This window comes from Methylobacterium sp. OAE515, assembly GCF_041806315.1.
Taxonomy (GTDB): domain Bacteria; phylum Pseudomonadota; class Alphaproteobacteria; order Rhizobiales; family Beijerinckiaceae; genus Methylobacterium; species Methylobacterium tardum.
The window spans coordinates 4,414,202-4,634,530 of record NZ_JBGMUV010000001.1 but is presented as its reverse complement, the minus strand read 5'-3'; the positions used below and the strand labels follow the sequence as shown (position 1 = coordinate 4,634,530).

Genomic DNA, 220,329 nt, shown 5'->3' with positions numbered 1-220,329 from the left:
GATCCGCGCCGTCGAGCAAGTCGTCACGCCGGACTACGCCATCTACCACGGCGACGCCTGCGAGATGATCCAGGCTCTGCCGCCGGGCATCATTCACTACGGCATCCACTCCCCGCCGTTCGAGGGCCTCTACAAGTTCTCGCGCGACGAGCGCGACCTGTCGAATTCTGAGGGCCCGCAGTTCTGGCAGCACTACGATTTCCTGATCGGCGAGCTGCTGCGCGTCACCGTGCCGGGCCGGCTGCACTCGGTCCACGTGATGCAGCTGCCGACCAGCAAGCGGCGCGATGGCTTCATCGGCATGCGCGACTTCCGCGGCGAGGTCGTCCGGGCCTACGAGGATGCCGGCTGGCACTTCCATTCGGAGGTCTGCATCTGGAAGGATCCTGTCGGCGCGATGACGCGCACGAAATCCATCCGGCTGCTGCACAAGCAGATCGTGAAGGATTCGAGCTTGAGCGGCCAGGCCGCGGCCGACTACGTCCTCACCTTCCGCAAGCCCGGCGAGAACCCTGAGCCGATCGCTGGCCAGTTCGATCAGTTCGTCGGGACGGACCTCGACATCTCTCGCGAGGCCTACCAGCACGAGATCGACCAGCGCCGCGCCGCCTGGAAGGGTCCGGGCCCGTACAAGCCCTGGCCCTACGACCAGTGGGCGTCGATCATGGTGTGGCAGCGCTACGCCTCGCCCGTCTGGGGCGACATCGACCAGCACCGCACGCTTCAGAATCGCCGCTGGAACCCGGCCGCGAAGGATGAGCGCGACGAGCAGGACGAGCAGCACATCTCGCCGCTGCAGCTCGACGTCATCGAGCGATGCATCGATCTGTGGTCGGCGCCCGGCGATACGGTTCTGACGCCGTTCCTCGGCATCGGCAGCGAGGTCTGGGCTGCTGTAAACATGGGCCGGCGCGGCGTCGGCTTCGAGCTCAAGGACACCTACTTCGCACAGGCCGTCCGCAACCTCGCAGCGCGCCCGAAGCCGGATCGCGACCCGTCGAAGGTCGCCGACCTGTTCCCGCTGCTCGACGCGGCGGAGTAGGCCCGGGTGAGCAACGACGTCCTCAACTGGGCCAAGAAGGTCACCGTCGGCGGCCAGACTCGCAAAGCGGTGTTCCTGATCCTCGCCGATCATGCCGACGACAAGGGCCGCGCCTGGCCGGCGCAGGAGACCATCGCCGACACGCTCGAGATGAGCGTTCGCACCGTCCGCTCGGCCATCGCTGAGTTGTGCGAGGCCGGCCTGCTGACCCGGAAGAAGCGGTGGCGGCCGGACGGCACGCGGGCGACCGACATCCTCAAGTTCGACATGGATTTGGTCAACCGGCAGGAGCTGCCGGTTAAGCCCGAACAACCGGCAAATGAGCGCCGGATAACCGGCAAATCGCGCCAAACCCACCGGCAAATGGCGCCAGAGCAACCGGCAGGAGCTGCCGGGAATCCATCACTAGAGGAACCATCAGAAGGGAACCATCACAAGCAGAACAGTTCCGAGGCTACCGCCTCGGGCCGGCCGGCTGGCGGCCGCCCTGCCTGCTGACGCTTCCTGGACCGATCGCCTCTGGCTCGACGGCAAGGTCTGGCTGATGGAGTGCGGCTGCACCCCGAAGCTGGCCGGCGACGTGATCGGCCAGTGGCTGCGCCGTTTCCACGATCCCGAGCGGATCCATGGCGCCATCGCGGCCGCCAAGTCCGCCCGAACACAGAACCCGATCCCCTACGTGCTCGCCGTGCTGGACGCCCCGCAGACGCGGCCTCGCGCCTCGCCCCGGCAGCGATCCTCGGCAACCACCCGTCTCATCGAACGCATGGAGGCCCGCCATGCCCGGCAGGCAAATCGAGATCAGGAAGACGCAGCCGGCTCCCGAGGTTCGGGCCCCCTCATTGAGCACGAGGGCGATGGGCGACCTGCTGGGGCGCTTCACTAACCGGGCGGACGATCACCCGTCGCAGTTCGGGCGCAAGATCATCTCGGCTTCGCAGGCCCCGCAGGGCGCAGAGCGAGACGCGCTGGAGAGCCGCCGCCGAGAGCTTCTGGCGTCCCTCCGCGCCACTCCGGGCGAGGACCTGGAGGACGTGCTGGCCGCGATCATGGCGACCGGCGAGACCTTCGGCGCCTCGGGCGAAGAGACCGACGTGAAGGTAAAGCTGTACGCCGAGGCGCTCCGCGACATGCCTACGTGGGCGGTGGAGCGCGCCCGGGTCGCGTTCAGCCGCCCGGGGTGGAAGGCCCCCTGGAACGGGCGGGGCATTCCATCCAGCGCGGACGTGGTCGCCGAGTGCCGGGCGATCGTCCAGCCGATCGAGGCCGAGCTCTACCGCATCGGGCAGATTCTCGACGCGGAGATCGTCGAGAACAACACGACGCCGGAACAGCGGGCCGACGCCCTGGCGCGCTGGGAGCGGCAGAAGGCTGCGCTCGGCCGCAGCGCCTCAATGCCCGGCCGCACCGAGGACGAGATCGCCCGAGAGCGCACGGAGCAGCAGCGCGCCAACGCTCTGGTCCGCGACCGAGAGCAGCGCGCCAAGCGTCGCCTCCAAGCCGAGATCGATGCCGCACTTCAGTCCGGCGGCGAGCCGTTCGAGGGCGCCGAGCGCACCGCCTGAATTCAGTCGCATAACCCCACAGAGGCCGCCAGCACATGCCCAGAGGACAGCACGGCAAGGGCTACAACACCGCCCAGGCGACGCCGCAGCACAACTCGACGATCGCGATGGATGTGCCGATCGAGGAAGGCCGTCGCAACGTGGTGCCGAATTTTGGCGGGCGCCGGTCACCTGTGCGCTGGTACATCGCGACCACAGCGCCGAGCCGCGAGCTGTCGGCCGCCGCCAGCATCCGCCAAGCGACGCTCACGGGCTGTCGCGCTGGGGAGACGCCATTCCTCGCCTACGTGCCGTGCGAGTTCTTCTGGCGCCGGTCGGTGCGCTCGAATCTCCGGGTGCCACGTCGCGAGCAGCAGTTCCCGATCCTGCGCCACTACCTGTTTCTGGGCGTCATCGGTGGCCTGTGCGACGAAACCCTGGCTGTGCTCCGCGAACGCGACATCGACGGTCGCAACGTGCATGGGCTCGTTGGCATCCTTGGGTCGCCCACGAAAGGCCCGCTTCAGATCGGCCCGGTAGGCATGCGCTGGCTTCGCGAGCGCGGCCAGGAGGAGGTCGACGGGCTGACCAACCGTACACCCATCGGCGCGATCTCGTCAGGCGAGCCAGTGCGGGCCACGTCCGGTCCGTTCGCCGGCTTCCTCGGAACGTTCGTGTCCGTGGCAGAGGGCGGAGCCGTCGGCGTGATCTCGCTGAGCATGATGGGCTCGGTCTGCGACATCCGGTTGCCGATCGAGGATGTGGAACGAGCGGCTTAATGGATATGGGCTGCTTGACTTGCCATAGGCGGTCCCTATCATTCGCCCTGCACTGGCCGACGAAGAATATGCACGGGCCACGTAGCGCGACCGGATGTGAGGCCGACACAGGCCCTGCCGGATCGCTGAAGGAAAGCTATTCCCTCGACGAAGTTTCCGCATCGCCTTTCACGCATAGCCCGCGATGCCCGATCCCCGCCTCATCGCCTACGCCAACCTCTGCCACGCCGTCATGACCGCAGGCTTCGTGCTGTGGCTCGATCTGGTGGGTGAGGCCGTGACGGGGCGGCGTTGATGCCGGTTCAGTTCGACATGCGCGGCTTCGAGCGGGCGGCGTCTGGTATCGGCGCCCTGCAGGATCAGATCCCGTTCGCGCTGAGCCAGTCGCTGAACGACGGGCTGTTCGCCTCGCGCGATCACCTCATCACCCACACGTGGCCGGCCCACGTCTCGGTCCGTGACCCGAACTTCCTGCGCAACGCTCTGAGGGTGGAGCGCGCCAGCAAGACCAAGCTCAGCGGCGCCGTCACGAACGAGGGCACGCGAGCCGGCAACCGGGGACACCTGAAGCTTCACGAGGACGGCGGCACCAAGCGGCCGACCAAGTCGAAGATCGCCATCCCGGATCGCAAGGTGTTGGCTCGTCGCTCAGGCCGCGGTGTACCGAAGAGCCTCCGACCCGGCACCGCGCCCAACACCTTCCGCAAGGGCGACGTGATCTACCAGGTCACGGGCGGCAAGAAGAACCGGAAGCTGAAGCTTCTCTACACGCTGAAGCCGAGCGCTCCGATCAAGGGCGTCGTGCCGTTCCGTCCGGACTTCGACATGGTCATGCGGCGTGAGGTGGCGCGAGCCTTTCCGGATCGGATCCGCGCGGCCATGGCGTCGAGGCGCAGATAAGCGCGTAGGACGGCTCAGGAGCGCCGCCGGCTGAAGCGGGAGGGTAGCGAGGCAGGGAGGACCCATGGCCCTCCAGCCTGCCCCGGGCCTCACGAGGAGGGTGCTCAGTTCCTCGGGTCCTTCCACGGGGGTACCACCCCGGAGGTAACGCGCGAGGCTCGGGCCTTTCCCAGCGATGAAACAGCGTAAGGGGGCGTCAGCAGCATGGCGACGGTAGGCCAAGCGGCAGCCCATGTGTTCCTCGCAGAGCGGAATTTCTACGAGCTGCTCGACCGCGGCGTCGTCGAGCGGCAACCCGCCGGTGAGTACGACCTCGACATCGTCCGCGAGGAGGTGATCCGGCAGCTACGTGCTGCGGCTTCCGGCCGAGAGAAGAAGCCGGGCGCGCTGGATGGCGAGTTCGAGAAGGCCCGCAAGGACAAGGAACTGGCGGATCGTACCGCGCTCCAGAATGCGGTGACGCGCGGCGAGCTCGTCGCGATCGAGGAAGTCGGAAAGCAGGTCGAGCGCGAGTACGCCGTTGTGCGCGAGCGCCTGTTGGGCATCGCCGGCAAGCTCGGCTCGGACCTGACGCCGAAGCAGGTCGCGCGCATCGAGGCCGAGATCCGCGACGCCCTGGAAGAGTTGCATGACCCAGGCGACATCGCACGACGGATCCCTCAGCCTGAGGACGAGGCTGGCGAGGGCGAGGACGAGTTTGAGGCCGCCGCCCCGGCTCGACCTGGTCGAGTGGGCTGACACCTACCGGCGCGTCTCGGCGAAGAACTCGGCCACGCCTGGCCGGTGGCGCACGGCGGTCCAGCCTGCGGCGCTCGGGCCGATGCGGGCAGTCACGGACCCGGAAACGCACATCGTCACGGTGGTGGCCGCGACCCAGGTGCTCAAGTCCGAGCTCCTGATGAACACGGCCTTCTACTTCATCCACCTCGACCCCTCGCCGATCCTGTTCGTGCAGCCGTCGCAGAAGGCGGCCGAGAGCTTCTCGAAGGAACGCTTCCAGCCGACGGTCGCCGAGACCCCGGTGCTGCGGGAGCTGATCAAGGCGCCGAAGGCCCGCGGCTCCGAGAACACGATTACGCACAAGGATTACCCGGGCGGCTCGCTCGACTTCGTCGGATCGGAATCGCCGACCGATCTCGCCTCTCGCCCGAAGCGGGTGATCCTCTGTGACGAGATCAACAAGTACCCGCCGAGCGCCGGCAAGGAGGGCGACCCCCTCCTGCTCGCTGAGGAACGAGCCTCGACCTACAAGGACGTGCGCCGGCACAAGTTCGTGCGGGTCTGCTCGCCCACCGTGAAGGACGCCTGCCGGATCACCGGCGAGTACGAGAAGAGCGACCGGCGCCAGTGCTTCGTCGCCTGCCCGCACTGCGAGCACGAGCAGACGCTGGCCTGGTCGCAGGTGCGCTGGCTGAAGGTGCTAGCGGACGGAACCGAGACCTTCGACCCGCCGCCCAACGCCGAGGTGGTCTACCACCGCGCGGAATCGGCGGTGATCACCTGCAAGGCCTGCGGCGAGCCGTGGACCGAGACCGAGCGGCGCGAGGCGCTGCGCGCGCTGGAGCATCGAACCGACGCGGGCTGGCGCCAGACGGCGCGGTTCACCTGCTGCGGCGAGGAGCAGACCCCGGAGATTTGGGACGACGAGGGCCGCTCGCTCTGCGCGCATTGCGAGCAGCGCTCACCCTTCGACGGCCACGCCGGCTTCCACGTCTCGAAGCTGCTCTCGGCCCGGCACCGCCTGGCCGACGTGGTGCGCGAGTTCAAGGACGCCGGACGCGATCCGGAGAAGCTGCGGAAGTGGACGAACACCGGCCTCGCCGAGACCTGGGAGCATCAGGCCGGCGAGGGCATGGACGGCTCGCACCTGATCAATCGGGCTGAGCCCTACGGACCGGACGATCTTCCCGACGCGGTGCGCGTCATCACCGGGTTCTGCGACGTGCAGGGCGACCGCCTCGAGGTACAGCTGGTCGGCTGGGGGCAGGACGAGGAGGCTTGGCCCTTCCTCTACGAGGTTATCAGCCTCGACCCGGCCGAGCCGCAGGCTTGGCGCGAACTCGATGCGCTCCGGGCGCGGGTGTTCACCACGACGGCAGGCCGGAAGCTGCGCATCGCGGCGTTCGGCGTCGACGTCGGCGGCCTCAACCACGCGGCTCAGGCGGTCGCCTACTGCCGGCGCCGGCGCGGGCAGCGGGTGTTCGCCACGATCGGCCGCGGCGGGAAGTATCCGATCTGGCCGATGCGCTCTTCGCGCTCGAAGGCCAACGACAAGATCTGGCTGATGGGCGTGGATGCGGCGAAGGACGCGATCTACGCCCGCCTGAAGATCGAGCCGCTCGCCCATCCCGAGGACGGCTCGGCGCCGAAGCCGCACCCGGGCCTGATCCATTTCCCGATGGCGGACGGATTCGGGCCCGACTACTTCGCCCAGCTGACCGCGGAGCGTCGCGAGGTCCGCCGCCGGCTCGGCCAGCAGGTCGTGGTCTGGATCACTCCCAAGGGCAAACGCAACGAGGCGCTCGACACCTTCGTCGGCTGCCTCGCGGTCCGGAAGGCGCTGCCGCAGCGGATCGAGCGCGGTCTTGAGTACGGGGTTGGTGGTCCGGTCGAACAGCCCGAGGCACCGCCGCCGACGAACGTCCCGCCGGCGCACGTGGTCGAGGCCACGCGAGCCGCACCCGAACAACGACGACCCGAGCAACCGCAGACCCGACGACCCGCGCAGATGCCGCGGCGGTCCGGCTGGCTGTCACCGAGGAGATGACCATGACCACGTCCAAGGCTGACTTCCAGGCGCTCGCCGACAAGGGCGCTGGCTCGCTCATCAAGGTGGGCAGCGTGTGGAGCTACCCCGGCGCGCCGGTGGACACCTCCGGCACCAACCTGCAGCTGCCCGTCGAGTTCGTCTCGGATGCCGACGTGCAGGAGGCGCTGCGCGACGGCACCCTCGTCGCCGCGGTGAATGATCCCTACGGCAATGTCAGCGCCGTTCGGATCGCCCAGGAAGGCGTGACCGTCGTCCCGGCCGGTCTCACCGGCACCGCCGAGATGGGCACCGAGCTGCCGCCGGGCTCGCGCCCCGAGCATGATGCCGGGCGCCGGGTCGTGACACAGGCCGAGGCCGAGCAGCAGACCATCGCCGGGCTGCCGGGCGAAGGCTCGGAGATCCAGGGCCGTCAGGCTGCCGAGGATCCGAACCGCACCGACGGCCTGACCGGCTCGTTCGGCAAGGAGAAGACCCAGGATTCCGGCGCGCGCCGGGGCCGCTGATCTCGGTCCCGAGAGCGGCCATGGCGCTCGACGCCGCCCAGACGCAGATCCTGACCGCGCGGCTCGCCTCGATCGAGACCGCGATCGCGTCGGGCGTCACGCGCGCCTCGTATGAGGGCAAGTCGACCGAGTTCCGGTCGCTGGCCGAGATGCGCTCGGTGCGGGACGAACTGCGTCGCCAGCTCGGGCTGGCCAGCCGCGGCCGCCGCACGGTCGCGGGTTTCCGGTCCGGATTCTGAGCCGTGCAGCAGACGAACCTGATCGACCGGGTCATCGGCTACGTGGCGCCGCAGCGCGCCGAGAAGCGGATCGCTGCCCGCCAGCGCATTCAGCGGATGGCGACGGCGCGTAACCTCTACGACGCCGCCACGCTCGGCCGCCGCGCCAATGGCTGGCGCCGGATCTCCACCGACGCCAATGCCGAGAACCGCTACGCCCTGCGCCTGCTGCGCGACGCGGCGCGGGACATGGTCCGGAACAACGCCTTCGCGTTCCGGGCGAAGTCGACGATCAAGCACAACGTCGTCGGCGCCGGCATCCTGCCGCAGGTCAAGGCGGCTCGGCCCGAGCGCAAGCAGCAGATCACCGATTTGCTGAAGCTGCACTTCGACACGACGGACATCGACGCAGACGGCCGGACCAACCTCTACGGGCTCCAGGCCATGGTGATGGCCACCGTCGTCGAGGCGGGCGAATGCCTGATCCGGAAGCGGGTGCGGCGGACGACCGACGGCTACGCGCTGCCGTTTCAGCTTCAGGTCCTCGAGCCCGACTTCCTCGACACCAACTTCGACGGGCCGCTCGCGAACGGCAACACCTGCATTCAGGGGATCGAGTTCGATCTCCGCGGCAAGCGCGTGGCCTACTACCTCTACGACCAGCACCCGGGCGCGGTGTTTGGCGGCGCGGTGAGCCTGCCCCGCGGTCGGCGCGTCTCGGCCGACTTTGTCGCGCATGTCTACCGCGTCGACCGGCCCGGCCAGGTCCGCGGCGTCTCGTGGTTCGCGCCCGTCATGGTGCGGATGCGCGACTTCGCCGACTACACCGACGCGCAGCTGATGCGCCAGAAAATCGCCGCCTGCTTCGCGGCTTTCATCACCACAGATCAAGACTTTGACGCGGCAGGCGAGATCGGTGGAGACGGCTCGATCACCGGGAACGACGGCGCAAGCCCATACCCGGTCGAGAGCTTCGAGCCGGGCATGATCGAGCGACTGGGGCCCGGCGAGGGAGTCGTTTCCCCGGCAGTCCCGACCACGCAGGATTTTGCGCCCTACTGCTCGACGACCCTGCACGAGATCGCGGCTGGCCTGAACATCCCTTACGAGTCGCTCACCGTCGACCTGAGCGAGGTCAGCTTCATCAGCGGCCGCCTCGGCCGGATCGAGTTCCACACGTCGGTCGACGATTGGCGCTGGAACATGCTGATCCCGCAGATGATGGGACCTCTCGCCGCCTGGACCCTTGAGGCGGCTGCGGTCGCCACAGGTTCGAGCGAGCCGTTCACCCTCGGCTGGACGCCGCCCCGGTGGGAGATGCTGGATCCGGCGGCCGAAGTCGCGGCCTCCAGCGCTGCCATCCGTAACGGTCTGACGTGGCGCAGCGAGGAGCTGCGCAAGAACGGCATCGATCCGGACGATTGGCTCGCCGGCATGATCGCCGACAACGCCCTGGTCGACGCCCACGGCATCGTCCTCGATTCGGATCCGCGGACCACGACCCTGCGCGGTGCCCAGCAGAAGTCCGACAACGCGAAGCTGCCGGACGCGCTCGCCCCCTGAACACGGATCATCGCATGACCAAGCCACGCAGGCCCGTGAAGGGCGCCGGCGCGCGCGCCGACATGCAGGGCACGCGCTCGCTCGTGATGAACGGCGAGATCATGCTCTACGGCGTCGTCGACAGCTACCTGGATCCCTACGATCCGGTTGGCGCCATCGTGCGCTCGCTCGACGTCATGGGCTCGATCATCGAGCTCGCCGACCAGCCTCGGCTCAGCGTGCGGATCAACTCCCCGGGCGGCAACGTCATGGAGGGCCTGTCGATCTTCAACGCCCTGCGCAACGCGGGCAAGCCGATCGACGTGCACATCGACGCCATGGCCGCCTCGATCGCCTCGGTGATCGCGATGGCCGGCGACACGATCACGATCGCCGACACCGGCACGATCATGATCCACAACCCCTGGGACGTGGCCATCGGCGACGCCGAGGACATGCGCCAGCGGGCCGACGAGATCGACCGGCTGAAGGCGATCGTCGTCGACATCTACGCCAAGCGCACCGGGCTCGACCCGGCCGAGATCGACGCGATGATGACCGCCGAGACCTTCATGTCGGCGGACGATGCGGTCGCGCGCGGATTCGCCGACGAGGTCGAGCAGGGCTTGGCCATCGCCGCCTGCGCGCGGCTCACCCGAGAGGATCTGGGGCGTCTCAACGCTCCGGTGTCGGCCCGCGCGGCGCGAGAATCGACGGTTGCTGCATCGGCTCCAACGATGAAGGCCGCGGCAACTCGTGTTGCTGATGAGCCCGCAGGGGACGCGCAGTCGCAAGGTGCGATCGCTCGCGTCGCGGATGCTGTGAGGGCGCGCATGCGTATGCGTGCCCGCGCCGCCGACATCTCGAACTGAGGCGCAAGCGCACCTCATCGGAATGCCTTCCTGTGCTCGTCCGGGGCCGCAGGAAAAAGGCTGTTCGCCCCGGGCCAACCCACGGAAGATCAACATGACCCGCTCGTCTCGCGCGGTCGCCCGCCTGTCGGTTGGCGCCGTGACCATTCTGTTGGCCGGCGCAATGCTTGCCACCTTCGTACCCGAAGCTTTCGCAGCCGCTCTGCCCGTAAAGGCGCATGTGGCTGCTCATGGCTACTCGCTCCACGACTTCTTCGTGCAGGCTTCGCCAGTCCTTGTCTCGCTGCGGGCGACGGCCACCGACCTGGGTCAGCGCGCAGCTGCGAAGTTGGCGGAGGTCAACGACAAGCTCGATGCTGACGCCCTGCGCCGCATCGACGAAGAGCACGCTGAGTTGGTCAGGCAGCTGACTTCGACCCGCGCGCAGATCGCGGCACTGGAGAAGCCGCCGGCGGCCTCGCTGCTGGATGAGAATGCCATCCGCGAGTCGGTCATGGCCGACGAGCGGGCTCGTACCTCCGGCATTCTTGCCCAAGCGCGCTCGGCCAGGATCCCTGCCGACGATGCCTTCGTGCAGAATCTTCTCGCCAACGGCCGGCCGCTGGCCGAGGCACGTAACGATTTGATGGACGAATGGTCACGTCGTCAGAGCTCTCGGCAGGATAATCCGGGGGGCGGCGAGATCCCCTCCGGCATCGAAGTGCAGCGTGACGCCGTTGATCGCTGGGCCGAGGGTGCCGAGCGCGGCCTGATGATCCGCACCGGCCTCGCCCGCGCCGAGGACAAGGATCGCGGCAACGAGTTCGTCGGCCTGACCCTGGCCGAGCTCGCCCGCTCCTCGCTGACGGTTCGCAACATGAAGTCCGGCGGCGAGAACCGCATGGCCATGGTCGGCCGTGCCTTCACCGTCCGCAACAGCGGGCCCGGCTTCAACTCGACCTCGGACTTCCCGAGCATCCTCCAGAACGTCGCCTACCGTGCCGTGCTGAAGGGCTACCAAGAAGTCGACGAGACCTTCCCGCTCTGGACCGGCAAGGGCACGGCCTCGGACTTCCGCCCGATCTCCCGCGTCGACATGGGCTTATTCCCGTCGCTTGGGAAGGTCGAGGAGGGCGCCGAGTACACCTACGCCACCATGGGCGACACCGGCACGGTGGTGCAGGTCGCGACCTACGGTAAGCTCTTCGCCATCACCCGGCAGGCGATCATCAACGACGACCTGCAGTTCTTCCAGCGGGTGCCGGAGCGGATGGGTCGCGCCGCCAAGCGCACGATCGGCAACCTCGTCTACGCGGTGCTGAACGGCAACCCGACCATGCAGGACGGCGTCGCGCTCTTCAACGCGGCGCATGGCAACCTCGCGACGGTGGCAGGCGCCCCGAACGTCGCCAATCTCGCGGCGGCCATGGCGGCCATGCAGGTCCAAACCGACACCAGCGGCATCGGCACCGGCGGCGGCGTCATGCCGAAATACGTGCTGACCCCGCCCGCCCTGTGGATGCCGACCAAGGTGGCGATCACCTCGGCGAACTACCCGGGCGATCCGGCCTCCGTGGCCAACCCGATACGGGACATGTTCACCCCGATCTCCGACAGCCGCCTGACCGGCACTGCCTGGTACATGGCCGCGGATCCGAACCAGCAGGACACGATCGAGGTCACCTACCTCGACGGCGTCGAGGAGCCCTTCCTCGACCAGAAGGACGGCTGGACCGTCGACGGCACCGAGATGAAGGTCCGGATCGACGCGGGCGTGAAGGCGCTCCACTGGCGCGGCCTCTACCGCAACGTCGGCGCCTGATCGCCGCGCGGCCGGCCACGATAGCCGGTCGCATCCTCACCCATCCCTGATCTCTCGGTCCGCGCGGGCGCGTCCCGCCGGCGCAGGAGCGCGCCATGAAGAACTTCATCCAGGAAGCCGGCACCCTCACCGTGCCGGCCCCGACCGGTGGCGCCGTGAGCGGCCTGCCGGTCATCATCGGCCTCATGGTCGGCATCGCCACCACGACCCAGCCGCAGGGCGCGCCCGTCGCCTGCAAGACGACCGGCGTGTTCGAGCTGCCGAAGGTCCCGGCCCAGGCCTGGACCGTCGGACAGGCGATCTACTGGGATCCGGCCGCCGGCAACGCCACCACGTCGAACACCAGCACCACGCTGATGGGCTACGCCTCCGAGCCGGCGGCCAACCCGTCCGCGGTCGGCCGCGTCCGCCTGATCCCGCGCGGCGCCTGACGCCGTGATCGACTTCGCCGCCCTCACACTCGCGCCGTGCATCGACATCTTCGCACGGCCGATCATCGTGACGCCGCAGGCCTCACAGCCTGAGCGCGCCGAGGGCGGTGTGACCATCCCGGCCGGCCAGCCCTACGCCTCGCGGGGCGTCTGGGCGAGCCGGCCGGTCGACGTGCCGACCGAGGACGGCATCATGTCCTCGCAGGTGCACAGCCTGGGCATCCAGGCGGCCGACTTCACGATCCCGCCTGCGCCGGGCGACCTGATCGAGATCCCGGCTCACATGTCGCTGCCGCGGATCGGCATGTGCGAGATCGAGGACGGAGACGACGATGGCCAGGGCGGCACCTCGCTCTCGCTCAAGGTCATCGGTCCGTGACGACCGACGCGACGAAGATCCGCGACGCAATCGTCGACCGGCTCGCTACCTTGCCGGGTTACAAGACGCCGCCGCGCAAGATCCCGCTGCCGCAGCAGCAGCCCGATAAGCTGCCGCAGATCTCCGTGTTCATCATGGGCGAGCGGCTGGCACCGGACGGCGATGCCGGCGCGGGCGAGCCGAGCTTCAACTCCGAGGTGACGATCGGCATCTCGGACATGCGCGGGTTCGCGACGACCGACGTGCTCGACGGGCAGAATGATGCCGCAGTCGATGCGATCGAGGCGCGCCTGCTGTCCGATCCGACCTTCGTGCGCGGCGTCGACTTGTCGAAGGACGAAGACGATCCCGCCCGCTATCCGCTGTTCGAGGCCGTGACCGGCATCACGCGGCGGCGGATCTACCCGCAGGACGGCGAGACCTACTTCGCCGAGCTCCGCCTGGAGATGACGTTCCGGGTTTGGGTCAACTTCTCGCCGAACGTCCCCGACGCCTTCCTCGACATGGCCGTGACCCTGAAGCGCGGCGACGACCCGGGCACCGAAGGCCCCACCATCATCATCCCCGTTTCCCAGGAGACGACGTCATGAAGTTCCATGTGGAGCCCGTCTCCAAGAAGACGGTGGTGCCCCCGCATCCGATTGAGGGGCCGATGCCCGCCGAGGGCGGCGCCGACTGGATCGCCGATCAGTACACGCTCCGCCTCATCCTCGACGGCGTGATCCGCCGCACGGACGAAGGCGTCGCAGAAGCTGCGGAGCAGGACGCCTCGTCGCGCCGCCGCGCCTCGCCCGTTCCCACCCCGCCCACGCCCGCCCCGGGCAAAGCCCAGGAGGCCTGATCCATGCCCGTCGCTGGCGCCCTCTCCGACATCCCGTCGAATCTCAAGCAGCCGCTGTTCTACCTCACGGTGGATGGCAGCCAGGCCGGCCTGTCGACGCAGCGCGAGCCCGCGCTGCTGACCGGGCAGATGCTGACCGGTGGTGTCGCGGCCAAGAACGTGCCGATCGCCGTCGGCTCGGCCAACAACGCTGCGGCGCTGTTCGGCTTCGGCTCGATGCTGCATCGCATGGCCATCGTGTTCTTCACGATCGCGCCGAACCATGAGCTCTGGATGATGGCGGTCGCCGATCCGGCGGCCGGCGTCGCGGCGGCCGGCGCGATCACCGTCACCACGGCGGCGACCCAGGCCGGCACAATTCCGCTCTATCTCGCCGGCCAGAACGTCAACGTGCTCGCCAACGGCTCGGACACGGCCGCGCAGATCGCGACGAAGATCGCCGCCGCGGTGAACGCCGCGCAGCTCCTGCCGATGTCGGCCGCGGTGGACGGCACCAACCCGGCGAAGGTCAATCTGACCTGCGACTGGCCGGGTCTGACCGGCAACGACATCGTCCTGACCGACTGCTTCTATGGCTCGCTGAACGGCGAGGTGCTGCCGGCCGGGCTCGCGCTGACCTACACGCAGTTCTCGGGCGGCTCTGGCGTGCCGGACTTCACCGCCGCGATCCCGGCGTTGGGCGACGACGAGTACGACTACGTCGGCCTGCCCTACACCGATGCCGCCTCGCTCGCGCTCTGGGAGATCGAGTACGGCTTCACGCAGTCGGGACGGTGGGGTTGGCAGCGCCAGCTGTACGGCGGGATTTTCTCGGCCCGCCGCGACACCTACGCCAACCTGCTCACCTACGGGGCGACCCGCAACGCGCCGCAGACCTCGATCATGTCGTTCGAGCCGCTGACGCTCGCCACGACCTGGGAGTTGTGCGCGGCCTACACGGCGCTGGCCGCCGACAGCCTGCTCGGCGACCCGGCGCTGCCGCTGCACACCCTGGAGTTCACCGGGCTGCTGCCGGCGAAGCGCCAGGACCGGTTCAACTTCAACCAGCGCGAGGCGCTCGCCAACGCCGGTCTCGCCATCCAGGCGGTCGGGCCGTCGGGCGCCATCCAGATCCTGCGCGAGCAGACCACCTACCAGCGCAATCAGTACGGCCAGGGGGACGACGCGTTCGAGCTGGTCACGACCCAGTTCACCAACGCGCGCCTATTCCGGCGGCTGCGCGCGGCGGCGGAGACCAAGTACGGGCGCTGCAAGCTGGCGAATGACGGTACGAAGTTCGGTGCCGGTCAGAAGATCGTCACGCCGTCGCTCATGAAGGCCGAGATCCTCTCGGAGTACAACGGCGCGATCACCGACGGTCTCGCCGAGGACTTCAACAGCTTCAGGGACAATCTGACCGTGGTGCGGGATTCCAACATCCCGACCCGCCTCAACGTCATCTACCCGCCGGATCTCATCAACGGCCTTCGCACCCTCGCGGTGCTGGGTCAGTTCCGCCTCCAGTACGGTCGCGGCGCCAGCTGACGCGCGGGCTCTCACCGGGCCCTCGCGGCCGTTCTCACCCTCAGGAGGCCTGACCCATGGCCAATAGGCGTTTCGCTGGCACCACCTCGATCGTGGCCGACGGCGTGCAACTCGACGTGCGATCGAATGTGACCGTCAGCCTGTCGAAGGTCGAGCGCACCGGCATCGCCGGTCTCGACGGCACACACGGCTACGAGGAGAAGCCGCGCGTCCAGTTCATCGAGTGCGACGTGTCGACCACTCAGGGCTTCTCCGCCGAGGCGCTTGAGGCGATCACGGACGCGACCGTGACCGCCACCACCGCAAGCGGAAAGACCTACTCGCTGTTCGAGGCGTGGACGAAGTCCGCGTTCGAGATCAACACCGAGCAGGGCATGGTCCGCGTCCGGTTCGAGGGCATGAGCGGGAGCGAGTTCTGATGGACGGCTTCACCGACCCGCCAGCGGCCGATCCCGCGCAGCAACCCGCCCCGCAGCGGCAGGGCAGCACCTCAGCCGGTGCGGGCACGCCCTGGGCCGTGAAGGTCACGCTCTCGGAGCCGATCGAGATCACGGCCCCGAACGGCGACGTCCTGAAGCGGATCGAGGAGCTGTTCTTCCGCAAGCCCACCGCGATGGACATCATCGAGGTCGGCGGCAACCCGGTGATCATGGACATGTTCGCCGATGATCCGATGGGCACGATGCGGTTCGACGGCAAGCAGATGACCGCCATGATGGCGCGCCTGTCGGCGACCAACCCGCCGTTCTTGACGAAGATGAGCGCCGCGGACTGGACCTTCTGCGCCTGGCAGCTGTCCGGTTTTTTTCTGCCGGCGCCGCCGAAGACCTCATCCGCGCCGGCCTCCGCCTAGCGATGATCTACCGGTGCGATCCGGCCGGCATGCTCAGCCGCTCGCCCGAGTACATCGCGACCCTCAACAAGCACACGCCCGACGTGCTCGAAGAGATGATCGAGGCCAAGCTCTATGGCGGATGAAGCCCTGCGAATGCAGGCGGAGGTCACGGATCGGTTCACCGGTCCGCTGAAAGCCCTCCGCGCGCAGCTCCTCGACGTCAGCCGGACCGGCGCGAACCACAGCGAGACGCTGACTAAGGGCTTCGGCGCTGTCGAGGGCGCGCTTCAGAAGACCGCCCGCACCGCATCCAGCGTCGTCAATCCGGCCTTCGCCGCGCTCGGCATCACCGGCCTCACGGCGGGCGCGGCCGTCGCCGGCATCTCGGCCGCACTGAACAAGCTCAACGGCAACCTGACCGGTCTCGGGCAGCTGCATCGCGAGACCGGGATCGCCGCCAAGACCCTGCAGGAGTTCGGCGCGGTCGCTGGCCGGTTCGGCATCGAGCAGGACGCCGTCGCTTCGGGCGCCAAGAACTTCGCCGCACAGATGCGGACGTTCTCCATCGGGACCGGTGAAGCCTTCAACTGGGTGATCCGGCAGGGCCGCGACGCCGCAGGCCGGAAGGCCTTCCAGGATTTCGCGACCGACCTGCAGCACACCTCGGACGAGGGCGAGAAGCTCAAGAAGGCGCTCGCCTTCATGGAGACGATCCGCAACCCGGTCGAGCGGGGTATCTTCGCCCAGCAGTTCTTCGGGAACAGCGATCTCGCGCGCCTGGCCGACGGCCACCTCGGCAAGGTCGTGGATCTGTTCAAGAAGGCCCGCGAGAAGATCGGGGTGTTCAACCCCGACGACATCATCAACGCGGAGAAGTTCGACCGGTCGATCTCGGACCTGCGTGGGTCGATGTCCCGGTTCGGCCTGCTGATCGCCCGCGAGCTGCTGGGGCCGGCCACCCAGTTTACGACCTGGATCAACGAACTCGTCTCGGATCAGCGCGGCGATCTGCTGAAGGGGCTGCGCGAAGGCCTTCAGGAGGTGAAGAAGGAGCTCGTCGGGATCGACTGGAAGCAGGCCGGCGATGACTCGGTTGCCTTCCTGAAGGAGAGCACCCGTCTCGCCGGCGCGCTGGCGACAGCCTTCCATGAGGTTGCCGAGGCCATCCATGCGATCCGCGAGGGCGAGTACATGCAGGCGCTGCGCGGCGCCGATGGGGCTTCTGGCCCGCTCGCCCGCAAGCTCGCCCCGCGCGCCGGTGATGATGAGATCGATGCTCAGGAGCGGGTTGATCGCCTCCGTAAGATGAAGGACGTCGCCGCGGAGGCGCAAGGCCACGCCATAGGCCGCCTTCAACAGCGGCTCGGCGTCCTCGACACCCCTGAGAAGGTCGGCAAGGACCTGGAGGAGGCCGAGGCGCGGCTGAAGGTTCTACGCGAGCGCAGCCCGGAACAGCGTCGCGCCGACTTCACGCGGCAGCAGAACGAGACCGTGGGCGCCCGGGCGACTGCACCGATTGAGAACCGCATCGCCGAGATCCAGGGCCGGCTCGGCAATTTCGAGAGCATGGAGCGGGCCGGCACCGTAACCGATGCCTCCCGCAAGCAGGCAGACGCCCTGCGCGAGGAGATGCAGAAGCTCACGATCGAGTTGAAGCGGCTGCGCGAGAAGCAGAGCGAGAAGAGCAGCGAGGCCACTGCGCAGAAATCGTCGGCCGAGAGCGAGGGCCCGTTCGCGGGCGCGCGCGTGCAGACTGCATCGTTCGGCGGTGGGGGCGGCTTCCGGCGGATCGGCGGCTTCGGCGGCGGTTATGGCGGCGGTGCGAACCTGCCGTCGGGCGTCGATGATCCTGTCATTCATGGCGGCCCGCAGGTTGAGCGGCGTGGCGGTTCCGGTCCGGGCTACTTGGGTGAGCGTGGGCCGTCTGGGCTGCCTGGGCGCGGCTTCGGTGGCGGGCGTTTTAATGGACTCGGGGGCTCGCGGTCGGGCCTGCCACCCATTGGGCCTCGGCCAGACGTGCCCAGCATTGCCCCAAGTGCCGGAAGGCGAGGCGCGCGAGCTGAGCGGGGCGGCGGCGCGGCCCGGACCGGTGAGATGATGGCCTACGCGATGGACCAGCTCCGTCGTGAAGGAGTTCCTGAGGAGCGCTTGCGCGAGGCTGCCGCACACTTGGTTGGCCAGGCGACGATGGAATCTGGGCTGGACCCCAACAAGGTCCACGATGGTGGCACTGGGTACGGGATTTACGGCGCACGCGATCCGAAGGGCTGGGGCACCTATCGTGGCGCGCGACGTAGCGACATGGTTCGGTGGCTTGAAGCGAATGGCTTCAGCCGCAATTCAGCCGAGGGGCAAATGCGCGAGATGGCGCACCGAGCCATGTCGGGGACTTACCCGCGAACACGGAGCATCCTGCTGGGCCGCGGCTCTGGCGATCTGGAGCGCGACACCAACACGATCACGGGCGAGTTCGAGAGTCCGGCTATCATCAACCGGCGATCAGGAGCTGTGCGTGAGGCCCTTCGCGTAGGGCCGAACATCCCTCAGGCCGAGCGCGCCGACAGCGGCGATTCCAGCCTGCTTCCAAACGGCACCCCACGCGTTCTCAAGCCGAATTCGATGCCTGACGCACCTGGCGTCACCATGGACGAGGCCAGCCGGCAGCGCGAGACCGTGAAGGGCGGTTTTGTCCGGCGCGCCGAAGTCCTAGCGGACCCGAGCGATGAGCGCCGGCGAGGCGAAAAGCCCTTCTACAGCGATGATGACGATCGGCGAGCGGCTCGCGATCTCGGGATCGCTCTGCGAGCTACCCGTGCCAAGCAGGATGCGCAGCGCGAGCAGATGCGGATGGATGGCGCCCGTGTTGGCGCCGCTGCCGCTCAAGCTGGTGTGGTTGGCTCACCGGTAAATGGCAGTGTGACGAACATAGTCGAGAAACCCGGGCCCGACACCAAGATCAAGACCAAGGTCGACGGCAATCTCTTCCAGGAAGTGCGCACGCAGAACGGTGCGCAGATGAGGAAGGCGGACTAGAACTCGATCTGTTCGGCGGCCTTTCTAAGCCCTGGCGAGGGACGGCCTATCCAGCTAATGTTGCCGTTCTCATACAGACGTCCCCACGCTTGCCGCCCATCGGGTGAGAATATCACCTGGAGCTTATGATCCATGCAATCGTGAACCTTGCACACATCGGCCAATAAATACGTTTCGCCATCCGCGCTGATATCCTTGGCGGCCTGAGATGGTCCATTTAGCGTGCGGCTGTAGGCAGCTACCCACTTTGGTAGAGCTGGATTACTCTTGAGCATAGCGCTGTATGCGCGTTTATAGTCCGGTCGATGCAGAAGATCGAATAGGTAAACATCAGCAGCGACGGCCTCACCGGCAGTTGCAGCAAGGAAGAGAGCGGCGAGGAGCGTGCGCATCATCAAAACCGGGGCTTAGGCTGCGGAGGCGTAGCGACTCGACAGCCGCTGTCAAATATGAACGAGACGCTAGCAACGAATTCCGAATTATTGATAGCCGGGCCTCTGTTGAATTTCGCACTGCTATAGCATGCATCTTGTTGGCCGTCGTTGATCAGGCAGAACGCCGGTCCATCGCCAGGAAAAACCATTCTCCACTGACCGCTCGATCGATCAAAATAATACGTTTGATATAATTTGCTGAAATCAATCTTAAAACCTGTCGTGCCTTTTGAGCGAATGGCAAAAACGCATTTATCAAGTTGAGCTACCAAGACCGGGCCATCGTTAAATCCGGTAAAGACCGCACGCTGTGGTGATAAGATCTCAAGGTTAGACGAAAAATAGAGACCTGCTGATCTCAGTACGTAAGCCGCATTAGCGATTAAGCGGTTTTCTGTTCGGATAGCTTCCTCCGCTTTCACTGTGCCTCCGGCAGCAACGGCAAATGCGAGAGCGGCGAGGATTATGCGCATGGCCGGCAAGGTAGCTGTCGCGCGTAGGTTGTCGAGAGGGTTGAATGGCTGACAGCCCCTGGCGCGATCGGTTGCGCCCAGCCTCTTTCCGCGGCGCGCCCTTCTACGTTGAGGTCGGCGCACGCTCCGGCGGCCGGCGGATCGCCCCGCACGAGTTCCCGAAGCGTGACACGCCGTACCCGGAGGACATGGGTCGGAAGGGTCGCTCGTTCGCGGTCACCGCCTACTGCGTCGGGCCCGACTACCAGGACATGCGGGACGACCTCGTCTTCGAACTGGAGAGCGAGGGCGTCGGCACCCTGGTGCACCCGACCTTCGGCGAGTTCGAGGTCAAGAACGGGGTCTACAACCTCGTCGAGCGCAAGGACCGCGGCGGCTACTGCGAGATCGAGATCCCGTTCTTCGAGGCGGGCGAAGATGCTGCGTTCACGGTCACGGACGCCACGCAGAATCAGGTGCAGACGAGCGCCGATAACGCCGAGGCGGCGGTGGCGAGTGGCGGCGACCAGGGGCTGTATGCGTTGCGTGATCCCAATCGACCGCTGACCGGAGGGGGCGCCTAGATGAGCTTGCGCCGCGATCAGCCCACGCTCGACCTGATCGGCGCTGTCCTCGACGCCATCCTGGCGTTCAGCGGGGCACAGGATCTCGCCGCAGCCGGCGCCGATCTCGACGCGGCCGTCGGAGACCTGCGGGCCGATGCGCCCCAGCTGCTCCGGCAGGCGGCGCTGTTTTGGCCGCTGGCGGCCTGCTTCAGCCTCGCGCGGCAGACCGGGATGACGGTCGATGCGACGGAACGGCTTCGGGCGACGATTGCCGGGCTACCGGCGCCGGACGCCCGGTCGCTTCTGGTCCAGGCGCGCAGCATGGCGTTCTGCTGCATCCAGGAAGCCCGGATCACCGCGGCGACCACCTACACCAGCCGGAACGAGGTCGATCGCGTCCTCGGGCTGGTAGCGGCAGCCTTCGACGTCTCGCAGAGCGCGGCGGCCGATGCCGGCGACGCGGTTGGGTATCGAGCGCTCGTCGGCCTGCGCGCCGCCATGGTGCGCGATCTGACCGACCGTTCCCGCCCGCTGCCGAAGCTCGTGACCTACACCTTCGGCCGGGGACGCTCGTCGCTCACCCTGGCGCAGCGCCTCTATGGCGATGCCGGCCGTGCCGACGAGCTCGTGGCCGAGAACGACGTCGTGCACCCGCTGTTCGCGCCGCGCGCCGGGCGCGCCCTGTCCGCCTGAGGCCCCGCGATGCCGAAGCCGACGGAAGTCGCCGAGATCGTGGTCAACGGTCAGCGGTTCTCGAACTTCGAGACCGTGAGCGTGTCCCGGTCCGGCGTCGATCCCTTCCCGAAGTTCTCTTTCACGGCCGCCTCACCGATCGAGAGCGCGCCGAACTGGGCGGGCATGAAGCTCGGCATAGGCGACGAGTGCGAGATCCTGCTCGGCGGCCGGCAGGTGATCTCGAAGGGGCGGATCACCGGGCGCCAGCCGGCGTTCGATCCCCAGCAGCACGGTCTGCAGATCCTGGGCACGACCAACTCGGCCGCTGTCGTGCGGGCCACGGTCGACCACAACAAGGGCGAGTACAAGGGCTACACGCTCTCGCAGATCGCGAACGCGGCGCTGAAGCCCCACGGAACGAAGTTCTCGGTCAAGGGCGACACGTCCGGCATGGACAAGCCCTTCGAGAAGGTCGCGGTCCAGTTCGGCGAGACGGTGTTCGCGTTCATTGAGCGCCTCTGCCGGATGCGGAACGCCTACATCCTCTGCGAGAAGAACGGCGACCTCATCGGCTATCGGCTCGACAGCGCCACGAAGACGATCGCTGACCTGCAAGAGGGCCGCAACATCCTCGCTGGGTCGGCCAGCTTCAACTACGAGGGCGCTCTCAGCGAGATCCAGGCGCAGGGCCAGCGGCCCGGGAAGGATGAGCGCTTCGGCGACGCAGCCCGCGACCAGTCCGCCACGGTGAAGAACTCCTCGGTCAAGGAACACGTCCCGCTGATCTTCGCGGCCGAGATGCCGGGCGATCAGGCCGAGATGCGCATGCGGGCGCAGCACGAGAACGGCTACAACCTCGCGGACCAGTTGACGGTGCAGATCACCGTGCAGGGCTGGTTCCGAGACGAGAGCAGCCTCTGGCTGGAGCACATCGGTGACCCGGTCTCGGTGTACTCGCCGCTGCTGTTCACCAACGACCGCATCAACCTCGCCATCCAAGCGGTGAGCGCGACGCAGGGGCCCGCCGGGACGCTATCGCAGCTCACCCTGGTGCTGCCCGGCGCCTACAACGGCGGTGACCAAGTGCAGGCCGGCGGCACGCCACCAGGGCTCTACGGCGCATGAACCGCACGACGACGCGCACCTCCGGTGATCGCGTGGTGGCGAGCCTCTCCCGGGGCATCATCACCACGATCAACGACTCGCCTTTCATGCAGGAGCTTGGTGTCCGGATCCGAGATCAGCAGAACCTCACCGAGGTCGAGCACTGGCACTCGGCCGGCGTCACCCACTACCCAATGCCGCCCGACGCCAAGGGCGCGGCCGAGATCGTCCTCGCCACCCTGACGGGCAACAACTCGCATCCGATCGCGCTGCCGGCGGCCGACCGCCGATTCCGTCCGAACGGCATGAAGCCCGGCGACACGGCGGTAGCCGACGCCAACAAGCAGACGATCCACCTCAACGAGGTCTCGGTCGTCCTTGACAGCCCGAAGCGCTTTGACCTGCGCGTGACGGCCGGTCAGGGAGCGGCCCAGGCCAAGAACCAGGGCGCGGACCTCAACGTCGAGAAGAAGCCGGCCACGACGATCACTGGCAAGGCAGCCGGCACGCTGGCCACCACGTCGACGGATGCCACCACGGTCACAGGCAAAACGGTCGGCGTGACCGCTGGGACGAAGCCCGACGCCTCCGGGAACTACGAGCTCAATCAGCAGCTCCAGGGCGTCGTCGCGCAGCTGACCCAGTTGAAGGACTCGCATCACGCCCTCTTCGACGTGGTGTCGAAGCTTCGGGTGAACGCGGAGGCTGTCGTCCAAGGGCTGTCGACGCTCAACGCCTCGACGCAGGTCACCGCCGCGCTCAGTGGCTCGCCGGCGGGCCTTGACGCCATGAAGGCGCTCGCCTCGGGCCAGCTGCAGGCCTACTTTCAGAACGCCATCAAAACGGCTCTTCAGGACTTCCTCAACCCGGCCCGCATGATGGGGGCAACCAGTGTGTTGTCCGACGGCGTCGAGGGGCTGATCGCGAATGCCCAGGCGCAGATCGCGAGCCTGATCGCGCAGAACCCGGTCGCGGCACAGGTCGACGGCCTGCTCTCCCGGATCGAGGCGCTCGGCGACGCGCCTATCCCGTCCGACATCGCGGGCGCGGCCACGGCGATGCTCCAGGCGCAGGTGGATTACCTCGCCGCGAACAACCCGGTCGTAGCGCAGGTCGCCCAGCTGCGGGCCACCCTTCAAAGCCTGATCAACGGGGCGGGCCCGGGGCTCGGCTTCCTCGCCCCACAGCAGCGCCTCGTGCAGGGCCTCACCCGGTCGATGCTGTTCAGACAGAGCTGAGGACGCGCTTGTCCGATACCATCGTCGTCCACTCTCGCCGCGCGGTGACGCGCGCGTGGCTCCTTACCCCCGTGGATCAGCGCGATCCCTCGCTCGACCTCGTCGACTGCGTGGTGGTGGCGCTGGGCACGGACCGGCTGGCCCGCGCCGACGACAAGCTACCGGTCCCGGGCGACACCGACCGCCGGGGCTGGTGGGGCGATCTCGATGCTGCGGGCATCCGCGACGGCTGGCCGATCGGCACGCGCCTGTGGCTGCTGCAGCGGGTGACAATCACGGGTCCCGAAGCGCGCCAGGGCAGCACGGTTGCCCGAGCGGAGGACTACACCCGGGAGGCGCTCCAGCCCTTCGTCCAGAAGGGCGTGGCGTCCCGGCTCAGCGTCGTGGGCGAGCGCATGAGCATCGAGGGTATCGACGTAAAGGCGGTGCTCTACCGCGGACCGCTGCCGTCGATCGAGCTGCGCTACGCCACGCTTTGGAACGGGGTGAGGGGCTGACCATGACAAAGGACTGGCGCACGCCAATCCAGCCGCCGCGCGATCAGGACTGCGGCACGGCCATCATTGATATCGCACCCGATGTGCTTGCGCTGGTGCTCTCGCATTTGCCACGGGCCTACACGGTCATCGGATCCGAGCAAGGGCCGCTTGGCTTCGTCCGCTTGGTGCTGCGATCCTCCGAGATCTCGCCCGGCGCCGATGTGCAGCTGGTCGGCGAGATCACCGACGTCGGATCGGTGCGCACGATGAGGCTTGTGCCGCGCGATCTGCCGCCAGCCGACATCGGCGGTGTCACCGTCCGCCCGAGCGCCTGACGCATGCCGCTCGCGATCCCTACGCTCGACGAGACCCGCGGGCTCAGCCGCGACGCCGTCATTGAGGCGCTGCGCGTCGGCGCGCTGCCCGGCAACTGCCCGGCTGGCATCCTCGCCGACGACAACGGCGCACTCGCCTTCCTGGTGCTCCAGTACATCGCCAGACAGGCGCAAGAGTATCTGCCGGACGAGGCCGGCGAGCAGATGCTCCAGCGCTGGGCCGACATCTACCTGCCCGGCGGCCGGAAGAGCGCGACCTACGCGGTTCTTGCGGCGACGTTGTCCGGGCCCGCCGGCACCGTCGTGTCGCAGGGCACGCAGTTCAGCCAGGCCGGCATCCTGTTCCAGTCGCTCGCGGACGTGACGCTCGGCGGATCCGACGTGGCCACGCCGATCAGCGTGCGGGCTCTGACCGCGGGTGTAGTCGGCAACCTCGACGCCGGCACAGCGCTCGGGCTCGTTGCCGCGATCTCGGGCGTCACGGCATCGGCTACGGTCACCGCGGTTACGACGCCCGGGGTAGACATCGAGAGCGTCGACGCGCTCCGCGACCGCGTGCTGTTCCGCATCCGCAAGCCGCCGATGGGCGGCGATGCCGACGACTACGTGGCCTGGGCCCTGGAGGTGCCGGGCGTCACGCGGGCGTGGTGTGCGCCCAACGAGATGGGCCCGGGCAGTGTCACCGTCCGGTTCATGATGGATGACCTGCGCGCGTCCTTGGGCGGCGTACCGACGGCGGCCGATGTGGCCCAGGTCCAGGCCCATCTCGACATGAAACGCCCGGTCACCGCCGACCTGTTCGTGGTCGCACCCATCCTGCAGCCGATCGCCGTCACCGTCGGCAGCTTGTCGGTCGACAATCTCTCGACCCGGGCGGCGATCATCGCCAGCCTGGGCGACATGCTGCAGGAGCGCGCCGCGCCGGCCCGCGCCGTGAACGGCAGCCTGGTGCCGGCCCAGACGATCTATGCGGCCTGGGTGTCCGAGGCGATCTCGGCCGCGCAGGGCGTGGACTATTTCGACCTCGCCTTCTTCGACGCCGTCATGCCGAACAACGGCAGCATGGCGACGCTCGGCAGCGTGACGTTCACCTGATGGCCGACCAGTTCATCCGGCGCTCGGCCGACGATTACGCCGTCGCCTTCGACGACCTGCACCCGGTCGGTCCGGCCTGGCCGCGCGCCGCGCCGCCGGCCCCCGACGATGACGCGCCGAGAGGCGACGACGAGGCGCTGTCCGACCTGACGCGCGGGCTCGCGAAAGTCTGGGGCGACAAGGTCGATGCGCGCGCGGCCGACCTGCTGTTCATCGAGACCGATCCCCGCTTCACCTACGAGATGCTGGCGGACTGGGAGCGCGCCCTCGGGTTGCCGGATCCGTGCGTCCCCGTGGTGCAGACCTTGGCCGAGCGCCGCAAGGCGCTGGTGAACAAGCTCACGACCGAGGGCGGCCAGAGCATCCCCTTCTTCATCGGGGTCGCCGCGTTCCTCGGGTACGCGATCATCATCACCGAGTTCCGGCCGTTCCAGTTCGGCCTGTCCTCGTTCGGCGGCCGGCGCGGCCAGATCGCTCCGCCATCGGTGCGCTTCTACTGGAAGGTCCGGGTGAACGGCGGTCGCACGACCCGCTTCCGGTTCGGCGCCTCGAGCTTCGGCCGCGACGCCATCCTCGAGATCCGCAAGGCCGAGGATCTGGAGTGCCTGTTCCGGCGCTGGAAGCCGGCGCACACCATCGTCCTGTTCGACTACCACGACACCGCTCCGACCGTGACGGTCGAGCGCTTCAACTCCGGCACTTCGCGCTTCGGCAACGATCCGATCCTGCGCGTCGTCGCGACGGCTTCCTGACCCCGGCTCACCCGGAGCACTCCCTTGAAGCAGCATTCCCCGCTCGACCCGGCAACCGGGATCGAGAACGCCGCGCTGCCGTGGACGAACGGCAATCCAGGAACCGGCACGGATGGCTCGTTCCCGCCATTCGGGCTGTTCGTGGACCCGCAGTCGGAGATCCTGAACGCTCAGAGGGCTGGCGGCTTGGCCGACAGCGCCGACGGCTCCGATACGACCCAGCTGGGGCAGTCGATCTCGCGCGGCACGTGGCTCGGCACGCTCGCACAACCTCTCACCGCGAACGATCTGACCGGCGCGCTTCCCGGCTCTATCATCTGGCCCGCCCTGCTCGCAGGCATGGAGTTCTCCGGCGTCATCAGCGCGCCGAACACCGGGCCGATGACCGTGACCCTGACCGGATTCGGCCTGCTGCCTGGGAAGCTCAACCTGACCAGCAGAGCCGCCGCGCCGCTCGTGGCCGGCGACGTGCCGGCCAACACGCCGTTCAAGTTCCGGTTCGATGGCACCCGGTTTCGCATCAGCGGATCGGTGGCCAGCGATACCGGCTCGACCGCTGCGACCTTCCTTGCCGCTAATAGCGGTGGCGTGGCGTATACGACGCCGGGCTCGTTCACCTTCATCGTTCCAGACAACATCTTCAAGATTTTCTGCCGAGTCTGGGGCGGCGGTGCGGGCGGAGGCGGATCGGGCGCCTCTGGTGCCGTGGCTGGCGGCGGTGGCGCAGGCGGCTATGCCGAAGGCTCTTACCAAGTATCGCCGCGTCAGCAGATCCCCGTCATCGTCGGCGCCCGTGGCACCGCGGGTCTCGGCTCTCCGAGCCCCTCTGGAGGTGGCAACGGCGGCACCTCCTCGGTCGGCTCCCTGCTGTCTGCCACCGGGGGCAGCGGCGGTGGCGGCCAAGCTGGTGCGGGTGTCTACCCCTCGTCCTCACCCGGCGGCATCGGGTCCGGCGGCCAGTTCAATGCCCAGTCCGGGGCGGGTGCTGTCGGGTTCAACCTGTCCGGCCCTGGGATCGCGGGCGGCGGCGTGGGCGGCGCCGCGCAGTTCGGCGGCCCACCGCCTACGCAGGCGCTCAACGCAGCGGGCCAGGGCGGCTACTCGCCCGGCGCCGGCGGCCAGGGTGGCGTCAACGGGTTTGCTGGCGGCCTCGGCGGCGCCGGCCAAGTGAACATCACCTACTGAGGACGCCTGCTCATGCGCTACGCTCGCATCCACGACGGCGCCGTCGCCGAGATCATCAGCCTTCCGGACGACGTGGAGGTGGCCGACGCCTTCCATGCCGATATCGCGGCAACGCTCGTCGCATGCCCCGACACCTCGGTCGGCGAGGGCTATGGCTACGCCGTCGACGCGAAGGGCAAGGTGACGTTCACGCCTCCGGCGCCTCTGGTCGATGCGCCGGTAGATCTCCCCGCCTTCAAGGCCGGCCTGAAGGCCCAGATCGACGCCGCGGCGGAGGCGCTGCGCCTGACGCTCATCACGCCCGGCTCCGGTCAGGCGATGGAGTACCAGGAGGCCTATGCGCAGGCGCGGGCTGCCCTGCAGGCCACCGGCGACGTGAACGCATCGGATTACCCGATGCTGGCGGTCACCATCGGCGTCGATATCGACCCGCAGACCAAGAAGCCTGCGACCGATGTGCTGGGCGTCGCGCGCTCGGTCAAGGCCGCCTACGAGGCCTACCTCCAGGCCGGGGCGGCGATCCGCGGTGCCCGGCTTCTGGCCAAGGCCGAGATCGAGGCCGCAGCCGACGCGGAGCTCGCGCAGGCGGTGTTCGCCGCGATCAAGTGGCCGACCTTCACCGCCTGACGATCTGAGGCTCGCGCATGTCGACGACGCCCGCTCCCGCGCCGATCGCGATCAGCCGCTACGTCGGCTACGCGTGGCGCATCCCGGCTCAGATGACCGATCTCGACGGCGCGCCGCTCGACATCTCCACGTGGACGATCGCGGGCGAACTCTACGTGCCCGATCAGCTCGCGCCGTCGCCGATCGCCGCCCGGAACATCGACGTCGCGACGGCCTCGTTCGAGTTCTATCTCGCGCCCGAGCAGACGAAGGACATCATCCCGCATCGGCTGGACAGCCGCGGCTATCCTTGCCGGATCATGGTGACCTACACGGATGCCGAGGGCGAGACGTACCCCTACGGGCTGATCTGCATCCTGCCGCTCGATCCGCGGACGTTCGTGCCATGAGCCGCGTGGTCGGTCTTCTGCGCACCGAGGATCCGGTCGTGCTGCGCTTGGCTGAGCAGCCGCCCGCAGCGCTTCGGGTCACGGATGCGCCGGTTCGGCTTGCGCTGACCCCGGTGCCCTCGACGCTTCTGGTGACGGATCAGCAGGGTCCGCCCGGGCCGGCTGGCCCGCAGGGCGGCCCCGGCGACTACGGCTACATCCGCTACGACGAGATCACGGCCACGCCGATCATGCTCGTGCCGGGTGAGCAGAAGCCGTTCACGCTGACCGCGCCGCTGATGATGGCGAACTCGCTGCGCGGGCCGTTCACAGACTTCTCCTTCCTTGACCCGGATGGCTGCACCGTCCGGGCGCGGGCCGATGGTGATAGCTACGACATCCGCGTGCGCTTCTCCGTCGTGGCGCAGATCGCGGAAGGCGCCTTCCAGACCAACTTCTTCGTAATCGGCAATACCAGCGGGATCCAAGGCGCTGCCGCCACGCGAGCCCGCACGCTAGTCGCCCCAGCCGGCACGTCGGAGCGGGTCGACGAGCTGTTCCAGGTCTTTCCTGGCTCAGGCTTCAAGAACAACGGCGCCCTCGTCATGGTGCAGTCGTCGGTGCCCTGCGTCGTGAGCCCCGAGAGCCTGTTCGTCCGGCCGACGGTAGCCGCAGCATGACAGCGGTCTTCTTTGATACGAACGCCCTCTACATTGAGGGGTATCGGGACAGCTTCACGGCAGGGTCCTTGACCGCCGATTTCACGGCGATCGGCGTCGGCATCCGCGTGCTTCACGGGGCGGACTACATCGTCAACGACGCGTGGGAGAACTACGCGCGGCTGGACGGCAGCGCCTTCGCATCGGCCGACGAGCTGATGGCCTACCTGCTGAGCGAGTTCCAGAAGCGTCGGCTGATCAACCTCCTCTCCGACCCCTACATCGCCGCAGCAGACCTCGGCGGCCACCGCGTGGTCTGCGCCGTCCCGGGCGGCGTCGACCTCGCCTCCAGCGACGATGCGGAACGGGCCGGCGCGGTGATCGGCCTGACGACTGCCGCTGCCGTGGCGGGCACCGCCATTCCGGTGGTGACCCACGGTCCCGTCGCCGAACCATCGTGGTCGTTCGCGCTCGGCCCAGTATTCCTCGGCCTCGACGGCCTTCTGACCCAGGATCCGCCCGCCACCGGCTGCGTCCTGCGGATCGGCCGGGCCACGGCGCCGACCGTCCTCCTCGTCGACCTCGACGAGCCGTACTTCCTCGCAGTGTAGGAGCCGCGCATGCCCGCAAAGACATTCGCCCGCCGTGTCGCCGGTGTCTGGCGCGAGATCCTGGGGACGGTCGTCTCGGCCGGCGCCGCCAATGCCGGCGACATTCCGGCCCTGGACGATACCGGCCACCTCGATGCGTCGGTGATGCCGGTCGCCTACGGTGCCGACGTGAAGGTGCTGCCGGCCACCGAAGCCCTGTCGGCCGGCAACCTCGTGTCCATCTGGAACAGCAGCAACACGGCGTCCGTGCGCAAGGCCGACGCGACCGCCGAGGGCAAGCCCTGCCACGGCTTCGTGCTCGATTCCGTCGCGTCCGGCGCGCAGGTCACCGTCTATTTCGGGCGCAAGATCACCGGGCTCACGGGCATCGTGCCCGGCCAGCGGTACTACCTCGACACCACGGCCGGCGGCTTCACCGCGACGCCGATCAGCGGCGCGGGCAAGATCGACCAGTTCATCGGCGAGGGGATCTCCACCACAGAGATCGGCTTCGAGCCCGACGACTACGTGGTGAAGGCGGCCTGAGGTGACCCAGCGCCGGCCCGTCTGCCGGATCGGCGGCGTCTTGAAGGAACTGCCGCTCGGCGACAAGCCGGCTGGCTCCTGGGCGAAGGCGATCAGCGTGCCGGCGGGCGGTACGGTGTCAGCCACGATCCCCGCGGGTTTCTTCGCCGCGCTGCCGGTCATTCGGCACACGATTCAGGCCACCGGCACACGCGACTACGTCTTCCGGCTCTCGGGCCTGACGCTGAACGCCGACAAGACGATCACCGTGACCGGCATCGTCCGCGAGTCCCGCACCATGCCGGCGGTCATCTCGCTGCTGAGCAGCCTCGCGAACTACGACCCGTTCCAGCCCGCCACGACGGCGCTGACGCTGCACCTGTCCGCCGAAGAGAGCGACTGACGCCCGCCGACTGGAGCCGTCCATGACCCGCTTCCTCGCGGCGCTGGCGCACGCCTGCGCCTGCTCTCCATTCACGCCTGGCGCGCCGCCCTGCACGTGGGTCGACTACGTGCTGGGACTGCTAATCGTGATCGCGGCTGGCGCCCTCATCGTCGGGTGCATCGCCGCCGTGATCTGGCTCCTCGGCTTCCCGATCGGGCCGCTCCTCCGGAAGTACGGGCAGACGTGGGCGGTGATCGGCGCCCTCGGGCTCGCCGGCACCGTGCTGTGACCCGCGCGGGCCGAGGCTCAGCCCAGGCGCCGCTCCTGCGTGCCGGTCTTCATTGAGCGCGGTGGCCCCGTCTGGATCTGCGCCCGGCCGCCGCGCGGGCGCTGACCCTTCCTCCACAACCCGAGAGGCGATCATGGCCGAGGTTTACGACAGCCGAGCGGAGACGCTCGCGCACATCCATCGCGTCCGGGACTTTCTCGGTGCCTTCGCTGCGGAGATGCTGGAGCGCGGACGGGTCCACGATCAATCGAAACTCGGTCCCGAGGAGAAGCCGTTCTTTGATCGTGAAACACCTAAGCTGAAGGAGCTGACGTTCGGCTCCGACGAGTACAAGGCCAGCCTCACTCGGCTCGGTGAGGGCCTCAAGCACCACTACGAGGCCAACACCCATCATCCCGAGCACTATGCCGATGGCGTGGCCGGCATGGACCTGTTCGACCTCGTGGAGATGTTCTGCGACTGGCGCGCCGCCGCCGAGCGGAACGCGAACAAGGCGGTCAATCTGCCGATGTGTGTCGACCGGTTCGGGATCGAGCCGCAACTCGCGGCCATCCTGAAAAACACCATTGACCGCCTGGGCTGAAGCTCGGGTCGCATTCCCTCCCTACAGCCTGAGAGACCACCATGGCCGCGAGCCTCGACCGCAGCGCGTTCTTCGCGGCTGCGCGCAAGAACCCGTTCCCGATGGCCCTGACGCAGGGGCAGGTCTCGGGAATGTCTGCGATCCTCGACGCCTGCCCGCCGGATCTCGGCAGCCAAGAACTGGCCTACTGCCTCGCGACCGCCTTCCACGAGACAGCCCGCACCATGCTCCCGATCAAGGAGATGGGCGGTGAGGCCTACTTCCGGCGGATGTACGATCCGCAGGGCGACCGGCCCGCGACGGCGAAGACGCTGGGCAACACGGTCCCGGGCGACGGCGCCAAGTTCTGTGGGCGCGGCTACGTCCAACTCACCGGCCGGGCGAACTACCGTCGGGCGACGGGCGAGCTGCAGAACCGGGGCTATCTGGACCACAGCCTGGACCTGACCGCCGCGCCCGACATGGCGATGACGCCGGACATCGCGGCGCCGGTCATGTTCCTCGGGATGGCCGAGGGCTGGTTCACCGGCAAGAAGCTCGCCGACTACTTTGGGCCCGGCAAGCTGCCCGACCCGGTCAACGCGCGCCGGATCATCAACGGGACCGACAAGGCGTCGACGATCGCCGCCTACTACGACGCGTTCGTGAAGGCGCTGAAGGCTGCCGGGCACGCCCCGGGCGGCGTGGTTGCGTCTGCGCCTGTCGTGCCGGTCACCGTCGCTCCGGTGCCGCCGCTCGTCACCCCTGCACCACGCCGTGCCGCCGATCCGCCGGTAGCTGCGCCCGCTCCCGCGCCGGCCCCGAAGAAGCCCGGCCTGTTCAGCCGACTCCTCGCCAATCTCCGCACCAACATGCCGCCCGCGAAGAAGGACTGACGCTATGGCCGCCGGAATCATCGGAGCTCTCACCGCTGCCCCCGCGGTAATCGAGGGCATCACCAACATCATCGGCCGCTTCATCCCGGATCCAGGGCAGCAGGCGCAGGCCGCGATCGAGATGCAGAAGCTCGTCGCTGATCGCGAGGCCGCGGTGGCGCAGTCCGCCGCCGAAATCGCCAAAGCCCAGGCCGAGACCAACACGGCCGAGGCGCAGAATCCGTCGCTGTTCGTGGGCGGCTGGCGCCCGTTCGTCGGCTGGGGCTGCGGCGTCGGCCTGCTTTACGTGGCCCTTGTGCAGCCGCTCCTCGCGTGGCTGACGGGCATCATGAACGCCGCGCTCTCCATCGGCATCCCCATGCCGCCGGTGCCGCCGTCGGAGGTACTTATGACCGTGCTCACCGGCATGCTCGGGATCGCGGGGCTGCGTTCCTACGACAAGGTAAAGGGTACCGCCGCGCCAGCGATCGCGCCGAAGCGCTGAGCCGTGGAGCACATCCTCCTCGCCGCGGCCGATGTCCCGACCGGGATCCCGACTGGCATCCCCCCCGCGGTCAACGACGCGGCTTCAAAAATCGTCGCCGAGGGCGGCGTTACCGGCGCCCTTCTGGTTCTTGCCCTTGCGGCGATCGCGATCCTCGCCTGGATCGTCGTCTGGTGGCAGCCGAAGCAGCACAAGGCCGCCCTCGAGAAGCAGCAGCAGGAACACGAAGAGGACCGCGACGCGTGGGACGAGCGGCATCGCGCCATCTCGGACCAGCGGATCGCCGAAATCCGCGAGGTGATGACGGCGCTCAACAACAACACGGGCGCGCTCAACGTCATCTCGCAAACGCAGGCTGACAGGACGGCCTCGATGGAGCGCTTGGCCGCAAAGCTCGGCGAGCTCGTCCAGCACGTAGCCAACCTGGAGCGGCTCAACGGCGAGCACGCGCGTGGCATCGACCGCAATCACGAGGTGCTCAGAGCCATCGCTTGGTCCCTCGGCGGCAAGGGGCAGAGTCTCCCGGGGCCGCCATGATGGGGGCGCTCAAGATGCTTCAGCAGTGGCTCACCACGCCGAAGTCGGCTCGCCCGACGCGCCGGGGCGGACCGCCGCCGGTTGTACCGATTGAGGCGGGCTCAGCCTCGGTTAGCAAGGCCCGCCAAGCCAACGACCGCGCCGCGTTGGGCCTCGTGTTGACCTCCGGGCAGGCGATGTCGGCCGAGACCCGGATCCAGGCGACGATGTCCGACATGCTCAGGAAGATGGACAGGGCGCACGATGCAGTGGATTAGGGACGTCCTGTTCAGCCGGTTCTTCTGGCTCTTCGTCCTGCTGACGATCGGATTCGGGCTCGTTGCCCACGCGACGCCACCGGACGATCTCGGCGAATGCGTTCGGGTCTTCATCCTCTCGGCCGCGGCCATCGCCTTGGTGACCTACTGGCCGAACGCCATGCGGGCGATCGCCGGCCGGCGGTGGCCGGACCCATCGAACCGTGGCGTGATGGGGGTCTTCCTGCTCGCAATCGGTTCGGTCGGGACGGGGATCTTCGGCGGTCTCTGGCGGTTCGGTGGCTTCCAGAACTTCGTCGTCAACAACGCGGTGAACTACTACTTCATCACGCTGGCCGGCGTTGGCTTCATGCTGATGGTGAGCGCGCCCAACCTGTTTGGCGAGGGCGTGCCGCCCAAGGAGCGCATCCTGCTCGGCAGCAAGTGGGTGATCGCGCTCAGCCTTGTGCTGGTGCTGGCCCTGACCCAGCCTGACCTGCGATGGCTGGTCGAGAAGCTCCGACCCTGGCTCGACCGGGAGCCACGGATCTGACCGGAACCGCGCAGCCTCCCGCGCGTAGACGGGCCATCAGTCCTCTCAACGAACCACCTCGAACCGCCCGGCTCCGGCCGAGGCGGTTTTTTCGTACCCGCATTCCGGTGGCCCGCCGCTTGCGAAGCCCGGGCTCCTCCCGACTTCAGCCCCACCGGCACCGCCGCGCGGGGCTTTTTCGTGAGCTGATCCGTCTAATGGCGCGCCGAGAACGGTTATGAGTACGGCGCTGCGGATATTACGCTCTCATCACGGGTTGTCTGGGTTCGAGTGAATTGGAGAACTCCCGTGAAGAAGCTCCTGCTTGGCGCATGCGCCTTAGCCCTATCATCCTTCGTGATGACACAGACGACCACGCCCGCTGACGCGCGTTCACGTCATATGAAGTCGGCCAAGCGTACCGGAGCACCTATCACGAACAACACTGGCGGGCGTGGTCCGGCAAGCTCTGCTGCCGGCGGCAATGCAGGTCAGCCGTCACGCGGTTCGCGGTCGACCGGCAGCGGCGGGGGCAGTAGCAGCGGTGGCGGCGGCTAACCTTCCCCAAACTCAGCCGCTGGCACGACAGGACACGGCGAGCATCGTCCCGACATTCTTTGCCCGCCCGGTTCGCCGGCGCGGGCTTTTTCCTGCGCGCTGTCGCGATCTATTAACCGCTTCGCGCGACGCTTCCTCTCGCGATCAGCTGAAGGGGCTGAGCGGCGGCAGAGCAGCATCGTGGCCGTTTTCGACGGTCGGTCTCGGTGCGGCCTCGCTGGCGCAGTCGCGTAAAGCCCGCCCGGGTCCCATCCGGGTGGGCTTTTTCGTGCGCGGAGATGGAGCGATATCTTCACCATCCGGGGCGGACGAATGGATCGACGCGGGATTACGCCCGTTCAAGGCACATGGGCCAGCGTGCGCAGACGCTACAGGACTTCCTGACGTCCAGCGCATCAGCGGTGGCCGAGCTGCCCGTGACAGACTTCGTTCGCCGCTGGCGTATGCTCACGGGCGAGCCGCCGGCCGTCCTGCTCGCCTCGCGCACCGAGATGCTGGCACTTCTCGTCGAGAGCACGCCCGCCGCGCCACTCGAGCCGCAGGTCCCCACCTGGGACGATCGCGAGCTGGATGCTGGCACCGCCCGGTAACCGCCGGCCGGCCATCCTTGTCTCGAGCCAAGTTGCGTATCGGCTCGGCTCACGCTGGTGAGATCAGACCTTACGCGCCGAGCTCGCAAGGAATCGGAAACCGTCGTTAGTTGACCTTCTCAGGAAAAGGCGGCCAACGGTGTGAAAGGTCGGTGCCGCGAGCAAACTCGAACGAAAATACGAACTCACGAAGGACGCCCGGTTCGTCGATTTCTTTCGTCAGTTTAATCTTGAGCGTTTTCATCACTGGTAGCAGCGTGTCCGGCGGATACACTTTGTAGGCCCCATCCTGACGCGCGAGCCGCTCCTCGCCCTTTGCGAAGTCCTGCACAAGGTAGAACTCCACCGCGATCAGCGGTGACCGGTCCTGAAGCTTATCCATTCGTTCTTCTCGCAGCCAACCGCTACGTCCGCAACCGGTCCCGAGCGGCTGGCAGCCATGGTGCTAATCGTCAACTCACACGCTGGTGAGATCGGACGCTCCCCCGCCTGGCTCATCGGCGCGGGCTGTACCGCGCACGTGCCGGTAGGACGATATTTACCCAGTAACGAGGCAGCGAGGATCCGCGTAGCGCGGCTGTAGTTACCTTTGCCATGGACACCTTCGCGCCGTCGTCGACCGATCGCGTTCTGCCTAAGGTGACGGCGCTTGCCCGCATGCCGCCCGCCGAGTTCGTCGCGCGCTGGCGAGCCCTCACGGGGGAGCCGCCAGCGGCTATGCTGGACGACCGGTTCCAGATGTTGGTGCTCTTAGTCAAAAGCGTTCCGGCGTCACCACCCAAGCTGGAGGCAGAGACCGAGCTTTACGATCCTGCCCGGTGCAATGCCCCGTCAGATCCGCTTTCGTCCGACGCGCTGCCATCCAACATTCTGCCGTTTCTTCCCCGAGCCGCCCGCTCCCCCGCCCCGTGAGCAGATCGGGGCGGGGCCGAGCGCATTACCTGCCGAGCGAAGGGCCAGTCCTCGCGGCACGGTTCGACTGGCAGCAGCGGGACGTGACCTACCTGCCGTTCGCTATTCCTAGCCCGCCGCGGCCACTGCTCGACCGAAGCCCGCTCTGAATTCGGCTAGCTGTTGCCTAGGCGGGCTCGCTTCAGAGAGCCTATTGGGTTAGGCGCTCCCCCCTCGCTTGGCCTACGGCTTGCGGAGTACGAATCAAGAACATAGAATCTTGTCGAGATGCCCAACGCCCGGACGATACAGTGAAGCTTCTGATTGGAATCGTTTCGTTCATCGCCGGCCTCGTTGCCTGCTACGCGCTGTTCGCGTTTGGCATTTTGCAGCGTGTCGGTGCGATGCAAACAATTTCAACTGATGCTTCGCAGAATATGTCAACGTATCTCAGCTTCGTCAGCGTAATGCTGACAGCAGTGACAGTTGTTCTCGCTGCCCTTGCCATCGGTATTGGCATCATCGGCGCCTACACGTTTTCAGGATTGAAAACGGAAGCTAGATCTACTGCACAGGCTACTGCGAGAGAGATCTCTGAGCTTACCGCTAGAGATATATCCGCTGATGCTCTTTCCGAGGTGAAAATCAAGCGGATTGTTGAGGCATATCTTGGCGTTTATGTTCGGGAGCGAGACCAAGCTGCCGAGTGGGGCACTGAAGTCGGCGGATCGGAAGAATAGGAGGGAAGGATGACCTCGAAAGAGATGCTGCGCGTTGACCCGGTCAAGCGCTCGATAATTGAACGGCACCTTGCGCGAATTCCTGTAAAGCTTGGCGACCTCGCTAAGGAGTTGGGCGTAAGTACCGTCAAGGTCTCCAGCATGCGCACCGGCGTCTCTGGGCAAGTTTCAAGAGAGGGCAGTGATTACGTAATTCGGGTCAACCGCAACGAGGCAAGGGAGCGTCAGAGATTTACGATTGCTCATGAGCTGGCACACTATCTGTTGCACCGCGATTTGATTGATACCTCTTCCGAGGGCATCACAGACACTGTGCTGTATCGGTCTGGTGCGTCCGAGCAGGTTGAGTTTGAAGCGAACAGGTTGGCCGCAGATATCGTGATGCCGCTCGCCGTTGTGGATGATATGCTCAAGGCTGATTATCAGGGGGTCGTAACCGAAGCGACTATCGAGGATCTTGCCGCCCGATTTGGCGTATCGAAATCGGCAATGGAGTTGCGCCTTGGTAGGGTCGCCGGAGCATAGGCAGTCAATGGCTTTAGAAAACAAGTCATATGTTCCAACTCTGGCCGTTCGTCCGAGCGAGATGAACGGCCTAGAATTTTTGCCGGGTATAGCTAAAGATCGAATGACGCCATGCTTTTTGCTGGCACCTTGGGCGAATTCTGCGACGCTCGAACGAACGCTCGTGCGTATCGACCGCGCCTACCCCAACAGATCATATTTTTTGGACATCGACCAGGCGTATCTTATCACGAATCAAGAAAATGAGCCGCAGCGTCAGCTTTCGCTATTGAAGGACGGTACGGGCGCATTCGCAAACTGGACAGAGTTTGTGCGCGAACACGATCATGTCCTGCCGTGCTTACAGACAAGGGGGCTAACAAAGTCGGAGATCCGCGCCCAAATCGAAGCGTTTCAGCATATGGGCAGATCGTACTGTGTGCGAATTTATCGTGAGCGATTTCCCGGGAATTTTACTGATATTATTGGTGCGTTAACTGACGTAGGCTCGGCAGATTTTACTGTAATTCTTGAAGGTGGCTGGGTTTCTGATCCACTTAGCTTGGCCGCATGGTTTTCTGGTATTCTCTCGGCTGGCCTATCTGAAATTGATGCATCTGTACCGATTGTAGTTTCGTGCACGTCAATCCCGAATATGTTCACCGAATTTGTGGGAAGAACTCCGACAACACTCCCGTTCAATAATCGGGTTCTCGTGGATCAAGTTGCAAGATCAAGTAACAGGCAGAGAATAATTTACGGTGATTGGGGTAGTACGCGGCCGCGGCAAGAATCCGGATTTGCTAGTAGACCGCTCGATCGAGTTGATTACCCTACAGACAATGCTTGGTTAATCGCTCGAAATAAAGATTTGAATTGGAATTTCCGCAATGCTGCCCTTGCGATAACTGCAAGCCCTCAATGGAATGGCTCGCTTGGCATTTGGGGCGAGGAGATGATTTCAAATACAACAATTAATCAGGCTCTTGGCATTGACACGCCGCAAAAAAACGTCGCATCTCGCGTAAATATTCATCTCTATCGGCAGTCGTTCTTTGGTCTGCCCCCGCTGCCGCCAGCGGCCCTGGACGAAGAATGGGAAGACTGATGTTTGCACGGGCCACGCGCTCAATCTTGTATGCGTGGCCCGTTGAGCTTGGAAGTGCTGACTGCCGTACCGTCCGTCTCCATCCGCAAGATCTTCATCCCTGACGCCGTCGAAGCTTCTCAGCGATACACCCGTCAAGTACACGTCGTACTCGCGGCCGAGCCTGTCGATCTGCGATGATGGAATTACGGCCGAGCTACGACCTCTGCCGCAATGGCTCGACCGGATCGTGTTCGACCGCATCTCCGGCTCCCGGACGAAGACCGGGCAGACCTGGGGGCCGCCGGTGTGGGAGTTCGCGGCGCGTGCTCGCTGAGGCGCCGGTGGCACGTGTCTCGCTCGGCAACGCATAAGTCTGTCCGAAACTGGACCGAACAACCGTCATGAGCATGGGTTTGCCCACTATGGAGCCAAGACGGAGGCGCGGGTGCCGCGATACTTCTTTAACGTCCACGATGGCCGGAGCGAGCTCGATACCGAAGGCACTGAGCTGACCAGCGATGACGCTGCGCAGTTCACGGCCACGCAGCTCGCCGGAGAACTCCTGAGGGACGAGGCGCATCGGCGAAAGCTGGGCGGCGCTTGGCACCTTGAGGTTCTGAACGAAGCTGGCGCGAACGTCTGCAGTGTCGATGTGCGCGTCAGCGTCCCCGTCGCGGGTGGTTGAGGGTAGAGTCCGCCATGCCGTTCAGCGGGGGCACGCCCTCGGCCTCGTTCCCGCGCTGGCAACCCGTGCATCTCCAGGTCCATGTGCCGTTCTGCGGGCCGCCGTCGATGCGCCGGATGCAACCGACGTGCTGGCCAGCGTCCTCGGCCACGAAGTCATGGTGCGTGTCCGGGAAGGTGCGACGCTACTCGAAGGTCATAGCCGCGTTCTACTGAATGCGCGCGGGGCTATTCGTCAGCCGAACGTACCTTGCGGGCTTCAACAGACGCGCGGCCGTCACCCAAACGCTATCGTTGATCAGCCAGTGCTCAGACGTACCGTCCGGCTCGACGCTGTGACCACGGGCTCGGAGCGCCTCGACGGCCTCAAGGATCGGATCGGCGTCGTCGGTCATGCGGACGCGATGATCATGCGCTGGCGGGCTACTTCGAGACGCTCCCCGTCCCTGTGCACCGGCATGTCGGCGTAGACCTGCTCGACGATCAGCCGCGTCGCCGCCTCGTCTAGGCCGAGCCCGCGCGCGAACCCGTCCAGGCGCCGCATCATGTGCTGGATCGCGGCGCGCTCGTGCGTGGGTTCGGGATCATCGCTCATGGCTTCGTCGTTCGGCGCCGAGGTCGTGGTGGGTGTCTGGGAACGTGCGGCGCCACGTGAAGGTCATGGCCGCGCCTTACTGAATGCGCGCCGGGCTATTCTTCAGGCGAACGTACTCTGCGAGCTTTAACAGACGCACGGCCGACACCCAAACGCTATCGTCGATCAGCCAGCGCTCAGACGTTTCGTCCGGCTCGACGCTGTGGCCGCGGGCTCGGAGCGCCTCAACGGCCTCGGGAATCGTGTCGTGGGGCTCGCTCATAAGGCGAGGCTACCGCGGGCAGGGGAGGGGCGTCTATGCGAGCGGAGCGCGAGTGCGGCGGCCCAGGAGTGAACCCGAAGACGGGTTCTCCGAAGCGCCCGAGGTTCTCGCGAACCTCTGAGCACTTCCTAAGTTGCTATCTAAGTTATTGAATTTGCTGGTGCTGCGAGAGAGGATTGAACTCTCGACCTCTTCATTACCAATGAAGTGCTCTACCACTGAGCTACCGCAGCAGGTGGCCGGGGCGCCCCCGCGGGGGGCGTGTCCGTCCGGCTGAGTGGGGCCATAACGGATCGCCGACGCGTTGGCAACGCCGCGTTGCGCATCCGCGTGCTTTACGTGCGGCACGCAGCGCGAATGATGGCGGCGAGCCCCGGCTCGGACACAGCCTCGGCCGCCTCCGCAGGCGTGAACCAGCGCAGCTCCCGCTGATGCTCCTCGGGAAAATGCTTGAGCTGCTTGCGCACCTTGAGCGGGAACACCTTCACCTGACACAGGACCGCGTCGAGGTTCTTCAGCCGCTTCTGATAGAGGTAGTGGCCAATCGGCCGCTTGCCGACCGCACCGCGCAGGCCCGCCTCCTCGTAGGCCTCCCGGGCGGCGGCCTGGAACGGCTTGCGGCCCTTCATGGGCCAGCCCTTCGGGATGACCCAGCGTCGGCTCTCCCGCGACGTCACGAGCAGGATCTTGGGCTTCCCGTCCCGCCCGAGCCGAAACGGCAGGGCGCCGACCTGCCGCCGCGGCTCGTTGTCGTCGTCGAGAAGCGTCACGGCCGCACCGCGCCGCGCGGCATCCGCGTGGAATCCGACCGGGGCGGGGACGTGTCCGGGGCGGGTACGGTGCGGCGGATGATCTAACCCTCGGTTGGTGACGCTACGCACAAGCTACACGGTACCGTGAGTCCGGCAACTCATAGTGGCTAAACCGAACACAACGAACCTCTGTTCGCGGCGTCGCAGCAGCACCCTGCGCGCCGGGCAGACCGGTCATCCGATCTTGCGCACGGCGCGCTCGGCCCCGGAGGCCGGCAGCGCGGCGGCCGCCATGCCGGCCGAAACGGGGTCCGACCCGGCAGCCTTGTCCCCGCTCATGGGGGCCGGCACGAGGGTCGGCAGCGGGGCCGCCTTCGATTCGCTCGCGTGTCGATCCGTTACGCTTGCGCGCGGCGGGTTCAGGCCGTCACTTGGACCGGCCGGCGCCAGGACGGGCGCGGCGGGCTTGGGCTCCGGCTCCGGATCCACGGCGGGCGCGGCCACCAAGGTGTTCGGCGGCTCGCGCCACGCGAACGCGTCGAGACGTCCGGTGACCGGCGAGACGGGGGCCCAGGTGTCGGAGGCGACGCCGTCGGCGATCCAGACGGGATCGCGCGGCGCCCGGGCGGCGCGGGCGAGCCACTCGCGGGCCTGCCCGGAAGCGGCGCCGTGCTCGGCCTCCTCGATCGCCGCCATCATCAGGCAGGCGCGCACGGTTGGGCGGTCGGCGAGAAGCGGCTTCGCGGCTTCGCGGGCGCGACCGTAATCCCGCGCGTCGAGGGCGGCCTGCGCCACGGCGAGTCGGGCCTCCGGATCCCAGGAGGACAGCTTGGCCAGGGTCTCGGCCCGGGCGAGGCGGTCGCGAACCGAATCGCCGGGCCGGAGGCCGAGATAGACCTTGGCGAGATCGGGATGCGGGTTGGCCTTCCAGGCCGCCTCGACGATGCGGGCGGCCTTCTTGAGGTCGCCGCGGCGGGCGAGGAGCCGGCCGGCGATGCAGGCGGCCGGAACGAGGTCGGGCGCGAGCTTGACCGCCTGCAGCACGCGCTCGGCGGCCAGTTCCGGTTCGCCGGCCTCGCGCTCGCCCGCGATGGCCGTGAGGAGGACGGCCCTCTGACGGCGGGCACTCGCCTTGTCGATCAGGCCCAGGGAGGAGCGCCGCTCGATGGTCTCCAGGGCCGCGGCCCAGTCGCCGTCGGCGCTCTGCGCCTCCAGCAGCGCCTCGTTGGCCCAGGTGACGCTCGGAGCGAGGCGCGCGGCCTCCGTGGCGTAGGCGCGGGCGGCGGTCTCGTCCTCCCGGCGCCGGGCCTCCACGAACAGCCCGCGCAGGCCCAGCACCCGCGTCTCCGGATCGTCGACCATGCGCTGGAAGGCGCTCTCGGCGGCGTCGCGGTCGCCGGAGATCTGCGCCGCCTGCGCCTTGAGCAGCAGGGTCAGCGGCTCGCTGCCGAGGAGGCGCTCGGCGTCGCCCGCGTAGCGGCGCGCCGCCAGCGGATCGCCCGAGCCGACCGCCACCATGCCGCGGGAGAGGGCCGAGAGCCCCTTGGCCCGGCGCCGCTCCGCGGAGCCCCGGACCAGGGCCTCGGGCAGGCTGATCACGCCGCGCACGATCGCCCAGAGCAGACCGAGAACGATCGCGGCCGCGATCACGCCGACGAGGGCGACGGCCAGGCTGGTGCCGATCTGGTAGCCGTTCCAGACGACGGTGACGGTGCCGGGCCTGTCGGCGATCCAGACCGCGCCGAAGGCGGCGAGTGCGAGCAGGGCCAGGAAGGCGAGGGCGCGCCACATGGGGTCAAAGTCTCCTGTCGACGGCCGCCTGGCGGCCGCCGCGGGGTGCGGGAGAGGCGGGGCGCCTGCGCGCCCGCCCGGAGAGGTTGCAGCCGCGCACGGCGCGGGTCGGGACCGTCACAATCCTATCGTCCCGGTGCCGCGGCGGGCGCGGCCGGCGCCGCCGCATTGCCGGCCGGCAGGGCCTTGAAGGCGGTATCCAGCAGCGTCCGCGCGGCCGTCTCGGCGGTGGCCCGCGCCTTCAGCTTGGCGCCGAAATCGCCCGCCTCGTCCTGCGCCGCGGCCGGCAGGGCCGCGAAGGCCGCATCGGCCGCCGGCAGATCGCCGCGGTCGAGGGCGGCCTGAACCTTGGCTTCCGGATCGTCGGGGGCCTCGGGGGCCGGCGCGTCGACCTTGCGCACCTGCACGATGCCGTCGGCCATGCTCAGGAGCTTGGAGCGGAAATCGCCGGTCTCGGCCGCGCTCCTGGCCCGCTGCGCCCGGCTCTTGGCGGCGATCCGCTCGCCGATCGGGCGGAAGCCGTCGGCGAGCTGGCCGGCCGTGGGGGCGCCCGATCCCGCGAAGGGCGCGAGCGCCTTGGTCTGCGCCTCGGTCGCCGGATCGAGCTTGCGCAGGGTGGCCAGCGGCTCGGCATAGGGCATCCCGGATTCCAGGGCGGACACCACGCGATCGGCCGCGACCACCCTCAGGGCGGCCTGGACGGTCCCGACCTCGGCGCGCTGGGCGACGCTCTTGTCGAGCGCGGCGATCTGATCGGCCTGCTCCTGCAGACGCCGGTCGACCGCCTTCGCGGCCTCGGCGGCCTGAGTCTGTCCGGCCTCGGCGGCCGTGCGGCTCGCCTGCGTGGCGGCCTGAACCGCCTCGGTGGCGGCCTTCACCCGCGCGTCGAGATTCTGCTGGAGCGCATCGAGCCGCTGACCGAGGGCGGCGTCGGCATCGGCATTCGCCTTCGTCTTCTGCTCCACCTCGCTCTGCAGCGCGGCGACCTTCTTGGACGCGTCTTCGGCCGCCGTCTTGTTCGCGCCGTTCTCTTCCAGGGCCTTCAGGCGCGCATCGAGGTCGGCGACCTGCTTGGTGGTGTCCTGGAGCGCGTTGAGCTTGGCCCCCGCCGGCTGGTCGCGGCCGGGCTCCTGGCCGGGCTCCTCCTGAAGGGCGGCCACGCGCTGGTCCAGGCTGTCGAGGCGCGCCACCAGGTCGGCCGGGATGGACTGCGCCTGCCCGGCCGCTTGCCCGTCCGTCGGAGCCGCGGCCGGCGTCGGTGCACCCGACGCCTTGTCGAGCGCCTGCTTGGCGGTTGATTCGGCGGAGGCGACCCGCTTGTGGAGAGCCGCGAGGGCGTCACGCGGGGCGAGCCCGTCGAGGCGCTTGTCGAGGGAGGCGAGCTGGCTGGACAGCCTCTGGTCGAGGGCGTTCAAGCGCGGATCCGGCCCGATACCGGCCTTCTCGGCCCCGAACAGCAGACCCGCCCCGATCACGCCGCCGAGCAGTCCGGCCGCCGCGATCGAGCCGAACCCGGCCCGGGCGCGGGCTGCGGGCGGGGTCACCGGCGGGGTCGTGGCCTTCGACGCATCAGCGGGAATCGGTCCCCTCGGCGGCTCCTTGGCCGCATCCTTGACGCCATCCTTCGACGGCTCCTTGGCGCCGGGCGTCGGGTCGGGGACGCGCTTGGCCTTCAGGTCGATGATGGGCCCGGCCGTCACGGCACTCGCGGCCGCCGCGCCGGCGGCCGCAGCCGCAGGTCCGCCCGGCCGGTTGCCGGGCTGCGGGCCGGAACCGGGCTGGCCCACCTTCGGCGGCTCGGCCTTGGTGGCGTCAGGCTTTGTCGGATCAGGCTTCGCGCCGGTCGCGGCCTTCGCGGCATCCGACGACGCGGAGGTCGGGCCGCCCGCCTTGGCAGGTTCGATCTTGCCCGGATCAGCCTTGCTCGGATCGACTTTGCCCGGTTCTGTCCTGACGGCGTCGGGTTTTGCGGCCGCCGGCTGGGCGCCGGTGCTCCCCGCCGGCTTCGGGGCGTCCGCGATGACGGTCCCGGAACCCGGCTTGGTGGTCTCTGGCTTGCCGGTCTCGGGCTTCACCTCGGTCGTGCCCGGCTTGGCGGCCACCACCGGCTCGGTTGCCGGCTTGGGCGGCGTGCCGGCACCTGGATTCGGCTTGGCGCCTTCCGAGGGCCCCGGTGCAACCGGCTTTACGCTGGCGGCCGGGGAGCCCGCGGAGCGGTTGTCCGTCGCGGACGGAGTGCCCTGACCGGGCTTCGCGGTCACGGGGTCCGGCTTCCGGCCGCCGGGGCCGGGCTTGTCGGCGTCGCTGGGCGGTGGCGTCACGGGCAAGTCCTCCAACTCTACGGCGTCGCCGCGCCCCCCTAGCACCGCGGCGGCCTCCGGCGCGAGGGCGAGATACGGCGGCCCGGTCTCCCTGTCACCGCACGGTCAGGTGCGGCTTGGCGTAAGGGCGTCGAGCAAGTCCGCTTCACGCGGGCGCGCCGCCACGAAATGGATCGGGACGCCAACCGCTTCCAGAGGGGCGGCGACGTCCACCGACAGGCAGTAATGCTTCAGGGCGCGGAAAGCTCCGCCGTGACCCGCAGCATCCGCCAAGGCGAGGGCGACGGCGGCGCTGCGCCGGGAATAGTGGAGGGCCGCGTCGAGCTGGCCGGACGCGAGCGCGCCGTCGGCCGCATCGGGCAGGGCGGGCAGGGCCTCCGCGGCGTAGGCCACGACGGTCGCGATCCGGAAGCCGGCCGCGACCAGCGTCGCCGCTGGCTCGGGCTTGCGCTCGGCGCCGGCCCTGTGGAGCAGGCGCGCGCCCAGCGGCAGCAGGCCGGCCGCGAGCGCGGCGAGCCCAGCCGCGTCGCCCGGCCCCTCGCGCACCGGCCCGAGCCCGGCCTCCGCGGCCAGCGCGGCCGTCCGCGCCCCGACCGCGAAGACCGGCAGGCCTCGCAGGGACGCGGCCTCCCGCGGCTCCGGCACCGCGTTGGCGCTGGTCAGGAGCAGGCCGTCGAACGGGCCGTCGGGCGGGACGGCGCCGGTCGGCCGCACCACGAGCACCGGGGCCACGAGCGGCGCGTGGCCGCGCGCCGCAAGAGCCGCGCCGGTGCGCATCGCACCGGGCTCGGGCCGCGCCACCCAGATGCGCAACGATCAGCCTTCCAGTGTCAGGCGGACACCGTGGCGCGCCTCGGCGCCCGGGGCGAGCAGGCGTTGCGCGTCACGCTCCGTGAGATCCCCGGAGAAGCCGGCCCAGTCGGCGTAGCCCGTCCAGCATTCCAGCGACAGGAACGGCGCCGTCGGCTTGGTCCAGACCGCGAGATGCGGGAAATCCACCATCTCCATGCGGATCGCCTTGCCGGGCCCGGTGAAGCGCATCCGGCGGCTGCGGGCGTTCCGGATCACGAAGGCCTCGGTGAAGATCGCCGGGTCGAGGGGCAAGGTATCGCCCGCGAGCGGGATCGGCTCCTCGTCGCGCAGCAGCAGGCCGCCGGGGCCGACCTGCGGGGCGAAGGGGCGCTCCGCCTGCTCGAATTCCACCGCGTAGCCGCCGTCCCGGGCGCGGATGCCTCCCGCGAAGGGCCACGGGAAGGCCGGATGGAAGCCGAGGGCGTAGGGCAGGGGCACGGAGCCGGGATTGCCGACGGTCACGTCGAGATCGAGTCCGCCCGGCCGCACCCGGGCGGCGACGTCGAGCCGGAAGGCGAACGGGTAATGCGCCCGGGTCTCAGGCCCGTCGGTCAGGCGCAGGGTCACGGCATCGGCACGCTGCTCGATGACTTGGAAAGGGAGGTCGCGGGCGAAGCCGTGCTGGCCCATCGGGTAGCGCGCGGCGCCGACCTTCACGTGGCCGCCGGCCGAGGCGCCGACCACCGGGAAAAGCCAGGGGGCGTGGCGGTTCCAGTGCTCCGGGTCGCCGCTCCAGAGATACTCGGTCCCGCCGATTCGCCAGGAGACCGGCTCGGCGCCGTGGGTCGAGAGCGCGGCGGTGGTACCGTCCGGGGCGGTCAGGTCGATGCGCGTGCTCACAGGGGTCTCCCGCTGATCCTCGGAGAGCCGAGGTAACGGATGCGGGGCAGGGGGCAAGGGCCGCCTCTCATCGGGCCGCGCCTCATGCGGCCGTGCCGAGTCCCGGCAGCACCGCCTCGGGCGGCCCGGAGGCGACGAGCCGTCCGGCCTCCAGCACGTGGACCGCGTCGGCGCCCTCCAGGGTCGAGAGGCGGTGGGCAATCAGGATCAAAGTCCGCCGGCCCGACAAGGCGCGCAGTGCCCGCATCACCGCCGCCTGCGTCTCGTCGTCGAGAGCCGAGGTCGCCTCGTCGAACACGATCATGTCCGGGTCGTGGTAGAGCGCCCGGGCGATGCCGATGCGCTGACGCTGGCCGCCGGACAGCCGCGCGCCCCGCTCCCCGACCCGCTCACCGTAGCCGTGCGGCAGGGCCGCGACGAAATCGTGGGCGCCGGCGAGCCGTGCCGCCCGCTCGACCGCCGCGAGGTCGGGCGCGTCGAGACCGAGGGCGATGTTCTCCGCCACCGTGCCGTCCACCAGGAACACCTCCTGCGGCACGTAGCCGATCCGGTTCTGCCAGGCCGGCAGGGTGGCGGGATCGAGGGCGACGCCGTCCACGGTGATCCGCCCCGCGCCGGGGCTCAGCACCCCGAGGAGCAGGCCGGCGAGCGTCGTCTTGCCCGAACCGGTGCGGCCCGCGAGCCCGACCGTGGTGTTGACCGGGATCGTCAGGTCGATGCCGGCGAGCGCCGGCCGGCCGGTGCCGTAATCGAAGCCGAGCCCCTCGATCCGGATCGCCGTCGTGAACGGCAGCCGCTCCGCGGTGCGGGGCTGGGGCGCCCGCTCGTCGGCGAGCTCGTCGACGATCGCCCGCACCGCCGGCAGGGTGAAGCGCATCAGCGCCACCGAGGTGAAGATGTTCTGGAAGGCCGGGAGCATCCGGTAGCCCGCGAAGGCGAACAGGCCGAGCAGCGGCAGGATCCCGGCCACGTCCAGGCCCTGCGCCAGCGCGAACAGCACCACCACGATCACCCCGCCGAAGGCCAGGGCCTCAATGACGAAGCGCGGCATCTGGCCGGTGAGCTGGCTTGCCGCTGTGGCGATCGCGTAGGCGCGCGCCGGGGCGTCGAACCGACCCGCGAAGGCCTCCGCGCGCCCGTAGAGCTTCAGCTCGGTGAGCGCCCCGAAGGTCTCCTGGACGATGCGGAAGCGCGCCTCGTTGTCGGCCACCGTCCGGGCGCCGAGCCGGGCGAGGCGGGCCCGCATCACCATGTAGATCCCGACATAGAGGCCGCCGAAACCGCCCCCGAGGATCAGCGCGAGCTGCGGCGCGTAGGCCAGCAGGAAGGCGATCACCGCGAGGGCCGAACTCGCCCGCGAGGCGAGCACGGTGGCGGGCGTCAGGGCGCCGATCACCAGCCGGTCGGTCTCGGACAGCACGTTCTTGGCGAGCTCGGCGCTGTTGGCCTGCGTGAAGAACAGCCGCTCCCGGTCGAGGTAGCGGAACAGCAACCGCCGGCTGAGGCTGTAGCCGGCCAGATGGGTGAAGCGGAGCTGCGCGTAGGTCAGCCCGGCATTGACCAGGGCCGTGACCAGGATCGCCGCCAGCGCCGCACCGCCGGTCACCAGCAGGAAGCTGCGCTCGTCGGCGAGCCCGAGGAACGCCCGGGTCTGCGCGAGGTAGGGGATGCGGGTCGCCGCCGACGGGTCGCCGACCAGCGTCAGGAACGGGATCACCGCGGCGACCCCCACCACCTCGAGAAGGGCCGCCACGGCGAGGCCGAGGGCGATCAGGGCGAGGCGCCGCCGGTCGGGGGCCCGCAGGGCGCGGACGAGGTCGATCAGCGCGCGCATGGCGTCGGACAGGTCGGCGGGGCGGCTCGCATGGCGGGCCCGGGCTTAAGGGTGCCGCCCCGGCCTGTCCACGCCGGGCTCAGCCGAGCTTCTTGAGCGAGCCGAGATCGACATCGCCGTCCTGGCTGGCGAAGGTCAGCGTCTTCGAGGACCCATCCGCCTGCGACACGCCGCCGATCCGGTGGTCGCCGCTGTCGTAGGTCGAGACCTTCCCGTCGCGCTCGATCAGCAGGCGCTTCTTGTCGGGGAAGACGGCATATTTCATCCCGTTCTGCGCGCCGCTGGTCGCGGGCTCGCCGAGATCCTTCGGCCACCAGGGCTCCATGCCCTTCATCGGCTCCATGGGCTTCATGGGTTCCATCGGTTTCATCGGCTCCACTGCGCCACCTCCTGCCGGCTGAGAGACAGGAGGACGCGGCAGGGCGGGAAGGGTTGCATGCCGCCCCGCCCCCGGCGGGGGATCACACCGGCGGCCGCGCGGGCGCGGGCTTCTCCCGGACCTGCCCGTCGAAGCCGACATGAAGCTGATGCTCGCGCCCATCGCGATCCTTGGCGGCGACCTCGAGATGGCGCGGGCCGCGGCCGGTGACGCGCACGTCGCTGTAGCCGGCCGCCTGCACGGAGGCCGTCAGGGCGGGCAGGTCGGGCTTCGGCCCGAGGCCGATCCGGTCCTTGGCCCAGTCCAGGCTGCCCATGGCCGGACCGCCGGCCGGGCCGAGCACGATCGTGCGCCCGTCGCCATGGGTCAGGACCCGGGCGTGCAGGAAGCCCGTCTCGAACCGGCCCTGCACCGTGACGGCCTCGCCCTTGGCGACGAGCTTGCCGTCCTCACCGTCGCGCCCGGTCTCGACCAGGGCGCGACCGGTCGGATCCTGGACCACGAACTTGTTGCCGAAGATCTCGGCCACCGTACCCTTGATGGCGGTCGCCCCGGAGGGCGCCAGCGCCTGGATCGCCACCGGCTCGACCGGCGTCGGCTGGAAGAACGTCCCCTGCGCCAGGGACAGGCCCACCGCGCCCATCGCGAGCGGGGCCGCCAATGCACCCACCACCCAGGTCCGCCGGGGGATCGCCCGGCGCGCCGAGCCAGCGGGCTCGGGATCGCGGATTTCCCGCGCAGTGCCGTCGATCGTCTTGTCGTCGCTCATGGTTCGGTCCTTCGAGAGGTCCGGATCCGTTCGATCCGATGCCCCTTCGTAAGGCGCCCCCGGCAATCCGGACTGAACCGCCCGGTTCAGCCCCGGTTAAACCCGGCCGCCTAGAGCGTGACGCACGGAACCCGTGCGAACGCAAAGACTTGGCAGCGCGGGCTGATGTTGGTCGGCTGGTTGGAGCCTGCACGCGTCCCCTAGGCCGGGCCGCATGAGAACACGACGCCAAGGCCCAATCCGGGTTGGATTTGCCGCCGCGACATGGTGGCAAGGCGAGAGGAACCAGATGGCTTTGCCACCGCCATCTTTGCGAGCGGAGCGCAGCAATCCAGCTGGCGCCACGTGTCCTGGTGTCGCTCTGCCCTGGGTCACTTCGCTCCGCTCGTGATGATGGGCGGATCAACCCCCTCTCGGAAGCGGAGCGCGACGGTCAACGGAAGGCGTGAGGGCCTGAGCGAGGAGGGGACAGGTGAAGATTCTGCTGGTGGAGGACGACGCGGCCCTCGCCGCCGAGGTGGCCAAGGTACTGCGCGCGGAGAACTTCGTCCTCGACCACGCCGCCACCGGCGAGGATGCCCAGCATCTCGGCGAGACCGAGGGCTACGACGCCGTCGTGCTCGATCTCGGCCTGCCGAAGGGCGACGGGGTGTCGGTGCTGCGGGCCTGGCGCGGGGCCGGCCGGATCCTGCCGGTGCTGGTGCTCACCGCCCGGGACGGCTGGAGCGACAAGGTCGCGGCCTTCAAGGCGGGGGCCGACGATTACCTCGTCAAGCCGGTCCGCGTGGAGGAGCTGGTGATCCGCCTGCGCGCGCTGGTGCGCCGGTCGCAGGGCGGCGGGGCGAGCCGCATCGTCTGCGGCCCCTTGAGCTTCGATCCGGGGCTCGGCGCCTTCGAGCATGAAGGCCTGCCGCTCAAGCTCACGGGCCTCGAATGGCGGGTGCTGTCCTGCCTGGCGCTGAACCGCGAGGCCGTAGTGCCGCGCCTGCACCTGATCGAGCGGGTCTACGAGGGCGATGCCGACGTCGATTCGAACTCCGTAGAGGTGATCATCACGCGGCTGCGCCGGAAGATCGCCCCAGCCCGGATCGAGAACGTGCGCGGCCATGGCTACCGCCTGCACGCGGAACCCGCCTGATGACGGACGCGACGCCGCGCCGGTCGCTCCGCGCCCGCCTGCTCGCCGCCGCCCTGGTGCTGGTGCTGGCGGCCCTGCTGGTGGCCGGCCTCGCCATCGGGGTGATCCTGCACCGGTTCGTGCGCGGGCAGCTCGACGGGCGGCTGGATGCGCAGATCACCGCCCTGCGGACCGGGCTCGAAGCCGGAATCCTGCCCGGGAGCCTCGACGCGCCGCCGTTCGACCGGCCCGGTCCCGGCTGGGCCTGGGAGGTGCGCCGCGGGCCCGAGACGATTCGCTCCGGATCCCTGCGGGGCGGTGACATCCGCCTGTCCGATCCGGGGCCGGAGGACGCGTCCGACCGCCCGCACCCGGCTTCCGCGACGGGGCCGCGGGGCGAGCCCCTCGTCGCCCGCGTGCTCACCCTGCCGGGGCCGCCGGCCGCGACCATCGTGGTGGCCGCGCCGGAGGGCGAATTGCGCGCTCCCCTGCGCGAGGCGCTGACGAGCCTCGCCCTGGCGCTCGGGATCCTCGGCCTGTGCCTGCTCGCCGGGCTGGCGTTCCAGGTGCGCCTCGGCCTCGCGCCGCTGACGCGCCTGCGGGTCGACCTCGCGGCCGTGCGGGCCGGGCGGCGCGAGCGCGTGCCGGACGACCAGCCCGCCGAGATCGCGCCCGTGGTGGCCGAACTCAACGCGCTCCTCGACCAGAACGCGCAGAATCTGGAGCGGGCTCGCGGCCACGTCGCCAACCTCGCCCATGCCCTCAAGACACCGCTCGCCACCCTGTCGATGGCGCTGGCCGACCCCGCACGCGACCCGGACGGGGCGCTGCGCCGGCAGGTGGACGACATGGACCGGCGGGTGCGCCATCATCTTCGCCGGGCCCGGGCCGCGGCGCTGGCGGGCTCGGCCCGGCGCCGGACGCCGCTGGCGCCGCGCCTCTCGGACCTGCGCGACGCGCTGGCGCAGCTCTACGCCGAGAAGGGCGCGGCGATCGATCTCGCCGTGCCGGAGGACCTTTCCGTACCCTGCGAGGGCCAGGATCTCGACGAGATGCTCGGCAACCTCGTGGACAATGCCTGCCGCTGGTGCCGCAGCCGCGTCCGGATCAGCGTGGCCGCCCGTGACGATGGCGTCCACGTGCAGGTGGAGGATGACGGGCCGGGCCTCGACGCCGAGGCCGCCGCCTCCGTCATGGCGCGCGGCCGGCGCCTCGATGAGGGCGTCCCGGGCCACGGCTTCGGGCTGCCGATCACCCTGGAACTCGCCGAACTCTACGGCGGCGGGCTGAGCCTCGGGCGGTCGGATCTCGGCGGATTGCGGGCGGAGCTGGTGCTGCCGGCGTGATCCGGAACAACCCGGATCCCCCGCGTATGCCGGACGCTCGAGCCTCCACCCCGTCGTCCCGGGGCGCCGAAGCGGCCCGGGAAAAGGCTTGGTCCGAGCTTCCGCTCAAGAAACCCCGGTTGTCAGACCAGCGCCTCCCGCAGGATCGGGCGGATGCGCGGGTCGATGCAGTGGGCGACGTTGAAGCGCATGTAACCGTTCCAGGCATCCGACAGGCTGAACGAGGTGCCCGGCGCCAGCACCATGCCGCGGGCGAGCGCCCGGCGGGCGACGTCGGCCCCGTCGCGCCCGTCCGGCAGGCGCATCCACAGGAAGAACCCGCCCCTGGGCTGCGACCAGGGTTCCAGGCCGCAGGCGCGCAATTCCGCGGAAGCCTGCACCATCGCCCCAGCGATGCGGCGGCGGGTCTCGGCGAGGTGGCGCCGATAGGCGCCCTCGCTGATCAGCGTGTGCACAAGCGCCGCCGTGACATGGCCGTTGCCGAGGCTCAGCGCCAGCTTGAGATCGACCAGCGGCTCGACCCAGTCGGCCCGGAGCGCGATCCAGCCGCAGCGGGCGGCAGCCGAGAGGGTCTTGGAGAAGCTGCCGATCTGGATCACCCGCTCCAGCCCGTCGAAGCCGGCGAGCCGCGGCGCCGCCTCGGGTTCGAGGTCGCCGAAGATCTCGTCCTCGACGATGAGCGTGTCGTGCGCCTCGCACAGCTTCAGGAGCCGGTGCGCCACATTCGGCGCGAGGCTCGCCCCGGTCGGGTTCTGCAGCGCCGCGTTGGTCAGGTAGAAGCGCGGCCGGTGCCGTTCCAGCAGGGTCGCGAGCGCCCGCAGGTCCGGGCCCTCCGGCGTCATCGGCACCCCGACCACCGCGACCCGCTGCGCGCGCAGCAGCGCCAGGAAGTTGAAGTAGCAGGGATCGTCCACCAGGACGGTGTCGCCCGGCTGGAGCAGGAAGCGGCAGACGAGATCGAGCGCCTGGGTGGCCGATTCGACCAGCACGATCTGGTCGGGCTCGGCGCCGACGCCCTTCTCGCCGACCTTGCGGGCGATCTGGTTGCGCAGGGGCTCATAGCCGAGCGGCCGGTCGTAATTGGTCATCTCGGCCAGATCGGCTCGGGCCACCCGGCGCAGGCCCCGCCGGATCGCCTCGTGGGGCATCCAGGAATCGGGCAGCCAGCCCGCGCCCGGCTTGAGCTGGTCGGACCCGGCCTGCTGCGCCTGCCGGGTGATCCAGAGCGGATCGACGATCCGGTCCAGCCGCGGCCCCATCGCCTGCAGCGAGAGCGGCCGCGTCTTGCCGGCGACGTAGAAGCCGGAGCCCGGCCGGGCCACCACGGCGCCCTCGGCGGCGAGCCGCTCATAGGCCTCTACAACGGTCGATTTCGACACCCCCATCGTGTCCGCGAAGGCGCGCACCGACGGGATGCGCACGCCCGGGACGAGCCGCCGCGCCGCGATCCGCTCGCGGATCTCGCCAATCACGGCCTCGACGCGGGTCCCGGGACTTCTGACTGCGATCGACATCCGTACTGCTCGTTCGTCCGGACAATTCTTCCAAACCGTACCGAAGTGTTCCTGTCGCCGCCAGCCCCGGACGGCCAGGATCGCCCGGCCCCAGAGAGATGGAGGAGGGGATCATGGACCGGTGCCTATCCGAGACTGCCAAGGCGCAGACCCCGTGGATCACCCGCGCGGCCACGCTGTTCGCCGCATGGGTGGCCAAATGGGCGGCCGAGGTGCGGGCCGGCCTGTCGCGCGCGGCCATGAACCGCCGCGTCCTGCAACGGCTCTCGACGCTGTCGGAGCGCGAACTGAAGGATATCGGGCTGACGCCGCAGGACGTGGCGGATGCCTGCGCGCCGGGCGCCAGCGATGCCATTCACCTGCTCGTCGGCCGTCGCGACGAGCGCCGGACGGCGCGGGCGGCGCGCCGGTGGTGACTGCGCGGGCGGGATCGTAAGATCCGCCCATGACGCTGCGCGACGTGCTGGCCGCCCTCTTGGTGGTTACGATCCTCGGGCTGGCCTTCGTGGCCATCAAGGCCGGCCTGGAAACAGTCCCGCCGCTGATGCTGTGCGCCCTGCGCTTCGCCTTCGCGGCGGTGCCGGCGGCCTTTGTGATCCGGCCGCCCCGCGCGCCCGGCGTGCTGGTGGCGGCGTTCGGGCTTGCCCTCGGCGTCGGCCAGTTCGGGCTGCTGCTGAGCGGGATCCGGCTCGGAATGCCGGCCGGCCTGTCGTCACTGCTGATCCAGATCCAGGCGCCGTTCACCGTGGCGCTCGCCTGGGCCGTGCTGGAGGAGCGCCCGCGGATCCTTCAGATGCTGGGCGGCGCGGTCGCGCTCCTCGGCGTCGTCGCGGTCGCGCTCGGGCGAGGCGGAGCCGCCCCGCTGGGGCCATTGCTGATGGTCGTCGGCGCGGCCCTGGGCTGGGCCAGCGCGAACATCATCGTGAAGCGGATCGGCCGGGTCGACATGCTGGCCCTGATGGTCTGGGGCAGCCTCGCCACCACGCCGCCGCTTCTTGCCCTGTCGCTTATCGTGGAAGGGCCTGCCGCCCTCACGGCGCTGACGCACCCCAGCTGGGCGGCGATCGGATCCATCGTCTTCCAGGCCTACCCGACGACACTCCTCGCCTTCGGTCTCTGGAACCGGCTCCTGACCCGCTACCCCGCGGCCACCGTCACGCCCTTCGCGCTGCTGGTGCCAGTGGCGGGAATCCTGAGCACGCATTTCGTGCTGGGCGAGCCGCTGAGCGCCGACATCCTGGCCGGGGGCGGGCTCATCCTGATGGGCATCGCGCTGAGCCTGCGCGGCGGGCGACGGTCCGGATCCGACAGGGTGTCGCGGCCGGCGCCGCCAGCGCAGGCGGCGTAGATCGGCCGATCCGCACGGCATTCCACGGCGCCTGGGAACCAGACGCAGAAATTCCCGCAACTCGGGAACCGAATCTGGCTTGATGGGAGAAAGGGACGTGGCGCGGGCGACGGGGCTCGAACCCGCGACCTCCGGCGTGACAGGCCGGCACTCTAACCAACTGAGCTACGCCCGCACGGCGTGGTCGCCTCGAAGGGGCGTTTCGCCCGGCGACGGGGCGGGGTTTATGGGGCGCTTCGGGACCTGTCAAGCGCATCCGCGTCGGATTCGGCTGACCCGCGACACGCGGCACCTGCGCGCTTCCGTCGTGTTGCAGGCATGCTGCCCAACCCCATTTCAGGGGAGCACTGACAGCGCGCTTTGTGCGACGCGACAAGCCATTGTCACGGGCCGGCGGCTCGACTAAGCCTCCGGCCGCGCGCATCCTGGCATAAGAACAATTCCACGGGCGAGTCCGGGTCGGCGTCGCACCGCGGTTTCCTACGTCTCGCGAGGCCCTGGCATGACCGGATTGTTGGCGGATTACCTGCCGCTCATCGTGTTCATCGGCGTGGCGCTGTTCATCGCCACAGCTCTGCTGGTCGTACCGTTCCTCGTGGCGTTCAAAAGCCCCGACCCGGAGAAGCTGTCGGCCTACGAGTGCGGCTTCAACGCGTTCGACGACGCCCGCATGAAGTTCGACGTGCGCTTCTACCTCGTCGCCATCCTGTTCATCATCTTCGACCTTGAGGTCGCGTTCCTGTTCCCCTGGGCGATCACCTTCGGGGATCTGGGCTGGTTCGGCTTCTGGTCGATGATCGTCTTCCTGGGCGTGCTGACCGTCGGCTTCGTCTACGAGTGGCGCAAGGGCGCCCTCGAATGGGACTGAGATCTCGCCGCTCGCTGCCCGCACAGAATTCTTGAGTCGCCGATGGCCCTGATCACCGATACCAACCGCGCTCCCGCGATCGCGCCCCAGCCGAAGGGGATCATCGATCCCAACACCGGCCGCCCGATCGGCGCGGACGACCCGACCTTCCTGTCGATCAGCGACGAGCTGGCCGACCGGGGCTTCCTGCTCACCACCACGGACGAGCTGATCAACTGGGCCCGCACGGGCTCGCTGATGTGGATGACCTTCGGTCTCGCCTGCTGCGCGGTCGAGATGATGCAGATGTCGATGCCGCGCTACGATTGCGAGCGATTCGGCTTCGCGCCCCGCGGCTCGCCGCGTCAGTCCGACGTGATGATCGTCGCCGGCACCCTGACCAACAAGATGGCACCGGCTTTGCGCAAGGTCTACGACCAGATGCCGGAGCCCCGCTACGTCATCTCGATGGGCTCCTGCGCCAACGGCGGCGGCTACTATCACTATTCCTACTCTGTCGTGCGCGGCTGCGACCGGGTGGTGCCGGTCGACATCTACGTGCCCGGCTGCCCGCCCACCGCCGAGGCGCTGCTCTACGGTGTGCTGCTGCTGCAGAAGAAGATCCGCCGGACCGGCACGATCGAGCGCTGAGGAGCGGTCATGACGAACGGCATCTCGATCCTCCCCCACACCCAGCCGGTCTACGGCGAGGACGCGGTCGCGGCCATGGCCGAGCGCGTCGTCGGCGCCCTGGGGCCGGCGGTGGTGTCGCACACCATCGCGTTCGGCGAGCTGACGCTGGTGATTCAGGCGTCCGACATCGTCTACGCGCTCACCTACCTGCGCGACGATCCCGCCTGCGCGTTCCGCAACTTCATCGACATTTGCGGCGTGGACTATCCGCAGCGCGAGAAGCGGTTCGACGTCGTCTACCATCTGCTGTCGCTGCGCCATAACCTGCGCATCCGCGTGAAGGTGCAGACCGACGAGGTGACGCCGGTCCCTTCGGTGATCGAGGTCTTCCCGGCGGCGAACTGGTACGAGCGCGAGACCTACGACCTCTATGGGATCCTGTTCTCGGGCCATCCCGACCTGCGCCGCCTGCTCACCGATTACGGGTTCGAGGGGCATCCCCTGCGCAAGGACTTCCCGCTCACCGGCTTCGTCGAGGTCCGCTACGACCAGGATCAGGCGCGGGTCGTCTACGAGCCGGTGAAGCTGACGCAGGAATTCCGGAACTTCGATTTCCTCTCGCCCTGGGAAGGCACGGATTACGTGCTGCCGGGCGACGAGAAGAAGTCGGCCTGAGAACGGGGCCGTCCGATGACCGAACACAACATCCGAAACTTCGCGATCAACTTCGGCCCGCAGCATCCGGCGGCGCACGGCGTGCTGCGCCTCGTGCTGGAGCTCGACGGCGAGGTGGTCGAGCGGGTCGATCCGCATATCGGACTGCTCCATCGCGGCACCGAGAAGCTGATCGAGTACAAGACCTACCTGCAGGCGACGCCCTATTTCGACCGGCTCGACTACGTGTCGCCGATGAACCAGGAGCACGCCTTCTGCCTGGCGATCGAGAAGCTCGCCGGGATCGAGGTGCCGCGCCGGGCCAAGCTGATCCGCACGCTCTACTGCGAGATCGGTCGGCTCCTGTCGCACCTGCTCAACGTCACCACGCAGGCGATGGATGTCGGCGCCCTCACGCCCCCGCTCTGGGGCTTCGAGGAGCGCGAGAAGCTGATGATCTTCTACGAGCGGGCCTCCGGCGCCCGGCTCCACGCCAACTACTTCCGGCCGGGCGGCGTCCACCAGGATCTGCCGCCGAAGCTCATCGACGACATCGACGCGTTCTGCGACCCGTTCCTGCAGGTCGTCCAGGATCTCGACGACCTCGTCATGGCCAACCGCATCTTCAAGCAGCGCAACGTTGATATCGGCATCGTGTCGGTGGACGAGGCGATGGAGTGGGGCTTCTCGGGCGTGATGGTCCGCGGCTCCGGCATCCCGTGGGACCTGCGCAAGGCGCAGCCCTACGAGTGCTACGAGGAGATGGAATTCGACATCCCCGTGGGGAAAAACGGCGACACCTACGATCGCCAGGTGATCCGCATGGAGGAGATGCGCCAATCGGTGCGCATCATGAAGCAGTGCATCGCCAAGCTGCGCGAGCCCGCCGGCCAGGGGCCGATCGCGGCGCTCGACGGCAAGTTCGCACCGCCGCCGCGCCGGGAGATGAAGCGCTCGATGGAGGCGCTCATCCACCACTTCAAGCTCTACACCGAGGGCTTCCACGTGCCCGAGGGTGAGGTCTACGCGGCGGTCGAGGCGCCCAAGGGCGAGTTCGGCGTCTATCTGGTGTCGGACGGGACCAACAAGCCGTATCGCTGCAAGATCCGCGCGCCGGGCTTCGCGCATCTTCAGGCGATGGACTGGATGTGCCGCGGGCACCTCTTAGCCGACGTGTCCTGCGTGCTCGGCACGCTCGACATCGTGTTCGGCGAAGTGGATCGGTAAGACAGAAGCGATGGCAAACCGCAGACTCGCCCCCGCCTCGGAGCAGCCCCAGAGCTTCGCGTTCTCGCCCGAGAATGCCGAGTGGGCGAAGACCCAGATCGCCAAGTACCCGGAAGGGCGGCAGGCCTCCGCGGTGATCCCGCTCCTCTGGAAGGCGCAGGAGCAGAACGGCGGCTGGCTGCCGCGCGCGGCCATCGAGGCGGTGGCCGCGGAACTCGGCATGCCGAACATCCGCGTGCTGGAGGTCGCGACCTTCTACACGATGTTCGCGCTCGAGCCGGTCGGGCGCTTCTGGATCCAGGTCTGCGGCACGGTGCCGTGCGATTCCTGCGGTGCGCGCGGGCTGAAGGAGATGCTCCAGGCGCGGCTCGGCGCGCCCGGCCACGTCTCGCCGGACGGCAACTTCTCCTGGCTCGAGGTCGAGTGCCTCGGCGCGTGCTGCAACGCCCCGATGGTGCAGATCAATCAGGATTACTACGAGGATCTGACGCCCGAGTCGCTCGGCCAGCTGATGGACGACCTCGCGGCCGGCCGGCCGGTGAAGATCGGCTCGCAGACCGGACGCGTCTCATCCGAGCCGCTTGGCGGCGCCGACACGCTGACCGACCCGACGCTCTACGACGGCTCCCGCGTGGGCGCCTGGCGGAAGCGTTTCGAGGAGGCCGGCAAGAGCGCAGAACCGGCCGCCAAGACCGGTGAAGCCGCGTCCAGCACACAGCAGGCCGCCGAGAACCCGAAGCCGGCGCGGCCCGATGCCGGTCGCCCGGTGGAGCGCACGGTCAGCGATGCGCCGGCGCAGCGCGCCGCCGACGGCGAGACGCCGGTCAAGCCCGAGGATCGGGCCGACGCGGCCGAGCGCGGCCGGTCCACCGCCAAGCACGGCGCCGCGCGCCAGGGCGACGCGGACGTGCTCGACTCGCCGGCCAAGCGCGTCACCGAGGGCGAGCCCGCCGCTGGCGAGCAGGGCCACCAGGAAGCGCCGGCCCGCGACGCGGTTCCGCAGCAGCCCGAGGCCTCCGGCGCCAGCGAGGGCGAGGTCGCCGCCGAGGCCGAGGAAGCGCGCGTCGCCGGTGCGCTCGCGGCCCTGCCGAAGGATGCAAGTCCCGAGCAGAAGGCCGACGCGGTCGGCAAGCGCCCCGCCGGACTGGACGCGGCGCGCGCCGGGCAGCCGGACGACCTGACGCGTATCAGGGGTATCGGCCCGGGCAACAGCCAGCGCCTGAACGGGCTCGGCATCTACCATTTCGACCAGATCGCCGCCTGGTCCCGCGACGAGATCACCTGGGTCGGCACCTACCTCGCGTTCCCAGGTCGCATCGACCGGGAGAACTGGGTGGGTCAGGCCAAGGCCCTGTCGGCGCCGGCTCAGTGAGGACCTGACATGCTGTCGGATCAGGATCGCATCTTCACCAACCTGTACGGGCTCCAGTCACCGGGCCTTGAGGCCGCCAAGAAGCGTGGCGCCTGGGACGGGACCAAGTTCCTGCTGGAGCAGGGCCGTGACTGGATCATCGAGGAGATGAAGGCCTCAGGGCTCCGCGGCCGCGGCGGCGCGGGCTTCCCGACCGGCCTCAAGTGGTCGTTCATGCCCAAGAAGTCGGACGGGCGCCCGCACTACCTCGTGGTCAACGCCGACGAGTCGGAGCCGGGCACCTGCAAGGACCGGGAGATCATGCGGCACGACCCGCATCTCCTGATCGAGGGCTGCATGCTGGCCTGCTTCGCGATGAACGCGCATGCCTGCTACGTCTACATCCGCGGCGAGTACGTCGCCGAGAAGCACGCGCTCCAGAAGGCCGTGGACGAGGCCTATGCGGCCCGCCTCGTCGGCCAATCGAACGTCCACGACTACCCGTTCGACATCTACGTCCACCACGGCGCCGGCGCCTATATCTGCGGCGAAGAGACGGCCCTCATCGAGAGCCTGGAGGGCAAGAAGGGGATGCCGCGGCTGAAGCCGCCGTTCCCGGCCAATATGGGCCTCTACGGCTGCCCCACGACGGTGAACAACGTCGAGTCGATCGCGGTCGCCGGCACGATCCTGCGCCGGGGCGGCGCGTGGTTCGCCGGGCTCGGCGGCAAGAACAACACCGGCACCAAACTCTTCTGCGTCTCCGGCCACGTCAACAAGCCGTGCAACGTCGAGGAGGAGATGGGCATCACCTTCCGCGAACTCATCGACCGCCATTGCGGCGGCATGCGCGGCGGCTGGGACAACCTCCTGTGCTCGATCCCGGGTGGCTCCTCGGTGCCGCTGGTGCCGGGCGAGCAGATCATCGACGCCAAGATGGACTTCGACACCCTGCGCAATCTCGGCTCCGGTCTGGGCACCGCGGCGGTGATCGTGCTCGACAAGTCGACCGACATTGTCGCGGCGATCACCCGCATCTCGTACTTCTACAAGCACGAGTCTTGCGGTCAGTGCACGCCCTGCCGCGAGGGCACCGGCTGGATGTGGCGCGTCATGCAGCGCATGACCGAGGGCCGCGCGCAGAAGCGCGAGATCGACATGCTGTTCGAGGTGACCAAGCAGATCGAGGGTCACACGATCTGCGCGCTCGGCGACGCGGCGGCTTGGCCGATCCAGGGCCTGATCCGGCACTTCCGCCCCGAGATCGAGAAGCGCATCGACCGCTACACCGCCAACCCGCACAGCGAGCCTGTGCCGATGGCCGCGGAGTAGCGGCGGAATGCCGGTGTCCAACCCACAGCCTCGTCCTGAGGTGCTCGCGTCAGCGGGCCTCGAAGGAGGCCTCCAGAGATCGCGAGGCGGGCTGGACATCTCCTTCGAGGCTCGGCTGCGCCTCGCACCTCAGGATGAGGGCGTGGGTGGGATCCGGCCTCGCGCGTTTGGGCCAGTTTACGAGACGATCCGATGACAAAAATCCTCGTCGACGGCACCGAGGTCGACGTCCCCGCCGATTACACGCTGCTCCAGGCCTGCGAGGCCGCGGGGGCCGAGATCCCGCGCTTCTGCTTCCACGAGCGCCTGTCGATCGCCGGCAATTGCCGCATGTGCCTCGTCGAGCTGAAGGGCGCGCCGAAGCCGGTGGCCTCCTGCGCCTATGCGGTGAAGGATTGCCGTCCCGGCCCGAACGGCGAGCCGCCGGAGGTGCTGACGCGCTCGCAGGGCACCAAGAAGGCGCGGGAAGGGGTGATGGAGTTCCTCCTCATCAACCACCCGCTCGACTGCCCGATCTGCGACCAGGGCGGCCACTGCGACCTGCAGGACCAGGCCATGGCCTACGGAGTCGATTCGACCCGCTACAAGGAGAACAAGCGCGCGGTCGAAGAGAAGCATATCGGCCCGCTGGTGCGGACCGCGATGAACCGCTGCATCCACTGCACCCGCTGCGTGCGCTTCCTCGCCGAGGTGGCGGGCGTGCCGGATCTTGGCGCCATCGGCCGCGGCGAGGACATGGAGATCACCAGCTACCTCGAGCAGTCGATGGCCTCGGAGCTCCAGGGCAACGTCGCCGACCTCTGCCCGGTGGGCGCCCTCGTTCACCGGCCGCAGAGCTACAACATCCGCCCCTGGGAGCTGAACAAGACCGAGTCGGTCGACGTGATGGACGCGGTCGGCTCCTCGATCCGCATCGACACCCGCGGCCGCGAGGTGATGCAGATCGAGCCGCGGATCAGCGAGGAGATCAACGAGGAGTGGATCTCCGACAAGACGCGCTACCACATCGACGGGCTGCGCATGCAGCGCCTCGACCGGCCGTACCTGCGCGAGAACGGTCGGCTGCGGCCCGCCTCCTGGGGCGAGGCGTTCCAGGCTATCGCCGCCCGGGTGAAGGCCGCGGATCCGAAGCGCGTCGGCGCGATCGTCGGCGACCTCGCGGGCGTCGAGGAGATGTTTGCGCTCCGTGAGCTGATCAAGAGCCTTGGCTCGCCGAACCTCGACTGCCGCCAGACCGATGCCGGCCTCGACCCGGCGCTCGGCCGCGCCTCTTACATCTTCAACCCGACCATCCCGGGGATCGAGGCCGCGGACGCGATCCTGATCGTCGGCGCCAACCCGCGCACCGAGGCCTCGCTGCTGAACGTGCGCATCCGCAAGCGCTGGCGCATGGCGCCGCTGGCGGTGGGCGTGATCGGCGAGCCGGTCGACCTGACCTATCCGAGCCACTACATCGGCGCCGGCCCCGACTCGCTCACTGCGCTCGCCCGCGGCGAGCACAGCTTCCTCGACGTGCTCAAGGAGGCGAAGGCGCCGCTCGTGATCGTCGGTGCCAATGCCGAGCCGGGCATCCTGGCCGCGGCGGCCACGCTCGCCAAGGAGATCGGCGCGGTCTCGGCCGAGTGGAACGGCTTCGGCGTGCTGCACACGGCCGCCGCCCGGGTCGGCGCCCTCGATCTCGGCTTCGTGCCGGGGGAGGGCGGCCTGACCTTTGCGCAGATGCTGGAGTCGGGCGCGCTGGACGTCCTGTTCAACCTCGGCGCCGACGAGCGCGACGTCGCCCCGGGCGCCTTCGTGATCTACCAGGGCAGCCACGGCGACCGCGGGGCCTCCCGCGCCGACGTGATCCTGCCGGGGGCCGCCTACAGCGAGAAGTCAGCGACCTGGGTTAACACGGAAGGCCGGGTCCAGATGAGCAACCGCGCCGCGTTCCCGCCGGGCGACGCCCGCGAGGATTGGGCGATCCTGCGCGCCCTGTCGGACATGCTGGGCAAGCGCCTGCCGTTCGACTCGCTGACCGCGCTCCGCCGGGCGCTCTACGCCGCTCACCCGCATTTTGCGGCGATCGGGGCCGTGGAGCCCGGTACCGTCGCGGAGGCGGTCGACCGGCTCGCCGGCTTCGGCGGCTCAGCGAGCGGACCAGCCTTCGCGTCGCCGGTGACCGACTTCTACCTCACCAACCCGATCGCCCGCGCCTCGCGGATCCTCGCGGAGTGCTCGCGCCTCGCCCGGGAGCGCGCCGCCGAGGCGCGGCCCCTCGCGGCGGCCGAGTAGGAGCTCAAGACCGATGACGTCGCTCGAAATCCTCGGGACCGTGCTCCTGATCGTGCTGAAGAGCTTCGTGCTCCTCTCGGCGCTCCTCGTGTTCATCGCCTACGCGTTGCTCGCCGACCGGAAGATCTGGGCGGCGGTGCAGCTCCGGCGCGGCCCGAACGTGGTCGGGCCGTTCGGCCTGTTCCAGTCCTTCGCCGACCTGATCAAGTTCGTGATCAAGGAGCCGGTGATCCCGGCGGGCGCCAACAAGGCGATCTACCTGCTGGCGCCGCTGGTCTTCGCGATGCTCGCCCTGTCGAGCTGGGCGGTGATCCCGCTCGCCGACGGCTGGGCGATCGCCGACATCAACGTCGGCATCACCTACATCTTCGCGATCTCGTCGCTCGGCGTGTACGGCGTCATCATGGGCGGCTGGGCGTCGAACTCGAAATACGCCTTCCTCGGCGCCCTGCGCTCGGCGGCCCAGATGATCTCCTACGAGGTCTCGCTCGGCTTCGTGATCATCTGCGTGCTGCTCTGCGCCGGCTCGCTCAACCTCTCGCGCATCGTGATGGCGCAGGACACCAGCCTCGGCATCTTCGGCTGGTACTGGCTGTGGCTGTTCCCGATGTTCGTGGTGTTCTTCGTCTCGGCGCTGGCCGAGACGAACCGCCCGCCCTTCGACCTGCCGGAGGCCGAGTCGGAGCTCGTGGCCGGCTATATGGTCGAGTATTCTTCGACCCCGTACCTGCTGTTCATGCTCGGCGAGTACGTCGCCATCATGAGCATGTGCGCCCTCGGGACCATCCTGTTCATGGGCGGCTGGCTATCCCCGATCCCGTTCGCGCCGTTCACCTGGGTGCCGGGCGTGATCTGGTTTACCCTGAAGGCCAGCTTCCTGTTCTTCCTGTTCGCCATGGTGAAGTCGATCGTGCCGCGCTACCGCTACGATCAGCTCATGCGCCTCGGCTGGAAGGTCTTTCTGCCCATTTCGCTCATCTCGGTGGTGGTCGTGGCCTTCGTCCTGAAGCTCACCGGCCTGGCCCCGGGCGCCTGACGCATGAAACCGGAGATCGCGGCATGAAGCTCGATCAGATTGCGAAAAGCCTTCTCCTGAAGGAGTTCGTGTCGGGGTTGATCCTCGGCATGCGCTACTTCTTCAAGCCGAAGGCCACGATCAACTACCCCTTCGAGATGGGCCATCGCGGGCCGCGCTTCCGCGGCGAGCATGCCCTACGCCGCTATCCCAACGGCGAGGAGCGCTGCATCGCCTGCAAGCTCTGCGAGGCGATCTGCCCGGCGCAGGCCATCACTATCGAGGCCGGTCCCCGGCGCAACGACGGCACCCGCCGCACGACGCGCTACGACATCGACATGGTGAAGTGCATCTACTGCGGCATGTGCCAGGAGGCCTGCCCGGTGGATGCCATCGTCGAGGGGCCGAACTTCGAATTCTCCGTGGAGACCCGGGAGGAGCTTCTCTACGACAAGCAGAAGCTCCTGCTGAACGGCGACCGCTGGGAGCGCGAGATCGCCCGCAACATCGCGATGGACGCGCCTTATCGCTGATGCATCATTCCGAAAGGTGGTCACCGGCTTTCGGAAGAAGATGATGCGAAAACAAGGCTCTAGAGCACGGCACCGGTTCCCGTTTCCGGTGCGATGATCTAGAGCCATACCGGGGGCGCGGTTGTGCCCTCGCCGACCGGGTTCTATAGACGGGCCGCCCGCTGCGGACCGTCTCCACGCACGGCAGAAGGGGCCGCTCCGGCGGCCGATCCCGACCAGCGCATGACCGCAGCAGCCGCCTTCTTCTATCTGTTCGCGAGCATCACGGTCGCGTCGGGCTTCATGGTGATCGCCGCGCGCAATCCCGTCGCCTCGGTGCTGTTCCTGATCCTCGCCTTCGTGAACGCCGCCGGCCTGTTCGTCCTGATGGGCGCCGAGTTCCTCGCGATGATCCTGGTGGTCGTCTACGTGGGCGCGGTGGCCGTCCTGTTCCTGTTCGTGGTGATGATGCTCGACGTTGACTTCGCCGAGCTGCGCCAGGGCTTCCAGCAATACCTGCCGGTCGGCGCCCTGATCGGCGCGATCTTCCTGGTCGAGCTGCTGCTGGTGGTGGGCTCCTGGAGCATTGATCCGGGCCTCGTGCAGGCACCGCTCGGCAACGTCGCGGCCGCCGAGAACCTCACCAACGCCCAGGCTCTGGGGCGGGTGATCTACACGGATTACGCCTACTTCTTCCAGCTCGCCGGCCTGATCCTGCTGGTGGCCATGATCGGCGCGATCGTGCTGACGCTGCGCGACCGGCCCGGCGTCAAGCGCCAGAACATCGCGGTCCAGAACGCCCGCACCCAAGCCATGGCGGTGGAGACCCGCAAGGTCCCGTCGCGCCAGGGTGTCGAGGTCTGATGATCGCCCGGAGATTCGAACGATGATCGGCCTGAGCCACTACCTCACCGTCGCGGCGATCCTGTTCACGCTCGGCGTGCTCGGCATCTTCATCAACCGCAAGAACATCATCGTCATCCTGATGTCGATCGAGCTGATCCTGCTCTCGGTCAACATCAACCTCGTCGCCTTCTCGACGCAGCTGAACGACATCACCGGACAGGTCTTCGCCCTGTTCGTGCTGACGGTCGCGGCCGCCGAATCGGCGATCGGCCTCGCCATCCTGGTGGTGTTCTTCCGCAACCGCGGCTCCATCGCGGTGGAAGACGTGAGCATGATGAAGGGCTAGGGCCTCCTCACCCCGCCGCCCCGATTCACATCCGGACGCCGCCGCATCGCGACCGGCCCGGAGGACGGACTGCAAGAGAGCGATGTATCACGCGATCGTCTTCTTCCCGCTCATCGGCTTCCTGATCGCCGGCCTGTTCGGCCGGTACATCGGGGCGCGGGCCTGCGAGTACATCACCACGGCGTTCCTCGCCTTCACGGCGCTGATCGCCTGGGGCGTGTTCCTCGACGGCGGCCACGCCGAGCGGGTGCAGGTCGCGTCGTGGTTCTCGGCCGGCGACCTGCAGGTCGACTGGGCCTTCAAGGTCGACACCCTGACCCGGGTGATGCTCGTGGTGGTCACCACGGTCTCGACCCTCGTGCACCTCTACTCCGTGGGCTACATGGAGGAGGATCCGCACCGGCCGCGCTTCTTCGCCTACCTGTCTCTGTTCACCTTCGCCATGCTGATGCTGGTGACGGCCGACAACCTCGTGCAGATGTTTTTCGGCTGGGAGGGCGTGGGCCTCGCCTCCTACCTGCTGATCGGCTTCTGGTACGAGAAGCCCTCGGCCAACGCCGCCGCCATGAAGGCGTTCATCGTCAACCGCGTCGGCGATTTCGGCTTCTCGCTCGGCATCTTCCTGACTTTCGTGCTCACCGGATCGGTGGCGTTCGACGCGATCTTCGACAAGGTCGACGCGATCAAGACGCTCTCGTTCCACTTCCTCGGCTACGACTGGAACGCCCTGACGCTCGCCTGCCTGCTGCTGTTCATGGGCGCCATGGGCAAGTCGGCGCAGTTCCTGCTGCACACCTGGCTCCCGGACGCCATGGAGGGCCCGACCCCGGTCTCGGCGCTGATCCACGCCGCCACCATGGTGACCGCCGGCGTGTTCATGGTCGCCCGCCTGTCGCCGCTGTTCGAGGAGGCGCCGAACGCGCTGATCGTCGTGACGGTGATCGGCGGCATCACGGCCTTCTTCGCCGCCACGATCGGCCTCGTGCAGAACGACATCAAGCGGGTCATCGCCTACTCGACCTGCTCGCAGCTCGGCTACATGTTCGTGGCGCTCGGCGTCGGCGCCTACTCGGCCGGCGTGTTCCACCTGTTCACCCACGCCTTCTTCAAGGCGCTGCTGTTCCTCGGCGCCGGCTCGGTCATCCACGCGATGCACCACGAGCAGGACATGCGGAACATGGGCGGCCTGCGCCGCTACATCCCCTACACCAGCGCCATGATGGCGATCGGCTCCCTCGCGCTGATCGGCTTCCCCTACACGGCCGGCTACTACTCGAAGGACGCGATCATCGAGGCGGCCTACGCGTCGACCCGGCCCGGGCACACCCTCGCCTTCCTGTGCGTGGTCGTGGCGGCGTTCTTCACCTCGTTCTACTCCTGGCGCCTGTTCTTCATGACCTTCGAGGGTCCGGCCCGTTGGGGCGCCCACGCGACCCATGACCACCACCATGACGCCCCCGCGGTGGCCCACTCGACCATGGCGCACGAGGCCGACGGCGCACCGGGCCACACCGAGGGCGTCGCCCACGACGACAAGGGCCACGACATCGAGCCGGCGCATAGGAGCGACCTCGTCGCCGACGATCATCACGGCCAAGGCCATCACGGCGACCACACGCCCCACGAGAGCCCGCTGGTGATGACGATCCCGCTGGCGATCCTCGCCTTCGGCGCGCTGTTCGCCGGGATCATCTTCCACGACCGCTTCATCGGCGAAGGCATGGACGCGTTCTGGGGCCACGCCCTGGCGCACGGGCCGAACAACCACATCATGCACGAGATCCACGAGGTCCCAGCGCTCGTCTCCTACTCGCCGCTGATCATGCTGATCCTCGGCTTCGTGCTGGCCTTCTGGATGTACATCCGCCGGCCGGAGCTGCCGGGCGCGCTCGCCGCCCAGCAGCCGTCACTGTATCGGTTCCTGCTGAACAAGTGGTACTTCGACGAGATCTACGACCGGATCTTCGTCCGCCCGGCCAAGGATTTCGGCCTGTTCCTCTGGAAGCAGGGCGACGGCCGGATCATCGACGGGCTCGGGCCGAACGGCATCGCGGCCCGCGTCGTCGACGTGACCCGCGGGGTGGTCCGCCTCCAGACCGGTTACCTCTACCACTACGCCTTCGTGATGCTCATCGGCGTCGCCGGCCTGATCAGCTGGTACCTGATGTCCGGCCTGCCCAAGGGGGCTCACTGACATGCTCGGCCTCGGCATCCTCTCCGGCCTGCTGATCGTGCCGCTCTGCGGCGCGGCCTTCATCCTGACGCTGAACGGCGATGAGGAATCGGTCGCGCGCAACAGCCGCTGGGCCGCGCTCGCCACCACGGTGGTCACCTTCCTGCTCTCCCTGGTGGCCTGGAACCGCTACGACGCCGCCTCGTCGAGCTTCCAGCTGGTCGAGAGCCACGCGTGGCTCACCGAGACGATCCGGTTCAAGCTCGGCGTCGACGGCTTCTCGATGCCGCTGATCCTGCTGACCACGTTCCTGATGCCGTTCTGCATCGGCGCATCGTGGCACTCGATTCACTTCCGGGTGAAGGAGTACTTCGTCGCCTTCCTCGTCCTCGAGACGACGATGATCGGCGTGTTCGCCTCCCTCGACCTGCTGCTGTTCTACCTGTTCTTCGAGGCCGGCCTGATCCCGATGTTCCTGATCATCGGCATCTGGGGCGGGCAGCGCCGGATCTACGCGAGCTTCAAGTTCTTCCTCTACACCCTGCTCGGCTCGGTGCTGATGCTGCTGGCCGTCATGGCGATGTACTGGCAGGCCGGCACCACCGACATCCCGACCCTGCTGCAGTACCGCTTCCCGGTGCAGATGCAGACCTGGCTGTGGCTCGCCTTCTTTGCCTCCTTCGCGGTGAAGATGCCGATGTGGCCGGTCCATACCTGGCTGCCCGACGCCCACGTGGAGGCGCCGACCGCGGGCTCGGTGATCCTGGCCGGCATCCTCCTGAAGATGGGCGGCTACGGCTTCATCCGGATCTCGCTGCCGATGCTGCCGGTGGCGAGCCAGGAATTCGCGCCGTTCGTCTTCGCCCTCTCGGTGATCGCCATCATCTTCACCTCGCTCACCGCGATGATGCAGACCGACATCAAGAAGCTGATCGCCTACTCGTCGGTGGCCCATATGGGCTTCGTGACGCTCGGCCTGTTCACGCTGAACGAACAGGGCATCCAGGGCGCGCTGTTCCTGATGATCTCCCACGGCATCGTGTCGGGCGCGCTCTTCCTCTGCGTCGGCGTCGTCTACGACCGGATGCACACCCGCGAGATCGCCGCCTATGGCGGCCTCGTGAAGCGGATGCCGCTCTACGCGGTGGCCATGCTGATCTTCACCATGGCCAATGTCGGCCTGCCGGGCACGTCCGGCTTCGTCGGCGAGTTCCTGGCGATGCTCGGCGCCTTCAAGGCGAACCCGAACGTGGCGTTCTTCTCGACCTTCGGCATCATCCTGTCGGCGGCCTATGCCCTGTGGCTCTACGCCCGGGTGATCTACGGCAAGCTGGAGAAGCCGAACCTCCAGGGCATCCTCGACCTGGATCTCCGGGAGAAGATCATCCTGGCGCCGCTGGTGGCCCTGACGATCTATTACGGCGTGCACCCGGCCCCCGTGCTCGACGTGTTCGCGCCTTCGACCGACGCGCTGATGACCAGCATGAAGGCCGCCCTGTCCAACACCCAGACCGCGGCCGCCGCGCTGCCGGTCGCGCGCTGAGACGGACACCATGCCCACCGTCCACTCCGTCCTGCCCTCGCTGGCGCCGCTCCTGCCCGAGCTGATCCTCGGGATCGGCGTCATGGTCCTGATCCTCTACGGCGCGTGGCGCGGCGACCGCTCCGCCGAGACCGTGAGCCTCGGCGCGCTGGTCCTGCTGCTCGTCGCCCTGTCGGTGGTGATCTCCCAGCCGGTCCACGGCCGGGTCACGACCCTGTCGGGCGCGTTCGTCTCGGATGCCTTCTCCAAGGTGATGAAGTCGCTGGTGCTGCTCGGCTCCTCGGCGACGATCCTGCTGGCGCACGACTTCTTTAAGCGCGAGCGTATCGACCGGTTCGAGTTCCCGGTACTGATCGTGCTCTGCACCATCGGCATGATGGTCATGGTCTCGGCCAACGACCTGATCGCGCTCTATCTCGGCCTCGAGCTGCAGTCGCTCGCCGCCTACGTGATCGCGGCGTTCCACCGCGACGACGTGAAGTCCACTGAGGCCGGCCTCAAGTACTTCGTGCTCGGCGCGCTCTCGTCCGGCATGCTGCTCTACGGCGCCTCGCTGGTCTACGGCTTCACCGGCACCGTCTCGTTCCCCGGCATCGTCTCGGCGCTGAACGAGAACGCGGGTCTCGGCATCGTGCTGGGCATCGTGTTCCTGGCGGCCGGCGTGTGCTTCAAGCTGGCGGCCGTGCCGTTCCACATGTGGACGCCCGACGTCTACGAGGGCTCGCCGACCCCGGTGACGGCCTTCTTCGCCTCGGCGCCCAAGATGGCCGCCGTGGCGATGACCGTGCGGGTGTTCATCGGCGCGATGCCGGACGTGACGGCGATCTGGCAGCAGATCTTCATCTTCGTCTCGGTGGTGTCGATGGCGCTGGGCTCCTTCGCGGCGATCGGCCAGACCTCGATCAAGCGCCTGATGGCGTACTCGTCGATCGCCAATATCGGCTACGCGCTGATCGGCCTGGCCTGCGGCTCGGAGGAGGGGATCAGCGGGCTCGTCACCTACATGATCATCTATCTCGCGATGACGCTCGGCACCTTCGCGATCATCCTGTCGCTCCGGCGCCGGGACGTGATGTTCGAGAAGATCGAGGACCTGTCGGGCCTGTCGCGCACGCATCCGTGGCTGGCCTTCTGCCTCGCCGCGATGATGTTCTCGCTGGCCGGCATTCCGCCGCTCGCCGGGTTCTTCGCGAAGTTCTACGTGTTCGCCGCCGCCATCAAGGCGGGCCTCGTGACGCTGGCGGTGATCGGTGTGGTGACCAGCGTGGTTGGCGCCTACTACTACCTGCGCGTCGTGCGGATCATGTATTTCGACGAGCCGCAGGAGCCCTACGAGGCGATGGCGCCGGGCCTGCGCGTGGTGCTCGCCCTGTCGAGCATCGTGGTGGTGCTCTTCTTCCTGCTGCCCGGCCCGCTGGTCGGCGTCGCCGGCCGGGCCGCCAAGTCGCTGTTCTAGGACGGCCTTGAGCTACCGACTCGGGCCCGCGGCGCGCGCCGCAGGCCACCGCCTGCACGTCCATGACAGCCTCGGCTCCACCAACACGGAGGCGATGGCTCAGGCGCGGGCAGGGGAGACCGGGCCGCTATGGGTCGCGACCTACCGTCAGGAGGCGGGTCGCGGCCGCCGAGGCAACAGCTGGGCCTCGCTGCCGGGCAACCTCGCGGCGAGCGTGCTCTGGCCGGTGACCGGCGTCGCGCCCGAGCATCTCGCCGAGCTCGGCTTCGTAGCGGGCCTCGCGCTGGTCGAGGCGCTGGAGGCGGCCTGCGGCACCCTGCCGGATACCGCTTCCGGCAGCGGCACCCGATCTGTGAAGCTGAAATGGCCGAACGACGTGCTGCTCGGCGGCGCGAAGCTGGCCGGCCTGCTCTTAGAGGCCGAGACGCTGCCGGGCGGCCGGCGGGCCGTGGTGGTCGGGTTCGGCGTCAACGTCGCGGCGGCCCCGGAAGGCTTACCCGCCACGAGCTTGGCCGTGACGGGTTACGCGGGCGGCGCCGAGGCGCTACTGGAACACCTCTCGGACCGGATGGTGGCGCGCGCGCGCCTCTGGGACCGGGGACAGAATTTCGCTGCCCTGCGCGCCGACTGGCTGGCGCGGGCCGCGGGTCTCGGATCGGAGATCGCGGTGCACAGCGGCGGACACATCCTGCGGGGCGTGTTCGAGACGATCGACGAGGGGGGGCGGCTCGTGATCCTCGCCCCCGATGGGAACCGGCATACCGTGACGGCGGGCGAGGTGCATTTCGGATCGGCCGCGACGGCGGCCTGAGTTTGGACGACGACAGATGGCAATGGGACAGGAGGAGCTGGTCTTCCTGCCGCTCGGCGGCGTGGGCGAGATCGGGATGAATGCGGCGCTCTACGGCTTCGGCCCGGAGAAGGGCCGGAAGTGGATCATGGTCGATTGCGGCATGGGCTTCGCCAGCGAAGAGAAGATGCCGGGCGTCGACCTGATGTATCCGGACCTCGCCTTCATCGAGGAGCGGCGCAAGGACCTGCTGGGGATCTTCATCACCCACGCGCACGAGGATCATATCGGGGCGATCTCGGAGCTGTGGCCCAAACTCAAGGTCCCGGTCTACGCGACCCGCTTCGCCAAGAACCTGCTGGAGACCCGACGTCTCTCCGAGCCCGGTGCCCCCAAGGTCGACCTGCGCGAGGTGAAGCCCGGCCGGCGCGTGACCGTCGGGCCGTTCGAGCTCGAATACGTGCCGGTCTCGCATTCCATCCCGGAATCCAACGCCATCGCGATCCGCACCGCGGCGGGCCTCGTGCTCCACACCGGCGACTGGAAGATCGATCCGACGCCGGTGGCCGGCTCGGTGACATCCCCGGAGGCGTTCACGGCGCTCGGTGACGAGGGCGTCCTCGCCATCGTCTGCGACTCGACCAACGTCGTGCGCGAGGGCTTCTCGCCGAGCGAGAAGACCGTCGCCGAGACCCTCAAGACGCTGATCGCCGACGCGCCCCACCGGGTGGCGGTGACCACCTTCGCGTCGAACGTCGCCCGTATCCGCGCGGTCGCCGAGGCGGCGGTCGCCTGCGGCCGTGAGGTCATCGCGGTCGGCCGGGCCATGGACCGCGTGATCGATGTCGCCCGCGAATGCGGCTACCTCGACGGGCTGCCCGAATTCCGGCGCTCGGATTCGTGGAAGAGCCTGCCGCGCGAGCGGGTCGTGGCCCTGCTCACTGGCTCGCAGGGTGAGCCGCGGGCGGCGCTGGCCCGGGTGTCCCGCCGGGACCACCCGGATATCAGCCTCGCCCCGGGCGATCAGGTGATCTTCTCCTCGCGCGCCATCCCCGGCAACGAGCGCGATGTCGGGTCGATCATCAACGACCTGATCGAGCAGGGCGTCGAGGTGATCACCGACCGCACCGAGCTGGTCCACGTCTCGGGCCACCCGCGCCGCGACGAGATGGTCGAGATGTACCGGTGGACCCGTCCCGGCACCGCGATCCCGGTCCACGGCGAGGCGCTTCACCTCGACGAGCATGCCCGCTTCGCCCGGGCGCAGGGCGTGCAGAACGTCGTCAAGGCCCGCAACGGCAGCCTCATCCGCCTGAGCCCCGGCACGCCGGCGGTGATCGACAACGTCAAGGCCGGCCGCCTGTTCAAGGACGGCGACGTCCTGATCGACGAGAAGGACCGGGCGATCCCGGAGCGGCGCAAGCTCATGCAGGCGGGCCTCGTCTCGGTGGCGATCGCCATCGACGAGGACGGCGTCGTGCTGGGCGAGCCGGCGGTGGACATCATCGGCCTGCCGAACCGTGGCCGGTCGGGCGAGCCGCTGATCGAGACGGTGGTCGATGCCGTGTCCCGGACCCTGTCGGGCATGTCGCGGGGCAAGCTCAAGGACTCGGAGAGCGTCGAGAAGACGGTCGACCGAGCGGTGCGCACCGCGGTCAACGAGGTCTGGGGCAAGAAGCCCGCCTGCCACGTGCAGGTCGTCGAGGTTTAGGGTACGAAACCGACACGACGCATCACGGCAGATCCGGCCCAAATCCCTCATCCTGAGGTGCCCGCGTCAGCAGGCCTCGAGGGAGCCCTCCTTCGAGGCCTCCGCTGCGCTCCGGCACCTCAGGATGAGGCCGATGGTTGGAGACGGCGGCAGCCTGCCGATCGGTGCGCGAATGGGGAGGAACAACCATGATCGGCCGTCTCAATCACGTGGCCATCGCCGTGCAGGATCTCGACGCCGCCTGCGCGGTCTATCGCGACACGCTGGGCGCCACGATCACGCCGCCGCTGCCGCAGCCCGAGCACGGCGTCACGGTCGTGTTCGTCGAACTGCCGAACAGCAAGATCGAGCTGATGGCGCCGCTCGGCGAGGGCTCGCCGATCGAGGCCTTCGTGGCCCGCAATCCCGGCGGCGGCATCCATCACGTCTGCTACGAGGTCGACGACATCCTGGCGGCGCGTGACAAGCTCAAGGCCCAGGGCGCCCGGGTGCTCGGCACCGGCGAGCCGCGGATCGGCGCCCACGGCAAGCCGGTCCTGTTCCTGCATCCGAAGGACTTCCTGGGCACGCTCGTCGAGCTGGAACAGGTCTGAGCCGGATGATGGCGACGCTCGCCCGCTCGACGCCGATCACGCTGGCCGTCATCACCGTGCTGGTCGCCGCCTTCGTGGCGGCGGGGGTGGGCCTGTTCAAGCTGACGGTGGGCGGCGCGATCGCCCTCTACTTCGTCGTCTGGTGGACTCTGCTCTTCGCGGTCCTGCCCCTGCGCAACCAGCCGGAGACGCGGCCGAGCCACGTGGTTCCGGGGCAGGACCCGGGTGCGCCGGCGGCGCCGCGTCTGCGCGAGAAGGCCATCTGGACGACGCTGGTGGCGGGCGCCGCCTTCCTGATCGCCCTGGCGGTGTTCCCGCTCACCGGGCTGTAGGACGGCTCGGAGCGGCGATCCTGCGCTGCCCGGACGCCGGCCGGCTCACAGCTTTGGCCCGCCCCGTCCGACACAGGGCCGAACGGGCGGGTGCTCCGCATCGGCCGCGCACGACGCGCTGCGCTGGCGAGCCAGGATGGATCCGGCGAAGGCGGTGAACCCAGCGACCGCCAAGAATAAAAAAAGCAAGGCCAAAGGCCTTGCTTTTCAAGCTTCAATGGCTCGACCTTTATAGATCCCACGCATTGGCTGCGGGGCGGTCGCTTTTCCTCCCGAGACTCGGACCTTGCGCCACCTCTTCCGGGCGTCGCAAACATCGCGGGATGCTTATAGGAACAACAATTCGTGTTGTCACCGGGTCTGCGAGAAAAATCTGCGCTTTCTTGCCGGCAAATAGGCAAAGCGCTTTTCGCGTGGGCAACCCATCGTCCGGTCAGGTCCATCGCCTCGGCTTCGCCGCGATTACGCCGCGCCGTGGTCGCGCAGTGCTTGTAATTTGCGGCTCCGGCGTGTTGTGTGCCGGCGTGCCGCGGCTCCCCCCGGCCGGCCCCACTTCCAAGATTTCGACGACATGCGTCTCTCCCGCTACTTCATGCCGACCTTGCGCGAGACGCCCAAGGAAGCCGAGATCGTCTCGCACCGGCTGATGCTGCGTGCCGGCTTGGTCCGTCAGGAATCGGCCGGCATTTACGCGTGGCTGCCGCTTGGCCTGCGGGTCCTGGAGCGCGTCTGCGCGGTGATCCGCCGGGAGCAGGACCGATCCGGCGCCATCGAGATCCTGATGCCAACGGTGCAATCCGCTGAGCTGTGGCGCGAATCCGGCCGCTACGATGCCTACGGCAAGGAGATGCTGCGCCTGAAGGATCGGCACGACCGCGAGATGCTCTACGGCCCCACCGCCGAGGAGATGGTCACCGAGATCTTTCGCGCGAGCGTCCGGTCGTACAAGGATCTCCCGAAGAACCTCTACCAGATCTCGTGGAAGTTCCGCGACGAGGTGCGGCCGCGCTTCGGCACGATGCGCTCGCGCGAGTTCCTGATGAAGGACGCGTACTCGTTCGATTTCGATCAGGCCGGCGCGCGCCACGCCTACAACCGGATGTTCGTGGCCTACCTGCGCACCTTCGCGGGCCTCGGCCTGAAGGCGATCCCGATGCGCGCCGATACCGGCCCGATCGGCGGCGACCTGTCCCACGAGTTCATCATCCTGGCCAAGACCGGCGAGAGCGAGGTCTTCTGCGACAAGGCCTATCTCGATTTCGACATCCCACCGGAGACCGTCGATTTCGACGACGTCGCCAGCCTCCAGGGCATCGTCGATGCCTGGACCTCGCACTACGCCGCCACCGAGGAGATGCACGAGCCGGAGGCCTTCGCCGAAGTGGCCGAGGACAGCCGCCTCGCGGCCCGCGGCATCGAGGTCGGGCACATCTTCTATTTCGGCACAAAGTATTCCGAGCCGATGGGCGCCAAGGTCGTCGGGCCGGACGGGATCGAGCGGCCGGTCCATATGGGCTCCTACGGCATCGGCCCGAGCCGGCTGGTGGCGGCGATCATCGAGGCGAGCCACGACGAGGCCGGCATCATCTGGCCGGATTCGGTCGCGCCCTTCGACGTCGCGCTGATCAACCTCAAGGTCGGCGATGCCGCCACCGACGCCGCCTGCGCGCAGATCCAGTCGGATCTTGAGACCGCCGGCCTGTCGGTGCTCTACGATGACCGGGACGAGCGTCCCGGCGCCAAGTTTGCGACCGCCGACCTGATCGGCCTGCCCTGGCAGGTGATCGTCGGGCCGAAGGGCCTGGCGGAGGGCAAGGTCGAGCTGAAGCGGCGCGCCGGGGGCGAGCGCGAGAGCCTCGCGACCGTCGACCTGCTGGCGCGCATCCGGCGCGTCTGAGCCGTGCCGATGGCGGCATCAGCGGCGCTGGACCGGGCCAGGATCTTCGCGGCCTCGTTCCGCCAGGGCACCGCACCCTTCGCACCGTTCGAGTGGATCCTCGCCGGCCGCTACCTGCGCGCGCGCCGCCGAGGCGGCGGCGTCTCGGTGGTGGCGTTCTTCTCGGTGCTCGGCATCGCGCTCGGCGTCGCCACGCTGATCATCGTGCTCTCGGTGATGAACGGATTCCGGGCGGAGCTGCTGTCGAAGATCGTCGGCATCAACGGCCACCTGTTCGCGACGCCGATCGACCGGCCGCTCAACGACTGGACCGATCTCTCGGAGCGTCTGTCGAAGGTGGCGGGGGTGCGCGCCGCGGTGCCGCTGGTGGAGGGGCAAGCCTTCGCCTCGTCGCAATACGGCGGCTCCGGCGTCATCATCCGCGGCGTGCGCGCCGCCGATCTCGATGCCCTGGCAGCCGTGTCGTCCTCGATCCGCGGCGGCACCCTGGAGGGCTTCGACGACGGCACCGGCGTGCTGATCGGCCGACGGCTCGCCGACACGCTGGGCCTCCAGGCCGGCGACACCATCACGCTGGTCACGCCCAAGGGCTCGTCGACGCCGTTCGGGACGGCGCCGCGCACCAAGAGCTACACGGTCAAGGCGGTCTTCGAAGTCGGGATGACCGAGTTCGACCAGACCTTCGTGTTCATGCCGCTCGCCGAGGCGCAGGCCTTCTTCAACAAAGACGGCGACGTCAGCATGATCGAGATCTACGTCGACGATCCCGACCATGTCGGCGACATGCGCGAGCCCCTGGAGATGGCGGCCGAGCGCCCGATCCTGCTGACCGACTGGCGCCAGCGCAACCGGACCTTCTTCGGGGCGCTGGAGGTCGAGCGGAACGTGATGTTCCTGATCCTCAGCCTGATCGTCGTGGTGGCGACGCTCAACATCGTCTCCGGCTTGATCCTGCTGGTGCGCGACAAGTCGAGCGACATCGCGATCCTGCGCACCATGGGGGCGACGCCCGGCACGATCATGCGGGTGTTCCTGATCAACGGCGCGCTGATCGGCGTCGTCGGGACCCTCAGCGGGCTCGGGCTCGGCATCCTGATCACCCTGAACATCAAGCCGATCCAGCACGTGCTGTTTCCGGGTGCCTGGGACCCCACCGTCCGGTTCCTCGCCGAGATCCCGGCCCAGATGAACCCGAAGGAGATCACCGCCGTGGTGGTCACCTCCCTGCTGCTGTCGCTCGCCGCGACGCTGTATCCCTCCTGGCGCGCCGCCCGGCTCGATCCGGTGCAGGCCCTCCGCTACGGCTGACGGGCCGCCCACCGATGAGCGATTCCAGCCAGACGGCCGGCGACCAGCCGGTCCCGGCCCTGTTCTTCTCCCGCGTCGAGCGGCGCTATCCTCAGGCCGAGGGCGCCCTGGAGATCCTGCGCGGGGCCGACCTCGCGATCTGGCCGGGGGAGCTGGTGGCGCTGGTGGCGCCGTCGGGCGCGGGCAAGTCGACCCTGCTGCACCTCGCCGGCCTCTTGGAGCGGCCGGACGGCGGCGAGGTCTATATCGGCGGCCAGCCGACCGCCGCGATGCCCGATGCCGAGCGCACCCGCCTCCGGCGCGAGGAGATGGGCTTCGTCTACCAATTCCACCATCTGCTGCCGGAATTCTCGGCGCTCGAGAATGTGGTGATGCCGCAGCTCATCCGCGGGCTGAAGAGCGCGGAAGCGAAGGCCCGCGCCACCGAGCTGCTCAGCTTCCTCGGCCTCAAGGAGCGCCTGCCGCACCGTCCGGCCGAGCTCTCGGGCGGCGAGCAGCAGCGCGTCGCCATCGCCCGGGCGGTCGCCAACGGCCCGCGGCTGCTCCTGGCCGACGAGCCCACCGGCAACCTCGACCCCGGCACGGCCGGCCATGTCTTCTCGGTGCTGCTCGCCCTGGTCCGCGCCTCGGGTCTCGCCGCGCTGGTGGCGACCCACAATCTGGACCTCGCCGCCCGCATGGACCGGCGGGTGACCATCCGCGACGGGCTGATCACGCAGCTCGATTGACGGCCGCCAAAGGCCCACGAGCCGGTCCGAGCCACCTGGCCTGGGTGTGGGTGCTGCCTGACGGGCCTGCGCGCGTCCGACCGCGCCGTATGACACCGTCACCGTCTCCGAAACACGTCGAAGACCACGCGCATTTTAATCCAGCCCGCCGCGTGCGGGGAGGCACGCCACAAAAGACGTCAGCTCCCTATATTGCAATCACGCAAGACAAAACAGAGCCGACCAACCGGCCTGTACTGCGTTATCTCTGGAGCGACGCCGTGAAGAACCGTATTGTTATTGCCGTGACTGCTCTGATGCTTGGCGCCGCCCCGCTCTCGTCCGCCCTGGCGGCCAACGAGGGCCGGTGGACCGGCTTCGCCCCGTATACGCCCGAGACCACCGGCGCGCTCGGCCTCGGGGTCCAGGACGCCCCCTTCTACGAGGGCTGCCCGATGAGCTCGGCGGCCGAGGGCAACGCCAATCAGCAGACCCGACCCATCAAGCAGTACGGCCAGACCGCCGGCGGGTACCGCTGCTGATCCGGCGGGGAGGCGGATGAAGCTCAAGGCCCTGTCCTACGCGATGATCGGCGCTTTCGTGAGCGGCCTTGTCGTGACGCTCGTCGGCTCGGCCAACGTCCTGCTGAGCCACTGACAGACCGGCGCCGCCCCGCGTGGGCGGCGCTTCGGCGTTCCGCCCCTCAGCGCGCCGTCGCGGATCCGGCCCGGGCATCCGGCGCAGCGAGGGCCTCCACGTAATCACAGGCCTGCGCGATCGCGTCGCGACTCTCCATCATGCGCGCCCGGGCCGTCGCGCAGGCCTGCGCCACCGCCGGATCTGCGAGCAGCCGCCCCAGGACACGGGCGGCGCGGGCGGGCCGGAAACCGCGGCGGCTCAGGGTGGTGCCGAGATTGCGATCCTTCAGGCGCCGCCCCTCGTCGAAATGGTCGAACGCCACCGGCACCACGAGCTGCGGGATGCCCGCGGCTAGCGCCTGCGCCACCGTCCCGACGCCGCCGTGATGGACCAGGGCGGCGCTGCGCGGCAGCAGCCGGCTCAGAGGCGCGTAGCGCAGATGGATGATCCCGGGCGGAAGCGGCCGGGGAATCTGCCCGTCCTGCGGGGCGAGCAGAACGCCGCGACGGCCCATCCGCCGGCACAATTCCACCGCGGTGTCGAAGAAGGCCGCGCCCTGGCGCATGGCCGAACCGTAGGTGAACACGAGCGGCGCGTCGCCCGTGTCCAGGAAGGCCTCCAGCTCCGGCGGCAGGGCGGCGACGTCGCCGAAGCGGTCGACCAGCGGGAAGCCGAGCTGGACCGCCTGCGCCGGCCAATCCACCTGCGGCGCCGCGTACCAATCCGGGAACATGAGCAGCATGCGCGTCGGGCTGTTCCACCAGTGCCGCAGCCGGTAGACCGGATCGAGGCCGAGGCGCGCGCGCAGGGCGTTGAGCGGCGGCAGCGTGAACGGGCCGACCGCGACCTTGTCGACGCCGAGATTCACGTAGGCGCGCAGCGTGGCCGGCAGGAAGCGCGGCATCTGCAGGCCCGGGAGCCGCGGCGGATCGAACCGGCTCTCGATCAGGAACGGCATCACGTGCAGCGTGGCGGTCGGGAGATCGTAGAGATCCTGGGCGAGCCGCGCACCCCAGGCCAGGGGCGAGGCGACCACCACGAGGTCGACGCCGCGGGCCCGGGTCGCCCCGAGCCACAGGCAGGCGGGCTCGGCCACCTGCAGGGCATAGTCGAACATCGGCCGGAAGCCCTGCTGCGGGTGCCACAGGTCCGGCTGGCGGATCACGGCCTCGTAATCGGCCACCGTCCCGAGAGGCTGAAAGGCGAGGCCGGCGCGGCGCGCCATGGCCTCGAACGGCGCCGGTGCAGCGAGCGACACCCCGTGGCCGCGCTTGAGGAGTTCGTGGCCGAGCGCGATGAACGGCAGCACGTCGCCGTGTGTGCCGACGGCCACAAGGGCGACGTCGACCTGTTCGACCGTCCGGTGCGCGGGAATGGCTTGCTCCTTCGAACCCCCCGGTCAGAAATCGAGTTCGTCTGGGCGCCGGCCATGCCAGCCTGCCCGCTCCGCATCAAGACACTTTTTACCATGACCGGACGTCACGGCCGTCCTGGGACAACAGACGCTTCCATTAGAACAAAACATGAACATACTGAGGGGCGAAACCAGGAGGCACGGCGATGCTGAAGCGATTGGTCCTGACCGGAATGGCCGAGTTCATGGCGTTCGGAATGCTGTTCGCGGCGGTGGGTGCGTGGGCCATAGCCTTGGCACCGGTTCGTTAGCCGGTTTTTGCCGCAGGCCGCTCGGTTCCCGCCTGGAACGGCTTATGCACAGGCGATCGGCCTCCGGACGCCGATTGTCCACAGGGGCGCCGCGGAGTGGTGCTCCTGGGGCACGACCGGTGGATATCGTCCCCGAAGGGCCCGGCGCACGTCGACTTGAAGCCGGCAAGCGGGGATGCTGGACGACCCCGGAACAAGGTCGGCCATGCCACGCCAGCTCAAGGAGGTCGGATTCGTCCACCTCCATGTCCACTCGTCCTATTCCCTCCTCGAAGGGGCGCTGAAGGTCGGCTCCCTGATCAAGGCCGCGGCCGCCGACCGGCAGCCGGCTTTGGCGCTCACCGACACCAACAACCTGTTCGGGGCGCTGGAATTTTCCGAGAAGGCGGCCGGGGAAGGCATCCAGCCGATCGCCGGCGTTCAGCTCTCGGTGGCGTTCGAGGCCGCGGATCCGCACCAGCGGCAGGCGCCGACAAGTCACGGAATCGTGCTCCTCGCCCAGGACGAGACCGGCTACGCCAACCTGCTGCGGCTGGCGAGCCGCGCCTATTTCGACACGGCGCTCGGCGAGGCCCCCCGCCTCGACGCGGCGGCCCTCGTCGGATCCTCCGATGGGCTGATCGCGCTCACCGGCGGGCTGTCGGGACCCCTCGACACGGCGTTCCGGGCCGGCCGTCCCGAGCTGGCGCTCGCCCGGCTGAAGCGGCTCAAGGAGGCCTTCGGTGAGGACCGGCTCTACGTCGAGCTGCAGCGCCACGGCCTGCCCGAGGAAGGGCGGATCGAGACCGCGCTCCTCGACCTCGCCGGCCGGCACGGTCTCGGGATCGCCGCGACCAACGAGCCCTACTTCGCCAAGCCCGACGATTACGACGCCCACGATGCCCTGCTCGCCATCGCGGAGGGCCGCGTCGTCTCGGACGAGCGCCGCCGCCGGCTGACGCCGACCCACGCCTTCAAGACCCGCGCCGAGATGGCCGAGCTGTTCCGCGACCTGCCGGACGCGCTCCAGGCCACCGTCGAGATTGCCATGCGCTGCGCCGTGCGGGCGCGGACCCGCAAGCCGATCCTGCCGAACTTTTCGCAGGTCGCGGCAGGCGAGACACCGCCCATGGCGGAGGCCCTGGCGGACGCCGCGGATACCGGCGTGCAGGCGGTCTCGGCCGACGAGCCGACCGAGCTGCGCCGGCAGGCCGAGGCCGGGCTGGAGCTGCGCCTGAAGCAGCACGGCACCGCGCCGGGCTTCTCCGAAGAGGATTACCGCAAGCGCCTCGCCTTCGAACTCGACGTCATCGTCAAGATGAAGTTCCCGGGCTACTTCCTGATCGTCTCGGACTTCATCAAGTGGGCCAAGGACCACGACATCCCCGTCGGCCCGGGCCGCGGCTCCGGCGCCGGCTCGCTGGTGGCGTGGTCGCTGCTGATCACCGACCTCGACCCGCTCCGGTTCGGCCTGCTGTTCGAGCGCTTCCTCAACCCCGAGCGCGTCTCGATGCCGGATTTCGACATCGACTTCTGCGTCGAGGGCCGCGAGCGGGTGATCAAGTACGTGCAGCAGCGCTACGGCGAGGGGCAGGTCGGGCAGATCATCACCTTCGGTACGCTGCTCGCCCGCGGCGTGCTGCGCGACGTCGGCCGCGTCCTCGAGATGCCCTACGGGCAGGTCGACAAGCTGACCAAGCTCGTGCCGCAGAACCCGGCCAACCCCGTGACCCTCGCCCAGGCGATCGAGGGCGAGCCCAAGCTCCAGCAGGCCATGGAGGAGGAGCCGATCGTCGGCCGGCTCATCGACATCTCCAAGAAGCTGGAGGGCCTGCACCGCCACGCCTCGACCCACGCCGCCGGTGTGGTGATCGGCGATCGGCCGCTCGAAGAGCTGGTCCCGCTCTACCGAGACCCGAAGACCGGCATGCGGGTCACCCAGTTCAACATGAAGTGGGTCGAGCAGGCGGGGCTGGTGAAGTTCGACTTCCTGGGCCTCAAGACCCTGACGATGCTGCGGTGCTGCACGGACCTCCTGAAGCAGCGCGACATCCACATCGACCTCGCCTCGCTGCCGCTCGACGACCCGAACACCTACGGGCCCATGGGCCGCGGCGAGACGGTCGGCGTGTTCCAGGTGGAATCGGCCGGCATGCGCAAAGCGCTCTGCGAGATGCAGGCCGACCGGCTGGAGGACATCATCGCCCTGGTGGCGCTCTACCGGCCGGGCCCGATGGCCAACATCCCGGTCTATTGTGAGCGCAAGCTCGGCCGCGACGCCGGCAACGAGGCGTCCTGGTACCCGGACCCGAAGCTGGAGCCGATGCTGAAGGAGACCTTCGGCATCATCGTCTACCAGGAACAGGTGATGGAGATCGCCAAGGTCCTCGCCGGCTACTCGCTCGGCGAGGCCGACATGCTCCGGCGCGCCATGGGCAAGAAGATCCGCGCCGAGATGGACGCGCAGCGCGACCGGTTCCTCAAAGGTTGCACCGAGCGCGGGCTGACCAAGGCCAAGGCCAACGAAATCTTCGACCTCCTCGCCAAGTTCGCCGATTACGGCTTCAACAAGAGCCACGCGGCGGCCTACGCGCTGCTCACCTACCAGACCGCCTACCTGAAGGCGAACTACCCGGTCGAGTTCCTGGCGGCCGCCATGACCCTCGACATCGACAACACCGACAAGCTCGCCGAATTCCGCCAGGACGCGCAGCGCCTGAAGATCGTGGTCGAGCCGCCGTCGATCAACACCTCCGGCGAAGTGTTCGAGGTGCGCGACGGCAAGATCTTCTACGCTCTGGCCGCTATCAAGGGCGTCGGCCGCGAGGCGGTGCGGGCGCTGGTGGAGGCCCGCGGCGACCGGCCGTTCAAGGACCTCGCCTGCCTCGCGCGCCGGCTGAACCCGCGGATGATCAACAAGCGCACCCTGGAGAGCCTCGTCCAAGCCGGGGCGCTGGACTGCATCGAGCCGGACCGGGCGCGCGCCTTCGCGGCGGTGGAGCCGATGATGAAGCTCGCCGCCAGCGCGGTGGAGGCCGAGACCGCCGGCGTCACCGACATGTTCGGCGGCGTGGTGGCGGACGACGTGTCCCTGCGGATCCCGCCGCACGAGATCTGGCCCATAGCCGACACGCTCAAGCGCGAATACGCGGCGATCGGGTTCTTCATTTCGGGCCACCCTCTCGACGAGTATGGCGACCTGCTCGACAAGCTGCGGGTCCAGAGCTGGGCCGATTTCTGCCGCGCGGTGCGGGCCGGGACCTCGAGCGTCGGCCGAGTCGCGGCCTCGGTGCTCGACCGGGCGGAGCGGCGGACCAAGACCGGCAACAAGATGGGCATCGTCACCCTCTCGGACCGGACGGCGCATTTCGAGGCGATCATCTTCTCCGAGGGGCTCGGCCAGTACCGCGACATCCTTGAGCCGGGCCGGCCGCTGGTGCTCCAGCTCCAGGCCAACCTGGAGGGCGAGGACGTGCGCGCCCGCATCCTCACCGCGGAACCCCTCGACCAAGCGGTGGCCCGCCACCAGAAGGGGATCCGAATTCATCTCAGCGACCCGCGCGGTGTCGCGCCCGTGCAGCAGCGGCTGTCGATGCGCGGCGAGAGCGAGGTCTCGCTGATCCTCAAGCTCGACGGCGGCGGGCGCGAGGTGGAAATCCGGCTGCCGGGCAAGTTCCAGGCGACGCCGACGCTCGCCGGCCAGCTCCGGACCGTGCCGGGGGTGGTGCAGGTCGAGGTGAGCTAGCCTCCCCCGGCGTGCGGGAAAACCGGCCCGTCATTCCGGGACTGCGGAGCAGGGCCCGGAATCCAGAACCGCCGGTGTTTGCCTGGTTTCGTCGGGAGGACTGCCCCCACCGATCAGCGCCGGAGGCTCTGGCTTCCAGGCTCTCGCCCGAGGCGAGCCCCGGAATGACGGTCGCGGGTGCCTGACTGAGAACACTCCCGAAACCCGGTCGGTTGGACCTCGGCGCACCCTGCGACGAGGATCCATGGACCAGCCCCGCCCGAAGCCCGACACCGACGATCCGACCAGGCCGCGCGAGAGCGGCAGCTTCCTCCACGCCCTCGGCACCGGCGTGATCACCGGCGCGGCCGACGACGATCCCTCCGCCATCGGCACCTACGCGAGCGCCGGCGCCCGATACGGCCTTGCGTTCCTCTGGATCGCGCCCGTCGTCCTGCCGATGATGGTCGTGGTCGTCTACGTCTCGGCCAAGCTCGGGCAGGTCTACGGCAAGGGCCTGTTCGCCATCGTGCGCGACCGGTACCCGCGCTGGATCCTCTATCCGCTCGTGCTCGGCGCCTTCACGGGCAACGTCATCGAGGCGGCGGCCAATCTCGGCGGGATCGGCGCGGCCCTCAACCTGCTGGTGGCGGTGCCGATCCCCGTCATCGTGGTTGCCGCCGCCGCGGCGATCCTCGGCCTCCAGATCTTCGGCTCCTACGCGCTCCTGCGCGACATCTTCCGCTGGCTGGCGCTTGCCCTTTTCGCCTACGTGGCGGCCGCGATCCTGGCCAAGCCCGATCCCGCCGAGATCCTGCGCGGCACCCTCGTGCCGCAGATCCGGTTCGATGCCGACTTCCTGTCGATGATCGTCGCCTGCATCGGCACCTCGCTCTCGGCCTACATCTACACGTGGCAGTCGAACCAGGAGGTCGAGGAGGAGATCGCCCTCGGGCGCCAAACGCTGCGGCAGCGCAAGGGGGCGACCGACGCCGAGCTGCGCAAGACCCGCCGGGACGTGGTGATCGGGATGCTGTTCTCGAACGTGATCCTCTACTTCATCATCCTGTCCACGGGCGCGACGCTGCATCAGGCCGGACAGACCGAGATCGAGAGCGCCGCCCAGGCGGCGGCCGCGCTGGAGCCGCTGGCGGGGGCAGGCGCCAAGTATCTCTTCGCGCTGGGCATCGTCGGGGTCGGCTTCCTGGCGGTGCCGGTGATGACCACCGGCGCGGCCTACGATCTCGTGCAGGGGATCGGCCGGGAGGGGAGCCTCCATGCCCGCCCGAGCGAGGCCAAGCTGTTCTACGGCACCATCGCGGCCGTGACCGTGGTGGCGGTCGGGCTGAACTTCCTCGGCTTAAACCCGATGCGGGCGCTGGTCTGGTCCGGCATCGTCCAGGGCTTCTCGGTGCCGCCGCTCCTGCTCCTGATGATGCTGATGACCAACGACCGGGCCGTGATGGGCGGTCGCGTCAACGGCCGCCTGACGAACGGGCTCGGCTGGATCACCACCGCGGCGACGTTCCTGGCCACGGCCTGCCTCGTCGTGACGTGGGTCCTGTGAGGCGCCTCAGAACGGCGCCGCGAGGCAGCCGGCCAGCGCGCCCTTCAGCGTCGCGGCATCGGCTTCCGCCACCGTGACCGTCGCCGTCAGGGCCGGATCATCGCTCCGCGGGCTCGCCTGCGTCCAGGTGAGCTTGGTCCCGGGCTGGGTGAGGGCCAGGGCGACGCCGCGCAGCGGATCCTCGCCGCGGTGGGCTCCCGCCACCGTCAGGGTGAAGCCTGCATCCGCCCCGGCCGCCGCGCCCTGAACCGGCATCCGCACCGAGCGGACGCTGCCGGCGCTGGAGACCAGGATCCCGGTGAGCGGCGCCGTGCTGCCGCCTTCGAGCCCCGCGAAGTCGAAGCGCGGCGCCAGCTCGGCGAAGCGGGGCACGATCAGCGCCGCCGACAGTCCGGCGCCGCCCGGATCGCAGGCGACGTGCAGGGTCACCGGACGCTGGTCCGTGCCGAGGGCTGCCGTGCCGGACAGGTCCGCACTGCCCCCGGACGCCCGGGTGGCGCCGGCCAGCAGCGGCGTCCGCCCGGTGACGATGTCCGACAGCCTGTCGCCGCGGCTCAGCGGTCCAGCCAGGAGGGCTGCGACGGCAATCACCACGACCGCCAGGGCCACGCCGATCCGGAGCCGCATCCCATCCTCCGCCTGTGGACATCCCGGGCCGGCGGCATAGACGATCGCGGCCCTGCCGCAACCCTCCGTTCACCACAAATGCGAGAACTGCATCGCGAGCGCACCCGCGTGCGTTGCAGCAACTCCGTAAAAATCGATCGATTCTATGCACCGTCGCTCAAGCTTGAGCGTCGCCATGCGCACGAAGATCCTGCTCGCCCTCACCCTTCTGGTCTACGTCACCACCGGCCGCGCCCCCGGCATCCGGGAGCCGCGCAATCCGGATGCCGAGCATGGCGGTAGCCGTGTCGTGATCGCGATGAAGCGGGCCTGGGCCTGAGCCGCTGCGCGCGCGATGACGGCTGCACCGACGCCACGGACGGGAGACGGGCTCACGCCGCCGGCGCGCAGGCCCTGAGCCGCGCGGCCACCAGGGCCTGAAGGCTCCAGAGATGCCGGTCGCGGATGCCGAGGCGCTCGCAGGCCTCGACGGTCCGGAACAGGTACTCGGCGCTCGGCCCCTTATGCCCGCAGGCGGCGGCGATCTTCTCGGCGATCTCGGCGTCCGACAGGCGGCCGGCGTAGCGGTCGCTGGTGCGGTTGGCCAGGAAGGTCAGGGCCGAGACGGTCCCGGCCTCGGTGGCGACCGGCAGCCAGCGGGCGACGTAGCCGCGGCCGCGCATCTCGCGGCGCCAGACCGGCATCAGGGCCTCGCGGATCTCCATGCCGGGCAGGCGGAAGGCCACGCCTCGGCACAGGCCGCCGCGGTCCAGGGCCAGGACGAAGCCCGGCCGCTCCGGCGTACCGCGGAACCGGCGCTGGAGCAGGCAGAACCGGCGGTGGAAGCCGCGCACCGTCCCGATCCGGCGCTCGGCCACCGGAAATTCCGGGTTCCACATCAGCGAGCCGTAGGCGAAGACCCACAGGTCGCTGCCCTCACGCCCGGCGACGATCGCATCGAGCCCCGGGCGCAGCTCCGCATCCGAGAGAACTTCGAGGGCGCTCGGGTCGTCGGGGATCGGGACGGAATGGGCGCGGGCGATCAGGTCCAGGCTGAGGTCGAGGGTGCGGGTGGGCGCGGAGGGCATGGCCCTCAACGCGGCGGCCTCAGGGCTTGTTGCCCAGCGCGTCGAGCTCCGGGAAGGGGCGGGTGCGGTGACCCGTGCAGACCTCGTCATCATCGAGCACCGTGAGCCGGTCGCTCGCGTAGCGCAACGCCACCTTCGGGCGCTCGGGCTTGCCGAAGGTCCGGCCGTACATCCGGCCCGACACGCAGTAGATCACGCGGCCGCCATCCTCGATCGGCCCGGCGATCCGGCTGCCCTCGAACCGCACCGGCAGCAGCGAGACCGAACCGAACGCGACCTGCTTCAGCGCCAGGGCGGCGATCCGCTGGAGGAGGGCCGGGGACGGCGCTGCCTTCGGCGCGGGCTTCGGTGCCCGCGGGGCGGCCTGCGCACCGAGGGCGACGAGGACAAGGACACTGGCGAGGGCGAGGCGGGGCATCGCTCATCGCTAGCGGGCGAAGGCTGCCCGAAGCTGGACGGCGGGCGGGCAGCGCCGGACGCCGCGGCTTCCTATATGGAAGAGACCAAGCGGTGCGCGTCCGGCGCGCCGCGCCCCTCTCACGCCGCGACGCGACGCTCGATGCAATGGACCGACGACGCCCTGGTGCTCGGCCTGCGCCGGCACGGGGAGACCGGCGTCATCCTGGAGGCGATGACCGAAGCCCATGGGCGCCATCTCGGCCTCGTGCATGGCGGGCGCTCGCGCCGGATGCAGCCGGTGCTGCAGCCCGGCAACCGGGTGCGGCTGACGTGGCGGGCACGCCTCGACGACGGCCTCGGCTCCTACGCGGTGGAACCCCTCGAGTCGCAGCTCTCCCGGCTGATCGGGTCGAGCCTCGCCCTCTACGGCATGAACCACATGGCGGCCCTGCTGCGGCTCCTCCCCGAGCGCGACCCGCATCCGGCGCTCTACGAGGCGGCCGGGATCCTCGTGGAGCATCTCGACGACCCGGCGATCGCCCCGCCCCTGATGGTGCGCTTCGAGCTGGCAATCCTGTCGGAACTCGGCTTCGGCCTCGACCTGACCGCCTGCGCGGCCACCGGCGGCAACGACGCCCTGGCCTATGTCTCGCCGAAGAGCGGCCGGGCGGTCAGCGCCTCGGCGGGCGAGCCCTACCGGGACCGCCTGCTGGCGCTCCCGACCTTCCTGCATGCGGGCGGGTCCCCGGGTCCGGACGGCATTGCACAAGGGTTTACCTTGACGGGGTACTTCCTCGACCGGCACGTCTGGGGGCCCCGCGGCCTCGGGCCGCCCGAGGAGCGGGAGCGATTCGTTGCGCTCGGCCGCGAGGCCGAGTAATGTTCGCGTTCTGTTCCAAACACGTCCGGGCTTGAGCGCCGCTCGACCCGAGACACACAAACCCGTCATTCCGGGGCCGCGAAGCGAAGCCCGGAATCCAGAAGCGCACGCGGCCCGGCAGGATCGTCCGTCTCCTCCCGCAGGGCAGGCGGGTCTGGATTCCGGACTCGCCTCCCGCGCCCCGGAATGACGGATTGCTGCATGAGGTGGCGCGGCCGTTCGGCGGCCCCGCCCTGAGACAGGAGCCGTCATGGGCCAGCCCTTCGAGCCGCCGTCCGGCGACGGAATCGAGAGCGTCGAGCTGAAATCCGCCCTGGAGGAGCGCTACCTCGCCTACGCGCTCTCCACGATCATGCACCGCGCCCTGCCGGATGCCCGCGACGGGCTGAAGCCCGTGCACCGGCGCATCCTGTACGGCATGCGGCTGCTCCGGCTCGACCCGAACACGGCGCACAAGAAATGCGCCAAGATCGTCGGCGACGTGATGGGCGACTTCCACCCCCACGGCGACCAGGCGATCTACGACGCGCTGGTGCGGCTCTCCCAGGATTTCGCCCAGCGCTACCCGCTGGTCGACGGCCAGGGCAATTTCGGCAACATCGACGGCGATGGGCCCGCCGCCTACCGCTACACCGAGGCGCGGCTCACCGAGGTCGCGCGCCTGCTCCTCGACGGGATCGACGAGGACACGGTCGATTTCCGCCCGTCGTACAACGGCGAGAAGGAGGAGCCGATCGTTCTGCCGGCGGCCTTCCCGAACCTCCTGGCCAATGGCAGCCAGGGCATCGCGGTCGGCATGGCGACCTCGATCCCGCCGCACAACGCCGCCGAGCTGTGCGACGCGGCGCTCTACCTGATCAACCACCCCGAGGCGACATCGGGTCAGCTCGCCAAGTTCGTACAGGGGCCCGACTTCCCCACCGGCGGCATCCTGGTCGATTCGGCCGAGTCGATCGCCGAGGCCTACCGGACCGGCCGCGGCGCCTTCCGGGTTCGCGCCCGCTGGGCCAAGGAAGATCTCGGCCGCGGCACGTGGAACATCGTCGTCACCGAGATTCCGTACGGCATCCCGAAGGGCCGGCTGATCGAGAAGATGGCCGAGCTCCTCCAGGAGAAGAAGCTGCCGCTCTTGGCCGACGTGCGAGACGAATCGGCCGAGGACGTGCGCGTGGTGCTCGAGCCGCGCTCGCGGACGGTCGACCCGGTCATCCTGATGGAATCGCTGTTCCGGCTCACCGAGCTGGAGGCGCGGATCCCCCTTAACCTCAACGTCCTGGTCGGCGGCCTCGTGCCGAAGGTGATCGGGCTCGCCGAGTGCCTGCGGGAATGGGTCGACCACCGCCGCGTGGTGCTGCAGCGCCGCTCGCGCTACCGCCTGGGCCAGATCGACCGGCGCCTGGAGATCCTCGGCGGCCTGCTCATCGTCTATCTCGACCTCGACGAGGTGATCCGCATCATCCGCGAGGAGGACGAGCCGAAGGCCGCCCTCATGGCCCGGTTCGAGCTGACCGAGCTTCAGGCCAACGCCATCCTCGACACCCGCCTGCGATCGTTGCGCAAGCTGGAGGAGATGGAGCTGAAGCGCGAGTTCGAGGCGCTCACCGCCGAGAAGGCCGAGATCGACGCGCTGCTCGCCTCCGAGCCGGCGCAGTGGAAAGCGATTCAGGCGCAGATCCGCGCCGTGAAGAAGACCTTCGGGCCCGAGACCAAGCTGGGTAAGCGCCGCACGACGCTGGCGAGCCCGCCGGATGTCGGCGGCATCGACTTCACGGCGGCACTGGTGGAGCGCGAGCCGATCACCGTGATCGTCTCCACCAAGGGCTGGATCCGGGCGCTCAAGGGCCACGTGGCAGACCTGTCCGGGGTGGCGTTCAAGGGCGACGACACCCTGAAGATCGCCTTCCCGACCGAGACAACGCAGAAGATCCTGCTGCTCGCCACCAACGGCAAGGTGTTCACGCTGGAGGCCTCGAAGCTGCCGGGCGGCCGCGGCTTCGGCGACCCGGTGCGGCTGATGGCCGACCTCGACGACGGCACCGAGATCGTGGCGGCGCTGCCCTACCGGCCGGAGACCAAGCTGCTGATCGCGGGCTCTGACGGACGCGGCTTCGTGGCGCCCGCCGACGCGCTCGTAGCCAACACCCGCAAGGGCAAGAGCGTGCTCGGCCTCGACGGCGACGCCAAAGCGGCCGTGCTGGTGCCGGCGGACGGCGACCACGTGGCGGTGGTCAACACCGAGAAGCTGCTCTTGATCTTCCCGATCTCCGAGGTGGCCGAACTCGCCCGCGGCAAGGGCGTCCGGCTCCAGCGCTGCCGCAGCGGCGGGCTCCTGGACGCGCACGTCTTCAAGCTGACGGACGGCTTGCCCTGGCAGGACGGCTCTCCGGAGGGCCGGCTCGCCAACGTGTCGGTGCTGGAGAAGTGGCTCGGCCACCGGGCCGAGGTCGGGCTGATGATGGCGCGCAGCTTCCCGAAGTTCGAGCGGTTCGGGCGGTGACGCGGGGTTAGGAAGTAACGGGCTTCCAACCCACCGCCTCATCCTGAGGTGCCCGCGTCAGCGGGCCTCGAAGGAGGACTCCAGGGATCGCGCGGCCGGCTGGAGGCCTCCTTCGCGGCCTCCGCTACTGCTCCGGCACCTCAGGATGAGGGCGCGGGTGAGACAAACCCTGTCTCAGTGCGAACGCTGATCGAGCCAGAGCGCACCAAAGGCCAACACACCGCCGCCAAACGGGACAGCGAGCAGGAGGAGGAACTGGGCTGTCGTCATGGGAGAAGATCCCGAAGCGCGTGCCTCACACCCCAATGTATGGCGCCACGCATAATCCAGCAAAGTACCATCGTAACGAGTACGGGCGCGAAGTGCGGACGGTCCGATCGGGCGGTCGATATGCACGGCGCGAAGCCGCCCAGGGCAAAGATCGCCACGGCAAGGCCGTTGGCATAAGTGGCGGAGAATTTGATGCGCTCATTCGCGACAAGCTTGTCGCGCGCGTCCTCGTCCACGTCCGACATCAACCAAGCCCCCCGGCTGGCCCTCAAATTAATCCGGCCTCGCCATGCGGGAAAGGAAGCCTACCGCCCGCCTCACCGCCCCTTCACGACCGCCTCATCCGCCGCCCAGAGGTGCTGTGCCGCGTAGGCCCGGAATGGCCGCCACGCCTGGGCCCGAGCCAGGAGCGCAGCCGCGGTCGGACGCCCGGTGCCGCTTTCCAGCGCCCGCGACAGCCCGACATCACCCACCGGCAGGGCATCGGGCAGCTTGAGCGCCCGCATGGCGATGTACTGCGCCGTCCAGGGACCGATCCCGCGGATCGCCGTGAAGCGGAGCACCGCGGCCTCCAGCGACTCGGCCGGGACGAACAGGTCCGGGTCGGCCAGCGCCGCCGCGGCCAGCGCCCGGATCGCCGCGCCACGGGCCCGCGGCATGTTGAGCGCCAGGGCGACATCCGCCTCGACCAGGTCCGCCGGCGCGGGAAAGACGTGGGTCAGGCCGCCCATCGGCTCCGCGAGGGGTGCGCCGAACGCCGCCACCAGCTTGCCGGCCAGCCCAATCGCGGCCGCCACCGACACCTGCTGGCCGAGGATCGCCCGACAGCCGGTCTCGAACGGGTCCCACGCCCCCGGCAGGCGCAATCCCGGCCGCGCGGCGACGAGCGGGGCCAGGACCGGATCCCCGGCGAGGCAGGTCGCGATGGCGCCGGGATCGGCGTCGCAGTCGAACAGGCGGCGCAGGCGCCCGCCGACAGCTTCGGCGTGCGCGGCCTCGACGCCGCGCAGCGCGACGTGCAGGCAATCCGCGCCGGGCGCCACCGTCAGGAGCCCGTGCCGCCCCGCGACGCTGATCGTGCGCGCGTAGGCCGCGGGATCCGTCGTCTCGACGCCCGGGATCGCCCGCTTGGCCAGGAATGCGCGGATCGCCGCCCAGTCGTAGGGCGGTCGATAGGACAGGCGGAGCGCGTTCGCCTCCGCAAATACGAAGGGCGGCCTCTCGGCCGCCCCGCTGGTCGCGTCCCGCGACAGGTCCCGCCTCAGCCGCGCTGGTCCACCGCCACGTAGTCGCGCTGCGCCGGCCCCACGTAGAGCTGGCGCGGGCGGCCGATCTTCTGTGACGGGTCCTCGATCATCTCGGCCCACTGGGCGATCCAGCCGACCGTGCGGGCCACCGCGAACAGCACGGTGAACATGTCGGTCGGGAAACCCATCGCCTTGAGGGTGATGCCCGAGTAGAAATCGATGTTCGGGTAGAGCTTCTTCTCGATGAAGTACTCGTCCTTGAGGGCGATCTGCTCCAGCTCCATGGCGACGTGGAGCAGCGGATCGTCGGTCTTGCCGAGCTCCTTCAGCACCTGGTGGGTGGTGCTCTGCATGATCCGGGCGCGCGGGTCGTAGTTCTTGTAGACCCGGTGGCCGAAGCCCATCAGGCGGAACGGGTCGTTCTTGTCCTTGGCCTTGGCGACGTACTTCCCGACGTTCTCCGGGGTGCCGATCTCCATCAGCATCTTGAGCGCCGCCTCGTTGGCGCCGCCATGGGCCGGGCCCCACAGGCAGGCGATGCCGGCCGCGATGCAGGCGAAGGGGTTGGCGCCGGATGAGCCTGCGAGCCGCACCGTCGAGGTCGACGCGTTCTGCTCGTGGTCGGCGTGCAGGATGAAGATCTTGTCGAGCGCCCGGGCGAAAACCGGGTTCACCTCGTACTCCTCGCACGGCACCGCGTAGCACATGCGCAGGAAGTTCGACGTGTAGTCGAGGTCGTTCTTCGGATACACGAACGGCTGGCCGATCGAGTACTTGTAGGCCATCGCGGCGAGCGTCGGCATCTTGGCGATCATGCGGATCGACGCGATCAGCCGCTGGCTCTCGTCCGTGATGTCGGTCGAGTCGTGGTAGAAGGCCGAGAGGGCGCCCACCGAGGCGACCATGACGGCCATCGGGTGCGCGTCGCGGCGGAAGCCGGTGAAGAACCGGTTCATCTGGTCGTGCACCATGGTGTGGCGCGTGACCCGGTACTCGAAGTCGGCCCGCTGGGCGGCGGTCGGCAGGGCGCCGAACAGCATCAGGTAGCAGGTCTCGAGGAAGTCGCCCTTCTCGGCGAGCTGCTCGATCGGGTAGCCGCGGTAGAGCAGCACGCCCTCGTCACCGTCGATGTAGGTGATCTTCGATTCGCACGAAGCGGTCGAGGTGAAGCCCGGGTCGAAGGTGAAGGCGCCGGTCTGGGCGTAGAGCTTGCCGATATCGATCACGTCCGGCCCGATCGTGCCGGTTTTCACCGGCAGTTCGATCGACTTGCCGTCCACGGTGATGGTGCTGGGTGCGCTCATGGATCGTGGACCCTTCTCTGGCGACGTGGCGGATGCCGGCCTCGGGCTCCCCTGAGTCGGTCCGGGGGGCCTGAGCACCACGCATTATGCTGCGGGTGCTCACAGGCATGGGTTACCCAAACGGCACTGCAGCAGCAACGGGGTCGGTGACAACCGGACCCCGACGCCAAGCAAATTCCACCAAGCGAAATCCGGGCCGGGGCGCAGGGTTCCCGGGCACGTATGGAGACCGGGCTGCAGGCTCGCGGCGGCGCGGCCGATTGCGGCACGCAACAACCGCGCCGTTCGTCCGGAGTGCCGTCTTTGAGCCCTGCTGGGCGCGGCTTGGTTCTCGTTTCGGGGGCATGCGGCGCAGGCGTCATCCCACCCGCCCGCTCACCTCAGCCCTGCGGCGCCTGATCGCCGAGGCGCGCGAGGGTCTCGTCCCGACCGAGCACCGCCATCACGTCGAACAGGGGCGGGGAGGTGGTGCGGCCGGTGAGCGCCGCGCGCAGGGGCTGGGCCACCTGCCCGAGCTTGCAGCCGGCCTTCTCGGCGTACTGACGCACCGCGTCCTCGGTCGACGCCGCGCTCCACGCAGGCAGGGCCTCGAGCGCCGGGCGCACGCCGGCGAGCCGCGCGCGGCCCTCGTCGGTGAGGAGGGCGCGGGCCTTGTCGTCCAGCGCCAGGGGGCGCTGCGCGTACAGGTAATAGGCGCTGTCGAGGAGCTCGATCAGCGTCTTCGCCCGCTCCTTCAGCCCCGGCATGGCCTGGATGAGCTTGTCCTTGAGATCGGGCTGCAGCGGCGCCGACAGGCCGCGCTCGGCGCCGACATTCGGCAGGATGGTCTCGATCGCCGCCACGAGGTCGGAATCGGCACTGGTGCGGATGTAGAGGCCGTTGAGGTTGGCGAGCTTGGCGAAATCGAACCGCGCCGCGGAGCGCCCGACCGATCCGAGGCCGAAGGCCGCGATCATCTCGTCCGTCGAGAAGACTTCCTGGTCGCCGTGGCTCCAGCCCAGCCGCACGAGGTAGTTGCGCAGGGCCGCCGGCAGGTAGCCGAGATCGCGGTAGGCCTCGACGCCCAGTGCACCGTGGCGCTTCGAGAGCTTGGCCCCATCGGCCCCGTGGATCAGCGGGATATGGGCCATCCGGGGAATGTCCCAGCCGAGCGCCGAGAAGATCTGGCTCTGGCGGGCCGCGTTGGTGAGGTGGTCGTCGCCGCGGATGATCTGCGTGACGCCCATGTCGTGGTCATCGACCACGACGGCGAGCATGTAGGTCGGTGTCCCGTCCGAGCGCAGGAGGACGAGATCGTCGAGGTCCTTGTTGGCCCAGGTCACCCGGCCCTGGACGGCGTCCTCGACCACGGTCTCGCCCTCGACCGGCGCGCGCAGGCGGATCACCGGCTTCACCCCGGCGGGCGCCTCGGACGGGTCGCGGTCGCGCCAGCGGCCGTCATAGCGGGGCGCGCGGCCCTCCGCGCGGGCGGTCTCGCGCATCTGCGTGAGTTCCTCGGCGGTGGCGTAGCAATGATAGGCGCGGCCGGCGGCCAGCAGTTCCTCGGCGACGGCACGATGGCGCTCGGCGCGGGCGAACTGGAAGACCACGTCGCCGTCCCAGTCGAGGCCGAGCCACGTGAGTCCGTCGAGGATCGCGTCGATCGCGCCCTTGGTGGAGCGCTCCCGGTCAGTGTCCTCGATGCGCAGCAGCATCGTGCCGCCGGTGTGGCGGGCGTAGAGCCAGTTGAACAACGCCGTGCGGGCCCCGCCGATATGGAGGTAGCCGGTGGGCGAGGGGGCGAAGCGCGTGACGACGGCTGAGGACATCGGTCCGGTGTGTTCGGGGGCGGGTCGCGGAGCGGAGGCGGAGAGCGGCGAGGGCTCGACACGGCGCCCGTAGCACGAAGCACCGGCTGTAGCACGAGGCCGGCAGTGCGTTAAGAATCGTCGGAGGAATCGCTCGACCGTCCGCACAGGTCGCGCGGATCGGGGCGGCGGCAATGCGGCGGATCGGCGCGAGGGCAGCGGGGAGCGCGGTGGCGCTGCCGGGCCCGCGCGCCCTGGCCCGGCCGGCGATCGGTGCCTGGATCGCCGGGGGCCTCCGCCGGGAAGCCGAGCAGCGCCGCCTGTTCCCCTGGCTGGCGGTGGCCTTCGGCACCGGGATCCTGGTCTATTTCGCGGCCGTCGACGGCACGCCGGTCCTGGCCGCACCGCTGGCCGGGGCGGCGCTCGCGGTGGCGCCGATCCCGTTTCTCGGCGCGCGACCGGCGGCGCTGGCGCTCGCCCTCGCGGTGGCGGCCGGCTTTCTCGGCTTCGCGGCGGCAACCTGGCGGGTCTCGCAGGTGGCCGCCCCGATCCTCGCCCGGACCACGATCGGGCCGCTCACCGGGATGATCGAGGCCCTGGACGAGCGCGAGGTCGGAGCCCGGCTGATCGTCCGGGTCGAGACCTTCGCGGGCCTCGCGCCGGATCGGCGGCCCGCCCGCGTGCGGGTCTCGTTCCGCAAGGCGCCGGCCCTGCGGCCTGGAGATGTCATCACCGCCACCGCGCGTCTGCTGCCGCCGCCCGAAGCGGCCCGCCCTGGCGGCTACGACTTCGCCCGGGACGCCTATTTCCAGGGGATCGGCGCGGTGGGTTCGCTGCTCGGCGCGATCCGGATCGAGACGCCGTCGGTCGCACCGCCCCTGCGCCTCAGGCTCGCCGCCATGCTGGACGAGGCCCGCAATGCGCTCACCCGGCGGATCGCCCAGGCCGAGGGCGGCCAGGCGGGCGCGGTGGCGGCGGCCCTGGTGACCGGCAAGCGCGGCCTGATCGGCCCGGCGACCAACGACGCACTGCGCGCCGCCGGCATCTACCACGTGGTCTCGATCTCGGGGCTGCACATGGTGCTGGCCGCGGGCGTGGTGTTCTGGCTGGTGCGCGCGGCCCTGGCGCTGATCCCCCATTGCGCGCTGGTCTGGCCGATCAAGAAGATCGCGGCCGGCCTCGCGATGATCGGGGTCACTGCCTACTGTGCCTTCTCGGGCTGGGACATCGCCGCCGAGCGCTCGCTGATCATGACCCTGATCATGCTGGGCGCGATCCTGGTGGACCGGCCGGCCCTGTCGATGCGCAATCTCGCGCTCGCCGCGCTGATCGCTCTGGCCCGCGAGCCCGAGGGTCTGCTCGGCCCGAGCTTCCAGATGTCATTCGGCGCGGTGGCGGGGCTGATCGCCTGCGCGCGGCTGATCGACGGACGGCTGTTCGTGCGCCCCGGGGCGGGACGGATCGGGCGGATCGTCGGCACCGGCCTGTCGGCGGTCACCGGCACGCTGGCGACGACCCTGGTGGCGCAGATCGCCACCGCCCCCTTCGCCACCTACCATTTCCAGACAATCCAGCCGTTCGGGCTGATCGGCAATGCGCTGACGCTGCCTCTGGTCTCCCTGGTGGTGATGCCCTCCGCGGTGATCGGGATCCTCGCCTATCCGTTGGCCCTCGACCGGCCGATCTGGTGGCTCATGGGCCAGGCAGTCGGCGAGATGCTGGCGATCTCCGAATGGATCGCCGGGTTCGAGCGGGCAACGCTGGTGCTGCCGGCGTTCGGAACCGGGGCGCTGGGATTGCTCACGGCCGGGCTGCTGCTGGCGACGCTCCCGGTCTCGCGGCTGCGCTGGCTCGCCCTACCGCCGCTCCTGCTCGGCCTCGGCCTCGCGGCCCTGCCGGAGCGCTACGATCTCTACATCGACCGGCAGGGCGGAGGCGCCGCGGTGCGGGGTCCCGACGGGCGCCTTTCGGCGCTCGGACATCCCTCCGGCTTCGTCCTGGAACAATGGCTGAGGGCGGACGGCGATAACCGCACACCCGAGCAGCGGAGCCGCCCGTCCGCGGGCGGGCGCTGCGACCGGCTCGGCTGCACCGCGATCCTGCCGGACGGCCGGGCGGTCGCCCTGGTTCGCGACCGGCGCGCCTTCCCGGAGGATTGCGCCCGGGCCACCGTGCTGATCACGGGCCTTGCGGCGCCCCCGACCTGCACGGGCCCGCTCATCATCGACCGCCGCTTCCTCGCCAGCCACGGGGCCGTGGCCCTGCGCGCCGGACCGGACGGCTTCGCGATACAGGGCGCCCGGACCGATCAGCGGACGGTCCCCTGGCGGGCCCGCGCGGTGCCCGGCCCAGCCGCCGCTGCGCGGACCGGGACGGATCCTCCTGCGGACGCCTCCGGAGGGATGGCCGCGTCGGAGAGCGATCCGACAGGCGCCAACCCGGCTCCGGACGACGCGCCGGCCGCCCCGCTTCAGTAGCGGCGGACGAGGCTGACGAGCCGACCCTGGATCTGGACCCTGTCGGGACCGAGGACGCGGGTCTCGTAGGCCGGGTTGGCGGCTTCCAGGGCGATCGAGGAGCCGCGGCGGCGCAGGCGCTTGAGCGTCGCCTCCTCGTCGTCGATCAGGGCCACGATGATGTCGCCGGTGTTGGCGGTGTCCTGCTTGCGGATCACCACGAGGTCGCCGTCGAGGATGCCGGCCTCCACCATCGAGTCGCCGCGCACCTCCAGGGCGTAGTGCTCGCCGCCGGCCAGGAAGTCGGGCGAGAGGGTGATGGCGTGGCTCTGGTTCTGGATCGCCGAGACCGGTGTACCGGCCGCGATCCGGCCCATGACGGGGATCGACACGGCGCGGCCGGCCTCGTCGATCATGCGGGCATTGGCGGGCAGCGGCGGCTGCTTGGACTTGCCGCCCTCGACCACGCTCGGCGTGAAGCGGCGCGGCTCCGCCGGCGCCGCGGCAGCCGGGGACGTCAGGCTCTCGGGAATGCGGATCACCTCGATGGCCCGCGCCCGGTTCGGAAGGCGCCGCAGGAAGCCGCGCTCCTCCAGAGCCGTGATCAGACGATGGATGCCCGATTTCGACTTGAGATCGAGCGCATCCTTCATCTCGTCGAAGGAGGGGGGAACGCCGCATTCCTGCATGCGACTCTGGATGAATCGCAGGAGGTCCAGCTGCTTGCGCGTGAGCATCGAAGGGGGCCTCGCGGCTTGGCGGACCGCCTCGGGACGGTCTCGGAAACAAATCACGAACAGGTTAAACGTTCCGCAAGTGTTCCGCAAGCGTTATACGGCCACGCTTCTGCTGGCGCCGCGCTCCGAGGCAGAAACGAATTGACGGCGCAAGCGGAGCCGTTTCAATGCACCCACACGCCGCCGGACAGGGCGGCGGAGCCGGGGCGGGCTGAGATCGGGCTGGGATGACGAGGATGCGACGACCCGCGGCTCTGCTGCCTCCCGCCTTGACGGCCGTGACTCTGGCCTCCCTCGGTCTGGCGCTCGCGGGCTGCACCACGGGGTTCTCATACATCTCACGCAACTACGTCGCGCTCACCCCGCAGGTGGTCACGATCGGCTGCAAGGAGCCCTATGAGGTCTACGACAACCGGCAGCTGCGCCGGATGCTCATCGTCTCCAATGCTCTGCGTGAATATGCCGGCTGCAACCTGAGCGAGGTCCGGATCGATCCCGAGCCGGCGGCGACCCGGGTGAAGCGCTTCCGCACCGCCGCCCGCACCTATCTCGACGAGACCGTGCGGGAAGATTGCCGGATTACCGGCGAGACCGTGTTCGATCCGCTGAAGACCGAGTTCGCCTACGCGTGCGACGCGCCGATCGAGAAGCGGGGCACGGTGGTGCCGCGCCTTCCGGGTCGCAACCCGGGCCTCGGCCCGCGCTGATCCGTCGGCGGCGGGCTCTCAAACGCCCGGCTTCGGAAAAGTCCGTTCCGCCGCATCTCCGGCGGCGGCCAGCAGCGCGCGGGCAAAGGCCCGAGCCTCCGCCCGGTCGAGCACGATCGCGGCGGTGACCGGACCTCCACCCAGGTCGGACAGGGCGAGTTCCAGACGCACCCCATCGGGCACGGCGCTCGCCTGAAGGCTCCAGCCGGAGCTTCGATCCGCGCTCTCCACCATCTCACGTTACTCCCGCCTGCCCGGGAAAACGCCGCAGGCGCCCGCCGGAACCGGCCGTGCCCGGGCCTGTTCCCGAGCCGTGCCAAGCGCTTCCCTGCCTCGCCTGAACGCGTTCCTCAAGACCGCGGGCCCCGGACTCGTCGTGATGCTCGCCGACACGGATGTCGGCAGCCTGATCACGGCGGCCCAGAGCGGCGCACGCTGGGGCTACTCGCTGCTGCTCCTGCAGATCCTGCTGGTGCCGATTCTCTACGTCGTTCAGGAGCTGACGGTGCGGCTCGGCACCGCCACCGGCCGCGGCCACGGCGAGCTGATCCGGGCGCATTACGGGCCGGTCTGGGCCTGGATCTCCTACGGCGGCCTCGTGGTGGCCGGGATCGGCGCCATCGTGACGGAATTCTCAGGCATTGCCGGCATCGGCGACCTGTTCGGGGTGCCCCGGCTGGTGAGCCTCGGACTGCCAGCGATCCTGCTGCTCGCGCTGGTCTTTACCGGGAGCTACCGGCGGGTCGAGGTGGTGGCGATCGTCGTCGGCCTGTTCGAGCTGGTCTTCATCGGCCTCGCCATCGCGGCGCGGCCGAACGTGGCCGAGATCGTCGCCTCCTTCGGGCACATGCCGCTCGGGGACGGCCAGTACCGGGTACTGATCGCCGCCAATATCGGCGCGGTGATCATGCCGTGGATGATCTTCTACCAGCAATCGGCAATCGTCGACAAAGGTCTCGGCTGGGACCACGCCCGGAGTTCGCGGCTCGACACGCTCGTGGGTGCCGTGATCTCGCAATGCGTGATGGGGGCGATTCTGATCGCGGCGGCCGCCACGATCGGCAAGGCCGGCCAGGGCACGAAGGACGGACTCCAGACCGTCGGTGACCTCGCGAGCGCCTTCACGCCGGCCTTGGGGCCCTGGCTCGGGCAGGTGGTGTTCGGGGTCGGCATCACCGCGGCGGCCTTCGTGGCGCTCAATGTCGTGGCGCTGGCGCTGGCCTGGGGCTTCGGCGACGTGACGGGCAAGCCGCATTCCCTTGCGCAGTCGCCCCGGGAGGCGCCGGCCTTCTACGGCGCCTTCGCTCTCGTGGTCGCCGCGGGCGCCTTCGCCGTGCAGCTCGTGCCGAACCTCGTGGCGCTCAACATCGCCGTGGAGGTGATGAACGCCCTGCTCCTGCCCCTGGCGCTCGGCCTGCTGATCCTGCTCGCCACCCGGGCCTTGCCCGACGGACAGCGCGTGGCAGGGGCTTACAAGTGGGTGGTCTACATCATCTCCGGCGTGACGATCGCCTTCGCGCTGGTCGGCGTGCTCGACGGGGTCGGTCTGCTCTGAGGCGATTGACGCAAGCCCTCCGATGATGTCTCCCGCGGGCTCCGATCAGGTGGAGTTCGAACATGCAAGAGATCTGGTTCCGCACGGGCGAGGCCACGGTGCTGGCGGCCGAGGGCCAGTACACCGACGCCATGCCGGAGGTGCTGATCGGCTCGGTGCGCGGTCCCGTCGGCCAGGCCTTCGCCTCGATGATGGGGCAGGTCCAGGGCCACACGCGGATGTTCGTGGTCCGCGACCTCAACCAGCTCGTGCGCCCCGCCACGATGATGACCACCAAGGTCACGATCCACACGGCCGAATATGCCGAGCTCCTCGGCGGCGTGGTCCAGGCCGCCACTGGCGACGCGATCGTGGACTGCATCATCGAGGGCATCCTGCCGAAGGACGGGCTCGACGAGCTGTGCATGATCATCATGATCTGGCTCGATCAGCGCTGCGCCGAGGACGACAACCTCGACCAGAAGGACCTCTACCGGACCAACTACGAGGCCACGAAGCTCGCCATCGCCCGCGCCCTCAAGGGCGAGCCGACGGTGGACGAGCTGATCGCCAACCGGAAGACGGTGAAGCACTACGCGCTCGACGGCGTGATCGAGTACTGATCAGGCCCGCGCCACGCATCCTGCCGGCTCAGGTCCGCCTCATCCCGGCGGGATGCGCCCCACCGAGCAGAGGGTCCGCATCGTGCTGCTGCCCGGGTCGGTGTAGCAGGAGGCCGACCAGCCGTTCTGCTGGATGAACGACTTGCGCCGCTCCGCCAGCGAGGTCCGGTAGGCGTTGGTGATGATCGGCTCGACGGTGGCGGCGGACTCGCCGATCAGGATCTCCGAGGCCACCGACAGATCGCGGAAGAAGGTCGCCGAGGGGGCGGGCTCGGCGGAGGTCGCCTGAACGATCGGCTCGGCCCGGCAGGTGACGTCGAACTTGATCGGGCCGGCCATGCGGATGTCGATGCTCGGGCCGGCGCGCTTGCCGACCTTGCCGCCGATCGCGCCGGCGATCTGGCGGGTGAGGTCGTCGCAGCTGTCGGCCCGGGCGGCCTCCGCCAGGAGGGGCAGGGCCGCGCAGGCGGCGAGGAGAAGGCGCGGAACGGCGAAGCTCGACATCCCCGCACTCTACGCGCGGCGCGGGGCCTGTCGAGGGGCGCCCCTCAGTGGAAATCCCGGCTTCGATACACGCGCCGGTCCGGGGGCACGCCGAAATCCGTGGTCTCGGGCGGCAGCTTCAGGCCGGCCTCGCGCAGGTCGCGGAGCGATGCGGTGAGGTCGCGAAACCCCTCTGCCACGAGGTGGACCACCCCGTCCGCCCGCTGGATCCGGCCGCGCACGGCGAGGAACCGGGCCTGCATGGCGGCCCGGCGGTTGGCTTCGAACACCGCCTTCCAGACGATCACGTTGGCGATACCGGTCTCGTCCTCCAGGGTCAGGAAGACCACGCCCTTGGCGGTGCCCGGCCGCTGGCGGATCAGCACGAGCCCCGCCACCGTGACCCGCGCTCCCTGGCGCAGGGCCGGGTCGAGATGGGCCCGGGCCGGGATCGCGCCGATCCGGGCGAGGCGCCCCCGGAAGAACGCGACCGGGTGCCCCTGCAGGGACAGGCCCGTGGCGGCGTAATCCTCGGCCACCGCCTCGGACGGGGCCAGGGACGGCAGCTCCACCGCCGGCTCGTGCCGGAACAGGCCGTCATCGGCGTGCCAGGCGAAGAGCGGCAGCGGCGCGTCCAGCAGATGGGCCCGGCGTGCGCTGCCATCGGCCTTCGCGGCCTTGCGGGCCGAGGTCCCTTCCAGGGTGCGAACCATCCACAGGGCGGCACGCCGGTCGAGGCCGAGCGAGCGGAACGCATCGGCCTCGGCCAGGCGCTCCAGGGTGTTGCGGGGCAGGGCGAGGGCGGCCTGAAGGCCTTCGATGCTGGCGTATCCGTTGGCCCGCAGCCGCACGAGCCGGCGCATCGCGGCCTCCGGCAGGCCGCGCACCACGCGCAGGCCGATCCGCACGGCGTGCAGCGCCGGATTCCCGGCCGGCTCCAGGGTGCAGTCCCAGTCGCTGGCGTTGACGCAGACGCCCCGCACCTCGACCCCGTGGGCCCGCGCGTCGCGCACCAGCTGGGCCGGCTGGTAGAAGCCCATCGGCTGGGCGTTGAGGATCGCGGCCAGGAAGACGTCGGGGTGCCGGCACTTCATCCAGGCCGAGGCGTAGACGAGCAGCGCGAAGCTCGCCGCGTGGCTCTCCGGGAAGCCGTAGGTCGAGAAGCCGCGGATCTGGGCGAAGCAGCGCTCGGCGAAGTCCGTCGGGTAGCCCCGGCGGGTCATCCCGCCGACGAACTTCTTCGCGAAGCCGCCGATCGAGCCGACATGGCGGAAGGTCGCCATCGCCCGGCGCAGGCCGTCGGCCTCGGCCGGGGTGAAGCCCGCCGCCGTGATGGCGATCTGCATGGCGTGCTCCTGGAACAGCGGCACCCCGTAGGTCTTCTGCAGGACCTCCTTCAGCTCGTCCGCCGGGCCGTGATCCGGATGCGGCGCGGGGTACTCCACCGGGTCGATCCCGGAGCGGCGGCGCAGGTAGGGATGGACCATGTCGCCCTGGATCGGGCCGGGGCGCACGATCGCGACCTGCACCACGAGGTCGTAGAACTCCTTGGGCTTCAGGCGCGGCAGCATCGACATCTGTGCCCGGCTCTCGACCTGGAACACGCCGACGGAATCGGCCTTCGCCAGCATCGCGTAGGTCTCGGGATCCTCCTGCGGCAGGTCGGCCAGGGTCGCGTAGAAGGTGCCGTGATCCTTCTCCAGAAAATCGAGGCCGCGCTTGAGGCAGGTCAGCATGCCGAGGGCCAGCACGTCGACCTTCATCAGGCCGATCGCGTCGATGTCGTCCTTGTCCCACTCGATGAAGGTGCGGTCCGCCATGGCGCCGTTGCCCACCGGCACGGTCTCGTCGAGGCGCCCGCGGGTCAGCACGAAGCCGCCGACATGCTGCGACAGGTGGCGGGGGAAGCCGATCAGTTGGTGGGCCAGATCGAGCGCCTGCCGGATCGCGGGGTTCTCCGGGTCGAGGCCGGCCTCGCGGACGTGCTGGTCCGGCATGCCGGTACCCCAGGAACCCCAGACCGTGTCGGCGATCGCCGCGGTCACGTCCTCGGTCAGGCCCAGGACCTTGCCGACCTCGCGGATCGCCATGCGCGGACGGTAGTGGATCACGGTGGCGCAGAGGGCGGCGCGCTCGCGGCCGTAGCGGGCGTAGAGGTGCTGGATCACCTCCTCGCGGCGCTCGTGCTCGAAATCGACATCGATGTCGGGGGGCTCGCCGCGATTCTCCGAGATGAAGCGGGCGAAGAGCAGTCGGTGCTTCGACGGGTCCACCGCGGTGATGCCGAGGCAGAAGCACACGGCGGAATTGGCCGCCGAGCCCCGGCCCTGGCAGAGGATGCCCTGTCCGCGGGCGAACTCGACCACGTCGAACAGGGTCAGGAAGTAGCGGGCGTAGTTCATCGTCGCGATGAGACGCAGCTCGTCACGCAGCGTCTTCGCGACCGAATCCGGGATGTCGCCGGCATAGCGCCAGCGCGCCCGCTCCCAGGTCTTCTCCTCCAGATATTCCTGCGGCGTGCGCCCGGGGGGCACAGGCTCTTCCGGATACTCGTAATGCAGCTGCGACAGGCTGAAGCCGCAAGCCTCGGCGATCTCGACGGTGCGGGCGAGCGCTTCAGGATAATCGGCGAACAGCCGCGCCATCTCGGCGCCGGGCTTGAGGTGGCGCTCGGCGTTGGCCTCCAGGCGGTAGCCGGCGTCCTCGATCCGGCAGCCTTCGCGGATGCAGGTGACCACGTCCTGCAACGGGCGCCTTTCGGGATGGTGGTAGAGCGCGTCCGAGACCGCGACCATCGGGGCGCCCGAGGCCGCGCCGAGCTCCGCGAACAGCCCCAGGCGCCGCCGCTCGTCGCCGCGCCGCGTGTGGCTCGCGCCGAGAAAGGTCCGGCCCGGCGCCGCGGCGGCGAGCGCCTCCAGCCGCGCCCGAAAACCCTCCGGCAGGCGCCGCGCCGGGGGCATGGCGATGAACATCTGCCCCTCGGCAGCCTCAAGCAACTCGGCGAAGGAGAAGCGGCAGTCGCCCTTGCGGACACGGCGGTTGCCGAGCGTGAGCAGCCGGCACAGGCGGCCCCAGGCCGCCCGGTCCATCGGGTAGGTGACGGCCTCGAACCCCTCCTCGGTGACGAGGCGCACCCCCGGCAGAACCCGGATCTTCGGGCCCTCCGCTTCGAGCGCCCGCGCTGCCGCGTGCGCCCGCACAACGCCGGCCACGGTGTTGCGATCGGCGATGCCGATGGCCCTGAGTCCGTAGGAAGCCGCCTGCACCACGAATTCCTGCGGGTGCGCGGCGCCGTGCAGGAAGGAGAAGTTCGTGGTGACGGCGAGTTCGGCGTAGGGGACGTTTTCCGGGCCGCTCACGCGAACAGCCCGTGGACGTACCACGCGGCCGGTCGGTCGGGCGCGTGCGGGCCGTCGCGGTAGAGCCAGAGCCGGTGCCCGGCCTCGCACTCGATGCGGTAGTAGTCGCGGTCTTTTCCGGGCTCGCGCCACCATTCGGCGGCGATCCGCTCCGGCCCCTCGGCATGGGTGACCTGGTGGATCTGCGCGCGCCAGCGGAAGCGCCGGGGCGGACCCTCCGGGATGGTCGAGAGCACGTCGCAGGCGGCCTCGCCCCGGGGGAACAGCACCAGGGGGCGGGGCGGGAGGTGGTCGGGCCAGGGGGAGGGGATAGCAGGCGCCTTCCCTGCCACCTCTGCGCAGCGATGTTCACCCATCTCGGTCGGGCGCCGACCTTGGTGAGGGAGCGCGACCGGCCCCCTCTCCCGTGCGGGAGAGGGTTGGGGTGAGGGCCGAGAAGGCACAGAACGGCGCACGCCATCAACGCACTGACTAGGCGCGCCTTTTCCGGACAATTCTCGACCCTCACCCTGTCCCTCTCCCGCACGGGAGAGGGGACCTGTGAGCGATCCTGACGCCGCCCTGCCGGCCCCGATGTTGGAATCCACCAGTCCCGCGGCGGCAGAGGGGGGAAGGAGACGCGCCCGCGGCCGGCCGACGCCTTGATCGGCCGACGAACCGTGCCCCTCTCCGGCAACCCAGACGCGGCCCCGGTCGGCCCGCTCCGGCAGATGGCTCGCCCGCGGCTCGAGCCGGAGCAGCGCCCGCCCGAGACGCTGTGCCAGGGAGTCGGCCAGGTAGCCGACCCCGTCGCCCGCGGCTTCCGCATCGAATTCCGTCTGACGGGCCGACATGACCCCCGTCACCGTCACGGCGAGCGCCACGGTCTCGAAGCCGAAGCCGGCATCGAGGGCGGAGCCCAGCCGGTCGAGGCGCAGGGAAACGAGGGCGGCGACCCGCTCAGGATCGCGCTCGGGTCGGGACAGGCCGAGATCGAGGGCGCGCACCGCGCCGTCGACCCGGTGCAGGGCGAGGCGCAGGGCGCAGGCGCCGAGGCCGTCCCGTTCCAGCCCGGGGGCGATCTCGGCCATCAGGTCCCGGGCGGTCCGGACGATGTCCGATTGACGGCCGATCGGGTCGAGGAAGCCGCGGGCGGCGGCGTGCGCGGCGGCATCCGACAGGGGCGCCAGCGGCTCGGGACGGCGCGCCAGGGCCTGGTCGAGGCGCAGCAGCAGGGTCTCGCCGAAGCGGCGGGCGAGGGGGCCGCGGGGCAGGGCGTCGAGCGCGCCGACCCGGCGCAGGCCGAGCCGCCGGAGACCCGCGGCCATGTCGGGATCGAGGCGCAGGGCCTCCACGGGCAGGTCTCGCAGGGCCTCGGCAGCGTCGCCCGGCGGAACGACGATCCGGTCGGCCACGCCATGGCGGGCCAGCGCGAAGGCGGCGCCGGGCGTGTCGGCGAGGGCGATCCGCGCCGGGATGTTCCCGCGCGCGAGCCGGGCGGCGAGATCCGCGACGAGGTTCGCCTCGCCGCCGCGCAGGTGGCTCGCCCCAGCGACGTCGATGTAAAGCCCGTCCGCCGCCTCGGCCGGCCCGAACGGCGCCACGAGGGGCGCGTAGGCCGAGGCCCAGCGGCAGAGCCGGAGCAGGGAGTCCCGGTCGGCGGCCGGGTCGGCAGGGTAAACCTGGAGCGGCACGCCGATCCGCGCCCGGACCCGGCCGAGGGGCTCGCCGGGGTTCAGGCCCAGGGCGCGGGCCTCCGGATCGAGGGCCACGAGCCGCAGGCCGCCAGGGCCGTCGGCCGCCACCGCCAGCGGGCCCCGCTCAGGCGCGAGACCGGCCCGTCGCAGCCGCGTCACCGGCCAGTGGCTCAGGCAGATGCAGACGATGCGCGGCATGGTCCCACTCCAGAAGCCAGTCGCCGCCGCGCCCGTTGCGGCAGCGTTCGAGCCGCGCCCGCCAGCGCGGCCGGTCGAGGGTGCCGAACCGGTCCCGCGCCGCGGGCGCCGCGGCGATACGCCAGCGGGTTGCGGCCCCGTTGGGCAGCCCGGCGGGTGCCGGCCGCAGGATCAGCAGGAGCGGCGGCGCGGATCCTTCCGCGGCGAGTTGCAGGCGCCGGCCCGGCTTCAGCGGCATCCCGTCCCGCAGGAGGCCGATCAGGGCCGTGAGCGCCCGCGCGTGCAGGGCCGCCTCCAGGGCGCGGAACACCTCGGCATCGCTGCCGGCCTCCAGAAGCAGCAGACGGCCAGGGTCGAGGCCGAGCCCGGCCAGGCCGTGCCCGTAGGGCAAGGGCTGGCCGGGCGCGGCGGCGATCAGCGCCTCGCCCGGCTCCAGGGCGAGATGGCGAGCGCAGAGCGCCAGGGCGAAGCCCAGGGCCGCGATCGCGTCCGCGGGCTCGGCCGGCGCGATCTCGTGGGGTGGCCCGAGGACGAGGCCGCCGCCGGGCAGGTGCGTATCGAGGGCGGGCAGGCCCAGAGGCAGGACCGGGCGTCGGTCCCGGCCGTCGACCGGCGGTGCGAGGCGCGCCCGCAGGGCCGCCAGCCGCTCTCGGGACTCGCTGCGCGCGGGCTGCCGCTCGGCTTCGTCCGCAGGGTCCAGCCCCATCTCCGTCGGCTCCGATCATGCTGGACGATAGGAACATAACAGGAACGCAAACAAACCGTTTCCGGGCGGTCGCGGAATCGCGCACCGCCGCAGGGGCTTGGCCTGTGGATGGCTGTGGACGCGTGTGGAATCACCGCGACGAGCGGTTTCGACGGCCACGGTTGACCCCAACCGTGGCGCGAGACCAATAGGCGGCCGCCGCGTGCGTGACGCGGTCGATATGGACCGCGCATGCGCCCAGCCCTCGCCCTGATGATCCTGCTCACCCTGTCGGGGGCAGCGCTCGGCCAGCAGCCGGATCCGCCGGGGGCCGCAGGCCTGGACCCGGCCGCCGCGCGGTCGCGCCCGGCCCGACCGAAGATGCGGCGCCCGCAGGTCCCCAGCCAGCCGATCATGGTCTACGACGCGCGGATCGAGGCCGGTGACCTGCGCATCTCCGGCTCGGTGCGCAAGCCGGGCGCGATCGTGGTGATGGACGACGACATCTCGATTCAGGCCGATCGGCGCGGACGCTTCACCTTCCGGCTGCCCTACCGGCCATCGACCTGCGTGGTGACGCTGAAATCCGATCCGGACGAGCGGGAGGCCGCCATCGCGAACTGCGCCCCCGAGGGTCCTCCGGGACCGCTCGGCCCTCAGGGGGCCGCGGGGCCGCCCGGCGAGACCGGCCCCAAAGGTGATCAGGGTCCGAAGGGCGATCAAGGACCCAAGGGTGAGACGGGGCCTCAGGGCGAGACCGGCGCGAAGGGAGATGCCGGTCCTCAGGGTCCGGCCGGTCCGCAGGGCGCACCGGGTCCGAAGGGTGAGCCGGGAACCCCGGGCCTCCAGGGGCCCCCGGGTTCCAGAGGCCAAGCCGGACCGCAGGGGGGGCCGGGCCCGAAGGGCGAAGCCGCGGCCTCCACGCTGCGGCCGGTGCGCAAGCCCGACTGCGCGGGCGGCTGCACGATCACCTGCGAGGCCGGCGAGACGCTCGTCACCGCCCATTGCCTCAAGGCCGGCACGCCGGTCTACGACGGGGAGGGCGCCAGTTGCCCGGCCGAGGCTTCGGGGATCGTCGGCTTCTGCACGCGGCCCTGAGACGAGGCCTCAGCCGCCGGTGTCGCGCAGCCAGTCGCACATCCCGGCGGCGGCCGCGCGGCCGCCCGCGAAGGCGCCCTGGAGCAGGTAGCCGCCAGTCGGGGCCTCCCAGTCGAGCATCTCGCCGGCCAGGAACAGGCCGGGATGGTCGCGCAGCATGGACCGCCCGTCGAGGGCCTCAAGCCGGACCCCGCCCGCCGTCGAGATCGCCCGCTCGATCGGCGCGGACGCGGTGAGGGTGAGCGGCGCGGCCTTGATCAGCCGGGCGAGCGCCCCGGGATCCGCCGGAAGGGCGGCGCCGGCCGCCTCGCGCAGCAGCCCCGCCGCCACGGGGGCGAGGCCCGCGGCCTTGCGCAGCCGGGTCGCGGCCGAGTCCCCCGGCCGAGCGCCGGACAAGCGGCGGGTGAGGGCCTCCCGGGTCAGGTCCGGGCGGAGATCCACGACGAGCCGCGCGCTGCCCCCGGCCGCGATCGCCTCGCGCAGGGGGCGCGAGAGCGCGTAGATGGCCCCGCCCTCGAGGCCGGCTTCCGTGACTACGGCCTCGCCCCGCACCGTGGCGCCGTCGCAGGCGAGCGCGACCCGCTTCAGCGGCGCGCCGGAAAAGCGCTCCCGGAACAGGTCGGACCACGCCACAGCGAACCCGGCATTCGCCGGGCGCAGGGGCGCCACGGCCACGCCAAGTCCTTCGAGGAGCGGCACCCAGCGTCCGTCGGAGCCGAGCCGCGGCCAGCTCGCCCCGCCGAGCGCCAGGAGAGTCGCCCGCGGCCGGATCGCGAGGGGACCATCCGGCGTCTCGAACTGCAGCGCCTCGGCGATCCCCGTGAGCCGGTGGCGGGTACGGATCCGGACGCCGAGGCGGTCGAGACGCGCCAGCCACGCCCGCAGCAGCGGCGAGGCCTTGAAGCTCTGCGGGAAGACGCGCCCGCTCGACCCGACGAAGGTCGGCTCGCCGAGTTCCGCGCACCAAGCCCGCAAGGCCTCGGGGGGAAAGGCCGCGACGGCGGCGTCCAGGGCGCCCGCCGGATGATAACGCGCGAGGAAATCGGTCCGCGGCTCGCTGTGGGTGAGGTTGAGCCCGCCCCGGCCGGCGATCAGCAGCTTGCGGGCCACGGAGGGCATGCGCTCGTAGACAGTGACCGCGCGGCCGGCCTGCGCCAGCAGCTCGGCCGCCGCCAGACCGGCGGGACCGCCGCCCACGATGGCGATGTCTGTCGTGCAATCCGGCATCCGACCGGAGAGCGGCAGGCCGTGGGTCCCTGTCAAGGCGGATGGTCCGAAACGGCAGGCCCGCGCGTCACGATGTCGGGCCGCGCGACCTGCCCCGGACGAACCGCCTCCTGTGTCCGGTCCGTCCCGGCCGGAAGGAGCCGTGCGCTGCGCGCTCGGCAGGTTCCTCAACGACGCGATGGGAACTCAGGCGACCTGCAGATACGTTCTTCTCCGCTCTCCAGCTTGCGTAGATCGGTTATTCCCTCGATCGAGGGCCATCGACGCATCCCTTCTCGCTTGCCGCCCAGCATCGCCCTCCGCCGCGGATGGCGGGCCGGGTCTGCGGCCCGGACTGAGGTAGACACACGTGGGCAGCCCCATCGCCGTCCCCGGGATCCCCGCGCAGCCGGCTGCCCCCGCCCCGCAGGACCGCCTCAGCCACAGCGAGATCCGCGCGATCGTCTTCGGGCTGATGACCGCGATGCTGCTGGCGGCCCTCGACCAGACGATCGTGGCGACCGCGATGCCGACCATCGGGCTCGATCTCGGCGATGCCGCGAACCTCCCCTGGATCGTCACCGCCTACCTGCTGGCCTCCACGGCGGTGACCCCGCTCTACGGCAAGCTCAGCGACATCCACGGCCGGCGGATCATGCTGCTGATCGCCATCACGACCTTCGTGCTCGGGTCCGTCGCCTGCGCGCTCGCCCCCACGATGGTGACGCTGGCGCTCGCCCGAGGCCTCCAGGGTGTCGGCGGCGGCGGGCTGATCGCGCTGTCGCAGACGATCCTCGCCGACATCATGTCGCCCAAGGAGCGGGCGCGCTACCAAGTGGTGATCGCGGGGGTGTTCGTGACGGCCTCGGTGGCGGGGCCGCTGCTCGGGGGCTTCTTCGCCCAGCACCTGCACTGGTCGCTGATCTTCTGGATCAATCTGCCGATCGGCGTCCTCGCCTTCGCGCTGACCAACGCCAACCTGAAGCGCCTGCCGCGTCACGACCGCCAGCACCGGCTCGACTGGCCCGGGGCCGCCCTGATGGTCGCGGGCTCGATCGCCCTGCTGCTGGCCCTGAGCTGGGGCGGCGTGCGCTATCCCTGGACCTCCGCGCCTGTCCTCGGTCTCCTCGTCCTGGCGGCATTTCTGGGCGCCGGCTTCGCGGCGCGGCTCGCCACGGCGGCCGAGCCGCTGATCCCCACGGAGGTGCTCAGGAATCAAGTGGTCTACAGCGCGACCCTCGCCGCCTGCTTCGCCATGGGCACGTTCATCGGGCTCACGATCTACGTGCCGATCTTCCTCGAAGGGGTGATCGGATTGTCGGCGAGCGAGTCCGGCGTGGCGCTCGTGCCGCTGATGGTCGGCACCGTCACGGGCGCCACCCTGTCGGGCCGGTCGATGATCTATTTCCGGCACTACAAGCGCGTGCCGCTGGCAATGATGAGCATCAGCCTCGCCTGCTGCACGGTCATCGCGTGGCAGGGAAGGGCGCTGCCCTTCTGGCTGATGGAGCTGCTGTTCGCGCTGCTCTCCATGGGGATCGGGACGATCCTGCCGCTCTCCACCATCGCGATCCAGAACGCGGTGGCGCGGCACCAGCTTGGGATCGCCACCGCCTCCATGAACTTCTTCCGGTCCCTCGGCGGGGCGCTGATCGTGGCGGCCTTCGGCACGATCGTGCTCGGCGGCGCCGCGGATGGCGCAGGCGGGCACGACGTGGAGAGCCTGATCCGCGGCGCCGACCCGGCGCAGCTCGCCCTGACCTTCCGGTTCGTGTTCCTGGCCGCCTGCCTGGGACTCCTGCTGGCCTTCACGTTCCTGGCGCTCATGGAAGAGCGCCCCCTCGGCGAGCACAGCTCGCCGAGGATGGACGGTAGGAGGCCGGACAAGCCGGCCTGAGGGGTCACACCGGGCCTGCTCCGTCGCCGTGCTGGCCGCAGCCGCAGCCCGCCGCATGCGCGCCGCCGGGCCAGCGGGAGGCGCGGATCACGCTGCAGAAATTCCCCTTGCGGAAGCCCGGCTCCTTGTCGGCGATGACATCGGCCTTCACGTTGCCGAAGGTGGTGTCCGGCTTGTGCCGGATGCCGTCGTAGAAGGCCTGGATGATGTCCTCCTTGAAATCCGTCGTGCGGGGAAAGGCGGAGACGACCGCCTCCCGCTCGGCATCGGAATATTGGCTGTAGGTCAGCCCCAGCACATCCATCTCGACGCCCGCCGTGACCAGGGCGACCACCGGATGCATGTGAACCGGAATGCCGGGCGTGGTGTGGAGCGCGATGGCCGTCCAGACGGTGTAGACCTCCGCCTCGGGCACGCCGTGCGCCTTCAGGAAGTCGCGCGCGGCGTTGGCCCCATCGACCTCGAAGCGTTCCTCGGCGCTGCTGTGCTCGGGCATCAGACCGAGATCGTGGAACATGGCGCCCGCGTAGAGCAGCTCGCGGTCGAAGGTCAGGCTGCGATGCGCGCCGGCGAGCGCGCCGAACTGATAGACGCGGCTCGAATGGTTGAAGAGCAGCTCGGTCTCGCTGTCGCGGACGAATTCGGTGATCGCCCGAGCGAGGGTGCTGTCGGGGATGGCGGCCTCGGAACGGATGCTCATGGAGGGATTCCTTTGCGCTGGCGGTCCCCATGAGCTACGTGGCCACCCTCGTGGCATCAATCGCCGTATCACGACGATTTCTGCCATCCTACCTGCATCCCCGGCCATGGAGTCCGCATGGCGCCCCGATCGATCGCCCTCCTCGCCCTGCCCGACGTCCAGCTCCTCGACGTGGCCGGTCCGCTCGACGTCTTCGCCGAGGCGAATGCGCAGAGCGGCCGCGACGCCTACGGCCTGTCGCTCATCGGGACGGAGCCGGGCCCGATCACGACCTCGTCGGGCCGGCGCCTGATCGCCGACCTCGTGGCCCCCGCCGAGGCCGGCGCAGCCTTCGACACGCTCCTCGTCGCCGGAGCGCCCCGGATCCACGAGGCCGCAATCGCGGCCGATCTCCTCGCCTGGCTCGCCGATGCGGCGGCACGGAGCCGGCGCTACGGCTCGGTCTGCAGCGGCGCCTTCCTGCTCGGGCAGGCCGGTCTCCTCGACGGCCGGCGGGTGACGACACACTGGGCCGTGGCGGAGATGCTGGCCGCGCGCTACCCCGGCGCGCGGATCGAGCCCGACGCGATCTGCCTGTTCGACGGGCCGCTCCGGACCGCGGCCGGCGTCACGGCGGGGCTCGACCTCGCCCTGGCGCTCGTGGAGGAGGATCTGGGTGTCGAGATCGCCCGCCGGGTGGCGGCTCAGCTCGTCATGTTCTTCAAGCGCGGCGGCGGCCAGATGCAGTTCAGCCGCCGCGGCGTCAGCGCGCCCAGCGGCCGCTCCGCCCTTCAGGAGGTACAGCGCTGGGTCGCCGCCCACCCGGCGGAGGACCACGGCGTCGAGCGGCTCGCCGCCAGGACCGGGATGAGCCCGCGCCATTTCGCGCGCGTGTTCCGCACCGAGACGGGCCTGACCCCGGCCGCCTATGTCGAGACCGTGCGGATCGAGGCGGTGCGCCGCCTCCTCGAGACCCGGGACATCGCCCTGAAGCAGGTCGCGGGCGCCTGCGGGTTCCGGGATGCCGACACGCTCCGGCGCGCCTTCACCCGACGGGTCGGCACGAGTCCGGCCGAGTACCGGCGGCGGCACGCACGCGGCTGACGCGCGCCGCGTTCCCGGCCCTCCGGACGCGATCGCCACCTGCGACCCGAAGGGCCGAGCTTCGGCCGTCCGGGGGTCTGCCCTTGATTCGCCCGGTTCGCCCGCTTAACTCGCCCTTATCGGCTGCGGGCCCCTCTGGCGGGCGCTGTTTCAGCGCCCGTGATGTCGGAGCCGATGCTTTCCGTCTGGAATCAGCATCAGGTCCCGCAAATGATGGATGTTCTCACCATCGAATGGCTCGGCAAGCCATTGTGGATGTGGCTCGGGTTCCACGTCCTGATCGCGTGCCTGCTCGCCTTCGACCTCGGGCTGCTGCATCGGGACAAGGAGCACGAGATCGGCGTCCGGGAGAGCCTGGCGCTCACCGGCTTCTATCTCACCCTCGGATTGGCCTTCGGCGGCTGGGTCTGGTGGTATCTCGGGTCCCAGGCCGGCGAGGAATACGTCACCGGCCTCGTGGTCGAGAAGTCGCTGTCGATGGACAACGTCTTCGTCATCGCCATGATCCTGACAGCCCTGGGCATCCCCCGGGCCGCCCAGCACCGGGTCCTGCTCTGGGGCATCCTGGCGGCGGTGGTGCTGCGCGGCCTGATGATTGGGCTCGGCGCCGCCCTGGTGCATCAGGTTCACTGGGTGCTGTCGCTGTTTGCCGCCTTCCTGATCTACGCGGGCCTGAAGATCCTGCTCTCCGGCGACGAGGAGGAGGGCGACTTCCAGAACAGCGCCGTCGTGCGCTGGTTCAAGACGACCTTTCGGGTCACGCCCGACCTGCACGGCCAGCGCTTCACCGTGCGCAAGACCGATTCGAAGACCGGCAAAGTCGCCCGATACTTCACCCCGCTGGCCCTGGCCCTGGTTCTGGTGAACGGCGCCGACGTGATCTTCGCGGTCGACAGCGTGCCGGCGATCTTCGCGATCACCACCGACACGTTCGTGGTCTACACCTCCAACATCTTCGCGATCCTAGGCCTGCGCGCCCTCTATTTCGCCCTCGCCGCGATGGTGGATCGGTTCGCCTATCTCAAGACCGCGCTCGCCTTCATCTTGATGTTCATCGGCGCCAAGATCGTGGTCGCCGACACGTTCGAGCTCGTGACCGTGCCGCCCTGGGTCTCGCTGGTCGTGACCCTGACGCTGCTGGCCGCGGGCGTCGCCTACAGCCTGTGGCGCACGCGGGCCGACGCGCCCGCCCAGGTCGCCCCGGAGCCCGGGCATCCGCACGAGGCCCGGGCCCACCGGGCCTGACGATCAGGCCGCCGGCAGGGCCGCGATCAGGTCGCGCAGGGTGGTGATGGTCGAGGCATCGGCCACGCCGTCCACCCGCGCCTGCCGGAAATGGCGCTGGAACGCGGTGACGACCGCGTGCGTGCGGGCGTCGAACAACCCGGTGACCGGCAGGTCGTACCCGTAGAGGGCGAACATCGCCTGCAGGGCCTCCACGGGCTGGCCGGCATCGCCCTGCGCGAAGAAGCGGCCGTCCCGGATGGCGGCGGGCGGCACGAGATGGCCGATCCCCGCCGCGGCGAGGCGGTCCCACGGAAAGGTCTCGCCCGGATCCTCCTTGCGCTCCGGAGCGATGTCGGAATGGGCGAGCACCCGCTCCGGCGGGATCGGCCAGCGGGACAGGACGTCCCGCGCCAGCGCGATCACCGCGGCGATCTGCGCGTCCGGGTAGGGCGGCAGCCCACCGGCATGGCCCGGATGGACGATCTCGATCCCGATCGCCCGAGAGTTGATGTCGGTCTCGCCTTTCCAAGATCCCGCGCCCGCATGCCAGGCCCGCCGGACCTCCGGCACCATCTGGACGATGCCGCCATCCTCGAACACGAGGTAGTGGGCCGAGACCTCGCTCAGCGGGTCGCGCAGGCGCGCCAGGGCGGCGGCCCCGCTCTCCATGCCCGTGTAGTGCAGGACCAGCATGTCGGGCCGGCCGGTCCGGCGCTCGCCGTGGTTCGGCGAGGGCGCGACGCGGCGGGCGAGGGGGCTGTCCGGGACGAGACTCACCGCAGCCCCCGCTCCTGCGCGATCCGGTCGTAGGCCGCGTTGATCGCGGCCAGACGCCGCGTGGCGATCGCCACCGCCTCGGCGGGCAGGCCACGGGCCAGCGCCCGGTCGGGGTGGTGCTCGGCGACGAGCGCCCGGTGGCGCGTCTTCAGGGTTGCGTCGTCGACCTCGCGGTCGAGTCCGAGCACGATGTAGGGATCGTCCGGCAGGCGCACATGCCGGGCGGCGATACGCTGGAACGCGGCCTCGTCGAAGCCGAAGATGCCGGAGACGGCGCGCAGGTAGCGCTCCTCCGCCTCGTGGAGCGCCCCGTCGGCACCCGCGATCTGAAACAGGCCGTCGAGCACGTCCTCGAGCAGGGCCGGCTCGTCGCCGAAGGTCGCGGCGAGCTGGCGGGCGTAGGCCTCGAAGCCGTTGGTGGTCTTCTTGGCGAGGTCGAACAGGCGCTCGACGCCGGCGCGCGCGGCCGGATCGACCTGCACGACGCGGCCGAACGCCTCGACCTCGGACGGGAGCACGACGCCGTCGGACTTGGCCATCTTAGCCGCCAGCGCCACGAGGCCCGTGGTGAACACCACGTCCCGGGGCGTCCGGCCGAAAGGCGCGCCGACGCGGTCGAGCAGGAAATGCCCGGCGACGCCGCCGACCAGCGCCCCGAGCGGACCGCCGATGGCCAGACCGAGACCGGCCCCGCCGATCTTGCCCCAGACGCCCTGAGCCCGATCGCCCTGGTTCATAGGCGGCGCGGCCCCGGTGCGACGGGTAGAAGTGGTGCAATCATTGGCGGCGGCATGCGTCCGTCACCGGGGACGCGCCCGGCCGAGCGCCGGGATAGCCGCTCCTCACGCGGCGCGGAAGGGCCGGGACGCGCCCGGCCCCCGACGCAGCCGGCTCAGCGGCAGTAGATGTTGCCGTAGGCGTCGCGGTAGGTGCCGTAGGGGCAGCGCGGCGCGGTCGAGGCGCCCACGATGGCGCCGCCGGCGCCGCCGATCGCCGCGCCCGCGAGGGCGCCGCCGGCCCGCCCCGTGGCGGCCGCGCCGATCGCCGCACCGGTGAGCGCGCCGAGGCCGGCGCCGCCGAGCGCCCGGTCCTCCGGCGTGTTGCAGGCGCCCAGCGAGAGGGCGGCGATGGTGGCGAGGGCCGCGGCAGTCAGCTTCTTCATGGTCCCCAGAACTCCCTTGTGCATCTGATCCGGCCGGTGGCCGTGACCGCGGCGGATCGCGCCGAGCTTAGCAGGAAGGGAATGTCGACTATATGGCTAAGGTTCCACCCGGGTCGTCCGGAGTTGCGCCTGGCTCGCGTCTCGCCCTATGCCTCAGGCCTGAGGCGGCGCCCGGACGGGGCCGCAGCGCCAGATCCGGCCTCCATCCGAGGGTCCCATGCCGACAGCCACCACGATCGTCCGCCGCGCCGCGGTGCGCGCCGACCGCATCGCCGACACGGTGAGCCTCGACCACGCCGCGCGGGAGGCCGTCGCGGGGTCGCTCGTCGCCGAGGGCGGCCTCGACTTCGCGGTGGCGCTCACCAAGGCCGCGCCCCTCGAGGATGGCGACGCCCTGCGCCTCGACGACGGGCGGCTGGTCGCGGTGCGCGCCGCCACGGAGGATCTCCTCGAGGTGCGCGCCGAAAACCCCGCCCGGCTGATGCGCCTGGCCTGGCAGCTCGGCGGCAGCCACGTGCCCGCCGAGATCGCCGCCGACGTGCTCTACGTCCCGGCAACGCCTGCGACGGCCGAGCTGGTGCGCGGCCAGGGCTGCCACGCGAGCCCAGTCTCCCGCGCCTTCCGTCCCGAACGCGCGGCCCACGATCACAGCACCTGCGGCCACGATCACAGTCATGACCATCACAGTCATGACCATCACGGGCATGACTGTGATGGTCATGACCATCACGGGCACGATCACCACCATGCGGGTGATCATGGACACGACCACGCCCACGATCATGGTCACCAACATAGCCACCACGACCACGCTCACGATCATGGTCATGCGCACGTGCACGGTCCCGGCTGCAGCCACGACCACTAGAGAACGCTTGACCGGAGCCTGGACGCTCCGGCTTGAGGCGGCATGAAGCAGGCTCCGGAGCGGCGCCCGATCGAAGTCCGATCGGGCGCCGTTCTTCTTTCCAGTCCGTGCCGAACAGCGCACGGCAGCTCCCCGCCGCATGCGACATTCAACACAAGATTACATGTCACTCAATCCGCTCTTTACAGTACATTTCCGCAGATAAATATCGTCCCGCGTGGTTTAAAAGTCCGACAAACGCAAATATTATCCAAATATTCCGTCAATATACTTGATTTTTTCTGTTGCAGCACGGACACAGACGGATCAATTGGATTGAGATACGTCGGCATCGGCATCGAATTCTCGGAACCGACCGACATGAAGAACATCCTCACATCCGCAGTTATCCTCGCCACCCTGACGGCGGCTGCCTCGGCGGCAGATCTGCCCCGCCGCGCGCTTCCGCCGGCCCCGGTCCCGCTGCCGGTCTTCACCTGGACCGGCGCTTACTTCGGCATCAACGCCGGTTACATCACGTCAACCAGGGATGTCGCCGATACCGCGGGCGTGATCCGGACGAGCACCGGTACCCCGCTTGGCACCTATTCAACCTCGGCGCCGTTGCAGCGGGACGGTTTCACGGGCGGCGGCCAGGTCGGCTACAATCACCAGTTCACGCCGGGATCCGGTTTCGTCGTCGGCGTCGAGGCCGATGCGGCCTATACCGATCTGCGCGGTCGTAACAGCTACAAGAGCAATCTCGCCGGAACCAACAGCTTCCGCCAGTCGGGCGACTACCTCGGGACCGTGCGCGGCCGCGTCGGCTATGCCTTCGACCGTACCCTGGTCTACGCGACGGGCGGTTTCGCCTATGCGGGCCAGACCTACCGCGCCAGCCTCTTCCAGACGGACATCCAGCCGAACTACTACGGGAGCCGCGCGCGTACCGAGACCGGCTACGCGGTCGGTGGCGGCGTCGAGTATGCCCTGCCGACCGATTCCTTCCTGAACTTCTTCCGCTCCAGCGCGGTGACGGTGAAGGGTGAGGCGCTCTACTACGACCTCGGCACCCGCACGATCCCGGTCCTCCCGACCTACCGGAACGTCAACGCCTTCGCGACGCGCTTCCAGAACGAAGGCGTGCTCGGCCGTGTGGGTGTGAATTACAAGTTCGGCAGCTACTGAGCGGCCCGGCCCTGGCCTTCGGCTGAGCCTCCCCAGCCCGATCAGACTGGTCGCCCCGTCGAAGGCCGCCCCAGGACTCAACTCCTGGGGCGCTTCGCGTTCATGGATCGGGCGTGTCGCGTCCGAGCGATCAGAGGCGCTTCGGCACGGGCCGCCGGCAATAGGCCCGGGCGTCCGCGGACGAGAGACCGTTCTGCGCGGCGGCGCATTGGTCGAGCGTCAGCCCGATGCTGGCTGCATAGGGCTCGTTGGGGGACAAGGCCTCGCGGGCGAGGTTTGCGAGGTAGAGCAGGAACGCCGCCGCTGCGAAGACCAGGGCGGCCACCACGGCACGGTTCAGCATCGCGTCCAGCCCCCGGTGGCACCGGCCGATCTGCTCCGACCGCTCACGGTATCCCCCCGAGCAGGAGCGCGAGTGCGAGCATCGCGAGACCGATCCCGATCAGCGCCGCAGCGGTTCGGTCGAACCCGGGCCGGCGCATCGCAGGGGCCCCGACCCGGATCAGGCATCGCGAACCGAAGCGGCATGTCGCGTCCGGCTCACTGCAGCAGCCCCCACAAACCCGTGGCCAGGCCGAAGGTGAGGGAGAGCATCGCCGCGCCGAGCAGCGCGCGATCGATGACGCGGGCGGTTCGGTCCTCAGGTCGAATGTCGATCATCCGGGCGCCTCCTCTCCGCCAAGATTGACGAACCCCTGTTGCTGACCTGTGTCGACGCAGCGCCCGCCGCTGTAGTCCCGCATTCCAAACCGGATGAGCGTCTCTGATCCCCGGGACTCGATCGAACCGAACGCGTGGACGCGGACCTGGAACACCCCGGACGCGGGGCGGTTGGACCGGCACCCCACCCGGAGACCACGCGTGACCACTGATCCGCTCAGCAAGTATCCCCGTCCGCCCTTCGAGGCGCAGCCCCAGAGCTTTCCGGGCAAGACCGGCCGCATGGCGCCCGAGCCCGACCACGGCGAGGCGAGCTACACGGGCTCGGGCAAGCTCACCGGCAAGGCCGCGCTGATAACCGGCGGCGACAGCGGCATCGGCCGCGCCGTCGCCATCGCGTTCGCCCGGGAAGGGGCCGATGTCGCCATCTCCTACCTGCCGGAGGAGCAGGCGGACGCCGAGGCGGTGGCCGGCTGGATCGAGAAGGCGGGCCGGCGTGCGCTGCTCCTGCCGGGCGACCTCAAGGACGCCGCCTACGGGCGCCAGATCGTCGCCCGCACGGTGGAGACGTTCGGGCGCCTCGACGTTCTGGTCAACAACGGCGCGTTCCAGCAGCCGAACGAGGACCTCGCCGCCATCGAGGATTCCATCTTCGAGGACCATTTCCGCACCAACGTGTTCGGGCCGTTCTACGTGACCAAGGCGGCGCTGGCGCATCTCAAGCCCGGCGCTTCGGTGATCTTCACCTCGTCGGTGAACTCCAAGCACCCGATGCCGTCGCTCATGGCCTACAGCGCCACCAAGGGTGCGCTGAGCAACATGGTGCTGAGCCTCGCCCAGCTCCTCGCCGAGAAGGGCGTGCGCGTGAACGGCGTGTTGCCGGGTCCGATCTGGACGCCGTTCATCCCGTCCGGGATGAGCCAGGATTCGGTGAAGACGTTCGGCAGCCAGGTTCCGTTCGGGCGCCCCGGCCAGCCGGCCGAGCTCGCCTCAGCCTACGTGATGCTGGCTTCCGAGGAGAGCAGCTACACGTCCGGCGCCCTCGTCACCGTCGCGGGTGCGATGCCGGTCTTCTGAGCGGCACCGGCCGCGCCCGGCCCAAGTCCGAGCCTTGAAACGGCGGGTTGCCCCCTCAAGCCGCGCGCATATCGGCGAGGAAGCGCACCACTTCGGCCCGCAGCGCCTCCGCGCTGCGGCTCACACCGCCGGCCGCCTCGCCCACGTCATGCGCCAGTCGGCGCGTCTCGTCGGCGGCGGCGGAGGCCGACACCACCGTGTTGCTCACCGCGTCCGTGCCCTGGGATGCCTCCTCGATGTTGCGCGAGATATCGCCCGTGGCGGCGCGCTGCTGGTCGACCGCCGCCGCGATCACGCTGGCGATCGCGTTCATCGACTCCACCGTCCGGCCGATCGACTGGACCGCGCCCACGGCCACGGAGGACTCGTGCTGGATGGCGCCGATCTGCGCGGTGATCTCCTCGGTCGCCTTCGCGGTCTGCCCGGCCAAGCCTTTCACCTCGGCCGCCACCACGGCGAAGCCGCGCCCGGCCTCGCCGGCCCGCGCCGCCTCGATCGTGGCGTTGAGGGCCAGCAGGTTCGTCTGCGCGGCAATCGCCGAGATGATCCGCACCACTTCGCCGATCCGCTCCGCAGCGCCCGCGAGCCCGCGGATCTGATGGTCGGTGAGCCCGGCCTCGCTCACCGCTTGGCCGGCGATCTCCGCCGATTTCAGGGCTTGGCCGCCGATCTCCGCGATCGAGGCGGTCAGCTCCTCGGTGGCCGCCGCCACGGTCTGCACGTTGGCCGAGGCCTGCCGGACCGCGAGCGCTGCCGAGCCGGCCTGCTTGGCGGTCTCGACGGCGGTCTCCGACATAGCGCGGCAGGCCTCCCGCATCCCGGACGCCGCGCTGTCGACCTGCTGCAGCAGCGCGCTCGCGCTCCGGTCGAAGCTGCGCGTGAGATCCTCCATCCAGCGGGCGCGCTTCTCCCGCTTGGCCTGCTCGGCCAGCCGTTCGGCTGTCAGCGCGCGCTCCTTCAGCATGCTGTCGCGGAACACCTCGGCCGCCTCGGCCATGCGGCCGATCTCGTCGTTCCGACCCGCTCCCGGGATCGCCAGGGTCAGTTCGCCGCCGGCCAGCCGGCGCAGGGCGCCCGTGAAGGCCGCCAGAGGCTTGGTGACGCTGCGGACCAGCAGGATGCTGCCCGCGACGATCGCCAGACAGAGCGGGCCCAGCCACAGCAAGGACCGCAGCATCCGCGCCCGGCCGGCCGCCTCGATGTCGTCCACATAGAGGGCCGAGGATAAGACCCACTGCCAGGGTTCATAGGCCAGCGAGTACGCGACTTTCGGTGCCGGCTCGGTCTCGCCGAGCCGCGGCCAGCGATACGCGGTGAAACCGCCGCCTGCCCGACCCTGCTCGATCATCCGTCCGACGAAGGTCTTCATCATGGCCGCGTCGTCGCGCCTCTTGGTGCCCTCGATCTTTGGATCCGGGTGGACGACATTACGGCCCAGATCGCCCGGCGTCGTGCCGTAGACGAAGACGTAATCGCCACCATTGTAGCGGATCGCGCGCAGGACCTCGGCGGCTTTCCGCTTCGCCGCATCCTGGGAGATCGTCCCGGCCTCCGCCTGCTTACCGAAAGCGAGGACGATGCTGTGCGCGGCCTCGACCTGATGGCGGATTGCAGCCTTGCGCCCGTCCATCATCAGATCAAGACTCGAAAATATTTCGAAGCCCAGGATGACCGCAGATGCCAGTACAATGCTCGCCGTGAGAACATAGATCTTTGCTCTGATGGTCGAGCTCGAACGCTTCGTCGCATCAATCGAGCGAATGAGACCGCGCCTGTTCTTTGAAAAAAAATTTGCTCATCACCCCTACCTCCCCAGAAATGGATGATGAACCTCCTTAATCCCTCAGGAACAATTTCACAATCGATGGCGTCAACAATAACTTCTAGTTTTTATCATTATTTACAGAGCAACACTCTGATTTATATACATGGTCATTGAAATCATATTGCAATTCCCCGAATAGAATTTGTCTTTCTGCAGGCCGACAACAACGGAGCAGCAATTCCCGAACGTCAAGATCAATGACACCGGGCGGCCCGGCAGGTCCGCACGCGCCGCTCAAGAGCGTGCCGCCAAGGTCTGACCAGGCTGGCCAGAGGCCGACCCGGGACCGGGATCAACGCTGCGCGAGGAAACCGATCGGCTGCCGCTGCGGTCCCTCCTGCTTCAGGGTGCGCAGCATCTCTTCGTATTCCCGCTCCATCTCGGGCGTCACCGAGGGCCGGGTCTCTCGCGCCGCCTGCTCGAAATGGGCGCGCCGCACCTGGGTCGCCTCGATGGATTCCCGCAATGCCAGCAGGCCGGCCCGGCGGGTGAGGTCCTCCAGATCGGCGCCGGTGAAGCGGGCCGTGCGCTCGGCCACGGCGTCGAGGTCGACATCCTCGGCGAGTGGCATGCCCTTGGTGTGGATCGCCAGGATCCGGCGGCGGCCGGCCGCGTCCGGCACCGGCACGTAGACCAGCTCGTCGAATCGCCCGGGGCGCAGCAGCGCCGGGTCGAGAAGATTCGGGCGATTGGTCGCCGCCATGACTACGACACCCTGCAATTCCTCCAGCCCGTCCATCTCGGCGAGGATCGTGTTGACCACCCGCTCGGTGACGGCCGGCTCGCCGAGGCCGCCGCCACGCGCCGGAGCGAGGCTGTCGATCTCGTCGATGAACACCACCGTCGGGGCAACCTGCCGGGCGCGCTGGAACAGTCGCGAGACCTGCTGCTCGGATTCGCCGTACCATTTCGACAGGAGGTCGGAGGATTTGGTGGCCACGAAATTCGCCTCCGCCTCCCGGGCGACCGCCTTGGCGAGCAGGGTCTTGCCGGTGCCGGGCGGTCCGAACAGCAGGAAGCCCTTGGCCGGGCGGATGCCCAGGCGCCGGAACGCCTGCGGCGAGCGCAAGGGCAGCTCGACACCTTCACGCAGGCGCATCTGCGCCTCGGCGAGACCGCCGACATCGTCCCAGGTGACATCGGGCACCTGGATCATGATCTCGCGCAGCGCAGAGGGCTGGATCCGCTTCATCGCCGAGAGGAAGTCGTCCCGCCCGACGCTGAGTCCCTCCAGCACCTCGGCCGGGATGCCTTCGCGCAGGTTCACCGCCGGCAGGATGCGGCGGACCGCATCCATCGCGGCCTCGCGGGCCAGAGCGCCGAGATCGGCCCCGACGAAGCCGTAGGTGGTGCGGGCGATGGCATCGAGGTCGACATCCGGGGCGAGCGGCATGCCGCGGGTATGGATGCCCAGGATCTCGCGCCGGCCCGGCTGGTCGGGCACGCCGATGATGATCTCGCGATCGAAGCGGCCGGGGCGGCGCAGGGCCTCGTCGATGGCGTCGCGCCGGTTGGTGGCGCCGATCACCACGACGTTCTGGCGCGGCTCCAACCCGTCCATCAGGGTCAGGAGTTGCGCCACGATCCGCCGCTCGACCTCGCCGGTGACCTGCTCGCGCTTCGGGGCGATCGAGTCGATCTCGTCGATGAAGATGATGGCGGGCGCGTTCTGGGCGGCCTCCTGGAAGACCTCGCGCAGGCGCTGCTCGGATTCGCCGTAGCGGCTGCCCATGATCTCGGGCCCGGCGATGTGGAAGAACCGGGCCTCGGTCTCGTTGGCCACCGCCCGCGCCAGCCGGGTCTTGCCTGCGGGCGCAGCTCCGGCGGATCGAGGCGGCGATCAATCTGCGCCTGATCGAGCCGGCCGAGCGGGCGACCCTCTACGCCGAATTCGCCGTCGAGGGCCTCTTGCGTGCCGACAGCGCGGCCCGGGCCAAGCTCTACGCGTCCTTCGCGCAGAACGGGATCATGGATCGCGACGAGATCCGCGAGAAGGAGAACCTCGACCGCCGCGGCGGCGGGGCGGCCAAGCTCACGGTCCAGGCGAACCTCCTGCCGATCGACGATCTCGGCCTTGTCGCGACGATGCCACGCGAGCGGCCGGTCGAGCCCGGATCGGTCATCGCACAACCGACCACTCCGTAGGCCGCCCATGCATCCGGACTTCATCGTCGCCCCCCTTGAGCTGAAATTCGCCGACGCCGCCGAGGCCGGCACCTTCGAGGGCTACGGCGCCGTCTTCGGCAACATCGACCAGCACGGCGACCGGATCCTGCCGGGCGCGTTCACCGCGACGCTGGCCGAGCGGAAAGCCGCCGGCGGCACGCTGCCGATGCACGTCAATCACGGCCTGCCGCAGCTCGGCGGCCAGCGCGCCGTCGGAATCTGGACCGACCTCGCCGAGGACGAACGCGACCTGCGCGCCAAGGGCCGGATCTCCGGCATGAACACCGATGCCGGCCGCAACCTGTTCGAGCGGGTGAAGGACGGCGCGTTCCCGGGCCTGTCGATCGGCTACCGGGTCGCCCCCGGCGGCGCCGTCTACGGCACCAAGGCCGGCGAGCCGCGCCGTAGCCTGAAGGCAATCCATCTCGGCGAGATCAGCCTCGTCGACACGCCCTCGAACGGCCTGGCGCTGATCGATGCGGTCAAGAGCGCCCGGGCCCAGCCCGATGCGGCAGCGGCCGCCGCCGCGATCGCCGCGGCGATGCGCCTGCACGACCGGCACCTGTCCGGCGACGGCTACGGCGGCGCTCCGCTGAAAGAGCGCGCCCAGGTGATGAACCACCTGCGCGATGGGTTCGAGGCCCTGACCGGACAGCGCGCGCCCGAGGATCTCGACGCCTGGAAGGTCACGCCGACCCTGCGCGACGTCGAGGCCATGCTTCGGGAGGAATTCGGCCTCTCGCACGCACAGGCCCGCGCCTGCGCCGAACGCCGGTTCAAGGCTGCCCCTCCGGACGAGGGTTCGGCAGAACCTGCGAACGCCGCGGCGCTCCGCGCGCTGCTCTCCGGTTTCCGGCTCCCGCAACTCTGAAGGACCCGCATCATGACCCGACTTCGCTCACAGGCCGGCGCCGTCCCGGCCGCGTTCCTGGCCGCCTGCGCCATTCCCGGGATGCCGCGCGTCGCCCTCGACAAGCCCAGCGAGGGCGGCGGCGCCGATTTCACCACGCTCACGGCCGACCTGAAGAAGGCCACCGACGAGGTGAAGACCTTCGCCGAGAAGGCCGAGGCGGAGATCAAGAACCTCGGCAAGGTCACCGACGAGACGAAGGCCAACGCCGACAAGGCGCTCGCCGAGATGGGCGGCCTCACCGCCCGCATCGGCGATCTGGAGCAGAAGCTCGCCCGCCGCGGCGCGCCCGCGGGCGGTGAGGAGCACAAATCCGTCGGCCGCATCGTCGCCGAGAGCGAAGCCGTGAAGGCGGCGGGCCAGCGCGGCGACGCCTGGAAGGGCTCGCTCGCCATCGAGGTCAAGGCGATCACCGCGGCCAGCGCCTCCGGCACCTCGGCCTCGACCGCCCTGGTCCCGGCCGACCGCGTCGCCGGCACCAGCCTGCCGCGGCGGCCGATGACGATCCGCGCCCTGCTGCAGCCCGGCCGGACCAATTCGAGCATCATCGAGTATGCCCGCCAGACGGTGCGCACACCGGCCGGCTGCTCAACGGCATCGGCTACCGCCGCGACGGCGACCTCTACGTCGTCGAGGCCTGGGCCGACCGGGACGGCACCGACTACGCCCTAGCGGTCGAGGCCGGCCACCACGCTGGCGGCCTGCACGCGGATGCGGATCTCTTCGCCGACACGACCGGGCAGGGCGGCCGGCGCGTGCGCCCGAGCCACGAAGCCGACGTGCCCGGCCATCCGTTCTTCTATGATTCGGCTCGTGAGGCCCTGGCCGACTGGCGCCGCGCCCTCGATGACGGCATCGGCGACGCGGCCCGGGAGGAGGGGCTGTGATCCGCCCGACCACGCCGGAGCTCGCCCTGCGCGACGCGCTCCGGTCCCGGCTGAAGGCCGATCCCGATTTCACGGCCCTCGTGGGCAAGCGCTTCTACGACGAGGTGCCGGCCGGAATCGGCCGGGCCGAGCCGAACGCGGCCGAGACCCGGCCGCCCTATGCCTATCTCGGCCCGATGCGCCGGGCCGGCTACGCGGAGAGCTGCGTCGCCACCTGGACGATCCAGGCCCGGCTCTACGCGGTCTCGACCGCCTACGACCGGGACCAGGGCTGGCTGCTCGCCGACGCCATGATCGCGGCGCTCAACGGCCTCGAGCAGGCGGACCTGCCGCTCGCCGAGCCCTACGGCCTGCGCACGCCGATCGAGGTGGTCCAGGCGGGCGACGTGATCGACCCGCTGCAGGCGAAGTCGGTGTTCCTGGACCTGCGCACCACCATCGCCCGGCCGCTGCCGGGCCAGGAGGACTAACGATGGCCGAGCCCGCGCTTCTGCCCGGCAACCGGTTCCGCGCCTATCGCGGCTCCGGCACGCCGCTGGCCTATCACTTCATCTGCCTCGCCACCTCGATCACCCTGACGCTGACCAACAGCTACGAGGATGCCACGGTGGCCGATTGCGACGACCCGACCGGCATCCCGGACCGCAAGAGCGTGCTGACCTCGCGGTCCTGGGGCGGGCGCATCGCCGGGCAGATCGCCGCCGATCACCTCGACGAGTTCCGCGCCGACGCCACCAGCGACGAGGCGGTGCCCTACCGGTTCCGGATCGACCCGAAGGACGGCGTCGGGGCCGGCACGTGGTCGGGGAAGGTGTTCGTGGAGAATTTCGAGATCACGAAGGCCAACAACGGCATCGTAAACTTCACCAGCCAGTTCCGGGGCGACGGCCCGCTCGCCTGGGGGCCCTGGACGTGAGCGGCGCGGAGACCGGCCGCACCCTGGTGACGGCCGACTTCGCTGGCCGGCCGTGCCGGTTCCAGCTGCGGCTCGGCGAGATGGCCGAGCTGGAGCGGCTGTGCGGGGCCGGGATCGGGGCGATCTTCATGCGGCTCGGCACGCACCAGTTCTCGCACCGGGACGTGTGGGACACGATCCGCCTCGGTCTGGAGGGCGGCGGCATGAGCGGGATCGCGGCCTCGGCGCTGGTGCTGCGCTACCAGGACGACCCGCTGATGGACCACCTGCCGCTCGCCGGCCGGATCGTGGCCGCGGCCGTCAACGGCGTGCCAAAGGCGGGCGACGCGGCGGGAAACGCCGCGGCCGAGGGGGAGGGGACAGCCGACCCGGCGACCTCTCGGTCTTCTACGGCGCCGGGGCGGTCGCAGGCTTCGCGCCGGAGGACATCCGCCGGATGACGCTGGCCGAGTGGCACGTCGTCATCGCGGCCTTCATCGCCGCGCACGGGCCGCCGGAGGCGGGGGGCAGCGAGGACGAGTTCCTGGCGGTGCTGGCGGAGGAGATGGCGGCTGGGCGGGCGTGACAGATCGCACCAACATCGAGAAGCGGGTTCCATTACTGTATTGACACGAATCAATGGATCATACTTACTGCATTCCTCCCCGAAGACCTAAGTTCATTGCTCTTCGGCCGCTGGGAGGGGTCCATGATTGATTTCCCTCAAATACTGTTCGGCGTTCCAGTGCCGTGGCTACAGACGGCAATCCTCAATTACTGGATCGTAGCAGTCGGTGTAATCGCCTTATTCTTCTTCGGTAGTTATCACTTCAACACTCCAAATTACGCTTTGAGCGGCGGTTCGGAACGAGCTGCGGGCCCATCTACTCTGGATCCCGCTATATCCCGTATCAATGGCTTGGCGCCACCGAAATACACGACAACGCGCTCTCAATATCAAAGGTTTATGCTCAAATATGTCATCATGCTCGAAACAGCTTTCGTCGTGATGACCTTTTCACCGGAAGTGATCAAATCAATTTACTATTTATCCGGCGCCAGCGTCCCAACAGGACAAATTCATTTTCCAGAAACTGTCACTGAGAGGGCAATTTGGTCGCTATTTATTTTGACCGGCCTTTTGACTTCTTTTCCGGTATTCAGGCAGGTCGACGGGTTCATCCTTCGCGCGCTCCACAAAGGCGCGAATGTGCCAACTGGCGTGGAGCAGACAGCTCAGTACTTATTGATCGTCAAATATGAGCCGAACCAGACGATTGGCAGCGATATTTTCACCGGCATTCGAACCCACCATTTTCGCGAAGTGATAGCCGAACGCGAAGCGGGCTCCCTGGAGCGGACATGGTTCGAACTGCGTTGCATTCGTGAGAGCGTCAAAAAGTACGTTTTGAACTGCCCGATACCCCTGCTTCAGAGCATCATCCAATCAGACATCGACGACGCCGGACAACGTGTCGACAATCTTCGAGATCAACTCTTTAAGTACTTTCAGCAGCAAGACAAAATTCTCCCAGACCATGTGGAGAATATCGACGATTATCTGATGAGTCAGATTGACAAGCCCGGGATCCAGGAATTTGCCGCTCAGAGGCGTGCATTCCTGGCGGAGGTTCAAGCCCTGAAGCTACGATTTTGCAGGCTGTGTACGCTGGCCGTATTCGCGGTCGAGCAACGTCCGGAGCGGATAGACATGAGGCTCAAAAACCTCGGTTTCGGTGTTGAAGTAACTTATCTCCCACGTTGGCATTGGGAGGCTATTTTCATCGTCGGTCTTTGCGTCATTCTATCGACCCTAATACCGAGTTTTATTTATGCCGTAACCATCGACAATTTCGGTTTTAATGTTCCGGCGCAGTACCGAACCTATGTGCCCGTCGATCCCAAGCAGGTCGTCATGTGGGCCCTCATGGCCGCGGCCCTCCATACTTTGGCCGTCGTCGTCGCCCTCGCTGTGAAGCGCTTCTATGCTCCGAAGCATGCGCGCGGGGGATCTTCGGAGGCCCCGGAAAATGAGATTTGCGCAGCTGTTTCCTATATGATCTGCCTGACGATTCAGGTTGCATTTGTCATGATGTCGGGCAATCCGGCTCGGATCGCGCTCGCCTGGGCCTTGCTTCCTGCAATCACGGGCTACTTCACCGGCAAATATATCGATAAATCCAGATTGAAACGTCCCCTGTCGCATCTCCGGTCCTGGAAGCAAGCGGGCGTCACCGGTGCAGCAAGCTTCCTTGCGAGCATCGTCACCCTGGTACACGGCTTCCAGATCGCGGCTATCCATCCGATCGTCTACATCTTCATCTTGTACGCAACGGTCGTCGCGGCCGCGATCGGCTTCGCCATCGGCGAGTCATTTCAGCGGACTTACAGCCACAGCAAATGGACCGAGGATCCCGCTGTCAATCCGGACATACTCGGAAGATCTGATAGGAAGGTGATCGGTGATCTGATCATCCAGAGATTGGCCGAGCCGGCGACGCAGAACGCACGGTTAAACTTGGCACAAGGAGCGGGAATTTAGGTCTGCCAAATTTTTCCGCACGGGAATCGCTGAAAGCTCGTGCGCACGGCAGAGTTCGTCTCTCCAGATTAGCTCAAGGTCATCGAGGACGCGCGCCCCTAGATCTGATGCATCGGCGCGCTGGCCGCAACGACACATCGCGGACCGCCGGCCCCGTCGGGTGCCAGCGGTTCGCGTCGAATCGCGCCAAGTCTTCCGTGCACAGCTACTCCTTCAACGGAGCAGAGAGGATGACCGATGGCCGAGCCGCTCGTCATCGCCTTCGCGACCGACACGACCCACGCTCAGGGTGCGATGGCGACCCTGGCGTCGCAGATCGGCGGCAACATGGCGACGATCTGCGACGCCATGGCGGGCGGCGCGGCCAAAAGCAACACGTTCGGCGCGTCCCTCCAGGGCCTCGCCACCAACGCCCAGCGGCAGCCGTCGGCCAGGACGTTCGCGCGGCGATCGACGCGCGCCTGACCCAGAACGTCCGACCCGGCGACCTCTCGGTCTTCTACGGCGCCGGGGCGGTCGCGGGCTTCGCGCCGGAGGACATCCGCCGGATGACGCTGGCCGAGTGGCATGTCGTCGTGGCGGCCTTCATCGCCGCCCACGGGCCGCCGGAAGCGAGCGGCAGCGAGGACGAGTTCCTGGCGGTGTTGGCGGAGGAGATGGCGGCGGGGCGGGCTTGACGACGTGGACCTGCTCGTTACCCAAAGAGGCTTTAGATGCAACGTGATCGGGCAAGGCGATGCACACAATCGGCGATGAAGCAGGCTTACATTCTGAGATATATAAGACAATACGTTGTAAAATCCGAGTGGTTATTGGCAATCGTGCTCTGTAAATCTACGATAGCACTGGCCGCCTGTGCAGTAATACCTGCGCATTTTTCCTTCGATACAAGGCGTCTCCGCGCATGCTTGGCCTTCTGTCGCGAGAGTACAATTTGGAATAAGTTTCGTGCGGACTCTAGCGTCAAATCTATGCAAGTCTCGAGTTCCGTCTTCTTCGTCAATTTTGATTTCAAACCCTTTCGCGATAGCTTCATCGACGGTCTTCGGCAACTCATCAGCCATGATGCGTCATCTCCTAGAACACAGGAAAGATTCGTGTTCGAACGGCTTGCCCGAATAGCAGGGCGCGTCGAACATCTTCAGCAGTCTCCGTCAGGCGATATCCACCAAATTCATCCTTCTCCGCAGGCCCCATAGTTATTGTAATATCGTCGGTTCTTGATCTCGAAATGCTGGCAAGCGTTGATGAATTATTGATCCCGACTTGAGTAAATTTCCACGCCGGGTTAATCGATCCATTATAACTGGAGATGAATGTCGACTGATAGCTAAAAACACTGTAGGGTGACTGTAGTTTGGTCTTGCTGATATTTCCAGGCACTCGGGCCAGAAATGCCTTACGCTGCAGGAAATCAGAAATCTTGAGATCAGACTCAATCTGATATCCGCCGATTTTCTTGCAAGGTATCGCGATATTTTCTCGAAGAAGCTCCTGTACGGACCAAGTGATACCAATACTTTCGGTCCTAGTCGCATCAGCGTTTCCGCCTAAGGCCGCGCCGAAGCTAAAAATTGGCGGAATATCATTGTACGAAAAAGTAGGATTTAGCCCACCAGTTTCTTGAGCACTTGTTTTGAGATCGATTTTTGCCGCCCAGCGAGTTAGCCACTCCGCGTCGTACCCTAATCCCGGACCAGATTTTGAATAAGCGTTGATCGTCCTCGTGACACCTTCCTTCAGCTCGCACTTGACCTGCGCTAAGATAGTGTTCTCTTTGTCATATTGATCGAGCGGCCTCTGAAACGGCTCATGCAAATCTGGGGTTACCACCCCAAAACATCCTCCCAACATCGTGGGCGCCGACAGCACAACGAGGATTTGTAGGCCGCATTTCCACATGTAGAAGGCGCTCCCCAACCGCGAATATAATCGATTAAGATCTTCTTTACGGTCAAGATACGCGGGTGGCCGTTCCTGAAAACATCGAAAACTGTGACATCAATGACACTACCGCTGTTGGTGGCAATCTGAGGATCTTCGATGCCCGTGATTACCGCTGTTATAGATAGTATCATAACAAATAGACCATGGGTATAAAGTAATATTGAAGATGGCGACACTGATGCACTCGTGATTTTTCGAGGCAAGTAACTTTCTAAAATACCACATAAATATTCAGCACGCTGACAGCCGCGATCTCCTTAGATCTTCCGTAACAACAGCCTCGAAGGCCGACTCATGGCCGAACCGCTCGTCATCGCCTTCGCGGCCGACACGTCCCGCGCCCAGGGCGCGATGGCGACGCTGGCGTCGCAGATCGTCGGCAACATGGCGACGATCGGCGTCGCCATGTCGGGCGGGGCCGCCAACAGCAACACCTTCGGCGCGTCCCTCCAGGGCCTCGCCACCAACGCCCAGCGCGCCGCCGCCGCCGTCGGCCAGGACGTGCGCGCGATCGCATCGGCCACCGCCAACGCCGCAACCGCCACAAGGCCACCCTGGAGGGCGTCGTCCGGGCGTTCACGGGCGCGGCCGCCGGCTCGAACACCGCCGGCGCCGCTGTCCGCACCGGCCTGTCGGCCACCACCGGCGCGGTCTCGGGCGTGGCCGCCCAGATCCCGTCGCTCAACACGCTGCTCGCCGCCTTCCTCGGCTTCGAGGCCGCCAAGCTGGTGTTCGACAGCGTCGCCGCCTCGATCGAGGCCGCGCGCGCGCACATCGCCGAGTTCGTCCGGATCGGCCGGGAAGCCGAGAAGGCGGGCGTGGGCACCGGCTTCTTCCAGCGCGCCACCCTGGACGCGGAGAAGTTCGGCCTCACCGTCGAGCAGGTGGTCGCCGCGCTCCAGCACGCCCGGGCCGCGAGCGAGCTCCGGATCGGCGAGGGCAAGGACGGCACGAACGCCGCGGCGATCGACGCGCGGCTCACCCAGAACGTCCGCGCCGGCAACCTCTCGGCCGCCGACAAGGCCGGCTTCGACGCCGCCGGCACCCAGGAGGAGAAGATCAAGGTCATGCTCGACCTGATCGACAAGCTCCGGGCCGACCAGCGCGACCTCGCGGCCTTCGATCTCGCCGGCCACTTCTTCGGACCGGATTTCGAGCGGCAGCTGCGCAGCGGCGTCGACCTGACCAACCAGCTGCGCGAGACCCTCGACAGCACCAGCACGACGGTCGCGGGCGTGCGCATCGTCGGCGAGGACGAGGTCGAGCGCGCCCGGCTGCTCGACGCCAAGGCGAAGGACATCGCCGACACCTTCGCCAGCGCGCTCGCGCCGATCCAGCGCGACATCTCGAACGCGGTGCTCGACACCTACCAGGCCTTCCTCGACGTCGAGCGGGTGATCGCCCGCGTCGTGCAGATCGCCGTGAACCTCTACGAGACCGTCGCCGGCATGGTCGGCAAGGTGTGCGAGCTGGTCGGGTCGATCCCGGGGATCGGCAAGATGCTCACGGCGGGCAACCCGCTCACTTTCCTCCAGGAGGCCGGCCGCGCCACCGGCCTGGTCGATCCGGAGACGCAGGGGCCGCCGGCGCCGCTGGCCGTCAAGGTCCGGCCGAAGGGGCCCGACCGCTCGGCGGTGCTGCCGGCGCTGCACGCGCACAAGGGGCGGGGCGGATCCGAGGCCGAGAGCCTCGACGCGGTCGAGACCCTGGTCAAGCAGCTGGAGAAGGCCCGCGACACCGCGAAGGCCGAGCTGGACACCGTCGGCAAGACGAATGTCGAGCGCGAGAAGGCGGTGGCTCTGGCCAAGGCCGAGGCCGCCGCCCGGGAGGATGCCAAGCGCGGCAAGCGCGCGAACCCGCTCCTCGACGAGGACGAGCGCAGCCGAGTCCTGTCGGCCGCCGAGGCCATGCAACACTACCGGGACGCCACCGAGAACGCCCAGCAGGCCCTGCGCCAGAGCGCCGAAGCGGCCCGGTTCTTCGCGCAGGCCGCCGCCGACGGTCTCACGGAGGCCATCGTGAACGGCAAGTCCTTCGCCTCGGTGCTGAGCGACATCGCCAAGCAGCTGGAGCGCTCGATGCTCTCAGGGCTCCTGACCGGCACCGGTCCGCTCGCCGGCCTGCTCGGCACCGCGCCGCTGGCGAGCGCCGGGCCGAACGCCACCGGAGGGCTCCTGGGCAACCTGTTCGGCGGCCTCGGCGGCGCAGGAAACGGTAGGGCGCTTCCGGAGCCGCCCGCGTCGGGCGCGACCCTCGGCCTGGCCGGCGGCTCGCCGCTAGGCCTGCTCGGCACGCTGTTCGGCGGCCTGTTCCGGGCCAATGGCGGCCCGGTCGCCGCCGGCCAGCCGGTCACGGTCGGCGAGATGGGCCGCGAGCTGTTCGTGCCGCAGACCAACGGCACGATCGTTCCGATCGCCCCCGGCACCGCGTCCGGCCCGCAGAGCGTCGACAACAGCCGGAGCTACACGATCGACGCGCGCGGGGCGCAGGCCGGCGTCGCCGAGCAGATCACCGCGGCGCTCGGCGCCTACGACCGCGGCCTGAGCCGCACCCTCGCGGCGCGCAGCGCCGTCGCCAGCCGGCGCTACGGCACGGGGCGCTGATCCGTGCCGATCTTCGACGCGGCCGGGGCGGCCGCGCTCGCCGGCGCGACCATCACGGCCGAGATCCTGGCGGTCTTCGACTTCCGCGACCGGCCGCAGCGCGTCCATGCCGGGTTCGGCACGCTCCGGGCCGGGGGCCAGACCTGGCAGGGCCTGGGGGGCCTCGGCGCCGTCTCCGACATCGAGAGCCCGGTCGGCGGCCTCGCCCCGCTCGTCACCTTCACCCTCTCGGGCGTCGGGCCCGCGATCGCCGCCGACGTCGTCGATGCCCGCGCGCAGGTGAAGGGCCGGGATTGCGCGGTCTATCTGCAGCTCTACGGCGCGGACCTCGCGCCGCTCGGCGGGCCCTACACCCTCTACCGCGGCGTCATGGACCGCCTGACCCACACGGCCGCCGGGCCCGACAGCTGGACCGCCCAGCTCACCGCCGAGACCCGGTTCTCCCGCCGGGGCCTGCCGCCCTTCGGCAACCTCACCCACGCCGACCAGCAGCGCCGCCATCCCGGCGACGACGGCCTGTTCGACATCGCCCAGATGGTCAACCGGAGGCGCCCGTGGAATCCCGAGATCCCCGAGAAGAGCTGAGCGTCTTCCTGCGCGCCATGGCCCGAGCCGACTTCGCCTGGGGCCTCTGCGACTGCGCCCTGACCATGGCCGACTGGTGCCGCCGCGCCCGCGGGATCGACCCGGCCGCGCCCCTGCGCGGACGCTACCGCACGGCGCGCGCCGCGGCGCGTCTAGTCCGCCGCCGCGGCGGGTTCGAGGCCGCGGTCTGCGCGCTGATGGACGCGGCCGGATTCGTCCGGACCGACGCGCCGCGCCCCGGCGATGTCGGAATCGTCGCGCACCCGGAGGTCGGTCCCGCCTGCGCGATCCGCTGCGCGCTGGGCTGGGCCGTGAAGGGGCAAGCCGGCGTGGCGCTCGGCGCCTTCCCGACCCGCGCGGCCTGGCGCCTCTGATGCCGGCCGCGATCGGCGTCGCGATCCTGGGCGAGGTCGGGCTCGATGCCATCATCGGCTCGACCATCGCGGGCGTCTCCGCCGAGACGCTCGTGGGCTACGCCGCCCTGACGGTGGGCACGATCGGCCTGCAATACGGCGCCCAGGCGCTGCTCGGCGGCGAGAAGCGCGCCGACCATCAGATCACCGTTCGCCAGGCGGTGGCGCCGCGCCGCCGCGTCCTCGGCCAGGCCAAGCTCGGCGGCGTGATCTTCGCCCTGGACACCCTGAAGTACAACGACACCAACAAGGTCCTGTACCGCGGCGCGGTCCATTGCGTCGGGCCGGTCGCGATCCTGCAATACTGGCTCGGCGACGTGAAGACCGGCCTCGCCTCAGGCCCCGGCGGCAGCGTCCCGGACAGCGTCTATCAGGGCAAGGTCGTGATCGAGGGCCATGCCGGCACCGACGACCAGCCGGCCTCGTCCGCCCTGCTGAAGCTGCCCTACTGGAGCGCGAGCAAGCGCTTGGCCGGCCTGTGCTACAGCGTCGTGGTCGCCACGCCGCTCAAGAAGGGCAGCCAGATCTTCCCCGAGGGCGCGCCGGACGTGCGCCTGCTGGTCGCCGGGGCGCCCTCCTACGATCCCCGCTCGGGCAACTATGCCTACACCGACAACGCCGCGATCGTCCTGCTCGACTACCTGACGCACGCGAGCGGCTACGGCCTGGCGTTGGCCGAGATCGACCTCGCCAGCTTCGCCGCCCTGGCCGATGTCTGCGACGAGCCGGTGGCGCTGGTCGTGCCGGACCCGAACGGCGCGACCGCCGAGATGCGCTACCGGTCCTGGGGCGCCTACGATTACACCGAGGCTCGCGCCGAGGTGCTGGCCCGGCTGCTGGCGGCCTGCGACGGCGAGCTGATCCAGGATGCCGATGGCCGGGTGGCGGTGCGCGGCGGGCGCTGGCAGGCGCCGGTCGTCACCATCACGGAGGCGATGATCCTAGGCTGGGACCAGCTCGAGGAGGGCGACGAGGCCTACAGCAGCTTCAACCGGATCAAGCACACCTACACCTCGCCCTGGCACGATTATCAGCCGACCGAGGGCGATCCGTGGGACGATCCGGCCGCGCAGGCGCTCCAGGGCGTGATCGAGACCGAGAAGAGCTTCGTGCGCGCGCCGTCGCACAGCCAGTCCCGGCGGCTCGCCCGGATCGCCATGGCCAAGGGCAACCCGCGTTTCCGGCTCAGCGGCCTGCGCCTGTCGCCGGCCGGGCTCCCGGCCTACGGCGAGCCGACCGTGTGGCTCGACCTGCCGTCCTTCGGGATCGCCGCGAGCTTCGCGGTGATGCGCGGCACGCTGGCGATGGCCGGCAAGGCGCTCACCGGCGTGACCCTGGACCTGATCAGCCTCGACGCCTCGGCCTATGCCTGGGATCCGGCCTGGGAAGGGCAGCGCCCGCCGATGCCCGACACGTGGAATTGAGGCGCGCGACGGCATGGCCGATCCGCTGCCCTGGCCGGGGCTGCTCGCGCCGTCCGCCGAGGAGTGGTCTCTGCGCGGCGGCACGCGCTCCGGCGGCCAGACCTTCCTGGGCCACGAGCAGGTCGTGGCCTCGCCCACCGCCCGGTGGAAGGCCGCGCTGACCGTTCCGTGCCTCACGCCGGCGCAGGTCCTGGCCCTGCGCCGGGTGATCGCGCTGGGGCGCACCACGACCTGGCTGATCGGCCCCTACGAGCACCCGCGCGCGCCCTGGAACCGCGACTTCGTCGGCAACGCGCTCACCTACCGGCAGCGGATCACGCATCCGGAGCTGGAGACGGGCGACACGGCGTCCGGGCTCGCCTTCCGGACCGCCGGCACCGCGTCGCTCGGATCGGCCGTCTTCGACGTGCAGCGGGTCCGGGGCGGCGTGCTGGAGCCCGGGATGATGCTCTCGCTCGGCGCCCGCCTGCACACGATCGTCGACCTGCCGGGCGGCGAGCTCGCCAACCCCGGCCGGCAGGGCCCGCCCGGAATCCTGGCGGTGGCCGTGCGCCCCTGGCTGCGCGACACCTATCCGGCCGGCACGGCGATCGAGTTCGGGGCGCCGGTGGGCACGATGCGCCTGGCCAGCGACGACACGGCTGCCATGAGCCTCCAGCTCGCGCGCACCGGCACCGTGCAGATCGAGTTCGTTGAGGCGTTCTAGGGGGTCAGGGTCCGATCCGCTGGACTATGGCAGCAGCTGCTCTCGACCCGACGCGGTCGCCCGGACCATCGCTGGCGCTCCTTCAAAGCGGCCGTTCGTCAGTCGACTGGCAACTTTGGTTGATAATCAGGATCGTTCGTACAGCACAGATTCCTCCTAGGTTTGACTTACGGTCGCTCAATCCACTCATTAACCAATCCGCTTAGCGGCTTAAAAATCGGACGTAGAGACGCCAGCCCCCGCTCTCACTGGCGCTGCAGCAGGCACGCCTTCCGCTGTTCCCTCGCCCTTCTTGAGCGCATTCGGAAGGGCGCCTTGGCGCATCATGCGTTGCTCGGCTGATCCCATCGCCCGCCCAACCGCGTCGGCGTCTGCCGCCCAGCGCTGGCTCCAGGCGACAGCCACGACCTGCATCTTCGCTTTGGACCAGGGATGCTCGCCGCGCCACGACAGGATCTCGGTGGCTCCCCTTAGCTGAAGATCGCCAGACTGAGCTCTGACCTCTTGGTCGAAGGCGTCAAGGTTGTAACTCTGGGACGAGCCGTCACTCTTTCCCCGCCTTTCGTAATCGTCACGGCGTTTTTCATTCGCCAGAACCCTCTCGCTGACAAACCGCTGGATGGCTGCTACGGCCGCCAAGTTCGCTCGGCTTTGATCGGCCGGCATCAGGCTGGACTGGGGCGCCACGCCGAAGCCGACGACGACCCGCTCCCCGTTCTCGTCCGTGAAGACCCGCGCCCCCATTGTGTAGGCCAACCAGTCCGGATTTTCGGCTTTGATCGCTTCGAATTGTTGCCGGATGGGCGCTTGGGGCGCCTCCCTCTGGATCGTCAGCGTGGGATTCCAGATGGTCTCCGCGACTCCTGCAAGCTTCGGTGTCCAAATCAGGCCGGTGAGGACATTGTACCTGCCCTCATCCTGTTGGCTTGGCCCCTCGCACTGGACGACGGTGAAGGCGCCGGATGCGAACATCTCCGCGCTGCGCTCGATGCTTTGATTGACCCGCAGTTGCTCGGTCGTGATCGCCTCGCGCTTCTGGGCCTCGGTCCCCCCTGACCATTTGGGATCGAACTTCTTGATCTCGGCATCGAGGGCCTTGTCCGTGAGGACTAGGGACTTGTCGACGATCGAGAGCTGATCGACGACCGGCCGCAGGGATGGCGGCGCGTCGTCTCCGCCCAACAGTTTGGCGGTCAACGACCGGTTCGACCGTATCGTCGTGCGCATCGCCTCAGCCAGCGACTTCCGGGCGCTGAGCTCGGCATAGGTGAAGGCCACGTCCCGGGCGGCGAGCCAATTGCGTGACCCCACCGTCTCTCGCAAAGAGGCTTGGCTGTGGGCGACGTAGACGAAGTACCCGTTCTTCTTCTCGTTCTTGCCGTCCTCGAGCTTCTCCTTCGCCTTCCAATCGGCCCAGCATTGTTCGACCGACGCGGGCTGCGCGCCGGCCGACGGGTGCGCTCCGCCGTTGAGCGCCGCCGCCGCTTCCGCATCGCCCTGGGGCGCGCTCGTTTGGGCCAGGGCCGCGGCGCTGACACCCAGGCAGAGGGCGGCGGTCGCGCCGAAGGAACCAAGACGCTTCGCGTTCATCACCATCTCCTTGCTCAGCGCCGACCGATACCCCCGAGGGCACCGCCTACGAGTCCCATGAAGGCACGGGCCGCCTGTTCATTCTGAAGTCGCTGCTGCTCGGCCTGCCGCTGGCCTTCCATCAGGCGGTCCACCGCCTCGGATGCCTCGCGATGGCCCAGGCCTGCGGCCCGTTTGAACAAACGGTAGGCTTCGTCTTGGCCCACCCCCTCGACGCGGCCCTTCGAGATCATTGTCGCCAAGCTGACCATGGCATCGGGATCCCCCAGGTTGGCCCCCTGCCGAAAGCTCGCGAGGGCGCCAGTTAGATCGTTGCGGCCGACTCGGGTATCGAGGAGCGCCCAACCGTAATTGTCGTAGGCAGCGCGGTAGTTCTGCCGCATCAGGACCTGCAGCAGCGGCAATGCCTTCCTCGGATCCGACGCTTGGTAGGCCCGGGCTAGCTGGTAGCGGTAACGGCGCTCTTCCGGGTACTGTCGGGCAGCGATCTCACAAGCCTCAACCGCTTGGCCACCCGCACCCCTCAGGACCTCCCAGGCCACTCCGGGCGTGGTCTTGGGCCGATCAGGATCATAAGGCCCCGCGGCGGCTTGGTCGCACAGCTCCCCAGCCCGGGCGATCTTGGCTTGCCGCTGCGCCTCGGCCTCCCGCTGGGCGGCCTCCCATTGTACCCGTTCGACAGCCTCGCGCTTCGCCCGCTCGACGCTCTGGCGCCACTCCGTCACTACCTTCCGGTCGACGATCAGAAGCTTGTCGCCGGTCCGCGGGTGGAAGCCGGAATTGTCGAAGAATTCGTAGTTCGATCCCTCGCGCCAGTACCAAACCCGCGGCTGGCCGGTGACGGGATCGAACCAAGCGACAGTCATCGGATCAACAGGCTTGGCGGGTCGCTGCTGCCGGGCGGCGCGCTCTTGCTCCTCCTTCCGGACCGTCTGCGACTTCGGTACGCAGACTGTCACCTCGGACTTGATCGAGAGAGAACCGCCCGCCTCCGTCGTCTTCCGATTTTCTTCGAGGATCTTCACACGCACGAAGCCGGCGAGATTCGTCTGCTCCAGTTGCTTGAAGCGTTGCTCGGCATCGCTATTTACAATCTCCGCGCGATTTTCGCGCGACGACTTCACCTCGACGCCCACAATTTGGCTGATGGCGAGCTGGTTCGTTCGGTCTAGTGCCCGCTTTCGCGCCGCATCCATCTCGGACCAATTTCCGAAGTCTTCGTCGACACTGACTGGAACAGTCTGTTGGCGGGCGCAGTCGCTGTCGTCGTAGGCTAGGGCCGGCGAAACGAGCAGGAGCGTCGCAGCGAAGCCCATCGGCACTAGAGCGCCATGAAGCTGCCTAACCGAAGTTTTGGAGATAGCGAATAGTACGGCCACTTGGCCAGCCCGATGCCTGCCTCGGGGGTGCAGTCGGCTGTCCAAAGCATCAAAGGACGTAGCCGACTCCGCCCGCGCTCCGACTCTCCCACGCCACATGCCGCGCTCGTTGCATTCAATTTCGCTCTCTCATCACTTCCAGATCGGCGTTGCGCCGTCCAGTGAATGACATGACGAAACCGGAAGTTTGCCCAAATCCAGTTTGGGTAACCTGAACGACGATTAGCGATTCTGTAGAGGGTGCCGTAAGTCCCGTACCTATGCGGTCCAGCTACGGCGTCGGGCCTTCGGCACGGGGCCGGGCACGCGCGGGGCATCCACGTCTGCTTCGATGCCTGTCCGCTCTGAAGCGGACCGACTGAAAGCCACCCTGAGCAGCCCTTCACACGTTCAAGCGGATTGCGTTTCGACACGAGAGCCATCCCCGGCCGTGTCGCGCGCAACTCCAAGCCTTCATCTCACTCTTCGTCTCAGTCTTCAGCACGCCGCACGCCCTAACGCCGAGGACGCCTCGGCTTCGGCGAATCGCGCGCGCGCGTCAGATCAAGAGGCCAGCATGGCACTTCCTCGACCGATCACGGGCAACACGGCCGCGACGCTTAGCAGCATTGTGGCGCTCTGCGACGCCGTCGATCCGCTCACGCAGGACGTCGCCGATCTGCAGGCACAGATCGCGGCGGAGATCGCCGCGCGCCAGGGCGCCGTCGCGGCCGCGTCGCGCGCGCTCGACGCGCAGATCCAGGCGGCCGCCATCACGGCGAATCAGACGGTCTACGCGGAAGCCGGCTACCGGGTCGCGCACATCAATCAGGCGGTCGCGTCCGTCACCGCGGCCTGCACCGCGCTGGTCCAGGCCGAAGCGGAGGCGCGGATCGCCGGCGACGCGGACGCGGTGGAGGCCGTCGCCGCCGTGCGCGCGCGGCTCGACGGGCTGTCGCGGCGGCTGGCCGCCGCCGAGGCCGACACGGTGGCGGCGCGGCGCGCGGCGGCGATCGGCACCGCCCGGCCGGGCGAGACCCTCGCCGCCTTCAACCGGGCCGCGGCGCCGGAGGCTCTGGCCGGGCCGCGCGCCGCCCTGGCACCGCTCGGGCCGGAGGATGTCACGCCCTCGGATGCGGGCCCGGTGGCCTGCCTCATTGGGGCCGGCGCGCTGGGCATGCGCCGCGCGGTCGCGATCGAGGAGGGGCGGCTCTACCGCCTGCGCGCCGTGATCCGCCGCGTGGTCGACACCCCCGATCCGTCGGGGGACGCGGTCCGCGCCGTGATCGTCGCCCTCGACCAGTCGCTGGCGCTCCTGCCCGGGGCCGACGGCATCGCGGTCGGCCGCGCGTTCCCGGCGCTGACAGTCGCGGACGGGCGGCAGGCCGTCGAGGTGCTGTTCGCGCGCACCCTCGGCCTCGGCGGCGCGCTGACCCTGTCGCCGCGGGCCCGCTTCGCGGTCGGCGCCGTCGTGACCTACGGCGACGCGGCGACCACGGCGGTCGAGGTGCTCGACGTCGCGGACGTGACCGGCCAGTTCCTGCAGGACGCCCCCACCGCGGCATTCGAGGGCCGGCTCGCCGCGCTCGAGCATGGCGACCTGCCCGCGCGCCTCGCCGTGGTCGAGCGCGCGGTCGGCACGCCGCTCACCGTCTCCTTCGGCTCGAAGGGCGACGCGCAGGCCGGCGCGATCCCGGAATCGGCGCAGCTCGTCGCGCTCCTGGGCCGCGCCCATGCGGGCGACGGCGGCGCCGGGCTGTACCTGCGGGCGGCGGGCCCCGTCGCCACCGGCGCCGACGCCTTCACGTCCCACGGGGCGAGTTTCGTGCGCGTGCCGATCCCGGCCGACCTCGCCGCGGCTGTCATCGACGCCGGGTGGCAGGCGTGGCTCTCCGGCCTGCCCAGGACGCGGCCGACCGAGCCCGGCGTGACCTGGTTCAACGGCGGCGTGCCGACCGTGACCGTCGCCCGCCCGGTGGTCCCATGAACCCGGCCCGGTACGATCTCCGCCTGCGCCGGGGCGACACGCCGCTGCTGATGCTGCGGCTGTGGGCGCTGGATCCGGTGACGCGGCAAGCCGTGCTGCTGCCGAGCGAGACCGTGAGCCTCGCCTGGCGCATCGACTGGCCGGGCGGCGCGCGCACCCTGCGGAGCCTGCCGGGCGGCGGCCTGAAGGTCGACGCGCGGACCGGCCTCGTCGCCTACCCGATCGCGAGCGCCGATCTCACCGATCTCGGCGACCGGATCGTGGCGTTCCGCGTCCAGACGGTAACGGAGGACGGCCGCGTGGAGACGTTCCTCGAAGGCACCCTGGCCCAGGAGGGCGAACCCTGATGGCCGACATCCTGCCCCTGGCGGCCCTGACCTCGGAATCCGCGCCGTCTGGCGGATCGCGCCCGGCCGGCCTGCGCCCGGGCCTCCAGCCCTGCATCGTCGAGGTGGTCGTCCTGCAGCCGCTCGGCTCGGCCGAGGCGGCGATCCAGGCCGCGCGGGCGGAGGTGGCGCGGCTGCTCGCCGACGTCGCCCTGACCGGCGTGCCGACCACGCCGACGCCGGCCACGGACGCCGAGTCCCGGCAGATCGCGAACGCCGCGATGGTGCAGGCGGTCGCGCGCGCCGTGCTGGAGCGCGCCCTCGAGGCGGTCCCCGCGATCGCCCGCGCGCAGGCCAAGGCCGCCATCGCCGAGCTGCTGACCACACCGCATGTCCTGACCGGCCTGATCGCGGCCGCCAAGCCCGACACGCCTGAGACGCCCTACCTGTCCGGCGGCCTCCTCGCCGTGACGCCCCCGGCGGCGACCGGCCCGTAGCCGTCCGCCCGAGCCTCCTTCACCAGCCCCCTGCACCCGCCCATCGCGACCGGCGCCCCCGTCTCGGGCCGCCGGCGCCCGGCCGCACGCCCGAACGAGGACCGTCCGCATGCCCGCCATCCTCGACCCCGCGCCACAGCTCGACCGCATCGCGCTGACCGGCGAGGACGCCTCGACCGGCCCGATCTCGAAGATGTCGGCCCGGGCGCTCGGCACGCCGGCCCTCCTCGTGCTGGAGGAGATCATCCGCCTGCACGGCTATCACGGGCGGATGTTCGGCGTGACCGGCAACGGCACGACCGACGACACCAGGGCGCTCCAGAATGCCTGCACGACCGTCAAGGCGCTGGGTGGCGTGGCCGACGGCACCGGCAAGTCGTGGTCGTTTCCGGCGCTGAAGCTGTCGGGCAACATCAAGGTCACGGCGCCGATCCTCCCGACCCACGCGATGGAGGGCGTCGGCCTCGCGCGGCTGTTCACCCCCGACCGGACGATCGCGATCCTCGACGGGCGCCCCGCCAGCGATCCGGGGAAGTTCGGCTTTACGCGGCTGCGGCTGCGCGACCTCAACTTCCAGGGCGGCCTGCACGGCGTCTGCGTCGGCAACCCGAACATCGACGAGGGCCTGTTCGACATCCTGGGCTGTTCCTTCGCCGACACCGCGGATTACGCGGTGGACGCCGTCCAGGCCTATTCCACGAGCCTGCACCTCGAGCGCCCGCGCTTCGTGCGCTGCAACGGCGACGTGCGGACCGAGACGGACATCACCACCATCATCGGCGGCTGGAGCCAGCCGCTCGCCGACAACTTTACGGCCGACCGCGCCGTCTACTGCATGAACCACACCGTCAACGGCCAGTCGCGCTACTTCCAGAGGCTCACCCTGATCGGATGGGCGGGCATTCCCGTCCTCGGCCAGAAGGCCGACGGATCGAGCGGCTGGATCGCCGACACGCGCTGGGTCGACGTGCGCGGCAGCTTCGCCGCGTTGGGTTGCCGGTTCGGCGGCGAGGAGGGCGGGCTGCCGATCTGCCACCACTTCACGGTGGCGAATTCCGACGCGAGCGGCAACGCGGATTTCGGCTATGCGCGCGGCGGCTCGATCGCGATCCGCGACTGCTGGACCTATGTCGGCCTCGCGGCGCGCCCGGACGCGGCGGCCATCGTCCTGCGCGGCGAGGCGCCGACCTCGATCGTGTGGGAGGGCAACACCGGGCCGCTCACCAGCCCGATCGTCCTCAACCCCGGCGGCGGGCGCGGCATCGCCGATCCGGCGGCCTACTTCGCCGCGTGGCGCGCAGCGACCGGCAAGCCCGACGAGAAGCCGTTCTTCGACTGGCGCATCAGCGACAGCAACGCCCGCGCCGTCGCGATGGTGCCGGACGCGTTCAAGCCGCTGGTGCGCGGCCCGGTCCGGCTGTTCCCGTAGGCCGATCCCGTTCCCCCGACACCTGAGGCCCGGCCATGGATCTCTCACCCCTCGGGCGGGCGGCGCTAGCCGCGCGCGAAGGCTGCCGGCTGCGCGCCTACCGCGACAGCGTCGGCGTTTGGACCATCGGCCGGGGCCACACGAGCGCAGCCGGGCCGCCCGCCGTCAGTGAGGGCCTGTGCCTGACGCAAGGCGAGGCCGATACGCTGTTCGCCGCCGATCTCGGGCCCTACGTCGCGGCCGTGCGCGCCGCGCTCGCCAAGCCGGTGCCGCAGCCGTTCTTCGACGCCTGCTGCTCGCTCTGCTTCAACATCGGCGAAGCGAACTTCGCGCATTCCAGCGTCGTGCGGCTCGCCAATGCCGGCGACCTGGCGCGGGCGGTCGAGGCGTTCCTGCTGTGGGACCGGCCGGCCGCGATCCTCGCGCGCCGGCAGGGCGAGCGCGACCAGGCGGCGCTGCCCGCCTACGGCGCGGTCTACGCCCGCCGGGGCGATCCCGCGCCGGTGCAAGCGGCGGCCGACCCGGCGCCGACCGCGCCGCCGCGGCCCGACCCACTCGCGCCGATGACGGGCGCGCCACCCGTCGAGCCGGAATCCTGGTGGCTGCGCCTGCGCGACGCGATCCGCTCCAACATGCAGGAGGGTCTCTAGCCATGGGGTTCCTCGCCATCCTCCCGGCCCTGCTCGGCGCCGTCGGTCCGATCCTGGCGAAGGTGCTGCCCGACGGAGGCCAGCGCCTGCAGGTGCAGCTGGAGCTCCAGAAGGCCCTGATCGAGCAGCAGGGCGACCTCGGCCGGGCCATGGCCGAGGTGATGAAGGCCGATGCCGGCTCGGAGAGCCCGCTCGCCCGCAACGCCCGGCCGATCACGGTGCTGTGGGCGCTGGCGATGATCACCTGGGTCGGCGTGATCTCACCGATGATCGGGCTTCACGTCGAGGTGGTGAGCGCGCTCAAGGGCGTGCCGGCGGAGCTGTGGTCGCTACTCACCGTCGGGATCGGCGCCTACATGCTGGCGCGCTCGGTCGACAAGATCGTGCCGCAGGTGGTTGGGCCGAAAGGGTGAGATCCCGGCGGCACCTGCGCCGTGACGGACGAGATCCCGGCCCGAGCCCGCGCGATGCGGGCCGCCGGCGGCGGGCGGAAGAGCGGATCCATGGCCGACCATCTGCCCGAATGGATCGGGCGCCTGATCGAGCGGGTCGAGGCCACGGGCCGGCAGATGGACGTGCTCGGCGGCAAGCTCGACCGGATGGACGAGAAGCTGGAGGGCGTGGCCTACCGGCGCGACATCGAGCTGTTCGTGGCGCGCGACGAGATCGAGCGGCGGATCGACAAGGCGGTGGACGGGGCGAAGGCGGAGGCCGCGAAGGGGCTGGCCGAGGTCAACGGGCAGGTCCGGACGCTGTACCGGATCGGCTGGGGACTGGCCTCGGCGGCGCTGCTGGCGTTCGGGGGGATCGTGCTGGCGAAGGTCGGGCTGGCGCCGCACTGAGCGGCGCCTATCAGGAGGCGCACCGGCGCTGCGGACGGACAGGTCCATCCCTGCAGGTCGGCGACCGATTCGTGCCCGGCCGTGCCGTGGTAGCGGTAAAGCTTGACGGGCCTTGGCCTTTTCCGAAACGCTCCACAGCGATCCACCGCGATCTCCGGACTCCTTAAACTGGCGGTTGAACCACCTTCCTCCCTGCGCTTTGTTCTGCATCTGTTCCGCAAGGGGTCCGAACCGTGATGCACACTCAGCCGCACGAGCCGCCTGTGGACATTCGCCTCACCGAGGCTGAGGCCATTGCGCTGCATTACTATCGAGCCGCGCACCGGGACGGCTGGTCCGCCCTGGTTCAGGCCATCGCCGACGCGCTCGCCGACCTTGATGCGGTCGAGCGGCACGCCGCCGAGCAGGGTCGGCTCGTCTCCCACGGCTACGCGCGCGGCCGTCTAAACGGGTGACGCGATGCAGACGCTCGGCGACATCGCCGGTGATCGGCTGGCCGTCGATTGCGCCACCTGCCGCCGCCACGGAAGCTACCGCCTGGACGGTCTGATGGCCCGGTTCGGGCCGGAGATCGCGACGCTCGACCTCCTGCGGGCGCTCACCGCCACCTGCCGCCACCAGCGCGGGCCTGGCGCCAAGGTCACACGCAAATACGAGAGCCACTGCCTCGCCGCGCTTCGGCTGCCGAAAGCCGTGAGCCTGGGGGCACCGGTCTCGCCCCGCACCCCGTCGCCATTGAGGTTTGGGACGAGGGCGGCCACGTCGAGCTGCGCCTCGGCGTCATCTACCCGCTTGACGGCGCGCTCGCGGCGTTCGAGGCTATTCAAGATGCTTACTCGCAAAACGAGATTAAGCTCTGACAGGCCTGCAGAGTGCTGCGCAAGCGTGAGCGGCCTGATGCGCCGGCTCGTGCAGACGCCGACACGAGATATGTTCAATACTTGAATGACAAAGAAGTGTCCGAAACGCACATGGCAGAAAAATTGTGCTGCAGCGAAATCCACTTTTTGGATTCAGTCTGCGATATTTCGGCGCGTTCGTATACGACCCAAGACGAACAATAAAATTTCACAATTGTCATCCTCCATTAATTCAAGTTAATATGGAAAATTTATCCGCCGGCTTCACCAGACACTGCAAATAAAATAACGCAAGGCAGAAATTAAGTATGCGCAATGAATTTTTGGAGCATTATGTTCCATCTGAAACCGAATTCGCCGAGATGTGGACAAATGGTCTGATAATATTTGATACGAATTCGCTCTTAAGGCTGTTTCGGTATCGCGAAACAACCGTACAGCAAATTTTCGAAATCTTAGAGGCAATTCCCAGTCGCATTTGGTGTCCATATCAGATCGCCTGGGAATACCAACGCAACCGCTTTACAAAAATTCAGGAAGCCGAAAGTTCGTTTCAAGCAGCAATGAAGGACTTTGAGACTGCTCATACCGCTTCGAGCAATCGTCTCCGAGGGTTACAAGATTTTGGCATACATCCGAAGCTACGGCTTGACGGAAAGGTTGCCGAATTATCAAAGTTCGTCGAAGACAGTATCACCGACATCCGCAAAGAATACAGCGAAAGTCCTTTAGCGGACTATTTCAATCAGATCCATGACAGACTTGGTCGATTTTATATTGGGAAGCTCGGCTCAGAACCTTCTCCTGAAGTTCTTGATAGAAGGATCGAGGAAGCTAGGCAGAGAACGGCAGCCGGAGCTCCGCCAGGCTTTATAGATGCAAAAGAAAAACAGAAAGACAAGAGCAATCCGGATCGCTCTGTGTTTGGTGATGTGCTGCTCTGGTTCGAGATCCTTGAGTATGCAACAACAAATAAAAAAGATGTCATTTTCGTCACCGAAGATAATAAAGAAGACTGGTGGAAGAAAGAGAACGGAAAAACAATAGGTGCACTGCCAGAACTCAGACGAGAATACCGAAAGAACACAGGACGGTCGATATATTTCTATAACGTATCTCGTTTTCTGGAAAACGCTAAAAAATACCTAAAAATTAACGTCTCAGAAGAAAGTGTAGCTGACGCAAAGAAAAACGCCGTGGAATTAATTCCTCTCAGCATGATAACGTCAGGGCCGGAGTTCTTAGTCGATATTGGAAATAAACAATTTCCGCGGAGGTATTACGAGGCACCCGAACATCAGTATGAATTGCGGCGCTTCCACGCTCTAGATGATCGCCGGAGATCTCTCCAAGGTGAAATTGAACGGCTGAGCATGGGCATTCCAGGCGCTCGGTCTAGATTAATGCAATTTCCGATCGAAGAAAGACGCGCGTCGCCGGCTGATATGAAACCAGACGTTCGACGAGCACATACAACTTATTTGGATATACGTGAGCGTATCAAGCACCTTGAGAACGAGTTGCAACGGGTTTACGCCGACATGGGCGTTGAGTCTTCTATTGCCGAGAAAATATCGAACACTCGCCTAAAATCATGAGACGGTGCTCTGCGCGCTCCGCATCGGTATGCTGCATCTTGAACACGCTCGGCTCAGCTGGACGGTCGGTCCCTACGTCGGCCGAAGCTGACATTGTAGGGCCGGCACAAGGTTAAACCCATCTGCTTTTCGCTGAGAAGCTCAATGTAGAGCTCGGCCAAGATCATCGCGTCTAGGGCCTGTCGTCGCCTGAACCATTTGGCAGAGCATGCGTTTTGTCCGTCCTATCCGAGGAGGGACGATGCTGAGCGATGCACAATAAGCCGTTTTGGAGCCGCGGCTTGAGGCTTGTCGACCGAAGGCGAAGACGCCACCCCAAGACCTGCGGCGCCCGCTCTCGGCCACCTTGTGGCGGCATTAGAACGGTGCCAAGTGGCGCGCCATCCCGCAAGACCTGGGGCCGTGGTGGCGGGCCGCGCAGATCGTCATCCGCTGGTCGCGTGGCGGTGTATGAGAGCGTCTACTTGCTCTCGTGCAGGAGCGCGGCGTTCAGCTGGGCAAGGTGTTCCTCGACGGCACCAACATGCGCGCACCAGAAGGCGGCAGGTGGCGCCAAAAGGGGGGATCTGCAGCCGATCGAGACGCTCGTGGAGCTGTTGGCCGATCACGTGGCGGCTATGGGACGAAAGCTTGCATGATCGCTGACGGCGCCGGCCACGCGATCGCGTTTCGGATTGCACCGGGACAGGCCCATGAACTGCCTCATGCGCTGCCCCTACTCGATCACCTACCGGGCGTTCCGGGATGGGTCGTGGCGGATCGGGGCTACTCCAGCCACCGCTTCCGGCAGCACGTCCGAAACGCCGGGGCAAAACCCGCCATCCCGTCCAAGTGCAACGAGGCTCCCGCGCGCTGTCCCGTCTGGATCTACACCAACCGCAACATCGTCGAGCGGCTCTGGGCACGGCTAAAGGAATGGCGAGCCGTTGCTACGCGCTACGAGAAGACCGCCGCCAGCTTCAGCGGCGTCCTCTGCCTCGCCGCTGCAATAGACCACCTCAGGTGACAGCAGACCCTAAAGGGCACGGCCGATCTGCTTTTCGACGCGATGGGCAAGCCCCGCGAGCCCAGTCTCAAGCTACGCGCCGAACGGCGGCCTGAACGGCCGAAATGGGCGCAGCACTGCCTTAGTAGCGGCGGGCATGCGTCCGCTTTCGGGATGCGCACGGCTGCGCCTGAATGACTGCGATAAGTCGAACCCGGTCGCCCTAGGACTTCGTCACCACCGCAAGCCACGGCCATTTCGCGAATCGGTCCCCGGTCTGGCGAATATGCGTGTAGCGCTGCAGGCTCTGCCAGGAGCGGTGCCCGCTCACCGAGGCGGCGAGCGGCACCGTTCGACCCATCTCGAACAGGCGGGTCACGCCGCAATGCCGGAGATCGTGGAAGTGGAGATCCACGATCCCCAGGAATGCGCAGGCCCGGGTAAAGGCCGCCGAGATCGCGTCGGTGGAGTAGGGGAAGATCCGCGCCGCGGCGCGCGGCATGGCCGCGATGATCGCCAGCGCCTCCGGCGGCAGCTCGCACCACACGTCGTTGCCGACCTTGTCGCCCGGGTTCTTCATGTCGCGCACCAGCACGCGGCTGTGGGGCGTATCGAGATCGGCCCAGGTGATGCGGACGATCTCCTCCTGGCGACGCGTCGAGTACAGCGCGAAGGCAATGATCTGCTGCATCGGCAGCGACGAGGGCCGGCGCGTCCGCACCGCGCCAAAATGCATCATCAGCCGGTCGAGCTCGTCGAGGGTTGGCAGCCGTTCGCGGCGCTTCGACTTGCCGACCAGGCCCATGCGCCGGGCGACGAACGCGGCATCCTTCAGCGCCTCCGGATCGAGCGACCAGCCCCAGCCACGCCGGGCGCTCGTCATAACGGCGGACAGATGGGACAGGTAATTGCCGACCGTCGACGGATCGCGCCCCTTGCCGAGCTCGGTGATGAAGGCGGTGATCTCGGCGCGCGTCACCGCCGAGCAGGGCAGGGCGGCCAGCGGGTAGCCCTTGATGGCCTGCAGCACCTGGGCCTTGGTCCGGCCGATGCTCTTGCGTGATTCGGCGATATAGCGGTCGATCGCCGCAGCGAGCGTCGGATCCTCGGTCTTCGCCTGTTCGAGGGCGCCAGGGGCGTCGAGTTCCGTCTCCCGCTTCTTGATCCAGGCAGCGGCCGCCGCGCGCCGGTCGAAGGTTCGGGTCTCGCGATGGACCCGGCCGTCCCTTTTGACGACGATCTGGGCGTGATACCCCGTCGTCCCGTTCTTCCGCGCGCGCTCGACGATGGTCCCCATCGCGCCCCCCGCGGTGGTACAGCACGGGGTCAAACGGGTACAGCAAAGCTGTACTTCGATCAATCCGAGGCCCGATGAGACACGTCGAGGCCCGACGAGGTACAGCACGGAAGCGACGGCAAGTGATTGGCGGATCGGAAGAACCCAGAAATCCCAATGGATGGCGCTTTTCCGTCGCGCCGATGATGGACTGGACGGACCGCCATTGCCGGGCGTTCCACCGGACCCTGTCGGCGCGGGCGCGGCTCTATACCGAGATGGTGACCACCGGCGCGGTGCTGCACGGCCCGCGCGAGCGCCTGCTCGGCTTCTCGGAGCTCGAACACCCGGTGGCGGTCCAGCTCGGCGGGTCGGACCCGGCGGAGCTGGCCCAGGCCGCGCGGATCGCCGCGGAGTTCGGCTACGACGAGGTCAACCTCAATGTCGGCTGCCCGTCGGATCGGGTGCAGGAGGGCCGCTTCGGCGCCTGCCTGATGCGCGAGCCGGCCCTGGTCGGCGACTGCGTGGCGGCCATGAAGGCGGCGGTCGCTGTGCCGGTGACGGTGAAGTGCCGGATCGGCGTCGACGATCAGGACCCCGAGGCGGCGCTCGACAGCCTGGCGGATGCTGTGGTGGCGGCCGGCGTCGACGGGCTGATCGTCCACGCCCGCAAGGCCTGGCTTCAGGGTCTCTCGCCCAAGGAGAACCGGGACGTGCCGCCCCTCGATTACGGCCGGGCGGCGCGGCTGAAGCGGCGGCTCGCCGGACTTCCGGTCTCGGTCAACGGCGGCCTGCGCGACCTCGCGGCGGTGCGATCGCAGCTCGACGCGGTCGATGGCGTCATGGTCGGCCGGGCCGCCTATACCGAGCCGGCGCTGCTGCTCGACGTCGATCCCGCGCTGTTCGGCGTCCCCGCGCCGGCCTCCGACGCCTTCGCGGCGGTGGCGGCGTTCGAGCCGTATGTCGCTTCGGTCCTGGCCCGGGGCGAGCGCCTGCACGCGGTCACCCGCCACATGCTCGGGCTGTTCAACGGCCGCCCCGGGGCCCGGGCGTACCGGCGCCACCTCTCGACCTGCGGGATGCGGCCGGAGGCCGACCTCGCGACCCTGCGCGACGCGGTGGCGCTGGTCGCCCGCGCGGCCCCGGAGGCGCGGGCCGCCTGAACGGGGCTCAGGGCCGCCGGAGGATCAGCCGGTCGCCCCGGACCTCGTAGCCCGAGAGCCGTGACAGGAAGCTCTGGCCCAGAAGGTTCGCCGAGAGTGCGCCGGGCTTGGCCACCATGGCGTTCACCCGCCGCTCGGTGATCGTGCCGACCGTGAGCGCATCGAGCTGGATCGGCGCCGCGTAGGTGATGCCGTTGGCGGTGGAGACGCGGGCGGTGAATTCGGACGGCGCCGGCGTCAGGCCGAGGACGGCGGCGTTCTCGGCGGTCAGCACCACGCTGCTCGCGCCCGTGTCGAACAGGAACGGCTGGACCCGGCCGTTGACCTCGGCCTCCACCCGGAAGTCGCCGTCCGCCCGCCGGGTGATGGTGACGGCGCCGTTCGCCCCGGAGGTCGCAGTCCCGGGCCGAAGCTCGCCGACCACCCGCGACGTGATCCCCTGGATCCGGTCGCGGTAGCTGTAGCCGATGACCAGGGCGAGGCCGATCAGCGCCCAGGCCAGGAGCGCCCGTAGGTTCGCGCCGAGCCGGGCGGTGAATTGCCGCCAGAACCCGGCCACCACGAGGATCAGGATCATGCCCGTCCAGGCGAAGCTGGCGAGCTGGTCGGGCTCGATCACGCCGCCGACGCTGTCGCTGCCGTCGCTGAGGACCAGGGCGACGAGGACGAGCGCGATCGCGGCCAGCCCGAGATAGATCATGACGGCAGCGGCTCCTCCAGGGGCATGAGGCCGGCAGCGCGCATCCGGGCGTCGAGCCCGGCCATGATGGTCCGGCGCTGCGCCTCCGACAGCGAGCCCCAGGCGCCGATCTCGTCGCGGGTCCGCCCGCAGCCGCAGCACAGCCCGGTCGCGGCGTCGAGCACGCAGACCTTGGTGCAGGGCGAGGAGGGCTTCTGGGCGGGCAACATCGGGAAACCTTGGCCGGGGGATCGTGGCCGGGTCATGACCGCGGGGGGACGGTCACGCCGCCACCGCCGCGACCAGGGCCACCAGGGCGGCGATCTCCGAGACCTGCTGGCAGGCGCCGATCACGTCTCCGGTCTGGCCGCCGATCCGCGCGCGCGCGAGCCTGACCAGGGCCAGCGCCGCGAGGCCCGCGCACAGGATCATCAGCGCCACGCCGCCGAACGGCAGGCCGAGCGGCACCGCGAGGATCGCCAGCACCGCGCCGAGGACGAGGGCGGTGGCCAGGCTCGTCCGGTCCGGACGCCCCACCGAGGCCGAGAGCCCGCCCGGGCGGGCCGGCGGCAGCAGCACCATCGGGGCGAGGGCGGCGACCCGCGACAGGGCCGCGGCCAGGATCAGGCCGGTGGCGGCGGCGTAGCCGGTCCGGTCGAGGAGCGTCGCCAAGGCGCCGATCCGCAGGGCCAGCGCCAGGACCAGGGCCGCGCCGCCGTAGGCGCCGATCCGGCTGTCGCGCATGATCTCCAGGCGGCGCTCCCGGGTCGTGCCGCCGCCGAAGCCGTCCGCGACGTCGGCGAGCCCGTCCTCGTGGAGCGCGCCGGTCGCCACCACCAGGACCGCGATGGCGAGCGTCGCGGCCAGGAACGGCCCGAGCCCGATCCGCCAGCCCGCCGCCATGACCAGGGCGGCCGGCAGCGCGAGGATCAGGCCGGCCAGCGGCAGCATCCGGGGCAGGGTGGTGAAATCGGGGTTCCGGTGCGGGTCCGGCTCGCCGGGCAGTTGCGGCACCGGCAGGCGGGAGTAGAAGCGCAGGCACCCGGCGAGGTCGTAGAGGGCGCCGCGCCCGGGCCAGTCGGCCTCCCCGCCGGTCTGCCTGTCCATCGCGGTCTCTCGCTTCCGCCCGCCATCGCGCCCCGGTGGAGCGAGCCGGTCCAGTATAGTCGCCCCGATCCGGCTTCGTCTCCCCGTCGAGGGGCGCCCACAGGAAATCATCGCCGCCATGTCCGACCCGGTGACCGACCCGATGACCGCTCCCGAACCCGGCCCGTTCGACGACATCCGCAACCTGCTGAAGGCCATGCCCGGCCCGGACCAGGACGCGCAGGCCGCCGTCGCGGCCCGGGACGCGACCTTGACCAAGCCCGCGGGCTCGCTCGGGCGCCTGGAGAGCCTCGTGTCCTGGCTGGCAGCCTGGCAGGGCAAGGCGCCGCCGAGCTTCGACCGGCCGCTGGTCTGCGTCTTCGCCGGCAGCCACGGGGTCACGCGCCGCGGGGTCTCGGCCTTCCCGGACGCGGTCAACCGGCAGATGCTCGACAATTTCGCGGCCGGGGGCGGGGCGATCAACCAGATCTGCGCGGCCTACGGGCTCGGCTTCAAGGTGTTCGACCTCGCCCTCGACATGCCCACCGGCGACATCACGGAAGCGCCCGCCCTCGACGAGCGCGCCACGGTCGCCACCATGGCATTCGGCATGGAGGCGGTGGCCGCCGGCACCGACTGCCTCGGCATCGGCGAGATGGGCATCGGCAACACCACCGTGGCGGCCGCCCTCTACGCCGCCCTGTTCGGCGGCGACCCCGCCCACTGGGTCGGGCGCGGCACCGGCGTGGACCGGGACGGGCTCGGCCGGAAGGTCGCCGCCGTGGAGGCGGCGCTCGCCCACCATGCCGGGCATCTCGACGACCCGCTCCAGGTGCTGGCGCGCCTCGGCGGCCGGGAGATCGCCGCGATGGCGGGGGCGATCCTGGCGGCCCGGCTGCAGCGCATCCCGGTGGTGATCGACGGCTACGTGGCGACCGCCGCGGCCGCCGTGCTGCACGCCGCCGACCCGAGCGCCCTCGACCATTGCCTGGCCGGCCACGTCTCGGCGGAGGGGGTCCACGCGGAGGTGCTGGAGCGGCTGGGCCTCGTGCCGCTGCTGGCGCTCGGCATGCGCCTCGGCGAGGCCTCGGGCGCCGGCATGGCGATGGGCCTGCTCAAGGGCGCGCTCGCCTGCCACACCGGCATGGCGACCTTCGCGCAGGCCGGGGTTTCCGAGAAGGCATCCGGGTCGGCGGGCACAGGGACCGATTTGGTGCTATGAGGGGCCCGACCCGATAACGGATCCGACGATCCCGCATCCTCCCACCAGATCACCTCATCCTGAGGTGGCGCGGCGCAGCGAAGCCCTCGATGGAGGGCTCCAGCAAGCGACGCGCGCCCTGGAGGGCTCCTTCGAGGCCCGCTCGCGCGGGCACATCAGGATGAGGGTGCGGGTGGGATCGCTGCGACGAAGCCGATGAGAATCACCCAAGCCTTCACCTTCGAGGCGGCCCACCGGCTGCCGAACGTGCCCGAGACCCACCGCTGCCATCGGATGCACGGGCATTCCTACCGGGTCGAGTTGACCGTCGCCGGGCCCGTCGATCCCCAGACCGGCTGGGTGATCGACTTCTACGACATCGAGTCGATCTTCGGCCCGCTGCTGGCGCGGCTCGACCACCATTGCCTCAACGAGATCGAGGGCCTGGAGAACCCGACCGCCGAGAACATCGCGGCCTGGATCTGGCATCGGTTGCGGCCGGACCTTCCGGGGCTGGCCCGCGTGCGGGTGGCCGAGACCCCGATGTCCTGGGCGGAGTACGATGGCGAATGACCCTGTCGGCCCCGGGGACCGCGCCGCGCTGGTGCTGTTCTCCGGCGGCCAGGATTCGGCCACCTGCCTGGCCTGGGCGCTCGACCGGTTCGACCGGGTCGAGACCCTGGGGTTCGATTACGGCCAGCGCCACCGGGTCGAGCTCGACCGGCGCGCCGCCCTGCGGGAGGGGCTGACCCGGATCGTCCCCGCCTGGGCAAGCCGGCTCGGCGAGGACCATACGCTCGCCCTCGACGCTCTCGGGCAGGTGTCCGAGACGGCACTGACCCGGGACGCTGCGATCGGCTACGAGGCGTCCGGCCTGCCCAACACCTTCGTGCCCGGCCGCAACATCGTGTTCCTGACCTTCGCGGCGGCGCTCGCCTACCGGCGGGGTCTCCGCCACGTGGTCGGCGGCATGTGCGAGACCGACTATTCCGGCTATCCCGATTGCCGCGATGACACGATCAAGGCGCTGCAGGTCGCGCTCAACCTCGGCATGGAGCGCCGCTTCGTGCTGCACACGCCGCTGATGTGGCTCGACAAGGCGCAGACCTGGGAGCTCGCCGAGTCCCTCGGCGGCCGGCCGCTGGTCGACCTGATCGTCGAGGAGAGCCACACCTGCTACCTCGGCGAGCGCGGGCAGCGCCATCCCTGGGGCTACGGCTGCGGCACCTGCCCGGCCTGCCGGCTGCGGGCGGACGGCTACGCGCGCTTCACCGCGGCCTGAGGCCCTCGACCAGCACGGCCAGCGTCCCCTCGAAGGAGGCGGGGCTCGCGAACAGGCGCTCCATCAGCAGCGCGCCCTCCAGGGTGGCGACGACGTAGCGGGCGAGCACCGCGGCCTCCGCGCCGTCGCGGACAGTCCCGTCGGCCTGGCCCTCGCGCAGGATCGCCTCCAGCCAGGCGAGATGTCCCTCGAAGAACGCCGCGATGTCCCGGCGCAGGCGCTCGGGCAGGGCCTCGCCCTCGATGGCCAGCGCCGCGCAGAGACAGCCGAGCCCCTGCTCGACGCCGCCGAGATACAGCTTCCCGTAGGCCGCGACCCGGCCCGGCCCGTCCGCCACCGTGGCACGGATCGTGTCGAGGGCGGCAGCGTAGCGGGCCGCGTAGGCCGCGACCAGGGCGGCCCCGAGATCGACCTTGGTGGGGAAATGATGGTGGATGCTGGCCTTGCGGATCCCCACCGCCTCGGAGAGGTCGGCGTAGCTGAAACCGGCAAAGCCGCGCCCCCGGACCAGGGTCTCGGCCTGAATCAGCAATTCGGCGCGGGTATCCCTCATCGCGGCCCTCGTCCCTCCGGCTCACACGAACGTGCGCCCCGCCGGCTCCTCACCGACTGTCTGACACTTGACGACGCAAAAATCTACCTACTTAATGGTAGACAACAAGAACAGGGAGGTTCCGGCATGACGGCGTCCGCCGTCCATCCAAGGGAGACGTCTGGCGCGGGGCGCACCCTGTCGCGGCGGCATGCCCTGTTCGCCGGCCTGTGCCTGTGCTGCTTTCCGGCCCTCGGCCGGGCCGCGGACGCGTTCACGATGGAGGAGGTCGGCCCCGGCCTGTTCGTGCGCAAGGGCCTGATCGCCGACGCCACGCCCGACAACGCCGATGCGATCGCCAATATCGGCTTCCTCATCGGCCGGGACGGCGTGCTGGTCACGGAATCGGGCGGCAGCCTCGCCGACGGCCAGTGGCTGCGCGCCGAGATCGTCAAGCGCACGCAGAAGCCGATCACCCACGTGGTCCTGACCCATGTCCACCCGGATCACGTCTTCGGGGCGGGGGCGTTCGCACAGGACAAGCCGGTCTTCATCGGTCACGCCAAGCTCGCCGAGGCGCTCTCCGCGCGGGGCGAGTTCTACCGCAAGCGCCTGATCGACCTCCTGGGCGAGGACCGGACCGGACCGGTTGTCTACCCGACGATGACGGTCGCCGACACGGCCGAGATCGACCTCGGCGACCGCCGGCTGACCTTCACGGCCCATGGGCCGGCACACACCACCTCGGACCTGTCGATGCTGGATTCCGGCAGCGGCCTGCTCTTCCCCGCCGACCTGCTGTTCGTGAATCGGATCCCGTCGCTCGACGGCAGCCTCAGGGGCTGGCTGAAGGAAGCCGAGCGGCTGAAGGGCCTGGGCGCCACCCGCGCCGTGCCGGGCCACGGTCCAGTGACGGTCGATCTCGGCCCGGCGCTCGCCGATCTCACCGGTTACCTGACCGACCTGCGCGACGGCACCCGCGCGGCGATCGCCAAGGACGTTCCGATCGAGAAGGCGGTCATGACCGTTTCGGCGGACCAGAAGGACAAGTGGGCCCTGTTCGACACCTATAATGGCCGCAACGTCACCGTGGCCTACCAGGAACTCGAGTGGGAATAGGCTTTTAAGATCCCCATATCCGACATCATCGGGAGGCATGCCATGACGCTCAGGACCGGAAAAACGCTCTCCAGCCTCGCCCTCGGTGTCGTCCTCGCGACGACCGCCCTGTCGGGACCGCTGGCCCTCTCGGCCCGGGCCGCCGGCGCCTCCGACACCGATCAGGAGCGGGCGGCCCGCTGGCAGGAGATCGCCAAGTCGATCTTCGGCGACCGCCAGATCGCCCCGACCGACAGCCTCGTGAAGATCGAGGCCCCCGCTCGCGCGCTCGACGCCGCCCTGGTGCCGATCACCCTGACCATGCCTCAGGCCGGGCAGATCAAGGCGGTCTCGCTGATCATCGACGACAACCCGGCGCCCTACGCCGCCAAGTTCGAGTTCGGCCCCGCCGCGGATCCGGCGGAGCTGAAGCTGCGCGTGCGGGTCAACAACTACACGGACATGCACGCGGTGGTGGAGACGCAGGATGGCAAGCTCTACGAGGCCAAGCAGTTCGTGAAGGCGTCCGGCGGCTGCTCGGCCCCGATGGGCATGAGCGACGAGGAGGCCATGAAGGGCATGGGCGACATGCGCATGAAGTTCGCCGACACCCAGCCCGGCAAGCCCGTCGAGGCGACGCTGATGGTCCGCCACCCGAATTTCTCTGGCATGCAGATGAACCAGGTCACCCGCGAGTACACGCCGGCGCGCTACATCGACAAGCTCACCGTCTCGGCCGGCGACCAGAAGGTGTTCACCATGACGGGCGACATCTCGATCGCCTCGAATCCGGTGATCAACTTCGCGTTCAAGCCGGACGGCAAGCCGATCCAGGTGGCGGCCTCCGACAACCAGGGCGGCCACTGGCAGCACAGCTTCAACCCGCCCGGCGCGACGAACTGAGCATGCGTCGCCTCGTCCTGACAGGCCGGATTGCGGCGGCCTGCACCGCGCTCCTCTGCCTCGCTGCCGCACCGGCCGATTCCCCGGTGAATGTGCCCGAGCCGGACGGGCTCTACGCGGGCCCGCCGAAGGGCTACACGCCGCCGACCCTCAAGGGCGCGCAGGTGGTCGACGCCGACGCGCTGGCCGCCCTGATGGCGGGGCCGGACAAGCCGGTGCTGATCGACGTCGCGGCGCCGGATCGCAAGCCGTCGAACTTCCCCGAAGGCCGCCTCTGGCTGCCGGTGCACCCCTCGATCCCCGGCGCCGTCTGGATGCCGGAGGCCGGGGCCGAGCCCCTGGCGCTGGCACGCGAGGCACAGTTCTACGCCCGGGTCGCGGAGCTGACCGGCGGCGACACGGCCAAGCCCGTGGTGGTGTTCTGCCACGTGGAGTGCTGGGGCAGCTGGAACGCCGCCAAGCGCCTCGTGCTGAAGGGCTATACCGGGGTGCGCTGGTTCCCCGAGGGCGTCGAGGGCTGGCAGGAGAAGCACGAGACCGCCAACCTGCGCGTCGATCCGGCCTGGAAGGCGGAAACCGAGCCGCAGGCGGGGCGCTGACCGGACGCCTCCGGCGTTGTAAGAGGGGGGCCGCGTGAGGCTCCCCGAGCGCGGCCCGTCCCTCCGCGATCAGGCAACGGCTCCGTGCCGATGCCAGAAGAGGTCTGAACCATGTCGCAGGTCGTGCAGTCCCGCCGGCTCCGGGCGATCGATATCGGCAAGCGCAAGGCCGAGGGGCGCAAGATCACCGCGCTCACCGCCTACCACGCGCACACGGCCGGCATCGTCGACGCCTATTGCGACTTCATCCTGGTAGGCGATTCCCTCGGCATGGTCATGCACGGGATGGAATCGACCATCCCCGTGACCCTGGAGATGATGATCCTCCAGGCCCAGGCGGTGATCCGCGGCACGTCGAAGGCGCTGGTCGTGGTCGACATGCCGTTCGGCTCCTACGAGGCGAGCCGCGAGCAGGCCTTCCTCAACGCCTCCCGGGTGCTGAAGGAGACCGGTGCCGGCGCGATCAAGATGGAGGGCGGCGCCCATTTCGCCGAGACCGTTGCGTTCCTGGTCCAGCGCGGCGTGCCGGTGATGGGCCATATCGGCCTCACCCCGCAGGCGGTGAACACGATGGGCGGCTTCAAGGTGCAGGGCCGGGCGCCCGACGACGAGCGCCGCCTCATGGAGGATGCCAGGGCGATCTCCGAGGCCGGCGCCTTCGCGATCGTGCTGGAGGGGATCGTCGAGCCGGTGGCGCGGGCGATCGCCACCTCGCCCCGGGTCACGGCCGCCACGATCGGCATCGGCGCCTCGGCGGTCTGCGACGGACAGATCCTCGTTCTGGAGGACATGCTCGGCCTGTCCGAGCGCACGCCGAAATTCGTCCGCCAGTTCGGGAGCCTGCGGAGCCACATTGAGGAGGCCGTGAAAGCCTACGCCGAGGAGGTCCGGGCCGGGCGGTTCCCGGCCGACGACCACACCTACGGATAGGGCAGGGGCCAGCAAGCCGACGCGGCCGAGCGGCCCTCGGCTCGGCCGCCAGGTGCCCGCGGATTCCTGAACGGGCCGCGCCGGCCCGGTTCAGCCAGAGCGGTGTATCCGTCTGCCGGTCGTGCCATCGGGAGTGTGCGCCGTGAGGCTTGTCATCGCGTTCGCGGTCTGCGCCGCCCTCGCCGGACCGGGACGGGCCTTCGCACTCGGGAACCCGGCCTCGGCCTTCTGCGCGACCATGGACGGTCAATCCATCCTCGCGAAGCTGCCCGACGGCAGCACGATTGGGCTGTGCTCCCTTCCGGGCCGGAAGATCGTCGAGGAATGGACGCTGTACCGGATGCTCCACGGCGTGAAGCCGACACCCGACGCCAATCCGTTCCGATAACCCGGCCGGTGCGGTTCTCGGACAGTCTTCGTCCGCCTCTCATCGGCCCGGCACCCAAATTCGAGGCGCGACCCATGCCGGCGTGATTGATTTCGCCGGCCAGACGATGCCACTCTCGTCATCCGAGCACTCTCAGGCGGGATCGACGACTCATGCAGCGGGCTCGATCGCGCCGACGCCTCGTCCGCGCGTGCCTCGCCCTCGGCCTGATCGCGACCGGGCCCGGAGCCGGATCCGCCGGGACGATCACGCGGGCGCAGGTCGAGGCGCAGCTGCCGGCGCTTGAGGCGATGGCGCAGCGGACCATTGACGCGGGCGCAGTGCCGGGCCTCGCGGTCGCGGTCGTCCTCGGCGACGAGACGCTCCTCCTGAAGGGGTTCGGCCTCAGGCAGGCCGGGAAGCGCGAGCCGGTCGACCCCGACACGGTCTTCCAGATCGCCTCCCTGTCCAAGCCCGTGACCGCGACGATCGTGGCGGCCCTGGTGGGCGACGAGGTGGTCGACTGGGATTCGCGCGTCGCGGATCTCGATCCCGCCTTCCAGCTGCACGAGCCCTATCCCACCGCGCAGGTCACGGTGCGCGACCTCCTCGCCCATCGCAGCGGGCTGCCGGGGACCGCCGGGGACGATCTGGAGGCGATCGGGTTCGGCCAAGACGCGATCCTGCACCGGCTCCGCCTCGTGCCGCCCGCCTCCAGCTTCCGCGCCGGCTACGCCTACAGCAATTTCGGCTTCACCGAGGGCGCGGTCGCCGCCGCGAGGCCGACCGGCCAGCTCTGGGAGGCCATCGCCCGGGACCGGCTGTTCCGGCCCCTCGGAATGGCCGCCACCGGCACGACCCACGCGGAGTTCCTGAGCCGGACCAACCGCGCGGCGCTCCATGTCCGGGCGGACGGTGTCTGGACCGCCAAGGTCGAACGGAACCCCGATGCCCAGGCCCCGGCCGGCGGCGTCAGCGGCCCTGTCCGCGACCTCGCGCGGTGGCTGCGGCTCGTAATCGGCAACGGCCGCTTCGAGGGCGCGCAACGCGTCGCGGTTTCTGCCCTGGCGCAGACGCACGTCCCGCTCATGGCCCGCGGCCGCAATCCCGTGACCGGCGCCGCGTCCTTCTACGGCCTCGGCTGGAACGTCGAGTATGGCCGCCACGGCCTTGTCTGGGGCCACGCGGGCGCCTTCAGCGTCGGGGCACAGACGCTTGTCTCGATCCATCCGGAGGCCGGGCTCGGGATCCTCGTCCTGACCAACGCCTTCCCGTCCGGCGTGCCGGAGGGGCTCGCCGACAGCTTCGCCGACCTCGTCTTCGACGGCCGCGTCGGTCAGGACTGGGTGAAGGCCTGGGGCGCAGCCTACGAGAACCTGTTCGCGCCGGGCATCGCCGCCGACAAGGCGGCCTACGGGACGCCGCCGGCGCCGCCCTCCGCGCCCCTGGCGCCGTCGGCCTACGCGGGGCGCTACGCCAACGCCTATGTCGGCGAGGCCGTGGTGGCGGAGACGGACGGCACCCTGACGTTGACGGTCGGCCCCGAGGGCACCCGCCGCTATCCTCTCCGGCACTTCGACCGCGATCTCTTCCTGAGCTTCCCGGACGCGGAGGCGTCCGACCGCCCGTCCGCCATCCGCTTCGCCATCGGAAGCGACGGCCGGGCCGGCGCCCTGACGGTGGACTCGCTCAACGCGAGCGGGCTCGGCACCCTCGCGCGACGGGACTGAGCCCGGCCGTCACCCGACCCGCCGCGACGGCAGCCGCAGGCCCGGCGCCGGGCGCTCCAGCAGCACCTCCCGGCGGAAGCGGACCAGCCGCGCCGGCCGGCCGGCGGCGCCGCTGGTGACGCTCTCGGTTTCCTCGACCAGCCCCTGCTGCGCCACGAGCCGGCGGAAATTCTGCTTGTGCAGCTGCGTCCCCGACAGGGCCTCCACGGTCTTCTGCAACTGCAGCAGGGTGAATTCCGGCGGCATCAGCTCGAACACCACCGGGCGGTACTTGATCTTGCCGCGCAGGCGCCCGATCGCGGTGGCCAGCACCCGGCGGTGGTCGAAGGCCATGGGCACGCCGGTCGGATCGTTCGGCAGGGCTGGGCCGGGATTGCCCCGCGCCTCCGGGATCAGCCCGGCCTCGAACAGCAGCTCGTAGCGCTCCAGCACCCGCTCCTCGTTCCAGGTGCCGCCATTCATGCCGAAGGTCAGGCCGAGCCGGTCGAGGCGGCGGGTCCGGGTGGCGCAATCCTCGGGCTCGGCCGCCCAGGCGGCGAGCCGCGCCTCGATAGCGTCGAGCTGGCGCGGACGGCCCTGCCGGAAATCCTCGTAGGGCAGGTACCGGTACCAGTTCTGCCACGCCGCCTCGGCGAGGCCGGCCGGCCGCTCCTCGCGGACGAGGGCCAGATAGGCCACCGACAGGGAGTGCACCTCCGACATGTCGGCGGTCCCGGAGCGGTCGCGGTCGCCGAAGGTGTAGAGCTGCTCGACGTAGCCGAGGCGCTGATGCGTCTGCCGCTCCACCCAGGCGCGCAGGCCGCGCTCCAGGGTGGCGTGCTCGGGAACGAGGGGGCCGGCCGGCAGGCCGTCGCCGCGACCCGACGCCTGATCGGGCACCCGGATCGTCAGGGCGCGCGGTTCCCCCTTGGTCGCGGCGACGATCACCGCGACGAGGCCTACGGAGGAGCGCTCCGGCGGGGCCTGCGCCCCGCGCGCACCCGTCTGCGCCGCGGCAACATCCATCGTCCCTCGACCGCCTCTCCCCCGGATGCGCCGCGCTCGGCGGCGGATCACACCTATAGGGGTACAGGATCGCGCCACGTCAACGCCACCGTATGACGGTGCCGCGCCGGGGCGCTGACCGAGTCCGCTTGCCAAGGCGACGGGGCCTGCCCAAACAGGGGCGCCCGAGAGGGCCGGCACGGGGCCGGCGCAGGGCGGGTCCGGTAAGGGCGAGCGACGACGATGCCAGCGAGCACGAATGCGCCAGCGGGCGGGAGCCGCCCGGTCGACCTGCGCCTGTACGGGCTGCTCGACGTCGGGGTGTGCGGCACGGACGGGGCGCGGCTGGCGCAGCTCGGCGCCGAAGCGGTGGCGGGGGGCTGCACCCTGCTGCAGTACCGCGAGAAGGACATCCCGGATGCCCGCGCCGCCCTGGCGCGGATCCGGGCGATCCAGGAAGCGGTGGGCGGCCGGGTGCCGGTGCTCGTCAACGACCGGATCGACCTCGCCCTGGCGGCCGGCGCGGATGGCGTGCACCTGGGCCAGAGCGATCTTCACCCGGCCGATGCGCGCCGCCTCCTCGGGGAGGGCGCGATCATCGGCCTCACCGTGAAGAAGGCGGCGCAAGCCGACGAGCTGTACCGGCTGCCCGTTGACTACGCCTGCATCGGCGGCGTGTTCGCCACCACCAGCAAGGACAATCCCGACCCGCCGGTCGGCCTGGAGGGCTTTTCCAGCATCGCCTTCCGGGCCCGGCTCGCCCGGGGCGCGGGCCTGCCGCTCGGTGCCATCGCGGGGATCGGCCTGGAGAACGCCGCCGACGTGATCGCCGCGGGCGCGGACGGTGTGGCGGTGATCACCGCGCTGTTCGGTGCGGAGCCGGTCCGGCAGCACGCCCGGGCGCTGCGCGCCCGGATCGACGCCGCCCTGTCCGACCGGGCCCAGGCACGATGAGCGGACCTGCCCCGATCGCCGTCACCGTCGCGGGCTCGGATTCCGGCGGCGGCGCCGGAATCCAGGCGGATCTCAAGACCTTCTCGGCGCTCGGGGTCTACGGCGCCAGCGTCGTCACGGCCCTGACCGCGCAGAACACCCTCGGCGTCCAGGGCATCCACAACGTGCCGGCGGAGTTCGTGACCCGGCAGATCGACAGCGTGTTCTCCGATCTCGCCGTGAAGGCCGTGAAGATCGGCATGCTGTCCAGGATTGCGGTGATCGCCGCGGTCGCCGACGGCCTCGCCCGTCACGCCGGGACGATCCCGGTGGTGCTCGACCCCGTGATGGTGGCCACCAGCGGCGACCGGCTGATCGCCGACGAGGCCGTGGCGGTGCTCCGCGACCGGCTGCTGACGCGGGCCGACCTGATCACCCCCAACCTGCCGGAGGCGGCGGTGCTGCTCGGCGAGTCGGTGGCCGAGGATGCGGCGACCGCGGTGGCCCAGGGCCGGCGCCTCGTGGCCCTCGGCGCCCGGGCGGTTCTGATCAAGGGCGGCCACGGGCACGGCCGCGAGAGCATCGACCACCTGGTCACGGCCGACGGGACCCTGCGCACCCTGGCGGCGCCGCGGATCGCGACAGCGAACACCCACGGCACCGGCTGCACCCTCTCGGCCGCAGTCGCGGCCGGGCTCGCCCAGGGCCTGACGCTGCCGGCGGCAGTGGCGGCGGCCAAGGACTACCTCACGGCCGCCCTCGCCGCGGCGGACCGGCTGGCGATCGGGGCGGGACACGGGCCGGTCCACCACTTCCACAATCTCTGGCCGTAGGTCGACCGAGACCAAGGCTTTCCGCCCGTCGCGGCCATATCCGCCTTGCAACCGCGCGATGATTGCGTTTGAAGAAGCGTACGATCGTTCGGATAACGGAACGGTGCAGACGGACCGGTGACGATGCAGGACCAAGCGGAACGGCCCGAACGGGGGCGCGGGCGCGACCTGCTGACCGGGGCGCAGGCGCTCTCAGGGCAGCTCGGCAAGACCATCCAGCGGCTGCGGAAGGCCTACAATCTCTCGCTCTCGGAACTCGCCGAGCAGTCGGGCGTGGCCAAGTCGATCATCAGCCAGATCGAGCGCAACGAGACCAACCCGACGCTGGCGACGATCTGGCGCCTGTCCCAGGCCCTCGACGTGTCCATCGAGCGGGTTCTGGCGGCCGGCGACGAGGAACCGTTCATCGAGAAGACCTCGCGGGCGGACACGCCGATCCTGGTCTCCGAGGACGGCAAAGTGCGGCTGGCGATCATCGGCTGGCTCAAGACGATCGAGTGGCTGCAATGGTACGAGGTCACGGCCGATCCCGGCGGCGTCCTCGACTCGGACCCGCACCAGCGCGGGTCGGTGGAGTCGCTGTCGGTCTCTGAGGGGGCGTTCGAGGTCGAGATCGGCGGCGTCGTGCAGCGCGCGCGGACCGGCGAGACCCTGCGCTACCGCTGCGACCGGCCCCACCTCGTGCGCTGCACCGAGGGGCCGGCCCGCGCCACCATGGTGGTGATCATGAAGGCCGCCGTGATGGAGTGAGGCGCCCTCAGCGCCCCGTATTCACCCAGCGCACCACGTCGGCCAGCACGGTCACCAGCGCCTGATCGAGGGCGCGGGCGCCGCTGCCGGCATCGATCTTGGCCACCGGCACCCGGGCCGTGAAGATCCGCGCAGCCGTCACCTTGCCGGTGCCGTCGGCCACGAGCTTGAACGACAGGTCGACCACCGCCTCGCCGGTCCCGGCCTGGACGTCGAAGGCGCGGATCTCGCTGATCAGCTGATAATCGGCCACGACCTTGTCGCCCGGCCGGCTCACCGAGCGCAGCCGCCCGGAATTCTCCAGGCTCTGGATGATCCGCGTCTGGATCAGGCGCGGCAGCCGGTCGGCCCACTGGCCGCCACCCAGGAAGGAGAGCGCGCCGCCGTTCTCGCGCACGATGATCCGGTCGGCCTCGAAAGGCTGGATCCCCACGGGTTCAGAGACCGCAATCGAGCGGCCCGCCATGACGGGCCGCCCCGTCGGCGGCAGCGCCTCGAGGTCGAAGGTGAGGGGCACCGCGCCGCCGCCGCAGCCGCCAAGAAGGGCGGCGAGCAGCGCAGCGGCGGCAATGTGGGACGAGCGGACCATACACATAACCTGAGAAGCCCCACCGGCGTGCGGCGGAGCTGTATAAGCTGTGCGGTTAAAACTAATCCGCTTTGGCATCTGTGCCGTGCGCCCGGACACATCCGTCCGGATCCGCACGTTTTCAGCGGCCGCCGTTGTATTCCGGCAACGATGGCTTGCCGCCGAAGATCACCTGGCTCGGGTCGCGCTCCAGGCTGCGCACCGTGCGGTTGAGGGTGCTCAGCGTCCGCTGGCCGTCGCCCGAGAGGGCCTCGACCTCCCGACGGCCGGTGCCGCTCAGGCGGCCGAAATTCGTCGAGATGCTGGCAGTGCGCTTGTCCAGGTTCTCCGACATGGTCCGGAACGCCTTGCCGGCGTCGCGCACCGAGATCGCGGCGGCGCGGATCTCCGAGAAGGTGCTGGAGCCCTCCTGACCGGAGGCGGAACCCAGGAAGCCCTGCGCGCCGTTGAGCACCGCGTCGATCTTATCGGCCGAGGCGTTGAGCTTGGCAGCGAGCGATCGGGCATCGTGCAGGCCCGCCTCGATATCGGGGCTCGCCTTGGACAGAGCCGCCGAGAAGCGGTCGGCGTTGTCGATCACATGGCCGAGCTTCACCCCGTCCACCGCCTTGACCAGCGCCGAGATGTTCGGGCCGGCATCGGCCAGAGTCTTCGAGAAGGTCTCGACGTTGGTGAGCGAGCGGTTGATCGCGCCCTCATTGGCGGAGACGAGCCGGTCGAGGCGGGCCAGCATGTCGTCGGCCCGCTGCGCGACCTGGCGAGCCAGCGCCATCATGTCCTGCATGTCGGAGGAATCGGCGAAGATCGTCGGCGGCTCGCCGTTGGCCATCGGCGTCAGCACCGGCGCGTCGGCGTTGCCGCCGGAGAGCGAGATGACCGAGACGCCGGTCAGCATCGCCGAGTCCAGGCGGGCGCGGGTGTCGGCCCGAAGCGGGGTCGCGGGCTCGACCTTGATCTGGGCGAGCACCCGGCGCGGGTCCTGCGGCGCGAGGCGGATGTCGGTGACCTCGCCGACCTTGATGCCATTGAAGTTCACGCTCGAGCCGCGGGACAGGCCGCCGACCGAGCCCGAGAAGACGATGCGGACGGTCTGGCTGACCTGCCGCGACGAGCCGCCGGAGAGCCACAGCACGGTGCCGAAGCCCGCCAGGATGACGGCGATCGTGAAGGCCCCGATCAGGGCGTAGTTCGCGCGGGTTTCCATGCGGTCAGCCTGCGGTTCTGCCCGGCGGACGGGGTCCGGCCGGGCCTCTGGCCCCGGCTCCCGGAAGGGAGCGGGGCGGGATTGGGGTGAGGCGGCGCTCAGGCATGCAGGGCCGTGCCGCCCGTGGCGATGGTCCGGGCGCGCTTGCCGTGGAAGTACGAGCGCAGCCAGGGATGGTCGCTCGCCAGCATCTCGTCGATCGTGCCGGCCGCGATGATCTGGCCGTCGCCGAGGGCGGCGATGCGGTCGCAGGCGGTGTAGAGGCTGTCGAGGTCGTGGGTGACCATGAAGACGGTCAGGCCCAGCGTCTCCTTGAGGGTCGAGACGAGGTCGTCGAACTCGCCGGCGCCGATCGGGTCGAGGCCCGAGGTCGGCTCGTCGAGGAACAGGATCTCGGGATCGAGGGCCAGGGAGCGGGCGAGCGCCGCGCGCTTGATCATGCCGCCGGAGAGTTCCGAGGGCAGCTTGTCGGCGGCGTCGGGCTTCAGGCCGACCATCTCGATCTTGAGCCGGGCGAACTCGTCGAGCAGGCGCTCGGACAGGTTCAGGTGCTCGCGCATCGGCACCTGGATGTTCTGCTTGACGGTGAGCGCCGAGAACAGGGCGCCCTGCTGGAACAGCACGCCCCAGCGCTGCTCCATCCGCCGCCGCTCCGCGTAGGTCAGCTCATCGACGTCGCGGCCGAACACCTCGATCGTGCCCGCCCGCTTCGGGTTGAGGCCCAGGATCGTCCGGGTGAGGACCGACTTGCCCTGCCCCGAAGGCCCGACGAAGCCCAGGATCTCGCCGGCGCGGATGTCGAGGCTCAGACCTTTCAGGATGTTGCGGTCGCGGAAGCCGACCACGAGGTCGCGCACGCGGATGATCGGGCGAAAGGCGTCCAGCGGGGCGGTCATCGCGGTGGTCTCAAAAATCGATCGCGGCGAAGAAGACCGCGAACAAGCCATCGAGGACGATGACCATGAAGATGGACTTCACGACCGAGGCGGTGACGTGGCGGCCGAGGGATTCCGCCGAGCCTTCCACGGCGAAGCCCTCGATCGTGGCGATCACCCCGATGGTCAGCGCCATGAACGGCGCCTTGATCAGGCCGACCATCACGTGGTGGACGCCGACCGCCGCCTGGAGGCGGGCGAGGAACTGGTCGAGCGTCAGCCCGCCGTAGAGCATCGCGGTGAGGCCGCCGCCCGCGAGAGCCGAAAGGTCGCCGATCAGCGTCAGCATCGGCAGGCCGATCATCAGGGCGAGGACCCGCGGCACGATCAGGATCTCGACCGGGTCGAGGCCCATGACCCGGAGCGCATCGACCTCCTCGCGCATGCGCATGGAGCCGATCTCGGCGGTGATCGCGGAGCCGGAGCGGCCTGCGACCATGATCGAGGTCAGGAGCACGCCCATCTCGCGCAGGATCAGCAGGCCGATCAGGTTGACCACGAAGGTCTGGGCGCCGAAGCGCTGGAGCTGGAAGATGCCCTGCTGGGCGACGATGCCGCCGACCAGGAACGAGATCAGCACGATGATCGGCGTCCCGTTGAGCGCCACCTGCTGGATCTGATTGATCAGGGCGTTGCCGCGGAACGTGCCGGGTCGCAGGGCGACGCGCCCGCACGCGGCGATCAGCTCGCCCAGGAAGGCGAGGGCGGTGACGAATTCCTGCCCGCCGCGCACGGTCTGCCGCCCGGTGGCGTCGAGCAGGCCGACGACCGGGCCATGCCGCCGCGTCGGCGCGGCGTCGGGCTCGCGAAGCCGGACCTCGCCGAGCAGGGTGCGGTGCTCCGGCCGGGCGCCGAGATAGGTCAGGGTGCTGCCCGCCTGCTCGATCTCGACGCGGGTCCGCTCCAGCACCCAGGCGCCGAGCGTGTCGAGCCGTTCGATCGCCGACAGGTCGACCGCCACCGGACCGGCGCGGCCGGCCGCGGCGATGCGCGCGGCCGTTGCCTCGACGGTCGGTGCCTGGTCGGCGGTCCAGCGGCCATCGAGCGCCAGCCGGCCATCGGCCGGCCGGTCCCGCAGCCCGGCGCCGGCAACAGTGCCCTCGCTCAGCAAGACCCTCACTCCTCGATCGAGGCACCACCCTGCCGTGTGGTTATGTCGACATTACGGTTGATGAAGCGTGTCCAACGTCACCCCGCGTGACGGGCCGCCCGTCCGGATGCGACGGCGAGCCCGAGGCCGGCTGCGGCCAGCGGCGCCATCAGCAGGAAGGCGAGGGGGCCGCCGGCCCGGTAGGCGAGGCCGCTGACCAGGGTCGCGCCCACGGAGATGCCGGCATTGACCGCGCTGAGCGTGCCCTGTGCCCGCCCGCGGGCGCCGTCCGGGGCGTAGGCCGAGACCGCCGCCATGGCCCCGAGCTGGGTCGCCCCGAAGGTCAGGCCGTGCAGGCATTGGAGCGGCACCAGGGCGGCAAGGTGGTCGCCGAGGAGGAACATGCCGACCGCCCGCAGGATCGCGGCGGTCCCGCCGAGGGCAAGGAGCCGCACCGGGCTGCGCCAGGGCGCCGGCAGGGTCGGCATGGCGGCGAACAGCACGATCTCGGCGAGCACGCCGGTCGCCCAGAGCGATCCGACCCAGGCCGCCGGGATGCCCTGGCTCGTCCAGTAGATGCTGCCGAACCCGTAGATCGCGCCGTGGCTCGCCTGGATGGCGGCGGCGGCGCCGATGCACAGCCACAGCGCGCGCGGCAGACGCGGCCGTCCGGCCCCCTCCGGCGCCTGCGGCAGGCCCGCCACCGAGCGGCTGCGCCAAGCCACCAGGGAGGCCGACAGGGCCAGGCCGGTCAGCAGCAGCGGCACCGCGAGCCGGCCGCCCAGCGCCGTCAGCAGCAGGCCGCCCGCGAGGTTCGCCAGCAGGAAGGCGACCGAGCCCGCCATCCGGATCCGCGAATAGGCGAGGCGGGCATCGCGGCGTACGGCCGCCAGCGTCAGGTAGTCGATGCAGGGCACGAGCGGCGCACCGGCCACGGCATTGAGCACCACCAGCCCGGCGAGGCAGGGCCAGCCGATGCCCGCGGCGGCGGGCATCAGCGCGTAGGTCAGGCCGACCGCGAGGCTGCCCAGCATGATCAGCCGGCGCGGCCCGAGGCCGCGGTCGAGCAGGCTCATGAGCGGAGCCGTGGCGACAATCCGCGTGCCGATCGGCAGGGCGAGCAGCACGCCGATCACCGCGGCGTCGAGGCCGAGCGCGTCGAGCCAGACCGGCATGAACGGCATCGCGATGCCGATCTCGGTGAAGACGACGGCGTAGAGCAGCGACAGGCGCGCCGGGCCGGACGGGCGGAGCAAGGCGGGTCTCGGGAGAGGGCTGGGATGGGCGGTGCATCGGGGCGCCCGCGGGCGGCCGACCGGTAAGCGCCCGTTATCGTGGAGCCCGTCAAGGGGCTGAACGCATCGGCGTCCGTTATCGCAGCCGCGGCACGGCGTATGCCGGCGAGCGCACAGCGCGAAAGCGGACATGCCCGTCGTCGGTACCGCGGCAGCGACGCGCCCCCGGACCAGCCTGTCAGCGGCTTCCGCGGGATCTCCGAAGCGATCGACGACCGTCAGCGGCCGACCCGGGCATCCCACCCCAACATCGTGAGCTGGGCGACGGCCTCAAGCTCCGCGCGGCTCGCACCATCGCGGGCCTGGAGCGACATGCCGTTCTGCACCGTGAGCACGTAGCGGGCGAGCGCGGGAACGTCGATTGCGGCACCGAACTCGTTCTCCGCGACCGCGCGATGAAGCCGCGCCTCGACCCTCTTGAGGCCTTCGGCACGGGCCGTCCGCACCAATTCGCCGAGTTCCGCGTGTCCTTCGCTGCCGGCCGCCGACAGCGTCACCATGCATCCGAGCGGCTCCTCGCGTCCGCAGAAACCTGTGAGCGCAGCGGCCGAATCCATCAGGAGCGCCTCGACGGCCGCGCGGGCGGTCGGTGCCGCGGCGAAGTTGGCCCAGGCCATCGCCTCGTATTGCTCACCGTAGTGGCGCAGCGCCTCGGCGTAGAGTGCCTCCTTCGACCCGAACGCCGCGTAGAGGCTTGGCGAGCCAATCCCCATTGCCGCCGTGAGATCCGAGATGGATGTCGCGGCAAAGCCCCGGCACCAGAACAACCGCATCGCCTGCCCCAGAGCAGCCTCACGGTCGAAAGCCCGGGGCCGGCCGCGCCCGCGGGCGGGCGCTGCCTCGGCTGACGGCGACGACGATTTCTGCATCGATCGCTATATAAAGCGCTTGACCCAGCTCCGCAACGCATCTAGCCGTTTATGTGTCGTTCACTACAGAAAGATTGAGACATGAGCGAACTGGCCGGCAAGCGTGCCCTGGTAACGGGCGCATCACGCGGCATCGGCGCCGCCATTGCTCTGGCGCTCGCCGACCGAGGCGCGGATGTCGCCATCACCTACGAGCGCTCCGCCGAACGGGCGGCCGACATCGTGCGCGCCATCGAGGCGAAGGGCCGCCGCGCCATCGCCATCCAGGCCGACAGCGCCGACGCATCGGCGGTGAAGCGCTCGGTCGATGACGCAGCCGAGCGCCTCGGGGGGCTCGATATCCTCGTCAACAACGCCGGCATCGCCCGTGGCGGACCGGTTGCGGAGATGAGCCTCGCCGACATCGACGCCATCCTCGACGTCAACGTCCGCTCCGTCGTACTGGCATCGCAGGCGGCCATCCCGCACCTCACGGAAGGCGGCCGGATCATCTCCATCGGCTCATGCCTCGGGGAGCGGGTCCCGTTCCCTGGCGTGACGGTCTACTCGATGTCGAAATCGGCCTTGCTCTCGTTCACGCGCGGGCTGGCGCGTGAACTCGGTCCGCGCGGCGTCACCGTGAACCTGGTGCAGCCGGGATCGACCGACACCGACATGAACCCGGCGGATGGCGCGCAATCGGACATGCAGCGGGCGATGACCGCGCTCGGCCATTACGGGAAGCCCGAAGATATCGCGGCCGCGGTGGCGTTCCTGGCGAGCCCGGCCGCGCGCCAGATCACCGGCACCACCATCACGGTCGATGGTGGGGCGAACGCGTGAGCCTCTTCAGCGGACGCGGCCCCCTCTCGGGCTCCCTCGGGTAGGATCGGACTCTGCCGCTCCGCGTCCCCACGGAGCGGCTCTCGTGCTCGGTTATGCAAGGCTGGAGCCCGCCATACCCTGACCGTGCGGGCCCGAGGCGAGGCGTGGCACGTCGGCGTCTGTGAGAACCTCGACGAAGCGCCTGGCGCGCGTGACCACCAGCAGCCCGCTCGGCCGCGCCGTAAGCCGGTGCGTTCAGACCACCGGGTCGAGAGCCGCCAGACCAAGAGCCGCCCCGTCGCGCGGCGGCGCCGGCCGCGCGTGGCTGCTCGGAAGGGGCCGATCGCGAAATCCGATTTCGGCAACGGGTCCCAGGGAATGACCTCGGATCAGCGTCGGGGCGGACGAAGGCCGCGCGTTGCGGGTAACCAGGAACGGTCCTCCCGGGACCGCGTGCGAAGGGCCGAACGGTAAACACATCAAGAATTTAGTGTTAGGCGCCCGTTAAAGGCGCCCTGGCAGAGTGCGGGCTTCCGGACCGTGCCCTGCGCGGGCCGTGCCTGCATTGCGCCTTCAGGGAAGCTCATGTCCGGTTCCACCAGCCTGAGCGCGAGCCCCTCGGCCGAGTACGAGACCATCGAGGCGGCGATCTCCGCCACCGAGCGCGGGCGGTGGTTCCTGGCCGAGCACGCCCGCCGCAACCGGGGCGCCGAGACCGAGGTGCTGCTCGGGGCGATCGCCCGCCTCGAGCGGACCGTCACCGAGGATCGCGGACACGAGGCCTTCGGGAACCTGCGCGGCAACCTCGTCGACATGGCCGACGCGATCAGCCGCACCAAGGCCGAGATCGCGGCGATCAGCGCCACAAACACCGAACAGACCCGCCTGACGCAGGCGTCCCTGGCCCTCGACGCGATCGTGCGCGAGACCGAGCAGGCGACCTCGGACATCCTCGGCTCGGCCGAGGCGATCCAGGAGGCGGCCTGGACCTTCCGCGAGCGCGGAGCCGACGCGTCGGCCTGCGATGCCCTCGACCGGCACGCCACCGCGATCTACACCGCCTGCTCGTTCCAGGACCTCACCGCGCAGCGGACCGCCCGCATCGTCTACACGTTGCGCTACCTCGAGGACCGGCTCTCGGCGATGATCGCCATCTGGGGCAACGACGCGGAGCGCATCCCGCCGCTGCCCGGCGTCAAGCCGACCGGCGCGGAGGCCGAGCCGTCCGATCTCAACCAGAGCGACATCGACCGCTACATCAGCATGGATGTCCCGGCCGTCACGGCCGCCGCCCTCGTGGCCCGGCCCGGGAGCCCGGCGCTCCACGAAGATCTGGTGTTCCTGCCGGTGGCCAGCGCGGCGGACGACGAGCCGGTCGACGGAGCCGAACCCGCGACTGAGGACGCGGTCGGCGTGCCCGGACCGACCCCGGTCACCGAGGCGGCTGCGCCGGCCGAGGACGACGCCGTCCTCGACTGGGCCGCCCTCGTCGCGGCGGCCCCGGAGCCGGGCCCGGCATCGGACGAGCCGGCGCTGAGCCTCGCCGAGATCGAGGCCCTGTCGCCGGAGCAGCGGCTCGCCCTGTTTGCCTGACAGGCGCGCCGGGGCGCGGACCCTGCTATCAGGGCCGCCCTGCCGAGAGACCTGAGAACGCGCGTCCGTGGCCCTGCACCTGATCAAGCTCTGCGTCGGACCTGCCTCCATCGCCGATCTCGAGGCGCGTCAGGCCCGGTTCCTGACGGAGGCCCTCCGGGACGGCCGGACGGCCGCGCCGTTCCACGTCACCCGGACCCTGCCCAAACGCCACCGCGAGATCACCGGACAGGGCTCGATCTACTGGGTGATCCGCGGGACCCTGTCGTGCCGGCAGGCGATCACCGCGATCGAGCCGCTGACCGGCGAGGATGGGATCCCGCGCTGCCGGCTGGTCTTCGATCCGCGCCTCGTCCCGGTGGCGCCCCGGCCCTACCGGCCGTTCCAGGGCTGGCGCTACCTGACGGCGGGCGACGCGCCGGCCGATCTCGGGGCGGAGGCGTCGGGCGATCTCGCCGAGATGCCGGAATCCCTCCGGCGCGAGCTGGTCGGCCTCGGCCTGCTGTGACCAGGATACGCCCGTCCGCCCCTCAGGATGGGGGGAGGTTGGGATGAGTCTCTCCCGTTGGCGTGCCTCCCGCCGGCGCCGCGAACGGCCCCGGCGGGATCGGTCCTACGCCCCGTCGAAGCGCCCGCTGGCATGGGCCAGCATGGTGTAGACCTTGCCGGTCTCCGAAGTGAGGTAGGCGTCGGTCCGCTTGGCGTCGCTGTCGTTCTTGAGCACGTCGCCGAGCAGGCGCTCGAACTCGCTGACGTAGCGGTCGACGCTGCGGCGGAACTCCGAATCCGACCGGTAGCGGCGCTGGATCTCCGCGAAGGTCGCCCGGCCCTGCGGCGTGTAGATCCGCGGGTCGAACAGGTTGGGCTCGCCGCGCCGGTAGCGTTCCCACAGATCGACCGCGGTCCGATGCTCGATCATCTTGGCGATGTCGGTGGAGATCGTGTCGAGGGCGATCCGTCCGGTCTCCGCCGCGGCCGGGGGCGAGGCCCGACGCCCCGCCTGCGCGGTGACCGGCGCCTCGGCCGCGGGGGCCGCCTCCTCGTCGTCGTCCAGCGAGGCGCGGGTCAGCAGGTCGGACAGCCAGCCGCGCTTGTCCCCGGCCTGGGCCGGGCCGGCGGTGCGGGCCGGGGCGGCCGGGCGCGCCGCCTCGATCCGGGCCGGGGCCGCCGCGGAAGCGCGCGGTGCGGCCGCGGGGGCCGGCAGAGCCGGCGCGGCGGAGGCCGTCGGCGCGAGAGGCGCCGCGGCGACCGGGCCGGCCGGCGCGGCCACCGCGGCGCGGCTGCCGCCCTCGGCGACCCGGCGCTGGGTCTGCGGCTGGGCGACGTCCACGCTGCGGCCGGAGCGGGAGACCAGGGACGAGAGCTCGTTGAGCGCCTTGATCTGGTCGGCCACGACCCGGCGCATCTCGCCGGTCGCGTCCTGCGTCTCGCGCGGCAGTTCGAGCACGCCCTTGGCCAGCTCGGCGCGGGTCGCGTCGAGCTCGCCGCGGATCGAGCCCGCCATCTCGCGCAGGGCCGAGAAGGAGTCGCCGAAGCTGGCCTGGGCCTCCTGGAAGCCGCTGCGCATCTCGCGGGACGCTTCCTCGATCGCCTGCCGGACGCCCTGGGCGGCCTTCTCGCCCTCGGCGCTGGCGCTGTCCTTGAGGTCGGCGAAGGCGCTCGTCACCGAGGCGCCGGCGCCCTGGGCCGACTGGGCCAGGGACTCGCCCACGCTGCGGGCGCGCTCCTCGGCCGCGCGCAGCGTCTGCTCGATCGTCTGCGCGAGGGCGCTGCCGTTCTGCTCCAGAGCGGCGGCACGCGCCTCGAAGGCGCTCATGGCCTGGGTCAGCGCGGATTCGCGGCTCGACAGGGCCGTTCCCAGACGCTCCTCGATCGCGGCCAGCGAGGCCGCGGCCCGGTCGAGCGCCGCCACATGGGCGGCGGTCTGCTCGCCGAGCGAGCGGCCGCGGCCGTCGAGAGTCTCGGCCAACCGGGCGGCCTCGCGCAGCGCGCCGTCGGCGGCACCTCGCAGGGATTCGACCTGAGACGAGACGCCCGCGCTGGCCCGGCCGGTCTCGGCGGCGATGCGCTCCAGAGCGCCCTGGACCTGCTCGATCCGGCCGGCAAGGCCCTGCTCGATCGCGCCGAGATTGGTGTCGGCGCCGGCCACGAGCTCGGTGAGGGCAGTGTTGGCGGCCTCGATCCGCTGGAGAAGGGCGCCCAGCTCCCGGCCCATCCGGTCGTTGGTCTCGAACAGCTCCGAGAGGGTGCGGCCCGCCCCGTCCTCGACGGCGGCGCGCAGCAGCTCGGCCGAGGCCCTGGACTGCACGGCCAGCTCCTCGGTCCGCTCCCGCAGGCTCTCGGCCAGGGGCACGCCGGTCTCGGCGAGCGTCCGCTCGATCGCCTCGGCCCGGTCCGCGAGGGCGCGGGACAGGTCCATCATCGGCCCGTCGATCGCGGTGCGCAGGCGCTCGACATGGCCGTCCAAGCTGTCGCCGACCGCACGGCCGCTACCCTCGACACTGGCGAGCAGCGCCCCGCCGCGCTCCTCGATGGCGCGGACCAGGGTCTCGGCACTCTCCGCGAGGCGGCGCGACAGGGCCTCGCCGCGGGAATCCACCAGGGCGCCCAGGGCCGTGGCCCGGCGCTCGAACCCGGCCCCGAGAGCCTCGGTGCGGGCATCGATCAGGCCCGCCAGGGCAGCCTCGCGGCGGCTGAGTGTCTCGGCCAGCGCCGCGTTGTGAGCGTCGACCTGCTCGGCATGGGCGCGCGCCCGCTCGTCGAGGGCGGCAACCAGGGCTGCCGTGCGCTCGTCCATGAGACCCGCGAAGGCGTCGTGGCGATCGTCGAAGGCGGTGGCCAGCGTATCGGCGCGCTGGGCCACCAGGGTCGCGAACAGCCGCATGCGGCTGTCGATGCGCTGGGTAAAGGCGTCGGCGCGGGCATCGACGCCGCGGGCCAGGGCCTCGCTCTGCGCCTCCACGGCCTGAGCCAGGGCCGCCGTGCGGCCCTCCACGACACCGTCGAGGTCGCGCAGTCGGGCGTCGAAGGCCTCGACCAGCGCGCCGGTCCGGCCCTCGACGGCACCGTCGAGAGCACGCAGGCGGGCGTCGAAGACCTCCACCAGGGCGCCCGTGCGGCCTTCGGCAGCCGCCACCAGGGCCTGGCTACGGTCCTCCAGGAGGCCCTCGATCGCCGCGCGCGCCTGCTCAAACGTCGACCGCAGGGCCTCGATGCGCGCGTCGACCCGCTCGGACACATCGCGGCCGGTGCCCTCGACGATCGTGCCGAGGCGGTTCTGCACCCGCTCGAACAGGGCCTGCAGCTCGCCCGAATGCTCCTTGAGCGTCTCGGCGAGGCGGGTCTCGCGCTCCTCGAGCAGGCCCGCAATCGCCGGGTTCACCTTCTCGATCGTCGCCTGGAGGGCCTGGGTCCGGTGCTCGATCGTCCCGGCGATCTGGCGGCCACGGCCGTCCACGAGCCGGTCGATCTCGCCCTGCGCCCGCTCGAACAGGCCCTGCAGGTCCGCCAGACGGGTGTCCAGCATGTCGGCCATCTGGGCAGGCGCAGCGTCGAGGGTTGTGCGCAGGCCCTCGGTCCGGACCGCGATGGCGTCGGCGACCTCCTGGCCGCGCCCGTCCACGAGTTCGCGCAGGCCGGTCTGGGCCTCCTCGAACAGGGTCTGGAGGCGCTGGGTCCGGGCGTCGAGGGTCGCGGCGAGCTGGCGCTCACGAGTCTCGACCAGTGCGGAGACGGCGGCAGGCGCCTCCTCCAGCACCGCGCGCAGGGACTGGATGCGGGCATCGACCGTGGCGGCGAAGCGGCCGCCGCCGCCCTCCACCACCGCGTCGAGGGCGGATTGCGCCTCCTCGAACAGGGTGCGCAGGGATTGGGCCCGGGCGCTGAGCGTCTCGGCGAGGCGGTTGCCACGCCCCTCCACCAGGCCTTCCAGGGTGCCCAGCCGCTCGTCGAACAGGCTACCGAGCTGCCGCGTCCGGTCCTCGAGGGCCCCGTTTGCGGTGCCGAACGCGCCCTCCAGGGCGGCGACCAGCGCCTGGCCGCGGCCGTCCAGCGCCTCGTTGATCGGGCCCATGCGGCCGTCGAGAGTCGCGGCCAGGGTGCCGGCGTGGTCGTCCAGCATCACGCGGATCTGGTTGGTGCGGTCGTCGAGCAGGGTGTGGACCGTGCGCACGCCGTCATCGAGCAGGCCGCTGATATCGGCGGTGCGGCTCGAGAGGGTGTGCCCCAGGCGGCCCTCGCCGGCATCGAGCATGCGCTCGGCATCCGCGATGGTCTGCTGGAGCTTGGACAGCACACTCTCACCGCGCTGATCGATCAGCTCGGCGAGCGACGTGCCGCCGCGGTCGAGCAGGCGGGCGAGTTCGGTGATCCGGCTGCCGATCGCCCCGAACACGGCCCGACCCTTCTCGTCGAGTTCGCCCGACATGGCGGCGATGCGCTCGTCGATGAGGCGACCGAGGAGTTCCGCGCGCTCCGAGAAGGCGGCGCGGACGGCGTCGGTGTGGGCCGTGAGGGCCGCGTTGGCGCTCTCCGTGCGCTCGTCGATCTCCCGGACGAGGGCCTCCGTGCGGGCCGCCAGCGACGCCTCCAGGTCGCGGGTGGAGTCCGCGATGGTCGTCGTGAGCGCGCGGACGCGCTCGGCCATGGCGCCGTCGAGGCCGCCGGTCCGGTCGGAGATCATCGCCACGAGATCGCGGGTCCGGCCGGCCAGCTCCTCGTCGACCGCACGGGTGCGGGCTTCGATGAGGCGGATCGCCTCGAAGGCCTGGACGCCGAAGCTCTCGTCGACGAGGCGCGCGCGCTCGTCCAGGGTCTCGGCGATCGCCTGGAGGCGGCCGATGACGCCGGCATCGAAATGGCCGGCGCTCTCCTCGATCCGGCGGGCAATCTCGCCGGTGTGCCGGGCGATGTCCTGGCCGAGGCCGCTGGTGCGGCCCTCCAGCATCTCGATCAGGCTGCGGTGACCCTCGGCCATGATCCGCGCCATCTCGTCGGTGCGGGCGCGCAGCGCCTCGTCGACGGCGCCGACGCGGCTGCCCAGATGCCCGTCGATGTGGCTGACGAGGTCGGCCACGGCCGCACCGATCTCGGCGGCCCGCTGGGCGGAACGCGCCTCGAGGCCGCCGAGCTGGGTTTCGATCAGGCTGCCGGCCTCGCGGGCCTGGGCCGAGATCGTCTCGGCGACGGCCTGGCCCTTGCCGGTAATCAGCCGGTCCATCTCTTCCAGACGGGCGCCGACGGTCTCGCCCAGGGCCGCCGTGTCGCGGCCGATCCGGTCGGCCAGGATGTCGCCGCGGGCGATGGTCTCCTGCAGGGCAGCGAGGCGATTGCCCAGCGTCTCGTCGATCGCGCGGACCCGGCCGTCGGCGGTCTCGGCGAAGCTCGCGCCGGTCTGGCTGAGCGTGTCGGCGATGCGGGCACCCTGGCTCGCCACCGCGAGCACGATATCGCGGCCGGTGCCGCTGATGCGGGCCTGGGTCTCGTCGGCGTGGCTGGCGAGCAACTCGGCGACGCCGCGGCCATGCGCGCCGAAGGCCGCCTCCATCTCGCCGATCCGGGCGGCGAGGTCAGCCGAGACCGCGCGGGCGGCCTCGGCGAGGCTGCCGGTGGCGTCGCCCGTGCGGGCGGCAAGCTCGCGGTTGAGATCGTCGAGGGCCGCACGCACGGCCGACACGGCGGCCATGCCGCGCTCGCCGAGTTCCGTGCCGGCGCGGTCGGCGGCGTCGCGGAAGCGGGCCGTCAGGATCGCGGTCTCGGCCTCGACGGCGCCGGTGACCTCGGCGGAGGCGTTCTGCAGGGTCTCCAGCGCACCGGCGAGCCGGGCAGCGGCGTCCCGGGTCTGCGTCTCGGCGGCATTGCCCGCCTGGTCGGCGGCGGCGCGCAGCGCCTCGGCGGCTTCGGCCGCGCGCGCCGCGAGCGCGGCGGCAGATTCCGCCACCCGGCGCTCGAAGATCTGCACGGCCTCGGCGGCGCGGCCGCCGAGCGCGCCGGACAGCCCTTCGACGGTGCCCTGCAGGGAGCCGACCGCGGCGGCGGCCCCGGCCTCGAAACCCTGCCCGAGAGCCGCGAAGGCGGCCTCCAGGCGCGCTGTGGCCTCCTGCGTCCGATGCGCGAGGCTGCCGCCCGCACGCTCGGCCGCGTCGGCGACACGGTTCTCCAGATCCGCAGCCCGCACCGTCACGGTCTCGTCCAGGCGCGAAGCGATGCCGTCCATGCGGTCGGTGAGGGCGCTACCACGGTCCGAGAGCGCCTCGGCAATCCGCTCGGCGGTGTCGATCAACGCGTCGCGCACCGTGCCGGCGCGCGCCGTCAGGGTCTCGCCGGCGCCGCTGGCAGCCAGCGCCAGGGCGGCCTGCGCGTCGCGCCCGCGGCCCTCGATCGTCTCGGCGACGGACAGGCCCGCGCTCTCGATCTCGGCGCGGAGCGCCAGGCCGCGGCCGGCGATGTCCTCTGTGAGGGCGGAGCCGGTCTCGGCGAAGCGCGCGGTGATCTCGGCACCCATCGTGCCGAAGCGCTCGGTCAGCTCCGAGCCGCGCGACAGGAACACGGTCTCAAGCCCGGTCACCGAGCGCTCGAAGCTCTCGCGCACCGTGCCGGCCTGACGCTCCAGCGCCTCACTCACGCGCGTGCCGGTCTCGGCGATGCTCTGGGCGAGGGTCCCGGCATTCTCGGACAGGCGGCCGGCCAGGGCGGTGCCGGCAGCCTCGAAGGCGCCGGTCGCGTCGCCGGCGCGGCTCTCGAAGGCGCGCGTCAGAGTCTCGCCGACCTCCTGCAGGGTGCCGCGCACGTCCTGGCTGGTGGCCGCGAGATTGTCGATCAGGTCGCTGCCGCGGGCCGTCATCAGGCTGACCACCCGGTCGCCCGCGTCGCCCAGGGAGGCGGTGATCTCGGCGCCGCGGGTTTCCAGCGCGCCGGTCACGCGCTCGCCCGCGCCGGTCACCGCGGAGACGATCCGGTCGGAGGCGCCCTCCAGGTCCTGGCTCAGGCTCTGGTGCGACCCGGTGATGGCGCTGCGCACCCGCTCGGCGTTCGTGACGATCGCCTCGCGCTGCGCCACCAGCTCGTCGACGAGGGAGCGGATCCGGATCTCGTTGTCGGAATAGGCCCGCTCCAGCGTGGCGATCTCGCCGCGAACCAAAGTCTCCAGCTCGCCGGCCCGGGCGAGCGCCCGCTCGACGCCGTCGCCGACCGCCGCCACCTCGCGGCGCACCGTCTGCGACATGGTCAGGACCGCGTCGGTGGAGAAGCTCTCGGGCTCGGCCAGACGCACCGCGACCTCGCCGACCGCGCGGGCGACGAGGCGCATCTCCTGGGCGCGCACCGCCAGCATGGCGGCGATCACGAACAGCACCACCGGGCCGAACAGGGCCGCGGCGCCGACGCTCGCCTGCAGGGCGGTCAGGCCCGAGACGACGGCGCGCAGGTCGCCCTCGGACTTCGACCACGCGATCAGCACGAGAGCGCCGATCCAGACGAGGCCGGCGGCGAGCGCGAACAGGTAGGGCTTGGGCGAGGAGCGCACCCGCAGGGTCTGCTGCAGGATGCCGATGTTGCGCCGGTCGTCGTTGGCCACCAGCGAGCGGTCAGGAGGCAGGAGCCCGCCCTCGCGCCGCGGGCGTTCCAGGCCGGGCGGAGGCAGGTCGGAGACGAGCGGCGCGTCGAGGTCGAGGCGCGGCGGCATGGTCCGGCCGGCCGGGTCGAGCGTCCCGTCGAGGAGCGGATCGGCGTCACCGACATCGGGCAGGCGCGGCTCGGCGCGGCCATCGGTGCCGTTCGGCGTCAGGGCGTCGAGGTTCAGCGCCTGCTCGATCGCAGAGAGCGCGGCCTCGGCCGGATCCTTCAGCTTCTTCTCGGTCGCCATTCAACGCCTCGTTACACGGGTTCACCGGCGCCTGGAGAGGCTTATGCCGGAGACGCAACGCCCCGTTTACCATTACAAGACTAAACTCGGGCATCGATTGCCGATACCCGAGCTACCGTGCGGCCCCAGAAAACGTTAACCGAATAGTTACCGGGCCCGCCGCCTTTCGGCCGCGCCATCTTGCAGCAGACGGGCCCGTCCGCGCGATCCCCCCGTGGCGAATCGGGGGGTGAATCATGGGGATCGGTCCGACAACCCCCAGAAGAATGCGGGGTCGGGAGCCGGATCATGCAGGCTATTGACCGCACGGAGCTCGATGCGCAGACCGGCGGCGACGCCGACCTCGCCCGCGAGGTCCTGGACCTGTTCGCCGGCCAATGCCGGTCGATCCTGGCGCGCCTGACCGATCCGGCCCTGCCGCGGGACCGGCGCGCCGACCTCGCCCACACGCTCAAGGGCTCGGCCGCCGGGGTCGGGGCCGCTCAGGTGTGCGCGCTGGCCGACGTCGCGGAGACGCACCTGCGGTCCGGCGCCGGACCAGTCGCCCTCGACGCCCTCGCGGACGCGGTCACGGCGGCGCTGTCCGAGATCGCGGCCGCGCGGACCTGAAAGCCGCCCTCCGGGCGCCTTCGACGCGCGCGTTCTTGCAATGCGGCGATCGATCCGGGACCGGCGTCAACCGCCGCGCTTGCATTCCGCGTTTCCAGCCGCCAAGCAGGCACGCCGCCCGTCGGACAGAGTGCGCTCGACGCGAGCCCGGAGCCCCCAGCATGCCCAAGATCACCTACGTCGACCACGCCGGGACGGAGCGGACCGTCGAAGGCAGCGTCGGCGCGACCGTGATGGAGACGGCGCTGCGCAATAACGTCCCGGGGATCGATGCGGAGTGCGGCGGCGCCTGCGCATGCGCCACCTGCCACGTCTACGTCGCCGACGCCTGGATCGAGACGGTCGGCAAGGCGCAGGACATGGAGCAGGACATGCTGGATTTCGCCAGCGACGTCCGTGAGAATTCCCGCCTATCCTGCCAGATCAAGATCACGCCGGCGCTGGACGGCCTCGTGGTGACGACGCCGTCCCAGCAGGGCTGACACGGCACCGTTCAGGGCGTTCGATCACATCCCGTCATCGCGCGCGCAGCGAAGCGACCCAGGGTAGCGCGATATCCGTGTATGTGGCGCCGCTGGATTGCTTCGCTGCGCTCGCAAGGACGGCATCGCCTCCGCCCGCATCGCGCGGTGAGACCCTAAACCCACCTGTTATCGCACAAGCGCCCGCGCCGCCGCGTCGAGTCCCTCCAGGGTCAGCGGGAACATCCGGCCCGAGACCAGCCGCTGCATCATGCCGATCGACTGGGTGTAGCCCCAGTGGGTCTCGGGGACGGGGTTGAGCCACGCCGCCTTCGGAAAGTGGTCGAGGAGCCGCTGCATCCAGACGGCGCCGGCCTCCGCGTTCCAGTGCTCCACCGAACCGCCGGCTGTGGCGATCTCGTAGGGGCTCATCGAGGCGTCGCCCACGAAGACGAGCCGGTAGTCGCTGCCGTAGGTGCGGATCACGTCGAGCAGCGGCGTCTTCGCCTCGTGCCGCCGCCGGTTCTCGGTCCAGACCGCCTCGTAGGGGCAGTTGTGGAAGTAGTAATGCGCGAGGTGCTTGAACTCCGAGCGCGCCGCCGAGAACAGCGCCTCGGCCTGCTCGATGTGCCAGTCCATCGAGCCGCCGACGTCCAGGAACAGCAGCACCTTCACGGCATTGCGCCGCTCCGGCCGCAGCTTCACATCGATGTAGCCCTGGCGGGCGCTTTCGCGGATCGTGCCGTCGAGGTCGAGTTCCTCGGCCGCGCCGGTCCGGGCGAAGCGGCGCAGGCGCCGCAGCGCAAGGCGCATGGTGCGCGCGCCGATCTCCCGGTCGTCGTCGAGATCCTTGAACTCGCGCTTGTCCCAGACCTTCACCGCCCGGAAGTTGCGGTTGCCGTCCTGGCCGATGCGGATCCCTTCCGGGTTGTAGCCGTAGGCGCCGAAGGGCGACGTCCCGCCGGTCCCGATCCATTTCGAGCCGCCCTGGTGGCGCCCCTTCTGCTCGGCGAGCCGCTGCCTCAGGGTCTCGAACAATTTATCCCAGCCGAGCGCCTTCAGCTCCGCCTTCTCGGCCTCGGTCAGGTATTTTTCCGCGAGCTTGCGCAGCCACTCCTCGGGAATGGGTGTGGGCTCCACCGCCTCCCCGAGGCTCTCGAGACCCTTGAACACCGTGCCGAACACCCGGTCGAACCGGTCGAGATGCGCCTCGTCCTTCACCAGCGCCGTGCGCGACAGGAAATAGAATGCCTCGACATCGTGCCCGGCAAGGCCCCGGTCGAGGGCGCCGAGAAGCGTCAGGTACTCCTTCAAGGAGACGGGCACCTTGGCGTCCCGGAGGGCCGTGAAGAACTGCAGCAGCATCCCGGGAGAACGCGCCACCCGGAGGCGCGGGTCAAGCCCGAGCGAATCGATGACGGCAGTGCCGCGCTCGGGAAGAGTTTTAGACCGCGGTTCTGAATCTTCGCGGATGGTCGACAAGATGCAGCGCTATGAACAGCGCTGATTCAGACGGCCACGCGAGTCTCTCCGCACAAATGGGACTCATAACCTGGGCATAACTCGCCGAATCTGTTGATATGTGCCCGGACAAGCCTGGCCCGGTCACTCATTCGGTCATGGGAATTGCTCAACTCGGTACATCGAGTGTGTGCGGACGCGGCAACGCGGCCCGCGCAGGGCAAGCGAGGAGACCCGCGATGGCGGTCATCCTGCGGAATCTGGCGGACTTCAAGCGGTTTCTCGCGAAGCCGGGGGCGACGATTCAGCTGGTGCGCAACACCTTCATGGACCGTCAGCCGGACGCGACCCGGGAGGCCTACCGGGACAAAGGCATGTACGCGCCGCGGGCCGTGCAGGCCCTGTCGCGCAAGGCCGCGGTGTTCACCCTGCGCGGCTATCCCGGCACGGTCTGGCTCTATTGGGACAAGGGCGCGCGCGGCTGGCGCTTCTCCGGAGATACCGTGACGGTGCCCCTGGTCACCGGCCTCGGGCCGCCGGACGAGCTGGTCTACCGCTGCAGCTTCGCCGACGGGTTCGAGCCGGCGCCGCGCAGCCGCGTGGCGCGGCGGGCCAAGCACGACGAGGCCCAGCGCGCCTCGGTCTAAGAGACCCGTCGCGCCTCACGCCTCCTGGCCGGCTGCCACCTCCTGACGCTCGGGCTCCCGCCTGGCCGACGGCTTGCCCAGAGTCTTGCCCACCGTGCGGCGGGCGCGGAAGATCGGCTTCGCCTCGTTCTCGCGCTTCTTCAGCAGGGTCCGGTACTCGTCCCGACGCTCATGGATCGACGCGATGACGAGTCCCATCGGCACGCCGACATCGACCAGCACGGCCTCGGAGAGCTGCAGAGAGGCCTCGATCGTCTCTGGCACCGCGTCGTCGACGCCGAGTTCGTAGAGGGACGACGCGTGACGGGCGTCGCGGGCACGGGCCACGATGGTCAGGTCCGGCCGCTCCGCGCGGGCCGCCGACACCGCCGCCTCGACGGCGCGCGGATTGTCGAGGGTCACCACCAGGGCCCGGGCCGTGGCGATGTCGCAGCGGCGCAGCATCTCGGTGTTACCGCTGTCGCCGAAATAGACCGGCGCGCCGGCGCGGCGCTGCTCGGCGACCCGGGCGGCGTCGGAATCGAGGGCGAGATACGGGATCTTGTGCCGCTCCAGCATCTCGCCGACCTGTCGGCCGACGCGGCCGAAGCCCGCCACGATCACCCGGTTCTCCACCCGCTCAGGCCACGGCTCCGCCTTGACGGCGGCCTGAGCGCTGGCCGTCGCCCGCATCTTGAGCCGCCGCCCGATCGCCGCCAGAGCCGGGATCATGATCATCGTGACGGTGGTGACCACCAGGGCGGCCGCCCCGACCTCTTCCGGCACCAGCCCGGTGGCCATGGCGCCGCCGATCAGCACGTAGGCGAACTCGCCGCCCGGCCCGAGCAGCAGCGCCGTCTCCAGGGCCACCGGCCGGGGGATCTTCAGGACGGGGGCCGCCATCATCACCACGGCGGCCTTGATCAGGACCAGCGCCAGGGACAGGCCGAGGATCGCCCCCGGCGATGCCATGAGCTGGGCCGGGTCCAGGTTCATGCCCACCGAGACGAAGAACACGCCCAGCAGCAGGCCCTTGAACGGGTCGATCGTCGCCTCGATCGCCCGGCGATACTCAGTCTCGGCGAGCAGCAGGCCGGCCACGAAGGCGCCCAGGGTCATCGACAGGCCGCTCGCCGCCGCGGTCAGCGCGGTGCCGACGATGACCAGCAGGCAGGCCGCCATGAACAGCTCCGTGGAGCGCGTGCGCGCCACCAGCTGGAACAGGGGGCGCAGCGCGAGGCGCCCCGCGACCACGATCAGCACCAGCGCGATCGCCGCCTGGCCGAGCGCCATGGCCAGCGCCCAGCCCTTGTCGCCGCCATCGTCGCGGCCGAGCACCGCGATGGCGAACAGGACCGGCGCCACCGCCAGATCCTGAAACAGCAGGACCGCGAAGCTGGTGCGGCCGGTGGGCGCATTGAGCCGTTTCTGCTCGGCCAGAACCGGCAGCACCACGGCGGTCGACGACAAGGCGAGGCCGATGCCGACGATCACCGCGCCGGTGGGCGGCACGTTGAGCCCGTAGAGGATCGCACCGAGGATCAGCGCGGAGCAGCCCACCTGCAGGGAGCCGAGGCCGAAGACCAGGCGACGCAGGATCCGCAGGCGCTCCCAGGACAGCTCGATCCCGATCATGAACATCAGGAAGATCACGCCGAACTCGGCGAGATGCGCGATCTCGGCGCGGTTGCCGATGGTGAAGAGGTGAACGGAGGGGTAGGTGTCGGCCAGCCGGCCGAGGCCGAAGGGTCCGAGCAGGGCGCCGGCACCGATGAAGCCGAGAACCGGCGAGATCCGCAGGCGGTGGAACAGCGGCACCACGATGCCCGCCGTGACGAGGAATAGGATCGCTTCCTTGTAGGAGCCCGAATGGACTCCCGAGATCTGGACCTCTGGCATCGGCGGCGGATCGAACCTCGTCTCTCGGGGCGGCGGGGATGCCGATCACGGCTTAGCGATCATGGGTCGGCGCTCCTGCGGGAGCAACCGGTTTCCGTCCCGGATCGGTCCCGCGCAGGTGCGTTCTGACACAAGCCGGATACACGGCCGGGGTGAGACATTTCGGTCACCGGCACGCGGGATGCAGACGGCCATCCAGAGGATGCGTGCAGTGAAGACGTGCAACGCGGCGCAAAATCGGCACAATGCGCGCATACACGCCTGAGTTAACCGGGGGTTAAGCTCGGCCGGGCCGTGCCCGAGACTGGACCCGATGGATGCGACGAGGCCGATGATCTCCATCAAATCGATATTTTCCGGTCCCGCTTCGCCACCCAACCGCGACCTGAAGCGCGAGCAGCGCGAGTGGAAGCTGGAATCGGATCGCTGGCGCCACCAGCGCCACGTCGACAAGGGCTACCGCATCAAGTGGGGCTACGTGGGTATCGCGTACCTCGTCGAGTTCATGGTGATCGGCGCCTCGCTGTGGGGCGCGTGGCTGTTCGCGGGCGTCTATAGCGACGGTGACTGGCACGCCTTCTACTTCATGCTGCTGGCGCCGATGGTCTACGCCGCGGTGGAGCTGTGCCGCGTGCCGCTCGGCATCCTCGCCCGGACCCAGCGCTCGTACTTCGTGCGCGCGCTCGCGGTGATCGGCATCATCTTCGCGGCGGGCGTGACCACCAAGTCGGTGTCGCAGCTCGGCGAGATGATGTTCCATCCCCGCCTGATGGAGGCGGCCCGAACGAAGACTGCCCTGAAGGACGCGCAGGCCGACCGCGCCACGATCGGCGACCGCATCAAGGCGGCCGACGAGCGCGTGGCCCAGTACACCGCCGAGCTCGACCAGATCGAGAAGCGCTCCGCCGACAACGCCCAGCAACTCGCCGGCCTCCCGGCCCAGCGCTGCGAGCGCGTGTTCGGCACCAACAGCAAGGGCCGCAAGTACCAGAACCTGAAATGCGTGGCCGATCCCCGGGTCGCCGCCCTGTCGCAGGGCGTCGCCAAGGCGTCCGCCGACCGCGCCGGCATGATCAAGGACCTGGAGGAGGCCCGCAAGGCGCGCGCCGCCCTCGATCCGGGGGCCGCCGACCGGCGCGTGGCCGATGCCGAGCAGGGCTACCGCAACGCGGTCAACCGCTCGCAGCTCCATTCCTTCACCGCCATGGTCTACGGCGTCGACCCGATCGACGTGACCGAGAGCCAGGTCCACGCCTTCCTGCGGATCTTCGTGTTCCTGCCGGCGATCTGCGCGGCCTTCGCGTCGACGATCCTGGCGCTCTGCGCGGTCTCGACCCGCCGGACCTTCATGGACGAGGACGACCTCGGCGCCGCCGTGAACCCGGAGGCCGCCCCCTACATGCTGGACGCGATCGCCGACGCCCTGCGCTCGCATCCTGAGCCGATCCTGCCGCGCGCCGCCAACGCCTCGGGCGCGGTGATCCCGATGAACCGACCGGCCCAGGGCCAGCAGGCTCTGCCCAACCAGACCCTGCCGGGCCAGACCCTACCTGCCGCGGGAGCGGGCGCATGAACTACGTCGCGGGCGGAACTCCTGAGAACATCGCCCTCGCCCAACAGGTGAATTCCCGCCTACGGGCGGATTCGAGCTACGTCGCCGCCCGGGCCTTCCTGTTCCGGGCGCTGGGCTTCGGCGCCTTCGCGTGCCTCGCAGGCATCGGCGTCGGGGCGGCGGCCTATGGCTGGGCGACGTTGAACCAGTTCGACACGGCAGCGGAGAAGATCGCCGCCGCCATGCAGGCCGCGCTCTCGGACGTGACCCTGAAGACCAAGGGCGAGGTCACGCTCACCGACAACACCCTCAAGCTCGAGGGCCTGCCTAAGGTCGCCGCCTCGCCGACCCCCACCCGGGCGCAGCTCGGCAGCGACGCGGCCCCGGCCTCGAAGGCGGCGGTGAACACCACCTTCACGGTGTTCAAGCAGGTGCCCTATCTCGACGGGCAGATCGTGACCGGCTGGAACTTCAAGGACAGCGCCGACCAGCCCTACCAGCAATACTGCTACTTCTCCCGCCGCTCGAACGAGGCGAAGGGTCAGGTCGAGATCAAGATCGACCTCGCCATGGACGGCAAGACCCTGCCGCAGCCGCAGAAGTCGGACGTCAACCTCGAGATCCTGGCCCGGAACTGCGTCTGGCACGAGAAGGGCTGATCAGGCTCAGGGCTTAGCCCGAGACTCAAACCCGCTCCCTCATCCTGAGGCGCCGGAGCGCAGCGGAGGCCGCGAAGGAGCTCTCCAGCCAGCTGCGCGATCCCTGGAGCCCTCCTTCGCGGCCCGCCGACGCGGGCACCTCAGGATGAGGGCTGGAGTGGGAGAGGCGCTGTCGGCAAAGCCGCGGCAGAGCGCTTGCGACCCTGCGGCGCCCCGCGTTACCCGTGACCCCAGGCCCACCTCATCGAGACCGCGATGCGCTTTTCCGGCACCGAGACCTACGTCGCGACCCCCGACCTCACCGCGGCGGTCAACGCCGCCGTCGTGCTCGAACGCCCCCTCCTCGTGAAGGGCGAGCCCGGCACCGGCAAGACCGTGCTGGCCGAGGAGATCGCCAAGGGGCTGAATGCGCCGCTGATCGTCTGGAACATCAAATCGACCACCAAGGCGCAGCAGGGCCTCTACGAGTACGACGCGGTCTCGCGCCTGCGGGATTCCCAGCTCGGCGACCCGCGGGTCTCGGAGATCGGCAACTACATCCGGCGCGGCAAGCTCTGGGAGGCGTTCACCGCGCCCGAGCGCCCGGTCCTGCTGATCGACGAGATCGACAAGGCCGATATCGAGTTCCCCAACGATCTGCTGACCGAACTCGACCGGATGGAGTTCCACGTCTACGAGACCGGCGAGACCGTCAAAGCCGTGCGCCGGCCGATCGTGATCATCACGTCGAACAACGAGAAGGAATTGCCGGACGCGTTCCTGCGCCGCTGCTTCTTCCACTACATCAAGTTTCCCGATTCCGAGACGCTGCAGCGCATCGTCGGCGTCCATTATCCGGGCATCAAGCACCGCCTTGTCGAGGAGGCTTTGCGCACCTTCCTGGCAATGCGCGAGGTCCCGGGCCTGAAGAAGAAGCCCTCGACCTCGGAACTGCTCGACTGGCTGAAGCTCCTCGTCTCCGAGGACATCGCCCCCGAGACCCTGCGCGAGCAGGACGGCCGCAAGCTGATCCCGCCCCTGCACGGGGCGCTCCTGAAGAACGAGCAGGATGTCAGCCTGTTCGAGAAGCTCGCCTTCATGATGCGCCGGGACCAGCGCGGCGGCTGAGCCGCCGGCGCCCTTCCCGAAGCCGCCTATCGACCCGCGTAGATGTCGGTGATCTGCCCGAGCAGCTTCAGCGCGTCATCGCGGGAGCGCTGGAAAGCGTTGCGCCCGACGATCGAGCCGAAACCGCCCCCGGCTTGGATCGCCCGGATCTCGTCGAGGAACTTGGCCTCCTCGGCGTGGGCGCCCCCGGAGAAGATCACGATCCGCCGGCCGTTGAAGGCGCATTGCACCACGTGGCGGACGCGCTCGGCCGCGGTGCCGATCGGAATCTTGGTCGACTCGTAGACCTTCCTGGCCGCCGGCTGCTCGATATGGGCGGTGGGCAGCTTGACCTTGATGATGTGTGCGCCGAGCTGCGCGGCGATCTGCGCCGCGTAGCCGATCACGTCGATGGCGGTCTCGCCCTCCTTCGACAGGGCCGAGCCCCGCGCGTAGGACCAGATCACCACCGCGAGCCCGACGCTCTTGGCCTCCTCGGCGATGGCGCGGATCTGGCCGTACATGGCGTTGCGGTGGGTCGAGCCCGGATAGATCGTGAAGCCGATGGCGCAGGCGCCGAGCCGCAGCGCGTCCGTCACCGAGCCGGTGATGGCCTGCTCGGGATCCTCCTCGTCGGCCAGCAGATCGTGGTCGTTGAGCTTGAGGATCAGCGGGATCCGCCCGGCATAGTCCCGCGCCCCCGCCTCCAGGAAGCCCAGCGGCGCCGCGTAGGCGTTGCAGCCCGCCGCCAGGGCGAGCTCGAAATGGTAGCGCGGATCGTAGGCCGGCGGGTTCGGGCCGAAGCTGCGAGCGGGACCGTGCTCGAAACCCTGGTCCACCGGCAGGATCAGCATCTTGCCGGTGCCGCCGAGCCTGCCGTGCTCCAGCATGCGGGCGAGGTTGGTCAGCGTCCCAGGGCTGTCGGCCCCGTACCAGGACAGGATCTCGGTGACGCGGGGCGATCGTTCCATCGGGCAGCCTCCTTCGCCAAAGGCCGACGCGCCGTCTACTGGGTCGCCGCGGCCCGCGTTCCGAACCGGACGAGGAAAGCCGAGGTTCCCGCGCGCCGCACTTTCGGCTAACCGGTCGGGGGACCTCCACGGGGTCGGTCCGGCGAAAGCCGCGCGCCCCGCCCCGAGACGACGCCACGAATGGCTCCTTCGAAGGCTCATGGGATGCGCAGGCTGATCCTGTTGCGGCACGCCAAGTCGGACCGCCCGGCGGGCGTCGCCGACCGCGAACGTCCGCTCAACGACCGCGGCCGCCGGACCGCGCCGGCCGTGGGCGCCCATCTGGCGAAGGAGGGGTTCCGCCCCGACCTCGCCCTGGTCTCGACGGCGCTGCGGACGCGGGAGACCTGGGATGCGATAGCTTCCGCGCTCGGCAATCCCGAGACGCGCCTGCAGCCGGAGATCTACGAGGCCCCGGCCCGCCGGATCCTCGACGTGATCAAGACCGCGCCCGATACGGCGGCCGCCGTGATCGTCGTCGGCCACAACCCGGGCCTCGGCGACCTTGCGGTCGATCTGGCGGGGGAGGGGCCGCGGGCCGCCCGCGACCGCCTCGCCCTGGAGTTCCCGACCGCCGCCTACGCGGTGATCGAGTTCGACGCCGCCCACTGGTCGGAGATAGCCTCGGACCGGGGCCGCCTGGAGCGGTTCGTGCGCCCGCGCGACATCGACCCGGACCTCGCCGGCTGAGATCTCACGCCACCGGCACCGCGGCGGCGTGCGCCTCGACCTCCGCGTGGGAGGGCAGGGGCGAGCCCGGCGCGAAGGCCTCGAAGGCCGCCCAGAAATCCTGCCGGATCGCGTCGCGCTCGGTCAGGATCTCGTGCCGGGAATCCGGCAGGACCAGGATATGGCCGGCCTTCAGCCGGGCCGCGAAACGCTCGGTGTCGGGGGTGCCGCAGACCGGGTCGGCGCCCGCCGCGAGGATCAGCGTCGGCAGCGCGATGCGCGGTGCCGCGCGCGGGTCACGCAGGCGCGCCATCGCCCGGAACGCCTCGGCCAGCCACGCGATCGTCGGATCGCCGACGGCGCCGGCGCCGACCTGCCGGGCCGCCGCGGCATTGCGGGCGTAGCGGACGGGGTCGCGTGAGAGGCGGTTCCCCGCGAAGGGTTTCGTCGCGATCGAGACCGGCTTGCCGAACGGGATGTAGCGGCTCCCCAGCCCGAGCCGATGCAAGCCCCGCGACAGCAGGGCGGCGCCCGCCGGCCAGCGGATCATCCGGATCGACAGCATCGGTGCCAGCGCCACCAGGCGCCGGAACGGCAACCAGCCGTCGAGAGCCCCGAGGAGGGCGACGCATCCGCCCATCGAGTGCGCGAGGCCGATATGCGGCTCCGGCATCAGCGGGACCAGCACCGTCTCGGTGACGGCCTTCAGGTCGAGGCGGTACTCGTCGAAATGGGCGACGTGGCCCTTGTGCGGGTCGTCCACCCGCCGGTCCGACTCGCCCTGGCCGCGCCAGTCGAAGGCGACGACCGCGAAGCCCCGGCTCCGCAGCTCCCGGATCGTCTCGTAGTACTTCTCGATGAACTCGGCCCGGCCCTGGAGCAGGCAGATCGTGCCGCGGCAGCTGCGCGCCGTGGTCTGCCAATACGCCGCCCGCAGGGTGCAATCGTCGCGCGTGCCGACCGCGATCAGGGTGCCGCCGGGCGGCACCGGGTTATCCGGCGTGCTGCGCAGGGTCAGGAGCGGCGGCTCTCGCCCGATCTCACCGTCGAACCGTCTCACAGGGCTCACCTCAAGCGTGTCCGTACGCGGTCCGACCGTAGCGAAAAAATCTCGATTCTTGCTATCGCCCGGGGTCTTGAACCCGGTTTTTCCGCCTCCGATATCTCTCGTGTGCCGGCCATCAGGCGGCACGAAAGACGGGTCCGGCCCTCTGGGCGGACCGGAATTGCATGTTGCTCACACGAGGATATGTCATGCGTCAGTTCGATCTCGCGCCCCTCTACCGTTCCACGGTCGGCTTCGACCGGCTGTTCTCCGCTCTCGACCAGTTCGCGAGCGCCGAGGCTGCGCCCACCTACCCGCCCTACAACATCGAGCGGACCGGCGAGAACGCCTACCGCATCACCGTCGCGGTCGCCGGCTTCACCGAGTCCGACCTGTCGATCGAGGTGCGGGAGAACGCGCTCACGCTGAAGGGCGAGCGCAAGCCCGAGGGCAAGGCGGAGTTCCTGCATCAGGGCATCGCGGCCCGCGCCTTCGAGCGCCGCTTCCAGCTCGCCGACCATGTTCAGGTGACCGGCGCCGCGCTTGAGAACGGCCTCCTCCACATCGACCTCGTCCGGGAGGTTCCGGAGGCGAAGAAGCCGCGCCGCATCCAGATCGCCACGGCGGGCCGCGCCAGCGCCCCGGTGATCGAGGGTGACGTCCGCACGGACGCCGTCCAGCAGGCCGCCTGATCCGGCCGGACTTCCAGTCCGACTGACCGGGACCTGAGAGTGACAGAGCGCCCCAGCCGAACGCTGGGGCGCTTTTCTTGTGGCGGCTGTCATAATGGCGTGTGCGTTCGTGCTCTTAAGTCCCCAGGACGGTGCAGGACGCGCACCCGGAGTGATCCCCGACCATGGTCGCCAATCTCGCCCGCGGAGCCTACAGCGCACTCGGAGCCGGCTGGCACAAGGGCGTGCAATGGGGCGTCGGCGCGCCGATCGCCAAGCTGCGCCGTCGGCAGATGCAACCGCGCCTGGACGATCTCGGTCCGGCCGGCATCGCCGATGTCCTCTCGGCCGATCGCGCCATCCGCCTGCCGGATCCGTTCGAGGGGCGTAGCCTCGGCCGCATCGGCAGCCTGGAGGTGCGGCTGGCGACGCGGAAATCCGAGATCCGCCGGGCGCAGCGCCTGCGCTTCAAGGTGTTCTACGAGGAGATGTCGGCGATCCCGACCGGGCTCGCCGCCCTGTCCCGGCGCGACGTCGACAGCTACGACGCGCTCTGCGACCACCTCCTCGTCCTCGATCATGCCGCTCCGAAGCGGACGAAGCCGTTCGTCGAGCCCCGGCCCAAGGTGGTCGGGACCTACCGGCTGCTGCGCAGCGAGGTGGCCGCGCGCCATGCGGGCTTCTATTCCGAGAGCGAGTACGACCTCGGGCCGCTGCTCGCCGCGCAGGGGCATCGGCGGCTGCTGGAACTCGGCCGGTCCTGCGTGCTGAAGCCCTACCGGAGCAAGCGCACCGTCGAGCTGCTGTGGCAGGGGATCTACGCCTACGTCCTGCACCACCGGATCGACGCGCTGATCGGCTGCGCCAGCCTGGAGGGCACCGATCCGGACCGGCTGGCGCTGCCGCTCGCCTTCCTGCACCACCATGCCCGTGCCCCTGAGGGCTGGCGCGCCTCGGCACTGCCTGAGCGCGCGGTGGCGATGGACCGGCTGCCGAGGGAGGCGGTCGATCCGAAGGCGGCCCTGCAGGCCCTGCCGCCGCTGATCAAGGGCTACCTGCGCCTCGGCGCCACCTTCGGAGACGGGGCGGTGATCGACCGCCAGTTCGGCACGACCGACGTGTTCGTGACGCTGCCGGTCGAGGCGATCGGCGCGCGCTACCGGGGTCACTTCGCGCCGGCGGGGTGAGGGGGGTTGGATCGGACAACCGGAAGTTAAGGCCCGCGCCGTCCTTGCGAGCGGAGCGAAGCAACCCAGGGCAGCGCGGCCTCGGTGAGCGTGGCGATGCTGGATTGCTTCGCTGCGCCCGCAAAGACGGGTTCCGCGAGAGGCCTTTAAAGATCCCCCAGGGCCAGTTGCCCCTGATTGCGCGCCTTCGGAGGCGGGGCCTTGCGCTCCTTGGTCCGGCCGGAGGCAGAGCGAGCGGCGGCCGACTTCTTGGGTTTGGGATCGCCGCGCATCCGGGCGACCGCCTTGTCGCGGGCCACGGCCTCGGGGGCGCTCGGATCGTCCGTGAGCCACTTGCCGCGCTTGATCACCTCGTTGACCCGGCCCTGGTTCACCCCGACCTTGAAGGCGATCTCCTGCTGGGTCATGCCGGTCGTGGCGTGCAGGTCCAGGATCGCCCGAGCAAGTTCCGGGGTCATCTTCTGCCCGGTCAGCCGCCGGGCCGGCTTGACCGTGCGGGTCGCGCGGTCGCGCTCGCGCAGGCGCTCCAGCAGCGCCAGCGCCATGTTCATGCCGTGCTCGCGCAAGGCTTCCTCGAATTCCTTCAGGGTCGCCATCGGCGCCATCCTCCGCCGCGCTCTTGAGCCGGTACTGGCCGGGGAACGTGCCGGGAACGAAGCGGTTGCGCAAGCGCTGCGGCCGGGTGCGCGACCCGGTGTCGGTGGACGCGCGATGTCATCCACCGGAAATGCCGCCCCTGGCCTGCCCGAGGCGCCTCGGCTACAGGGGCGCACCCGACATGGCAGGCCCAGCCCGCGCACGATGATCAGCCCGATCCGCAGAGTCGCTCCCGGCGAGACGCCCGGCTCCCTGGCCCGGGAGTTGGAGGCCGGGGCGGTCCTGCTGTTCCCCGATCTGCCCTTCCCGTTCAGCGAGTTCGAGCACCGGTTCACCGAGCGGCCCTTCGCGGACGGCAAGGCCAAGAACGTCAACATCCGGGGCGAGGCCGCCGAGCTGCGCGGCGCGGCCGGCACGCCGGAGGAGCAGGAGGCGCTGCGCCTGCTCCTGATCCGGTACCGCGCCTTCGCCCGCGACCTGATCGGCACCTACCTGCCCGAATACCTCGACCGAGTGAGCCTCGCCGGCACCTCCTACCGGCCCTTCGACGTCGACCGGCGCAAGCTGAGCTGGCGGCGCGACGACACGCGGCTGCACGTCGACGCCTTCCCGTCGAACCCGATCGGCGAGAAGCGGATCCTGCGGGTGTTCCGCAACGTCAACCCGGCGGGCGAGCCGCGGCGCTGGCGGGTCGGCGAGGATTTCGGATCGATGGCGGAGAAGTTCCTGCCGCGGCTGCCGGGCTACTCCCCGCTTTCGGCGCGCCTGCTCGCGGCTTTGCGCATCACCAAGGCGAAGCGCTCAGAATACGACCACCTGATGCTGCACCTGCATGACGCCCTCAAGCAGGACGAGACCTATCAGGCGTCGGCGCCACAGGCCGACGTGGAGTTCCGCCCCGGCGAGACCTGGGTGACCTTCTCCGACCTCGTGATGCACGGCGCCATGGGCGGCCGCTACATGCTGGAGCAGACCGCCTACCTCCCGGTCACCGCCCAGGCCGACCCGGCCCTGAGTCCGCAGCGCATCCTGGCGGCCAAGCTCGGCCGCGCCCTTCGCACCTGAGACAGGAACCGCACCGATGATCCTCGAAATCGCGCAGATCGAGATCAAGCCCGGCCTGGAGGCCGAGTTCGAGAAGGGCATCACCGAGGCCTCGGCGATCTTCAAGCAGGCCAAGGGTTGCCGGCACTTCGAGGTGCGGCGCTCCATCGAGCACCCGCAACGCTACCGGCTGCTGATCCATTGGGACACGCTGGAGGCCCACACCAAGGACTTCACCGGCTCGCAGCCCTGGCAGGATTACCGCGCCCTGGTCTCCCACTGCTTCGCCGGCCCGGTGGCCGTCGAGCACGCCGAGCAGGTGCTGAAGGCGTTCTGAGCCTCGGCGCGAGGCCGGGCAGGGCCTTGCGCGATCCGAAGCGTTGCGAGCCCGACCGCCGGTGCTAGGCTCCCGCGCGACGGGACCCGGGACGAATCATCGGGGTTGCGGCGGGTGGGGAACAGGCTGATGGCGCGGCTCGGACGGCTCGCGGGTGCCCTGGCGCTCCTCGGAGGAATCGCGGGCGTTCCGGCCCTCGCCCAGACTCCGCTCGCCCAGACCTCGCCGGCGGCCCGCACCGCGCCGCGGCCGGTCACGGCCGTCGCCGCGCCGTTCGCCAAGAGCTTCGTCCGGGCCGACCTCGCCAGCGCGGCGGTCCGCCTGGAGACCGCGCTGAAGGCGGAGGCCGGGGGCCCGCTCCGGCCCGCCGGCCAGTCCCGCGCCGCCGGGCTGGCCCTGCTCGCCGCCGACAAGCCGGACGAGGCGCTGGCGCCGCTCACCGCCGCGGTGGCGGCCGACCCGGCCGACGGCCGCAACTGGCAGGCCTATGCCCGCGGGGCCGCGGCGGCCCTGGGTGCGCTCGAGGACAACGACTACCAGGGCCGGTCGCGCCTGCGCGGGCGGGTGACGGCCGCCGCCTACCGCGCCTACGAGCGCGCCGGCACGGCCGCCGACGCGGCGGCGTCGCTGGCCGCGCTCGGCGCCGCGGAGGCCGAGCAGGAATCGTGGCGGCCTTCCCTCGACGCCTACGCGGCGAGCCTCGCTTTGGCCGAGACCGGTTCGGTCCGGGAGACCTACGAGACCCTGCGGGCGGAGCACGGCTTCCGCATCCTCGACTACAAGGTCGATTCCGACGCGGCCGCCCCGCGGGCCTGCTTCACCTTCTCGGAAGCGATCAGGCCCAAGACTGACTACGCGCCCTTCGTCGCCGTCTCGGGCAGCAGCGCGGCCGCCGTGACCGGGGAGGGCTCCCAGGTCTGCGTTGACGGGCTCAAGCACGGCGGCCGCTACGCCATCGTGGTCCGCCAGGGCCTGCCCTCAGCCGTCGGCGAGAGCCTGCTCAAGGCCGCCGATTACGAGATCTACGTCCGCGACCGCGCTCCGCAGGTGCGCTTCACCGGGCGCAACTACGTCCTGCCCCGGACCGGGCAGGCGGGCGTGCCCCTGGTCTCGGTGAACGCGCCGAAGCTCGACGTCGAGGTGCTGCGGATCGGCGACCGCGGCCTGCTGCCGACCCTGCGCTCCGAGGATTTCCTGGGCCAGCTCAGCGGATCCACCGCCCGGACAATCGCGTCCGAGAAGGGCCAGCGCGTCTGGAAGGGCACCCTCGACACCGCCAAGGCAGAGGTAAACCAAGAGGCGGTCACCGCCTTCCCGGTCCTTCAGGCTGTGGGCAAGCTGGAGCCCGGCCTGTACGTGATGCTGGCCCGTCCCTCGGGCACGGCCGCCTCCGACGAAGAGTACGACACCCAGGCGACCCAGTGGTTCGTGGTCTCCGACCTGGGGCTGACCGCCACCAAGGGCCGGGACGGAGTCACCGTGGTCCTGCGCTCGCTCGCCTCCGCGCAGGTGATGGCGGGCGCCGAGATTCGGTTGGTCGCCCGCAACAATGAGGTGCTGGGCACCCGGACCACGGATTCGCAGGGGCACGTCGCCTTCGATCCGGGGCTCGCCCGCGGGGAGGGCGGCCTGGCGCCGAGCCTCGTGGTCGCCCAGGCGGGCGGCGATTACGGCTTCCTCGACCTCAACCTCGGCGCCTTCGACCTCACCGACCGCGGCGTGAAGGGGCGGCCCGAGACCGGTGGCCTCGACGCCTACCTGTTCCCGGAGCGCGGGGTCTACCGCACGGGCGAGACCGTCCAGCTCACCGCCCTTCTGCGTGACCCCCGCGGCGCCGCCGTGCCGGACCTGCCGCTGACCCTGGTGGTCAAGCGGCCGGACGGCGTCGAGTACCGGCGCGTCTCGGTGCCCGACCAGGGGCTCGGCGGCCGGGCCCTGCCGCTGCCGCTCCTGTCGGGGGCGATGCACGGCACGTGGCGGGTCTCCGCCTACACGGACCCGAAGGCGCCCGCGATCGGCGAGACCAGCTTCCTCGTGGAGGATTACGTCCCCGAGCGCCTGGAGGTGACCCTCAAGGCCCGTCAGGCGGCCCTGAAACGGGGCGAGGCCGCGCAGGTCGACATCGCCGCCCGCTACCTCTACGGCGCCCCGGGCGCCGATCTCGACGTGTCGGGCAGCGTAACCGTGCAGGCGGCAGCCACCAGCGGCATCAAGGGGCTGGAGACTTACGCCATCGGTCTCGACGACGAGGCCGTGGAGCCGGCGACCCAGGAGCTGCAGGACCACGCCACCACGAACGCGCAGGGCGACGCCATCGTCACGGTGCCGGTGCCGCAGGTCGCGGCGCCGCGGGCGCTGGAGGCGAAGATCACGCTGGCGGTCGGCGAGCCCGGCGGCCGGGCGCTGTCGCGCAGCCTGACCCTGCCGATCCTCCCAGCCAACCCGGTTCTCGCCCTGCGCAAGGGCTTCACCGACCTGAAGGAGGGCGGGATCGCGGGCTTCGACGTGGTGTTCGCGAGCCCCGACGGGGCGCTCCTGGCCCGGCCGGGCGTGAGCTGGACCCTGTCGCGGATCGACTCCTCCTACCAGTGGTACCGGGCGGACGGGCGCTGGTCGTTCGAGGCGGTCAAGTCCGCGCGGCGCATCGCCAGCGGCACCGTTGATCTCAAGGCCGCCGGTCCGAGCCGGATCGAGGCGCCGGTCGGCCTCGGCCGCTACCGGCTGGAGGTCTCGACCGCCGGCGCCCCAGAGGCGAGTGCGAGCCTCGGCTTCGAGGTGGGCTGGGGCGGCTCCGAGACCGCGGAGGCGCCCGACCTCCTCGATCTGACCCTCGACAAGGCCGCCTACGCGACCGGCGACACGCTGCGGGCCAAGCTCAGCCCGAAGTTCAGGGGTCAGGCCAGCCTGATGGTCGTCAGCGACCGCGTGCACCAGACCCTGGAGGTCAGCGTGCCGGAGGGCGGCACCACGGTCAGCATCCCGGTGAAGGCCGAGTGGGGCGCCGGCGCCTACTTGGTGGCCACCGCCTACCAGCCCCTCGACCAAGCGGCCAAGCGCCTGCCGGGTCGGGCGCTGGGTCTGGCGTGGTTCTCGGTGGACCGCGAGCGGCGCAGCCTCGGGGTCGCCCTGAAGGCGCCGGAGCGGGCGCGCCCGCGCCAGAACCTGACCCTGCCGGTCCAGCTCACCGGGCTGAAGGCCGGCGAGCCGGCGCGGATCACCGTGGCGCTGGTCGATGTCGGCATCCTCAACCTGACCCGCTACGCGGCGCCGGACCCGACCCAGTACTTCCTCGGACAGCGGGCGCTCGGGCCGGAGGTCCGCGACCTCTACGGCTACCTGATCGACGGCATGCAGGGCTCGGCCGGGGCGATCCGCTCCGGCGGCGACGCGGGCGGCGGCGAACTCGCCGATTCCCCGCCTACCCAGGCGCCGCTGGCGCTCTATTCCGGAGTCGTCACCGTGGGGCCGGACGGCGCGGCCAGCGTGACCTTCCCGATCCCGGCCTTCAACGGCACCGGCCGCGTCATGGTCACTGCCTGGAGCGTCGACCGGGTCGGGCAGGCGCAGGCCGACGTGATCATCCGCGATCCGGTCGTGCTCAGCGCCACGCTGCCGCGCTTCCTCGACACCGGCGACCGCTCGCGCCTGTTCGTAGCCCTCGACAATGTCGAGGGGCCGGCGGGCGAGTACACGGTCGACCTGAGCCCGACCGGCCCGGTCGTGGTCGGCGCCAGCGCGCTGCGCCAGACGCTGCGGCTGGAAGCCGGCGCCAAGGGCCAGTTCGCGATCCCGCTCACCGCCGCCGGACCGGGCACGGCACGCCTCGACCTCGCTTTGTCGGGGCCCGGGCTCCCGGGCGCCCTGAACCAGAGCTTCGCCCTGGGGATCTCTCCGGGGACCAGCGCCCTGCTGCGCCGCTCGGTGCGCAGCCTCGCCCCGGGGGCCGGCCTGACGCTGACCTCGGACCTCCTCGCCGACCTGCAGCCGGGGACCGGCAGCGTCTCGCTCTCGGCCACGGCACTACCGGGAGTCGACGTGGCGGCGCTGCTCCGGGCCCTCGACCGCTACCCCTACGGCTGCTCCGAGCAGGTGGTGAGCCGGGCGATGCCGCTCCTCTACGTCAACAAGCTCGCGGCCCTGGAGAAGCTCGCCCTCGACAACGGCGCCGACGATCGGGTGCGCGAGTCGATCGAGCGCCTGCTCGCCCGCCAGGATTCGAGCGGCGATTTCGGCCTGTGGTCGGCGCAGGGCTCGAGCGACCTCTGGCTCGACGCCTACGTCACCGACTTCCTGACCCGCGCCCGCGAGCGCGGCTTCGCGGTGCCGCAGAAGGCCTTTGCCCAGGCGCTCGACTTCCTGCGCAACGCGGTGGCCAATGCCACCGAGGTGCGCAACGGCGGCGCCGACCTCGCCTACGCGGCCTACGTGCTCGCCCGGAACGGCCGGCCGGTGATGGGCGACCTGCGCTACCTCGCCGACACCAAGATCGGCGACTTCTCCTCGGCCCTCGGGCGCGCGCAGCTCGCCGCCGCCCTGGCGCTGCTGGGCGACCGCGGCCGGGCCGCGAAGGCGATGGACTCGGCGCTCACCGTGCTGCGCGCCGAGCGCGACAAGGGCCTGTACCGCGCCGATTACGGCTCCCGCCTGCGCGACGGCGCCGGGCTGATCACGCTCGCCGCCGAGAGCGGGCTGGCGCAGGGGGCCCTCGGCCCCGTCGCTTCCGTGCTCGGCGAGGAGCAGCAGGCCGAGCGGGCGACGAGCACGCAGGAAAATGCCTGGATGGTGCTCGCCGCCGAGAGCCTGTCGAACGAGGCGGGCGCCCTCTCGTTCACCGTGGACGGCGCCCCGCAGACCGGAATGCTGGCCCGGGTCTACCGGGAGACGGCCCTGGGCGACCGGGGCGTTCAGCTCACCAATACCGGGCGCAGCCCCGTGCAGGTGGCCGTGACCGTCAACGGCAGCCCTCTGGTGCCGGAGCCGGCAGCGCAGCAGGGCTACACGATCGAGCGCAGCTTCCGGCGGCTGGACGGCAGCGTCGTCGACCCGGCGAGCGGCCTGCGCCAGAACGACCGGCTCGTGGTCGTGCTCAAGGTCACCGAGGCCAAGGCGGAAGCGGCGCGGCTCCTGCTGGTCGATCCGCTGCCGGCGGGGCTGGAGATCGACAATCCGAAGCTCCTCGACGCCGACGCGCTCCAGGGGCTCGCCTTCGCCAAGTCCGACGTCCAGCCGGTCCACACCGAGTTCCGGGACGACCGGTTCGTGGCGGCCTACGACCGCGATCCGAGCCAGTCGGCCTTCTTCACGGTGGCCTACACGGTGCGGGCGGTCTCGCCCGGGACCTACGTCCACCCGGGCGCCACCGTGGAGGACATGTACCGGCCGGCGCGGTTCGGCCGGACCGCCTCGGGCAGCGTGACGGTCGGGGCGGCGAAGTAGGGCGGGCGGCGCTCGAGCGCCCCGCTCGACGTGGCTTTCCCGTCTTTGCGAGCGCAGCGAAGCGACCCAGGGCGGCGCGCCGTCGGTGAGCGTGGCGCTGCCCTGGATTGCTTCGCTACGCTCGCAGAGACGGGGTGCCGAGGCCATCGTCCGGGCCCGACAAGGACGCGACGGCGCAACCCGCCGGGCCGGGTCGCTGCGTTGCGGCGAGCACATGGTGCATTGCGGAACCCCCGCGATCGCCCACCCATTCCCATGGAGTCCCCTTCGGAACCCGTGGAGCGTTGCCCGATGCCGGACCTCGACGCGCTCGCCGGCTCCGCCGCCCGCGTGCTGGCCTACCTGCCGTGGTGGGCCGAGAGCCTGATCCTCATCGTCGCCTGCTGCGCCGTGGTGATGCCCCTGCACGGGGTCGTCTATCGGGCGATGAAGCGGGCGGTCGCCGGCAAGAGCCTGTTCTGGCGCTCGCTGGTGTCGCGGACCCACGGCCCGAGCCGTCTCGGCCTGATCGTGGTGGCGATCAGCCTCGCCTCGACCACTGTGCACCTGTCCTGGGAGGTGCGGATCGCCCTCAACCAGATCCTGCTGGTCGCCTTCGTGACGCTGACCGGTTGGTGCTGCGCCACCGCGCTCCACATCGCCAGGGTGATCTACCTGCGGCGGTTCAAGCTCGACGCCGAGGACAATCTCCTGGCGCGCAAGCACTTCACGCAAATGCGCATCCTGGAGCGGGCGGGCGTGACACTGGTGGCGCTCGTCACCCTGTCGGTGGCGCTGATGACCTTCGAGCCGGTGCGCCAGTACGGCGTCAGCCTGCTGGCCTCGGCGGGCGCGGCGGGCCTCGTCCTCGGCCTCGCGATGCAGCCGGTCCTGTCGAACCTCGTGGCCGGCATCCAGATCGCCATCACGCAGCCGATCCGGATCGAGGACGCGATCATCGTCGAGAACGAGTGGGGCTGGGTGGAGGAGATCACCGCCACCTACGTGGTGGTCCGCCTCTGGGACTGGCGCCGGCTCGTCCTGCCGCTGACCTACTTCATCCAGAAGCCGTTCCAGAACTGGACCCGCGACGGCGCCTCGCTGATCGGCAGCGTGTTCCTCTACGTCGATCACCGGGCGCCGGTGGCCCTGATGCGCGAGAAGCTCGCCGAGATCGCCAGGGCCACGCCCCTGTGGGACGGCAAGGTGGTCAACCTCCAGGTCTCGGACGCGAAGGAATCGACGATCGAGATCCGGATGCTGGTGAGCGCCCGCAACGCGCCCCAGGCCTGGGACCTGCGCTGCGTCGTGCGCGAGGCGATGATCACGTGGCTCCAGGCCGAGCACCCGGAGGCCCTGCCGCGGCACCGAACGGAATGGGTCGGAACCGAGGAGCCGGCCCTGCGCCGGGCGGAGGCACGGCGCTTCGCGGCGTGAGGCACAGCGTCATCACGCGCGCAGCGAAGACGATGGGGCACCTTTCACGCTCGTCGAACTCCCAGCCACGCCCTAATCCTGAGATGCCGAGGCGCAGCGGAGGCCTCGAAGGAGGGCTCAAGGGATCACAGCGCCTTCTGGAGGCCTCCTTCAAGGCGGCTTCGCCGCACCTCAGGATGAGGGCGCGGGTTGGACGTCGTCCATTGGACCGCCGCTCAGTCGTCGGCACCGGCGTAGAAGCTCTCCACGCCGATGCCCTCCTCCTGCATCAACCGGGCGCGGGCGCGCAGCTTCTCGGTCTCGCTCTTGAGCTGGCCGCAGGCCGCCAGGATGTCTCGGCCCCGGGGCGTGCGCACCGGCGAGGCGTAGCCGGCGTTGAACACGATCTCGGAGAAGCGCTCGATCCGGTCCCAATCGGAGCACTCGTAGCGGCTGCCCGGCCAGGGGTTGAACGGAATCAGGTTGATCTTGGCCGGGATGCCCTTGAGCAGGCGCACCAGCTCCCGCGCATCCGCGTCCGAGTCGTTGACGCCCTTCAGCATCACGTACTCGAAGGTGATCCGGCGGGCGTTGCTCAGGCCCGGATAGGCGCGGCAGGCCGCGAGCAGCTCGGCGATCGGGTATTTCCGATTGAGCGGCACCAGCTCATTGCGCAGGTCATCGCGCACGGCGTGGAGCGAGATCGCCAGCATAGCGTTGGCCTGCTCGCCGAGTCTCGGGATCTGCGGCACGACCCCCGAGGTCGAGACCGTGATCCGGCGGCGGGACAGGCCGAGGCCCTCCTGGTCCGACATGACTCCGACCGCATCGACCACGGCGTCGAGGTTGTAGAGGGGCTCGCCCATGCCCATGAACACGATGTTGGTCACGAGCCGGCCGACATCGCCGGAGCCGCCGGCGTCGCGGCTCGGCATCTGGCCGGGCCAGTCGCCGAGCTCGTCCCGGGCCGTGACGAGCTGCTGGACGATTTCGGCCGCCGACAGGTTGCGCACGAGGCGCTGCGTGCCGGTGTGGCAGAACGAGCAGGTCAGGGTGCAGCCGACCTGGGAGGACACGCAGAGCGTGCCCCGATCCGGGCCGGGAATGTAGACGCACTCGATCTCGGCGCCGCGATTGTGCTCCTGCCGGTTGGTCGGCGCCATGCGCAGCAGCCACTTGCGGGTACCGTCGCGGGAGACCTGCCGGCTCGCCACCTCGGGGCGCTCCAGGGTGAAGTGCTCGGCGAGCTGCGCCTTCAGCGCCTTGCCGACATTGGTCATCTCGGCGAAGTCGGACGCCCCGCGGAAATTGACCCAATGCCAGACCTGGCCGGCGCGCATCCGGCTCTCGCGCTCGGGCACGCCCATGCCGACGAGCTGCGCCTTGAGGGCGTCGCGGGTCAGGCCGACCAGCGACGGGCGGCGGCCCGGCAGCGCTTCGGGGAGGAAATCGGGCGCCTTCTCGATCGCGGCATCGGCCGCGCGGGCGCTGTCGAGCGACGGCGTCGCCATGGCGTTCAAACGATCCATACGTTGGAAAGGGTCTGATATAGGCGATCGCGGCGGCGAATGCGAATGCGCGCCGCCCACAGGGGTCCTGACGGAGAGCCATGGCGACCGACACCCGAGCCGGGCAGGCGATCTACAACCCGCGGACGCTGCAGATCTACGACCTCGTCGTGCTGCGCCTGTCGAACCCGCTGATCTGGCGCTGTCCCACGGCGCGGATCCTGGATCTCTACGACCGGCACGCCGGCCTCGCGCATCTTGATGTCGGAGTCGGAACCGGCTGGTATCTCGACCGGTGCCGCTTCCCCACGCCCGCACCCCGCGTCGGCCTGATGGACCTCAACGCCGACAGCCTCGCCTTCGCGGCCGACCGGATCGCGCGCTACCGGCCCGAGACCTACCGGGTCGACGTGCTCGGCGCCCCGGCCAGCGGCATCGCGCCGTTCGACTCGATCGGGATGACCTACCTGCTGCACTGCCTGCCGGGCGACATCGCCGCGAAGGCGAAGGCCTTCGACACGGTGCGTCCGTGCTTGGCCGACGACGGCGTGGTATTCGGCGCCACGATCCTGTCGGGCGGCGTCCCGACCACGGGTGCGGCGCGGGCACTGATGCGGGTCTACAACCGCAAGGGGGTGTTCTCGAACGCCGCCGACACCCTGCCGGACCTGCATGCGGCGCTGGACCGGCGCTTCCGGTCGGTGAAGATCACGGTCGTCGGCTGCGTCGCCCTGTTCGTGGCGCGGGAGCCGCGCTGATACGGCCACCATCTTCGCGGGCGGGGCGAAGCAACACAGCGGCGCCACGCCCGCCGAGCTCGCGCTGCCCTGGGTTGCTTCGCTGCGCTCGCAAAGCCAGGCATGAAAAAGGGCGCCCGCAGGCGCCCTCATCCATGGTGCCAAGTCCCAAAAGAATCAGGCGGCGGCGGTCTTCACCGGCACGCCCTTCTCGGACAGGAAGGTCTGCAGCTCGCCCGACTGGAACATCTCGCGGGTGATGTCGCAGCCGCCGACGAACTCGCCCTTCACGTAGATCTGCGGGATGGTCGGCCAGTTCGAGAAGGCCTTGATGCCCTCGCGGATCTCCTGGTCGGCCAGGACGTTCACGCCCTTGAACGGCACGCCGAGGTAATTGAGGATCTGCACCACCTGCCCCGAGAAGCCGCATTGCGGCATCTGCGGCGTGCCCTTCATGAACACCACCACGTCCTGGGAGGCGATCTCGTTCTGGATGGTCGTGTTTGCGTCGGTCATCGCTCTGTCCTTGTTCGTCGGTCGTATGTGAGGTCCGAATCAGCGGCGCGCAACCGATGTAGCGATCATACGAAGTGCGTGCTCTATGTCGAAAGTCTCGGTCAGCAGATCCTCAGGACGGATCGGGCAGGACTCCGGCAGCCCCGGAAGCAGCGCGTTCCCATAGGCGCCGAGACCAGCCTCCGCGGCCGTGACGGCGGATTTCCAGATCCTGTTCCAGTTCAGCCTTTGCCGCATCGACGCTTCGTAGGTGTTCCAGGCGGTGATCTGGAAGGTCGCGATCTCCTCCCGCCAGTGCAGGCTGGCCGGCGCGAGCGGGGCGGATGCGCGCTTGAGGAGGTGGGCGAGCGTCTGGATCAGCAGACCTTCGACTGCCCGCAGATGCGAACGCCCCACGCCCTCGATCTCCTCGGCAACGTTCTCCCAATCGACCGCGTTCGACAGCTCAGGCCGCTCGGCCAGCGCGCGCAGGGCCGCCGCCTGCTCCTCGGCCCAGGTCACGATGTCGTCGTCGTAGAGACTCGGTCGGTCCATCGGGAGCGCTCCCGCCAGAAGCCTCAATCCTGCGGGACGCCCGTGGTCAGCGCAAGGGCGTGCAGCACGCCGCCCATCCGGCCCTGGAGGGCGCCATAGACCATCTGGTGCTGCGCCACCCGGGTCTTGCCCTTGAAGGCCGCCGACAGGACGGTCGCGGCGTAGTGGTCGCCGTCGCCCGCGAGGTCGCGGATCTCCACCTGCGCGTCCGGCAGGGCCTCGCGGATCATGCGCTCGATCTCGCCCGCATCCATCGGCATCGGGAAACTCCTTACGGGGAACAGGGCTCAGGCGGCGGGCGCGGCCGGCTGGCTCGCCATGTAGTCGGGCAGCCAGCCCTCGTGCGCCGCTGTCAGGTCGGCGAGCGATATGGTCTCGCCGCCCGGCAGGGTCAAACGGTCTGAGCCGGTGACGCCGACCGAGGCTGCCGCCACGCCCTGGGCCGCGGCGGCCGAGAGGAGATCGGTGGCCGCCTCCGGCCGTACCGCCAGCAGGTAGCGGCCCTGGTCCTCGCCGAACAGATAGGCGTGGGGCGGCAGGTCCACCGGCACGTCGGAGAGCGCCGCCCCGAGCCCGCCCGCCATGGCCATCTCAGCGAGCGCGACGGCGAGGCCGCCATCCGCGAGGTCATGGACCGTGTCGACGGTGCCCGCCTGGATCAGGCCGCGGACGAAATCGCCGTTGCGGCGCTCCAGCGCGAGGTCGACGGGCGGCGGTGCGCCCTCCTCGCGGCCCTCGATCACCGACAGGTAGGACGACTGGCCGAGCCAGCCCTCGCTCACGCCGATCAGCACCAGCACGTCGCCCTCGCGCTTGAGGGCGATGGTCGCGTGGCGTGCCACGTCGTCGAGCACGCCGACGCCGCCGATGGTCGGGGTCGGCAGGATGCCGACGCCGTTGGTCTCGTTGTAGAGCGAGACGTTGCCCGACACGACCGGGAAGTCGAGGGCCCGGCAGGCCTCGCCGATGCCCTGGAGGCAGCCGACGAGCTGGCCCATCACCTCGGGCTTCTCGGGATTGCCGAAGTTCAGGTTGTCGGTGATGGCCAGCGGCTTGGCGCCGACCGCCGTGATGTTGCGCCACGCCTCGGCCACCGCCTGCCGGCCGCCCTCGACCGGGTCGGCCTCGCAGTAGCGCGGGGTGACGTCGCAGGTCAGCGCGAGGCCCTTCGGCCCGTCTTCGACCCGGACGATGGCGGCATCGCCCCCGGGCTTCTGGACGGTATTGCCCAGGATGAAGTGGTCGTACTGCTCGAACACCCAGCGCTTCGAGGCGAGGTCGGGGGAGCCGACGAGGCGCTTCAGCGCGTCGGTCAGCGAGGCCGGGGCCGGCACCGCGGCGGCCGCGATCACCGGCTGGTGGGTGTTGGCCAGATGCGGCCGGTCGTAGAGCGGCGCCTCGTCGCCCAGCTCCTTGATCGGCAGGTCGGCCACGGTCTCGCCGTACCACTTGATGACGAAGCGGAGCGTATCGGTGGTCCGGCCGATCACCGCGAAGTCGAGCCCCCACTTCACGAAGATCGCCTCCGCCTCGGCCTCCATGCCGGGCTTGAGCACCATGAGCATGCGCTCCTGGCTCTCGGAGAGCATCATCTCGTAGGGGGTCATGCCCGCCTCGCGGGCCGGCACCTTGTCGATGTCGAGCTCGACGCCGAGGTCGCCCTTGGCGCCCATCTCGACCGCCGAGCAGGTCAGGCCCGCCGCGCCCATGTCCTGGATGGCGATGACCGCGCCGGAGGCCATCAGCTCCAGGCAGGCCTCCAGCAGCAGCTTCTCGGCGAAGGGGTCGCCGACCTGCACGGTCGGGCGCTTCGACTCGGATTCCTCGTCGAACTCGGCCGACGCCATGGTGGCGCCGTGGATGCCGTCGCGGCCGGTCTTGGAGCCGAGATAGACGATCGGGTTCCCGATTCCGGCGGCGGCCGCGTAGAAGATGCCGTCGGTGCGGGCGAGCCCCACCGCCATGGCGTTGACCAAGATGTTGCCGTCGTAGCGCTTGTGGAAGCCGGTCAGGCCGCCGACGGTCGGCACGCCGAAGGAATTGCCGTAGCCGCCGACGCCCGCGACCACGCCGGAGACGAGGCTGCGGGTGCGCGGGTGGTCCGGAGAGCCGAAGCGCAGGGCGTTGAGCGCCGCGATCGGCCGCGCGCCCATCGTGAAGACGTCGCGCAGGATGCCGCCCACGCCGGTCGCCGCGCCCTGGTAGGGCTCGATGTAGCTCGGGTGATTGTGGCTCTCCATCTTGAAGACGCAGGCGTGGCCGTCGCCGATGTCGATGACGCCCGCGTTCTCTCCCGGCCCCTGGATCACCCACGGCGCCGAGGTCGGCAGCCCGCGCAGGTGCTTGCGGGAGGACTTGTAGGAACAATGCTCGTTCCACATGGCCGAGACGATGCCGAGCTCGGTCAGCGTCGGGTCGCGCCCGATCAGGCCGCGGAAACGCGCGTACTCGTCCGGCGTCAGGCCGTGCTGGGCCACGAGCTCGGGGGTGATCGGAACGTCGTTGCGGAACATGCGGCGGTCTCGGCAAAAAGCGGCCCGTCCCGGAAGACGCGTGCCGCGGCGAGCCCGGACCGGGCCGGGATCGAGGTTGCCCCGGCTCTAAAGCGGAAGCGCCCGCGCTGGCAACATCCCAGGTGGGGGCCCGGACTACGGGGCCGGACTTATGGGTTGCTCGGGATGCAAGCTTCCAGACCACACCGAGCGCCGACGGAGGGCCGTATGATCCGGGTGTCTGTCATCGTCAGAGGCGTCGCGCGCTCCTCCTCTGAGCAGCACGACCTTCGTCGCAGCGTCCGAACGCAAATCGGCCGCCTCGACGTCCAGGCCTCCGATATCCGCCTCGAGTCTGAGTTTCTGCGGTGGATTCCAGCCGCAGCGCAAACATCTTGACCAACCAGAACGGGGGCGCCCGACAGCAACCGAAGGTTTCGGCGCCCCCAGGCCCGGGGCGATCACGGCTTCAGCGGCGTTCCCTCCGTCGGGATCCGATCTGTTTCCGGTGCAGCGCGAATACAGCTGCGCTCCGGCGCGCTGGCGCGCGTTATCCAGCGCCAGCATCAAGACTATACAAATAGCACAATACAGAGATCCTCAGGCGCCCTCGACGTCACTTTATGATCGCGTTTCTCGCGAAAGCGATGTCGCATTCGAAGATCTGACCGGTCTGGGAATCTCCCCATCCCGGGCCGATCCAGACAGGATGCAACCCTTTGCTCCGCAGGTCCGAGACCACGACGTCGAACGATTTTGCACCCTCATACGATGGAATCAGCGACGCCTCGAGCAGAAGCAGATCGATTTCCTCGAGATGGCGTCCAAGACCGTCCAGCACTTGCGGTTCAAAACCCTGCACGTCGATCTTGAGCATGAGCGGTCTGGGAGGGGTCGGGGACCACATTTCCTGCCAGAGCGAATCAAGGCGCCGAACCTGCACTGTCTGTTGAGCGACGGGCGCGATGGGCGCATGCGCCTCTATGGACCAAGCCCTCGCCGGCAGAATCGAGCTGCTGAAGCGATTGGCGGAGACATTGATGACGGCCTCGCCCTCCTCAGAGCCGAGAGCCAAGTTGAAGCAATGCCAGTTGGGATACGCGCTCGCGTTTTTCGTTAAATCTTGATAGCAGTCATTCAGCGGCTCAAAAGAGACCACAATTCCCGGAAATCCCCGCTGAAACAGGGCCCCGCCGAACTGCCCGGAATTGGCCCCAACATCCAAGACGCAGTTAATTCCCATCGCCTTCATTAAAGTAGTTATATTATACTCACTGCCAAACATGCTGCTTTCCATCCTAAAAGAGGGAGCAATGCGATATAATAAACCGAATGCTTGTCTCTTTGATTGAGACAAACACGGTTCATAAGCTGCAGCATGGACACAGGCAACCGATTGCGGCGAACGCGTTTCTAAAAATCTAAACAAATCTACTACGATCCGCGATTTTTCTACCCTAAGAACAGATTGACTTAGAAGTTTACAACTTCGCTGGCACGCATCGCTTGGCCCTGCGGAAGAATGAGGTGGGGTTGATGCAGGCCACGCGCCGCATGCCCCAGACGCAGGCGAGACTGCCATCCGGCTGGCGGCGCAATCCTTTCCGGTGCCTGGCAACCGGCGCGCAGCGTGGCGCGGATTTTCAGCCTGCCCAACCAGCGCACTACACGCAGCGAACCGCCCGCATCGGCAACCCTGGTCGGGATCGCGATCTCCTGAAGCAGCCGGGGCTCAGCGGGATCGGGCCTGCAGCACGCGATTCTGCGAAGTCGCGGGTGAGGAGCCGAGCGATCCGCGCCTGGCACGAGCAGCTTCGCAACGGTTCCGGTCTCCTCACCACCGGTGCGTCGACGCGAACCGACCGGTGCGTTCAGAGGCATCCTGCTTCCTACCCAGCATCCTCACGCCGCCGGCGGATGGGCCAGAAAATCGGCGATCGCCGCCACGAACTTGTCGCCGTAGGCCTCGCGCTTGCGCTCGCCGACCCCATGCACGGTGCGCAAGGCCCAGAGATCGACAGGCTTCTGCCGGGCCATCTCGATCAGGGTTCGGTCGGGGAAGACCATGAAGGCCGCGATGCCTTCGGCCCGGGCGATGGTGGCGCGCAAGCCGCGCAGGTGCTGGAACAGCGCCTCGTCTGTCTCCGACAGCGCGATCTCGCCGTCCTCGCGGGGCGCGGCACGGCGGCGCTCGCGCGATTCGGCCTTCGGCTCAGGATCCGGGCGAAGCTGCACCGGCTCACGCCCGAACAGGATCGCCTCGCCCTTCTCGGTCATGGACAGGCCGCCGTAGCCGTCGGCATTCTCCGCGATCGCCCCGGCGGCGAAGAGCTGGCGCAGGATCGCCCGCCACGCCGCCACCGGCTTGTCGGCGCCGACCCCGAAAGTCTTCAGGCCGGCGTGGCCGTTTCGACGGATCTGCTCGCTCTCCTTCCCGTGGACCACGTCGCAGATATAGGCCGCGCCGAAGCGCTGGCCGGTGCGCACGATCGCCGAGAGGATCTTCTGGGCCGCGACCGTTCCATCCACCAGGGTGACGCCGCCGCGGCACAGGTCGCAGCGGCCGCAAGCGCCGCTCGCCTCGCCGAAATAGGCGAGCAGCGACTGGCGCCGGCAATTGGCCCCCTCGCACAGGGTGATCATCGCCTCGAGCTTGCGCCGCTCGACCCGGCGGCGCTCGTCGGAGATCTCCTTCTCGTCGATCTGCCGGCGGCGGAGCGCCATGTCGTCGAGGCCGTAGAGGGTCAGCGTGTCGGCCGGCAGCCCGTCGCGGCCGGCGCGGCCGATCTCCTGATAGTAGCCCTCGACGTTGTTGGGCATGTCGGCGTGGCAGACGAAGCGCACGTCGGGCTTGTTGATGCCCATGCCGAACGCGACGGTGGCGGTCATCACCACGCCGTCCTCCTGCAGGAACCGGTCCTGGTTCCGCATCCGCGTCGCCTGGTCGAGGCCGGCATGGTAGGGCAGGGCGTCGAAGCCGTCCTTCCGGAGGGTCTCGGCGAGCTGTTCGGTGCGCTTACGCGACGAGCAGTAGATGATCCCGCTCTCCGCCCTTCGGTGCTTCAGGAACCGCTCGATCTGCCGGGCCGGGTTGTCCTTGGGTTGGAAGGTCAGCCGGATGTTCGGCCGGTCGAAGGAATGGACGAAGATCTTCGGGGGCCGCCCCTGCGGGAACAGCCGCTCGGCGATCTCGGCGCGGGTCGCGGCGTCGGCGGTGGCGGTGAGCGCCAGGGTCTGGACGTTGCCGAGGGTGGTCCGGGCGCGCGCGATCTCCCGATACTCGGGCCGGAAATCGTGGCCCCATTGCGAGACGCAGTGCGCCTCGTCCACGGCGAGCCGCCGAACGCCGGCCCCGCGCAGGGCCTCGATGCAGCCGTCCATCAGCAGGCGCTCGGGGGAGACGAACAGCAGCCGCAGGTCGCCCGAGCGCAGGCTGCGCCAGGTCTCGCGGGATTCGGATTCCGCGACCGTCGAGTTGAGGGTCGCGGCCTGAATGCCGACGCTGCGCATCTGCTGCACCTGATCGTGCATCAGCGCGATCAGCGGCGAGACCACCACGGTCAGCCCCGGATCGACCAGAGCCGGAAGCTGGTAGGTCATCGACTTGCCCGAGCCCGTGGGCATCACGGCGAACACGTCGGCGCCGTCGAGCACCGCGCCGATCACCTCGTCCTGGCCGGGCCGGAAATCCTCGTAGCCGAACGTCTTTTTCAGCGCGGCGCGGGCCTCATCGAGGCGGGTCATCGGGATCCTTGGTCGGAGTTCTGGCCGCCCTTGCGGCAGGGGTGTGTAGACACTAGCCTCCCCGTGTCTACACGGGGGCCGCCATGCCGCTCAACATCCGCAGCGAAGAGGTGAATCAGCTGGCCGAGAAGCTGGCATCGCGGGCCGGTGTGAGCAAGACCGAGGCGGTGCGACTCGCGCTCACGAACGAGCTGGCGCGGCGGGACGAGTCACTGGCCGAGTTTCTGGAGAAGATCCGCCCGATCCAGGATGCTCTTGCCGCATACCCGAAGACCGGTCTCAAAGCCGACAAAGCCTTCTACGACAGCCTCTACGAGGACTGATGTTCGTCGATGCGTCAGCTCTCGTCGCGATCCTGTGCCGGGAGCAGGGCTTTGAACGGGTGGCCGATTGCCTCCGCCAAGCCCCACACCGTCTGACCAGCGCCCTCGCCCTGTTCGAGGGCATCCTGGCGGTGGCCCGCATTCAGTCAGTGCAGCCGGAAGCCGCCGAAGGCATTGTGAACGGCTTCCGTAAGACGATCGATATGACGGTGGTTTCTCTCGGCATCGCGGAAGTCCGCATCGCCCTCGCAGCCCACACCCGCTACGGCAAGGGCCGCCACCCGGCGCGCCTGAACCTCGGCGACTGCTTCGCCTATGCCTGTGCGCAGGTGCACGGCGTGCCGCTGCTCTACGTCGGCGACGATTTCCCGCAGACCGACATCCGCTCGGCCCTCGGCTGACTGCCCCGTCCGCATCTGATGTCGGCACCCTCGTCTCAGCGAGCGAAGCGAAGCAATGAAGGCAGCGCCGGCCGACAAGCCGCGCGCCGCCCGGGTCACGTCGCTGCGCTCGCGATGACGGCGAGCGGGGCCTCAGCCGCCGTGGAACTCGGCCACGTGCTGGGCCACGATCGCGTCGAAGGACGCGTCCGCCCGGAAGCCCAGGGCCAGGGCAGCCTCCGGCTCGAACGCCTCCGGCCAGGAGCCGACGATCCGCGCGATGGTGGCGTCCGGCGCGCGCCGGATCAGCGCCACGGCCTTGTCGCCCGCCGCACGCCGCAGGGCCTCGATCTCCTCCGCCACCGTCGCCGAGACGCCCGGCATGGTCAGGCTGATCCGGGGACCGATCGTCGCGAGGTCGAGCCCGGCGGCGTGGATGAGGAAACCCACCGCCGCCGCGGGGCTGGCGAACCAGTGCCGGACGGTGTCGGGCACCGGCAGGATCGCCTCCTGGCCGGCCAGCGGCTCGCGGATGATGCCTGAGAAGAAGCCCGAGGCCGCCTTGTTGGGCTTGCCCGGCCGCACGCAGATCGTCGGCAGCCGCAGGCCGATCCCGTCGAGGAAGCCGCGGCGCGCATAGTCGGCGAGCATCAGCTCGCCCATGGCCTTCTGGACCCCGTAGGAGGAGGCGGGGCGCAGAATGTGATCGTCGGGGATCACCTTGGGGAAGGGTGGCCCGAACACCGCGAGGGAGGAGGTGAAGACCAGCTTCGGCCGGTAGCCGTCCGCCGCGTTGGCCGCGCGGATCGCGTCGAGCAGTAGCCGGGTGCCGTCGAGATTGACCCGGTAGCCGAGTTCGAGGTTGGCCTCGGCCTCGCCGGAGACCACGGCGGCGAGGTGGAAGATCACCCCCGGCCGCTCGGCGATGGCGGCCTCGGCGGCGCCGGGCGCCGTGAGGTCGGCGGCCTCGGCCCGCACCGGGCCGGAGAAGCCCTCGGGCGCCGACGGCGGGACCACGTCGAGGAGGGTGAGGGCGGTAAGCGGCTCACCGCCGACCCGGCCGTCCTTCACCAAGGCGTCCACGAGGCGTCGGCCGATCATGCCGGCGGCGCCGAGAATCAGGGCGTGCATGGAAAACCTCCCGTCGGGTTGTGCGGTTTCAGCGCATCACCCCGGAACCGGAACCGGGGCGATGCGCTCATTCTCTGGTTCCGCATCATCTTCTTCCGAAAGCCGGAAGCCACCTTTCTGAATGATGCTTAGGCCATCATGTCGAGGGCGCGGCCGAAGAAGTCAGGGCCGCCGAAATTGCCGGATTTCAGGGCGAGCAGCATCGGCTCGGGCCGGCCGGCGGTGCGCAGCACGGGCACGCCCGCCGCGATCTCCGGCCCGAGCAGGAAGGCGGTGAGGCCGAGCCGGTCGACCACCGCGCCGGAGGTTTCGCCGCCCGCGACCACGAGCCGGCGTACGCCGTGGGCGACGAGGCCCTCTGCGATGGCGGCCAGGGCCGCCTCGATGGCGTGACCGGCGGCATCGACGCCGTGCGCGGCCTGGAGCGCGCGCACCGACTCGGGCGGGGCCGAGGTGGCGATCAGCACCGGGCCGGAGGCAAGGCGCTCCGCCGCGAAGGCCAGGGCCTCGGCGACCACGTCGTCGCCCGCGAGCAGCCGCGCCGGGTCGAGGCGCAGCACCGGCATGATCGCCTCGGCGGCGGCGACCTGCTGGAGCGTCGCCTGCGAGCAGCTCCCGGCGAGGCAGGCGGAGGTCCCACCCACGGGCTCGCCGACTGCCGCTCCGGCAGCGTCCGTCGTACCGCGCCCGTCGGCGACCAGGGCCCGTGCGAGGCCGAGGCCGAGGCCGGAGGCCCCGACCGAGAATTGTCGGTCGATGATCGCCCGACCGAGCACTTCGAGGTCGCTGTCGAAGATCGCGTCCGCGATGGCGGCGCCCTTGCCCTCGGCGGCCAATGCGTCGAGGCGGGCGGCCACGGCCTCCGCGCCCCGGGCGACCGTGGCGGTGTCGATCAGGCCGACCGGGCTGCCGCTCTGGCGCCCGAGCACGCGCACGAGGTTGGCGTCGCGCATCGGGTTGAGCGGGTGGTCCTTGAGCGGGCTCTCGTTCAGCGGCACCGCGCCCACGAACAGGTTGCCCTGGTAGACGCTCCGCCCCGTCTCGGGAAAGGCGGGGGTGACCAGCGCGATGGTCTCGCCGGCCTCCGCCCGCAGGGCGTCCATCACGGGTCCGATATTACCCGCATCGGTCGAGTCGAAGGTCGAGCAAACCTTGAACATCACGTGGGCGGCGCCCCGGGCCCGCAGCCACGCTTCCGCCTCGCGGGAGCGCGCCACCGCCTGGTCGGCCGGGATCGAGCGGCTTTTCAGCGCCACCACGACCGCGTCCGCCTCCGGCAGGGCGCGGCCCTCCTCAGGCACGCCGATGGTCTGGATCGTGCGCAGGCCCGCCTTGGTCAGGGTGTTGGCGAGGTCCGAGGCGCCCGTGTAATCGTCGGCGACGCAGCCCAGTGCGAGGCTCATCGTTGGCTCTCCTTGTAGGCGGCAAGCCAGCCGAGGCCCGCGACGGTCTCGGCGGCCGGAATGTACTCGCAGCCGACGAAGCCGGCGTAGCCGAGCCGGTCCAGCTCGTCGAACAGGAAGAAGTCGGCCATCTCGCCGGTGCCGGGCTCGTGCCGCTCGGGCACGCTCGCGGTCTGAACGTGGCCGATGATCGGCATCAGGGCGCGCAGCCGCATGGTCACGTCGCCGTGCAGGATCTGGCAGTGGTAGAGGTCGAACTGGAGCTTCAGGTTCGGCAGGGCGAGGTCGCGGATCAGGTCCGCCGCCCGGCCGAAATCGTTGAGGAAGTAGCCCGGCATGTTCCGGCCGTTGATCGGCTCCAGGACGAGGTCGAGACCGGCAGGCGCCAGCCGCTCCGCCGTCCAGGTCACGGCCCTGCGGTAAGCTTCGGCGGCGCGCGGGTCATCGTGGGGCGCGAGGCCTGCCATCAGGTGGAGCCGGCCGACGCCGGTCGCCTCGGCGTAGCGGAGTGCGGTGTCGACACCGGCCTTCAGCTCGTCGAAGCGTTCAGGAAACGCCGCCAGGCCACGCTCACCCTTGGTGAAATCGCCCGGTGGCAGGTTGAACAGCGCCTGGGTCAGGCCGTTCGCCCGGAGCCGCTCGCCGATGGCCTCCGGCGGATGCTCGTAGGGGAACAGGAACTCGACGGCGTCGAACCCGGCCCGGGAAGCGGCCTCGAACCGGTCGAGGAACGGCACCTCGTTGAACATCAGGCTCAGGTTGGCGGCAAAGCGCGGCATTCTTCTGGGACTCCCTGCGCAGTTCTTGATACCTGTCCGATCCGCTCAGCGGACCGTCATCCAACCCAATCCCCTCATCCCGAGGTGCCGGAGCGCAGCGGAGGCCTCGAAGGAGCCCTCCAGTCAGCACGGCGATCCCTGGAGCCCTCCTTCGGGGCCCGCTGACGCGGGCACCTCAGGATGAGGAAGGGGGTGGGATCAGGCTTCCTCAAGCCGTCACCGGCAGCTTCGCGCCCGAGACCTGCGCGTAGAGCCGCGCCACGGAGGCGTCGTCGTCCCGGCCCATGCCGGCGCCGGACGCCATCAGGAACATCTGCAGCGCCGCCGCCGCCACCGGGACCGGATACTTCTCCGCCCGGGCCATGTCCTGCACGATGCCGAGATCCTTGACGAAGATGTCGACCGCGCTCTTCGGGGCGTAATCCGCGTCGAGGATGTGGGGCACCCGGTTCTCGAACATCCAGGAATTGCCGGCCGACTTGGTGATCACTTCGTAGACGCGGGCCAGGTCGAGCCCCTGCTTGGCCGCGAAGGCCATCGCCTCGCAGGCGGCGGCGATGTGGACCCCGGCGAGTAGCTGGTTGATCATCTTGAAGGCCGCGCCTTGGCCGGCCGCGTCGCCGAGCTCGTAGAGCGTGCCCGCCATGGCATCGAGGGCCGGTCGCGCCTTGGCGAAGGCCGCCGCCGAGCCCGAGGCCAGGAACGTCAGGCCGCCGTCGGCCGCGCGAGCGGCACCGCCGCTCATCGGGGCATCGAGATAGTGGCGGCCGGTGGCCTCCAGCCGCGCCGCCAGGGTCCGGGCGATGGCCGGGTCCATGGTGGCGGAGGAGACGAACACCGCGCCCTCCGGCATCGCGGCGGCGGCGCCGTTCTCGCCGAACAGCACCGCCTCGGTCTGCGCGGCGTTGACCACCACGCTCACCACCACGTCGGCGCCCTGGGCGGCCTCAGCCGGGTTGACGGCGCCCCGGCCGCCGGCGGCCGCGAAGCGCGCCACGGCCTCCGGGTTCACGTCGCAGGCCGCGACGGAGAAGCCGGCGCGCAGCAGCGAGCCGGCCATGCCGGAGCCCATCGAGCCCAGGCCGATCACCGCGGCGCGGTGTGTTGCGTTGGTCATCGGGGGCGGCTCCTGCATGAAGGAATGAGCGCCTCTGCATCACCGTGTGAGGCGGGGGGCGTCTCTCCACCCAAGTCGGGCTTGCCCGACCTGGGCTTCGGGATGCGGATCTCGGACAAGCCCGAGATCCGTCGGGAGAGGGGGTAGGTCGCGGCCGGATCGAAGGTCAGCGGTTGACCATCCGCGCCGGCGTGACGAACACGCACACGGAGCCGACCACCAGCATGACGGCCAGTGCGTACATGCCGGCGGCGGTGCTGCCGGTGGCGTCGCGGAGTGCCCCGATGACGTAGGGGCTGACGAAGCCGGCGAGGTTCCCCACCGAGTTGATCAGTGCGATGCCAGCCGCCGCGCCGGCGCCGCTCAGGAAGGCGGTGGGCAGCGACCAGAACAGGGGCGAGCAGGTCAGCACGCCGGCCGCCGCCACCGAGAGCGCCGCCACCGCGATCGTGGTCGAGCCCGCACTGGCCGAGACCACGAAACCGACGGCGCCGAGCAGGGCGGGCACGATCAGGTGCCAGCGGCGCTCGCGCATCCGGTCGGCTGAGAGGCCCAGCAGGACCATCACGATCGCCGCGCACAGGAACGGGATCGCGCTGATCAGGCCGATGTTGAAATTGCCCTGCACGCCCGACGCCTTGACGATCGTCGGCATCCAGAAGGTCAGGCCGTACTGGCCGGTGACGAAGGCGAAGTAGATCAGGCTCATGAACCACACGCGGCCGTTCCGGAACACGGTGGCGATCGAGTGCGGGCTCGATTCCTTGCCCTGGTTGTCGGCGGCGATGTCGCGCTCGAGGAGCTGCTTCTCGGGTTCGCTCAGCCACTTGGCCTCGGACGGGCGATTGTCGAGGTAGAAGAACACCGCGAGGCCGATCAGCACCGCCGGCACCGCCTCGATCAGGAACATCCACTGCCAGCCGGACAGGCCGTGC

General features: G+C 69.6%; 218 protein-coding genes, 2 tRNA genes and 1 pseudogene (2 of these 221 only partly in view). 148 read left to right on the top strand and 73 right to left on the bottom strand.

Annotation, left to right across the window (positions count from 1 at the left end; translation table 11 throughout):
- From ABIE45_RS22565 to ABIE45_RS22470, 20 genes are all read left to right on the top strand, one after another.
- Window positions 1-1,042 carry the 3' portion of a DNA methyltransferase gene (locus ABIE45_RS22565; protein ID WP_192708230.1) on the top strand. Its footprint begins 17 nt before the window's first position, so the window shows 1,042 of its 1,059 coding nt (coding positions 18-1,059); its start codon lies off the left edge, out of view; it ends in the stop codon at window positions 1,040-1,042.
- Between the two features lie 6 nt (window positions 1,043-1,048).
- Window positions 1,049-1,540: a helix-turn-helix domain-containing protein gene (locus ABIE45_RS22560; protein ID WP_373622538.1), complete on the top strand. Its 492-nt coding sequence runs from the start codon at window positions 1,049-1,051 to the stop codon at window positions 1,538-1,540.
- A gap of 359 nt (window positions 1,541-1,899) precedes the next feature.
- On the top strand, window positions 1,900-2,607 hold the full coding sequence (locus ABIE45_RS22555) for a hypothetical protein (protein WP_192708232.1): 708 nt from the start codon (window positions 1,900-1,902) through the stop codon (window positions 2,605-2,607).
- Between the two features lie 35 nt (window positions 2,608-2,642).
- Window positions 2,643-3,365, top strand: coding sequence for a hypothetical protein (locus ABIE45_RS22550; protein ID WP_192708233.1), 723 nt, complete (start codon window positions 2,643-2,645; stop codon window positions 3,363-3,365).
- 294 nt (window positions 3,366-3,659) lie between these two features.
- Window positions 3,660-4,265: a hypothetical protein gene (locus tag ABIE45_RS22545; protein ID WP_192708234.1), complete on the top strand. Its 606-nt coding sequence runs from the start codon at window positions 3,660-3,662 to the stop codon at window positions 4,263-4,265.
- A gap of 204 nt (window positions 4,266-4,469) precedes the next feature.
- Entirely contained in the window at window positions 4,470-5,003 is a 534-nt protein-coding gene (locus ABIE45_RS22540; RefSeq protein ID WP_192708235.1) for a hypothetical protein, read from the top strand.
- Entirely contained in the window at window positions 4,963-7,032 is a 2,070-nt protein-coding gene (locus ABIE45_RS22535) for a terminase gpA endonuclease subunit (RefSeq protein ID WP_192708236.1), read from the top strand. Before ABIE45_RS22540 ends, ABIE45_RS22535 begins: the two co-directional genes overlap by 41 nt.
- A gap of 2 nt (window positions 7,033-7,034) precedes the next feature.
- Window positions 7,035-7,538 (top strand): hypothetical protein, encoded by a 504-nt coding sequence (locus ABIE45_RS22530; protein WP_192708237.1) that lies wholly within the window; start codon window positions 7,035-7,037, stop codon window positions 7,536-7,538.
- A gap of 20 nt (window positions 7,539-7,558) precedes the next feature.
- Complete coding sequence (locus tag ABIE45_RS22525) at window positions 7,559-7,777, top strand: phage head-tail joining protein (protein WP_192708238.1); 219 nt, start codon at window positions 7,559-7,561, stop codon at window positions 7,775-7,777.
- 3 nt (window positions 7,778-7,780) lie between these two features.
- Window positions 7,781-9,319, top strand: coding sequence for a phage portal protein (locus ABIE45_RS22520; RefSeq protein WP_192708239.1), 1,539 nt, complete (start codon window positions 7,781-7,783; stop codon window positions 9,317-9,319).
- 14 nt (window positions 9,320-9,333) lie between these two features.
- Window positions 9,334-10,170 carry a head maturation protease, ClpP-related gene (locus ABIE45_RS22515; protein ID WP_192708240.1) on the top strand — a complete coding sequence of 279 codons (837 nt, stop codon included), beginning with the start codon at window positions 9,334-9,336 and terminating at the stop codon, window positions 10,168-10,170.
- Between the two features lie 94 nt (window positions 10,171-10,264).
- On the top strand, window positions 10,265-11,971 hold the full coding sequence (locus tag ABIE45_RS22510; RefSeq protein ID WP_192708241.1) for a hypothetical protein: 1,707 nt from the start codon (window positions 10,265-10,267) through the stop codon (window positions 11,969-11,971).
- A gap of 95 nt (window positions 11,972-12,066) precedes the next feature.
- Window positions 12,067-12,402: a DUF2190 family protein gene (locus ABIE45_RS22505; RefSeq protein WP_192708242.1), complete on the top strand. Its 336-nt coding sequence runs from the start codon at window positions 12,067-12,069 to the stop codon at window positions 12,400-12,402.
- 4 nt (window positions 12,403-12,406) lie between these two features.
- Entirely contained in the window at window positions 12,407-12,781 is a 375-nt protein-coding gene (locus ABIE45_RS22500; RefSeq protein WP_192708243.1) for a hypothetical protein, read from the top strand.
- The gene (locus tag ABIE45_RS22495) at window positions 12,778-13,371 is read left to right on the top strand and encodes a hypothetical protein (protein ID WP_192708244.1); all 594 of its coding nucleotides are present in this window, start codon (window positions 12,778-12,780) and stop codon (window positions 13,369-13,371) included. The genes ABIE45_RS22500 and ABIE45_RS22495 overlap by 4 nt, the downstream gene beginning before the upstream one ends.
- On the top strand, window positions 13,368-13,622 hold the full coding sequence (locus tag ABIE45_RS22490) for a hypothetical protein (RefSeq protein WP_192708245.1): 255 nt from the start codon (window positions 13,368-13,370) through the stop codon (window positions 13,620-13,622). Before ABIE45_RS22495 ends, ABIE45_RS22490 begins: the two co-directional genes overlap by 4 nt.
- A 3-nt stretch (window positions 13,623-13,625) precedes the next feature.
- Window positions 13,626-15,146, top strand: a complete 1,521-nt coding sequence (locus ABIE45_RS22485) for a phage tail sheath subtilisin-like domain-containing protein (protein WP_192708246.1) — start codon at window positions 13,626-13,628, stop codon at window positions 15,144-15,146.
- A gap of 56 nt (window positions 15,147-15,202) precedes the next feature.
- On the top strand, window positions 15,203-15,565 hold the full coding sequence (locus ABIE45_RS22480; RefSeq protein ID WP_192708247.1) for a phage tail tube protein: 363 nt from the start codon (window positions 15,203-15,205) through the stop codon (window positions 15,563-15,565).
- A complete protein-coding gene (locus ABIE45_RS22475) occupies window positions 15,565-15,999 on the top strand; it encodes a phage tail assembly protein (RefSeq protein WP_192708248.1) in 435 nt (144 codons plus the stop codon). Before ABIE45_RS22480 ends, ABIE45_RS22475 begins: the two co-directional genes overlap by 1 nt.
- Before the next feature lie 114 nt (window positions 16,000-16,113).
- Window positions 16,114-19,014, top strand: coding sequence for a phage tail tip lysozyme (locus ABIE45_RS22470; RefSeq protein WP_192708249.1), 2,901 nt, complete (start codon window positions 16,114-16,116; stop codon window positions 19,012-19,014).
- Here ABIE45_RS22470 and ABIE45_RS22465 read toward each other — a convergent pair.
- Together ABIE45_RS22465 and ABIE45_RS22460 are read right to left on the bottom strand one after the other, a co-directional pair.
- Window positions 19,011-19,406, bottom strand: a complete 396-nt coding sequence (locus ABIE45_RS22465; RefSeq protein WP_192708250.1) for an Ivy family c-type lysozyme inhibitor — start codon at window positions 19,404-19,406, stop codon at window positions 19,011-19,013. The two genes, ABIE45_RS22470 and ABIE45_RS22465, sit on opposite strands and share 4 nt — an antisense overlap.
- 2 nt (window positions 19,407-19,408) lie before the next feature.
- Window positions 19,409-19,930 carry a hypothetical protein gene (locus ABIE45_RS22460; protein WP_192708251.1) on the bottom strand — a complete coding sequence of 174 codons (522 nt, stop codon included), beginning with the start codon at window positions 19,928-19,930 and terminating at the stop codon, window positions 19,409-19,411.
- Between the two features lie 35 nt (window positions 19,931-19,965).
- Between ABIE45_RS22460 and ABIE45_RS22455 the strand changes: the two genes are divergently transcribed.
- From ABIE45_RS22455 to ABIE45_RS22345, 23 genes are all read left to right on the top strand, one after another.
- Window positions 19,966-20,484 (top strand): DNA circularization N-terminal domain-containing protein, encoded by a 519-nt coding sequence (locus ABIE45_RS22455; protein ID WP_192708252.1) that lies wholly within the window; start codon window positions 19,966-19,968, stop codon window positions 20,482-20,484.
- Window positions 20,485-21,159 (top strand): hypothetical protein, encoded by a 675-nt coding sequence (locus ABIE45_RS22450; protein ID WP_192708253.1) that lies wholly within the window; start codon window positions 20,485-20,487, stop codon window positions 21,157-21,159.
- 9 nt (window positions 21,160-21,168) lie between these two features.
- A complete protein-coding gene (locus ABIE45_RS22445; RefSeq protein WP_192708254.1) occupies window positions 21,169-22,266 on the top strand; it encodes a hypothetical protein in 1,098 nt (365 codons plus the stop codon).
- Entirely contained in the window at window positions 22,263-23,483 is a 1,221-nt protein-coding gene (locus tag ABIE45_RS22440) for a phage baseplate assembly protein (RefSeq protein ID WP_192708255.1), read from the top strand. The genes ABIE45_RS22445 and ABIE45_RS22440 overlap by 4 nt, the downstream gene beginning before the upstream one ends.
- 8 nt (window positions 23,484-23,491) lie before the next feature.
- Window positions 23,492-23,980, top strand: a complete 489-nt coding sequence (locus ABIE45_RS22435) for a phage GP46 family protein (protein ID WP_192708256.1) — start codon at window positions 23,492-23,494, stop codon at window positions 23,978-23,980.
- 2 nt (window positions 23,981-23,982) lie between these two features.
- Window positions 23,983-24,297, top strand: a complete 315-nt coding sequence (locus ABIE45_RS22430) for a hypothetical protein (protein ID WP_192708257.1) — start codon at window positions 23,983-23,985, stop codon at window positions 24,295-24,297.
- A 3-nt stretch (window positions 24,298-24,300) separates the two neighbouring features.
- On the top strand, window positions 24,301-25,392 hold the full coding sequence (locus ABIE45_RS22425) for a baseplate J/gp47 family protein (RefSeq protein WP_192708258.1): 1,092 nt from the start codon (window positions 24,301-24,303) through the stop codon (window positions 25,390-25,392).
- Entirely contained in the window at window positions 25,392-26,144 is a 753-nt protein-coding gene (locus ABIE45_RS22420) for a putative phage tail protein (RefSeq protein WP_192708259.1), read from the top strand. The genes ABIE45_RS22425 and ABIE45_RS22420 overlap by 1 nt, the downstream gene beginning before the upstream one ends.
- Before the next feature lie 24 nt (window positions 26,145-26,168).
- The gene (locus tag ABIE45_RS22415; protein ID WP_192708260.1) at window positions 26,169-27,329 is read left to right on the top strand and encodes a hypothetical protein; all 1,161 of its coding nucleotides are present in this window, start codon (window positions 26,169-26,171) and stop codon (window positions 27,327-27,329) included.
- Between the two features lie 12 nt (window positions 27,330-27,341).
- Complete coding sequence (locus ABIE45_RS22410) at window positions 27,342-27,956, top strand: hypothetical protein (protein WP_192708261.1); 615 nt, start codon at window positions 27,342-27,344, stop codon at window positions 27,954-27,956.
- A 17-nt stretch (window positions 27,957-27,973) separates the two neighbouring features.
- Window positions 27,974-28,345 carry a hypothetical protein gene (locus tag ABIE45_RS22405; RefSeq protein ID WP_192708262.1) on the top strand — a complete coding sequence of 124 codons (372 nt, stop codon included), beginning with the start codon at window positions 27,974-27,976 and terminating at the stop codon, window positions 28,343-28,345.
- On the top strand, window positions 28,342-29,004 hold the full coding sequence (locus ABIE45_RS22400) for a hypothetical protein (RefSeq protein ID WP_192708263.1): 663 nt from the start codon (window positions 28,342-28,344) through the stop codon (window positions 29,002-29,004). Before ABIE45_RS22405 ends, ABIE45_RS22400 begins: the two co-directional genes overlap by 4 nt.
- Entirely contained in the window at window positions 29,001-29,594 is a 594-nt protein-coding gene (locus tag ABIE45_RS22395) for a hypothetical protein (RefSeq protein WP_192708264.1), read from the top strand. Before ABIE45_RS22400 ends, ABIE45_RS22395 begins: the two co-directional genes overlap by 4 nt.
- Before the next feature lie 9 nt (window positions 29,595-29,603).
- Window positions 29,604-30,119 (top strand): hypothetical protein, encoded by a 516-nt coding sequence (locus ABIE45_RS22390; RefSeq protein ID WP_192708265.1) that lies wholly within the window; start codon window positions 29,604-29,606, stop codon window positions 30,117-30,119.
- A 1-nt stretch (window position 30,120) separates the two neighbouring features.
- A complete protein-coding gene (locus tag ABIE45_RS22385) occupies window positions 30,121-30,501 on the top strand; it encodes a hypothetical protein (RefSeq protein WP_192708266.1) in 381 nt (126 codons plus the stop codon).
- Window positions 30,502-30,523: 22 nt separating this feature from the next.
- Window positions 30,524-30,772, top strand: a complete 249-nt coding sequence (locus ABIE45_RS22380; RefSeq protein ID WP_192708267.1) for a hypothetical protein — start codon at window positions 30,524-30,526, stop codon at window positions 30,770-30,772.
- Window positions 30,773-30,905: 133 nt separating this feature from the next.
- On the top strand, window positions 30,906-31,355 hold the full coding sequence (locus ABIE45_RS22375) for a DUF5662 family protein (protein WP_209578353.1): 450 nt from the start codon (window positions 30,906-30,908) through the stop codon (window positions 31,353-31,355).
- 41 nt (window positions 31,356-31,396) lie between these two features.
- Window positions 31,397-32,230, top strand: coding sequence for a hypothetical protein (locus ABIE45_RS22370; protein WP_192708268.1), 834 nt, complete (start codon window positions 31,397-31,399; stop codon window positions 32,228-32,230).
- Window positions 32,231-32,234: 4 nt separating this feature from the next.
- Entirely contained in the window at window positions 32,235-32,714 is a 480-nt protein-coding gene (locus ABIE45_RS22365) for a 3TM-type holin (protein WP_192707466.1), read from the top strand.
- Window positions 32,715-32,717: 3 nt separating this feature from the next.
- Window positions 32,718-33,251: a hypothetical protein gene (locus tag ABIE45_RS22360; RefSeq protein ID WP_192708269.1), complete on the top strand. Its 534-nt coding sequence runs from the start codon at window positions 32,718-32,720 to the stop codon at window positions 33,249-33,251.
- Window positions 33,248-33,508, top strand: coding sequence for a hypothetical protein (locus ABIE45_RS22355; protein WP_192708270.1), 261 nt, complete (start codon window positions 33,248-33,250; stop codon window positions 33,506-33,508). Before ABIE45_RS22360 ends, ABIE45_RS22355 begins: the two co-directional genes overlap by 4 nt.
- Window positions 33,495-34,040: a hypothetical protein gene (locus ABIE45_RS22350; RefSeq protein WP_192708271.1), complete on the top strand. Its 546-nt coding sequence runs from the start codon at window positions 33,495-33,497 to the stop codon at window positions 34,038-34,040. The genes ABIE45_RS22355 and ABIE45_RS22350 overlap by 14 nt, the downstream gene beginning before the upstream one ends.
- Before the next feature lie 953 nt (window positions 34,041-34,993).
- Window positions 34,994-35,167, top strand: coding sequence for a hypothetical protein (locus ABIE45_RS22345; RefSeq protein WP_373622537.1), 174 nt, complete (start codon window positions 34,994-34,996; stop codon window positions 35,165-35,167).
- 106 nt (window positions 35,168-35,273) lie between these two features.
- Here the strand turns inward: ABIE45_RS22345 and ABIE45_RS22340 are convergent, their stop codons facing one another.
- Window positions 35,274-35,549, bottom strand: coding sequence for a hypothetical protein (locus ABIE45_RS22340; RefSeq protein ID WP_192708273.1), 276 nt, complete (start codon window positions 35,547-35,549; stop codon window positions 35,274-35,276).
- A 212-nt stretch (window positions 35,550-35,761) separates the two neighbouring features.
- On the opposite strand from ABIE45_RS22340, the gene ABIE45_RS22335 reads away from it, so the two are divergent.
- The 5 genes from ABIE45_RS22335 to ABIE45_RS22315 all read left to right on the top strand — a co-directional run bounded on the left by ABIE45_RS22335 (window position 35,762) and on the right by ABIE45_RS22315 (window position 39,077).
- Window positions 35,762-36,079, top strand: a complete 318-nt coding sequence (locus tag ABIE45_RS22335; protein ID WP_192708274.1) for a hypothetical protein — start codon at window positions 35,762-35,764, stop codon at window positions 36,077-36,079.
- Between the two features lie 290 nt (window positions 36,080-36,369).
- Window positions 36,370-36,798, top strand: a complete 429-nt coding sequence (locus ABIE45_RS22330; RefSeq protein WP_192708275.1) for a hypothetical protein — start codon at window positions 36,370-36,372, stop codon at window positions 36,796-36,798.
- Between the two features lie 9 nt (window positions 36,799-36,807).
- Complete coding sequence (locus ABIE45_RS22325) at window positions 36,808-37,323, top strand: ImmA/IrrE family metallo-endopeptidase (RefSeq protein WP_192708276.1); 516 nt, start codon at window positions 36,808-36,810, stop codon at window positions 37,321-37,323.
- 7 nt (window positions 37,324-37,330) lie between these two features.
- The gene (locus ABIE45_RS22320) at window positions 37,331-38,410 is read left to right on the top strand and encodes a beta family protein (RefSeq protein WP_192708277.1); all 1,080 of its coding nucleotides are present in this window, start codon (window positions 37,331-37,333) and stop codon (window positions 38,408-38,410) included.
- A gap of 427 nt (window positions 38,411-38,837) precedes the next feature.
- Entirely contained in the window at window positions 38,838-39,077 is a 240-nt protein-coding gene (locus ABIE45_RS22315) for a hypothetical protein (protein WP_192708278.1), read from the top strand.
- Window positions 39,078-39,285: 208 nt separating this feature from the next.
- Here ABIE45_RS22315 and ABIE45_RS22310 read toward each other — a convergent pair whose 3' ends face one another.
- The 12 genes from ABIE45_RS22310 to ABIE45_RS22255 all read right to left on the bottom strand — a co-directional run bounded on the left by ABIE45_RS22310 (window position 39,286) and on the right by ABIE45_RS22255 (window position 49,471).
- Window positions 39,286-39,471 carry a hypothetical protein gene (locus ABIE45_RS22310; RefSeq protein WP_192708279.1) on the bottom strand — a complete coding sequence of 62 codons (186 nt, stop codon included), beginning with the start codon at window positions 39,469-39,471 and terminating at the stop codon, window positions 39,286-39,288.
- Entirely contained in the window at window positions 39,468-39,671 is a 204-nt protein-coding gene (locus ABIE45_RS22305) for a hypothetical protein (RefSeq protein ID WP_192708280.1), read from the bottom strand. The genes ABIE45_RS22310 and ABIE45_RS22305 overlap by 4 nt, the downstream gene beginning before the upstream one ends.
- Window positions 39,672-39,747: 76 nt before the next feature.
- Complete coding sequence (locus tag ABIE45_RS22300; protein WP_192708281.1) at window positions 39,748-39,933, bottom strand: hypothetical protein; 186 nt, start codon at window positions 39,931-39,933, stop codon at window positions 39,748-39,750.
- Between the two features lie 158 nt (window positions 39,934-40,091).
- Window positions 40,092-40,166: transfer RNA gene (locus tag ABIE45_RS22295), tRNA-Thr, on the bottom strand.
- A gap of 102 nt (window positions 40,167-40,268) precedes the next feature.
- Window positions 40,269-40,703, bottom strand: a complete 435-nt coding sequence (locus ABIE45_RS22290; RefSeq protein ID WP_192708282.1) for an NUDIX hydrolase — start codon at window positions 40,701-40,703, stop codon at window positions 40,269-40,271.
- 216 nt (window positions 40,704-40,919) lie between these two features.
- On the bottom strand, window positions 40,920-42,476 hold the full coding sequence (locus ABIE45_RS22285; protein ID WP_192708283.1) for a heme biosynthesis HemY N-terminal domain-containing protein: 1,557 nt from the start codon (window positions 42,474-42,476) through the stop codon (window positions 40,920-40,922).
- Between the two features lie 125 nt (window positions 42,477-42,601).
- Window positions 42,602-44,797 carry a translation initiation factor 2 gene (locus tag ABIE45_RS22280; RefSeq protein ID WP_192708284.1) on the bottom strand — a complete coding sequence of 732 codons (2,196 nt, stop codon included), beginning with the start codon at window positions 44,795-44,797 and terminating at the stop codon, window positions 42,602-42,604.
- A gap of 105 nt (window positions 44,798-44,902) precedes the next feature.
- On the bottom strand, window positions 44,903-45,610 hold the full coding sequence (locus ABIE45_RS22275; RefSeq protein WP_192708285.1) for a uroporphyrinogen-III synthase: 708 nt from the start codon (window positions 45,608-45,610) through the stop codon (window positions 44,903-44,905).
- A 3-nt stretch (window positions 45,611-45,613) separates the two neighbouring features.
- A complete protein-coding gene (locus tag ABIE45_RS22270) occupies window positions 45,614-46,489 on the bottom strand; it encodes an aldose 1-epimerase family protein (RefSeq protein ID WP_192708286.1) in 876 nt (291 codons plus the stop codon).
- Window positions 46,490-46,571: 82 nt separating this feature from the next.
- Window positions 46,572-48,323, bottom strand: coding sequence for an ABC transporter ATP-binding protein (locus ABIE45_RS22265; RefSeq protein ID WP_192708287.1), 1,752 nt, complete (start codon window positions 48,321-48,323; stop codon window positions 46,572-46,574).
- Window positions 48,324-48,402: 79 nt separating this feature from the next.
- Window positions 48,403-48,684, bottom strand: a complete 282-nt coding sequence (locus tag ABIE45_RS22260; protein ID WP_373622536.1) for a hypothetical protein — start codon at window positions 48,682-48,684, stop codon at window positions 48,403-48,405.
- Between the two features lie 100 nt (window positions 48,685-48,784).
- On the bottom strand, window positions 48,785-49,471 hold the full coding sequence (locus ABIE45_RS22255) for a DNA-binding protein (protein ID WP_192708289.1): 687 nt from the start codon (window positions 49,469-49,471) through the stop codon (window positions 48,785-48,787).
- 472 nt (window positions 49,472-49,943) lie between these two features.
- Here ABIE45_RS22255 and ABIE45_RS22250 point away from each other — a divergent pair, with 472 nt between their 5' ends.
- Window positions 49,944-50,609: a response regulator transcription factor gene (locus ABIE45_RS22250; protein WP_192708290.1), complete on the top strand. Its 666-nt coding sequence runs from the start codon at window positions 49,944-49,946 to the stop codon at window positions 50,607-50,609.
- Entirely contained in the window at window positions 50,609-51,934 is a 1,326-nt protein-coding gene (locus tag ABIE45_RS22245; RefSeq protein ID WP_192708291.1) for a sensor histidine kinase, read from the top strand. The genes ABIE45_RS22250 and ABIE45_RS22245 overlap by 1 nt, the downstream gene beginning before the upstream one ends.
- 122 nt (window positions 51,935-52,056) lie before the next feature.
- On the opposite strand, the gene ABIE45_RS22240 is transcribed toward ABIE45_RS22245, so the two are convergent.
- A complete protein-coding gene (locus ABIE45_RS22240; RefSeq protein ID WP_192708292.1) occupies window positions 52,057-53,448 on the bottom strand; it encodes a PLP-dependent aminotransferase family protein in 1,392 nt (463 codons plus the stop codon).
- A gap of 113 nt (window positions 53,449-53,561) precedes the next feature.
- Here ABIE45_RS22240 and ABIE45_RS22235 point away from each other — a divergent pair, with 113 nt between their 5' ends.
- Together ABIE45_RS22235 and ABIE45_RS22230 are read left to right on the top strand one after the other, a co-directional pair.
- Complete coding sequence (locus ABIE45_RS22235; protein WP_192708293.1) at window positions 53,562-53,864, top strand: DUF1127 domain-containing protein; 303 nt, start codon at window positions 53,562-53,564, stop codon at window positions 53,862-53,864.
- 29 nt (window positions 53,865-53,893) lie between these two features.
- Window positions 53,894-54,796 carry an EamA family transporter gene (locus ABIE45_RS22230; RefSeq protein ID WP_192708294.1) on the top strand — a complete coding sequence of 301 codons (903 nt, stop codon included), beginning with the start codon at window positions 53,894-53,896 and terminating at the stop codon, window positions 54,794-54,796.
- 98 nt (window positions 54,797-54,894) lie between these two features.
- Here ABIE45_RS22230 and ABIE45_RS22225 read toward each other — a convergent pair.
- Window positions 54,895-54,971 (bottom strand) — tRNA-Asp (locus ABIE45_RS22225).
- 327 nt (window positions 54,972-55,298) lie between these two features.
- Between ABIE45_RS22225 and ABIE45_RS22220 the strand changes: the two genes are divergently transcribed.
- The 22 genes from ABIE45_RS22220 to ABIE45_RS22115 all read left to right on the top strand — a co-directional run bounded on the left by ABIE45_RS22220 (window position 55,299) and on the right by ABIE45_RS22115 (window position 78,885).
- Window positions 55,299-55,664 (top strand): NADH-quinone oxidoreductase subunit A, encoded by a 366-nt coding sequence (locus tag ABIE45_RS22220; RefSeq protein ID WP_007560754.1) that lies wholly within the window; start codon window positions 55,299-55,301, stop codon window positions 55,662-55,664.
- Window positions 55,665-55,706: 42 nt separating this feature from the next.
- Entirely contained in the window at window positions 55,707-56,294 is a 588-nt protein-coding gene (locus ABIE45_RS22215) for an NADH-quinone oxidoreductase subunit B family protein (RefSeq protein ID WP_010686017.1), read from the top strand.
- A gap of 9 nt (window positions 56,295-56,303) precedes the next feature.
- Entirely contained in the window at window positions 56,304-56,951 is a 648-nt protein-coding gene (locus ABIE45_RS22210; RefSeq protein ID WP_192708295.1) for an NADH-quinone oxidoreductase subunit C, read from the top strand.
- Window positions 56,952-56,966: 15 nt separating this feature from the next.
- A complete protein-coding gene (locus ABIE45_RS22205; protein WP_192708296.1) occupies window positions 56,967-58,157 on the top strand; it encodes an NADH-quinone oxidoreductase subunit D in 1,191 nt (396 codons plus the stop codon).
- A 10-nt stretch (window positions 58,158-58,167) separates the two neighbouring features.
- Window positions 58,168-59,529, top strand: a complete 1,362-nt coding sequence (gene nuoE, locus ABIE45_RS22200; protein WP_192708297.1) for an NADH-quinone oxidoreductase subunit NuoE — start codon at window positions 58,168-58,170, stop codon at window positions 59,527-59,529.
- Window positions 59,530-59,538: 9 nt separating this feature from the next.
- Window positions 59,539-60,840, top strand: a complete 1,302-nt coding sequence (gene nuoF, locus ABIE45_RS22195) for an NADH-quinone oxidoreductase subunit NuoF (RefSeq protein WP_192708298.1) — start codon at window positions 59,539-59,541, stop codon at window positions 60,838-60,840.
- A 192-nt stretch (window positions 60,841-61,032) separates the two neighbouring features.
- Complete coding sequence (nuoG, locus tag ABIE45_RS22190) at window positions 61,033-63,114, top strand: NADH-quinone oxidoreductase subunit NuoG (RefSeq protein WP_192708299.1); 2,082 nt, start codon at window positions 61,033-61,035, stop codon at window positions 63,112-63,114.
- Window positions 63,115-63,127: 13 nt separating this feature from the next.
- On the top strand, window positions 63,128-64,150 hold the full coding sequence (gene nuoH / locus ABIE45_RS22185) for an NADH-quinone oxidoreductase subunit NuoH (RefSeq protein WP_192708300.1): 1,023 nt from the start codon (window positions 63,128-63,130) through the stop codon (window positions 64,148-64,150).
- A gap of 23 nt (window positions 64,151-64,173) precedes the next feature.
- Window positions 64,174-64,662: an NADH-quinone oxidoreductase subunit NuoI gene (nuoI, locus tag ABIE45_RS22180; RefSeq protein ID WP_192708301.1), complete on the top strand. Its 489-nt coding sequence runs from the start codon at window positions 64,174-64,176 to the stop codon at window positions 64,660-64,662.
- Window positions 64,663-64,884: 222 nt separating this feature from the next.
- Window positions 64,885-65,505 carry an NADH-quinone oxidoreductase subunit J gene (locus tag ABIE45_RS22175; RefSeq protein WP_192708302.1) on the top strand — a complete coding sequence of 207 codons (621 nt, stop codon included), beginning with the start codon at window positions 64,885-64,887 and terminating at the stop codon, window positions 65,503-65,505.
- A 22-nt stretch (window positions 65,506-65,527) separates the two neighbouring features.
- Window positions 65,528-65,833: an NADH-quinone oxidoreductase subunit NuoK gene (nuoK, locus tag ABIE45_RS22170; RefSeq protein WP_043351891.1), complete on the top strand. Its 306-nt coding sequence runs from the start codon at window positions 65,528-65,530 to the stop codon at window positions 65,831-65,833.
- Between the two features lie 82 nt (window positions 65,834-65,915).
- On the top strand, window positions 65,916-68,027 hold the full coding sequence (gene nuoL / locus ABIE45_RS22165) for an NADH-quinone oxidoreductase subunit L (RefSeq protein ID WP_192708303.1): 2,112 nt from the start codon (window positions 65,916-65,918) through the stop codon (window positions 68,025-68,027).
- Between the two features lies 1 nt (window position 68,028).
- Window positions 68,029-69,549 (top strand): NADH-quinone oxidoreductase subunit M, encoded by a 1,521-nt coding sequence (locus tag ABIE45_RS22160; protein WP_192708304.1) that lies wholly within the window; start codon window positions 68,029-68,031, stop codon window positions 69,547-69,549.
- A 10-nt stretch (window positions 69,550-69,559) separates the two neighbouring features.
- Complete coding sequence (gene nuoN / locus ABIE45_RS22155) at window positions 69,560-71,005, top strand: NADH-quinone oxidoreductase subunit NuoN (protein ID WP_192708305.1); 1,446 nt, start codon at window positions 69,560-69,562, stop codon at window positions 71,003-71,005.
- Window positions 71,006-71,012: 7 nt separating this feature from the next.
- Window positions 71,013-71,816, top strand: a complete 804-nt coding sequence (locus ABIE45_RS22150) for a biotin--[acetyl-CoA-carboxylase] ligase (protein WP_192708306.1) — start codon at window positions 71,013-71,015, stop codon at window positions 71,814-71,816.
- A gap of 16 nt (window positions 71,817-71,832) precedes the next feature.
- The gene (locus tag ABIE45_RS22145; RefSeq protein WP_192708307.1) at window positions 71,833-73,506 is read left to right on the top strand and encodes a ribonuclease J; all 1,674 of its coding nucleotides are present in this window, start codon (window positions 71,833-71,835) and stop codon (window positions 73,504-73,506) included.
- A 188-nt stretch (window positions 73,507-73,694) separates the two neighbouring features.
- Complete coding sequence (gene mce, locus ABIE45_RS22140) at window positions 73,695-74,099, top strand: methylmalonyl-CoA epimerase (protein ID WP_091777001.1); 405 nt, start codon at window positions 73,695-73,697, stop codon at window positions 74,097-74,099.
- Window positions 74,100-74,104: 5 nt separating this feature from the next.
- Window positions 74,105-74,431: a DUF1467 family protein gene (locus tag ABIE45_RS22135; RefSeq protein WP_192708308.1), complete on the top strand. Its 327-nt coding sequence runs from the start codon at window positions 74,105-74,107 to the stop codon at window positions 74,429-74,431.
- A gap of 571 nt (window positions 74,432-75,002) precedes the next feature.
- A complete protein-coding gene (gene proS, locus ABIE45_RS22130) occupies window positions 75,003-76,328 on the top strand; it encodes a proline--tRNA ligase (RefSeq protein WP_192708309.1) in 1,326 nt (441 codons plus the stop codon).
- A gap of 9 nt (window positions 76,329-76,337) precedes the next feature.
- Window positions 76,338-77,636, top strand: a complete 1,299-nt coding sequence (locus ABIE45_RS22125; RefSeq protein WP_192708310.1) for a lipoprotein-releasing ABC transporter permease subunit — start codon at window positions 76,338-76,340, stop codon at window positions 77,634-77,636.
- 14 nt (window positions 77,637-77,650) lie between these two features.
- Window positions 77,651-78,364, top strand: a complete 714-nt coding sequence (locus tag ABIE45_RS22120) for an ABC transporter ATP-binding protein (protein WP_192708311.1) — start codon at window positions 77,651-77,653, stop codon at window positions 78,362-78,364.
- A gap of 260 nt (window positions 78,365-78,624) precedes the next feature.
- Window positions 78,625-78,885, top strand: coding sequence for a hypothetical protein (locus tag ABIE45_RS22115; RefSeq protein WP_192708312.1), 261 nt, complete (start codon window positions 78,625-78,627; stop codon window positions 78,883-78,885).
- A gap of 161 nt (window positions 78,886-79,046) precedes the next feature.
- On the opposite strand, the gene ABIE45_RS22110 is transcribed toward ABIE45_RS22115, so the two are convergent.
- Window positions 79,047-80,315, bottom strand: a complete 1,269-nt coding sequence (locus ABIE45_RS22110) for a glycosyltransferase (RefSeq protein WP_192708313.1) — start codon at window positions 80,313-80,315, stop codon at window positions 79,047-79,049.
- Window positions 80,316-80,852: 537 nt separating this feature from the next.
- Between ABIE45_RS22110 and dnaE the strand changes: the two genes are divergently transcribed.
- Complete coding sequence (dnaE, locus tag ABIE45_RS22105; RefSeq protein WP_192708314.1) at window positions 80,853-84,371, top strand: DNA polymerase III subunit alpha; 3,519 nt, start codon at window positions 80,853-80,855, stop codon at window positions 84,369-84,371.
- 244 nt (window positions 84,372-84,615) lie between these two features.
- The gene (locus ABIE45_RS22100) at window positions 84,616-85,917 is read left to right on the top strand and encodes an Nramp family divalent metal transporter (RefSeq protein ID WP_192708315.1); all 1,302 of its coding nucleotides are present in this window, start codon (window positions 84,616-84,618) and stop codon (window positions 85,915-85,917) included.
- 6 nt (window positions 85,918-85,923) lie between these two features.
- Here ABIE45_RS22100 and ABIE45_RS22095 read toward each other — a convergent pair whose 3' ends face one another.
- A complete protein-coding gene (locus ABIE45_RS22095) occupies window positions 85,924-86,544 on the bottom strand; it encodes a hypothetical protein (protein WP_192708316.1) in 621 nt (206 codons plus the stop codon).
- Window positions 86,545-86,719: 175 nt separating this feature from the next.
- On the opposite strand from ABIE45_RS22095, the gene ABIE45_RS22090 reads away from it, so the two are divergent.
- Entirely contained in the window at window positions 86,720-86,863 is a 144-nt protein-coding gene (locus ABIE45_RS22090; RefSeq protein ID WP_192708317.1) for a hypothetical protein, read from the top strand.
- A 52-nt stretch (window positions 86,864-86,915) separates the two neighbouring features.
- Here ABIE45_RS22090 and ABIE45_RS22085 read toward each other — a convergent pair whose 3' ends face one another.
- Window positions 86,916-87,611, bottom strand: a complete 696-nt coding sequence (locus tag ABIE45_RS22085) for a gamma-glutamylcyclotransferase (protein ID WP_192708318.1) — start codon at window positions 87,609-87,611, stop codon at window positions 86,916-86,918.
- A 19-nt stretch (window positions 87,612-87,630) separates the two neighbouring features.
- Window positions 87,631-88,029: a hypothetical protein gene (locus ABIE45_RS22080; RefSeq protein WP_192708319.1), complete on the bottom strand. Its 399-nt coding sequence runs from the start codon at window positions 88,027-88,029 to the stop codon at window positions 87,631-87,633.
- Between the two features lie 141 nt (window positions 88,030-88,170).
- Here ABIE45_RS22080 and recO point away from each other — a divergent pair, with 141 nt between their 5' ends.
- Together recO and parC are read left to right on the top strand one after the other, a co-directional pair.
- The gene (gene recO / locus ABIE45_RS22075; RefSeq protein WP_192708320.1) at window positions 88,171-88,890 is read left to right on the top strand and encodes a DNA repair protein RecO; all 720 of its coding nucleotides are present in this window, start codon (window positions 88,171-88,173) and stop codon (window positions 88,888-88,890) included.
- Window positions 88,891-89,140: 250 nt separating this feature from the next.
- A complete protein-coding gene (parC, locus tag ABIE45_RS22070) occupies window positions 89,141-91,387 on the top strand; it encodes a DNA topoisomerase IV subunit A (RefSeq protein ID WP_192708321.1) in 2,247 nt (748 codons plus the stop codon).
- Window positions 91,388-91,974: 587 nt separating this feature from the next.
- On the opposite strand, the gene ABIE45_RS22065 is transcribed toward parC, so the two are convergent.
- The 3 genes from ABIE45_RS22065 to gltX all read right to left on the bottom strand — a co-directional run bounded on the left by ABIE45_RS22065 (window position 91,975) and on the right by gltX (window position 96,016).
- Complete coding sequence (locus tag ABIE45_RS22065; RefSeq protein WP_192708476.1) at window positions 91,975-92,838, bottom strand: DNA-3-methyladenine glycosylase 2 family protein; 864 nt, start codon at window positions 92,836-92,838, stop codon at window positions 91,975-91,977.
- 80 nt (window positions 92,839-92,918) lie between these two features.
- Entirely contained in the window at window positions 92,919-94,208 is a 1,290-nt protein-coding gene (gene gltA, locus ABIE45_RS22060; RefSeq protein WP_192708322.1) for a citrate synthase, read from the bottom strand.
- 380 nt (window positions 94,209-94,588) lie between these two features.
- Window positions 94,589-96,016, bottom strand: coding sequence for a glutamate--tRNA ligase (gene gltX / locus ABIE45_RS22055; protein ID WP_192708323.1), 1,428 nt, complete (start codon window positions 96,014-96,016; stop codon window positions 94,589-94,591).
- Between the two features lie 173 nt (window positions 96,017-96,189).
- Between gltX and ABIE45_RS22050 the strand changes: the two genes are divergently transcribed.
- Window positions 96,190-98,472, top strand: a complete 2,283-nt coding sequence (locus ABIE45_RS22050; RefSeq protein ID WP_192708324.1) for a ComEC/Rec2 family competence protein — start codon at window positions 96,190-96,192, stop codon at window positions 98,470-98,472.
- On the opposite strand, the gene lexA is transcribed toward ABIE45_RS22050, so the two are convergent.
- Window positions 98,466-99,188, bottom strand: a complete 723-nt coding sequence (gene lexA / locus ABIE45_RS22045) for a transcriptional repressor LexA (protein WP_192708325.1) — start codon at window positions 99,186-99,188, stop codon at window positions 98,466-98,468. The genes ABIE45_RS22050 and lexA overlap by 7 nt on opposite strands.
- Before the next feature lie 236 nt (window positions 99,189-99,424).
- Between lexA and ABIE45_RS22040 the strand changes: the two genes are divergently transcribed.
- Complete coding sequence (locus tag ABIE45_RS22040; protein WP_192708326.1) at window positions 99,425-99,895, top strand: hypothetical protein; 471 nt, start codon at window positions 99,425-99,427, stop codon at window positions 99,893-99,895.
- Window positions 99,896-99,913: 18 nt separating this feature from the next.
- Here ABIE45_RS22040 and ABIE45_RS22035 read toward each other — a convergent pair whose 3' ends face one another.
- Window positions 99,914-100,129 (bottom strand): hypothetical protein, encoded by a 216-nt coding sequence (locus ABIE45_RS22035; RefSeq protein WP_192708327.1) that lies wholly within the window; start codon window positions 100,127-100,129, stop codon window positions 99,914-99,916.
- A gap of 79 nt (window positions 100,130-100,208) precedes the next feature.
- On the opposite strand from ABIE45_RS22035, the gene ABIE45_RS22030 reads away from it, so the two are divergent.
- Together ABIE45_RS22030 and fae are read left to right on the top strand one after the other, a co-directional pair.
- Complete coding sequence (locus tag ABIE45_RS22030) at window positions 100,209-101,450, top strand: divalent metal cation transporter (protein WP_192708328.1); 1,242 nt, start codon at window positions 100,209-100,211, stop codon at window positions 101,448-101,450.
- A 62-nt stretch (window positions 101,451-101,512) separates the two neighbouring features.
- Window positions 101,513-102,052, top strand: a complete 540-nt coding sequence (fae, locus tag ABIE45_RS22025) for a formaldehyde-activating enzyme (protein ID WP_020092273.1) — start codon at window positions 101,513-101,515, stop codon at window positions 102,050-102,052.
- Between the two features lie 39 nt (window positions 102,053-102,091).
- Here fae and ABIE45_RS22020 read toward each other — a convergent pair whose 3' ends face one another.
- From ABIE45_RS22020 to ABIE45_RS22005, 4 genes are read right to left on the bottom strand one after another with little or no spacing between them, the layout of a single operon-like run.
- Complete coding sequence (locus tag ABIE45_RS22020; RefSeq protein WP_192708329.1) at window positions 102,092-102,556, bottom strand: hypothetical protein; 465 nt, start codon at window positions 102,554-102,556, stop codon at window positions 102,092-102,094.
- A 44-nt stretch (window positions 102,557-102,600) separates the two neighbouring features.
- A complete protein-coding gene (locus ABIE45_RS22015; protein WP_192708330.1) occupies window positions 102,601-105,894 on the bottom strand; it encodes an error-prone DNA polymerase in 3,294 nt (1,097 codons plus the stop codon).
- Window positions 105,891-107,768 (bottom strand): DNA polymerase Y family protein, encoded by a 1,878-nt coding sequence (locus ABIE45_RS22010; RefSeq protein WP_210331747.1) that lies wholly within the window; start codon window positions 107,766-107,768, stop codon window positions 105,891-105,893. The genes ABIE45_RS22015 and ABIE45_RS22010 overlap by 4 nt, the downstream gene beginning before the upstream one ends.
- Entirely contained in the window at window positions 107,695-108,474 is a 780-nt protein-coding gene (locus ABIE45_RS22005; protein ID WP_192708331.1) for an ImuA family protein, read from the bottom strand. The genes ABIE45_RS22010 and ABIE45_RS22005 overlap by 74 nt, the downstream gene beginning before the upstream one ends.
- Window positions 108,475-108,705: 231 nt before the next feature.
- On the opposite strand from ABIE45_RS22005, the gene ABIE45_RS22000 reads away from it, so the two are divergent.
- Window positions 108,706-109,551, top strand: a complete 846-nt coding sequence (locus ABIE45_RS22000; protein WP_192708332.1) for a collagen-like protein — start codon at window positions 108,706-108,708, stop codon at window positions 109,549-109,551.
- A gap of 9 nt (window positions 109,552-109,560) precedes the next feature.
- Here the strand turns inward: ABIE45_RS22000 and ABIE45_RS21995 are convergent, their stop codons facing one another.
- Window positions 109,561-110,778: a TIGR03862 family flavoprotein gene (locus tag ABIE45_RS21995; RefSeq protein ID WP_192708478.1), complete on the bottom strand. Its 1,218-nt coding sequence runs from the start codon at window positions 110,776-110,778 to the stop codon at window positions 109,561-109,563.
- A 349-nt stretch (window positions 110,779-111,127) separates the two neighbouring features.
- Between ABIE45_RS21995 and ABIE45_RS21990 the strand changes: the two genes are divergently transcribed.
- On the top strand, window positions 111,128-112,654 hold the full coding sequence (locus ABIE45_RS21990; protein WP_192708333.1) for an MDR family MFS transporter: 1,527 nt from the start codon (window positions 111,128-111,130) through the stop codon (window positions 112,652-112,654).
- 4 nt (window positions 112,655-112,658) lie between these two features.
- Here the strand turns inward: ABIE45_RS21990 and ABIE45_RS21985 are convergent, their stop codons facing one another.
- Complete coding sequence (locus tag ABIE45_RS21985; protein ID WP_192708334.1) at window positions 112,659-113,354, bottom strand: HD domain-containing protein; 696 nt, start codon at window positions 113,352-113,354, stop codon at window positions 112,659-112,661.
- 117 nt (window positions 113,355-113,471) lie between these two features.
- Between ABIE45_RS21985 and ABIE45_RS21980 the strand changes: the two genes are divergently transcribed.
- Window positions 113,472-114,437 carry a helix-turn-helix domain-containing protein gene (locus ABIE45_RS21980; protein WP_192708335.1) on the top strand — a complete coding sequence of 322 codons (966 nt, stop codon included), beginning with the start codon at window positions 113,472-113,474 and terminating at the stop codon, window positions 114,435-114,437.
- 210 nt (window positions 114,438-114,647) lie between these two features.
- Window positions 114,648-115,682, top strand: coding sequence for a TerC family protein (locus ABIE45_RS21975; RefSeq protein ID WP_192708336.1), 1,035 nt, complete (start codon window positions 114,648-114,650; stop codon window positions 115,680-115,682).
- A 3-nt stretch (window positions 115,683-115,685) separates the two neighbouring features.
- On the opposite strand, the gene ABIE45_RS21970 is transcribed toward ABIE45_RS21975, so the two are convergent.
- The 3 genes from ABIE45_RS21970 to ABIE45_RS21960 form a co-directional block, all read right to left on the bottom strand.
- Window positions 115,686-116,441 (bottom strand): N-acetylmuramoyl-L-alanine amidase, encoded by a 756-nt coding sequence (locus tag ABIE45_RS21970; RefSeq protein ID WP_192708337.1) that lies wholly within the window; start codon window positions 116,439-116,441, stop codon window positions 115,686-115,688.
- Entirely contained in the window at window positions 116,438-117,178 is a 741-nt protein-coding gene (locus tag ABIE45_RS21965) for a TerB family tellurite resistance protein (RefSeq protein WP_192708338.1), read from the bottom strand. The genes ABIE45_RS21970 and ABIE45_RS21965 overlap by 4 nt, the downstream gene beginning before the upstream one ends.
- A gap of 155 nt (window positions 117,179-117,333) precedes the next feature.
- Complete coding sequence (locus ABIE45_RS21960; RefSeq protein WP_007560631.1) at window positions 117,334-117,603, bottom strand: hypothetical protein; 270 nt, start codon at window positions 117,601-117,603, stop codon at window positions 117,334-117,336.
- A gap of 217 nt (window positions 117,604-117,820) precedes the next feature.
- On the opposite strand from ABIE45_RS21960, the gene ABIE45_RS21955 reads away from it, so the two are divergent.
- Together ABIE45_RS21955 and ABIE45_RS21950 are read left to right on the top strand one after the other, a co-directional pair.
- Complete coding sequence (locus ABIE45_RS21955) at window positions 117,821-118,471, top strand: urease accessory protein UreE (protein ID WP_192708339.1); 651 nt, start codon at window positions 117,821-117,823, stop codon at window positions 118,469-118,471.
- A 360-nt stretch (window positions 118,472-118,831) separates the two neighbouring features.
- Window positions 118,832-119,638: a porin family protein gene (locus ABIE45_RS21950; RefSeq protein ID WP_192708340.1), complete on the top strand. Its 807-nt coding sequence runs from the start codon at window positions 118,832-118,834 to the stop codon at window positions 119,636-119,638.
- 130 nt (window positions 119,639-119,768) lie between these two features.
- Here ABIE45_RS21950 and ABIE45_RS21945 read toward each other — a convergent pair whose 3' ends face one another.
- The gene (locus tag ABIE45_RS21945) at window positions 119,769-119,981 is read right to left on the bottom strand and encodes a hypothetical protein (protein WP_192708341.1); all 213 of its coding nucleotides are present in this window, start codon (window positions 119,979-119,981) and stop codon (window positions 119,769-119,771) included.
- 518 nt (window positions 119,982-120,499) lie between these two features.
- Here ABIE45_RS21945 and ABIE45_RS21940 point away from each other — a divergent pair.
- The gene (locus ABIE45_RS21940; protein WP_192708342.1) at window positions 120,500-121,375 is read left to right on the top strand and encodes an SDR family oxidoreductase; all 876 of its coding nucleotides are present in this window, start codon (window positions 120,500-120,502) and stop codon (window positions 121,373-121,375) included.
- Between the two features lie 55 nt (window positions 121,376-121,430).
- Here ABIE45_RS21940 and ABIE45_RS21935 read toward each other — a convergent pair whose 3' ends face one another.
- Window positions 121,431-123,008, bottom strand: a complete 1,578-nt coding sequence (locus ABIE45_RS21935; RefSeq protein ID WP_192708343.1) for a cache domain-containing protein — start codon at window positions 123,006-123,008, stop codon at window positions 121,431-121,433.
- A gap of 484 nt (window positions 123,009-123,492) precedes the next feature.
- A pseudogene (locus ABIE45_RS21930) lies at window positions 123,493-125,013 on the bottom strand (AAA family ATPase); the annotation flags it as partial.
- On the opposite strand from ABIE45_RS21930, the gene ABIE45_RS21925 reads away from it, so the two are divergent.
- Genes ABIE45_RS21925 through ABIE45_RS21915 form a run of 3 tightly spaced genes read left to right on the top strand, consistent with a single transcriptional unit; the run spans window position 125,007 to window position 126,948 of the window.
- Complete coding sequence (locus ABIE45_RS21925) at window positions 125,007-125,345, top strand: phage portal protein (protein ID WP_192708479.1); 339 nt, start codon at window positions 125,007-125,009, stop codon at window positions 125,343-125,345. The pseudogene ABIE45_RS21930 and the gene ABIE45_RS21925 sit on opposite strands and share 7 nt — an antisense overlap.
- Window positions 125,346-125,352: 7 nt before the next feature.
- Complete coding sequence (locus ABIE45_RS21920) at window positions 125,353-126,237, top strand: HK97 family phage prohead protease (protein ID WP_192708344.1); 885 nt, start codon at window positions 125,353-125,355, stop codon at window positions 126,235-126,237.
- Window positions 126,238-126,249: 12 nt separating this feature from the next.
- Complete coding sequence (locus ABIE45_RS21915; protein ID WP_192708345.1) at window positions 126,250-126,948, top strand: hypothetical protein; 699 nt, start codon at window positions 126,250-126,252, stop codon at window positions 126,946-126,948.
- On the opposite strand, the gene ABIE45_RS21910 is transcribed toward ABIE45_RS21915, so the two are convergent.
- On the bottom strand, window positions 126,945-127,067 hold the full coding sequence (locus ABIE45_RS21910) for a hypothetical protein (protein ID WP_373622535.1): 123 nt from the start codon (window positions 127,065-127,067) through the stop codon (window positions 126,945-126,947). The genes ABIE45_RS21915 and ABIE45_RS21910 overlap by 4 nt on opposite strands.
- A 92-nt stretch (window positions 127,068-127,159) precedes the next feature.
- Here ABIE45_RS21910 and ABIE45_RS21905 point away from each other — a divergent pair, with 92 nt between their 5' ends.
- From ABIE45_RS21905 to ABIE45_RS21875, 7 genes are all read left to right on the top strand, one after another.
- Window positions 127,160-127,633: a DUF3168 domain-containing protein gene (locus tag ABIE45_RS21905; protein WP_192708346.1), complete on the top strand. Its 474-nt coding sequence runs from the start codon at window positions 127,160-127,162 to the stop codon at window positions 127,631-127,633.
- Window positions 127,634-127,635: 2 nt separating this feature from the next.
- Window positions 127,636-128,079 (top strand): phage tail tube protein, encoded by a 444-nt coding sequence (locus tag ABIE45_RS21900; RefSeq protein WP_192708347.1) that lies wholly within the window; start codon window positions 127,636-127,638, stop codon window positions 128,077-128,079.
- Entirely contained in the window at window positions 128,076-128,519 is a 444-nt protein-coding gene (locus ABIE45_RS21895; RefSeq protein WP_192708348.1) for a gene transfer agent family protein, read from the top strand. Before ABIE45_RS21900 ends, ABIE45_RS21895 begins: the two co-directional genes overlap by 4 nt.
- Entirely contained in the window at window positions 128,516-128,644 is a 129-nt protein-coding gene (locus tag ABIE45_RS21890; RefSeq protein ID WP_373622534.1) for a hypothetical protein, read from the top strand. Before ABIE45_RS21895 ends, ABIE45_RS21890 begins: the two co-directional genes overlap by 4 nt.
- A 123-nt stretch (window positions 128,645-128,767) precedes the next feature.
- Window positions 128,768-130,600 (top strand): hypothetical protein, encoded by a 1,833-nt coding sequence (locus ABIE45_RS21885; RefSeq protein ID WP_192708349.1) that lies wholly within the window; start codon window positions 128,768-128,770, stop codon window positions 130,598-130,600.
- Window positions 130,601-130,837: 237 nt separating this feature from the next.
- Entirely contained in the window at window positions 130,838-131,065 is a 228-nt protein-coding gene (locus ABIE45_RS21880) for a hypothetical protein (RefSeq protein ID WP_192708350.1), read from the top strand.
- Between the two features lie 83 nt (window positions 131,066-131,148).
- Window positions 131,149-131,277, top strand: coding sequence for a hypothetical protein (locus tag ABIE45_RS21875; protein ID WP_373622533.1), 129 nt, complete (start codon window positions 131,149-131,151; stop codon window positions 131,275-131,277).
- 400 nt (window positions 131,278-131,677) lie between these two features.
- Here ABIE45_RS21875 and ABIE45_RS21870 read toward each other — a convergent pair whose 3' ends face one another.
- Entirely contained in the window at window positions 131,678-132,433 is a 756-nt protein-coding gene (locus ABIE45_RS21870; protein ID WP_192708351.1) for a hypothetical protein, read from the bottom strand.
- A 371-nt stretch (window positions 132,434-132,804) separates the two neighbouring features.
- The gene (locus tag ABIE45_RS21865; protein WP_373622532.1) at window positions 132,805-133,071 is read right to left on the bottom strand and encodes a hypothetical protein; all 267 of its coding nucleotides are present in this window, start codon (window positions 133,069-133,071) and stop codon (window positions 132,805-132,807) included.
- Between the two features lie 135 nt (window positions 133,072-133,206).
- On the opposite strand from ABIE45_RS21865, the gene ABIE45_RS21860 reads away from it, so the two are divergent.
- Genes ABIE45_RS21860 through ABIE45_RS21840 form a run of 5 tightly spaced genes read left to right on the top strand, consistent with a single transcriptional unit; the run spans window position 133,207 to window position 138,278 of the window.
- Window positions 133,207-135,150, top strand: coding sequence for a hypothetical protein (locus ABIE45_RS21860; protein WP_373622531.1), 1,944 nt, complete (start codon window positions 133,207-133,209; stop codon window positions 135,148-135,150).
- 3 nt (window positions 135,151-135,153) lie between these two features.
- Window positions 135,154-135,735, top strand: a complete 582-nt coding sequence (locus tag ABIE45_RS21855) for a hypothetical protein (RefSeq protein WP_192708352.1) — start codon at window positions 135,154-135,156, stop codon at window positions 135,733-135,735.
- Window positions 135,705-136,109, top strand: coding sequence for a hypothetical protein (locus ABIE45_RS21850; protein ID WP_373622530.1), 405 nt, complete (start codon window positions 135,705-135,707; stop codon window positions 136,107-136,109). Before ABIE45_RS21855 ends, ABIE45_RS21850 begins: the two co-directional genes overlap by 31 nt.
- Window positions 136,109-137,572 carry a hypothetical protein gene (locus ABIE45_RS21845; protein ID WP_192708353.1) on the top strand — a complete coding sequence of 488 codons (1,464 nt, stop codon included), beginning with the start codon at window positions 136,109-136,111 and terminating at the stop codon, window positions 137,570-137,572. Before ABIE45_RS21850 ends, ABIE45_RS21845 begins: the two co-directional genes overlap by 1 nt.
- A 13-nt stretch (window positions 137,573-137,585) precedes the next feature.
- Window positions 137,586-138,278, top strand: a complete 693-nt coding sequence (locus ABIE45_RS21840) for a hypothetical protein (RefSeq protein WP_192708354.1) — start codon at window positions 137,586-137,588, stop codon at window positions 138,276-138,278.
- A 210-nt stretch (window positions 138,279-138,488) separates the two neighbouring features.
- Here the strand turns inward: ABIE45_RS21840 and ABIE45_RS21835 are convergent, their stop codons facing one another.
- On the bottom strand, window positions 138,489-139,868 hold the full coding sequence (locus ABIE45_RS21835) for a hypothetical protein (protein ID WP_192708355.1): 1,380 nt from the start codon (window positions 139,866-139,868) through the stop codon (window positions 138,489-138,491).
- Between the two features lie 14 nt (window positions 139,869-139,882).
- Window positions 139,883-141,184, bottom strand: coding sequence for a tetratricopeptide repeat protein (locus ABIE45_RS21830; RefSeq protein ID WP_192708356.1), 1,302 nt, complete (start codon window positions 141,182-141,184; stop codon window positions 139,883-139,885).
- Between the two features lie 619 nt (window positions 141,185-141,803).
- On the opposite strand from ABIE45_RS21830, the gene ABIE45_RS21825 reads away from it, so the two are divergent.
- The 11 genes from ABIE45_RS21825 to ABIE45_RS21775 all read left to right on the top strand — a co-directional run bounded on the left by ABIE45_RS21825 (window position 141,804) and on the right by ABIE45_RS21775 (window position 150,421).
- Window positions 141,804-143,213 (top strand): hypothetical protein, encoded by a 1,410-nt coding sequence (locus tag ABIE45_RS21825; RefSeq protein WP_192708357.1) that lies wholly within the window; start codon window positions 141,804-141,806, stop codon window positions 143,211-143,213.
- Complete coding sequence (locus ABIE45_RS21820; protein WP_192708358.1) at window positions 143,210-143,560, top strand: hypothetical protein; 351 nt, start codon at window positions 143,210-143,212, stop codon at window positions 143,558-143,560. The genes ABIE45_RS21825 and ABIE45_RS21820 overlap by 4 nt, the downstream gene beginning before the upstream one ends.
- Window positions 143,560-144,036, top strand: a complete 477-nt coding sequence (locus tag ABIE45_RS21815) for a hypothetical protein (protein ID WP_192708359.1) — start codon at window positions 143,560-143,562, stop codon at window positions 144,034-144,036. The genes ABIE45_RS21820 and ABIE45_RS21815 overlap by 1 nt, the downstream gene beginning before the upstream one ends.
- A 109-nt stretch (window positions 144,037-144,145) precedes the next feature.
- Complete coding sequence (locus ABIE45_RS21810; RefSeq protein ID WP_192708360.1) at window positions 144,146-145,465, top strand: hypothetical protein; 1,320 nt, start codon at window positions 144,146-144,148, stop codon at window positions 145,463-145,465.
- A 35-nt stretch (window positions 145,466-145,500) separates the two neighbouring features.
- Entirely contained in the window at window positions 145,501-146,115 is a 615-nt protein-coding gene (locus tag ABIE45_RS21805; RefSeq protein WP_192708361.1) for a lysozyme, read from the top strand.
- A 2-nt stretch (window positions 146,116-146,117) separates the two neighbouring features.
- Window positions 146,118-146,528: a 3TM-type holin gene (locus ABIE45_RS21800; protein ID WP_192708362.1), complete on the top strand. Its 411-nt coding sequence runs from the start codon at window positions 146,118-146,120 to the stop codon at window positions 146,526-146,528.
- Between the two features lie 90 nt (window positions 146,529-146,618).
- A complete protein-coding gene (locus ABIE45_RS21795) occupies window positions 146,619-146,957 on the top strand; it encodes a hypothetical protein (RefSeq protein WP_192708363.1) in 339 nt (112 codons plus the stop codon).
- A gap of 263 nt (window positions 146,958-147,220) precedes the next feature.
- Window positions 147,221-147,412 carry a hypothetical protein gene (locus tag ABIE45_RS21790; RefSeq protein ID WP_373622529.1) on the top strand — a complete coding sequence of 64 codons (192 nt, stop codon included), beginning with the start codon at window positions 147,221-147,223 and terminating at the stop codon, window positions 147,410-147,412.
- A 4-nt stretch (window positions 147,413-147,416) separates the two neighbouring features.
- On the top strand, window positions 147,417-147,902 hold the full coding sequence (locus ABIE45_RS21785) for a hypothetical protein (RefSeq protein WP_373622528.1): 486 nt from the start codon (window positions 147,417-147,419) through the stop codon (window positions 147,900-147,902).
- A 223-nt stretch (window positions 147,903-148,125) separates the two neighbouring features.
- Complete coding sequence (locus ABIE45_RS21780) at window positions 148,126-149,415, top strand: PIN domain-containing protein (protein ID WP_192708365.1); 1,290 nt, start codon at window positions 148,126-148,128, stop codon at window positions 149,413-149,415.
- Window positions 149,416-149,887: 472 nt separating this feature from the next.
- A complete protein-coding gene (locus tag ABIE45_RS21775; RefSeq protein ID WP_373622527.1) occupies window positions 149,888-150,421 on the top strand; it encodes an IS5 family transposase in 534 nt (177 codons plus the stop codon).
- Window positions 150,422-150,623: 202 nt separating this feature from the next.
- On the opposite strand, the gene ABIE45_RS21770 is transcribed toward ABIE45_RS21775, so the two are convergent.
- Entirely contained in the window at window positions 150,624-151,697 is a 1,074-nt protein-coding gene (locus ABIE45_RS21770; RefSeq protein ID WP_192708366.1) for a site-specific integrase, read from the bottom strand.
- A 74-nt stretch (window positions 151,698-151,771) separates the two neighbouring features.
- On the opposite strand from ABIE45_RS21770, the gene dusA reads away from it, so the two are divergent.
- Window positions 151,772-152,839: a tRNA dihydrouridine(20/20a) synthase DusA gene (dusA, locus tag ABIE45_RS21765; protein WP_373622526.1), complete on the top strand. Its 1,068-nt coding sequence runs from the start codon at window positions 151,772-151,774 to the stop codon at window positions 152,837-152,839.
- Between the two features lie 7 nt (window positions 152,840-152,846).
- On the opposite strand, the gene ABIE45_RS21760 is transcribed toward dusA, so the two are convergent.
- Genes ABIE45_RS21760 through cobS form a run of 3 tightly spaced genes read right to left on the bottom strand, consistent with a single transcriptional unit; the run spans window position 152,847 to window position 154,625 of the window.
- Window positions 152,847-153,539 (bottom strand): TIGR02281 family clan AA aspartic protease, encoded by a 693-nt coding sequence (locus ABIE45_RS21760; RefSeq protein WP_192708368.1) that lies wholly within the window; start codon window positions 153,537-153,539, stop codon window positions 152,847-152,849.
- On the bottom strand, window positions 153,536-153,748 hold the full coding sequence (locus tag ABIE45_RS21755; RefSeq protein ID WP_192708369.1) for a DUF1289 domain-containing protein: 213 nt from the start codon (window positions 153,746-153,748) through the stop codon (window positions 153,536-153,538). Before ABIE45_RS21755 ends, ABIE45_RS21760 begins: the two co-directional genes overlap by 4 nt.
- 52 nt (window positions 153,749-153,800) lie before the next feature.
- Window positions 153,801-154,625, bottom strand: a complete 825-nt coding sequence (gene cobS, locus ABIE45_RS21750) for an adenosylcobinamide-GDP ribazoletransferase (protein ID WP_192708370.1) — start codon at window positions 154,623-154,625, stop codon at window positions 153,801-153,803.
- 118 nt (window positions 154,626-154,743) lie between these two features.
- Here cobS and cobT point away from each other — a divergent pair, with 118 nt between their 5' ends.
- From cobT to queC, 3 genes are all read left to right on the top strand, one after another.
- Entirely contained in the window at window positions 154,744-155,826 is a 1,083-nt protein-coding gene (cobT, locus tag ABIE45_RS21745; RefSeq protein ID WP_373622525.1) for a nicotinate-nucleotide--dimethylbenzimidazole phosphoribosyltransferase, read from the top strand.
- 195 nt (window positions 155,827-156,021) lie between these two features.
- A complete protein-coding gene (gene queD / locus ABIE45_RS21740) occupies window positions 156,022-156,378 on the top strand; it encodes a 6-carboxytetrahydropterin synthase QueD (RefSeq protein WP_192708371.1) in 357 nt (118 codons plus the stop codon).
- Window positions 156,368-157,087 (top strand): 7-cyano-7-deazaguanine synthase QueC, encoded by a 720-nt coding sequence (gene queC / locus ABIE45_RS21735; protein WP_192708372.1) that lies wholly within the window; start codon window positions 156,368-156,370, stop codon window positions 157,085-157,087. Before queD ends, queC begins: the two co-directional genes overlap by 11 nt.
- On the opposite strand, the gene ABIE45_RS21730 is transcribed toward queC, so the two are convergent.
- The gene (locus ABIE45_RS21730; RefSeq protein ID WP_192708373.1) at window positions 157,074-157,640 is read right to left on the bottom strand and encodes a TetR/AcrR family transcriptional regulator; all 567 of its coding nucleotides are present in this window, start codon (window positions 157,638-157,640) and stop codon (window positions 157,074-157,076) included. The two genes, queC and ABIE45_RS21730, sit on opposite strands and share 14 nt — an antisense overlap.
- Before the next feature lie 126 nt (window positions 157,641-157,766).
- Here ABIE45_RS21730 and ABIE45_RS21725 point away from each other — a divergent pair, with 126 nt between their 5' ends.
- The 6 genes from ABIE45_RS21725 to ABIE45_RS21700 all read left to right on the top strand — a co-directional run bounded on the left by ABIE45_RS21725 (window position 157,767) and on the right by ABIE45_RS21700 (window position 163,246).
- Window positions 157,767-158,738 (top strand): quinoprotein relay system zinc metallohydrolase 2, encoded by a 972-nt coding sequence (locus ABIE45_RS21725; RefSeq protein WP_192708374.1) that lies wholly within the window; start codon window positions 157,767-157,769, stop codon window positions 158,736-158,738.
- Window positions 158,739-158,780: 42 nt separating this feature from the next.
- A complete protein-coding gene (locus tag ABIE45_RS21720; RefSeq protein WP_192708375.1) occupies window positions 158,781-159,620 on the top strand; it encodes a quinoprotein dehydrogenase-associated SoxYZ-like carrier in 840 nt (279 codons plus the stop codon).
- A gap of 2 nt (window positions 159,621-159,622) precedes the next feature.
- Window positions 159,623-160,219: a rhodanese-like domain-containing protein gene (locus ABIE45_RS21715; RefSeq protein WP_192708376.1), complete on the top strand. Its 597-nt coding sequence runs from the start codon at window positions 159,623-159,625 to the stop codon at window positions 160,217-160,219.
- A 111-nt stretch (window positions 160,220-160,330) separates the two neighbouring features.
- Window positions 160,331-161,149 (top strand): 3-methyl-2-oxobutanoate hydroxymethyltransferase, encoded by an 819-nt coding sequence (panB, locus tag ABIE45_RS21710; RefSeq protein ID WP_192708377.1) that lies wholly within the window; start codon window positions 160,331-160,333, stop codon window positions 161,147-161,149.
- Between the two features lie 142 nt (window positions 161,150-161,291).
- Window positions 161,292-161,537, top strand: coding sequence for a DUF333 domain-containing protein (locus ABIE45_RS21705; protein ID WP_373622524.1), 246 nt, complete (start codon window positions 161,292-161,294; stop codon window positions 161,535-161,537).
- A 152-nt stretch (window positions 161,538-161,689) separates the two neighbouring features.
- The gene (locus tag ABIE45_RS21700) at window positions 161,690-163,246 is read left to right on the top strand and encodes a serine hydrolase (RefSeq protein WP_192708378.1); all 1,557 of its coding nucleotides are present in this window, start codon (window positions 161,690-161,692) and stop codon (window positions 163,244-163,246) included.
- Window positions 163,247-163,255: 9 nt separating this feature from the next.
- On the opposite strand, the gene ABIE45_RS21695 is transcribed toward ABIE45_RS21700, so the two are convergent.
- Window positions 163,256-164,251: a hypothetical protein gene (locus ABIE45_RS21695; protein WP_192708379.1), complete on the bottom strand. Its 996-nt coding sequence runs from the start codon at window positions 164,249-164,251 to the stop codon at window positions 163,256-163,258.
- Window positions 164,252-164,473: 222 nt separating this feature from the next.
- Between ABIE45_RS21695 and thiE the strand changes: the two genes are divergently transcribed.
- The 3 genes from thiE (at window position 164,474) to ABIE45_RS21680 (ending at window position 166,746) form a co-directional block, all read left to right on the top strand.
- Window positions 164,474-165,184 carry a thiamine phosphate synthase gene (gene thiE, locus ABIE45_RS21690; protein WP_192708380.1) on the top strand — a complete coding sequence of 237 codons (711 nt, stop codon included), beginning with the start codon at window positions 164,474-164,476 and terminating at the stop codon, window positions 165,182-165,184.
- The gene (gene thiD, locus ABIE45_RS21685; protein WP_192708381.1) at window positions 165,181-165,996 is read left to right on the top strand and encodes a bifunctional hydroxymethylpyrimidine kinase/phosphomethylpyrimidine kinase; all 816 of its coding nucleotides are present in this window, start codon (window positions 165,181-165,183) and stop codon (window positions 165,994-165,996) included. Before thiE ends, thiD begins: the two co-directional genes overlap by 4 nt.
- A gap of 123 nt (window positions 165,997-166,119) precedes the next feature.
- Window positions 166,120-166,746, top strand: coding sequence for a helix-turn-helix domain-containing protein (locus ABIE45_RS21680; RefSeq protein ID WP_192708382.1), 627 nt, complete (start codon window positions 166,120-166,122; stop codon window positions 166,744-166,746).
- Between the two features lie 7 nt (window positions 166,747-166,753).
- On the opposite strand, the gene ABIE45_RS21675 is transcribed toward ABIE45_RS21680, so the two are convergent.
- From ABIE45_RS21675 to ABIE45_RS21650, 6 genes are all read right to left on the bottom strand, one after another.
- Window positions 166,754-167,335 carry an ABC-type transport auxiliary lipoprotein family protein gene (locus ABIE45_RS21675; protein ID WP_192708383.1) on the bottom strand — a complete coding sequence of 194 codons (582 nt, stop codon included), beginning with the start codon at window positions 167,333-167,335 and terminating at the stop codon, window positions 166,754-166,756.
- A 121-nt stretch (window positions 167,336-167,456) separates the two neighbouring features.
- The gene (locus ABIE45_RS21670; protein WP_192708384.1) at window positions 167,457-168,539 is read right to left on the bottom strand and encodes an MlaD family protein; all 1,083 of its coding nucleotides are present in this window, start codon (window positions 168,537-168,539) and stop codon (window positions 167,457-167,459) included.
- A 98-nt stretch (window positions 168,540-168,637) separates the two neighbouring features.
- The gene (locus ABIE45_RS21665) at window positions 168,638-169,435 is read right to left on the bottom strand and encodes an ABC transporter ATP-binding protein (protein ID WP_192708385.1); all 798 of its coding nucleotides are present in this window, start codon (window positions 169,433-169,435) and stop codon (window positions 168,638-168,640) included.
- Window positions 169,436-169,445: 10 nt separating this feature from the next.
- On the bottom strand, window positions 169,446-170,594 hold the full coding sequence (locus ABIE45_RS21660) for an ABC transporter permease (RefSeq protein WP_373622523.1): 1,149 nt from the start codon (window positions 170,592-170,594) through the stop codon (window positions 169,446-169,448).
- A 68-nt stretch (window positions 170,595-170,662) separates the two neighbouring features.
- Window positions 170,663-171,820, bottom strand: coding sequence for an MFS transporter (locus ABIE45_RS21655; RefSeq protein ID WP_192708387.1), 1,158 nt, complete (start codon window positions 171,818-171,820; stop codon window positions 170,663-170,665).
- Between the two features lie 257 nt (window positions 171,821-172,077).
- Entirely contained in the window at window positions 172,078-172,728 is a 651-nt protein-coding gene (locus ABIE45_RS21650; RefSeq protein WP_192708388.1) for a TetR/AcrR family transcriptional regulator, read from the bottom strand.
- Window positions 172,729-172,809: 81 nt separating this feature from the next.
- Here ABIE45_RS21650 and ABIE45_RS21645 point away from each other — a divergent pair, with 81 nt between their 5' ends.
- The 3 genes from ABIE45_RS21645 (at window position 172,810) to ABIE45_RS21635 (ending at window position 175,633) form a co-directional block, all read left to right on the top strand.
- Window positions 172,810-173,550 (top strand): 3-oxoacyl-ACP reductase family protein, encoded by a 741-nt coding sequence (locus tag ABIE45_RS21645; protein ID WP_192708389.1) that lies wholly within the window; start codon window positions 172,810-172,812, stop codon window positions 173,548-173,550.
- A 567-nt stretch (window positions 173,551-174,117) separates the two neighbouring features.
- A complete protein-coding gene (locus ABIE45_RS21640) occupies window positions 174,118-175,125 on the top strand; it encodes a hypothetical protein (RefSeq protein ID WP_192708390.1) in 1,008 nt (335 codons plus the stop codon).
- A 67-nt stretch (window positions 175,126-175,192) separates the two neighbouring features.
- A complete protein-coding gene (locus ABIE45_RS21635) occupies window positions 175,193-175,633 on the top strand; it encodes a DUF1489 domain-containing protein (RefSeq protein WP_192708391.1) in 441 nt (146 codons plus the stop codon).
- Window positions 175,634-175,738: 105 nt separating this feature from the next.
- Here the strand turns inward: ABIE45_RS21635 and ABIE45_RS21630 are convergent, their stop codons facing one another.
- The gene (locus ABIE45_RS21630) at window positions 175,739-182,986 is read right to left on the bottom strand and encodes a hypothetical protein (protein ID WP_192708392.1); all 7,248 of its coding nucleotides are present in this window, start codon (window positions 182,984-182,986) and stop codon (window positions 175,739-175,741) included.
- Between the two features lie 288 nt (window positions 182,987-183,274).
- Between ABIE45_RS21630 and ABIE45_RS21625 the strand changes: the two genes are divergently transcribed.
- Both ABIE45_RS21625 and ABIE45_RS21620 read left to right on the top strand, forming a co-directional pair.
- Window positions 183,275-183,595: an Hpt domain-containing protein gene (locus tag ABIE45_RS21625; protein ID WP_192708393.1), complete on the top strand. Its 321-nt coding sequence runs from the start codon at window positions 183,275-183,277 to the stop codon at window positions 183,593-183,595.
- 161 nt (window positions 183,596-183,756) lie between these two features.
- The gene (locus tag ABIE45_RS21620; RefSeq protein WP_192708394.1) at window positions 183,757-184,077 is read left to right on the top strand and encodes a 2Fe-2S iron-sulfur cluster-binding protein; all 321 of its coding nucleotides are present in this window, start codon (window positions 183,757-183,759) and stop codon (window positions 184,075-184,077) included.
- 168 nt (window positions 184,078-184,245) lie between these two features.
- On the opposite strand, the gene ABIE45_RS21615 is transcribed toward ABIE45_RS21620, so the two are convergent.
- Entirely contained in the window at window positions 184,246-185,421 is a 1,176-nt protein-coding gene (locus ABIE45_RS21615; RefSeq protein WP_192708483.1) for a VWA domain-containing protein, read from the bottom strand.
- A gap of 335 nt (window positions 185,422-185,756) precedes the next feature.
- Between ABIE45_RS21615 and ABIE45_RS21610 the strand changes: the two genes are divergently transcribed.
- Complete coding sequence (locus ABIE45_RS21610) at window positions 185,757-186,164, top strand: hypothetical protein (protein WP_192708395.1); 408 nt, start codon at window positions 185,757-185,759, stop codon at window positions 186,162-186,164.
- Window positions 186,165-186,179: 15 nt separating this feature from the next.
- On the opposite strand, the gene ABIE45_RS21605 is transcribed toward ABIE45_RS21610, so the two are convergent.
- Entirely contained in the window at window positions 186,180-188,042 is a 1,863-nt protein-coding gene (locus tag ABIE45_RS21605) for a cation:proton antiporter (protein ID WP_192708396.1), read from the bottom strand.
- A gap of 313 nt (window positions 188,043-188,355) precedes the next feature.
- Here ABIE45_RS21605 and ABIE45_RS21600 point away from each other — a divergent pair, with 313 nt between their 5' ends.
- The 3 genes from ABIE45_RS21600 to ABIE45_RS21590 all read left to right on the top strand — a co-directional run bounded on the left by ABIE45_RS21600 (window position 188,356) and on the right by ABIE45_RS21590 (window position 191,360).
- On the top strand, window positions 188,356-189,615 hold the full coding sequence (locus tag ABIE45_RS21600) for an ATPase (RefSeq protein ID WP_192708397.1): 1,260 nt from the start codon (window positions 188,356-188,358) through the stop codon (window positions 189,613-189,615).
- Window positions 189,612-190,253 carry a hypothetical protein gene (locus tag ABIE45_RS21595; RefSeq protein ID WP_192708398.1) on the top strand — a complete coding sequence of 214 codons (642 nt, stop codon included), beginning with the start codon at window positions 189,612-189,614 and terminating at the stop codon, window positions 190,251-190,253. Before ABIE45_RS21600 ends, ABIE45_RS21595 begins: the two co-directional genes overlap by 4 nt.
- A gap of 255 nt (window positions 190,254-190,508) precedes the next feature.
- Window positions 190,509-191,360 carry a MoxR family ATPase gene (locus ABIE45_RS21590; RefSeq protein ID WP_192708399.1) on the top strand — a complete coding sequence of 284 codons (852 nt, stop codon included), beginning with the start codon at window positions 190,509-190,511 and terminating at the stop codon, window positions 191,358-191,360.
- Window positions 191,361-191,386: 26 nt separating this feature from the next.
- Here ABIE45_RS21590 and ABIE45_RS21585 read toward each other — a convergent pair whose 3' ends face one another.
- Entirely contained in the window at window positions 191,387-192,310 is a 924-nt protein-coding gene (locus ABIE45_RS21585; RefSeq protein ID WP_192708400.1) for a class I fructose-bisphosphate aldolase, read from the bottom strand.
- A gap of 204 nt (window positions 192,311-192,514) precedes the next feature.
- Between ABIE45_RS21585 and ABIE45_RS21580 the strand changes: the two genes are divergently transcribed.
- The gene (locus tag ABIE45_RS21580) at window positions 192,515-193,039 is read left to right on the top strand and encodes a histidine phosphatase family protein (RefSeq protein ID WP_192708401.1); all 525 of its coding nucleotides are present in this window, start codon (window positions 192,515-192,517) and stop codon (window positions 193,037-193,039) included.
- Window positions 193,040-193,043: 4 nt separating this feature from the next.
- Here ABIE45_RS21580 and ABIE45_RS21575 read toward each other — a convergent pair whose 3' ends face one another.
- Window positions 193,044-194,078 carry an alpha/beta hydrolase gene (locus ABIE45_RS21575; RefSeq protein ID WP_192708484.1) on the bottom strand — a complete coding sequence of 345 codons (1,035 nt, stop codon included), beginning with the start codon at window positions 194,076-194,078 and terminating at the stop codon, window positions 193,044-193,046.
- A gap of 194 nt (window positions 194,079-194,272) precedes the next feature.
- Here ABIE45_RS21575 and ABIE45_RS21570 point away from each other — a divergent pair, with 194 nt between their 5' ends.
- Both ABIE45_RS21570 and ABIE45_RS21565 read left to right on the top strand, forming a co-directional pair.
- Window positions 194,273-194,755: an Hsp20 family protein gene (locus ABIE45_RS21570; RefSeq protein ID WP_192708402.1), complete on the top strand. Its 483-nt coding sequence runs from the start codon at window positions 194,273-194,275 to the stop codon at window positions 194,753-194,755.
- A gap of 164 nt (window positions 194,756-194,919) precedes the next feature.
- A complete protein-coding gene (locus ABIE45_RS21565) occupies window positions 194,920-195,921 on the top strand; it encodes a GNAT family N-acyltransferase (RefSeq protein ID WP_192708403.1) in 1,002 nt (333 codons plus the stop codon).
- Between the two features lie 146 nt (window positions 195,922-196,067).
- Here the strand turns inward: ABIE45_RS21565 and ABIE45_RS21560 are convergent, their stop codons facing one another.
- A complete protein-coding gene (locus tag ABIE45_RS21560; protein WP_192708404.1) occupies window positions 196,068-196,517 on the bottom strand; it encodes an RNA polymerase subunit sigma-70 in 450 nt (149 codons plus the stop codon).
- Between the two features lie 205 nt (window positions 196,518-196,722).
- On the opposite strand from ABIE45_RS21560, the gene ABIE45_RS21555 reads away from it, so the two are divergent.
- The 4 genes from ABIE45_RS21555 to ABIE45_RS21540 all read left to right on the top strand — a co-directional run bounded on the left by ABIE45_RS21555 (window position 196,723) and on the right by ABIE45_RS21540 (window position 204,751).
- Window positions 196,723-197,583 carry a Kdo hydroxylase family protein gene (locus ABIE45_RS21555; protein WP_192708405.1) on the top strand — a complete coding sequence of 287 codons (861 nt, stop codon included), beginning with the start codon at window positions 196,723-196,725 and terminating at the stop codon, window positions 197,581-197,583.
- A 16-nt stretch (window positions 197,584-197,599) separates the two neighbouring features.
- Window positions 197,600-197,899 (top strand): antibiotic biosynthesis monooxygenase, encoded by a 300-nt coding sequence (locus ABIE45_RS21550; protein ID WP_010685588.1) that lies wholly within the window; start codon window positions 197,600-197,602, stop codon window positions 197,897-197,899.
- Window positions 197,900-198,028: 129 nt separating this feature from the next.
- Complete coding sequence (locus tag ABIE45_RS21545; protein ID WP_192708406.1) at window positions 198,029-203,335, top strand: alpha-2-macroglobulin; 5,307 nt, start codon at window positions 198,029-198,031, stop codon at window positions 203,333-203,335.
- Between the two features lie 291 nt (window positions 203,336-203,626).
- Window positions 203,627-204,751: a mechanosensitive ion channel domain-containing protein gene (locus ABIE45_RS21540; RefSeq protein ID WP_192708407.1), complete on the top strand. Its 1,125-nt coding sequence runs from the start codon at window positions 203,627-203,629 to the stop codon at window positions 204,749-204,751.
- A 215-nt stretch (window positions 204,752-204,966) separates the two neighbouring features.
- On the opposite strand, the gene rlmN is transcribed toward ABIE45_RS21540, so the two are convergent.
- The gene (rlmN, locus tag ABIE45_RS21535; RefSeq protein WP_192708408.1) at window positions 204,967-206,241 is read right to left on the bottom strand and encodes a 23S rRNA (adenine(2503)-C(2))-methyltransferase RlmN; all 1,275 of its coding nucleotides are present in this window, start codon (window positions 206,239-206,241) and stop codon (window positions 204,967-204,969) included.
- A 98-nt stretch (window positions 206,242-206,339) separates the two neighbouring features.
- Between rlmN and ABIE45_RS21530 the strand changes: the two genes are divergently transcribed.
- A complete protein-coding gene (locus ABIE45_RS21530) occupies window positions 206,340-206,996 on the top strand; it encodes a class I SAM-dependent methyltransferase (protein ID WP_192708409.1) in 657 nt (218 codons plus the stop codon).
- Between the two features lie 156 nt (window positions 206,997-207,152).
- Here ABIE45_RS21530 and grxD read toward each other — a convergent pair whose 3' ends face one another.
- The 6 genes from grxD to recQ form a co-directional block, all read right to left on the bottom strand.
- Window positions 207,153-207,491: a Grx4 family monothiol glutaredoxin gene (gene grxD, locus ABIE45_RS21525; RefSeq protein ID WP_010685583.1), complete on the bottom strand. Its 339-nt coding sequence runs from the start codon at window positions 207,489-207,491 to the stop codon at window positions 207,153-207,155.
- Between the two features lie 39 nt (window positions 207,492-207,530).
- The gene (locus ABIE45_RS21520; protein WP_192708410.1) at window positions 207,531-208,025 is read right to left on the bottom strand and encodes a DUF29 domain-containing protein; all 495 of its coding nucleotides are present in this window, start codon (window positions 208,023-208,025) and stop codon (window positions 207,531-207,533) included.
- A gap of 23 nt (window positions 208,026-208,048) precedes the next feature.
- Window positions 208,049-208,285 carry a BolA family protein gene (locus ABIE45_RS21515; RefSeq protein ID WP_007568343.1) on the bottom strand — a complete coding sequence of 79 codons (237 nt, stop codon included), beginning with the start codon at window positions 208,283-208,285 and terminating at the stop codon, window positions 208,049-208,051.
- A gap of 27 nt (window positions 208,286-208,312) precedes the next feature.
- Window positions 208,313-210,538, bottom strand: coding sequence for a phosphoribosylformylglycinamidine synthase subunit PurL (gene purL / locus ABIE45_RS21510; protein WP_192708411.1), 2,226 nt, complete (start codon window positions 210,536-210,538; stop codon window positions 208,313-208,315).
- Window positions 210,539-211,133: 595 nt separating this feature from the next.
- Window positions 211,134-211,802: an FkbM family methyltransferase gene (locus tag ABIE45_RS21505; RefSeq protein ID WP_192708412.1), complete on the bottom strand. Its 669-nt coding sequence runs from the start codon at window positions 211,800-211,802 to the stop codon at window positions 211,134-211,136.
- Window positions 211,803-212,419: 617 nt separating this feature from the next.
- Window positions 212,420-214,261, bottom strand: coding sequence for a DNA helicase RecQ (recQ, locus tag ABIE45_RS21500; RefSeq protein WP_192708413.1), 1,842 nt, complete (start codon window positions 214,259-214,261; stop codon window positions 212,420-212,422).
- A gap of 83 nt (window positions 214,262-214,344) precedes the next feature.
- On the opposite strand from recQ, the gene ABIE45_RS21495 reads away from it, so the two are divergent.
- The gene (locus ABIE45_RS21495) at window positions 214,345-214,584 is read left to right on the top strand and encodes a type II toxin-antitoxin system VapB family antitoxin (RefSeq protein WP_192708414.1); all 240 of its coding nucleotides are present in this window, start codon (window positions 214,345-214,347) and stop codon (window positions 214,582-214,584) included.
- On the top strand, window positions 214,584-214,985 hold the full coding sequence (locus tag ABIE45_RS21490) for a type II toxin-antitoxin system VapC family toxin (RefSeq protein ID WP_192708415.1): 402 nt from the start codon (window positions 214,584-214,586) through the stop codon (window positions 214,983-214,985). Before ABIE45_RS21495 ends, ABIE45_RS21490 begins: the two co-directional genes overlap by 1 nt.
- Before the next feature lie 132 nt (window positions 214,986-215,117).
- Here the strand turns inward: ABIE45_RS21490 and denD are convergent, their stop codons facing one another.
- From denD to ABIE45_RS21465, 5 genes are all read right to left on the bottom strand, one after another.
- Window positions 215,118-216,095 (bottom strand): D-erythronate dehydrogenase, encoded by a 978-nt coding sequence (denD, locus tag ABIE45_RS21485; RefSeq protein WP_192708416.1) that lies wholly within the window; start codon window positions 216,093-216,095, stop codon window positions 215,118-215,120.
- A gap of 128 nt (window positions 216,096-216,223) precedes the next feature.
- Window positions 216,224-217,498 carry a 3-oxo-tetronate kinase gene (otnK, locus tag ABIE45_RS21480; RefSeq protein WP_192708417.1) on the bottom strand — a complete coding sequence of 425 codons (1,275 nt, stop codon included), beginning with the start codon at window positions 217,496-217,498 and terminating at the stop codon, window positions 216,224-216,226.
- Complete coding sequence (gene otnI, locus ABIE45_RS21475; RefSeq protein WP_192708418.1) at window positions 217,495-218,277, bottom strand: 2-oxo-tetronate isomerase; 783 nt, start codon at window positions 218,275-218,277, stop codon at window positions 217,495-217,497. The genes otnK and otnI overlap by 4 nt, the downstream gene beginning before the upstream one ends.
- Window positions 218,278-218,485: 208 nt before the next feature.
- A complete protein-coding gene (gene ltnD / locus ABIE45_RS21470; RefSeq protein ID WP_192708419.1) occupies window positions 218,486-219,394 on the bottom strand; it encodes an L-threonate dehydrogenase in 909 nt (302 codons plus the stop codon).
- 166 nt (window positions 219,395-219,560) lie between these two features.
- Window positions 219,561-220,329, bottom strand: partial view of an MFS transporter gene (locus ABIE45_RS21465; protein WP_192708420.1) — the 3' portion only. The gene runs 554 nt beyond the window's last position; the window shows 769 of its 1,323 coding nt (coding positions 555-1,323); its start codon lies off the right edge, out of view — the gene reads right to left on this strand; it ends in the stop codon at window positions 219,561-219,563.

Excerpts from the sequence above, each read along its gene's own strand:
- ABIE45_RS22555 (WP_192708232.1), top strand. The coding sequence starts at position 1,900 with ATGGGCGACCTGCTGGGGCGCTTCACTAACCGGGCGGACGATCACCCG.
- ABIE45_RS22550 (WP_192708233.1), top strand. The coding sequence starts at position 2,643 with ATGCCCAGAGGACAGCACGGCAAGGGCTACAACACCGCCCAGGCGACG.
- ABIE45_RS22545 (WP_192708234.1), top strand. The coding sequence starts at position 3,660 with ATGCCGGTTCAGTTCGACATGCGCGGCTTCGAGCGGGCGGCGTCTGGT.
- ABIE45_RS22540 (WP_192708235.1), top strand. The coding sequence starts at position 4,470 with ATGGCGACGGTAGGCCAAGCGGCAGCCCATGTGTTCCTCGCAGAGCGG.
- ABIE45_RS22530 (WP_192708237.1), top strand. The coding sequence starts at position 7,035 with ATGACCACGTCCAAGGCTGACTTCCAGGCGCTCGCCGACAAGGGCGCT.
- ABIE45_RS22525 (WP_192708238.1), top strand. The coding sequence starts at position 7,559 with ATGGCGCTCGACGCCGCCCAGACGCAGATCCTGACCGCGCGGCTCGCC.
- ABIE45_RS22515 (WP_192708240.1), top strand. The coding sequence starts at position 9,334 with ATGACCAAGCCACGCAGGCCCGTGAAGGGCGCCGGCGCGCGCGCCGAC.
- ABIE45_RS22510 (WP_192708241.1), top strand. The coding sequence starts at position 10,265 with ATGACCCGCTCGTCTCGCGCGGTCGCCCGCCTGTCGGTTGGCGCCGTG.
- ABIE45_RS22505 (WP_192708242.1), top strand. The coding sequence starts at position 12,067 with ATGAAGAACTTCATCCAGGAAGCCGGCACCCTCACCGTGCCGGCCCCG.
- ABIE45_RS22490 (WP_192708245.1), top strand. The coding sequence starts at position 13,368 with ATGAAGTTCCATGTGGAGCCCGTCTCCAAGAAGACGGTGGTGCCCCCG.
- ABIE45_RS22485 (WP_192708246.1), top strand. The coding sequence starts at position 13,626 with ATGCCCGTCGCTGGCGCCCTCTCCGACATCCCGTCGAATCTCAAGCAG.
- ABIE45_RS22480 (WP_192708247.1), top strand. The coding sequence starts at position 15,203 with ATGGCCAATAGGCGTTTCGCTGGCACCACCTCGATCGTGGCCGACGGC.
- ABIE45_RS22475 (WP_192708248.1), top strand. The coding sequence starts at position 15,565 with ATGGACGGCTTCACCGACCCGCCAGCGGCCGATCCCGCGCAGCAACCC.
- ABIE45_RS22470 (WP_192708249.1), top strand. The coding sequence starts at position 16,114 with ATGGCGGATGAAGCCCTGCGAATGCAGGCGGAGGTCACGGATCGGTTC.
- ABIE45_RS22465 (WP_192708250.1), bottom strand. The coding sequence starts at position 19,406 with ATGCGCACGCTCCTCGCCGCTCTCTTCCTTGCTGCAACTGCCGGTGAG.
- ABIE45_RS22455 (WP_192708252.1), top strand. The coding sequence starts at position 19,966 with ATGGCTGACAGCCCCTGGCGCGATCGGTTGCGCCCAGCCTCTTTCCGC.
- ABIE45_RS22450 (WP_192708253.1), top strand. The coding sequence starts at position 20,485 with ATGAGCTTGCGCCGCGATCAGCCCACGCTCGACCTGATCGGCGCTGTC.
- ABIE45_RS22445 (WP_192708254.1), top strand. The coding sequence starts at position 21,169 with ATGCCGAAGCCGACGGAAGTCGCCGAGATCGTGGTCAACGGTCAGCGG.
- ABIE45_RS22440 (WP_192708255.1), top strand. The coding sequence starts at position 22,263 with ATGAACCGCACGACGACGCGCACCTCCGGTGATCGCGTGGTGGCGAGC.
- ABIE45_RS22430 (WP_192708257.1), top strand. The coding sequence starts at position 23,983 with ATGACAAAGGACTGGCGCACGCCAATCCAGCCGCCGCGCGATCAGGAC.
- ABIE45_RS22425 (WP_192708258.1), top strand. The coding sequence starts at position 24,301 with ATGCCGCTCGCGATCCCTACGCTCGACGAGACCCGCGGGCTCAGCCGC.
- ABIE45_RS22420 (WP_192708259.1), top strand. The coding sequence starts at position 25,392 with ATGGCCGACCAGTTCATCCGGCGCTCGGCCGACGATTACGCCGTCGCC.
- ABIE45_RS22410 (WP_192708261.1), top strand. The coding sequence starts at position 27,342 with ATGCGCTACGCTCGCATCCACGACGGCGCCGTCGCCGAGATCATCAGC.
- ABIE45_RS22405 (WP_192708262.1), top strand. The coding sequence starts at position 27,974 with ATGTCGACGACGCCCGCTCCCGCGCCGATCGCGATCAGCCGCTACGTC.
- ABIE45_RS22400 (WP_192708263.1), top strand. The coding sequence starts at position 28,342 with ATGAGCCGCGTGGTCGGTCTTCTGCGCACCGAGGATCCGGTCGTGCTG.
- ABIE45_RS22395 (WP_192708264.1), top strand. The coding sequence starts at position 29,001 with ATGACAGCGGTCTTCTTTGATACGAACGCCCTCTACATTGAGGGGTAT.
- ABIE45_RS22390 (WP_192708265.1), top strand. The coding sequence starts at position 29,604 with ATGCCCGCAAAGACATTCGCCCGCCGTGTCGCCGGTGTCTGGCGCGAG.
- ABIE45_RS22380 (WP_192708267.1), top strand. The coding sequence starts at position 30,524 with ATGACCCGCTTCCTCGCGGCGCTGGCGCACGCCTGCGCCTGCTCTCCA.
- ABIE45_RS22375 (WP_209578353.1), top strand. The coding sequence starts at position 30,906 with ATGGCCGAGGTTTACGACAGCCGAGCGGAGACGCTCGCGCACATCCAT.
- ABIE45_RS22370 (WP_192708268.1), top strand. The coding sequence starts at position 31,397 with ATGGCCGCGAGCCTCGACCGCAGCGCGTTCTTCGCGGCTGCGCGCAAG.
- ABIE45_RS22365 (WP_192707466.1), top strand. The coding sequence starts at position 32,235 with ATGGCCGCCGGAATCATCGGAGCTCTCACCGCTGCCCCCGCGGTAATC.
- ABIE45_RS22355 (WP_192708270.1), top strand. The coding sequence starts at position 33,248 with ATGATGGGGGCGCTCAAGATGCTTCAGCAGTGGCTCACCACGCCGAAG.
- ABIE45_RS22350 (WP_192708271.1), top strand. The coding sequence starts at position 33,495 with ATGCAGTGGATTAGGGACGTCCTGTTCAGCCGGTTCTTCTGGCTCTTC.
- ABIE45_RS22340 (WP_192708273.1), bottom strand. The coding sequence starts at position 35,549 with ATGGATAAGCTTCAGGACCGGTCACCGCTGATCGCGGTGGAGTTCTAC.
- ABIE45_RS22335 (WP_192708274.1), top strand. The coding sequence starts at position 35,762 with ATGGACACCTTCGCGCCGTCGTCGACCGATCGCGTTCTGCCTAAGGTG.
- ABIE45_RS22325 (WP_192708276.1), top strand. The coding sequence starts at position 36,808 with ATGACCTCGAAAGAGATGCTGCGCGTTGACCCGGTCAAGCGCTCGATA.
- ABIE45_RS22320 (WP_192708277.1), top strand. The coding sequence starts at position 37,331 with ATGGCTTTAGAAAACAAGTCATATGTTCCAACTCTGGCCGTTCGTCCG.
- ABIE45_RS22310 (WP_192708279.1), bottom strand. The coding sequence starts at position 39,471 with ATGACCGACGACGCCGATCCGATCCTTGAGGCCGTCGAGGCGCTCCGA.
- ABIE45_RS22305 (WP_192708280.1), bottom strand. The coding sequence starts at position 39,671 with ATGAGCGATGATCCCGAACCCACGCACGAGCGCGCCGCGATCCAGCAC.
- ABIE45_RS22300 (WP_192708281.1), bottom strand. The coding sequence starts at position 39,933 with ATGAGCGAGCCCCACGACACGATTCCCGAGGCCGTTGAGGCGCTCCGA.
- ABIE45_RS22285 (WP_192708283.1), bottom strand. The coding sequence starts at position 42,476 with ATGTGGCGCGCCCTCGCCTTCCTGGCCCTGCTCGCACTCGCCGCCTTC.
- ABIE45_RS22265 (WP_192708287.1), bottom strand. The coding sequence starts at position 48,323 with ATGCGCGCGCTGATCGACCTCGTCCGCGCCCTGCGGGCCCCCGACCGG.
- ABIE45_RS22260 (WP_373622536.1), bottom strand. The coding sequence starts at position 48,684 with ATGGAACCCATGAAGCCCATGGAGCCGATGAAGGGCATGGAGCCCTGG.
- ABIE45_RS22255 (WP_192708289.1), bottom strand. The coding sequence starts at position 49,471 with ATGAGCGACGACAAGACGATCGACGGCACTGCGCGGGAAATCCGCGAT.
- ABIE45_RS22245 (WP_192708291.1), top strand. The coding sequence starts at position 50,609 with ATGACGGACGCGACGCCGCGCCGGTCGCTCCGCGCCCGCCTGCTCGCC.
- ABIE45_RS22240 (WP_192708292.1), bottom strand. The coding sequence starts at position 53,448 with ATGTCGATCGCAGTCAGAAGTCCCGGGACCCGCGTCGAGGCCGTGATT.
- ABIE45_RS22235 (WP_192708293.1), top strand. The coding sequence starts at position 53,562 with ATGGACCGGTGCCTATCCGAGACTGCCAAGGCGCAGACCCCGTGGATC.
- ABIE45_RS22230 (WP_192708294.1), top strand. The coding sequence starts at position 53,894 with ATGACGCTGCGCGACGTGCTGGCCGCCCTCTTGGTGGTTACGATCCTC.
- ABIE45_RS22220 (WP_007560754.1), top strand. The coding sequence starts at position 55,299 with ATGACCGGATTGTTGGCGGATTACCTGCCGCTCATCGTGTTCATCGGC.
- ABIE45_RS22215 (WP_010686017.1), top strand. The coding sequence starts at position 55,707 with ATGGCCCTGATCACCGATACCAACCGCGCTCCCGCGATCGCGCCCCAG.
- ABIE45_RS22210 (WP_192708295.1), top strand. The coding sequence starts at position 56,304 with ATGACGAACGGCATCTCGATCCTCCCCCACACCCAGCCGGTCTACGGC.
- ABIE45_RS22205 (WP_192708296.1), top strand. The coding sequence starts at position 56,967 with ATGACCGAACACAACATCCGAAACTTCGCGATCAACTTCGGCCCGCAG.
- nuoE (WP_192708297.1), top strand. The coding sequence starts at position 58,168 with ATGGCAAACCGCAGACTCGCCCCCGCCTCGGAGCAGCCCCAGAGCTTC.
- nuoF (WP_192708298.1), top strand. The coding sequence starts at position 59,539 with ATGCTGTCGGATCAGGATCGCATCTTCACCAACCTGTACGGGCTCCAG.
- nuoG (WP_192708299.1), top strand. The coding sequence starts at position 61,033 with ATGACAAAAATCCTCGTCGACGGCACCGAGGTCGACGTCCCCGCCGAT.
- nuoH (WP_192708300.1), top strand. The coding sequence starts at position 63,128 with ATGACGTCGCTCGAAATCCTCGGGACCGTGCTCCTGATCGTGCTGAAG.
- nuoI (WP_192708301.1), top strand. The coding sequence starts at position 64,174 with ATGAAGCTCGATCAGATTGCGAAAAGCCTTCTCCTGAAGGAGTTCGTG.
- ABIE45_RS22175 (WP_192708302.1), top strand. The coding sequence starts at position 64,885 with ATGACCGCAGCAGCCGCCTTCTTCTATCTGTTCGCGAGCATCACGGTC.
- nuoK (WP_043351891.1), top strand. The coding sequence starts at position 65,528 with ATGATCGGCCTGAGCCACTACCTCACCGTCGCGGCGATCCTGTTCACG.
- nuoL (WP_192708303.1), top strand. The coding sequence starts at position 65,916 with ATGTATCACGCGATCGTCTTCTTCCCGCTCATCGGCTTCCTGATCGCC.
- ABIE45_RS22160 (WP_192708304.1), top strand. The coding sequence starts at position 68,029 with ATGCTCGGCCTCGGCATCCTCTCCGGCCTGCTGATCGTGCCGCTCTGC.
- nuoN (WP_192708305.1), top strand. The coding sequence starts at position 69,560 with ATGCCCACCGTCCACTCCGTCCTGCCCTCGCTGGCGCCGCTCCTGCCC.
- ABIE45_RS22145 (WP_192708307.1), top strand. The coding sequence starts at position 71,833 with ATGGCAATGGGACAGGAGGAGCTGGTCTTCCTGCCGCTCGGCGGCGTG.
- mce (WP_091777001.1), top strand. The coding sequence starts at position 73,695 with ATGATCGGCCGTCTCAATCACGTGGCCATCGCCGTGCAGGATCTCGAC.
- ABIE45_RS22135 (WP_192708308.1), top strand. The coding sequence starts at position 74,105 with ATGATGGCGACGCTCGCCCGCTCGACGCCGATCACGCTGGCCGTCATC.
- proS (WP_192708309.1), top strand. The coding sequence starts at position 75,003 with ATGCGTCTCTCCCGCTACTTCATGCCGACCTTGCGCGAGACGCCCAAG.
- ABIE45_RS22125 (WP_192708310.1), top strand. The coding sequence starts at position 76,338 with ATGGCGGCATCAGCGGCGCTGGACCGGGCCAGGATCTTCGCGGCCTCG.
- ABIE45_RS22120 (WP_192708311.1), top strand. The coding sequence starts at position 77,651 with ATGAGCGATTCCAGCCAGACGGCCGGCGACCAGCCGGTCCCGGCCCTG.
- dnaE (WP_192708314.1), top strand. The coding sequence starts at position 80,853 with ATGCCACGCCAGCTCAAGGAGGTCGGATTCGTCCACCTCCATGTCCAC.
- ABIE45_RS22100 (WP_192708315.1), top strand. The coding sequence starts at position 84,616 with ATGGACCAGCCCCGCCCGAAGCCCGACACCGACGATCCGACCAGGCCG.
- ABIE45_RS22095 (WP_192708316.1), bottom strand. The coding sequence starts at position 86,544 with ATGCGGCTCCGGATCGGCGTGGCCCTGGCGGTCGTGGTGATTGCCGTC.
- ABIE45_RS22090 (WP_192708317.1), top strand. The coding sequence starts at position 86,720 with ATGCGCACGAAGATCCTGCTCGCCCTCACCCTTCTGGTCTACGTCACC.
- ABIE45_RS22085 (WP_192708318.1), bottom strand. The coding sequence starts at position 87,611 with ATGCCCTCCGCGCCCACCCGCACCCTCGACCTCAGCCTGGACCTGATC.
- ABIE45_RS22080 (WP_192708319.1), bottom strand. The coding sequence starts at position 88,029 with ATGCCCCGCCTCGCCCTCGCCAGTGTCCTTGTCCTCGTCGCCCTCGGT.
- recO (WP_192708320.1), top strand. The coding sequence starts at position 88,171 with ATGCAATGGACCGACGACGCCCTGGTGCTCGGCCTGCGCCGGCACGGG.
- parC (WP_192708321.1), top strand. The coding sequence starts at position 89,141 with ATGGGCCAGCCCTTCGAGCCGCCGTCCGGCGACGGAATCGAGAGCGTC.
- gltA (WP_192708322.1), bottom strand. The coding sequence starts at position 94,208 with ATGAGCGCACCCAGCACCATCACCGTGGACGGCAAGTCGATCGAACTG.
- gltX (WP_192708323.1), bottom strand. The coding sequence starts at position 96,016 with ATGTCCTCAGCCGTCGTCACGCGCTTCGCCCCCTCGCCCACCGGCTAC.
- ABIE45_RS22050 (WP_192708324.1), top strand. The coding sequence starts at position 96,190 with ATGCGGCGGATCGGCGCGAGGGCAGCGGGGAGCGCGGTGGCGCTGCCG.
- lexA (WP_192708325.1), bottom strand. The coding sequence starts at position 99,188 with ATGCTCACGCGCAAGCAGCTGGACCTCCTGCGATTCATCCAGAGTCGC.
- ABIE45_RS22040 (WP_192708326.1), top strand. The coding sequence starts at position 99,425 with ATGCGACGACCCGCGGCTCTGCTGCCTCCCGCCTTGACGGCCGTGACT.
- ABIE45_RS22035 (WP_192708327.1), bottom strand. The coding sequence starts at position 100,129 with ATGGTGGAGAGCGCGGATCGAAGCTCCGGCTGGAGCCTTCAGGCGAGC.
- fae (WP_020092273.1), top strand. The coding sequence starts at position 101,513 with ATGCAAGAGATCTGGTTCCGCACGGGCGAGGCCACGGTGCTGGCGGCC.
- ABIE45_RS22020 (WP_192708329.1), bottom strand. The coding sequence starts at position 102,556 with ATGTCGAGCTTCGCCGTTCCGCGCCTTCTCCTCGCCGCCTGCGCGGCC.
- ABIE45_RS22010 (WP_210331747.1), bottom strand. The coding sequence starts at position 107,768 with ATGCCGCGCATCGTCTGCATCTGCCTGAGCCACTGGCCGGTGACGCGG.
- ABIE45_RS22005 (WP_192708331.1), bottom strand. The coding sequence starts at position 108,474 with ATGGGGCTGGACCCTGCGGACGAAGCCGAGCGGCAGCCCGCGCGCAGC.
- ABIE45_RS22000 (WP_192708332.1), top strand. The coding sequence starts at position 108,706 with ATGCGCCCAGCCCTCGCCCTGATGATCCTGCTCACCCTGTCGGGGGCA.
- ABIE45_RS21995 (WP_192708478.1), bottom strand. The coding sequence starts at position 110,778 with ATGCCGGATTGCACGACAGACATCGCCATCGTGGGCGGCGGTCCCGCC.
- ABIE45_RS21985 (WP_192708334.1), bottom strand. The coding sequence starts at position 113,354 with ATGAGCATCCGTTCCGAGGCCGCCATCCCCGACAGCACCCTCGCTCGG.
- ABIE45_RS21980 (WP_192708335.1), top strand. The coding sequence starts at position 113,472 with ATGGCGCCCCGATCGATCGCCCTCCTCGCCCTGCCCGACGTCCAGCTC.
- ABIE45_RS21975 (WP_192708336.1), top strand. The coding sequence starts at position 114,648 with ATGATGGATGTTCTCACCATCGAATGGCTCGGCAAGCCATTGTGGATG.
- ABIE45_RS21965 (WP_192708338.1), bottom strand. The coding sequence starts at position 117,178 with ATGAACCAGGGCGATCGGGCTCAGGGCGTCTGGGGCAAGATCGGCGGG.
- ABIE45_RS21960 (WP_007560631.1), bottom strand. The coding sequence starts at position 117,603 with ATGAAGAAGCTGACTGCCGCGGCCCTCGCCACCATCGCCGCCCTCTCG.
- ABIE45_RS21955 (WP_192708339.1), top strand. The coding sequence starts at position 117,821 with ATGCCGACAGCCACCACGATCGTCCGCCGCGCCGCGGTGCGCGCCGAC.
- ABIE45_RS21950 (WP_192708340.1), top strand. The coding sequence starts at position 118,832 with ATGAAGAACATCCTCACATCCGCAGTTATCCTCGCCACCCTGACGGCG.
- ABIE45_RS21945 (WP_192708341.1), bottom strand. The coding sequence starts at position 119,981 with ATGCTGAACCGTGCCGTGGTGGCCGCCCTGGTCTTCGCAGCGGCGGCG.
- ABIE45_RS21935 (WP_192708343.1), bottom strand. The coding sequence starts at position 123,008 with ATGATGGACGGGCGCAAGGCTGCAATCCGCCATCAGGTCGAGGCCGCG.
- ABIE45_RS21920 (WP_192708344.1), top strand. The coding sequence starts at position 125,353 with ATGCATCCGGACTTCATCGTCGCCCCCCTTGAGCTGAAATTCGCCGAC.
- ABIE45_RS21915 (WP_192708345.1), top strand. The coding sequence starts at position 126,250 with ATGACCCGACTTCGCTCACAGGCCGGCGCCGTCCCGGCCGCGTTCCTG.
- ABIE45_RS21910 (WP_373622535.1), bottom strand. The coding sequence starts at position 127,067 with ATGGCCGGGCACGTCGGCTTCGTGGCTCGGGCGCACGCGCCGGCCGCC.
- ABIE45_RS21900 (WP_192708347.1), top strand. The coding sequence starts at position 127,636 with ATGGCCGAGCCCGCGCTTCTGCCCGGCAACCGGTTCCGCGCCTATCGC.
- ABIE45_RS21890 (WP_373622534.1), top strand. The coding sequence starts at position 128,516 with ATGACGCTGGCCGAGTGGCACGTCGTCATCGCGGCCTTCATCGCCGCG.
- ABIE45_RS21885 (WP_192708349.1), top strand. The coding sequence starts at position 128,768 with ATGATTGATTTCCCTCAAATACTGTTCGGCGTTCCAGTGCCGTGGCTA.
- ABIE45_RS21880 (WP_192708350.1), top strand. The coding sequence starts at position 130,838 with ATGGCCGAGCCGCTCGTCATCGCCTTCGCGACCGACACGACCCACGCT.
- ABIE45_RS21875 (WP_373622533.1), top strand. The coding sequence starts at position 131,149 with ATGACGCTGGCCGAGTGGCATGTCGTCGTGGCGGCCTTCATCGCCGCC.
- ABIE45_RS21845 (WP_192708353.1), top strand. The coding sequence starts at position 136,109 with ATGCCGGCCGCGATCGGCGTCGCGATCCTGGGCGAGGTCGGGCTCGAT.
- ABIE45_RS21840 (WP_192708354.1), top strand. The coding sequence starts at position 137,586 with ATGGCCGATCCGCTGCCCTGGCCGGGGCTGCTCGCGCCGTCCGCCGAG.
- ABIE45_RS21835 (WP_192708355.1), bottom strand. The coding sequence starts at position 139,868 with ATGAACGCGAAGCGTCTTGGTTCCTTCGGCGCGACCGCCGCCCTCTGC.
- ABIE45_RS21830 (WP_192708356.1), bottom strand. The coding sequence starts at position 141,184 with ATGGGCTTCGCTGCGACGCTCCTGCTCGTTTCGCCGGCCCTAGCCTAC.
- ABIE45_RS21825 (WP_192708357.1), top strand. The coding sequence starts at position 141,804 with ATGGCACTTCCTCGACCGATCACGGGCAACACGGCCGCGACGCTTAGC.
- ABIE45_RS21820 (WP_192708358.1), top strand. The coding sequence starts at position 143,210 with ATGAACCCGGCCCGGTACGATCTCCGCCTGCGCCGGGGCGACACGCCG.
- ABIE45_RS21815 (WP_192708359.1), top strand. The coding sequence starts at position 143,560 with ATGGCCGACATCCTGCCCCTGGCGGCCCTGACCTCGGAATCCGCGCCG.
- ABIE45_RS21810 (WP_192708360.1), top strand. The coding sequence starts at position 144,146 with ATGCCCGCCATCCTCGACCCCGCGCCACAGCTCGACCGCATCGCGCTG.
- ABIE45_RS21805 (WP_192708361.1), top strand. The coding sequence starts at position 145,501 with ATGGATCTCTCACCCCTCGGGCGGGCGGCGCTAGCCGCGCGCGAAGGC.
- ABIE45_RS21800 (WP_192708362.1), top strand. The coding sequence starts at position 146,118 with ATGGGGTTCCTCGCCATCCTCCCGGCCCTGCTCGGCGCCGTCGGTCCG.
- ABIE45_RS21795 (WP_192708363.1), top strand. The coding sequence starts at position 146,619 with ATGGCCGACCATCTGCCCGAATGGATCGGGCGCCTGATCGAGCGGGTC.
- ABIE45_RS21785 (WP_373622528.1), top strand. The coding sequence starts at position 147,417 with ATGCAGACGCTCGGCGACATCGCCGGTGATCGGCTGGCCGTCGATTGC.
- ABIE45_RS21780 (WP_192708365.1), top strand. The coding sequence starts at position 148,126 with ATGCGCAATGAATTTTTGGAGCATTATGTTCCATCTGAAACCGAATTC.
- ABIE45_RS21770 (WP_192708366.1), bottom strand. The coding sequence starts at position 151,697 with ATGGGGACCATCGTCGAGCGCGCGCGGAAGAACGGGACGACGGGGTAT.
- dusA (WP_373622526.1), top strand. The coding sequence starts at position 151,772 with ATGAGACACGTCGAGGCCCGACGAGGTACAGCACGGAAGCGACGGCAA.
- ABIE45_RS21760 (WP_192708368.1), bottom strand. The coding sequence starts at position 153,539 with ATGATCTATCTCGGGCTGGCCGCGATCGCGCTCGTCCTCGTCGCCCTG.
- ABIE45_RS21755 (WP_192708369.1), bottom strand. The coding sequence starts at position 153,748 with ATGTTGCCCGCCCAGAAGCCCTCCTCGCCCTGCACCAAGGTCTGCGTG.
- cobS (WP_192708370.1), bottom strand. The coding sequence starts at position 154,625 with ATGGACAGGCAGACCGGCGGGGAGGCCGACTGGCCCGGGCGCGGCGCC.
- cobT (WP_373622525.1), top strand. The coding sequence starts at position 154,744 with ATGTCCGACCCGGTGACCGACCCGATGACCGCTCCCGAACCCGGCCCG.
- queD (WP_192708371.1), top strand. The coding sequence starts at position 156,022 with ATGAGAATCACCCAAGCCTTCACCTTCGAGGCGGCCCACCGGCTGCCG.
- queC (WP_192708372.1), top strand. The coding sequence starts at position 156,368 with ATGGCGAATGACCCTGTCGGCCCCGGGGACCGCGCCGCGCTGGTGCTG.
- ABIE45_RS21730 (WP_192708373.1), bottom strand. The coding sequence starts at position 157,640 with ATGAGGGATACCCGCGCCGAATTGCTGATTCAGGCCGAGACCCTGGTC.
- ABIE45_RS21725 (WP_192708374.1), top strand. The coding sequence starts at position 157,767 with ATGACGGCGTCCGCCGTCCATCCAAGGGAGACGTCTGGCGCGGGGCGC.
- ABIE45_RS21720 (WP_192708375.1), top strand. The coding sequence starts at position 158,781 with ATGACGCTCAGGACCGGAAAAACGCTCTCCAGCCTCGCCCTCGGTGTC.
- ABIE45_RS21715 (WP_192708376.1), top strand. The coding sequence starts at position 159,623 with ATGCGTCGCCTCGTCCTGACAGGCCGGATTGCGGCGGCCTGCACCGCG.
- panB (WP_192708377.1), top strand. The coding sequence starts at position 160,331 with ATGTCGCAGGTCGTGCAGTCCCGCCGGCTCCGGGCGATCGATATCGGC.
- ABIE45_RS21700 (WP_192708378.1), top strand. The coding sequence starts at position 161,690 with ATGCAGCGGGCTCGATCGCGCCGACGCCTCGTCCGCGCGTGCCTCGCC.
- ABIE45_RS21695 (WP_192708379.1), bottom strand. The coding sequence starts at position 164,251 with ATGGATGTTGCCGCGGCGCAGACGGGTGCGCGCGGGGCGCAGGCCCCG.
- thiE (WP_192708380.1), top strand. The coding sequence starts at position 164,474 with ATGCCAGCGAGCACGAATGCGCCAGCGGGCGGGAGCCGCCCGGTCGAC.
- thiD (WP_192708381.1), top strand. The coding sequence starts at position 165,181 with ATGAGCGGACCTGCCCCGATCGCCGTCACCGTCGCGGGCTCGGATTCC.
- ABIE45_RS21680 (WP_192708382.1), top strand. The coding sequence starts at position 166,120 with ATGCAGGACCAAGCGGAACGGCCCGAACGGGGGCGCGGGCGCGACCTG.
- ABIE45_RS21675 (WP_192708383.1), bottom strand. The coding sequence starts at position 167,335 with ATGGTCCGCTCGTCCCACATTGCCGCCGCTGCGCTGCTCGCCGCCCTT.
- ABIE45_RS21670 (WP_192708384.1), bottom strand. The coding sequence starts at position 168,539 with ATGGAAACCCGCGCGAACTACGCCCTGATCGGGGCCTTCACGATCGCC.
- ABIE45_RS21665 (WP_192708385.1), bottom strand. The coding sequence starts at position 169,435 with ATGACCGCCCCGCTGGACGCCTTTCGCCCGATCATCCGCGTGCGCGAC.
- ABIE45_RS21650 (WP_192708388.1), bottom strand. The coding sequence starts at position 172,728 with ATGCAGAAATCGTCGTCGCCGTCAGCCGAGGCAGCGCCCGCCCGCGGG.
- ABIE45_RS21645 (WP_192708389.1), top strand. The coding sequence starts at position 172,810 with ATGAGCGAACTGGCCGGCAAGCGTGCCCTGGTAACGGGCGCATCACGC.
- ABIE45_RS21640 (WP_192708390.1), top strand. The coding sequence starts at position 174,118 with ATGTCCGGTTCCACCAGCCTGAGCGCGAGCCCCTCGGCCGAGTACGAG.
- ABIE45_RS21630 (WP_192708392.1), bottom strand. The coding sequence starts at position 182,986 with ATGGCGACCGAGAAGAAGCTGAAGGATCCGGCCGAGGCCGCGCTCTCT.
- ABIE45_RS21625 (WP_192708393.1), top strand. The coding sequence starts at position 183,275 with ATGCAGGCTATTGACCGCACGGAGCTCGATGCGCAGACCGGCGGCGAC.
- ABIE45_RS21620 (WP_192708394.1), top strand. The coding sequence starts at position 183,757 with ATGCCCAAGATCACCTACGTCGACCACGCCGGGACGGAGCGGACCGTC.
- ABIE45_RS21615 (WP_192708483.1), bottom strand. The coding sequence starts at position 185,421 with ATGCTGCTGCAGTTCTTCACGGCCCTCCGGGACGCCAAGGTGCCCGTC.
- ABIE45_RS21610 (WP_192708395.1), top strand. The coding sequence starts at position 185,757 with ATGGCGGTCATCCTGCGGAATCTGGCGGACTTCAAGCGGTTTCTCGCG.
- ABIE45_RS21605 (WP_192708396.1), bottom strand. The coding sequence starts at position 188,042 with ATGCCAGAGGTCCAGATCTCGGGAGTCCATTCGGGCTCCTACAAGGAA.
- ABIE45_RS21600 (WP_192708397.1), top strand. The coding sequence starts at position 188,356 with ATGGATGCGACGAGGCCGATGATCTCCATCAAATCGATATTTTCCGGT.
- ABIE45_RS21595 (WP_192708398.1), top strand. The coding sequence starts at position 189,612 with ATGAACTACGTCGCGGGCGGAACTCCTGAGAACATCGCCCTCGCCCAA.
- ABIE45_RS21590 (WP_192708399.1), top strand. The coding sequence starts at position 190,509 with ATGCGCTTTTCCGGCACCGAGACCTACGTCGCGACCCCCGACCTCACC.
- ABIE45_RS21585 (WP_192708400.1), bottom strand. The coding sequence starts at position 192,310 with ATGGAACGATCGCCCCGCGTCACCGAGATCCTGTCCTGGTACGGGGCC.
- ABIE45_RS21580 (WP_192708401.1), top strand. The coding sequence starts at position 192,515 with ATGCGCAGGCTGATCCTGTTGCGGCACGCCAAGTCGGACCGCCCGGCG.
- ABIE45_RS21570 (WP_192708402.1), top strand. The coding sequence starts at position 194,273 with ATGCGTCAGTTCGATCTCGCGCCCCTCTACCGTTCCACGGTCGGCTTC.
- ABIE45_RS21565 (WP_192708403.1), top strand. The coding sequence starts at position 194,920 with ATGGTCGCCAATCTCGCCCGCGGAGCCTACAGCGCACTCGGAGCCGGC.
- ABIE45_RS21560 (WP_192708404.1), bottom strand. The coding sequence starts at position 196,517 with ATGGCGACCCTGAAGGAATTCGAGGAAGCCTTGCGCGAGCACGGCATG.
- ABIE45_RS21555 (WP_192708405.1), top strand. The coding sequence starts at position 196,723 with ATGATCAGCCCGATCCGCAGAGTCGCTCCCGGCGAGACGCCCGGCTCC.
- ABIE45_RS21550 (WP_010685588.1), top strand. The coding sequence starts at position 197,600 with ATGATCCTCGAAATCGCGCAGATCGAGATCAAGCCCGGCCTGGAGGCC.
- ABIE45_RS21545 (WP_192708406.1), top strand. The coding sequence starts at position 198,029 with ATGGCGCGGCTCGGACGGCTCGCGGGTGCCCTGGCGCTCCTCGGAGGA.
- ABIE45_RS21540 (WP_192708407.1), top strand. The coding sequence starts at position 203,627 with ATGCCGGACCTCGACGCGCTCGCCGGCTCCGCCGCCCGCGTGCTGGCC.
- rlmN (WP_192708408.1), bottom strand. The coding sequence starts at position 206,241 with ATGGCGACGCCGTCGCTCGACAGCGCCCGCGCGGCCGATGCCGCGATC.
- ABIE45_RS21530 (WP_192708409.1), top strand. The coding sequence starts at position 206,340 with ATGGCGACCGACACCCGAGCCGGGCAGGCGATCTACAACCCGCGGACG.
- grxD (WP_010685583.1), bottom strand. The coding sequence starts at position 207,491 with ATGACCGACGCAAACACGACCATCCAGAACGAGATCGCCTCCCAGGAC.
- ABIE45_RS21520 (WP_192708410.1), bottom strand. The coding sequence starts at position 208,025 with ATGGACCGACCGAGTCTCTACGACGACGACATCGTGACCTGGGCCGAG.
- ABIE45_RS21515 (WP_007568343.1), bottom strand. The coding sequence starts at position 208,285 with ATGCCGATGGATGCGGGCGAGATCGAGCGCATGATCCGCGAGGCCCTG.
- purL (WP_192708411.1), bottom strand. The coding sequence starts at position 210,538 with ATGTTCCGCAACGACGTTCCGATCACCCCCGAGCTCGTGGCCCAGCAC.
- ABIE45_RS21505 (WP_192708412.1), bottom strand. The coding sequence starts at position 211,802 with ATGTTTGGCAGTGAGTATAATATAACTACTTTAATGAAGGCGATGGGA.
- recQ (WP_192708413.1), bottom strand. The coding sequence starts at position 214,261 with ATGACCCGCCTCGATGAGGCCCGCGCCGCGCTGAAAAAGACGTTCGGC.
- ABIE45_RS21495 (WP_192708414.1), top strand. The coding sequence starts at position 214,345 with ATGCCGCTCAACATCCGCAGCGAAGAGGTGAATCAGCTGGCCGAGAAG.
- ABIE45_RS21490 (WP_192708415.1), top strand. The coding sequence starts at position 214,584 with ATGTTCGTCGATGCGTCAGCTCTCGTCGCGATCCTGTGCCGGGAGCAG.
- denD (WP_192708416.1), bottom strand. The coding sequence starts at position 216,095 with ATGCACGCCCTGATTCTCGGCGCCGCCGGCATGATCGGCCGACGCCTC.
- otnK (WP_192708417.1), bottom strand. The coding sequence starts at position 217,498 with ATGAGCCTCGCACTGGGCTGCGTCGCCGACGATTACACGGGCGCCTCG.
- otnI (WP_192708418.1), bottom strand. The coding sequence starts at position 218,277 with ATGCCGCGCTTTGCCGCCAACCTGAGCCTGATGTTCAACGAGGTGCCG.
- ltnD (WP_192708419.1), bottom strand. The coding sequence starts at position 219,394 with ATGACCAACGCAACACACCGCGCCGCGGTGATCGGCCTGGGCTCGATG.